At 58.7% G+C, this 230686-nt stretch carries 211 protein-coding genes, 5 pseudogenes and 2 riboswitches (2 of these 218 cut by a window edge); of the genes and pseudogenes, 179 read left to right on the forward strand and 37 right to left on the reverse strand.

Annotation, left to right across the window (positions count from 1 at the left end):
* The 3 genes in view from nirB to cobA are tightly spaced (at most 42 nt apart) and all read left to right on the forward strand, a layout consistent with a single transcriptional unit that may run on beyond the window.
* A protein-coding gene (gene nirB / locus JW799_RS15985) for a nitrite reductase large subunit NirB (protein WP_205430634.1) crosses the window boundary here: on the forward strand, positions 1-866 show its end. The gene continues 1561 nt to the left of window position 1, outside the view; 866 of the gene's 2427 nt are visible here — the last part of the coding sequence; its start codon lies off the left edge, out of view; it ends in the stop codon at positions 864-866.
* An 18-nt stretch (positions 867-884) separates the two neighbouring features.
* On the forward strand, positions 885-1196 hold the full coding sequence (gene nirD, locus JW799_RS15990) for a nitrite reductase small subunit NirD (protein WP_080834368.1): 312 nt from the start codon (positions 885-887) through the stop codon (positions 1194-1196).
* A 42-nt stretch (positions 1197-1238) separates the two neighbouring features.
* The gene (gene cobA, locus JW799_RS15995; RefSeq protein ID WP_080834366.1) at positions 1239-2015 is read left to right on the forward strand and encodes a uroporphyrinogen-III C-methyltransferase; all 777 of its coding nucleotides are present in this window, start codon (positions 1239-1241) and stop codon (positions 2013-2015) included.
* Positions 2016-2152: 137 nt separating this feature from the next.
* Here the strand turns inward: cobA and JW799_RS16000 are convergent, their stop codons facing one another.
* Positions 2153-2758 carry a C40 family peptidase gene (locus JW799_RS16000; protein WP_205430635.1) on the reverse strand — a complete coding sequence of 202 codons (606 nt, stop codon included), beginning with the start codon at positions 2756-2758 and terminating at the stop codon, positions 2153-2155.
* A 279-nt stretch (positions 2759-3037) separates the two neighbouring features.
* On the opposite strand from JW799_RS16000, the gene JW799_RS16005 reads away from it, so the two are divergent.
* The 7 genes from JW799_RS16005 (at position 3038) to JW799_RS16035 (ending at position 7767) form a co-directional block, all read left to right on the forward strand.
* The gene (locus JW799_RS16005) at positions 3038-3334 is read left to right on the forward strand and encodes a LiaF transmembrane domain-containing protein (protein ID WP_080834362.1); all 297 of its coding nucleotides are present in this window, start codon (positions 3038-3040) and stop codon (positions 3332-3334) included.
* Positions 3335-3367: 33 nt separating this feature from the next.
* Positions 3368-4036 (forward strand): PspA/IM30 family protein, encoded by a 669-nt coding sequence (locus JW799_RS16010; RefSeq protein ID WP_205430637.1) that lies wholly within the window; start codon positions 3368-3370, stop codon positions 4034-4036.
* Positions 4037-4039: 3 nt separating this feature from the next.
* Positions 4040-4549 carry a PspC domain-containing protein gene (locus JW799_RS16015; RefSeq protein WP_205430638.1) on the forward strand — a complete coding sequence of 170 codons (510 nt, stop codon included), beginning with the start codon at positions 4040-4042 and terminating at the stop codon, positions 4547-4549.
* 4 nt (positions 4550-4553) lie between these two features.
* The gene (locus JW799_RS16020) at positions 4554-5258 is read left to right on the forward strand and encodes a PspA/IM30 family protein (RefSeq protein WP_205430639.1); all 705 of its coding nucleotides are present in this window, start codon (positions 4554-4556) and stop codon (positions 5256-5258) included.
* A 174-nt stretch (positions 5259-5432) separates the two neighbouring features.
* Positions 5433-6074, forward strand: a complete 642-nt coding sequence (gene liaF / locus JW799_RS16025) for a cell wall-active antibiotics response protein LiaF (RefSeq protein ID WP_205430640.1) — start codon at positions 5433-5435, stop codon at positions 6072-6074.
* A 12-nt stretch (positions 6075-6086) separates the two neighbouring features.
* Positions 6087-7154, forward strand: coding sequence for a sensor histidine kinase (locus JW799_RS16030; protein WP_080834353.1), 1068 nt, complete (start codon positions 6087-6089; stop codon positions 7152-7154).
* On the forward strand, positions 7114-7767 hold the full coding sequence (locus tag JW799_RS16035) for a response regulator (protein WP_080834351.1): 654 nt from the start codon (positions 7114-7116) through the stop codon (positions 7765-7767). The genes JW799_RS16030 and JW799_RS16035 overlap by 41 nt, the downstream gene beginning before the upstream one ends.
* 145 nt (positions 7768-7912) lie before the next feature.
* On the opposite strand, the gene JW799_RS16040 is transcribed toward JW799_RS16035, so the two are convergent.
* Positions 7913-8278 (reverse strand): hypothetical protein, encoded by a 366-nt coding sequence (locus tag JW799_RS16040; protein ID WP_205430641.1) that lies wholly within the window; start codon positions 8276-8278, stop codon positions 7913-7915.
* Positions 8279-8475: 197 nt separating this feature from the next.
* Here JW799_RS16040 and zwf point away from each other — a divergent pair, with 197 nt between their 5' ends.
* The 17 genes and pseudogenes from zwf to JW799_RS16120 all read left to right on the forward strand — a co-directional run bounded on the left by zwf (position 8476) and on the right by JW799_RS16120 (position 24949).
* Complete coding sequence (gene zwf / locus JW799_RS16045) at positions 8476-10026, forward strand: glucose-6-phosphate dehydrogenase (RefSeq protein WP_205430642.1); 1551 nt, start codon at positions 8476-8478, stop codon at positions 10024-10026.
* 225 nt (positions 10027-10251) lie between these two features.
* Positions 10252-11031, forward strand: a complete 780-nt coding sequence (locus JW799_RS16050; RefSeq protein ID WP_240353309.1) for an HAD family hydrolase — start codon at positions 10252-10254, stop codon at positions 11029-11031.
* On the forward strand, positions 10994-11851 hold the full coding sequence (locus tag JW799_RS16055; protein ID WP_205430643.1) for a MurR/RpiR family transcriptional regulator: 858 nt from the start codon (positions 10994-10996) through the stop codon (positions 11849-11851). Before JW799_RS16050 ends, JW799_RS16055 begins: the two co-directional genes overlap by 38 nt.
* A gap of 22 nt (positions 11852-11873) precedes the next feature.
* Positions 11874-12608, forward strand: a complete 735-nt coding sequence (locus JW799_RS16060; protein WP_205430644.1) for an MBL fold metallo-hydrolase — start codon at positions 11874-11876, stop codon at positions 12606-12608.
* A 57-nt stretch (positions 12609-12665) separates the two neighbouring features.
* Complete coding sequence (locus tag JW799_RS16065; RefSeq protein WP_240353310.1) at positions 12666-14231, forward strand: ABC transporter substrate-binding protein; 1566 nt, start codon at positions 12666-12668, stop codon at positions 14229-14231.
* 15 nt (positions 14232-14246) lie between these two features.
* Positions 14247-15191, forward strand: a complete 945-nt coding sequence (locus JW799_RS16070; RefSeq protein WP_080834341.1) for an ABC transporter permease — start codon at positions 14247-14249, stop codon at positions 15189-15191.
* 6 nt (positions 15192-15197) lie between these two features.
* A complete protein-coding gene (locus tag JW799_RS16075) occupies positions 15198-16016 on the forward strand; it encodes an ABC transporter permease (protein ID WP_205430647.1) in 819 nt (272 codons plus the stop codon).
* Positions 16017-16027: 11 nt separating this feature from the next.
* On the forward strand, positions 16028-16747 hold the full coding sequence (locus tag JW799_RS16080; protein ID WP_240353311.1) for an ABC transporter ATP-binding protein: 720 nt from the start codon (positions 16028-16030) through the stop codon (positions 16745-16747).
* Positions 16744-17010, forward strand: coding sequence for an oligopeptide/dipeptide ABC transporter ATP-binding protein (locus JW799_RS28755; RefSeq protein WP_338026275.1), 267 nt, complete (start codon positions 16744-16746; stop codon positions 17008-17010). Before JW799_RS16080 ends, JW799_RS28755 begins: the two co-directional genes overlap by 4 nt.
* Complete coding sequence (locus JW799_RS16085) at positions 17007-17969, forward strand: ABC transporter ATP-binding protein (protein ID WP_139787148.1); 963 nt, start codon at positions 17007-17009, stop codon at positions 17967-17969. Before JW799_RS28755 ends, JW799_RS16085 begins: the two co-directional genes overlap by 4 nt.
* Before the next feature lie 12 nt (positions 17970-17981).
* The gene (locus JW799_RS16090; protein WP_205430648.1) at positions 17982-18797 is read left to right on the forward strand and encodes a metallophosphoesterase; all 816 of its coding nucleotides are present in this window, start codon (positions 17982-17984) and stop codon (positions 18795-18797) included.
* 101 nt (positions 18798-18898) lie between these two features.
* Positions 18899-18942: riboswitch (PreQ1 riboswitch) on the forward strand.
* A gap of 132 nt (positions 18943-19074) precedes the next feature.
* The gene (queC, locus tag JW799_RS16095; RefSeq protein ID WP_205430649.1) at positions 19075-19755 is read left to right on the forward strand and encodes a 7-cyano-7-deazaguanine synthase QueC; all 681 of its coding nucleotides are present in this window, start codon (positions 19075-19077) and stop codon (positions 19753-19755) included.
* Positions 19752-20201, forward strand: coding sequence for a 6-carboxytetrahydropterin synthase QueD (gene queD / locus JW799_RS16100; protein ID WP_080834329.1), 450 nt, complete (start codon positions 19752-19754; stop codon positions 20199-20201). The genes queC and queD overlap by 4 nt, the downstream gene beginning before the upstream one ends.
* Positions 20194-20927 (forward strand): annotated as a pseudogene (gene queE / locus JW799_RS16105) (7-carboxy-7-deazaguanine synthase QueE). The gene queD and the pseudogene queE overlap by 8 nt, the downstream one beginning before the upstream one ends.
* 31 nt (positions 20928-20958) lie before the next feature.
* Positions 20959-21455: pseudogene (queF, locus tag JW799_RS16110) on the forward strand (preQ(1) synthase).
* A 601-nt stretch (positions 21456-22056) separates the two neighbouring features.
* Positions 22057-23643 carry a peptide chain release factor 3 gene (locus JW799_RS16115; protein ID WP_205430651.1) on the forward strand — a complete coding sequence of 529 codons (1587 nt, stop codon included), beginning with the start codon at positions 22057-22059 and terminating at the stop codon, positions 23641-23643.
* A gap of 115 nt (positions 23644-23758) precedes the next feature.
* On the forward strand, positions 23759-24949 hold the full coding sequence (locus JW799_RS16120; protein ID WP_205430652.1) for an alpha-D-ribose 1-methylphosphonate 5-triphosphate diphosphatase: 1191 nt from the start codon (positions 23759-23761) through the stop codon (positions 24947-24949).
* Here JW799_RS16120 and sspI read toward each other — a convergent pair.
* Entirely contained in the window at positions 24928-25146 is a 219-nt protein-coding gene (gene sspI, locus JW799_RS16125; RefSeq protein WP_080835456.1) for a small acid-soluble spore protein SspI, read from the reverse strand. The two genes, JW799_RS16120 and sspI, sit on opposite strands and share 22 nt — an antisense overlap.
* Before the next feature lie 136 nt (positions 25147-25282).
* On the opposite strand from sspI, the gene JW799_RS16130 reads away from it, so the two are divergent.
* The 23 genes and pseudogenes from JW799_RS16130 to JW799_RS16225 all read left to right on the forward strand — a co-directional run bounded on the left by JW799_RS16130 (position 25283) and on the right by JW799_RS16225 (position 53204).
* Positions 25283-25948, forward strand: coding sequence for a potassium channel family protein (locus JW799_RS16130; RefSeq protein WP_205430653.1), 666 nt, complete (start codon positions 25283-25285; stop codon positions 25946-25948).
* On the forward strand, positions 25935-26768 hold the full coding sequence (locus tag JW799_RS16135; RefSeq protein WP_205430655.1) for a TrmH family RNA methyltransferase: 834 nt from the start codon (positions 25935-25937) through the stop codon (positions 26766-26768). Before JW799_RS16130 ends, JW799_RS16135 begins: the two co-directional genes overlap by 14 nt.
* Before the next feature lie 679 nt (positions 26769-27447).
* Positions 27448-28683, forward strand: coding sequence for an IS110 family RNA-guided transposase (locus JW799_RS16140; RefSeq protein WP_080832730.1), 1236 nt, complete (start codon positions 27448-27450; stop codon positions 28681-28683).
* 458 nt (positions 28684-29141) lie between these two features.
* Positions 29142-29804: a hypothetical protein gene (locus JW799_RS16145; protein WP_205430656.1), complete on the forward strand. Its 663-nt coding sequence runs from the start codon at positions 29142-29144 to the stop codon at positions 29802-29804.
* 238 nt (positions 29805-30042) lie between these two features.
* The gene (locus JW799_RS16150; protein WP_205430657.1) at positions 30043-35616 is read left to right on the forward strand and encodes an S-layer homology domain-containing protein; all 5574 of its coding nucleotides are present in this window, start codon (positions 30043-30045) and stop codon (positions 35614-35616) included.
* Between the two features lie 482 nt (positions 35617-36098).
* Positions 36099-37478 carry an extracellular solute-binding protein gene (locus JW799_RS16155; RefSeq protein ID WP_240353312.1) on the forward strand — a complete coding sequence of 460 codons (1380 nt, stop codon included), beginning with the start codon at positions 36099-36101 and terminating at the stop codon, positions 37476-37478.
* Positions 37475-37729, forward strand: coding sequence for a hypothetical protein (locus JW799_RS28760; RefSeq protein WP_240353313.1), 255 nt, complete (start codon positions 37475-37477; stop codon positions 37727-37729). Before JW799_RS16155 ends, JW799_RS28760 begins: the two co-directional genes overlap by 4 nt.
* Positions 37730-37801: 72 nt before the next feature.
* A complete protein-coding gene (locus JW799_RS16160; protein WP_245809676.1) occupies positions 37802-38722 on the forward strand; it encodes an ABC transporter permease in 921 nt (306 codons plus the stop codon).
* Positions 38723-38790: 68 nt separating this feature from the next.
* Positions 38791-39579: a carbohydrate ABC transporter permease gene (locus JW799_RS16165; RefSeq protein WP_338026276.1), complete on the forward strand. Its 789-nt coding sequence runs from the start codon at positions 38791-38793 to the stop codon at positions 39577-39579.
* Between the two features lie 71 nt (positions 39580-39650).
* Positions 39651-41942, forward strand: a complete 2292-nt coding sequence (locus JW799_RS16170) for a helix-turn-helix domain-containing protein (RefSeq protein ID WP_080834282.1) — start codon at positions 39651-39653, stop codon at positions 41940-41942.
* A complete protein-coding gene (locus JW799_RS29670; RefSeq protein ID WP_338026277.1) occupies positions 41939-42178 on the forward strand; it encodes a hypothetical protein in 240 nt (79 codons plus the stop codon). Before JW799_RS16170 ends, JW799_RS29670 begins: the two co-directional genes overlap by 4 nt.
* 44 nt (positions 42179-42222) lie before the next feature.
* The gene (locus JW799_RS29675) at positions 42223-42357 is read left to right on the forward strand and encodes a hypothetical protein (protein WP_338026278.1); all 135 of its coding nucleotides are present in this window, start codon (positions 42223-42225) and stop codon (positions 42355-42357) included.
* A gap of 8 nt (positions 42358-42365) precedes the next feature.
* Positions 42366-42941, forward strand: coding sequence for a zinc-binding dehydrogenase (locus tag JW799_RS29680; protein WP_338026279.1), 576 nt, complete (start codon positions 42366-42368; stop codon positions 42939-42941).
* A 16-nt stretch (positions 42942-42957) separates the two neighbouring features.
* Positions 42958-44325 (forward strand): FAD-dependent oxidoreductase, encoded by a 1368-nt coding sequence (locus JW799_RS16180; RefSeq protein ID WP_205430658.1) that lies wholly within the window; start codon positions 42958-42960, stop codon positions 44323-44325.
* The gene (locus JW799_RS16185) at positions 44318-45946 is read left to right on the forward strand and encodes a hypothetical protein (RefSeq protein WP_205430659.1); all 1629 of its coding nucleotides are present in this window, start codon (positions 44318-44320) and stop codon (positions 45944-45946) included. The genes JW799_RS16180 and JW799_RS16185 overlap by 8 nt, the downstream gene beginning before the upstream one ends.
* Before the next feature lie 41 nt (positions 45947-45987).
* The gene (locus JW799_RS16190; protein WP_205430660.1) at positions 45988-47304 is read left to right on the forward strand and encodes a GGDEF domain-containing protein; all 1317 of its coding nucleotides are present in this window, start codon (positions 45988-45990) and stop codon (positions 47302-47304) included.
* Positions 47305-47423: 119 nt separating this feature from the next.
* The gene (locus JW799_RS16195; protein ID WP_205430661.1) at positions 47424-48440 is read left to right on the forward strand and encodes an NAD-dependent epimerase/dehydratase family protein; all 1017 of its coding nucleotides are present in this window, start codon (positions 47424-47426) and stop codon (positions 48438-48440) included.
* Positions 48440-49498: a dihydrodipicolinate synthase family protein gene (locus tag JW799_RS16200; RefSeq protein WP_080834271.1), complete on the forward strand. Its 1059-nt coding sequence runs from the start codon at positions 48440-48442 to the stop codon at positions 49496-49498. Before JW799_RS16195 ends, JW799_RS16200 begins: the two co-directional genes overlap by 1 nt.
* Positions 49499-49525: 27 nt before the next feature.
* Positions 49526-50220, forward strand: a pseudogene (gene sdaAB, locus JW799_RS16205) (L-serine ammonia-lyase, iron-sulfur-dependent subunit beta).
* Entirely contained in the window at positions 50210-51103 is an 894-nt protein-coding gene (sdaAA, locus tag JW799_RS16210) for an L-serine ammonia-lyase, iron-sulfur-dependent, subunit alpha (protein WP_205430662.1), read from the forward strand. The pseudogene sdaAB and the gene sdaAA overlap by 11 nt, the downstream one beginning before the upstream one ends.
* Positions 51100-52293 (forward strand): M20 metallopeptidase family protein, encoded by a 1194-nt coding sequence (locus JW799_RS16215; protein WP_205430663.1) that lies wholly within the window; start codon positions 51100-51102, stop codon positions 52291-52293. Before sdaAA ends, JW799_RS16215 begins: the two co-directional genes overlap by 4 nt.
* Before the next feature lie 6 nt (positions 52294-52299).
* Positions 52300-52926 (forward strand): Gfo/Idh/MocA family oxidoreductase, encoded by a 627-nt coding sequence (locus JW799_RS16220; protein WP_205430665.1) that lies wholly within the window; start codon positions 52300-52302, stop codon positions 52924-52926.
* Positions 52927-53003: 77 nt separating this feature from the next.
* Positions 53004-53204, forward strand: a complete 201-nt coding sequence (locus JW799_RS16225; RefSeq protein ID WP_205430667.1) for a hypothetical protein — start codon at positions 53004-53006, stop codon at positions 53202-53204.
* A gap of 120 nt (positions 53205-53324) precedes the next feature.
* Here JW799_RS16225 and JW799_RS16230 read toward each other — a convergent pair whose 3' ends face one another.
* Positions 53325-54983, reverse strand: a complete 1659-nt coding sequence (locus JW799_RS16230) for a PucR family transcriptional regulator (protein WP_205430669.1) — start codon at positions 54981-54983, stop codon at positions 53325-53327.
* Positions 54984-55170: 187 nt separating this feature from the next.
* Here JW799_RS16230 and JW799_RS16235 point away from each other — a divergent pair, with 187 nt between their 5' ends.
* Genes JW799_RS16235 through JW799_RS16265 form a run of 7 tightly spaced genes read left to right on the forward strand, consistent with a single transcriptional unit; the run spans position 55171 to position 62059 of the window.
* Positions 55171-56025, forward strand: a complete 855-nt coding sequence (locus JW799_RS16235; RefSeq protein WP_205430670.1) for a creatininase family protein — start codon at positions 55171-55173, stop codon at positions 56023-56025.
* 1 nt (position 56026) lies between these two features.
* Complete coding sequence (locus JW799_RS16240) at positions 56027-56782, forward strand: cysteine hydrolase family protein (protein ID WP_205430671.1); 756 nt, start codon at positions 56027-56029, stop codon at positions 56780-56782.
* A gap of 37 nt (positions 56783-56819) precedes the next feature.
* Positions 56820-57593: an ABC transporter ATP-binding protein gene (locus JW799_RS16245; RefSeq protein ID WP_080834257.1), complete on the forward strand. Its 774-nt coding sequence runs from the start codon at positions 56820-56822 to the stop codon at positions 57591-57593.
* A gap of 7 nt (positions 57594-57600) precedes the next feature.
* Positions 57601-58470 carry an ABC transporter permease gene (locus JW799_RS16250; protein WP_176220694.1) on the forward strand — a complete coding sequence of 290 codons (870 nt, stop codon included), beginning with the start codon at positions 57601-57603 and terminating at the stop codon, positions 58468-58470.
* Between the two features lie 47 nt (positions 58471-58517).
* Complete coding sequence (locus JW799_RS16255) at positions 58518-59687, forward strand: ABC transporter substrate-binding protein (RefSeq protein ID WP_205430672.1); 1170 nt, start codon at positions 58518-58520, stop codon at positions 59685-59687.
* Between the two features lie 42 nt (positions 59688-59729).
* Positions 59730-60743 (forward strand): Rieske 2Fe-2S domain-containing protein, encoded by a 1014-nt coding sequence (locus tag JW799_RS16260; RefSeq protein WP_205430673.1) that lies wholly within the window; start codon positions 59730-59732, stop codon positions 60741-60743.
* Positions 60744-60754: 11 nt separating this feature from the next.
* Positions 60755-62059 carry an NtaA/DmoA family FMN-dependent monooxygenase gene (locus JW799_RS16265; RefSeq protein ID WP_205430674.1) on the forward strand — a complete coding sequence of 435 codons (1305 nt, stop codon included), beginning with the start codon at positions 60755-60757 and terminating at the stop codon, positions 62057-62059.
* Between the two features lie 446 nt (positions 62060-62505).
* Here the strand turns inward: JW799_RS16265 and JW799_RS28765 are convergent, their stop codons facing one another.
* Positions 62506-63657, reverse strand: a complete 1152-nt coding sequence (locus JW799_RS28765; RefSeq protein ID WP_240353314.1) for a methyl-accepting chemotaxis protein — start codon at positions 63655-63657, stop codon at positions 62506-62508.
* Entirely contained in the window at positions 63576-64562 is a 987-nt protein-coding gene (locus JW799_RS28770; protein WP_240353315.1) for a cache domain-containing protein, read from the reverse strand. The genes JW799_RS28765 and JW799_RS28770 overlap by 82 nt, the downstream gene beginning before the upstream one ends.
* A 205-nt stretch (positions 64563-64767) precedes the next feature.
* Between JW799_RS28770 and JW799_RS16275 the strand changes: the two genes are divergently transcribed.
* Positions 64768-66933: an ABC transporter transmembrane domain-containing protein gene (locus tag JW799_RS16275; RefSeq protein ID WP_205430675.1), complete on the forward strand. Its 2166-nt coding sequence runs from the start codon at positions 64768-64770 to the stop codon at positions 66931-66933.
* A gap of 87 nt (positions 66934-67020) precedes the next feature.
* Here the strand turns inward: JW799_RS16275 and JW799_RS16280 are convergent, their stop codons facing one another.
* A complete protein-coding gene (locus JW799_RS16280; RefSeq protein ID WP_080834242.1) occupies positions 67021-67929 on the reverse strand; it encodes a LysR family transcriptional regulator in 909 nt (302 codons plus the stop codon).
* 211 nt (positions 67930-68140) lie between these two features.
* Between JW799_RS16280 and JW799_RS16285 the strand changes: the two genes are divergently transcribed.
* From JW799_RS16285 to JW799_RS16300, 4 genes are read left to right on the forward strand one after another with little or no spacing between them, the layout of a single operon-like run.
* Complete coding sequence (locus tag JW799_RS16285) at positions 68141-69274, forward strand: extracellular solute-binding protein (protein ID WP_205430676.1); 1134 nt, start codon at positions 68141-68143, stop codon at positions 69272-69274.
* Between the two features lie 10 nt (positions 69275-69284).
* Positions 69285-70994 carry an ABC transporter permease gene (locus tag JW799_RS16290; RefSeq protein WP_205430677.1) on the forward strand — a complete coding sequence of 570 codons (1710 nt, stop codon included), beginning with the start codon at positions 69285-69287 and terminating at the stop codon, positions 70992-70994.
* Positions 70995-71006: 12 nt separating this feature from the next.
* Entirely contained in the window at positions 71007-72095 is a 1089-nt protein-coding gene (locus JW799_RS16295) for an ABC transporter ATP-binding protein (RefSeq protein WP_205430679.1), read from the forward strand.
* Positions 72088-72744 carry a metallophosphoesterase gene (locus JW799_RS16300; protein WP_080834232.1) on the forward strand — a complete coding sequence of 219 codons (657 nt, stop codon included), beginning with the start codon at positions 72088-72090 and terminating at the stop codon, positions 72742-72744. The genes JW799_RS16295 and JW799_RS16300 overlap by 8 nt, the downstream gene beginning before the upstream one ends.
* 1753 nt (positions 72745-74497) lie before the next feature.
* Here JW799_RS16300 and JW799_RS16305 read toward each other — a convergent pair.
* Positions 74498-76528 (reverse strand): eCIS core domain-containing protein, encoded by a 2031-nt coding sequence (locus tag JW799_RS16305; RefSeq protein ID WP_205430681.1) that lies wholly within the window; start codon positions 76526-76528, stop codon positions 74498-74500.
* A gap of 347 nt (positions 76529-76875) precedes the next feature.
* On the opposite strand from JW799_RS16305, the gene thpR reads away from it, so the two are divergent.
* From thpR to JW799_RS16455, 30 genes are all read left to right on the forward strand, one after another.
* On the forward strand, positions 76876-77406 hold the full coding sequence (gene thpR, locus JW799_RS16310; RefSeq protein ID WP_205430684.1) for an RNA 2',3'-cyclic phosphodiesterase: 531 nt from the start codon (positions 76876-76878) through the stop codon (positions 77404-77406).
* Between the two features lie 11 nt (positions 77407-77417).
* Positions 77418-78917, forward strand: coding sequence for a 5'-nucleotidase C-terminal domain-containing protein (locus tag JW799_RS16315; protein WP_205430686.1), 1500 nt, complete (start codon positions 77418-77420; stop codon positions 78915-78917).
* A 26-nt stretch (positions 78918-78943) separates the two neighbouring features.
* Positions 78944-80083 (forward strand): ABC transporter ATP-binding protein, encoded by a 1140-nt coding sequence (locus JW799_RS16320; RefSeq protein WP_205430688.1) that lies wholly within the window; start codon positions 78944-78946, stop codon positions 80081-80083.
* Complete coding sequence (locus tag JW799_RS16325) at positions 80077-81042, forward strand: carbohydrate ABC transporter permease (RefSeq protein WP_080834222.1); 966 nt, start codon at positions 80077-80079, stop codon at positions 81040-81042. Before JW799_RS16320 ends, JW799_RS16325 begins: the two co-directional genes overlap by 7 nt.
* Complete coding sequence (locus JW799_RS16330; RefSeq protein ID WP_176220692.1) at positions 81039-81872, forward strand: carbohydrate ABC transporter permease; 834 nt, start codon at positions 81039-81041, stop codon at positions 81870-81872. The genes JW799_RS16325 and JW799_RS16330 overlap by 4 nt, the downstream gene beginning before the upstream one ends.
* 80 nt (positions 81873-81952) lie before the next feature.
* The gene (locus tag JW799_RS16335) at positions 81953-83380 is read left to right on the forward strand and encodes an extracellular solute-binding protein (RefSeq protein ID WP_080834217.1); all 1428 of its coding nucleotides are present in this window, start codon (positions 81953-81955) and stop codon (positions 83378-83380) included.
* A 195-nt stretch (positions 83381-83575) separates the two neighbouring features.
* Positions 83576-84355, forward strand: coding sequence for an HAD family hydrolase (locus JW799_RS16340; protein WP_080834214.1), 780 nt, complete (start codon positions 83576-83578; stop codon positions 84353-84355).
* Between the two features lie 250 nt (positions 84356-84605).
* Positions 84606-84926 carry an ATP-binding protein gene (locus JW799_RS16345; protein ID WP_205430690.1) on the forward strand — a complete coding sequence of 107 codons (321 nt, stop codon included), beginning with the start codon at positions 84606-84608 and terminating at the stop codon, positions 84924-84926.
* 17 nt (positions 84927-84943) lie between these two features.
* Positions 84944-85285 (forward strand): STAS domain-containing protein, encoded by a 342-nt coding sequence (locus tag JW799_RS16350; RefSeq protein WP_080834209.1) that lies wholly within the window; start codon positions 84944-84946, stop codon positions 85283-85285.
* 31 nt (positions 85286-85316) lie between these two features.
* A complete protein-coding gene (locus JW799_RS16355; RefSeq protein ID WP_080834207.1) occupies positions 85317-86675 on the forward strand; it encodes a PP2C family protein-serine/threonine phosphatase in 1359 nt (452 codons plus the stop codon).
* A gap of 16 nt (positions 86676-86691) precedes the next feature.
* Positions 86692-88941, forward strand: coding sequence for an ATP-binding protein (locus JW799_RS16360; RefSeq protein WP_205430692.1), 2250 nt, complete (start codon positions 86692-86694; stop codon positions 88939-88941).
* A 91-nt stretch (positions 88942-89032) separates the two neighbouring features.
* Positions 89033-89653 carry a Pvc16 family protein gene (locus JW799_RS16365; protein ID WP_080834202.1) on the forward strand — a complete coding sequence of 207 codons (621 nt, stop codon included), beginning with the start codon at positions 89033-89035 and terminating at the stop codon, positions 89651-89653.
* Position 89654: 1 nt separating this feature from the next.
* On the forward strand, positions 89655-90455 hold the full coding sequence (locus JW799_RS16370) for a hypothetical protein (protein ID WP_205430695.1): 801 nt from the start codon (positions 89655-89657) through the stop codon (positions 90453-90455).
* Positions 90456-90634: 179 nt separating this feature from the next.
* Positions 90635-92344, forward strand: a complete 1710-nt coding sequence (locus JW799_RS16375) for a phage tail sheath subtilisin-like domain-containing protein (protein WP_080835447.1) — start codon at positions 90635-90637, stop codon at positions 92342-92344.
* Between the two features lie 114 nt (positions 92345-92458).
* The gene (locus tag JW799_RS16380; protein WP_080834199.1) at positions 92459-92893 is read left to right on the forward strand and encodes a phage tail protein; all 435 of its coding nucleotides are present in this window, start codon (positions 92459-92461) and stop codon (positions 92891-92893) included.
* Between the two features lie 172 nt (positions 92894-93065).
* Positions 93066-93446, forward strand: a complete 381-nt coding sequence (locus JW799_RS16385) for a hypothetical protein (RefSeq protein WP_080834197.1) — start codon at positions 93066-93068, stop codon at positions 93444-93446.
* Entirely contained in the window at positions 93386-93640 is a 255-nt protein-coding gene (locus JW799_RS29685) for a DUF6760 family protein (RefSeq protein ID WP_139787145.1), read from the forward strand. The genes JW799_RS16385 and JW799_RS29685 overlap by 61 nt, the downstream gene beginning before the upstream one ends.
* 19 nt (positions 93641-93659) lie before the next feature.
* Positions 93660-94166: a phage tail protein gene (locus JW799_RS16395; RefSeq protein WP_080834195.1), complete on the forward strand. Its 507-nt coding sequence runs from the start codon at positions 93660-93662 to the stop codon at positions 94164-94166.
* Positions 94167-94407: 241 nt separating this feature from the next.
* Complete coding sequence (locus tag JW799_RS16400; protein ID WP_205430697.1) at positions 94408-96144, forward strand: hypothetical protein; 1737 nt, start codon at positions 94408-94410, stop codon at positions 96142-96144.
* A gap of 212 nt (positions 96145-96356) precedes the next feature.
* The gene (locus tag JW799_RS16405) at positions 96357-98453 is read left to right on the forward strand and encodes a hypothetical protein (protein WP_205430699.1); all 2097 of its coding nucleotides are present in this window, start codon (positions 96357-96359) and stop codon (positions 98451-98453) included.
* 114 nt (positions 98454-98567) lie between these two features.
* The gene (locus JW799_RS16410) at positions 98568-99227 is read left to right on the forward strand and encodes a CIS tube protein (protein WP_080834191.1); all 660 of its coding nucleotides are present in this window, start codon (positions 98568-98570) and stop codon (positions 99225-99227) included.
* A 13-nt stretch (positions 99228-99240) separates the two neighbouring features.
* Positions 99241-100329: a phage late control D family protein gene (locus JW799_RS16415; protein ID WP_080834188.1), complete on the forward strand. Its 1089-nt coding sequence runs from the start codon at positions 99241-99243 to the stop codon at positions 100327-100329.
* Positions 100326-101048: a phage baseplate assembly protein V gene (locus JW799_RS16420; RefSeq protein WP_080834185.1), complete on the forward strand. Its 723-nt coding sequence runs from the start codon at positions 100326-100328 to the stop codon at positions 101046-101048. The genes JW799_RS16415 and JW799_RS16420 overlap by 4 nt, the downstream gene beginning before the upstream one ends.
* A 64-nt stretch (positions 101049-101112) precedes the next feature.
* Positions 101113-101514: a GPW/gp25 family protein gene (locus JW799_RS16425; RefSeq protein ID WP_080834182.1), complete on the forward strand. Its 402-nt coding sequence runs from the start codon at positions 101113-101115 to the stop codon at positions 101512-101514.
* An 18-nt stretch (positions 101515-101532) separates the two neighbouring features.
* A complete protein-coding gene (locus JW799_RS16430) occupies positions 101533-103857 on the forward strand; it encodes a baseplate J/gp47 family protein (protein ID WP_205430701.1) in 2325 nt (774 codons plus the stop codon).
* A gap of 35 nt (positions 103858-103892) precedes the next feature.
* Complete coding sequence (locus tag JW799_RS16435; RefSeq protein WP_476695928.1) at positions 103893-104621, forward strand: hypothetical protein; 729 nt, start codon at positions 103893-103895, stop codon at positions 104619-104621.
* Between the two features lie 41 nt (positions 104622-104662).
* A complete protein-coding gene (locus tag JW799_RS16440) occupies positions 104663-106876 on the forward strand; it encodes a putative baseplate assembly protein (protein ID WP_139787144.1) in 2214 nt (737 codons plus the stop codon).
* A 111-nt stretch (positions 106877-106987) separates the two neighbouring features.
* On the forward strand, positions 106988-109090 hold the full coding sequence (locus JW799_RS16445; RefSeq protein ID WP_205430705.1) for a phage tail protein: 2103 nt from the start codon (positions 106988-106990) through the stop codon (positions 109088-109090).
* A gap of 45 nt (positions 109091-109135) precedes the next feature.
* Positions 109136-110782, forward strand: a complete 1647-nt coding sequence (locus JW799_RS16450; protein WP_205430707.1) for a hypothetical protein — start codon at positions 109136-109138, stop codon at positions 110780-110782.
* Between the two features lie 257 nt (positions 110783-111039).
* On the forward strand, positions 111040-111456 hold the full coding sequence (locus tag JW799_RS16455; protein WP_205430709.1) for a hypothetical protein: 417 nt from the start codon (positions 111040-111042) through the stop codon (positions 111454-111456).
* Positions 111457-111639: 183 nt separating this feature from the next.
* On the opposite strand, the gene JW799_RS16460 is transcribed toward JW799_RS16455, so the two are convergent.
* Positions 111640-113712, reverse strand: coding sequence for a hypothetical protein (locus JW799_RS16460; protein ID WP_205430711.1), 2073 nt, complete (start codon positions 113710-113712; stop codon positions 111640-111642).
* A 1-nt stretch (position 113713) separates the two neighbouring features.
* The gene (locus tag JW799_RS16465; RefSeq protein ID WP_205430713.1) at positions 113714-114100 is read right to left on the reverse strand and encodes a DUF4280 domain-containing protein; all 387 of its coding nucleotides are present in this window, start codon (positions 114098-114100) and stop codon (positions 113714-113716) included.
* Positions 114101-114327: 227 nt separating this feature from the next.
* Here JW799_RS16465 and JW799_RS16470 point away from each other — a divergent pair, with 227 nt between their 5' ends.
* The 7 genes from JW799_RS16470 (at position 114328) to JW799_RS16500 (ending at position 127646) form a co-directional block, all read left to right on the forward strand.
* Positions 114328-114633, forward strand: a complete 306-nt coding sequence (locus JW799_RS16470) for a hypothetical protein (protein WP_205430715.1) — start codon at positions 114328-114330, stop codon at positions 114631-114633.
* A complete protein-coding gene (locus tag JW799_RS29690; protein WP_205430717.1) occupies positions 114630-117068 on the forward strand; it encodes a HAMP domain-containing protein in 2439 nt (812 codons plus the stop codon). Before JW799_RS16470 ends, JW799_RS29690 begins: the two co-directional genes overlap by 4 nt.
* Before the next feature lie 26 nt (positions 117069-117094).
* Entirely contained in the window at positions 117095-120148 is a 3054-nt protein-coding gene (locus tag JW799_RS16480) for a HEAT repeat domain-containing protein (RefSeq protein ID WP_205430719.1), read from the forward strand.
* A gap of 140 nt (positions 120149-120288) precedes the next feature.
* A complete protein-coding gene (locus tag JW799_RS16485; protein WP_205430721.1) occupies positions 120289-121428 on the forward strand; it encodes a glycoside hydrolase family 88 protein in 1140 nt (379 codons plus the stop codon).
* A 115-nt stretch (positions 121429-121543) separates the two neighbouring features.
* Positions 121544-122563: a hydroxyacid dehydrogenase gene (locus tag JW799_RS16490; protein ID WP_205430723.1), complete on the forward strand. Its 1020-nt coding sequence runs from the start codon at positions 121544-121546 to the stop codon at positions 122561-122563.
* A gap of 15 nt (positions 122564-122578) precedes the next feature.
* Positions 122579-123913, forward strand: coding sequence for a helix-turn-helix domain-containing protein (locus tag JW799_RS16495; RefSeq protein ID WP_205430725.1), 1335 nt, complete (start codon positions 122579-122581; stop codon positions 123911-123913).
* A 523-nt stretch (positions 123914-124436) separates the two neighbouring features.
* Positions 124437-127646 (forward strand): alpha-amylase family glycosyl hydrolase, encoded by a 3210-nt coding sequence (locus JW799_RS16500; RefSeq protein ID WP_205430727.1) that lies wholly within the window; start codon positions 124437-124439, stop codon positions 127644-127646.
* Between the two features lie 104 nt (positions 127647-127750).
* Here the strand turns inward: JW799_RS16500 and glsA are convergent, their stop codons facing one another.
* Both glsA and JW799_RS16510 read right to left on the reverse strand, forming a co-directional pair.
* Positions 127751-128695: a glutaminase A gene (gene glsA, locus JW799_RS16505; RefSeq protein WP_338026281.1), complete on the reverse strand. Its 945-nt coding sequence runs from the start codon at positions 128693-128695 to the stop codon at positions 127751-127753.
* Positions 128696-128798: 103 nt separating this feature from the next.
* A complete protein-coding gene (locus JW799_RS16510; RefSeq protein WP_205430731.1) occupies positions 128799-129623 on the reverse strand; it encodes a TerC family protein in 825 nt (274 codons plus the stop codon).
* A gap of 407 nt (positions 129624-130030) precedes the next feature.
* On the opposite strand from JW799_RS16510, the gene JW799_RS16515 reads away from it, so the two are divergent.
* The 8 genes from JW799_RS16515 to rbsK all read left to right on the forward strand — a co-directional run bounded on the left by JW799_RS16515 (position 130031) and on the right by rbsK (position 137285).
* Positions 130031-131377: an ISLre2-like element ISTco1 family transposase gene (locus JW799_RS16515; RefSeq protein ID WP_080836672.1), complete on the forward strand. Its 1347-nt coding sequence runs from the start codon at positions 130031-130033 to the stop codon at positions 131375-131377.
* A 223-nt stretch (positions 131378-131600) separates the two neighbouring features.
* Positions 131601-131879: a HesB/YadR/YfhF family protein gene (locus JW799_RS16520; RefSeq protein ID WP_080834148.1), complete on the forward strand. Its 279-nt coding sequence runs from the start codon at positions 131601-131603 to the stop codon at positions 131877-131879.
* Positions 131880-132053: 174 nt separating this feature from the next.
* Positions 132054-132584: a YceI family protein gene (locus JW799_RS16525; RefSeq protein ID WP_080834145.1), complete on the forward strand. Its 531-nt coding sequence runs from the start codon at positions 132054-132056 to the stop codon at positions 132582-132584.
* A gap of 127 nt (positions 132585-132711) precedes the next feature.
* Entirely contained in the window at positions 132712-133647 is a 936-nt protein-coding gene (gene yunB, locus JW799_RS16530; RefSeq protein ID WP_240353316.1) for a sporulation protein YunB, read from the forward strand.
* A 104-nt stretch (positions 133648-133751) separates the two neighbouring features.
* Complete coding sequence (gene kduI, locus JW799_RS16535) at positions 133752-134585, forward strand: 5-dehydro-4-deoxy-D-glucuronate isomerase (protein WP_205430733.1); 834 nt, start codon at positions 133752-133754, stop codon at positions 134583-134585.
* Positions 134586-134655: 70 nt separating this feature from the next.
* Positions 134656-135414, forward strand: a complete 759-nt coding sequence (locus tag JW799_RS16540) for a DeoR/GlpR family DNA-binding transcription regulator (RefSeq protein WP_080834141.1) — start codon at positions 134656-134658, stop codon at positions 135412-135414.
* Positions 135398-136156, forward strand: coding sequence for a 2-dehydro-3-deoxy-D-gluconate 5-dehydrogenase KduD (kduD, locus tag JW799_RS16545; RefSeq protein WP_205430735.1), 759 nt, complete (start codon positions 135398-135400; stop codon positions 136154-136156). Before JW799_RS16540 ends, kduD begins: the two co-directional genes overlap by 17 nt.
* 205 nt (positions 136157-136361) lie before the next feature.
* Entirely contained in the window at positions 136362-137285 is a 924-nt protein-coding gene (gene rbsK / locus JW799_RS16550; protein ID WP_205430737.1) for a ribokinase, read from the forward strand.
* Positions 137286-137300: 15 nt separating this feature from the next.
* Here the strand turns inward: rbsK and JW799_RS16555 are convergent, their stop codons facing one another.
* On the reverse strand, positions 137301-138377 hold the full coding sequence (locus JW799_RS16555) for a M23 family metallopeptidase (protein WP_205430739.1): 1077 nt from the start codon (positions 138375-138377) through the stop codon (positions 137301-137303).
* Between the two features lie 97 nt (positions 138378-138474).
* On the opposite strand from JW799_RS16555, the gene lipA reads away from it, so the two are divergent.
* The 3 genes from lipA to JW799_RS29350 all read left to right on the forward strand — a co-directional run bounded on the left by lipA (position 138475) and on the right by JW799_RS29350 (position 140788).
* On the forward strand, positions 138475-139362 hold the full coding sequence (lipA, locus tag JW799_RS16560; protein WP_205430741.1) for a lipoyl synthase: 888 nt from the start codon (positions 138475-138477) through the stop codon (positions 139360-139362).
* Positions 139363-139426: 64 nt separating this feature from the next.
* The gene (locus tag JW799_RS16565; protein ID WP_205430742.1) at positions 139427-140428 is read left to right on the forward strand and encodes a YutD-like domain-containing protein; all 1002 of its coding nucleotides are present in this window, start codon (positions 139427-139429) and stop codon (positions 140426-140428) included.
* 237 nt (positions 140429-140665) lie between these two features.
* On the forward strand, positions 140666-140788 hold the full coding sequence (locus JW799_RS29350; RefSeq protein WP_275901468.1) for a hypothetical protein: 123 nt from the start codon (positions 140666-140668) through the stop codon (positions 140786-140788).
* Between the two features lie 310 nt (positions 140789-141098).
* Here the strand turns inward: JW799_RS29350 and JW799_RS16570 are convergent, their stop codons facing one another.
* Together JW799_RS16570 and JW799_RS16575 are read right to left on the reverse strand one after the other, a co-directional pair.
* Positions 141099-141926: an NAD kinase gene (locus JW799_RS16570; RefSeq protein ID WP_080834129.1), complete on the reverse strand. Its 828-nt coding sequence runs from the start codon at positions 141924-141926 to the stop codon at positions 141099-141101.
* A gap of 103 nt (positions 141927-142029) precedes the next feature.
* The gene (locus JW799_RS16575) at positions 142030-143148 is read right to left on the reverse strand and encodes a nucleoside recognition domain-containing protein (protein ID WP_205430744.1); all 1119 of its coding nucleotides are present in this window, start codon (positions 143146-143148) and stop codon (positions 142030-142032) included.
* 439 nt (positions 143149-143587) lie between these two features.
* Here JW799_RS16575 and JW799_RS16580 point away from each other — a divergent pair, with 439 nt between their 5' ends.
* Complete coding sequence (locus JW799_RS16580; protein WP_080835435.1) at positions 143588-143959, forward strand: globin domain-containing protein; 372 nt, start codon at positions 143588-143590, stop codon at positions 143957-143959.
* Positions 143960-144015: 56 nt separating this feature from the next.
* Positions 144016-144714, forward strand: a complete 699-nt coding sequence (locus JW799_RS16585; RefSeq protein ID WP_205430746.1) for a DUF2225 domain-containing protein — start codon at positions 144016-144018, stop codon at positions 144712-144714.
* Positions 144715-144771: 57 nt separating this feature from the next.
* On the opposite strand, the gene JW799_RS16590 is transcribed toward JW799_RS16585, so the two are convergent.
* Entirely contained in the window at positions 144772-145011 is a 240-nt protein-coding gene (locus tag JW799_RS16590) for a hypothetical protein (protein WP_080834124.1), read from the reverse strand.
* Positions 145012-145114: 103 nt separating this feature from the next.
* On the opposite strand from JW799_RS16590, the gene JW799_RS16595 reads away from it, so the two are divergent.
* On the forward strand, positions 145115-146923 hold the full coding sequence (locus JW799_RS16595; RefSeq protein ID WP_205430749.1) for a M3 family oligoendopeptidase: 1809 nt from the start codon (positions 145115-145117) through the stop codon (positions 146921-146923).
* Positions 146924-147143: 220 nt separating this feature from the next.
* A complete protein-coding gene (locus JW799_RS16600; RefSeq protein ID WP_240353317.1) occupies positions 147144-147530 on the forward strand; it encodes an O-methyltransferase in 387 nt (128 codons plus the stop codon).
* A gap of 84 nt (positions 147531-147614) precedes the next feature.
* Here the strand turns inward: JW799_RS16600 and JW799_RS16605 are convergent, their stop codons facing one another.
* On the reverse strand, positions 147615-148655 hold the full coding sequence (locus tag JW799_RS16605; protein WP_205430751.1) for a permease: 1041 nt from the start codon (positions 148653-148655) through the stop codon (positions 147615-147617).
* A gap of 493 nt (positions 148656-149148) precedes the next feature.
* Between JW799_RS16605 and trpS the strand changes: the two genes are divergently transcribed.
* Complete coding sequence (gene trpS / locus JW799_RS16610) at positions 149149-150153, forward strand: tryptophan--tRNA ligase (RefSeq protein WP_080835432.1); 1005 nt, start codon at positions 149149-149151, stop codon at positions 150151-150153.
* Positions 150154-150171: 18 nt separating this feature from the next.
* Here trpS and JW799_RS16615 read toward each other — a convergent pair whose 3' ends face one another.
* On the reverse strand, positions 150172-150345 hold the full coding sequence (locus JW799_RS16615) for a DUF5325 family protein (protein ID WP_176220685.1): 174 nt from the start codon (positions 150343-150345) through the stop codon (positions 150172-150174).
* A gap of 96 nt (positions 150346-150441) precedes the next feature.
* On the opposite strand from JW799_RS16615, the gene JW799_RS16620 reads away from it, so the two are divergent.
* On the forward strand, positions 150442-150678 hold the full coding sequence (locus JW799_RS16620; protein WP_080834113.1) for an alpha/beta-type small acid-soluble spore protein: 237 nt from the start codon (positions 150442-150444) through the stop codon (positions 150676-150678).
* A gap of 105 nt (positions 150679-150783) precedes the next feature.
* Here the strand turns inward: JW799_RS16620 and JW799_RS16625 are convergent, their stop codons facing one another.
* The gene (locus tag JW799_RS16625; RefSeq protein ID WP_080834111.1) at positions 150784-151767 is read right to left on the reverse strand and encodes a metal-dependent hydrolase; all 984 of its coding nucleotides are present in this window, start codon (positions 151765-151767) and stop codon (positions 150784-150786) included.
* Positions 151768-151855: 88 nt separating this feature from the next.
* On the opposite strand from JW799_RS16625, the gene JW799_RS16630 reads away from it, so the two are divergent.
* Positions 151856-152137: a hypothetical protein gene (locus tag JW799_RS16630; protein ID WP_080834109.1), complete on the forward strand. Its 282-nt coding sequence runs from the start codon at positions 151856-151858 to the stop codon at positions 152135-152137.
* A 6-nt stretch (positions 152138-152143) separates the two neighbouring features.
* Here JW799_RS16630 and gerQ read toward each other — a convergent pair whose 3' ends face one another.
* Together gerQ and JW799_RS16640 are read right to left on the reverse strand one after the other, a co-directional pair.
* Positions 152144-152578: a spore coat protein GerQ gene (gene gerQ / locus JW799_RS16635; RefSeq protein WP_205433017.1), complete on the reverse strand. Its 435-nt coding sequence runs from the start codon at positions 152576-152578 to the stop codon at positions 152144-152146.
* A gap of 75 nt (positions 152579-152653) precedes the next feature.
* On the reverse strand, positions 152654-153076 hold the full coding sequence (locus JW799_RS16640; protein WP_080834107.1) for a cell wall hydrolase: 423 nt from the start codon (positions 153074-153076) through the stop codon (positions 152654-152656).
* A gap of 218 nt (positions 153077-153294) precedes the next feature.
* Here JW799_RS16640 and cyoE point away from each other — a divergent pair, with 218 nt between their 5' ends.
* Entirely contained in the window at positions 153295-154203 is a 909-nt protein-coding gene (gene cyoE, locus JW799_RS16645; protein ID WP_205430753.1) for a heme o synthase, read from the forward strand.
* Positions 154204-154209: 6 nt separating this feature from the next.
* Positions 154210-154938, forward strand: coding sequence for an SCO family protein (locus JW799_RS16650; protein ID WP_205430756.1), 729 nt, complete (start codon positions 154210-154212; stop codon positions 154936-154938).
* 544 nt (positions 154939-155482) lie between these two features.
* On the opposite strand, the gene JW799_RS16655 is transcribed toward JW799_RS16650, so the two are convergent.
* The 3 genes from JW799_RS16655 to JW799_RS16665 all read right to left on the reverse strand — a co-directional run bounded on the left by JW799_RS16655 (position 155483) and on the right by JW799_RS16665 (position 157489).
* Positions 155483-155836 (reverse strand): ribonuclease M5, encoded by a 354-nt coding sequence (locus JW799_RS16655; RefSeq protein WP_080834106.1) that lies wholly within the window; start codon positions 155834-155836, stop codon positions 155483-155485.
* Between the two features lie 192 nt (positions 155837-156028).
* The gene (locus JW799_RS16660; RefSeq protein ID WP_139787143.1) at positions 156029-156139 is read right to left on the reverse strand and encodes a sporulation protein YjcZ; all 111 of its coding nucleotides are present in this window, start codon (positions 156137-156139) and stop codon (positions 156029-156031) included.
* 111 nt (positions 156140-156250) lie between these two features.
* Complete coding sequence (locus JW799_RS16665; RefSeq protein ID WP_205433018.1) at positions 156251-157489, reverse strand: MFS transporter; 1239 nt, start codon at positions 157487-157489, stop codon at positions 156251-156253.
* A gap of 229 nt (positions 157490-157718) precedes the next feature.
* Between JW799_RS16665 and JW799_RS16670 the strand changes: the two genes are divergently transcribed.
* The 11 genes from JW799_RS16670 to JW799_RS16715 all read left to right on the forward strand — a co-directional run bounded on the left by JW799_RS16670 (position 157719) and on the right by JW799_RS16715 (position 168024).
* Positions 157719-158105, forward strand: a complete 387-nt coding sequence (locus JW799_RS16670; RefSeq protein ID WP_205430758.1) for a GntR family transcriptional regulator — start codon at positions 157719-157721, stop codon at positions 158103-158105.
* Between the two features lie 2 nt (positions 158106-158107).
* Entirely contained in the window at positions 158108-158689 is a 582-nt protein-coding gene (locus tag JW799_RS16675) for an ATP-binding cassette domain-containing protein (RefSeq protein WP_240353319.1), read from the forward strand.
* On the forward strand, positions 158662-158838 hold the full coding sequence (locus JW799_RS28780; protein ID WP_240353320.1) for a hypothetical protein: 177 nt from the start codon (positions 158662-158664) through the stop codon (positions 158836-158838). Before JW799_RS16675 ends, JW799_RS28780 begins: the two co-directional genes overlap by 28 nt.
* Positions 158835-160400, forward strand: coding sequence for a hypothetical protein (locus JW799_RS16680; RefSeq protein ID WP_205430760.1), 1566 nt, complete (start codon positions 158835-158837; stop codon positions 160398-160400). Before JW799_RS28780 ends, JW799_RS16680 begins: the two co-directional genes overlap by 4 nt.
* A 105-nt stretch (positions 160401-160505) precedes the next feature.
* Positions 160506-160943 carry a hypothetical protein gene (locus JW799_RS16685; RefSeq protein WP_080834096.1) on the forward strand — a complete coding sequence of 146 codons (438 nt, stop codon included), beginning with the start codon at positions 160506-160508 and terminating at the stop codon, positions 160941-160943.
* Positions 160940-162076, forward strand: coding sequence for a transglutaminase domain-containing protein (locus JW799_RS16690; protein WP_205430762.1), 1137 nt, complete (start codon positions 160940-160942; stop codon positions 162074-162076). The genes JW799_RS16685 and JW799_RS16690 overlap by 4 nt, the downstream gene beginning before the upstream one ends.
* 168 nt (positions 162077-162244) lie before the next feature.
* Positions 162245-164308 carry a peptidoglycan D,D-transpeptidase FtsI family protein gene (locus JW799_RS16695; RefSeq protein WP_205430764.1) on the forward strand — a complete coding sequence of 688 codons (2064 nt, stop codon included), beginning with the start codon at positions 162245-162247 and terminating at the stop codon, positions 164306-164308.
* An 82-nt stretch (positions 164309-164390) separates the two neighbouring features.
* Complete coding sequence (locus JW799_RS16700) at positions 164391-165134, forward strand: Cof-type HAD-IIB family hydrolase (protein WP_080834089.1); 744 nt, start codon at positions 164391-164393, stop codon at positions 165132-165134.
* Between the two features lie 7 nt (positions 165135-165141).
* Positions 165142-165621: a DUF456 domain-containing protein gene (locus tag JW799_RS16705; RefSeq protein WP_080834087.1), complete on the forward strand. Its 480-nt coding sequence runs from the start codon at positions 165142-165144 to the stop codon at positions 165619-165621.
* A gap of 23 nt (positions 165622-165644) precedes the next feature.
* Positions 165645-166364, forward strand: coding sequence for a ThuA domain-containing protein (locus tag JW799_RS16710; protein WP_080834085.1), 720 nt, complete (start codon positions 165645-165647; stop codon positions 166362-166364).
* A gap of 10 nt (positions 166365-166374) precedes the next feature.
* Positions 166375-168024, forward strand: a complete 1650-nt coding sequence (locus JW799_RS16715) for a putative polysaccharide biosynthesis protein (protein WP_080834083.1) — start codon at positions 166375-166377, stop codon at positions 168022-168024.
* Here the strand turns inward: JW799_RS16715 and JW799_RS16720 are convergent.
* Positions 168021-169235, reverse strand: coding sequence for a DUF2515 family protein (locus JW799_RS16720; RefSeq protein ID WP_176220683.1), 1215 nt, complete (start codon positions 169233-169235; stop codon positions 168021-168023). The genes JW799_RS16715 and JW799_RS16720 overlap by 4 nt on opposite strands.
* A 113-nt stretch (positions 169236-169348) precedes the next feature.
* Here JW799_RS16720 and JW799_RS16725 point away from each other — a divergent pair, with 113 nt between their 5' ends.
* From JW799_RS16725 to JW799_RS16750, 6 genes are all read left to right on the forward strand, one after another.
* Positions 169349-171037 (forward strand): stalk domain-containing protein, encoded by a 1689-nt coding sequence (locus JW799_RS16725; RefSeq protein WP_080834078.1) that lies wholly within the window; start codon positions 169349-169351, stop codon positions 171035-171037.
* 66 nt (positions 171038-171103) lie between these two features.
* Positions 171104-171454, forward strand: coding sequence for a thioredoxin family protein (locus JW799_RS16730; protein ID WP_080834075.1), 351 nt, complete (start codon positions 171104-171106; stop codon positions 171452-171454).
* 242 nt (positions 171455-171696) lie between these two features.
* Positions 171697-172641, forward strand: a complete 945-nt coding sequence (locus JW799_RS16735) for a COX15/CtaA family protein (RefSeq protein ID WP_205430766.1) — start codon at positions 171697-171699, stop codon at positions 172639-172641.
* 21 nt (positions 172642-172662) lie between these two features.
* A complete protein-coding gene (locus JW799_RS16740) occupies positions 172663-174429 on the forward strand; it encodes a UbiD family decarboxylase (protein WP_205430767.1) in 1767 nt (588 codons plus the stop codon).
* A 132-nt stretch (positions 174430-174561) separates the two neighbouring features.
* Positions 174562-175269 (forward strand): Cthe_2314 family HEPN domain-containing protein, encoded by a 708-nt coding sequence (locus tag JW799_RS16745; RefSeq protein ID WP_205430768.1) that lies wholly within the window; start codon positions 174562-174564, stop codon positions 175267-175269.
* 36 nt (positions 175270-175305) lie between these two features.
* Positions 175306-176088, forward strand: coding sequence for an SDR family oxidoreductase (locus JW799_RS16750; protein ID WP_080834070.1), 783 nt, complete (start codon positions 175306-175308; stop codon positions 176086-176088).
* A gap of 99 nt (positions 176089-176187) precedes the next feature.
* On the opposite strand, the gene JW799_RS16755 is transcribed toward JW799_RS16750, so the two are convergent.
* The gene (locus tag JW799_RS16755; RefSeq protein WP_080834067.1) at positions 176188-176439 is read right to left on the reverse strand and encodes a NifU family protein; all 252 of its coding nucleotides are present in this window, start codon (positions 176437-176439) and stop codon (positions 176188-176190) included.
* Between the two features lie 89 nt (positions 176440-176528).
* Here JW799_RS16755 and JW799_RS16760 point away from each other — a divergent pair, with 89 nt between their 5' ends.
* Positions 176529-176795: a YuzB family protein gene (locus tag JW799_RS16760; RefSeq protein ID WP_080834066.1), complete on the forward strand. Its 267-nt coding sequence runs from the start codon at positions 176529-176531 to the stop codon at positions 176793-176795.
* A gap of 13 nt (positions 176796-176808) precedes the next feature.
* Here JW799_RS16760 and JW799_RS16765 read toward each other — a convergent pair.
* Together JW799_RS16765 and mqnE are read right to left on the reverse strand one after the other, a co-directional pair.
* Positions 176809-177863, reverse strand: a pseudogene (locus JW799_RS16765) (NAD(P)/FAD-dependent oxidoreductase).
* 98 nt (positions 177864-177961) lie between these two features.
* Positions 177962-179065: an aminofutalosine synthase MqnE gene (mqnE, locus tag JW799_RS16770; RefSeq protein ID WP_080834062.1), complete on the reverse strand. Its 1104-nt coding sequence runs from the start codon at positions 179063-179065 to the stop codon at positions 177962-177964.
* Positions 179066-179394: 329 nt separating this feature from the next.
* Between mqnE and JW799_RS16775 the strand changes: the two genes are divergently transcribed.
* The 4 genes from JW799_RS16775 (at position 179395) to sda (ending at position 181573) form a co-directional block, all read left to right on the forward strand.
* A complete protein-coding gene (locus JW799_RS16775; protein ID WP_139787141.1) occupies positions 179395-179796 on the forward strand; it encodes a hypothetical protein in 402 nt (133 codons plus the stop codon).
* Between the two features lie 172 nt (positions 179797-179968).
* Positions 179969-180328 carry a HesB/IscA family protein gene (locus tag JW799_RS16780; RefSeq protein WP_080834059.1) on the forward strand — a complete coding sequence of 120 codons (360 nt, stop codon included), beginning with the start codon at positions 179969-179971 and terminating at the stop codon, positions 180326-180328.
* Positions 180329-180472: 144 nt separating this feature from the next.
* Positions 180473-181162, forward strand: a complete 690-nt coding sequence (locus tag JW799_RS16785; RefSeq protein ID WP_080834057.1) for a YheC/YheD family protein — start codon at positions 180473-180475, stop codon at positions 181160-181162.
* A 267-nt stretch (positions 181163-181429) separates the two neighbouring features.
* Positions 181430-181573, forward strand: a complete 144-nt coding sequence (sda, locus tag JW799_RS16790; RefSeq protein WP_080834056.1) for a sporulation histidine kinase inhibitor Sda — start codon at positions 181430-181432, stop codon at positions 181571-181573.
* A 122-nt stretch (positions 181574-181695) separates the two neighbouring features.
* Here the strand turns inward: sda and JW799_RS16795 are convergent, their stop codons facing one another.
* Positions 181696-182691: an NAD(P)/FAD-dependent oxidoreductase gene (locus JW799_RS16795; protein WP_080834054.1), complete on the reverse strand. Its 996-nt coding sequence runs from the start codon at positions 182689-182691 to the stop codon at positions 181696-181698.
* Between the two features lie 260 nt (positions 182692-182951).
* Here JW799_RS16795 and JW799_RS16800 point away from each other — a divergent pair, with 260 nt between their 5' ends.
* Positions 182952-184145 (forward strand): NAD(P)/FAD-dependent oxidoreductase, encoded by a 1194-nt coding sequence (locus tag JW799_RS16800; RefSeq protein ID WP_205430769.1) that lies wholly within the window; start codon positions 182952-182954, stop codon positions 184143-184145.
* On the forward strand, positions 184145-184420 hold the full coding sequence (locus JW799_RS16805) for a hypothetical protein (RefSeq protein ID WP_080834051.1): 276 nt from the start codon (positions 184145-184147) through the stop codon (positions 184418-184420). The genes JW799_RS16800 and JW799_RS16805 overlap by 1 nt, the downstream gene beginning before the upstream one ends.
* Before the next feature lie 101 nt (positions 184421-184521).
* Here JW799_RS16805 and hemQ read toward each other — a convergent pair whose 3' ends face one another.
* On the reverse strand, positions 184522-185268 hold the full coding sequence (gene hemQ / locus JW799_RS16810; protein ID WP_080834050.1) for a hydrogen peroxide-dependent heme synthase: 747 nt from the start codon (positions 185266-185268) through the stop codon (positions 184522-184524).
* Positions 185269-185506: 238 nt separating this feature from the next.
* Here hemQ and JW799_RS16815 point away from each other — a divergent pair, with 238 nt between their 5' ends.
* The 4 genes from JW799_RS16815 (at position 185507) to JW799_RS16830 (ending at position 188877) form a co-directional block, all read left to right on the forward strand.
* Entirely contained in the window at positions 185507-185791 is a 285-nt protein-coding gene (locus tag JW799_RS16815; protein ID WP_080834048.1) for a YuiB family protein, read from the forward strand.
* Positions 185792-185816: 25 nt separating this feature from the next.
* Positions 185817-186230: a GtrA family protein gene (locus JW799_RS16820; protein WP_205430770.1), complete on the forward strand. Its 414-nt coding sequence runs from the start codon at positions 185817-185819 to the stop codon at positions 186228-186230.
* A 168-nt stretch (positions 186231-186398) separates the two neighbouring features.
* Complete coding sequence (locus JW799_RS16825) at positions 186399-187913, forward strand: DnaD domain protein (protein WP_205430771.1); 1515 nt, start codon at positions 186399-186401, stop codon at positions 187911-187913.
* 19 nt (positions 187914-187932) lie between these two features.
* A complete protein-coding gene (locus tag JW799_RS16830) occupies positions 187933-188877 on the forward strand; it encodes an ATP-binding protein (protein WP_080834042.1) in 945 nt (314 codons plus the stop codon).
* 219 nt (positions 188878-189096) lie between these two features.
* Here the strand turns inward: JW799_RS16830 and JW799_RS16835 are convergent, their stop codons facing one another.
* Both JW799_RS16835 and JW799_RS16840 read right to left on the reverse strand, forming a co-directional pair.
* Positions 189097-189393, reverse strand: coding sequence for a transporter (locus JW799_RS16835; protein WP_080834040.1), 297 nt, complete (start codon positions 189391-189393; stop codon positions 189097-189099).
* A 55-nt stretch (positions 189394-189448) separates the two neighbouring features.
* Complete coding sequence (locus tag JW799_RS16840; protein WP_205430772.1) at positions 189449-189775, reverse strand: hypothetical protein; 327 nt, start codon at positions 189773-189775, stop codon at positions 189449-189451.
* Between the two features lie 249 nt (positions 189776-190024).
* Here JW799_RS16840 and JW799_RS16845 point away from each other — a divergent pair, with 249 nt between their 5' ends.
* From JW799_RS16845 to JW799_RS16865, 5 genes are all read left to right on the forward strand, one after another.
* Entirely contained in the window at positions 190025-191161 is a 1137-nt protein-coding gene (locus tag JW799_RS16845) for a sulfate ABC transporter substrate-binding protein (protein WP_080834036.1), read from the forward strand.
* A 40-nt stretch (positions 191162-191201) separates the two neighbouring features.
* Complete coding sequence (cysT, locus tag JW799_RS16850) at positions 191202-192041, forward strand: sulfate ABC transporter permease subunit CysT (RefSeq protein WP_080834034.1); 840 nt, start codon at positions 191202-191204, stop codon at positions 192039-192041.
* A 12-nt stretch (positions 192042-192053) separates the two neighbouring features.
* Positions 192054-192929, forward strand: a complete 876-nt coding sequence (gene cysW / locus JW799_RS16855; protein ID WP_080834032.1) for a sulfate ABC transporter permease subunit CysW — start codon at positions 192054-192056, stop codon at positions 192927-192929.
* Positions 192930-192960: 31 nt separating this feature from the next.
* Entirely contained in the window at positions 192961-193164 is a 204-nt protein-coding gene (locus JW799_RS16860) for a YezD family protein (protein WP_080834030.1), read from the forward strand.
* A gap of 183 nt (positions 193165-193347) precedes the next feature.
* The gene (locus JW799_RS16865; protein ID WP_080834028.1) at positions 193348-193869 is read left to right on the forward strand and encodes a Uma2 family endonuclease; all 522 of its coding nucleotides are present in this window, start codon (positions 193348-193350) and stop codon (positions 193867-193869) included.
* A 91-nt stretch (positions 193870-193960) separates the two neighbouring features.
* On the opposite strand, the gene JW799_RS16870 is transcribed toward JW799_RS16865, so the two are convergent.
* Positions 193961-194116: a YqzM family protein gene (locus JW799_RS16870; RefSeq protein WP_139787140.1), complete on the reverse strand. Its 156-nt coding sequence runs from the start codon at positions 194114-194116 to the stop codon at positions 193961-193963.
* A 173-nt stretch (positions 194117-194289) separates the two neighbouring features.
* Here JW799_RS16870 and uvrC point away from each other — a divergent pair, with 173 nt between their 5' ends.
* On the forward strand, positions 194290-196320 hold the full coding sequence (gene uvrC / locus JW799_RS16875; protein WP_080834025.1) for an excinuclease ABC subunit UvrC: 2031 nt from the start codon (positions 194290-194292) through the stop codon (positions 196318-196320).
* A gap of 64 nt (positions 196321-196384) precedes the next feature.
* On the opposite strand, the gene JW799_RS16880 is transcribed toward uvrC, so the two are convergent.
* Both JW799_RS16880 and JW799_RS16885 read right to left on the reverse strand, forming a co-directional pair.
* On the reverse strand, positions 196385-197173 hold the full coding sequence (locus tag JW799_RS16880; RefSeq protein ID WP_205430773.1) for a CPBP family intramembrane glutamic endopeptidase: 789 nt from the start codon (positions 197171-197173) through the stop codon (positions 196385-196387).
* Positions 197125-198108, reverse strand: a complete 984-nt coding sequence (locus tag JW799_RS16885; RefSeq protein ID WP_205430774.1) for a hypothetical protein — start codon at positions 198106-198108, stop codon at positions 197125-197127. The genes JW799_RS16880 and JW799_RS16885 overlap by 49 nt, the downstream gene beginning before the upstream one ends.
* 277 nt (positions 198109-198385) lie before the next feature.
* Positions 198386-198556: riboswitch (cyclic di-AMP (ydaO/yuaA leader) on the forward strand.
* A 126-nt stretch (positions 198557-198682) separates the two neighbouring features.
* On the opposite strand from JW799_RS16885, the gene JW799_RS16890 reads away from it, so the two are divergent.
* The 4 genes from JW799_RS16890 to JW799_RS16905 all read left to right on the forward strand — a co-directional run bounded on the left by JW799_RS16890 (position 198683) and on the right by JW799_RS16905 (position 203041).
* Entirely contained in the window at positions 198683-200026 is a 1344-nt protein-coding gene (locus JW799_RS16890; RefSeq protein ID WP_205430776.1) for a TrkH family potassium uptake protein, read from the forward strand.
* Positions 200027-200044: 18 nt separating this feature from the next.
* Positions 200045-201385: a TrkH family potassium uptake protein gene (locus JW799_RS16895; RefSeq protein WP_205430778.1), complete on the forward strand. Its 1341-nt coding sequence runs from the start codon at positions 200045-200047 to the stop codon at positions 201383-201385.
* A gap of 15 nt (positions 201386-201400) precedes the next feature.
* Positions 201401-202063, forward strand: a complete 663-nt coding sequence (locus tag JW799_RS16900; RefSeq protein ID WP_080834016.1) for a potassium channel family protein — start codon at positions 201401-201403, stop codon at positions 202061-202063.
* A 93-nt stretch (positions 202064-202156) separates the two neighbouring features.
* Positions 202157-203041, forward strand: a complete 885-nt coding sequence (locus JW799_RS16905) for a polysaccharide deacetylase family protein (RefSeq protein WP_205430780.1) — start codon at positions 202157-202159, stop codon at positions 203039-203041.
* Positions 203042-203464: 423 nt separating this feature from the next.
* On the opposite strand, the gene JW799_RS16910 is transcribed toward JW799_RS16905, so the two are convergent.
* Entirely contained in the window at positions 203465-204391 is a 927-nt protein-coding gene (locus tag JW799_RS16910; RefSeq protein ID WP_080834011.1) for a LysR family transcriptional regulator, read from the reverse strand.
* 186 nt (positions 204392-204577) lie between these two features.
* Between JW799_RS16910 and JW799_RS16915 the strand changes: the two genes are divergently transcribed.
* The 16 genes from JW799_RS16915 (at position 204578) to JW799_RS16990 (ending at position 224056) form a co-directional block, all read left to right on the forward strand.
* Positions 204578-205246 (forward strand): succinate dehydrogenase cytochrome b558 subunit, encoded by a 669-nt coding sequence (locus tag JW799_RS16915; RefSeq protein ID WP_080835414.1) that lies wholly within the window; start codon positions 204578-204580, stop codon positions 205244-205246.
* A 15-nt stretch (positions 205247-205261) separates the two neighbouring features.
* Positions 205262-207019, forward strand: coding sequence for a succinate dehydrogenase flavoprotein subunit (gene sdhA / locus JW799_RS16920; protein ID WP_205430782.1), 1758 nt, complete (start codon positions 205262-205264; stop codon positions 207017-207019).
* A gap of 3 nt (positions 207020-207022) precedes the next feature.
* On the forward strand, positions 207023-207787 hold the full coding sequence (sdhB, locus tag JW799_RS16925) for a succinate dehydrogenase iron-sulfur subunit (protein WP_205430784.1): 765 nt from the start codon (positions 207023-207025) through the stop codon (positions 207785-207787).
* 284 nt (positions 207788-208071) lie between these two features.
* Positions 208072-208665 carry a thymidine kinase gene (locus JW799_RS16930; RefSeq protein WP_080834005.1) on the forward strand — a complete coding sequence of 198 codons (594 nt, stop codon included), beginning with the start codon at positions 208072-208074 and terminating at the stop codon, positions 208663-208665.
* A 156-nt stretch (positions 208666-208821) separates the two neighbouring features.
* Complete coding sequence (locus JW799_RS16935; RefSeq protein WP_080836672.1) at positions 208822-210168, forward strand: ISLre2-like element ISTco1 family transposase; 1347 nt, start codon at positions 208822-208824, stop codon at positions 210166-210168.
* A gap of 272 nt (positions 210169-210440) precedes the next feature.
* Positions 210441-211058 carry a Uma2 family endonuclease gene (locus JW799_RS16940; protein WP_205430785.1) on the forward strand — a complete coding sequence of 206 codons (618 nt, stop codon included), beginning with the start codon at positions 210441-210443 and terminating at the stop codon, positions 211056-211058.
* 234 nt (positions 211059-211292) lie between these two features.
* Entirely contained in the window at positions 211293-214160 is a 2868-nt protein-coding gene (locus tag JW799_RS16945) for a 2-oxoglutarate dehydrogenase E1 component (protein WP_205430786.1), read from the forward strand.
* A 5-nt stretch (positions 214161-214165) separates the two neighbouring features.
* Entirely contained in the window at positions 214166-215419 is a 1254-nt protein-coding gene (odhB, locus tag JW799_RS16950; protein ID WP_205430787.1) for a 2-oxoglutarate dehydrogenase complex dihydrolipoyllysine-residue succinyltransferase, read from the forward strand.
* 176 nt (positions 215420-215595) lie between these two features.
* Positions 215596-215907, forward strand: a complete 312-nt coding sequence (locus JW799_RS16955; RefSeq protein WP_176220682.1) for a hypothetical protein — start codon at positions 215596-215598, stop codon at positions 215905-215907.
* Positions 215904-216440: a sigma-70 family RNA polymerase sigma factor gene (locus JW799_RS16960; protein WP_275901469.1), complete on the forward strand. Its 537-nt coding sequence runs from the start codon at positions 215904-215906 to the stop codon at positions 216438-216440. The genes JW799_RS16955 and JW799_RS16960 overlap by 4 nt, the downstream gene beginning before the upstream one ends.
* On the forward strand, positions 216427-217944 hold the full coding sequence (locus JW799_RS16965) for a DUF4179 domain-containing protein (RefSeq protein ID WP_080833995.1): 1518 nt from the start codon (positions 216427-216429) through the stop codon (positions 217942-217944). The genes JW799_RS16960 and JW799_RS16965 overlap by 14 nt, the downstream gene beginning before the upstream one ends.
* A gap of 217 nt (positions 217945-218161) precedes the next feature.
* Positions 218162-219454 (forward strand): cache domain-containing sensor histidine kinase, encoded by a 1293-nt coding sequence (locus JW799_RS16970; RefSeq protein WP_176220681.1) that lies wholly within the window; start codon positions 218162-218164, stop codon positions 219452-219454.
* A 32-nt stretch (positions 219455-219486) separates the two neighbouring features.
* Positions 219487-220842, forward strand: a complete 1356-nt coding sequence (locus tag JW799_RS16975; protein ID WP_080833991.1) for a response regulator transcription factor — start codon at positions 219487-219489, stop codon at positions 220840-220842.
* Positions 220843-220936: 94 nt separating this feature from the next.
* Positions 220937-222244, forward strand: coding sequence for an ABC transporter substrate-binding protein (locus JW799_RS16980; protein WP_080833989.1), 1308 nt, complete (start codon positions 220937-220939; stop codon positions 222242-222244).
* Positions 222245-222332: 88 nt separating this feature from the next.
* Entirely contained in the window at positions 222333-223226 is an 894-nt protein-coding gene (locus JW799_RS16985; RefSeq protein WP_176220680.1) for a carbohydrate ABC transporter permease, read from the forward strand.
* 2 nt (positions 223227-223228) lie between these two features.
* Positions 223229-224056 carry a carbohydrate ABC transporter permease gene (locus JW799_RS16990; RefSeq protein ID WP_176220679.1) on the forward strand — a complete coding sequence of 276 codons (828 nt, stop codon included), beginning with the start codon at positions 223229-223231 and terminating at the stop codon, positions 224054-224056.
* Positions 224057-224236: 180 nt separating this feature from the next.
* Here JW799_RS16990 and JW799_RS16995 read toward each other — a convergent pair whose 3' ends face one another.
* Positions 224237-224881, reverse strand: coding sequence for a GntR family transcriptional regulator (locus tag JW799_RS16995; RefSeq protein ID WP_080833983.1), 645 nt, complete (start codon positions 224879-224881; stop codon positions 224237-224239).
* A gap of 379 nt (positions 224882-225260) precedes the next feature.
* On the opposite strand from JW799_RS16995, the gene JW799_RS17000 reads away from it, so the two are divergent.
* The 6 genes and pseudogenes from JW799_RS17000 to JW799_RS29355 all read left to right on the forward strand — a co-directional run.
* Complete coding sequence (locus tag JW799_RS17000; protein ID WP_080833981.1) at positions 225261-226145, forward strand: transporter substrate-binding domain-containing protein; 885 nt, start codon at positions 225261-225263, stop codon at positions 226143-226145.
* Between the two features lie 21 nt (positions 226146-226166).
* Entirely contained in the window at positions 226167-226877 is a 711-nt protein-coding gene (locus JW799_RS17005; RefSeq protein ID WP_080833978.1) for an amino acid ABC transporter permease, read from the forward strand.
* Entirely contained in the window at positions 226810-227532 is a 723-nt protein-coding gene (locus JW799_RS17010) for an amino acid ABC transporter ATP-binding protein (RefSeq protein ID WP_080833977.1), read from the forward strand. The genes JW799_RS17005 and JW799_RS17010 overlap by 68 nt, the downstream gene beginning before the upstream one ends.
* A gap of 132 nt (positions 227533-227664) precedes the next feature.
* Positions 227665-228845: pseudogene (locus tag JW799_RS17015) on the forward strand (ornithine--oxo-acid transaminase).
* Positions 228835-229788 (forward strand): arginase, encoded by a 954-nt coding sequence (rocF, locus tag JW799_RS17020; protein WP_080833975.1) that lies wholly within the window; start codon positions 228835-228837, stop codon positions 229786-229788. Before JW799_RS17015 ends, rocF begins: the two are co-directional and overlap by 11 nt.
* 337 nt (positions 229789-230125) lie before the next feature.
* A protein-coding gene (locus JW799_RS29355) for a M20/M25/M40 family metallo-hydrolase (RefSeq protein ID WP_080833973.1) crosses the window boundary here: on the forward strand, positions 230126-230686 show its 5' end (the start). 3846 nt of this gene lie beyond the right edge of the window; only the first 561 of its 4407 coding nucleotides appear in the window; the start codon lies at positions 230126-230128; its stop codon lies off the right edge, out of view.

Genomic DNA, 230686 nt, shown 5'->3' on the forward strand with positions numbered 1-230686 from the left:
CCAAGTGCCGTCCTTCCCTGAACTATTATCTTGGCATGCTTTGGCCCGAAGAATACAAGGACGAGAAAGAATCGCGGTTCACGAACGAGCGGTATCACGCCAACATCCAGAAGGACGGAACGTATTCGGTCGTTCCCCGCATATACGGCGGGGTCACGTCCCCCGCGGAACTGAAGAAAATCGCGGAAGTGGCGGAAAAGTTCGAAGTGCCGCTCGTCAAGTTTACCGGCGGACAGCGGATCGACCTGCTCGGCGTGAAAAAAGAAGATCTCCCCAAAATGTGGGAAGAGCTGGATATGCCCTCCGGACACGCATACGGGAAGGCCCTTCGCACCGTCAAGACGTGCGTCGGATCGACCTTCTGCCGCTTCGGCACCCAGGACGCGATGGGGATGGGCATTCGGCTGGAAAAAGAGTTCGAGCGCCTGAACACTCCCGCCAAGGTGAAGCTGGCCGTATCCGGCTGCCCGCGGAACTGCGCGGAAGCGACCATCAAGGATTTCGGCATCGTGGCGATCGACGGCGGCTGGGAGCTGCATGTCGGCGGCAACGGCGGCGTTCACGTCCGGGCGACGGATCTGCTCTGCGTCGTCAAAACGGAGGACGAGGTCGTCGAATGGGCCAGCGCGTTCCTTCAATATTACCGGGAAAACGCGCAATGGAACGAACGGACCTCGAACTGGGTGGAACGGGTCGGCCTGGACAGCATCAAGCAGGCATTGGAAAAGAAGGAAGACCGGCTTGCGCTTCAGGAAAGAATCAAGACGGCGCTCGGCGTAACGAAGGACCCGTGGAAGGAAATCGTCGAAGAAAAGGAATTGCGCAAAAATTTCGAACCGCTCGCCGGCGTTCCGGCATCCGTTTGAGCCGAGGGGAGGATTACAATGAACAAGCTGCTGGTTGGGAACGTCGCGGAAATCGATAAAAAGGGCGCGCGGACCGTCCGGGTGGACGATTTGGAAATTGCCCTGTTTCGGCTCTCGGACGGAGACGTTCTGGCGGTTGAAAACAAATGCCCGCACAAAGCGGGGAAGCTTTCGGAAGGCATGGTGTGCGGAAGCACGGTGCATTGCCCGCTGCACGACTGGAAAATCGATTTGCGGGACGGGCGCGTGCAAGAGCCGGATACCGGCTGCGTCACGACGTTCGACGTCGAAGTCGATTCGGCGAGCGGGTCGATCTACGTTAAGCTGTAATCCGGCGAAAGCCTGATTCGGATCAAGGGGAGGACGGGAGCGATGGCCGGAAACAAGCCCGGGTACGTATCGATCGTCGGAGCGGGGCCGGGAGATCCGGAGCTGATCACGCTGAAGGCGCTGCGGCGGATCGAGGCCGCCGATGTCCTTTTGTACGATCGTCTGGTTAGCGAGGAGCTGCTCGACTATGCAAGAGAAGATGCGGTTCGCGTCTATTGCGGAAAGGCGCCGGGCCGGCATGCGATGCCGCAGGAGCGGATTCAGGCGCTGATGATGGAGCACGCCTCGCAGGGCAAGCATGTCGTCCGGCTGAAAGGCGGAGACCCGTTCGTCTTCGGCCGGGGCGGAGAGGAGGCGCTGGCCATGGCGGCGGCGGGCATTCCTTACGAAGTCGTGCCCGGCGTCACGTCGGCCATCGGAGCTTCCGCTTCAACCGGCATACCGTTGACGCATCGGGGGCTCGGGGCATCCGTCGCCATCGTCACCGGCAGCCGCTGCCACGATCACGACGCCCCCGTCCGCTGGGACAAGCTTGCGGACGGCGTCGATACGCTCGTCATTTATATGGGCGTCAGCCAGTTGGGCCATATTCGCGAGCAGCTTCTGCTTTACGGGAAAAACCGGCAGACGCCCGTCGCGCTCATCGAGCGGGGAACGACAAGCGGTCAGCGGGTCTGGACCGGCACGCTGGACAACGTCGAAAAGCTGGCGGCGGCCATGAAGCTGAGCAACCCCGCCCTCATCGTCGTGGGAGAAGTCGTCAAGGTGCGGGAACGGCTGCTTCGGCTCGACGAGGAAGTCAGGTCTCGAATCGGGTAGCCGAAATAGCGGGAGGTCGTTATTTTGCCCCGCGCGACGGGGCCCGATACGGGATCGAAGCAAAATATCGTCCCCTTTAGACAGAAGAGGCCGTCCCTAAGGTCCATTTTGACCTTTCGGAACGGCTTCTTTCGTTTTTACAGCGCGCTGCCTCCGAACAGGAAGCGGTGCTCCCACGAATTGCCCACGATCGAGGTGACGGTCACGCCGCCGCTTTCGACGGAGTACGTGTGCAGCAAATTGCCGTCGCCAAGGTAAATTCCGACGTGCGTAATGCGTTCGCTCGATTTGTCGATTCCCGCATAGTCGGCTTCGTCTCCGCCTTTGTATTCCATAAAGAACACCAGATCCCCGCGCTTCAACTGGCCGATGTCCGTGACGACGGAACCGTTGTTTTTCACGTAGTCGCCCTGGGCCCTAGAATCGCCCGGCAGCGTGACGCCGAGCGTTTCCCTGAAAATCCAGCGCAGGAACGAGGAGCAGTCGAACGCCGCGTCCGACTCCCGGTCCGCCCCGAATTCGTAAGGAGTTCCTTTATATTTCATGCCCTCGGCAATAACTTGTTCGATTTTGGACGAATCGGCAGCCGGAGTTGCCGCATTCGCGATGTTGCCTTGTTCGTTCGCCTGGCCGACGTCTGCGAATTTCGCAGCCGGCGCCGCCGCGGCATGACCGGCGGATGCGCCAAATGAACCCGCGGCCGCGATCCCGAAAGCAAGTATCGATAGTCCAAGAAGTTTCATTTCAGCACCTCCATCAGGTAGTACCTATACGCTAACACAGGCCGGCGGCCGGATGTAACCCTCAAATGTTGCCACCGCATCCGCACGCTCCGATCCGGCCGCGTCCGCAAGCCCGATCCGCCTGCGGTCCGAAGGCGGTCGACGTCCTCGACCACAGTCTAGGCCCAAAAACATTCGCGGGTCCGTTATGCCGAAATCGCGTTCGGTTTACAATGGGTTTGTGAGGTAAACGAATCGGCTGGCCCCAAGCCCGTCGAACTGAAAAAGGAGGTGCAGCCATTGAAAAAAGGAAACGGATTGGCCATCGTGCTCATTCTCATCGGCATCCTGCTGCTAGTCGGCAAACTCGGCAACCTGTTCGGATTTTTGATCGGCCTGCTGATTCCGCTGCTCGTTATCGGATTGGGCGTAATCGGCTGGAGAAACGGCAACCGATTTATCGGCGGCATCCTGATGGTCATCGGCGGTTTCATGCTGCTGGGCAAATTGTCCGCCGTCATCTTTTGGATCGCCGCGATCGGCCTGATTGTTTTCGGAATTACGATGCTGACCCGTAATCGGACAAGACGAATATAGTCGACGCAGACTTTTTAATGAAGGAGGAGCGATATGAGCGTCATCAAACGGGTTCGTGACATGACCGTTGCCACCTTGAACGACAGGTTGGAAAACTCGGAAGACCCGGTCCGCCTGATCGATCAGTTTTTGTGGTCGACCCACCAGGAAATCGTCCAATGCGAACAGTTGCAGCGCCAATACGCCGCGCACACCGAACACCTGCTCAGGCAATGGAAAGATGCCGTCCAATGGAAAAACCGGCGCGAGGAACAAGCGCTTACGGCTTTGAAAGCAGGAGAAGAACATGTCGCCAAAATGGCGCTTCAAGATAAAGTCGCTTTCGAAGAGAAGGCGATCCGATATGAAGGTCTCTACGAACAAAGCAAAGGCGAGCTTGCCGAACTGGAGCAGTTGCTGCAAGAATTGAGAGACGAATATCGGCTCGTATACGATCAGCGCCAATTTTATCTTGCCCGAATGGAGTCCTTGCGGCTGCAGCAGAGGCTTAACGCGAGATTCGGGCCGGGAGCGGCGGAAGGCCCCGCCAACATGTTCCGCAAGCTGAACGACCGCCTGACCGATATCGAGCTTGAAACGAAGAGCTTGCGGGATTTGCGCCGAATGGGCCAGGAAACGTCTTATCACGAGGGAACGGCCGCCCAGAACGCGATCGACCGCGAGCTGGAGCAGCTCAAACGCAAACTGCAACAAGGAGGTTAACGAATGCGCAAATTGTACCGTTCGACCCGAGATCGCAAAATATTCGGCATCTGCGGCGGGCTGTCCGATTTTCTGGGCGTAGATGCAACGCTGCTGCGCATCCTGCTTGTTGTCGTCACCGTTTTTTCGGCCGGATCGCTAGTGTTCGTGTATTTGATCGCCGGGTTCATCATTCCGCAGGAACCGACTCATCACGCATTCGGTTCCGGTCCCTACGGAACCCCGTACGGCGACCCTTGGAACGGCGGAACGCGGCCGGGCCCGACCAATTACGGCTGGACGCCTCCGGCGGGCTCTCCCCCTCCGGCGGGACAGGGCTGGACCCCCGGACAAAGCGGTTATGGCGGCACGGCGGGTTATACGGCGGCAAAGCCCCAACCTTCCGCGACGCCGCGGGAGACGGAAGGACTCGACGCCATGATGGAAGATATCGAAAAAAAAGCGCTCCGCAAGGAACTGGAAGAACTGAAAGCACGCATTGCCAAATTTGAAGAACAATCGAAAGGGGAATAAAAAGATGGGTGTATTTCAACGGATGAAGGATATGACGAAGGCTTCCATTCACGACATGCTGGACAAATTAGAGGACCCGATCGTCATGCTGAACCAATACTTGCGCGATATGGAAAAAGAAATTCACGAAGCGGAAGTGACGGTCGCCAAGCAAATGGCCGCCGAACGCCGTCTGAAGCAGCGCCTCGACGAGGCGATCCGCATCGGCGCCGAACGCGAATCGCAAGCCGAACAAGCGCTGCGCGCAGGCAACGAAACGCTTGCCCGCAAGCTTCTGGAAGAGAAAGTTTATTACGACAAGCAAGCGAACGACGTGCTCGGCCTGCACGATCAGGCGCAAGCCCAAGTGAGCGAGCTGACGACGCAGCTGCACGAAATGAAGGACGAGTACTACAAGCTTCGCAACAAGCGCAACGAGCTTTCGGCCCGTGCCCAAATGGCAAAAGCCCGCAAGCAAATGGCTCAAATCAGCTCGCTTCACACGATCGAAAGCGGCTCCGCCGCCCGCGGCTTCCACCGGATGGAAGAAAAAATCATGCAAATGGAAGCCGAAGCCGACGTCGTCCGCATGCCGGGCTCGCCGCTCAGCGCTTCTCCGATCAACGTCGATCCGGAAAAAACGTTCCGCGTCGAACAGGAGCTGGCCGCGCTGAAGAGCCGTATCGCTCCTTCGGCTCCCGCGCAAAACACCGCATCCTCGGATGAATAAGGGACAACGGAGCGGCCGGGAATCCGGCTAAAGAAAAGCTAAAGCAACCGTTTCCGACAGCCGGAAACATATGGTATGCTTACAAAGGTACGAATGGGCCATGACGGATGCAAATCCGTTATGGCCTTCGCCGCGAAGTCAACGTTAGATAACCGCGGAGGAGGTGCGGCCGTATTGAAGTCGATATCGAATCAGGCGCTTGTGTTCATCGCGGCCGGCTGCTATCTCATGCTCGGCGGAATCGCGGGTTACTTAACGGCGAATACGATCGTTCTCCTTGTTCTGGGCGTGGACCGGTTCAAAAGGGATCGCAATCGGTTGGCCGCCGTCTTGATCGCGATTGCCGTCTTGACGCTGATCATCAATGAGTTCGGCCTGGTCGTCGCGATCGTGCTCATCTCGCTGGGCTTGTTTTATAGGAAAACGAAGCCGCAAGCCGGGGGGAACTTCGTCAGCAGGCACCGGCTGTTGCTGCATCTGCGTTTGGACCGGCCTTCCTGGATTCTCCGCTCGATGGCGTATTGGCACGCGTTCGGCGAATCGCGAGTGGACTTGACGATGGCCGTGCCGGAAGAGCGGGAGACGACCGTCGTACTGCAAGGCATCGTCGGCGACGCCGAATGGATCGTTCCGGAAGATTACGGGCTGCAGATCGAGGCTTCCGTTTTGCTCGGCCAGATCCACTGGAACGCGATCCAAGAGGGAGGAGTCGCCCAGAAAGTCGTCTGGCGATCCCCGGATTACGAGCAGAAGGAGCATCAGGTGAAACTCCAGCTGTTCTATCTCGTAGGGAATATAAGAATTCGGCAGATGTAGGAGGGATAAGGAATGGTATGGCGTCATATGGGCGAAACCGTTTTATTTTCCCTCGGCATCGGTTTCGTCATCGTATATTTATTGGAAAGTCAGGATCTTGCCGCTCCCTTCGAGTCCTGGTCGACGATCATCTCCTTCGGGTTAACGGCGATCGGCGTCCTCATCGTTGCGGGGGCGGCATACGGATTTTACCGGAGTTATCCGATCCGGAACCGGCTCGAATGGATGCGCGATTCGATGCTCATGCTCGAAAAGGGGAATCCGGCGCCTCCGCTGCCCGACATGGGCAAGGATGAAATCGGCCGATTGGCGGAACAGCTGTCGCGCATCAGCCGAAAGTGGGAAGAGCAGGTGGCGACGCTGCAGCGCCTTTCGACCAACAATACGGAGCTTGCGGTGAAGGTGCGGACGAGCGCGGTGATCGAAGAACGGCAGCGGCTGGCGAGGGAACTGCATGACGCGGTCAGCCAGCAGCTTTTTGCTATTTCCATGACGGCCACCGCGGTCGGCCGGACGCTCGAGCAGGATTTCGACCGGGCGAGGCGGCAAGTCGAACTGATCGAGGAAATGGCCGCCGTCGCCCAGTCCGAAATGCGGGCGCTGCTGCTTCATTTGCGTCCGGTCCATCTCGACGGCAAGCGGCTGGCCGATGCGATTCCGGAACTTGTAAAGGAAATGCAGGCCAAGGTGCCGGTAAATATTTCGTTGGATATGGACGAGGATTTGCCGCTTAATAAAGGAATGGAGAATCACCTGTTCCGCATGGTGCAGGAGGCGCTGTCCAACACGCTGCGCCATGCCAAAGCCACGAAGATGGACATCGCCCTGCACCGCCGCGGAGACTCGGTAAGGCTGGCGATTCGCGACAACGGCGTCGGTTTCGACGTTTTGGAGAAGAAACAGACGTCTTACGGCCTGGTCAGCATGGAGGAGAGGGCGAACGAGCTCGGCGGCTCCTTTAACGTGGCAAGCGCCCCGGGCAAGGGGACGAGAATCGAAATCAGAGTGCCGATAACGGCGGAAGAAAGAGGTTGGAACGATGGCGGAGTACAATCCGATCCGAGTCCTGCTGGTGGATGACCATGAAATGGTCCGAATCGGACTGGCGGCCGTGCTGGGGACCGAAGACGGCATCGAGGTCGTAGGCGAGGCCGGCAACGGAGCCGAAGGCTTGCGTCTGGCCAAAGCCTATAATCCGGATGTCGTGCTGATGGACTTGGTGATGGAAGGGATGGACGGCATCGAGACGACGCGCCGGCTTCTGGAAGAACACCCGAATTGCCGCGTCATCGTCCTGACGAGTTATCTCGACGACGAGAAGATGTATCCGGTCATCGAAGCCGGCGCCTTCAGCTATTTGCTCAAAACGTCGCGCGCTTCCGAAATCGCGGATGCCATCCGGGCGGCCGCCCGCGGCCAGGCCGTGCTCGAGTCCCAGGTCGCTTCCAAAATGATGAACCGGTTCCGCAAGCCGGTTTCGGCATCCTCCATGCCGCACGAGGAATTGACCGATCGGGAAATGGAAGTATTGCAGCTGATCGCCCAAGGAAAATCGAACCAGGAAATCGCCGACGAACTGTTTATCGGCATCAAGACGGTAAAGTACCATTTGACGAATTTGTTCGGCAAGCTCGGAGTCGAGGATCGCACGCAAGCTGCCATCTATGCCCACCGAAACGGAATCGCCAAATAAGATCGGCGTTTATGCCGTACATAACCAGCCATATCTGGATGGCCGCGCCGCCCCGCAATCACGCCCGGATTGCGGGGCGGCGGCATTTCGACGGCCCGGACGCGGGCGAGCGTCCCGGTCGTGGGCGGGCGCCGGCGGCCGCCGGCTAGAGCAGCAGAACCGCTTCGACGGGGTCGAGCGGCAGCACGATTTTCGTACGGGAAACGGGCTCGAGTTCGAGCGCTCCCCAATACGGATTCGCAGGGGGAGGTCCGCCCGCGGAGTCGGACTCCGTCCGAATGCCGGCTTTCCGCCGCGTCCGGCCGGCGGAGCGTTTTTTGGCCGGCTTCGGCTTCGCTTGCGTGCGATCGGCCTCCGGTTCCTCGTCGATATCGCCGTTCAGCACCACTTTTCCCTTCGCGCAGCCGGTCAACAGGCCGTAATACCGGGCGCCGTCGTTCATGACGATGCATACCGGATGCCCCCTGAGCTTCAGAAGGTTCTTTTCGTCAGCCGGAATATGATCATCCATCCCCTTCACCCCCTTGAACCTCGTTCGGAACCAGTATATTCACCCGCGGGCTCCTGCGCATGGACGCGTACCCAGTCGCGCGAAAGCCGCCGGCAGAAGCGGAAAAAGCGATGGTTTGAATCCGATAGCAAACGGCGTTTAAGTATGATAAACTACAGTACGTGTATTCAAATTTCGGAAAATGGAAGATGAGGAACATGACGGATAAAACCATTGAGACGACCGCCGCGGCTGACGGCGCTGTCTATTTTATTTTCGGCGCGACGGGCGACCTGGCCCGGCGCAAGCTGTTCCCCGCTTTGTATAGCCTTTATCTCGAAGGAAAGCTGGGCGAACGGTTCGCCGTCGTCGGGCTTGCGCGCCGCGCGCGCACGGACGAGCAGTTCCGGGACGACGTGTACGAGTCGATCCGCGAATTTTGCCGGTACAAGCCCGATGACGCCAATTGGCAAGCCTTTGCGGCACATTTCTCCTATCACCCGCTGGACATCGGAAACGTCGACGGCTTCCGCGAGCTGAAGGCGTCCACGGAAGCGCTGGAAGCCCGCTATTCGATTCCGGGCAATCGCTTGTTTTATTTGGCGCTGGCCCCGGAACTGTTCGGCGCCGTATCGCGCAACCTTCGCGACGGCGGCATGCTGGAAAGCAAAGGCTGGCACCGGCTCGTCATCGAGAAGCCGTTCGGCTACGACTATCCGTCCGCCGAAAAGCTTAACGAAGAAATTCGCCACGTTTTCCGGGAAGAGGAAGTGTTCCGGATCGACCATTATCTCGGCAAGGAAATGGTGCAGAACATCCAGGTCATCCGGTTTGCCAATGCGTTTTTCGAGCCGCTTTGGAACAATAACCACATCGCGAACGTGCAAATCACGCTCGCCGAGACGGTCGGCGTCGAGGAGCGGGGCGCCTACTACAATAAGTCCGGGGCGCTGCGCGACATGGTGCAGAACCACATGCTTCAGATGCTGACGATGATCGCCATGGAGCCGCCGAGCCGCCTCGATCCCGAAGATATTCATGACGAAAAGGTCAAGGTGCTCCGTTCCGTCCGGAATTTCCGCTCTGCCGAAGAAGTGGAACAGGACGTCGTGCGGGCGCAGTACACCGACGGCCAGTTCCGGGGACAAGCGGTCAAGGGCTATCGCAACGAGGATTCGGTTCCGTCCGACTCGACAACCGAGACGTTTTTCGCCGCTCGGCTGTTCGTGGACAATTTCCGCTGGGCGGGCGTGCCGTTCTACGTGCGCACCGGCAAGCGCCTCCCGGTCAAATCGACCGAGATCGTGATCGAGTTCAAAAACGTGCCGAACAATGTGCTGTTCGCAAGCCGCAGCCAGCTGCAGCCGAACCTGCTCGTCATCCGGGTCAACCCGATGGAAGGGATCTACATTAAAATCAACGCCAAAAAGCCCGGCAACGATATGACGATCCAGCCGGTGGCGATGGAATTTTGCCAAAGCTGCCAGGTCGGCATCAACACGCCGGAAGCTTACGAGCGGTTGATCTACGACGCCGCCCGCGGCGATTCCACGTATTTCACCCGTTGGGACGAGCTGGCCGCCGCTTGGCAATTGGTCGATCCGATCGCCGCCGCCTGGCGCCAGGCGCCGGAACGCGTGGCGACGTATCCCGCCGGCACGTGGGGACCCGTGCAGGCCGACGAACTGCTGAGCCGGGACGGCTTCTTCTGGTGGCCGGTCAACGGACAGGACGAAGACAATGTCATCTGGGTCACGAACACAAAGTAAAACCGAGCACGAAGAAAGCATCCTCCCTGGCCGAACGCGGCCTTGGGCGGATGCTTTTTTTTGACCGCGCGTCGATCGCCGAAGTGCCAGGTCCGTTTCGATTTTTTACGAAAACCGCAATTTAAGTTGATTTTCGCCGAATATACGGCCTTTATGATGAAGGGGCAATGAAGCTTGAAGAACATTTTGACAAAAATGAAAGAAATCCTTCAATCGGGAGCAGTGATGAACAGCCCTATGATTCGGTACTTGTGGTTCGATCTCGGCTATACCCTGGTCAAAACCAACCGCGAAGACATCTATCGGAAAACGCTGGAGACGCTCGGAATCGTCAAAACCCGGGATGAAATCACGATCGCCTATCATTTGGCGGACAAGCTGTTCATGCGGGAATACCGGGGGGTGCTCGGTAAGGACAGCCGTCACTTTCTGCCCTGGTATATCGGCGTCTTGAACTACTATTTGGGGCTCTCGCTTCCCATCGAGGAAGTGATCTCTTTGCAGCAAAAGGCGGCGAAGGAAGAAGGAATGCGGTGGACGGCGTTCGATTTCAGCAAGCCGACCTTGCGCTCGTTGAAGGAAGCGGGCTACCGGCTGGGCCTCATCTCCAACTGGGACGGGACCGCTCGCGAAGTGCTGAAGGCGAACCGGCTTGACGAAGAGTTCGACTTCGCGATTATTTCCTCGGAAATCGGCATCGAAAAACCGGATCCGGCCATCTTCGAAATCGCCCTGTCCGAAAGCGGCGCGACCGCGGAGCAGTCGCTGTATGTCGGCGACAATTACTACGATGACGTCGTCGGTTCGCGTCAAGCCGGCATGGACTGCCTGCTGATCAATCCGTACGGAACGAGAGGCATCGAGGAGTTGAATTACGATCGGGTCATCTCCAGCATTCGGGAGGTCGCCGCCTATTTGGGTCAACTGCAGGGAGTTGGCAGCCCGTCGTTAAGCGAGGGAGAACGACATGTCGACCATATTGGAACGAATTCAGGAAACGTTTGACGTTTTAAGCCCGGGGCAGAAACGGGCGGCGCATTACATTCAGAGACATATCCAGGACGCGGCGCTGCAATCGGCCCAAAAAATCGCGGAGAAATCGGGCGTCAGCGAGGCGACGGTTCATCGGTTGGCCCAGGCGCTTTCGTATTCCGGGTTTTCCGACATGCATCAGGAATTGCAGCAATTCGTGATCAAGGATCAGCGGGCCGTCTACAATTTCATGCAATCGACAACCCGTCAGGAGGAGTCCTGGCTGGAGAAGCATTTTGCCCAGGAAATGCAGAATATTCGGGAAACGATGCAGCAAACCGATAAAGCCCGGATTCATCAGGCCGCAAGGCTGCTGCTGGATGCCGACCGCATCTGGATCGCCGGGTGGAGGCTGGGCTTGTCGGTCACGGCGTTTTTTCAATTCGTTTTGAAATATATGCTGGGCAATTGCGAGTTGATTCCGCAAGGAGGTGTTGCCGAGTACGCAACGTACATTCGTTCCGGCGATGTCGTTTTTGTCAGCGGTTTTCCCCGCTATTGCTCCAAAACCTTGAAAGTGTCCAAGCTGGCCAAGGAACAGGAGGCACGGGTGATCGCGCTGACCGACTCCAGCTTGTCGCCCTTTGCGAAGCTGGCCGATCTGACGCTGCTGGCGGAATGCAAATCCACCGGGTTTCTGGATTCATACACCGCGCCGCTGTCGGTCGTGGGCGCCATCATTAACGAGATTTCGTATTTGGAGAAAGATAGGGTGAAACGCCATTTGGAGAAAATGGAGCTGATGTTCAAGGAATTTCAGGACAGCTTCGAATGGATGAATAAAACAAAGTGACCATCGCGGGAAGGAAGCGGGCATGGAATTAACGGTAATCGGCTGCTGGGGAGCGTACCCGGCCCCAAACGAAGCGACTTCGGGTTATTTGATCAAGCGCGGGGAACTGTCGATTCTGCTCGATTGCGGCAGCGGCGTCTTGTCCAGGCTGCAAAACGAGGTGCCGTTGGAACAGTTGGACGCGGTCTTTATCACGCATACGCATGCGGATCATATCGCGGACGCGTTGACGCTGGAATTCGCCGCTCTGGTTCTGATGCAAACCGGAAAACGTTCGAAGCCGCTGGACGTTTACGTTTACGGAGAAGATCCGGACAAGCTCGGGTTTCAATTTCCCGAATGCGTCAGAGTGCATCCGATCGATCTTCGGCAGAAGGTGCAAATCGGCGAACTGACGATGGAATTTTCCGAGAACGTGCACGAAGTTCCTTGCTGCGCGGTCAAAGTGACCGCCGCTGACGGCAAATCGCTCGTGTACTCCAGCGACACGGGATATTGCGACAGCATCGTCGAGTTCTCCCGCCAGGCGGACGTGCTGGTGCTGGAGAGCAGCTTCTACGATTGGCAGAAGGGCGCGATGCGGGGGCATCTGACGGCGGGGGAGGCGGGCGAGATCGCGGCTTTGGCCAAGCCCGGCCAGCTGGTGCTGACGCATTTTCCCCATTACGGCGATCTTCGCCAACTGGAGGCGGAAGCCTCCTCACGGTTCGACGGACAGACAAGGCTGGCTTTTGGCGGAATGAAGCTGAACATCTAAGGAATTCAACGGACTATTCCGAAAGGGGCATGATTGAAAATGACTTGGAAGATGAACATGAGGAGAGGTTTGTTCGCTTTGACCTTGTCGACGGTGATCGTTTCGGGATGCGGCACGAATACTCCGTCCGCTAGTCCCGTTTCCGGCTCGTCGGAGACGCCGCAATCCCAGGCATCGGCGGACGGCGGCACGAACAGCCCGTCTTCCGGAGGAACCGTCCGGGTGGCGATGGCGACGGAACCGGACAATCTGGATCCTTACTTGTCGGCAGCGACGGATACCGGCTCGATGATGGACAACGTGTTCGACGGCTTGTTCGAAGCGGGCGAAAACAGCGAGCTCGTTCCGGCCATCGCGGAGTCGTATCAAGTGTCGGAGGACGGGTTGACGTACACGTTTGCCTTGAGGCAAGGCGTGACGTTCCATGACGGGTCCGCGCTCACCTCGGAGGACGTGTATTATTCGTACGCCAAGCTGGCGGGCCTGAACGGCCAGGAGCCGCTGTCCTCCAAGTTCTCCGGCATCGGAAGCATCGAAACGCCCGACGACTATACGGTGACCGTCAAGCTGAAAGAGCGGGATGCCGCCTTCCTCGCCGCCAACATCATCGCCATCGTGCCGAAAGATTACGAGAAGCAAAGCGAGCATCCGGTCGGCGCCGGCCCCTTCAAGTTTGTCGAATACACCCCGGGACAGCAGCTGGCGCTCGAAAAGAACGAGCAATTTTACGACCCGGAACGCGCGCCGAAGCTGGATCGGGTCGAATTCAAAATCATGCCCGACGTCAACTCTTCGATTCTCGCCCTGCAGTCCGGCGACATCGACATGGTTCCGGGCGTCAGCGCTCAAGGCGCGCTTCAGCTCGGGGAAAGCTTTACCCTCGTCTCCGGCCCGCAGAACATGGTTCAACTGATGGCGCTGAACAATTCCGTGAAGCCGCTGGATGACGCGAAGGTTCGCCAGGCGATCAACTACGCGATCGACAAGGACGTCATCATCGAGACGGTGGCCGAGGGGAACGGAACGAAGCTGGGCTCGAACATGAGTCCCGCGATGAAGATGTACTATCAGGAAGGGCTGGAGGACAGGTATTCGTTTAACGCCGAGCAAGCCAAGCAGCTGCTGCGGGAAGCGGGATACGAGAACGGGTTCGATCTGACGATCACGGTTCCGTCGAACTATCAATTCCATGTCGATACGGCCCAGGTGATCGCGGAACAGCTGAAACAGGTCGGCATTCGGGCCGAAATCAAGCAAATCGAATGGAGCAGCTGGCTGGAGGACGTCTACAACAACGCGAAATACGAGGCCACGATCGTCGGATTGACGGGCAAGCTGGATCCGCACGAAGTGCTGGGCCGATACGAGACGACCTATCCGAAAAATTTCTTCAAGTTCAGCAACGACGAATTCGACCGTTTGGTCAACGAAGGCCGCACGGAGCTGGACGAAACCAAGCGCGCCGCGCTGTACAAGGAAGCGCAAACCGTTCTGACCGAACAGGCGGCCGCTGTCTTTATTATGGATCCGAGCCGCACGGTGGCGATGAAATCGAACCTGCACGGATTTAAAACGTACCCGGTCCAGAAGTACGACTTCGCCGAAATGTACTATGCCGAATAAGCAGGGGAAGCGGCCTTGAGATTTTATATTCGCAAGTCGTTTACGCTGGCGGCTACGGTATTGCTCGTCTCGGTCATCACGTTTCTGGTGTTTCAGGTGCTGCCGGGAGATCCCGCCCAGATCGTTCTGGGCGTGGACGCCGATCCGTACCAGCTGGCCGCTCTCCGGCAGGACATGGGGCTTGATCGTCCTGTCGGGGAGCGTTATTGGACGTGGATGGCCAATGCCGTTTCCGGCGATCTCGGCGATTCGCTGCGCTACCAGCGGCCGGTGTCGGAAATTTTGGCGGAGCGCTTGCCGGTCACGATTTCGCTGGCGCTCTTCTCCCTGGGGTTGACCTTGGCGATCGGTCTGCCCCTCGGCATTTATGTCGCCCGAAAAGACGGCAAATTATCCTCGGTGCTGATCTCGGCTTTTACCCAGCTCGGCGTATCCGTTCCGTCTTTCTGGCTCGCTTTTCTCCTGATTCTGCTTTTCTCCGTAACGTTCAGGCTGTTTCCGACCTATGGCTACGTTCCCTGGAGCCAGGATCCGGCGGGCACGATCCGTTCGCTGTTTTTGCCGTCCCTTGCGCTCGCGATTCCCTCCATCGCCGTCGTCGTCCGCTATTTGCGAAATACGCTGCTCGACCAGGCGACGATGGATTACGTGCGGACCGCCAGGAGCAAAGGGCTGCGAGAGAGCGCGATCATGTACCGGCACCTGCTGCGCAACGCCCTCATTCCGGTCGTCACCATCGTCGGCCTGCTGATCGCCGAAACGCTCGGAGGCAGCATCGTCGTAGAGAACGTGTTCGCGCTTCCGGGACTTGGCAACCTGCTGATTACGTCGATCGGAACGCGGGATTTGCCTTTGGTCCAATCGCTGGTTCTGTATATCGCCGTTCTGGTGGTCGGCATCAATTTCGCGGTCGATATTCTGTATAAAGTCATCGATCCCCGCATTCGATTGAAAAGGTGAGAGACGATGAATCTGAAACTGTGGTTGAAAAGCAAACCGTTGGTCATCGGCGGATTTCTCGTCGTTTCGCTGCTGCTCTTCGCGCTGGTCGGCTTGTTCTACACCCCTTACGAGCCGAATGAAATGAATACCGCAATGCGTCTGGCGCCTCCCCAGCCGGCCCATCTATGGGGAACGGACAATTTCGGCCGCGATATTTTCAGCCGGATCATGGAAGGAGCGCGGACGGCCTTTCTGATCGGCTTCAGCTCCGTCTCCATCGGCCTGGTCTTCGGTTTGCTGATCGGCGCCGCCGCCGGCTATTTGGGCGGCTGGGTCGATGAGGTCATCATGCGGATCGTCGACGCGATGCTCGCTTTTCCCGGCATTTTGCTGGCGATCATGTTCGTGTCCGTGTTCGGGCCGGGGCTTAACATCACGATCGCGGCGCTCGGCATGATGAGCATTCCCTCCTTTACGCGGATTGCCCGAAGCGGATTCATCCAGGTCAAGGAGTTCGATTTCGTCAAGGCTTCCGTCGCGAAAGGTGCGGGGCCGTGGCGGATCATCTTTCTGCATATTCTCCCCAACATGGCTTCCCCCCTCATCGTGGCGGCCACGCTGGGGTTCTCCGGCGCGGTATTGGCCGAAGCGGGGCTCAGCTATCTCGGCATCGGCGTGCAGCCTCCGGATCCGAGCTGGGGCCGCATGCTGAGCGAAGCCCAACCGTACCTGGCGAACGCGCCATGGTATGTTTTGATCACCGGCGGGGTCATCACGGCGATGGTGCTCGGGTTTAATCTGCTTGGCGACGGCATCCGGGATTTGTACGACAAGAAGAAGTAGGAGGTGCGCGCATGGCGCCGGCATTGTTGGAGCTGCAGAACTACCAGGTTGCTTTTTCCGCCGGACAGGAAAGCTACCCGGCGCTGCGGGAGATTTCGTTTGCCGTTCGGGATCGGGAAGCGCTCGGGATTGTCGGGGAATCCGGCTGCGGGAAAAGCTTGACCGCCTTGTCCGTCATGGGGTTATTGCCCAAGGGGGCGGCCGTGTCCGGCGGGGAGGCCCGGCTAAACGGCAAAAGCCTGAACGGCTTGACGCCGGAAGACTGGCGTTCCGTCCGCGGAAAGCAAGTCGCGATGATTTTTCAGGATCCGATGACGGCCCTGAATCCGCTTATTCCGGTCGGCCGGCAAATTGCCGAGGCGGCGTCGACCCATCTGCCCGTTTCGAAACGGGAAGCCAAAAATCTCGCCCTGGACATGATGAGGAAGGTCGGGCTGTCCCGAACGGAGCATTTGTACCGCGAATACCCGCACCAATTGTCGGGAGGGATGAGGCAGCGGATCATGATCGCGATGGCGATGATCTGCAAGCCGCAGCTTCTGATCGCCGACGAGCCGACGACTGCGCTGGACGTGACCATTCAGGCGCAAATTCTCGATTTGCTGCGGGAGATGAAAGAGAACGCGGGTGCGGCGATGATGTTCATCTCGCACGATCTGGGCGTCATTCGCGAAATCTGCGACCGGGTCATCGTCATGTATGCCGGCTATATCGTCGAGGAGGCCCCGTGAAGGAGCTGCTGGATCGTCCGCTGCATCCGTATACGATCGGCCTGCTGAAGTCCATTCCCGATATCGGCCAAAGAGGCGCGCCGTTGTACACCATACCCGGAAGGGTTCCTTCGCTGGCCGAGCGGAAAGGCGGCTGCCCGTTCGCCGGACGCTGCGCCCATGCGGAGCCGGAATGCGCGACCCGCTTGCCGGCGCTGGAGCGGAGGGCGGCCCACCATCGGGTGCGATGCCATCTGTACGCGGACAAGGAGGCGAGCCGATGAAGCCGGACCTCATTCGGGTGGAAGGGCTGTCCAAATATTATCCGATGCCGCGGCAGGGCTTAAGGGAGCGGCCGCGCTTCGTCAAAGCCGTGGACGGCGTGTCGTTCCAAATTCGCGAAGGGGAAACGTTCGGCCTGGTCGGGGAAAGCGGGTGCGGCAAGTCGACGACCGGCCAGATGCTCGTACGGCTGCTGGAACGTTCGGGAGGCGATATTTATTATCGGGACCGGAACGTTGCGAATTTGTCCGGACGGCAGATGAAGCCGTTTCGCCGCGAACTGCAAATCGTGTTTCAGGATCCGTACGCTTCCCTGAATCCGAAGAAGCCGATCGGCTGGATTCTCGAGGAGCCGTTGATCATTCACCGGATCGGGGACAAGCAGACGCGGAAAAAGATCGTCGACCAAACGCTGGAGCGCGTCGGTCTGGATTCGAGCTATCTGAAGCGGTACCCTCATGAGTTGAGCGGCGGTCAAAGACAGCGGGTCGGCATCGCCACCGCGCTCGTTCTGAATCCCGAATTCATCGTCGTCGACGAAGCGGTGTCCGCGCTGGACGTTTCCATCCAGTCGCAAATCCTGAATTTGCTCAAAGAGCTGCAGCGGTCGTTCGGTTTGACGTATCTGTTTATCTCGCATGACTTGAACGTCGTTCAATATATGAGCGACCGGATCGCGGTGATGTACCTGGGAAAAATCGTCGAGATTTTCGACGTCGCCGAAACGGGGGGCGAACCGCTTCATCCGTATACCCGGGCGCTGTTTTCGGCCGTTCCCCGCATCCGGGAGCGGGAGAGGGAACGAATCGTGCTGAAGGGAGATATGCCGAGTCCGGCCCATCCCCCGGAGGGATGCGCGTTTCACCCTCGCTGTCCGCAAGCGACCGACCGATGCAGGCAATCCGCTCCCGCGTTGCGAGCGCACGGAACGGGCCGGATGGTCAGCTGTCATTTGGTATAGGAGGAGATTTAAATGCGCATCGGAGTCATATCGGATCTTCATGTCGATCTGAACGAACAGGCGGGAGAGCCGTCCGTCGAACAGGCGCTGCTGGAAGTCGTCGACGAAAGCCGGCTGGACGCCTTGATCATTGCCGGGGATATTTCGAACGATGTCCGCCTCAGCCTGAAGGTGTTGAACGGCTTGCGGGACGCGAGCGGCATCCCGGTTTTGTTCGTTCCCGGCAACCACGATTATTGGAGCAAAGAGAACGGAATAACGGACACGTGGGAAATATACGGGCAGTTTCGGACGTACGACGGATGCTTGAGCGAGTCGCCCCGGGCGCTGAACGAAGATTGGGTCGTCATCGGAAACTCCGGCTGGTACGATTATACGCTGGGCGAGGACAAGTACGGGTTTGGCGATTTCGAGAAAATGCGGACCCCGGACCGTACCTGGCAGGACAGCCTGTACGTCGACTGGGGAAGAAGCAACCGCGACATCCACCGGTACTTCTATGAAGGGCTGGAGCGGGAGCTTTCCGAATACCGGGGAAAACAGGTCATCATGGTGACGCATATGCTGACGCATCCCTATTTCAAGGTTCCGATGCCTCATCCGCAGTGGGGATACTTCAACGCGTTTTTGGGGAGCGCGGAGTATGCGGCGCTGTATGAGAAGTACGGCGTGCGCTACGGGATCATGGGCCATGTCCATTACCGGAAGCGGCATGCCGAGCGGGGGACGGAAATGATTTGCGCTTGCCTGGGATACCGCAGAGAATGGAAGGAAGCGGACGCGCGCCGGGAAATCCGGAACTGCATGCAAATCATTGCCATTGAATGAGGATAACTTCCGGTTCCCTTCTTTCGTCCGCTATGATATAGTACGAAAGACAACTAAAGAAGAATTCCGGCCCCGGCTTCGATAACCCGAAGTCGCGCTTGCCGGGAGAGGTTCGCGAACTCCCTCTATAAAAAACTATCCCTTAGCGACGGCCCGTCAGGGTGACGTCGTTTTGGCGTTCGGCGCGAAGCTGGTTTTTAAAGCTTCGCGCCGATTCTTTAGTTTTGGGAGCAACCGGCGCAAGAATCTCTCTCTTCATCCAAAGGGAGATGGCACCATGCAACAAACCGAAACAACCTCGAAAGCGGTCGTCGTGTTCAGCGGCGGCCAGGACAGCACGACCTGTTTGTTTTGGGCGCTGGAACGCTTCGCGGAGGTGGAAACCGTCACCTTCAATTACGGCCAGCGCCACTCGCTCGAACTGGAATGCGCGCGTTCTATCGCGCGCGAGCTCGGCGTCAAGCACCATGTGCTGGATATGTCGCTGCTCCATCAGTTAGCGCCCAACGCGCTTACGCGCGGCGACATCGCGATCGAGCGCAAGGAAGGCGAACTGCCGTCCACGTTCGTCGACGGGCGGAACTTGCTGTTTCTCTCCTTCGCCGCCGTGCTGGCGAAGCAAATCGGGGCCCGGCATCTCGTCACGGGCGTTTGCGAGACGGATTTCAGCGGTTATCCGGACTGCCGGGACGTGTTTATCAAATCGCTGAACGTGACGTTAAACCTCGCGATGGACTATTCCTTCGTCATCGACACCCCGCTGATGTGGCTCGACAAGGAGCAAACGTGGGAGCTGGCCGACCGGCTCGGCGCCTTCGAATTCGTGCGCGACAAAACGCTGACCTGCTACAACGGCATTGTAGCCGACGGATGCGGCGAGTGTCCGGCATGCGAGCTGCGCCGCAAAGGGCTGGAGCGTTATTCGGCCCGCTCGGGAAGGGAGGCGGCGCCGCGATGATGCAGCAAATCTATCCTTCCGTCGAGCATCCTTACGAATACGAGCTGAACAAGGATATGCAGTTCGCGGCCGCGCATTACATCCCGTCGGAGCAAGCCGGGAAATGCCGGCGGCTGCACGGCCACACGTATTTTGCCAACATTACGGTAGCGGGAGACGAGCTGGACGAATCCGGATTTCTCGTCAACTTCGCGGATTTGAAGCGCCTGATTCACGACCGGTTCGACCATGCGGTGCTGAACGACGACGCCGAATGGTTCGGCGGGGACGTGCCGGAGCGGTTTCCGACGACGGAAATCGTCGCCCGGACGATTTGCGAAATCGTGCAGCGTTATTTGGACGACACGGTCAACCGGCCCCGCTGCGTGCAGGTTTTTTTGCGGGAAACGCCGACCAGCTACTGCGTGTATCGGCCGAAGCGGAAAGGGGGAAGCCATTATGGCTGAAAATCGGCTCCCCGTGATGGAAATTTTCGGCCCTACCGTTCAAGGAGAAGGCATGGTCATCGGGCGCAAAACGATGTTCGTGCGCCTGGCCGGCTGCGATTACCGCTGCGTCTGGTGCGATTCCGCCTTTACGTGGGACGGGAGCGCCAAGGAAGAAATCCGGATGATGTCGGCGCAAGAGGCGGTCGAGGCGCTTCGGGAAACGGGCGGCGAAACGTTTGCCCACGTGACGATATCGGGCGGCAATCCGGCTTTGTACCCGCAGGTGGGGGAACTGATCGAGCGTCTTCATGAGCGGGATATCCGGGTGGCGGTCGAGACGCAAGGCAGCCGTTGGCAGGATTGGTTTCCGGCCGTCGACGAGCTGACGCTGTCCCGAAGCCGCCCAGCTCGGGCATGGTCGCCGACTGGCGGGTGCTGGACGAAATCGTCGACAAGCTGAAACGGGGCGGGCGAACGGGTTCGTTCAGCCTGAAAATCGTCGTGTTCGACGAAACGGATTTGCGGTTTGCGGCCGGGGCGCACGAGCGTTACCCCGACGTTCCGTTTTATTTGCAGGCGGGCAACGGCGAGCGGACCGAAACGGATTCCCGGCGCCTGCTGCCCTACTTGATCGGCAAATACGAGTGGCTGATCGGGCGCGTCATGGAACATGACAAGTTAAAGAACGTTTGCGTGCTGCCGCAGCTCCATGCCTGGGTGTGGGGCAACAAGCGGGGCGTTTGAAAATAAAGCGACGAAAGGCGTGTGAGTCGGCATGGCGGGAAGAAGCGAGCAAGATTTGCAAGGCGTTACGCTGCTCGGCAATCAGGGGACGAAATACGTATTCGAGTATTCGCCGGACATTTTGGAGACGTTTGACAACAAGCATCCGGACCGCGATTACTTCGTCAAATTCAATTGCCCGGAATTTACGAGCCTGTGCCCGATGACGGGGCAGCCGGATTTCGCGACGATATACATTTCGTATATTCCGGACGTTCGGATGGTGGAGAGCAAGTCGCTGAAGCTGTATTTGTTCAGCTTCCGCAATCACGGAGATTTTCACGAAGATTGCGTGAACGTCATCATGAACGATCTGATCGCTCTGATGGAGCCTCGCTACATCGAAGTGTGGGGCAAGTTCACGCCGCGCGGCGGCATCTCGATCGACCCGTACTGCAACTGGGGGCGCCCGGGGACGAAGTACGAGCGGATGGCCGAGCATCGGCTGATGAACCACGACATGTATCCGAAAAGGTGGACAATCGGTAGGCTGGCTGTGCCCGGAAAAAGCACATAGCCGGTAAGTTAGCGCTTCATTAACCGGGGACGGGAGCGTGAATCGGGCGAGTTGAAAGCGAATAATGGCCGCCGGAGGCCATTATTTGAGCAAAATCGAGCCCGGAGCAGGAATAACGGTCGGATGAGGCCGTAATTTGCTCACGGGAGCGGAAAGGGATGGCGGATAGGCGTTAGGGAACAGGCGATCGGCGCGTTAATCGACACGGGGGACCGGTTTCGGACGAGCCGGTCCTCGCTAAAGGGCTCAACGGCCGTTGTCGGGGACAACGCCATCCGTCGTTAGCGATAAGGTGAGGCCGTTGCTGTTTGCTTGGGCGAAAATCGCCTTTATCGTCGCAGCCCGGCCGGTAAGCTCCCTATGCATCCGGAAATCTCGCTCTCAGCCTGGAAGGCTCCGACTATGAAAAAGCCTCATTTGGTTGGATGAAATCCAACGAAGCGCGGCCGCGCACGAACGGAACGTCAAGAATGCGACGGCACCTTCTGCTCCGGCCGAAGGCGTTCCCTTTTCCGCGGCACATTGTGCTATAATGGAAGCTGTTATTTTCCTATGGAAGGGAACTTTGAACCGATGAGCCAAACGACCCGCGAAGAACTGAAGCAAGAGGCGGCCAAGCGCCGTACCTTCGCGATTATATCCCACCCCGACGCGGGGAAAACGACGCTGACCGAGAAGCTGCTGCTGTTCGGGGGCGCGATTCATATCGCCGGTTCTGTCAAGGCCCGCAAAGCGGCCCGCCACGCGACGAGCGACTGGATGGAAATCGAGAAGCAGCGGGGAATTTCCGTTACTTCCTCGGTCATGCAATTCGAATACAACGGGCATAAAGTCAACATTCTGGACACGCCGGGCCACCAGGACTTCAGCGAAGACACGTACCGGACGCTTACCGCCGCGGACAGCGCGGTCATGCTGATCGACGTCGCCAAGGGCGTCGAAGCGCAGACGATCAAGCTGTTCCAGGTATGCGCGAAGCGCGGGATCCCGATTTTTACTTTCATTAATAAGCTGGACCGCGAAGGGCAGAATCCGTTCGACCTGCTCGAGGAGATCGAACGCGTGCTCGGCATCCGCTCGGTGCCGATGAACTGGCCGATCGGCATGGGGCGCGAGCTGTGCGGCATTTACGACCGGATGAAAAAGCAGGTCGAACTGTTCCAGGGCAACGATCACTCCAAAATCGAGGTCCGCAAGGCGGAGGATTATAACGATCCGATCATCCGCGAGATGGCGGGAGAATATCTTGCCGACCAGCTGGCCCAGGAGCTGGAGCTGCTGGACGTGGCCGGCGATCCGTTCGATTACGACAAAGTGATGAAAGGCCAACTGACGCCGGTGTTTTTCGGCAGCGCGGTCAACAATTTCGGCGTGCAGACGTTTTTGGAAAACTTCCTGCAGCTCGCTCCGGCGCCGACGCCCCGCCGCAGCACGGACGGACCAGTCGAGCCGGACAACGAAAAGTTTTCGGGCTACATTTTCAAAATTCAGGCGAACATGAACCCGGCTCACCGCGATCGGCTGGCTTTCCTTCGCATCTGCTCGGGCAAGTTCCAACGCGGAATGAGCGTGAAGCACGTTCGCGTCGGCAAGGACATCAAGCTGTCCCAGCCTCAGCAATTTTTGGCGCAGGACCGAGAAATCGTCGACACGGCTTATCCTGGCGATATTATCGGCTTGTTCGACCCGGGCATTTTCCGCATCGGAGACAGCTTGAGCGAAGGCAGCAGCATTACGTTCGACGAGCTGCCGACGTTTTCGCCGGAGATTTTCTCCAAAGTCAGCGTGAAGAATGCGCTCAAGCAAAAGCAATATTTAAAGGGGCTCGACCAGCTCACCGAAGAGGGCATGGTGCAGGTGTTCCGCTCGATCGGCCCGTTCGAGGATACGTATCTGGGCGTCGTCGGACAATTGCAATTCGACGTGTTCGAGTACCGGATGAAGAACGAATACGGGGTCGACATTCAACTGGCCCGGACGACGTTCCAGTTTGCCCGGTGGATCGTCGCCAATCAGGTGGACCCGAGCAAATTCCGCATCAATTCCACTTTGGTCAAGGACAAAAGCGACAACTACGTCGCCCTGTTCGAAAACGAGTACGCGATGCGGACGGCGATGGAACGGATGCCGGACGTGAAGTTTTTGGAGACGGCACCGTAAGCGCGGACAAGAGGGCAGAACGACATCCCGTTTGCGACGACGGCGGAACGAAACGCGGCCGCCTAGTCGAAGCGGGGTGTTTTCGTCTATCATTTCAGAAAAAGGCGGGGAACGAATGAGCAACCGGCTGTTTGTAAAAGGCGGACGGGTCGTGACGCCGGAAGGCGTCGAGGAAGCGGACGTTTTCGTGGAAAACGGCCGGATCGCGGCCATCGAACCCGGCGCGGCGGAACGCAACGCCCTGCCCGGAGACCGAATTGTCGAGGCCGAAGGCGAATGGGTGCTGCCCGGCCTCGTGGACATTCATTGCGACGCGATCGAAAAGGAAATCGAGCCGCGTCCGAACACGCTTTTTCCCGCGGATATGGCTTTTTTGCAGTTCGAGCGGAAGCTTGCGGGTCACGGCATTACGACGATGTTCCATTCGCTTTCGCTGGGCGTGGGCTTGAGCCTTCGGGGAGAGCATCTGGTGGCGGATTTGATCGGCCGCATCGCCGAATGGCGCAAGGAACGGGCGATGATTCGCCACCGCGTCCATTTGCGCTACGAAGTGTCCCATCTGACCGGCTTTCCGCTGGCGGAGCGGTGCATCGAGCAAGGGCTGATCGATTATTTGTCGTTCATGGATCATGCTCCGGGCATCGGACAATACAAGCGTCCCGGCTCGTTCGAGCGGTATGTGATGAAAAACCAGGGCGTGGGCCTGGCCGAAGTGCACGGGATCGTCGCGGAGCTGCAGGAGCGCCGAGCGCGCGTCGATTGGTCCAAGCTCGCGGCGCTCGCGGCAAAAGCGAAAAAAAACGGCATCGCCGTCGCCTCTCATGACGACGATTCTCCGGAGCAAGTCGACCGTTCCCGCCGGCTCGGGGCGGAAATCGCGGAATTTCCGTTGAATTTGGAAACGGCGGATTATGCCGCCCGGCAGGGGCTCGGCGTCTGCGTGGGCGCGCCGAATGTCGTGCGCGGCGGCTCGCACGATTTGAACCTGAAGGCGTTGGACGCGGTACGGGCGGGAGCGGCCGACATTTTATGCTCGGATTACCATCCGGCTTCGCTGCTGCAAGCGGTGTTCGTCCTGCACCGCGAGGGGATCCCGCTGGAACGCGCGGTTGCGATGGCTTCGCTCCATCCCGCGAGGGCGCTCGGCCGACAAAACGACATCGGTTCTCTGGAACCGGGCAAACGGGCCGATCTGATCGTGGTCAAAGAGGTTCGGGGATGTCCGCTCGCGAGCCGGACGGTCGTGGGCGGCACCCTCGTTATGGAGACGAGGGACTATGCGGATTACGACGAAGCCTCCTGTTGAACCTGATCGTACAGCACCTGGAGCATTCGCTCTTTATCCTCTTCGGCGCTGTGCTTCCAAATCAATTCGAAAAGGACGCCGAGACCGGGCAGCGTCACTTCCGCGTTTCCGATCGAATCCTGAATGACTTCCCTCAGCTCTTCGCGGGTGTCGTCTTTGACCCGATGAAGGATGGCCTGGCGCAAACTCATCGTCATATTCACAGGGAGTACCTCCTTTGGCGGATGGGAAGGATGATCCCCAATAGGGTACCCCGCGGGTTCGAGCTTATGCTTGTGACGCTGTGCTATAATAAGAAGCAATGGATGCAATCGGAAAAGGGAGCTGTCAGTCATGGCCAAAAAGCAATTCGCCATTATCGGTCTTGGCCGTTTCGGTTCAAGCGTCGCGAAATTTTTGTCGGAAATGGGATACGAAGTGCTGGCGATCGACGAAAACGAGGAGCTCGTTCAGGACGTTGCCCACATCGTGACGCATGCGGTATCGGCCGATTCGACGGACGAAGAAGCCGTTCGGGCGCTCGGCATCCGGAATTTCGATGTCGTCGTCGTCGCCATCGGACAAGACATTCAGGCGAGCATTTTGACGACGCTGATTTTGAAGGATCTGGGCGTCAAGCAAATTATCGTCAAGGCGCAAAACGAACTGCACGGCAAGGTGCTGAGCAAAATCGGCGCGGACAAAGTCATTTTTCCCGAACGGGACATGGGGCTGCGCGTCGCGCATCATCTCGTTTCGCCGAATATTTTGGAGCATATCGAGTTATCCAACGACTACAGCATCGTGGAAATGAAGGTGCCTTCGCAAATCGTCGGCAGAAACCTCAAGCAGCTCGATATTCGGGTCAAATACAACTGCAACGTCCTTGCGGTCAAGCGTGACGGCGAAATGAACATTACGCCGCATCCGGACGAGTCTTTGAATTCGGAGGACGTGCTCGTTATCGTCGGCCGCAACGACCAGCTCAACCGATTGGAGCAAGCGTATGCCGAACCTTGAGCCTGCGCTTGCTTCGCTTTCGAACCCGCGAGTCAAAGGCTGGGCCAAGCTGTCCGAACGGAAATACAGGCAGCGGGAAGGCCGCTTCAAGCTGGAAGGAATTCACCTGGTCGCGGAGGCGCTCGCGGCGGGGTGGCCGCTCGAATGCGTCGTTTTCGACGAGGGGCTCGGCATTCCGGAGGAGCTGATCGGGTATGCTGATCGGGCGGATGTTGTCGATGCCGGCGCCACGCTTCCGGCATGGATACCGGCGTCGCCCGACATTATCGCGAAGTGCAGCGAGACGGAGACGCCGCAGCCGGTATTTGCCGTGGCGCTGCGCAAGCAGGCGGAGCCGGAATGGCTTTTCCGCCAGGACGGCGGACCGGTCGTCCTGCTGGACGGCGTGCAGGATCCCGGCAACGTCGGCACGATCGTCCGCAGCGCGGCGGCGAGCGGAGCGGCGGCGGTCGTGCTCGGCCGCGGCACGGCGGACTTGTACAATGCTAAGACGCTGCGTTCGACGATGGGGGCTTTATTTTACATACCGGTGCTGGAGGCCGAGTTGCCGTCGCTGCTTTCCGAGGCGAAGGAGCGAGGCATCCCGCTGTTCGGGACCAGCCTGCGGGCGTCAGAATCCTGTTACGATTGCGATTTGTCCGGCAGTCCGTGGCTGCTGATGGGCAACGAGGGAAGCGGCCTGTCGCCCGATGTCATGGAGTACGTCGATCGTCCGATCGTCATCCCGATGACGGGGCGGACGGAATCGCTCAACGTCGCCATGGCGGCGACGGCCCTGCTGTTCGAGGCGCAGCGTCAGCGGCTTTCGCTAAGCAATTGAAAGACATGGTTTTTCGCGTTCCGCGCCGCCATCGTTGTCATCATGTTCCTGTATGGGGCGGCCGGTTCGTTCGCAAACTAAATTTGATTCAAGGCATGAGGCTCAATCCTTCAAAAGGCGGTGAACCCGAATGCAATGGATCTCTTCCATGTGGAGGAAAATGAACAACCGCGGAACGCTGATGTCGCTCCTGGCTTTGGGAGCCGGCACGACGGTCTTCGGCATCGCAAGACGGCGTAGGGCGATGCGCCGAATGAGAAGCCCGATTCAGAAATGGCTTCGGGTAAGGTAACGAAGAAGGCGGCAAAGCTGCGTTGGCGGCTGTGCCGCCTTCTCTCTTCCGCTTCGAAAGTGTCTGTCGGCCCTCCGCGCTCCAGTTGAGTCGTGACGACTCATCTCGACCCGTCGTCCGCAACGATCCGCACGCACTTGAGTAATCCCCTATGACGTTACCGTCACCGCCATAGATGAAAATGTGGTCGTACGCATCCTTTTATCCTTCTTACATTCTGGACAAACAGATAATGAACAGATCAAAAGACGGAAATTTATTGGTCCCCCGTTGAGTAATCCGTCTTATTGCAGTTTGCGAGAGCCGCCCATTGTCCCTAAAGACGCGTATAAACTCTCTCCTTTAGGACTGCATGGTCTGTTTAATCTGAAACAAGAGGGTGTTGGTATGGATGCTGTACGTCAAATTTGTGCTGGTCTGGATGTCCATCAGGAAACCGTAGTTGCATGCGTCTTGTCGGGTTCGTTGGAACACAAACCCAAGTCCGAAATCCGCACGTTCGGTACCACTACCCGCGAATTGCTGGAGTTGCAGGATTGGCTCGAGGAGCGCGAGTGCCGAGAGGTAGCGATGGAGAGCACCGGTGTGCTGTGGAAGCCAATATGGAACGTCCTGGAGTCCACCTGTGAATTGACTCTCGCCAATGCACGGCAGATTCAAAAGATGCCGGGACGTAAAACCGACGTTCAAGACGCACAGTGGATCGCCCAGTTGCACCGCTGCGGGTTGGTACAACCCAGCATGGTCGCCCCACAAGAAATCCGTGAGCTTCGGGACTTGACGCGGTATCGTCGCAAACTGGTGCAGCAAACGACCTCCGAGAAGAACCGTGTTCACAAAATCTTGCAGGATGCCAACATCAAGCTCACCACCTTTATGTCCGATTTGTTTGGCGTCTCCGGCCGGGCTTTATTAGACCGACTTGTCGACGGCGAGGTATTGGAGGAGGCGGAAGTTCGCCAGCTCGTCAAATCCCAGTTGAAGAAGAAAGTCAAACCACTCATGGACGCACTGAATGGTAAACTGCTGAAACATCATCGCGAAATGATCAAGTACCACCTGGAGCACCTGAAGTTTCTCGAGGATCAAATTGGGCGGTTAGAAGAGAAAGTTCAAGTGCTGATCCAACCATACGAAGAAGAGGTGAAATTGCTAGATACGATTCCCGGCATGGATCGCACAGCGGCAATCACGCTGCTGGCTGAAATTACGCCTAATGCGGCTAAGCATTTCTCGTCAGATGCCAAGCTGGCCTCTTGGGTCGGTGTAGCCCCTGGGAACAACGAAAGTGCAGGCGTGAAAAAAAAAGCTAAAGCCCGTAAAGGGAACAAATATGCAAAAGGGATCTTATGCCAAGCGGCATGGGCAAACGCTAGAAGCAGCAACCGAATTGGCGACTATTTCAGGAGGGTAAGAAAGCGCCGAGGTGACCAAAAAGCAGCTGTCGCCACAGCCCATCTGATTTTGCGAATCGCCTATGCGATGCTTCGAGACCGGGTAAATTACCAGGAAATTGAATCCATCGTATTTCAGGAGTCGACCTCCAAGATGGTGGAACGTTTAACGAAACAGTTGCACCAGCTTGGATATAATGTCGATTTGAAACCTACTGGAACAACCTAAATTTTAAAAAAATTAGGGTTGAGATTTCGGGGTAGTGGGTCTTTTTTTTGCCTTCTTACGGCACTTCATTTTCGTATAAAATATTACTCATCTTGCCGCCTCTCCACGCATGCTGTTGCTCCAGTTGAGTCGTGACGACTCATCTCGACCCGTCATCCGCAACGATTCGCACGCACTTGAGTAAATATTACTCATCTTGCCGCCTCTCCACGCACGCCGCCTCTTCAGTTGAGTCGTGACGACCAATTCGCTCCGCTAGCGCATGGCTTGTTCACGGCAGGAAAGGTATACTGATGATAACAATGCCGGGCTTAGGCAATGAGCATTGAACGGAAACGCAGCGATAGCTTATAAACAGCGGACTGAATGAAGGATTCATGTTGGGTTACGAACCCCAACGAGTCCGATTACATGAATTGGTTGCAAAATGACATAGAATCTCTTGTTTTAATGATGGAATGGGGGAATCTTGTAAAAAAGCCGAGGGCGGAAAAGAAAAAATACAGGTCGGCCCGATCGGTTATTTGAACGAGCTCGCCTTGTTCTTTTTCGCGGGCAGCGCAATCTTTTCCGTTGACATGCTGGTCAACTTGCCGATTCGCAACGCGTTTTCAAGAGAACGGATTTTGCGCGATGTTGCGCCGCATTTCGAAGAGGTCAAGCTGATTTATCGGGAGGACCGGCCGGAATCGGTCAATATGCGGATGCTCAGGCCGCAGGCGAAGAAATTGTTCGCTCAATGCCGTTCGCCGTTCAAGGCGCTTGTGCTCGATTTGTACCGGACCTCGGATCTAGGCAATTGGAGCGCGTCCGGCAAACGAAACCTTCGCCTGTATGCGGCAGACCTCAAGCGGATCGAACCTGTCGATTTTCCCGGGACGGAGGACTTGAAACGATTGCTCGCCGAAGAGTTTGTCGAGCGAGGCGAATGTCTTCCGCTTATTCCGACCGGCTGGAGGTTCGAGGACGACCGCAAGCATTCCTCGACAACAGCGAAAGAAAAAGCCGATTGGAGGTGCTTTCAACGCACGCCGATCGGCTTTTTCTGCGGTCCCGGGACGGGGCGGATCGTCAAAAGAAGAGGGGAAATCAAAAATAAAAATGGGCGAAATCCTAAATGATCATTTTCTATGCGTTAAGGAAAAGAGAGAAGAGAAATAGAAATCGATAAAGCGGGTGAAGAATTTGATAAACTCGCTTTTTTTGATTTTCTTGTTGAAGGAATTTACATCTTTTTTTAGCATTTTAATGGGTTAATATGGCAAATAATCAAACTTTTATGTTCGTTGACTTGGCCATTTCGCCATAATAAGATTTTTTCAACGTCAGACTAACTTACACAAGGAAAGGGGAACGCAAATGAAACTCAAGGGGTTAAAAAGATGGACGATTTCCACGTTTTGCGGTTTGTTCATCGCCGGTTCGATTCCTATCTCAGCATCCGCGCAGTCGGCTGCCGGCGAACCGATTGAAATTTATCGCAATTCGTTTGACGCTCCTTCCGCGATTCCGGGATGGAGCGCGACTTCCGGTTATGCGACTCTTGCGAACTCGTTGGACGAACAAAACGCCAATCCGAACGCTCACCTGTCGATTAAAGGATCCGGCCAACCTCTATCGGTCCAATCCGATCGATTTGACGCGCAGGAGTCGACGGAGTATCGGTTTGCGGGAAAAATCAAATGGGAGAACATGACGGGGGACGTTCGATTTTCGCTCCGGTTCTACGATCGCGACGGTCAATTGCTTGCGGCCGAGAACAGCGCATGGACGGCTCCGGCGACATCGGCCGGCGCTTGGCTGGATTTGGATTATACCGCGACGTCTCCGGCGGGCGCCGTTTCCGCGGAAGTGGCGATTGACTCGGAGGAAGCGACTTCCGGCACGTTTTTAGTGGATGATTTGACGGTTACCGATGCGGAAAGCAAGGTCGTGTTCAGCGAGAACTTTTCGCTGTTGATGAACGTTCCGGGCTGGACGTCCACAAGCGATAAAATGTCCGTATTGACGGATTCGGTCGACGGCAACCCTGCGCTGCTGCTGGACGATATTTATACGGTCAACGGCGAAAGCGCTTCAAGGCTTCAACTGCGGTCTGAAAAAATGCAGGTTACGGCGGGGAATTCCTATTCGTTTTCGCTTCGCGCTAACTCCGTCGCCCAGACGCACAGCTTAAACCTGAGATTGTATTTTTATAATGAAGCCGGCGTTTCCGTCGGCGAAATTTTAGTCGGCAAAACGGCCGCGGACCTTTTAGGAAAGGGCTGGCAGGAACTGAGCTCCGCTGTCGTAACGGCGCCGGAAGGAGCGGTTTCCGCGTTATTATCGTTCGAATCCGGACATGTAAGCCGGACGAAGGCGTATTTTGACGATGTCGTCGTTTACGAACATGCGCCTGCGGGCGATAACGGAGAAGACAACGGTTCGGGCAACGAGCCTCCGATCGGCACCGCCTTGATCAATCCCGGGTTCGAACTGGAGGCCGAAGCCGACGGAAGCGTTCCGGGCTGGACGGTGCAGCCGGCTTTGGCTTCCTATGGCGAAAGCGCCATCTCCCGTTCGATCGCGAAGTCGGGCAGCGCCAGCTTGTACTTTTACGACAAGGACAGCACTTCCGCCGGCGGGTATCGCATCTTCAGCAACCCGTTCGCCGTGAAGGAGGGCAGCAAAGTCAGCGTCGGCGCCCAAGTGTACCGCGTTCAGCAAACGCACAGCGTCGTTCTGGAAATTAATTTCTACGACGGCGAAGGGACCATCATCCAAACGATTAATAAATTGCATCCGGCAAGCGCGACGAAGGCGAACGAGTGGAATCCGATAACGAATGCGGACCAGGTTGCGCCGGCTGGCACAGTATCGGCAAGTGTATCGATTTATTCCGGTTACGTGTCGATTACGGAAATGTATATCGATGATGTGACAGTCGACGTCGTGGAGGCGACCGCTCCGGACGATTCGTATCCGTCGGATATTCAAAACGGCGGTTTTGAAGCGGCCCCGATCGAAGGCGGAATTGCGAACTGGACCGTCGATCCGGCGGCCGCCGGAGGAACGGCAGCCTTGAATAGCGCGATCGCAAAAGAAGGCGGCCAAAGCCTGTACTTCGAAGACGCGAGCACGGAAATCGGGTTCCGCGTCATGAGCGATCCGATCGCGGCCGTGCCGGGGGATTCGGTATTGGTGTCAAGCGACGTGTACGTTCTTTCCCAGACGCATAACATCGTGCTTGAGGTCAATTTCTTTCAGCAAGACGGCAGCTCGGCCGGCGCATCGGCAACGGAGCTGTTCTCGGGCAACACGTTGGGAACCGAAAAATGGTCGACGATGCGCAAAACGGTCGAAATTCCGGCAGGCGCGGCGTACATCACCGTCTCGTTCTACTCCGGCAATCCGAGCTTGACGAAGGCTTATTTCGACAACGTCACGATCTCGGTCATGCCGAAAGAAACGCCGCTTGCGCGCGAATATGGCGCTCCCGTCGATTTGGGAGCGATGGTCGACGTAAGCCTGGGTCAAGCGGGAGCCATTCAAACGCTTGAAAACGGCGACAACGAGGTATATTTCGTGACGAACGGCAAGCCGGGCACTTTCTTTGTGCTCGACGGAGATACCGGGGAACTGAAATTTTCCGAAGTGATTCCGAATACCATTGCCACGTGGGCGATGACGATCGGCGACGATCAAAACGTGTATTTCTCGGGCACGGAAGACGGCGAGCTGTATCGTTACGATTCGGTCAAACGGGAAGTCGAAGCGTTGGGCAACAATACGACGGATAACTGGACATGGGATCTGGCTGCGATTGACGGCAAAATATACGGCGGCACGTACAATTCGCTGACGCACGGAAAATTGTACGAGTACGACGTAGCCAATCGCGCGTTTCGCAATTACGGGGTCGTAGAACCGGGACAGCAGTACGTTCGGGGCATTGCGGTGGACGATCGGTATCTTTATGCCGCAATGGGAACGACGGTCCGATTGTACAAGGTCGATCGGATTACGGGCGAAAAAACCGAAATCCCGATTCCCGGATATTCGGGGACGACGGGAACGATGGGGGCGGTCTATGTCCTCAACGGCAAAATTTTCGCCGCGGTGAGCACACAAAAAATGGTCGTTATCGATGCGGCAACCGGCGCGGTCGATGCGGAGTTTTCCTACAACGACATGTTCTCCGAACCGGATCCGAAAAACGGGAATTTGGTCTACTACAAATACAACACTTCGCTGTATTCGTACGATATGGAGGCCAAGAAAACGGCGCCAATCGAGTTGGACGCTTCCTTGCCGGATACCCCGCGCGTGAAGGACATGACCTGGATTACGCCGCAGTCCGGTGAAAAAGCGGGCAAAACGATTTTGGCGATCATAACGCAATACGGCGAATATTTATACGCGGATTTAGAGGAAGGGACTTTGGATTACGTCCCGCTGGAAGTGGACCTCATGCCCGTCAATATTCAATCGCTGCAAACGGGGTTCGACGGCCGGCTTTATATGGGCGGCTACCAACGGGGGATGAGCGTTTACGATCCGTTTTCCGAAACGATCGTCGAAAACTTGCCTACGTTCGCCCAGCCCGAGGGCATCGGCTTCCTGAACGGGAAAGTCTATTACGGGACGTACGTGTCCGCCGTCATGTACGAGTACGATCCGACCCAAGAAACGGTCATGAACGAAAATCCCGTGATGGTTTTCGATATCGAGCATCAGGACAGACCGTTCGCAATTACTTCCGGCGACGACCGGCTGTTCGTCGGCACCGTGCCCGACTACGGCTATTTGGGCGGCTCCTTGGCCACGTATGACGATCGGACGAAGGAATGGAAACAGTTCGATCATGAAGACCTCGTGCCGAATCAAAGCATAATCGGATTGGCCTACGAAGACGGTTATCTATACGGAAGCACGACGGTTTGGGGCGGATTGGGCATTGACCCGTCCGAAACGGAAGCGGTCATCTTTATATGGGATGCGGTTCAAGAAAAAGTCGTGAAAAAAATCAAATTGTCCGACCTGGGATTGACGATCGACGAAGCTCCGCGCATGATCGGTTCGCTTGAATTCGGACCGGACGGATTGCTGTGGGGGATTGCGGACGGCACGATTTTCGCCCTTGACGTAAGCGATCTTAACGAGATCCGAATCGCGAAGCAAAAAATGATCAATCCGAGCTTGTACAACTCCAGCAAATGGATGCCCTATGAAATCCGGTTTGCGCCGGACGGCATGCTGTATACGACGCTATCGCGTAAATTGTATGCGATTGATCCGGAAACGCTGCAATATAAACTCGTTTACGACGGTTTCGTAAACAGCATGACGTTAGGTATCAACGGCACGATTTATTTCGCTCCCGAAGCGGGCACGAATTTGTCGAAGATCGAAATTCCCGAAACGGATGCCACGTTATCCGACATACGGATCGACGGCACGCCGGTAGAGGCCTTTACGCCGGGCGTAACCTCCTATGTGCTGGACAGCGCGGAAAAAGGCAAGGTAACGGCAACCGCCGCGCAAGCCGGAGCGATCGTGGAAATCGACGATTCGGCCGAACATCAAACGGTCATTAGCGTTACGGGGACGGACGGAATCTCGAAGCTGCGATACGTCGTCAAATTCGAAGACGGCGCCGGGACCGATCCGGAGCCGGGTGAGGGCACGGACCCGGGCGAAGGAACCGACCCGGGCGAAGGAACCGACCCAGGCGAAGGCACGGATCCGGGTGAGGGTACGGATCCTGGCGAAGGAACGGACCCGGGCGAAGGAACGGATCCTGGCGAAGGCACGAATCCGGGGGCGGGGGCGAATCCGGTGCCCATTCCGTCCGGTCCGATCGAAACGCCGACGGAAAGCGCGCCTGAAAAACAGACGGTTTCCGAAACGGAACTGCGCGGCGATGCCGTCATCGAACTGGGCGCGAACGTTACCGTCGTCGAACTTCCAGGCAACGCCAGCGAAATCGTAAGCGGATCTTCGGTCGTGTTGAAAAACGATCGCTTTTCCGTGGAAATTCCGGTCAACGTCCTGTCCCAAGCCGGAGAGGGTCAACCGGTTCTCGTAACGGTTCAACCGGCGGACGCTGACGAAGCCGCGAGCATTTTGAACGCGGCCGCAAACGAAGCGAATGCGAATGTAACCTTCCAATCGGACGTGTATACCGTTCGTTTAACGCAATCGGACGGAACGGCTATCCGACTAAGTAAAGAAGCGGGCTTGAACGTAAGCTTCCCGATCGAAGCGTCGGATCCGAATAAAACGAACGTCTTTAAGGTAAACGAGGACGGTTCGCTGCGGTTCGTGAAGAGCAAGGCGGAAAACGGCCGGATTGTTGCCTCCGTAACGGAGGAGGGCCGATATGTGGTTGCCGAAGTGGATAAAACGTTCGCGGATGTCGCGGCGGGACATTGGGCTTCCGATGCCATCTCCAATCTGACGGCCAAATTCATCGCCACGGGCGTATCCGAAACGGAATTCGCGCCGGATCGCGAAGTGACGCGCGCCGAATTTACGGCCCTGTTGGCCCGTGCCCTTCATTTGTCGGCGGGAACGGCCCCCGGAGATCGAGCCTTCTCCGACGTAGATGAAAATGCCTGGTACGCCTCATTCGTCGCTGCGGCATTCGAAAACGGGATCGTGCAGGGCAATGGCGCCGACCGGTTCAATCCGAACGAAACGATCCGCCGGCAAGAGTTGGCTGCGCTGCTCATTCGAGCCTATGAATTCTCCGACGGTCAAGGATCCGACGGAGCGGCCGAACTTCCATTTGCGGATGCGAACGAGATTGGCGAATGGGCGAAAGAAAGCTTCGCCGAAGCGCAACGGTTAGGCCTGTTAAGCGGACGGGGGAACGGCTTGTTCGCCCCCCAAAGCCGCCTGACGCGCGCGGAAGCGATGCAAAGCATCGATAACTTGCTGAAGCTGCTGTAGGTTCAAATGAAAACCCGGAGCCGGCAGACCGACCTAATCCCGGATTAGCGTCGAGTTCGCCGGCTCTTTCATTTGCATCGGCCGAAGATAGTTGTTAATGTATGTTACATTACCGGTGAATTGTATCCGCTTTTATTTTTTGCCGAAAAAAAGAGAAGGATCATTCGCCTTGCCAGGAGAAACAAGAAAAAAGTGCCATTTTTAATCGTGGGTTCATCTTCCTTTTACAATCGCGAGCACAGAAAGACAAGCGGATTTTGATCGGAAAAAACCCGCGAAAAATTATTAATTTCCTCCGTTTTATCATTTTCTACACCGGAAAAACCCTTGATTTTAAAGGGAAATCGGGTGTTGGGCGATTTTCGGGGTTAAAATTACGAGAGTCAAAGATAACCCTAAATTTACAATCAAATGGACCGTTCATAGAATAAATGTCATGCAGGTCGACGACCTGGCAACCAAAAATCAGGGGAGGTAAAAAGATGTCAAAGAAGTTGACAAGAAAATCGATGGTCATGCTGTTGGTGCTTGCGATGGCGATGACGTTATTGGCTGCGTGCAGCGGCAATAACGGCGGAAATTCGAATGCGGGCGGTACGAACGGAGGAGGCGGCAGCGCGGGCAGCGCGGCTCCGACGGAAAGCGCTTCAGCGGATTACGGCGACACCGGAGGCCTGACGCTGCCGCTTGTAGACGAGCCGACGGAAATCACGTGGATGCTGGTCGGCGAATACGAGGTTAACAACTCGTTGGTCGCCCAGGAAATCGAAAAGCGGACCGGCATTAAAGTCAATTTTCAAACCGTTTCGAGTTCCCAATACCTGGATAAGCTAAGCGTTACCCTGGGGTCGGGAGATTTGCCGGATATTTTCCACGGCTTGAAAATTCCCGAATTGAACGATATCGGCCAAGAAGGAGCGGTCGTTGCCATTAACGATTATGCCGACATGCTTCCCAACTTCAAAAAATTATATCTTGAAGAAAATCCTTGGGTTGTCGATTCGTACGGCGACCAAAACGGCAAGCTTTACTCCTGGCCGATCTACAAAATGAACCGCGACGTCAACCACGGTTTCATGTATCGCGCCGACGTTTTTGAGGCGAACGGAATCGAGCCTTGGACGGATACCGATTCGTTCTATCAAGCGCTGAAGAAATTGAAGGAAATCTATCCTTCCTCTTACCCGTACGCTTCGAAAACGGGGGTATCCATCTTCAAAGACTGGGCTTACGGCTGGGGAGTCGGGTCCACGGAATATCCGGTTTACTACGACGAAGCGGACGGACAATGGAAATTCGCTTCGATCCAGGCCGCTCACAAGGACGAGCTTGATTTCATGAAAAAGCTGTACTCCGAAGGCCTGATGGATCCCGAGTTTTTGACGTCGACTACGGATGCCTGGACGTCGAAAATGACGACGGATCAATCTTTCGTCACTTGGGACTGGATCGGCCGCCTGGATCTGTTCTACAACCAGGTAAAAGACGCCAACCCCGAATACGACTTGCGTTATGCCAATCCGATCGGACCTACCGGCAACATTCGTTCCCTTCCGGAAATCGACGCGAGCTGGGGCATCGCGGTCGCGAACAACAAAAATGCCGAAGCGGCCCTTAAGCTGCTCGATTATTTGACCAGCCCGTCCGGTTCCGAGCTGATGACGATCGGCGTCGAAGGCGTGAACTTCGAGTGGGACGAGAACGGCAAGCCGGTTTATCCGGAGCTCGCCGACGTGGAAACGATCGATATTACGGTGTTGAACGAGAAATACGGCATGTGGCTGGAGGGGCTTACGTTCGTCCCGACCACCGTTCCGTCTACTATAACTACACGGAAAGAGAACAGGAAGCTCAAGATATGATGAACGAGAAAGGTTCTTTCGAACCGCTGGATCCCGTTCTTAACTTCACGAACGACGAAACGTCGCGAATCGCCGATTTGAAGACGAAAATTCAAACGGCTTCGGAAGAATTCAACACGAAATACGTACTGGATGCCAAATACGGTCAGGAGCAATGGGACGCATGGGTTGCCCAAGCGGATTCGCTCGGCGTCACCGAATTGTTGGAAATTTACAACGCCGCCCAAGCGCGTTACGATTCCGCGCAATAACTCATTCCGACCTGACTGCAGAGTGGCACTAGATTCGTCTAGTGCCACTCTCTTACCAAGGAGGTTAAGATCGTGCAAGGTTCCGGCATCGCCAGGCTTGGCAAAAAGATCGTTCGCGACCGGCAATTGTTAATCATTTTTCTCCCTTGCGTCGTGTTTTACTTGTTGTTCCGTTACGGGCCGCTATACGGTTTGATCATTGCCTTCAAAGACTACAGCGTCTTTAGAGGAGTGATGGACAGCCCGTGGGTGGGCTTTGAGCATTTTCAAAACTTTTTCAATTCCCCGGACTTTTGGATGTTATTCCGCAATACGTTTTTGCTCGGTTTTCTGACGTTGGTCTTTTCGTTTCCGTTCCCGATTTTGCTCGCCATGCTGCTGAATGAAGTACGGGTGTCCTGGTTCAAAAAAGGGGTGCAAACGGCAAGCTATTTGCCGACGTTTTTATCGGTCGTCATTATTTCCAGCATGATTATCGACTTCCTGTCTCCGACGAACGGGATCGTGAATAAAATCATCGGATGGTTCGGATTCGAAAGCAAGTATTTCCTGATCGATCCGGATTGGTTCCGGCCGATCTACATCCTGTCGGAAATTTGGACGAACGCGGGCTATGAGTCCATCGTCTATTTGGCGGCGATTGCCGGGATCAGCCCGACGCTGTACGAGGCGGCTCGCGTGGACGGCGCAGGCCGTTTCCGGATGATGTTCAACGTGACTTTGCCTAGCATTTTACCAACGATTTTAGTTATGTTTATTTTAAAGACAGGCCAAATGATTACGATCGGCTACGAAAAAGTATTGATTTTGTATAATACGATGACCTATGAAGTGGCCGACGTCTTTTCGACATACGTTTACCGCAAAGGCTTGCTGGATAACGATTACAGCTACGGCGCCGCCGTCGGCTTATTCGAGGCGTTCGTAGCGATGGCCCTCTTGTTGATTTCGAACCGGATAAGCAAACGCATGGGGGGCAGCGGATTATGGTAAAAAGGAATCGTTTACATTGGTTTGATGTCGCAAATACCATCGTTCTTCTGCTTGTAGCCTGTTCTACGTTGTTTCCCATCGTCTATATTTTGGCCGTATCGTTGAGCGATACCGCAAGCGTAACGCAAGGCAAAGTCTTCTTGTGGCCGAAAGGGCTGAATTTCGAAGCTTACGCTCAAGTGTTGAACGATATCAAAATTCCCCGGGCCTATTTGAATACGATTATGTATACCGCGCTGGGGACGTTCATTAACGTGCTGTTGACGGCGATGGCCGCTTATCCGCTGGCCCAACGCGAATTTATCGGCCGCAAGCAGTGGACGTTTTTTATCGTCGTCACCATGTTTTTGAACCCCGGAATCATTCCGAACTACCTGATCGTCAAGGAATTGGGCATGATCGATACCGTATGGGCGCTGGTCATTCCGAATGCCATTTGGACCTTCCAGTTGATCATTATGAAAAGCTTCTTTGAAGGCATGTCTTCCCAGGTCCGCGAAGCGGCGAAAGTGGACGGCGCCTCGGAATATCGCATTTTGTTCAGCATGATGATTCCGCTGTCCAAGCCGGCTCTCGCTTCGATCGCGTTGTTCTACTTTATCGGCCACTGGAACAGCTATTTCTTGCCGATGATTTATTTGAATACGGACTCCTTGTATCCGCTGCAGGTCGTTCTGAGAGATATGCTGGTCTTCAGCGAAGACAGCGGCTCGGCGCTGGTCGAAGCCGCGGCGTTGGCGCCGCAGGCGAAGAAAAACGCGACGATCGTCCTGACGATGATCCCGGTTTTGATCGTTTATCCGTTCGCCCAGAAATATTTTGCCAAAGGGGTCATGCTGGGATCCGAGAAAGGCTGAATGAAGTTGCATAGCCGATTGACCTAACGTACGGTGAAGATGAATGAAATGCGACAAAGGAATGGTTGTACATGAAACGATTTATAACGAGCCTTGGCGTTACTCAAATCTTTTTGGCGTTGCTATTGGTTATTTTCATTATGGCGCTGTCAACCTATTCCGTCTATCGTTCATCGATCACCAGTATTTATGAAAAAGTCAAAGAAAACGGCCAATTGGCGACGCAATCCACCATTCAATATTTCGACAATACCTTTCAAACGATCAATAACCTGATCACTTCGATCGAGCAAATGCCGCCTTATGACTATCCCGTCAACGAATATGGCATGCTGGACCCGATTCAAGCGGGCAAACTCGTCGAAAATTTAAAGTATTTAAACATGACGACGGAGTATGTCGACGAAATTATCGTTTTTTATGACGAGGGCGACATTGCCATTACGACGGAAGGAACGACGAAGTTCGATCTCCTCTTTAGCGACAAATATATCAACCCGAACTATTCGCTCGCCTATTGGAAAAACTTCGTGAATTCCGAGCATTCGCTGACGGTATTTCCGGCAACGGAATATCAGGTCGTCAATACCGATTTTCGGACTTACCGCACGGAAGAAATCATGTTTATCGCCAGCTCGAATCGCTTTAACGCCGCAAACAAAAACATCATCATCGCGGTCGATGTGAAAAAGCTCATGGCGCAATACGGGCAATCGACGTTCATTCCCGGCTCCTCTCTAAAGGTGCTGGACCAGAATCACAACGCGATTTTCAGCACGGACCGCAATTTGGAAATCGTCGAACTGTTAAACGATTTGTATTTCGAGGGGAACGGAGCGGCGAATTCCGCGCCCGACGGCGAAGTCTCCGTGAAGAAGGAAAATTTCGAGTATACGATTTACACCTCGGCCTACAACGATTTCGTTTATATCAGCAAGGTGCCGTACGAATTTCAAAACTTGAAATCGGTAGCGCTGGGGAACCGGTCCATTCTGTTGATCGGCATTTTGAGCGCGGTATTGCTTGCCGTTTTATTAAGCATTTACTTGTTTAAACCGGTGAAGGGCATCATGAAAATGCTCGGAGGGGAAAATAGCAAAGGAAACGATTTTAGCAAAATCAAAAGCGCGATTTCCAGGTTGCAAACGGAAAACAAGGAGTATCAAGAGCAGTTGAACTATATGGGAGTGGAACTGAGAAGAAATACGTTTTTGCGCATTTTGGACGATTATTCGTTTTCCGCGGAATACGATCGCCAATTGCAAACGTATTACTCCCAATTTTTTCAAAGCAGCTATTTTATGATGGCGTTGCTGCAAGTGCGGGAGAAGGGGACGCCCAAGGGCTACTCGCTGCCGGCGGAGGCCATTTCGGAAAAATTGCAAAAAAGCTTGGCCAAGGCCCGGATCGACGCCGAGGTGTTTCATTATTCGAACGAGCAATTTATCGTCCTTATTTTTCTCCGGCAAGCCAATTCTCGCGAAACGTATCTGAAACGAATGAACCAGGTTTTGAACGAGGCCGAGAAAGAAGAATTGATCGGCTTGAAAATATGGGCATGCCTCAGCAAAACGTACAGAACGAATATGGAAAATTGTCGGACGGCTTATAAAGAAGTAGAAAATGCTAATAAATACCGCAACGTGCAAGAAACGTCCAAAGTGATGGATGCCGAAAAAATCGATTTTGTTTGGAATATCTATTTCCCTTACGAAAATATGGAAAAGTTATCGAACTATATTTTGAACGGGAAGGCAGACGAAGGCATCCAGATCGTCAGGGAAACGTTAAAAGAAAACTTGAACCGGAATATTCACGATCACCAAATCAAGTACGTGGCGAAATCGATCTTTTTTTATTTGTTCCGGAACATGGGCAGCTTCTCGCAATCGTTAAAAGAGCTTTACGAAATCGAAAACCGATTTTTGCAAACGATCGAGGACATCGACGATTACGGCGAGATCGAGCGCGCCCTCATCGAGGTCATCGAAAAGCTGGCGAAATTCGGAACGCCGAATGCCAAGGCGAAATTGAATCCCGCTTTCATTACGCAATACATCGAACTTCACTACATGGAAAACTTGTACTTGGATCATATCGCCGAAGTGCTGGAAACGACGCCTAAATATTTTTCGAATTACTTCAAGAAAACGTTCGGCATCAATTACATCGAGTATTTAAACAAGGTGCGGCTGATGCACGCGCGCGAATTTTTGAAAGATACCCATCTATCCATCGGCGAAATCGGCGAAAAAACCGGTTACCTGAATTCGTCCACGTTTACCACCACGTTCAAAAAATATTACGGAATTTCGCCAAGCGAATATCGAAAGCAAGTTTCCGTCAAAGGAGAAGAAGAATGAGAGCCATTGCAGCGAATCAAGGGGTCATTGCCGTTTTGGACAAAGCGGAGCCCGCCCTGCCTGCCGGTCACGTCAAAGTGAAAACGATGTATTCCGGCATAAGCGCAGGGACCGAGCTGGGCATTCTGGAAAAAAGCCGGACCCGGACGGAGCCGGCCTTCATCGGGTACAGCGCCATGGGGTCGTCGTCGAGGTTGGCGAACAAGCGGATCCGGCCTGGATCGGACAGCGCGTAGCCTGTTACGGAGCCCCTTATGTTCATCATGGCGAAATCCTGCACGTGCCGACCAATCTGATCGCCGGGGTCCCCGATCTCGTGAACGGCAAGGAGGCGGCCTATGCGGGACTGGGGCGATCGGCATTCATGCTTTGCGCGTCGCGAACGTACGGTTCGGCGAGACGGTCCTGGTCGTAGGATTAGGGATGCTGGGAAATCTGATTGCGCAAGTCTCGGAAGCGGCGGCTTACGAGACCTTGGCGATCGATATCAGCTCGCAGCGCGTAGAGCAAATGAAGCGATGCGGCGTCGAGCAGGCATACGCAAGCGACGAGGAGCTGGATGAGCAAATCTCGAAGCGGACCGGCGGCCAGGGGGTCGATGCCGTGCTATTATGCGCGAGCGGACCGGGGCGGGCGATGATCGATAAAGCGTTGGATCGGGTTCGCCTGGGCGGAAAGGTCGTCATCGTCGGCGATATCCAGCCGGAATTTACGCGCGAAAAAATGTTCGCGAAAGAAGCGCAAATCCTGATTTCCCGGGCCGGCGGTCCGGGCCGGTACGACGTTCATTACGAAAAAGGCAATATCGATTATCCGGTCGGTTTCGTTCGCTGGACGGAAGGCCGGAATACGGCGGAGTATATTCGACTGCTGGCCAAAGGACGGATTTCCGTCAAGCCGATTTTGACGCACGAATATCCGTTGGAACAGGCGCAAGCGGCTTACGAAAACTATATTCGCAAAACGGATGTTATCGGCACCGTTATCTCGTACGGATAAAGGGGGAGGACAAACGATGGTTACGTCTCGATCCTACGATGTGATCGTATTGGGCGGCGGTCCGGCAGGCATTATGGCGGCGATCGGCTCGGCGAGAAACGGCGCTTCGACCTTGCTGATCGAACGATACGGATTTCTTGGCGGCATGTCGACGGCGGCGTTGGTCTATCCGTGGATGACCTTTCATTCCTCCGCCGGCGAACAAGTCATCAAAGGCCTGGCGCAGGAGCTGGTCGACCGGTTGCGCGAAAGAGGAGCTTCGCCCGGTCATTTGCGGGATACGATCGGCTTTGCGTATTCCTTGACCCCCTATCATCCCGAAGTGTTCAAAGTTGTGGCGACGGAAATGCTGCAGGAGAGCGGAGCCGAGCTTTTGCTTCATACCTCGGCGATCGATGTCAAGCAGGAAAACGGCGTTATCGACAGCGTGACCGTTTATAATAAAAGCGGCATCGAGACGCTCCGTGCGAAGTTTTTCGTCGACGCGACGGGCGATGCGGATATTGCGTACCGGGCGGGAGCGCCATGGGAGCAAGGCAACGAGAATCATAAAGTTCAGCCGATGACGATGAAGTTCCGCATGAAGGGCGTCCGGACGGATCGGATCAAGCAATATATGAAGGAGCATCCCGATCAATTTTACGAAAAGTCCCTGATCGCGCAGCTTGACGACGTCCCGTTGACCGCGGTGTCGGGATTTTTCGATCTGTGGAACCGAGCGAATTTGTCCATTCCGCGGGAAGGCGTGCTGTTTTTTATCGGGCCGGGCGAAGACGAGGCCTTGATTAACGTATCCCGCGTATCCGGATTGGATCCGACCTCCGCGTCGGACTTGACGAAGGCGGAGCTGGAAGGAAGAAAGCAGGTGCTCGAGCTGGAACGGTTTTTCAGGGAGCGCATTCCCGGCTTCGAGCAAGCGTCCGTGTCCGCGGTAGGCACGCAAATCGGGGTTCGCGAAACGAGGCGCATCGTCGGCCAATACGTATTGACCGGCATCGACGTGCTGAACGCCCGACGGTTCCCGGACGTCATCGCAAGGAGCGGATATCCGATCGATATCCATAATCCCGAGGGCAAAGGCATTACGGCGAACTTTATTCGCGAGGGCGGAGCGTACGATATTCCGTATCGCTGCATCGTGCCGCGGCAGGTGACCAATCTGTTGCTGGCGGGCCGCTGCATATCGACGACGCACGAAGCCCAGGCGACGACGCGTCTTACGCCCAGCTGCATGGCGATCGGTCAAGCGGCCGGCACGGCCGCGGCGATTGCCGTTCGGCTCGGCTGCGCGAATACGGACGTTCCGGTCGACGTTTTGCAGCGGGCGCTTATCGCCCAGCGGGCCGAGCTCGGACTTTCCAAGGACGGTGCGGCGCATGGATAAGCCAATCGATATCCGGATTCTCGGAGATCATCGGGTGCTGGCATTCGCGAAAGCGGAGCTGGCGGCCCATCTGACAAACGCCAAGTCGAATGCGGTGCCGGAGCGCGTCGTTTTGGCGACCTGGCGGCAGCTTTCGCAATCCTCGAACGGGCAGGTTCCGGACGCCGCGGCGCGATTGAAAGCCGCCGTTTATTCGGATGAATTCGTCATTGCCGAGGAGGGAGAAACGACCTATCTGACGGGAAATTCCGAACGGGCCGTTCTGTTCGCGGTTTACCATTACTTAGAACGGGAGCTCGGCTTGCGGTGGATTTATCCGGGCCCGCATCCGGCCGCGATCGGGAACGGGGGGAAATCTTCTTCCAGACGGCATTTCGTTCCCGTCATGGAGCGGCGCGGATTCGTATTCGAAACGATCGACGATATTCCCTATATGCAAGCGATGGTCGACTGGCTGGCCAAAAATAAAATCAACGAAGTCTTTTTTACGTTTTCGTTATGGGATAAAATCGGGCATGCCTTGCAGGAGATGATCGCCGATCGAGGCTTGACGATTACGCTCGGCGGGCACAGCGCGAAGTTTTTTATAAACCCGGCCGAATCGGCGGCGGCTTCGCAGGCGGATCATCCTTACACCGCCAAAAAACAGCTGGACTATGCGGATTTGGGCTGGCAGGCCCCGTTTTTCGACCGCATTGCGGATTACTGCAAGCAGGTGGGGAACCTGGCGAGAATTTCGCTTTGGCCCGAAGATATCAAGCATCGGCAAGCGGGCGATTTCCTCGGGTCGTACATCGCGTTTACCGAACGCCTGCAGTCCGCTTTCGCCGGCGCCGGGCTGGACGTCGAGGTCGAACATATTGCCTACAATGCCGGTTTGGCTTGGGATATGCTGGAACGGGGCGGGCATCCCGGTTCTTCGTCCATCGAGACGTTATATGCCTATTGGGGCCGGGATTATCGCGATGACTACGCAACGGCGAGAAGCGAAAGCGATCGCCGCGCCTATGCCGCTTTGCGGGATTGGATCGCGCAAATCCGCCGGAACGGCCGCAAAGCGACGATCTTCGAATATTACAGCGACCATTTCATGCTGAGTCCGCTGTTTCCGATGCTGCCGTCCCGGATCGCGCAGGATATCGCGGACTACGCGAGGCTGGGGATTGACGGGATCGCGAATCTTGTCGTACCCTGTCCTCAATGCGAGGCGTATCCTTGGCAATGGAATCACGGCTATAACAGCTATGTGTTTGCCAGAGCGCTGTGGCATGAAACGATCGAGGACATTCAAGCCGACTATTATCATGCTTTCGAACCGTCGATGAGAGAAGACGCCAGGCGCCTGCTGGAACGATTGGAACAAACGGTTCCGGCCTTGACGTCCTGGAACGTTCCCCTGTTTCCGGCCCGGGCGGTCGATCCGTTGAAGGTCGGGGCGATTGCGGAAGAGCGGCGCTGCGAAATCGTATCGCAGCTTCAGGCCGTCATCGATGCCGCCGAACCCTTCCTGGAGGCGCAGCAGCAAGAGCATCCGGACCATCCGTTAGTTCTGAGCATGAAGCATTACGTCCGGTTTGCCCGCCTCGTGCGGGAACAGTGGCTGGAGCATGACGTCGTCTAGCTTTCGTTCCCGAGCGACACTTCAAAAGAAATGTGGTCGTTATGGTCATTAAAATCGGAATTATCGGAACGTTGGAGATCGTGGAGCAAATCAAGCAAGTGATCAAAACGTTTCCTACGTTTTTGCCCGCGTTTTACCTTGTCGAGCACGAACAGGATATTTTGCCGATCGCGGAACGCGCGAGCGCGGACGCGGAAGTGCTGCTGCTGTCCGGTCCGCTGACAAGCAAAAAGGTCAAAGACCGCCTCAAGCTGCCGATTCCGGTTCACTACGTTCCGATCACCGAAGCCGGCTTGTACAAAGCTTTATTTTACGGAGCGCATGCCGGCAAACTGTCGCGCGGCATTTCGGTGGATTCCCTGACCAAAGTGAACGTGAAGAGGGCGGCTCGGGAGCTTGGCATTTCGGATTTGGAATTTGCCGTCTATAACGGTCCCTCTTATGCTTCCGCGGAGAAGCTGGCGCAGTTCCACCAAGAGCAGCATGCCGCCGGGAAAAGTTCGCTCGCGCTGACGGGGGTGCAGGCCGTCGCCAGGCAATTGGCGCAGCTCGGGGTGCCGAATCATTGGATGGCGCCTTCGGACCAGGATATTATCGTCACGCTCGAGCGCGCGTTATTGTCGACGGAATCGCGGCGCAACAAGGAAGCGCAGATCGTCGTCGGGATCCTCAACGTCGACGAGTTTCACAAGCTCGTGATGAAGCGGCCGAGCGAGCATGAAGTGCAATTGATGAAGCTGGATATTCAGCGAATGGTGCTCAGCTACGTCGAATCGCTCGACGGCTACTTGACCTATCTGGGCGGAGACGAATATTTGTTTTTCACGACGCGGGGCGTGTTCGAGCGGGAAACGGGCGGCTACAAAACGATTCCGCTCGCGAAGGACGCCAAGCAAAGCTTCAATGTCAGCTTGAGCTTCGGCGTCGGCTTCGGCATGACGGCCAACGAAGCGGGAACGAACGCGCGCGAGGCGCTGCGCAAGGCGAAGGAAGCGGGCGGCAATGCGTGCTTTATCGTGCGCGAAGACAAAAGCATGATCGGCCCGTTGGAAATGGCCGACCCCGTCAAGGCGACCCTTGCCCCGCTCGATTACGCGCTCGTGAAAAAAGCGGAAGAAGCGGGGATGACCAGCAGCTACTTGAGCAAGCTGGTCGCCTATACGACGAAGCATGAAAAATACGAATTTCATGTGCATGAATTGGCGGCGATGCTCAACATTACGGTGCGAAGCGCGCATCGCTTGCTGCTGCTGTGGATCGATCACGGCCTGGTCGACATCTCCGGCATGGAGAAAGTGCCGAAGGGCCGTCCGCGCCAGCTGTACCGGTTCAGCTTTTTGGAAGGGAAATCATTTTAGAAGCGAAAGGCGGACTTCGGTCCGTCTTTTGTTGTTTTAAAGACAATTAATCGTCCTGTCTTTTAATCCTTGTTGCCGGTAGAATGAAAGTAATTCGACAAGGGAAGGGAGCTCGTTCGATGAATACAGTCGAGCAATTGCTTGCGGTTTTGACGCGGCCGACGGAGGAACTGATCCAGGATTTAGCCAAAATAGACGGCGACATTATGCTGCTGGGCGTCGGAGGGAAAATGGGTCCGACCCTCGCGGGGCTTGCGGTGAACGCGATTCGCGAAGGCGGCCTGAACAAAAAAGTGATCGGGGTGTCCCGGTTTTCCAATCCGGAGGCGAGACAGGAGCTTGCGGACGTCGGCGTAGAAACGATTTCCTGCGACCTGCTCGACGACGCCGCGCTTCAGGCTTTGCCGCACGCGGACAACATGATCTACATGGCGGGCAACAAATTCGGCACGACCGGCCGCGAGCATTTCACTTGGGCGATGAACGCCTACTTGCCGGGGCGGGTAGCCGAAAAATACAAGGACTCCCGCATCGTCGTGTTTTCCTCCGGCAATATTTATCCGTTCATGCCGGTGCGCAGCGGCGGCGCGGACGAATCCGTCGCTCCCGAGCCGATCGGCGAATATGCGCAATCGACGCTGGGCCGCGAACGGATTTTCGAATATCACTCCCATAAGAACAGCACCCCGATGACGATGTATCGCCTGAACTATGCGATCGATATGCGCTACGGCGTCTTGCTGGAAATCGCGAAAGCCGTGAACGAAGGCCGGGCGATCGACTTGACGACGGGCTACGCCAACGTCATCTGGCAAGGCGACGCCAACTCGATGGCGCTTCGCTGCCTGACGTTATGCAGCGCGCCGCCGACGATCATGAACATTACCGGGCCGGAAACGCTGTCGATTCGTTGGGCCGCCAACCAGTTTGCCGCCCGTTTCGGCAAAGAGGCCGTCTTCGAAGGCGCCGAAGCCGAAGTGGCGCTGCTGAACAACGCTTCGAAATCCCATCAAGCGTTCGGATACCCGAAAGTGAGCCTGCTGCAGATGATCGATTGGACGGCGGAATGGGTGCAAAGCGGCGGTTCGACCTGGAACAAGCCGACCCACTTCCAGGAACGAAAGGGGAAATTCTGATGAAGCTGGAACGAAGCAAACTCGAAGCTTTGCACGACGGAATTGTCATTCCCGCGCATCCTCTTGCGCTTAACGCGGACCGCCGATTGGACGAAAAGCACCAGCGCGCCTTGACGCGTTACTATATGGCATCCGGCGCCGGCGGCGTAGCCGTGGCCGTTCACTCCACGCAATTCGAAATCCGCGATCCGAAGCACAACCTGTTCGAGAAAGTGCTGCAGCTTGCCGCCGAAGAAGTCGATCGGGCGAAGCTCGATCGTCCATTCCTGAAGGTGGCGGGAATTTGCGGGCCGACGGAGCAGGCCTTGAAAGAAGTCGAGGTTGCTTTAAAATACGGCTACGATGCCGGATTGCTCAGCATGGGCGGCTTGAAGGATTACAGCGAAGCGGATTTGCTCGAGCGCACGAAAGCCGTTGCCGCCCGGATGCCGGTGATCGGTTTCTACCTGCAGCCGTCGGTCGGCGGACGAATCTTCACCTATGATTTCTGGAGCAAATTCGCCGAAATCGACAACGTCGTCGCGATAAAAATGGCGCCGTTCAACCGGTATCAGTCGCTCGACGTCGCCCGCGCCGTATGCGGTTCGAGCCGCCGCGACGAAATTGCCTTGTACACCGGCAACGACGACAATATCGTGAACGATCTCCTGACGACGTACCGGTTCGAAGTCGGCGGCGAAGTCGTGGAAAAGCCGGTCATCGGGGGCTTGCTGGGCCATTGGGCCGTATGGACGCAGAAAGCGGTCGAAATGCTCGAGGAGATCAAGGAAGCCCGCAAGTCCGAACGGATCGCAAAAGAATGGCTGACGCGCAACATTCAAGTTACCGATTGCAATGCCGCGTTTTTCGATCCGGCGCATCATTTCGAAGGGTGCATCCCGGGCATCCACGAAGTTCTTCGCCGTCAAGGCCTGCTTCAAGGGACGTGGTGCCTGAACCCGGACGAAACGTTGTCGGAAGGCCAGGCCGACGAGATTACCCGCGTGTACGAACAGTATCCTCATTTGAACGACGACGATTTCGTAAAAGCCCATCTGGCGGAATGGCTGGCGGACTAGCGCCGCTTAGGCAAGGGGACGATCGCGATGAGGTTTAAAGACGTTTTTTCCATTATCGGTCCGTCCATGATCGGCCCCTCCAGCTCCCATACGGCAGGGGCGGCGCGCATCGGAAGAGTCGCCCGCAAGCTCGCGGGGCTCTGCCCGATCGGGCGGACATCTATTTGTACGGCTCCTTCGCCGAGACGTACCGGGGACATGGCACGGACGTCGCTCTGGTTGCGGGCCTGCTCGATTTTGCCACCGACGATGAGCGAATTCGCGATGCGCTGTCCATCGCCGAGCGGGAAAGGTTGCAGGTTCGCTTTCATCCGATGACGCAAGCTTTGCCGAACGTCCATCCGAATACGGCGAAAATCGTCATGCAATCGGGGGAAAGCCGCCTGGAAGTGATCGGCTGTTCGATCGGCGGCGGAAATATCGAAATCGTGCGAATTAACGAATTCGAAATCAAGTTTTCGGCGGCCTACCCCACTCTCCTTATTTTTCACGAAGACCGCACCGGCATGATCGCGCTCATGACCCATATTTTGCAGCAATACCATATTAATATCGGATACATGAAGGTCGAGAGAAAAACGAGAAGCGGCGAAGTGTTGACGGCGATCGAAATCGACGACGCCGACGCCCGCGCGGTCGTTCCTCATTTGCGCCAATTGCCCTACGTCCAAGCCGTCCATTTCATTCATCTAGCGGAAGGTGAGCCTGCCGATGAGATTTAATTCCTTGCAAGGCATCATTGAAATTTGCGCGAAGGAACAGCTGACGATCGCGGAACTGATGATCAGGGAGCAGGCCCGGGAATCCGATCAGCCGCGGGAACGGATTGTCGGGCAGATGACGGATTACTACGGCATCATGAAGGAAGCCGTGCATAAAGGCATTTCCGAGGACATTCGTTCGCGCAGCGGGTTGACGGGCGGAGACGCGAAGCGGGTCTACCAATACATGAATGCGGGGACGTCCTCGTTGGATACGGAAGCCTGCCGCGCGTTGGCGTACGCTTTGTCCGTTTCCGAAGTGAACGCCTCCATGGGAAGAATCATCGCGACGCCGACGGCGGGCTCATGCGGCATTATTCCCGGCGTGTTCGTCAGCTCCCAGGAGCGCTTCGGCTGGAGCGACGAACATATGGTCAACGGCCTGTTTGCCGCCGGCGCCATCGGCTATGTCGTCGCGAACTCTTCCTTTGTTTCCGGAGCGGAAGGGGGCTGCCAGGCGGAGGTCGGCTCCGCGATCGGGATGGCCGCGGGAGCGTTGACGGAACTGAGAGGCGGAACGGCCGAGCAGGCGATGCACGCCGTCGGCCTGGCATTGAAAAACAGCCTCGGCCTCATCTGCGATCCGGTTGCCGGGCTGGTCGAAATTCCTTGCATCGTGCGCAACGGCTTCGGCGCCGTAACGGCGCTGGCGGCCGCGGACATGGCGTTGGCCGGCGTGCGCAGCGCGATTCCTTCGGATGAAGTGATCGGCGTCATGCTGCAGGTCGGCTTGTCGATGCCCGATCAATATCGCGAGACCGCGAAGGGCGGGCTGGCCCAAACCCCGACCGGCAAAAAAATGATGAAGCAATGGCTGTCGGAAGAAGGAGCGAACCCGTCATGAATCGTTTGCTTGAGCGGGCGCGGCGGCTGGAAGCCGAAATCGTCGCTTTTCGCCGCGATTTGCACGCCCATCCGGAATTAAGCTTCGAGGAAAAAGAAACCGCGCGAAAAGTCGCGAGCGAAATCGAACGTTTGAACGTTTCCTATCGAACGAACGTCGGCGGGCACGGGATCGTCGCCGATTTGAAAGGAGAGCGGGACGGACCGATCGTCGCCCTGCGGGCGGATATGGACGCGTTGCCGATCCAGGAAGAAGCGGACGTGCCGTTTGCTTCCGCAAAGCCCGGCGTCATGCACGCCTGCGGGCATGACGCGCATACGGCCATGCTGCTTGGCGCCATGAAGCTGCTGAAGGAGCAGCCGTTCCCGGGAACCGTCCGCTTTCTGTTTCAATCCGCCGAGGAAATCAACGCCGGGGCGAAGGCCATGATCGAGGACGGGGCGCTTGCGGGCGTGTCCGAAATTTACGGCCTGCACAATCTTCCGACGTTATCCGCCGGCAAGCTGGCGACTTGTCACGGGCCGATGATGGGATCGGTGGACCGCATCGAGCTTCATATTCAGGGCAGGGGCGCGCACGGCGCGATTCCGAACGAAGGAATCGACCCCGTCGTTTGCGCTTCCGCGATCGTCATGTCCTTGCAGTCGATCATCAGCCGGGAAGTGTCGCCTTTCGATCCGGTCGTCGTGACAATCGGAAGCCTTCATGCCGGCATGGCCAACAATGTCATTCCCGATACCGCCGTGTTGACGGGGACGGTGCGCACGTTCGGCAAAAAGGTCCAAGCGACGATGAAAGAACGGATCGAACGCATTGCCGGGCAAATCGCGGAAGGCTATCGCTGCAAGGCTTCGCTTCGCTATATCGAGCAAGTGCCGGTGCTGGAAAATCACGACGAGCCGATGGCGTTCGTCAACGAGACGATCGACCGGACGATCGGAAAAGCCGGGCGGATCGAAGCCGCGCCGACGCTGGCCGGCGAGGACTTCTCGGTATATTTGCGCCATGTCCCCGGATGCTTTTTTTGGCTCGGCTCGGGACCGAAGGAGCATGCCGAGCGGGCGTACGGCCTGCATCATCCGAAATACCGATTGAACGAGGACTGCTTGCCGATCGGTTCGGCGATTTTGGCCGCGATCGCGGCGGAGCGGCTGAAGCATTTGCAAACTTCGGAAAAAGACGGGAGATGATCGAAGATGGAGAAGCTGCGGATCGGCATCATCGGCACCGACTCTTCTCACGCCGTTGCGTTTACGAAGCTGTTGAACGATGCGGCCGACCCTTATTACGTGCCCGGCGGCAAAGTCACGAAGGCGTACAAATCCAGTTCGCCCGATTTCGAGCTCAGCTATTCCAGGGCGGAGCGGTTTTGCCGGGAGCTGCGGGAATACGGCGTGGAACTGACGGACGACATCCAGTCGGTCGTCAACGATTGCGACGCCCTTTTATTGGAATCGGCCGACGGGCGCGTTCGGTTGGAGCAATTCCGGCAAGCGGCCCCGGCGCGGAAGCCCGTCTTCATCGACAAATCGTTGGGGATCACGCTCCGGGATGCCCGACAAATCGTCGAGCTTGCCTGGGACTACGAAACGCCGGTCATGAGCGGCTCCGCCTTGCGCTATGCGGTCAAGCTTGAAGAGGGGCTGGCCCGAATCGACCGGTCGACGATCAAGAAAGCGACCGTCATGTGCCCGCTTCCTATCGAGCCTACCCAATCCCGTTATTTCTGGTACGGCATTCATGGCGCCGAAATGCTGTATCGCATTCTCGGCCAAGGCTGCAAAGAGGTGCAGGTGGACGCAGCCGAGGGGAGGACATTCTGACCGGATACTGGGAGAATGAGGTCATCGGAAAAGTCATCGCCAGGCACGATCCCGGGCAGCCGTTCGAAGCGGAGATCGTGACCGATTCGGAGACGATTGCGATTCGAATCGCGGACGGAAAGACACCCTTCTATGCGAGTTTGTTGCAACAGGCGATGGTTTTTTTCGAGAAAAAAACCGCCCCGATTCCGTACGGCGAAATGCTGGAAGTCGTTTCCTTCCTGCAGGCGGCGGAGACGAGCTACGGGCAGCGCCGGTCGGTTCCCTTGCAATCGTGAGTGTAAAGGGCCGTTATTCGCGAAAAATTCTGCTCATTGAACAAATAACGGCCCGAGGAGGCCGTTGTTTCGTTTGAGCGAGGCCGAAATGGGCCCAGGATGGTTCGACTAACGCCCCCGTCAAGAGCGCTTTTGCGCGGAACGGGAACCGGCCGCGCCTTTCGCTCCGTTTTGGTCGGACGCGAGCAAGTGCTTGAACATGAGCATGAGCTTCAGCTTCAGCAGGTCGCTCACCTTCTTGAAATCGAGGCCGAGCAGCTCGCCGATTTTGTCCAGCCGGTACTGTAGCGTATTCCGGTGCACGAACAGCTGCTTGGCCGCCTCGCCGATCTGTCCCTCGCTCGCGAAAAAAGCTTCCAGCGTCGCATAAAAATCGGCAATATATTCATCGTCCTTCTTCGTCAGGGGGCGCAGCAGATGCCGGCAATACTTTTTCATCGCTTCGTCCGGAATGTGGGAAAACAAATACGTAAATTCCAGGTCCGAAAATAAAACGACGGCGCCGCCGACGCCAAAATACCGACCGAGCCTCCTCGCCTCCCTGCATTCCTCGTAAGCGTCCGCAATCTCGGTTATTTCCCGCTTGACTTTGCTCACATAGCATCGCGCCTTTGCGTCCTCCGGCGAACCCAGCGCTTCGTTCAGGCATTCGGTCAACAGCCTGACGAACGATTCGTTTCCGTTTTCCGCCGGCTGCTCCAGCGCTTTGAAGAGAAACAGCACCCCGTCCCCGATTTCGACAATATGCGATTCCCACGCGCCCAAAATCGGATGATAGCCGATTTCCCGGCGGATGTCCCGAAGCGACTCCTGTACGGACGGCGGCGAATCTTGCGCCGGTTCGATGGCCGAGGCGGGGACGGCCAGCGCCGCGACGAACGGGCCCGACAGCAGCGGGGAGCCAAGCGTTTTCGCCTGTTCGACGAAGCTTTCTTTGGACAGCCGCCCCTGCAAATAACGCTCCGCAGCGAGACTCCATCGATAGCCGGCCATCGTATGCCGGCCGTCCCGGAACTTGTCCATATGATAGCAAAGCACTTCCGCGGCCTGATGGTACAGCCCTTCCTCATCCGGATGGATCGGCCCCGTTTCCGGAATGACGATCAGGAAGCCGTAGCACTCGCCTTCCTTCATCAGCGGAATCCGGCAAAACCAGCCGAACGCGGTCCGGCCTTTTTCGTATTTGGGCGCCCACGGCCACTGTCGGGTCCATTCGGCCTCGGGCCAATCGCTGCCGTTGAATAACATTTGCCCCCGGGCGTTGAACACGACGATAGCGTGCGCCAGGATGTCGGCGATCGTCCGGAAAGGGTTCGAGAAGTCTTCGGTTTGCAGCGTAAAGCGGACGAGCCGCATCTGTTTTTCCAGCGCATCGTGGAGCTTTTTCGTGCTTTTTTCGAATTCGGCCTGGAACAGGGCGTCCATCTGATCGGAAAATGCGAATTCAAAGGGAAGCTCCAACACGGGAAAATGAAGCCGGTTCGCCTCGTCGAGCACGACCTGGGGAATTTGCGACCAGTACCTCCCCAGCTTAAGGCCGATCCCCGCCGCCCCGCGCTCGTTCATTTTTTGCAATAATTGCAGCAGCTCGTCCGGCGAGTCCTTGATCGCGTAAGCGGTCGTCAACAGCAGCTCGCCGGCCCGGATCCAGTTGACGACGTCGGGCGCATCCATCGTATTGACGGCTTTGATTTTGCGCGATTTTCCCTTTTCCCCGGCGACCAGCCTGGCTTTCGAGAACGGAAAGACGGTTAAAGCCTCCTCGACCGTTAAGTTCATGTCAACCTCCTGGCGTTTGCGTTATATTCATGTGATGTAATAATGTTTTTTGATACAACGAAACGAGGTCAAATTCTTCATTTTTACAAAATAGTGTGATGTTAATTGACTCAAATCTATATTAATTCTAAATTTGTATTCAATCAATGTTAACTATAGTTCCATTAAAAGCGGGAGGGACGAAGGCATGTTCAGATATGAAGGCAAAGCTTGGGAGGAACGTTTTTTGCCCCGGCTGTCCTCCTTGCAGATCAAGGAGCTTCCGAAGGAAGACGCGCTCGTCGTCCTGCCGGTCGGCGCCGTCGAGCAGCACGGCTGGCATCTGCCGGTCATGACCGACTCGCTCATCGGCGAGGCGCTGCTCACGCAAACGATGGAGCGGCTGCCCGATCATTCGAACGTCTGGCTGCTGCCTCCGGTTTCTTACGGAAAGAGCAACGAACATCTGGATTACGCCGGCACGATCTCGCTGTCCTCGAACACGCTGCTCGGCGTTTTGTCCGACATCGGAGCCAGTTTGAAAAGAAGCGGCTTCCGCCGGCTGCTGCTGTTCAATACGCACGGCGGAAACGCGGACTTGCTGAACGTCGCCGCGCGGGAAATTCGCGTCGCGACCGGGCTGATGGTGTTTTACGTCAACCCGCACAGCCTGGACACAACGAGCGGCCTCGTGACGGAAGAGGAGCTGGAATACGGCATTCACGGGGGAGACATCGAGACGTCGATGGTGCTGGCGATCAAGCCGGACTGGGTTCGGGAAGAGCTTGGCGTGTCCGAAATGCCGGACGTGTCGCAGCTTGAATTTTTGACGATGGAAGGGAAAATCCGGTTCGCCTGGGCGATGAGCGACATTTCGCACAGCGGGGTCGCGGGAGACGCGACGAAAGCGACCGCGGAAAAAGGGAAAATCATGCTGGAGCGGGGCGCTGCCGAACTGGCCAAGGCGATGCTGGAGATCAGCCGATTCGAAATCGGCCGGGTTCTCCCGAAAACGCGGCATGAGCCGTCTTACGACAACAAGATCGACGGGCGGGAGGGATAGGATGCGAGCGCTGGGCAATCCCCGCAACAGCTGGCAAGTGAGCAAGGATCACGTGAATTTGCAAAGGCTGCCGCCGCCCGAGCGCATCGTCGCGTTCGACGCGGAGCCGCAGCGGGTGACGATGGATTTGGCCCAATCGGCGATCGTCGTCATCGATATGCAAAACGATTTTTGCGCGGCCGGGGGATGGCTGGATCATGTCGGAGCGGATATTTCCGGCGCCCGCCGTCCGGTCGAACGGTTAAATCGGCTGCTTCCCGAGCTCCGCAATGCGGATGTGCCCGTCATATGGCTGAATTGGGGAAATCGGCCCGACCGGCTCAATTTAAGCCCGTCCGTGCTGCACGTCTACAACCGGAGCGGGGAGGACATCGGCCTGGGCGGGAGGCTTCCGTCGAAAAGCGCGGCCGTGCTGGAAAAAAACAGCTGGGGAGCGGCCATCGTCCCGGAGCTGGACGCCCGGGAAACGGACATTTACGTGGACAAGTATCGGATGAGCGGTTTTTGGGACACTCCCCTCGACAGCATCCTGCGGAATTTGAACGTCCGGACGCTGTTTTTCGCGGGAGTGAACGTGGATCAGTGCGTGATGGCTACGCTCGAGGATGCGGTTTGCCTCGGCTATGACGCCGTCTTGCTGGAGGATTGCAGCGCGACGAGCTCGCCCGCGTTTTGCGAAGAGGCGACGATCTACAACGTGAAGCAGTGCTACGGCTTCGTCGCGCGATCGACGGCGGTGCTGGCGGGAATGAAATGAAGGAGCTTGCGTCATTCGTCAAAAGGAGGCGGCGAAGGTGTCGTACATTACGGTTTCGAACTTGAGCAAACGTTTCGTGCGCCGGGGGCAATGGACCGAAGCTTTGAGCCATGTGAATCTGGACATCGAGCAAGGCTCGTTCGTGAGCTTTATCGGTCCGAGCGGCTGCGGCAAATCGACGCTGCTGCGGATTATCGGGGGCTTGATGAATGCCGAGGAGGGCGGCATCACGGTCGGCGGCCGGACGCCCGTCGAGATGCAGGCGGACAAGCAATTCGGATTCGTTCCGCAGGCGCCGGCGCTGTTTCCGTGGCGGACGGTGCTGCAGAACATGAACGTCCCGTTCGAAGTCAACCGCAGGAGCAAGACGGACCTCGCGGAGGAAAAAGGGGATCCGATCGAGCTTTTGAACTCCGTCGGGCTCGGGGACTTCCTGCACGCCTATCCGAAGGAGTTGTCGGGAGGGATGAAGCAGCGGGTCGGGATCGCCCGGGCGTTCGCTTCCGGAGCTCCGATCCTGCTCATGGACGAACCGTTCTCCGCGCTGGACGAAATTACGAGGGAAGTGCTCATGCACCAGCTTGTACAAATTTGGGAGAAGCGCAAAAAGACGGTTATTTTCGTTACCCACAACATCCAGGAGGCGGTCTATCTCTCGGACAAGGTCGTCATCATGTCCAGCCGGCCGGGCCGCATCACGAGCGTCGTCGATATCGATTTGCCCCGGCCGCGGGGAGAGGCGGGCATCGAGTCGCCCGAGTTTTACCGGTATGTCGTGCGGTTGCGGGAAAGCTTGCGCGAAAGGTGGTAATGGAGCGATGAGTCAAACCGTATCGGAGGCGGAAAGCCGCCCGGTTCTCACGGCGGGCGCAAAGGGGGAAGACGCCATGGCAGAGAAGAAGCACGCCGCCGTTTCGCGGGATTCCAGACTGAAAGGAGCCGCGAACACCGTTTTTACGCCGATGGTTACGTTTATCGCGCTGTTCGCCTTATGGGAACTGGCGGTCCGCGTTTTTTCCGTCAAAATGATCATTTTGCCGGCGCCTTCCGGCATCTTCGCGGAATTGTTCGGCTCCTTCGGCTTTTACGTGCCGCATATTTGGCTGACGTTTTATGAAGCGATTCTTGGCTTTTTGATCGGGACGGGCGTCGCGCTTGCCGGCGGCGTCTTGATGTCGCAGTCCCGGTTTCTGGAACGGACGCTGCTGCCGGTCGCCGTCTTGGCGAACGTTACCCCGATCGTGGCCATCGCTCCGCTGTTCATTATCTGGTTCGGCTTCGGAGCGCTCCCCAAAATTTTGATTTCCGCCATCTGCACGTTTTTCCCGATGCTGATCAATTCGATCACGGGCTTCCGTTCGATCGACGACAACAACTACGAATATTTGCGCTCGCTGCACGCCGGCAAATTCGAGATTTTCCTGAAGCTGCGCCTCCCGAACAGCTTGCCGTACATTTTTTCCGCCGCCAGAACGTGCATGAGCATGAGCGTCATCGGGGCGGTCGTCGGCGAAATGAACGGCGCGAGCGAAGGGCTCGGCAACGTCATCACGGTGTCGGGCAACTACATGCAGATGGAGCGGATGTTCGCCGCCATTATGCTGCTCGCCGCGATGGGGATTGTATTGACCGGCCTCGTGAAGGCCGTCGAGCGCAGGTTTTTGCACTGGCACAGCTCGGAACAGTGAAGGGCTCGGAGCAACAAAACGATAAAGCAGGGGAGAGGATTGGGGTTATGAAAACGAACAAAAAGGTTTGGGCAGTCATTGCGCTCGGCGTCTTGATGGCGGTTCTGGCCGCTTGCGGAGGGAACGGAAACGCTTCGGATTCGGCGGGTTCGGCGTCTCCGTCCGCTTCGCCGTCCGGCAGCGCCGGCGCTTCGCCTTCCGCGGAAGCGTCCGCTTCCGCATCGGCGTCCGCCGGGAATGCCGGCATCGATTGGGAAGCGCGGATCGCGGCAAACAAAGAAGCGGGCGAAATCAACTTCATGACCAGCTTCAACTATTCGGCTTCCCTTGCGAACGTCAACGCATGGGTGGCGGACGAGCTCGGCTACTTCGAGGAGCTGGGGCTTGACGTGAAGGTGCAGCCGGGGCTGGATGCCGACGGGATGAAGCTGCTCGCCGCCGGGCAGCTGCAATTCGCCCACGCCGGCTCGGGCAGCGTCGTCGTTCAGGCGGTGGCGAACGGAGCCGACATCAAGGGGATTTCCGTGATGGCTCCGGTCGGGTTGGGCGCGCTGATGGTGCTGGAGGATTCGGGAATCGACGACGTCAAGGACCTGGAAGGCAAAACGGTCGGCTACAAAGGAGCGATGGGCGCCAACTTCCTCGCGATGTTCAAAAACGGCGGCGCGGACGCCTCCAAAATCAAGCAGGTGTCCGTCGGCTTCGACCCGACCATTTTGAATACGGCGGACGTGGACGCCATTACGGTATTCAAATCGAACGAGCCGGCGACGATGGAGCGCCAGGGCTTCAAAGTGAAGCTGCTGTATCCGGAGGATTACGGCATCAACACGTCGTTCGGGGTCATGGTCGCGAACGGCGATTTCGCCGCCGAGCATCCGACGGCCGCGGAAGATTTCCTGAGGGCGATCATGAAGGCGCACGAATGGATTTTGGCCAACCCGGAAGAAACGATTGCATTGCTGGAAACGAAGTCGGGCGGCAACTTCGACCTGGCCGTGGAAACGAACCGTCTGAAGGTGGAAACGGAGCTCGCCGCATCCAACAAGCACGAGGGACAAGGCCTTGGCTGGTTTACGCCCGAGCAATGGCAAGCGGAAATCGACATTTTGAACGATGCCGGCGTGCTGGCGCAAAGCGTGGCGGTCGATCAGGTGGCGGACAGCCGGTACGTTTCCGCGATTTACGACGGCGAACGATTGATTTGGCCCGAATAACGAAAGCCGATCCCCAAGCGGCTGCAAGAGGAGGAAAAAACCGTGCTGCAAACAAAGCAAATGGCGCTCAGGCACTTTTATTATCCGGTAATGCCGATCGAAGCTCTTCGAAACGGTCCTCAATCGTTCAAATTAGTGGGACAAAACATCGTGCTGTGGCTGGACGAGCAGAACAAGCCGGCCGCGGCGATCGACCGGTGCTGCCACCGCACGTCGAAGCTGTCCAAGGGCTGGCTCCGCGAGGGCTGCATCGTCTGCCCGTATCACGGCTGGACGTTCAATCGGGACGGGAAATGCACCTGGTTTCCGCAATCGGAGCTGGAGGATCCGCCGAAGGTGTACAAAATCCAAAGCTACCGGTGCGAGGAACGGTACGGCTACGTTTGGGTCGCGCTGGAGGAACCCCTGACGGACATCCCGACGTTCCGGTATTCGGACGATCCGGGCTTCCGCAAAGTGGACGAGTTTTACGAAGTGATCCACTGCGCCGCCCTGCGCCTGATGGAAAACTCGTTCGACGTGGCGCACGTCAACTTCGTTCATAAAAACACGTTCGGCGACATCGACAACCCGATCCCGCCCAAGGTGACGATTTCCCAAAAGGAGTGGGGCTTCGAAGCCTATATGGAAATTCCGGTTCACAACAAATTGAACCAGAAGGTCAAGGCGTTGAACATGGACGAGGAAAGAACGGTTCGCAAGCAGCTCAGCGAATGGTTCATGCCGTTCATCCGGCAGACGAACATTACGTACCCGACGGGCTTGATTCACTCGATCGTCACGTGCGCCACGCCGATCGACGACGGCACCTGTCAACTGGTGCAGTTCGTCTACCGGAACGATCGCGAGGAGGATGTTCCCGCCTCGAGCATTATCGCCTTCGACCGAAACGTCGTCGACGAAGACATGGACGTGCTGGAAACGACGGAAATCAACGTCTCGATCGACCTGGCGAAAAAGCTGGAAAACCACATGCTTTCGGACCAGCCGGGCATTTTGATGCGAAAAATGCTGCTGGCGCTGCTGGAACGGCGAGGCGAGGCGGAAGCGAACTAGAGGTGGAAAAGATGAAGAAGAAAATACACTTCGGCTGGTTCACGGAATACGGTCCGATCGGGTGGGACAACCCGGATGCGACGGAGGGAGACTGGCGGCAGCCGGAGCTCTATCAGAAGATGGGCCGGCTGAGCGAGAAGGGCAAGTTCGACTTCGCGCTGTTCGCGGACCATCTGGGCATCACGTCTTCCTTCGGGGACTCGATCGACCCTTACGTGAAATACGGCTTGAACGGCATCAATCACGATTCCACGCTGCTCGCCGCGATGGTCGCGGCCGCGACGAAGCATCTCGGCGTCGGCACGACCGTCTCGACGATGCTGACTCCGCCGTACGGGCTGGCGCGCCAGACCGCGTCGCTCGACCACCTGTCCAAAGGCCGCGTCGCCTGGAACGTCGTCACGACCGGAAACGTGGCCGGGTTTTTGAACTTCGGCATCGAGCAGCCGGAGCACGATGCACGGTACGACATTGCCGAAGAGTACATGGAGCTGTGCTTTAAATTATGGAGCAGCTGGGAGCCGGATTCGGTTTTGATGGACCGCAAAACGGGCATTTTCGCGGATCCGGCCAAAGTGCGCCCGATCCGCTTCGAAGGCCGATACTTCAAGAGCCGCGGGCCGCTGAACGTGCTGCCGTCGCCGCAGGGCAGGCCGACGATCATTCAGGCGGGCGCGTCGCAGCGCGGCAAGGACTTCGCCGCCAAATGGGCCGATGCCGTCATCGTCGGCATGCACTATTTGGATGACATGAAGGCTTATTACGACGACATGAAAGCGCGCGCGGCCAAATTCGGGCGCGATCCGGACCGGCTGAAGGTGTTTTTCATCGTCAAGCCGGTGATCGGACAAACCGAGGAGCTGGTCGCCCGGAAGCTGGAGGCGCTTCGGAACCCGCCCGAGTCGGCCATCCATGCCGCCTTGTCCGCGCTTTCGTCCCGAATGAATTTCGATTTGTCGCGATTCAACCTCGACGAACCGCTTCCTCCGATCGACGAAAAGGACATTATGGGCGGGCAAACGACGCTGTCCCGGTTTTACACGGCCGGGCGCCGGCCGACGCTGCGGCAGGTCGCGATCGAAGAAGCCGCGGGCAACAAAGGCTCGATCGCGGGCACGCCGGAGCAAGTGGCGGACCAGCTGCAGCGCATCATGGAAACGGTCGGCGGTGACGGCTTCGTCGTCCGGGTTAACGTGCATGAGCAAGAATATATGCGGGAGTTCGTCGACACCGTCATCCCCGTGCTGCAGCGGCGGGGGCTGGCCCGCGAACAATATACGGGCAAGACGCTGCGCGAAAACCTGATGGAGTTTTAATCGGGCGTCCCGGCGATGGAGACTTGGCGAGGATAGGCGATGCTGGGGTCGGCCTAGGTTGGATTCGGTCGATGATGGTTTCGGCCGATGATGGATTTGGACTATGTTGGAGTCAGCCTATGTTGGATTTTATCCAACCGCCGGGGCGAGAAATGAGAAATTTCCGGTCTACAGTGGATTTTATCCAACGAAGATCGCAAATTTCGGACGGAATCATCAAAAAGGCCTCTCTTGATTGGACAAAATCCAGCGAAAGACGATGTGGGAAGCGAATAGGTCTCTCCTGATTGGACGAAATCCAACGAAGACAACGGGGGAGCAGAAGGGCCGCTTCTTCATTGAATGAAATCCGGCGGCGCCAATCCGGCATCACATTCTTTGTTTGCTGCCCGGCATTTAAACGTTAAAAAACCACCCGATGCGGGTGGTTTTTTGACAGCTTGACGTCACTCCGTCTTGAATTTCCCCGCCGCTTCCGCCAGCTCCTTCGTCAAGGAATCGATCGTCTCGACCATGCTGGCCAGCTGCTGCACCATCGCGGACTGCTCTTCCATCGTCGCCGTCACTTCTTCCACCGAGGCGGAAACTTCTTCTCCGGTAGCGGACAAGCTCTGGACGGAACCGAGCACGTCGTCCTTGTCGCCCGACATCGATGCGACTTCTTCGGCCATCCCCTTGATTTGCTCCGTAATTTCGCCGACGTTTTGGAAAATGGCGCGGAACGCTTCCCTTGCCTCTTCCACATAACGATCCTGCAAGCTCGACAATTCGCGGATTTCGTTTACGATATTATGGTTTCGGGCGACAAAAGAGATGTTCTGCTGGATAATATCGTGAATTTCGTTCGACTGCCGGGAGCTTTGCTCCGCCAGCTTGCGGATTTCCGTCGCGACGACGGCGAAGCCGCGTCCGTGCTCGCCCGCTCTCGAAGCCTCGATCGAGGCGTTCAAGGCCAGCAAATTCGTCTGCCCCGCGATATCCGCGATCGCCTCGGTGATGGAGCCGATGCTGTGGGAGCTCTCCTGCAGGTTTTTCGTAATTTCGCTGATTTTCAGCACTTCTTGCTCGTTCCGGTCCTTCGCTTCCGCCAGTTCTTCCATCACCTTGTTGCCGGAGTGGAACACGTCCACGATTTGTTCGGCCCGCTCCTTAATAGCGTTTGCCTGCTCCGAGAGGAAGCCGAACCGGACGCCGAATCCGGAAAACTTATCGACGATTTTCTCGGTGTCCTTCGCCTGCGACTCCATCGCGTTCGCGATTTCCGTGCTTGTTTTCGCCGTCTCCATTGCGGAGGTCGACGTTTGCTTGGCCGTTTGATCCAATTCGTAGGTGCTGGTGTTCAAAACCCGAATCGAACGGTTCATGTTCGAAATGAGAGCTTTATTTTGCTCCGCCATTCGATTGAAGCTGTCGGCCAGGTCCTTGAATTCGCCGCCGTAGTTGCCCTCGGCCTTTACCGTCAAGTCTCCGCTTGCAAGCCGGCCGAACAAGCCGTTCAATCGAACGAGCGGTTTCGTCATGTAACGGGAGAGCAAAATGCCCGCCGCGATCGCCACGACGAGCGCAATGATCGTAATAGCGACGACCCCGGTAAGCATGCTCTCAAGCGGCCGATTGATATCTTCGTAAGTGTCGGATACGACGACGACCCAATCCGCATTCGGAATTTTCGTGAAACGTATGTAGGTATCTTCGGAATCGATATCCCCTGAATGATGTTCCCGGATGCCCGCTCGGCCAAAAATTCCGCGATGCCTTCCCCCTCGACCGGCTTTCCCTCCTGGCTCGGGTCCATCGAATGATAGAGCGTAATGCCGGACCGGCTCAGGATCGTCACATAGCCTTCTTCGTTAATTTTAACGTTTTTCAATTTATCGGTAAAAAAGTCGGTGCTGACGGTGGCGATAAACACGCCCATCACGCGATCGTTCGGATCTTTCACCGGTTGGGCGAACGTCACGACCAAATTGTTCGTGCCCCGGGAGATCAGGGCGTCGCTTATGACGCGGTTTCCTTCCATCGCCTGTTGAAAGTATTCGCGGTCGGACAGGTCAAGCTGGAGCGAACCGTCGTTCGAGCTTGCCACGATGGTGCCCCGGCCGTCAATCAGGCTGAACGATTCGATGCCGGAAGTGCCTTGCAGGCTGGTTTTCAGCGTGTCGATGGCTTGCTGGAGATAAGGATTTGCCGCGGAGAAAAACTGGGCGTCGCTTTTTCCGGAATTCCGGTAATTCAGCAATTCGTTGTACGTGTCATGGGCCGATGCCAAATAAATGGATTGCTCCTGCAGTTGAACGGCCGACCACAAGCCTTCTCCGATCCGATCCCCGTTCGAGGCCATCTCTTCTTTGGCCTCCTTCGTCAGGACCGCCGATCCGGAAAAATAGAGCGAAACGCTCGTTCCCAGCAGCACGATGACGATGAGAAGGGTGATAAACAAAGGAAGCTTTACTTTCAGAGATACGCTTTTCCAATGAAATTTCTCTTTTTTGGTGACGTTCATGATGTCTTCGCTCCTAGTATTAGTGTTAGCCCCTCTATATATCGGCATTGACGAAGGCAGTCTGAACAGGCTTTTTTGATACCGATAAAAGTCGAAGCTGTCGGAAAATTCCCGGATCATGCCGAACGGCAAATGCCGATTTCGTTTACACCCGGAACGATGTACGGTAAGCTGAAATCGAGGGGTACCGGGAGGCGGTTGTCGAGTGAAGTTTGCAAGAAGCATCATGAAGCATGTCCTTGAGCACAAGCTGTTGCTTTGCATTTTTTTGATTAGCGTCGTTCTCGAAGTGGCCTATGCGGTAGCCGCGCCCGTCAGCCTGCAGTACCTGGTGGACGAAGCGTTCGTGCCGAAAAATTTCGACGCGTTTTTGATCATCCTGGGCGTTCTGCTCGGCGGGGGATTTCTCAGCGTTTGCGCCAACTTTGCCGGCGACTTTTCGCTCGGCAAGCTGAGCGGAGAAGCGATTCGAAAGCTGCGGGGCGAGCTGTTCGCCCATTTGCAAAAACAATCGTTCCCGTTTTATCAGCGCTACCGGATCGGCGACCTGGTCACCCGTTTTTCGGCCGACATGGGCTCGATCGAACGGGTCATCCGCGGTTCTTTTCCGTTGTTTTTGCGGGATTCGCTTTCCGCATTGCTGGGACTTGCGATGCTGTTCTCCATTGAGTGGAAGCTGACGCTCGCCGTCATGGCCGGCTCCGTGCTGATGTTCGCGGGCCCCAAGCTGGTGCAGCGCCGCGCGGAAACGGCCAACTCGAACTATAAGGAAGCGCAGGAGCGTTTTGCCAATACGATCGATGAAATGGTGAAGGGCCACGGGACGATCCGAAACCTGCACCAGCAGACCCGGTTCCGGGAGCTCGCCGCCCGGCAAATCCGGGAGCTGTTTTCGTTCGGCCTGAAAGTGCATGTTGCGAATTCCCTGATGGAAAGGCTGCCTCTGGTTGCATTGCTTGCGTTAAACGGGCTCATGATCGGTTTCGGCGGCTATCTGATTTTTAACGATCAAATGACGGTCGGCGGCTTTATGGCGTTTTTTACGTTGTTTATGAGCGTCGGACAGTCCGTCTCGAACTTGTCCTACTTGATTCCGAATCTGATCGAATCCGGGGTCAGCTTTCGCCGAATCGGAGACATATTCGAACAGAAGCCGTCCGTTCCGGAGGCGTCCGACCCGTTCGCGCTTCCCGGTTTCGCCGCGTCCATCCGGATGGATCGGGTAACCTTCGGCTACGACGGCCAAGCCGATCAATTGAAGGACGTCAGCCTCGACATCGCGGCCGGAAGCTACGTGGCGTTCGTCGGCCCGAGCGGTTCGGGCAAAAGCACCGCGCTGCAGCTGCTGGCCCGTTTTTACGATCCGCGGGAGGGGGCGGTTTTCGTTGACGGCTGCGATTTGCGGAACGTCGGCGAAGCCTCCCTGAGAAGGGCGGTCACGATGGTGACGCAGGACACCTTTTTGTTTCATGCGACGGTTCGGGACAATTTGGTTTTGGACAACGCGGAGCTCACGGAAGAGGACATGATCGAAGCCGCCAAACTGGCGCGCATCCACGACATCGTCGCGGGCTGGCCGGAGGGATACGACACCTGGATTCACCGGGAAGGCGGCTCCCTGTCGGGCGGCGAACGCCAGCGGCTCGCCATCGCCAGGGCGCTTCTTCGGAATCCCCAGATTCTGCTGCTGGACGAAGCGACGTCCGCGCTCGATCCGGCGGCCGAGGCCGACATTAACGGGCTGATCGATAACCGCCTCCGGGGCAAAACGATCGTCTCCGTTACCCATCGGCTTGCATCCGTCGTCAACGCCGATAACATCTACGTATTCAACGAAGGCCGGATCGTCGAATCCGGAACGCACGCCGAGCTGTTGCGGCTTGGCGGATTGTATGCCGATTTGTGGGACAAGCAGAACGGGTTTCGCCTGTCGAGGGACGGCCTGCGCGCCTCGGTCGACGCGGAGCGGCTGGCCCGGCTGCCGTTTTTCGCGGGAATCGACCTCGGGCTGCTCGGCAGCATCGCGGAGCTGTTCGAGAGCGAAACGTGCCGGGAAGGGACGGAGCTCGTGCGGGAAGGAGACGAGGGCCGCCAATTTTACATTATCGTTCGCGGGAAATTCGAAGTCGCGAAGACGATCGCCGGAGGAGGCGAGAAACGGGTGGCGGTGCTGCAGGACGGCGATCATTTCGGCGAAATCGCCCTGCTGAAAAAGATCCCCCGTACGGCAACCGTCAGGTCGCTCGTTCCGTCGATGCTGCTGACGGTGCGGAGGGAGTCGTTCCACCGATTGATCGAAGAGCATCCGCAGTTGCAGCAGACGCTGGAGCGGACGCTGCTCGAGCGCACAACCCCGAGGATTTCGCGATAAAGCCGGTTTTGATTGGACAAAGTCGGACAAAATCCACGGAAGCTCTGCCGCACCGCGCTCATCGATGAAGTGTCGGCTAACGGCCGGTCAGTCGGCCAACGCCGTAGTCGCCCAGCGCTCCTCCATCGCCTGCCAGAACATTCGCATCGCGGGGGTGACAAGCTTGTTTCGGTGGCGCACGGCATAAATATGCCGATTGGCGGACCAGCCGGGAATGTTCCGCGACCGCAGCTTGCCTTCGGCCACCTCCGTCCGAACGCAGGCGCCGGCGATCATGCCGAAGCCGATCCGGTGCAGGACGGCCGCCTTGAGCGCTTCGGAGCCGGATACCTCCATCGTCGTCTCGAGCGCCACGCCGTTTGCCGCCGCCCAGTCGTCGATCAGCTTGCGGCTAATCGATCCCTTCTCGTGGGAAACGAAGGGATGCGCGGTCAACGTTTCGGGCGAAACGTCCCCGGCTTCGGCCAGCGGATGCTCCGGATGAAAGACGAGCATCAGATCGTCCCGCGTCAGCGGTAGCGCGACAAGATCGGGATCCTCGATCAGCGTCTGCGAAATGATGCCCAAATCGAGCTCGTATTGCTTGATTTTCTCCAGAATAAACGACGCGGGCCGGACATCGAGCAGGATCGACAGCCGGGGATAATCGCGTTTGAGCCGTCCCAGCAGCGGCGGCAGCATGTACGTGGCCGGCGTGTGCGTGCTTCCGATCGACAGCTTCCCCATTTGAAACCCTCTGTACACTTCCATCGTCGACTCCGCTTCCGAGGACAAGGCGCTGATTTGCGATGCGTAATGGTAGAAGGCCTCCCCGGCTTCCGTCAGCCGGATGACGTGGTACGATTTCGTGTGAAACAGCGATACGCCCAGTTCCTCCTGCAGCTTGTTCAGATGGAACGTGACGGTAGGCTGGGTAATGTCCAGCTTTTGCGCCACCAAATAAAGCTTTTGAAGCTCGACGGCGAGAACGAACGCTTTCAACTGCTGCAGATTCATGGAAATTTCTCCTTTCGGACGGGTCCTCTCAATAAATTCTCTATACGCTTGCTTTCTTGATCATAGATAATATGAATCTTAACTTATATTTCATAGATTTGATTTAACTTCGTGTTAACGCGGGGTTAATTCATCGAAAATCCGCCGCTTGTACACTGAAGAGGAGATCGGGAAGGGAACCCGATAATCGCTTCAACAAACGGAGGGTGACATGAAAACGAAACAAGGAAACAAGGGTCATCTGCTGGCGGCGCTGATGGCGGCCGTTCTGCTGCTTTCGGCTTGCGGGGCCGGCAACGGAAATTCGAACGCGGGCGGTTCGGGAACGGGCGCGCAGAGCGCTTCCCCGAGCGCGTCGCCGAGCGCTTCCCAGGAGGCGCAAGGAGCCGCGGCAAGCGGCGAGGCTTCCGAAGATACCGGGGAGACGATTTACTTGTACGGCAACGATTTCGTCGACTTTATCGCGCCGAAGTTTGCCGAGGAGACCGGCTACAAGATCGAAGCCGTACATTACGGCGGCGGCGAAGCGCTGGCCAAAATCGAGGCCGAGCAAGGCAATCCGCAGTGGGACGTGCTTATGATGGACGGGCACGGGTCCGTCCGCAGCCTCGCCGACCGCGACTTTCTGCTGACGGGCTGGCAGCCGGACAATCTCGGCAGCCTGTCCGAAACCGGGGCTTCGCACGTGCCGGAGGATCTGGCCTACTTCCCGGTCGGCATTCACGCCTCGGGCGTCATCGCCTACAACACGAAGCTCGTAACCGACGACAAGGCGCCGAAAACGTGGGACGAGTTTTTCGCGTTCGAAGGCACGGTCGGCCACGCCGATCCGGCGGTGGCGGCTCCCGCGTACCCGCTCGTTTCCGCCCTGTTTGAAAAATGGGGAATCGAGGAGGCGGAGCGGAAGTACGAGCAGCGCTTCAAGGACGGAATGAACATTTATCCGAAAAACGGTCCGGTCGGCAACGCCCTGCTCAGCGGGGAAATTCAGGCAGCGGCCCTTCAGGAGCATAACGCATACGAACTGAAGCTGTCGGGAGAGCCGGTCGAGGTCATCTGGCCGGAGGAAGGCGCGCCGGGAAGCTTGCGGGTCGTCGCCATCAGCAAGCACACGAAAAACCCGGCCGCGGCCAAGGCGTTCGTCGAGTACATGCTGAAGCCGGAAACGCAGCGGATGATGACGGAAATCGAATCGACGGAAAGCTTTTTCACCCCGCTCGCCGAAGGCGTGGAAGGAAGAAGCGAGCGCGAGGCGGACGGCAAATTCCTGCTGCCGTCGGCCGAATGGGCGGCGGAGCACGAGGTGGAGATCAAAACGTGGTTCGCGGATCAAAACGTAAAGTAGGAGCCATGCGATGAAAGCCTCGGAAGCGCGCTGGGGAGGCGGGGTCACCCTCCTCCTGTTTCTATTTATTTTTTTGCCGCTGCTTGCCGTATTGATCAATGTCGTCTTTCCGGGCTTTTTCTTCGGGAAGTTCGAATACGGGGGCTTCGGGCTCGTCGGCGAAATTTTCCATCGCCCGTTGTGGCGGCAGTCGTTATGGAACTCGCTGCTGCTCGCCCTAGGCGCCGCCACGCTCGGCACCGTCATCGGCGGCGCGCTCGCCACCGTCCGCGCGCGTTGGAACTTCGCCGCGGGACGATTGCTGGATACGGCGGCATGGCTGCTGCTGATCGCGCCTTCGTTCATGATCGCCCAAGGCTGGGTGCTGTTCGCCAGCGCGGACGGCCTCGTTCACCAGTGGCTCGGCTGGACCTGGGCGACGTCGTTTATTTTTTCGCCGTCCGGGCTCGTGTTTGTCATGGCGCTCAGCAAATTTCCGCTGGCGTATCTCGCGATCGTAGCGGCGACGGAATGGAACGTCCGGCAGTTCGGCCAGGCGGCTCGGCTGAACGGCGCCAAGCCGTTTTCCGTCTGGAGGACGATTGAGCTTCCGCTCGCCCTGCCGTCCTTCCTTGCGGGCTGGACGCTCGTGTTCATGGATACGATCGGCGATTTCGGCCTTCCGGCCGCTTTGGCCACCGTCTACAAATTTCCGACGCTGACCTATTCCATTTACTCGGCGATATACCAGTCGCCCGTCCGCTTCGACATGGCGGGGGTGCTCGCCTTTTATCTCGTCGTGCTGCTCGCGCTCGCGATGACGCTGCTGCTGTTTGCCGTCCGGCGTTCGCGGTTCGATTTTCTGAACGCCAAAGCGGTCCGAACCGCGCAGGAAAAACCGCGGCACGCCTGGGCGTACAACGGGGCGGTCGGCGCCTTCCTGCTTGTCTGCCTCGGCGTTCCGATCGGATCGAGCGCCGCCGTGTCGCTCCTGAAGCGAACGGGAGAGGGATTCGCCGCGAACAACCTGACGCTGGAGCATTACCGAAGCCTGTTCGCGGGCGTCGCGGGCGACCACCGGCTGCTCGGCTATCTGGAAGGTCTGTACCATTCGCTTTCGATCGCCGCCGTCGCGGCCGTGTTCAGCATGCTGATCGGGTTCGTCACGGCCTATGTGCTGAGCTTTACCGAGTCCCGGTTCAAATCGGCGCTGCAGCTGTTTTCGGTCGTATCGCTGGCCGTTCCGGGCGTCGTGCTGGGCATCGGCTACATTTTTATCTGGAACCAGAAATGGCTGGAGCCGATTGGCCTCCATCTGTACGGCACCCCGGCGCTGCTCGTCGTCGCCGGAATTGCCGGCGCCATTCCTTACGCCGTCCGAGTGCAGATGGGCGCGTTCGGCACGCTGTCGGGCACGATGCTCAAGGCCGCGGCCATCCAGGGCGCCGGCGTGTTCGACCGGATGCGGCATATCGTGCTGCCGCTTGTGCGGCAGTCGCTGCTCATGGCGACGCTGGCGTCGTTCGGCACGAGCATTTTCGATCTGGCGCTGGCGTCGATGCTGAAGCCGGCCAATTATTCGCTGATGCCGCTTGTCATCGACAAAGCGTTCGAATTTTCCCAGTACGGCTATGCGACCGCCGCGACCGTCGTCAGCTGCGCGATCGTCGTGCTGTTGATCCTGGCGCTGCAGACGGCCGGACGCTGGCTGTTCCGCCGCCTGGACCGAAACCGTCTTTAGGAGGACAACCGATTGAGTGCGATTTTAAAACTGAAAGGCGTTTCGAAAGCGTACGGAACGCAGCAGGTGCTGAAGCCGATTTCGTTCGAGGTCGGGGAGGGGGAGCGCATCTGCATTCTCGGCCCTTCCGGCTGCGGCAAATCGACGCTGCTCCAGCTCGTGGCCGGGCTTGCCCGCATCGACGAGGGCGAAATCGAAATGAACGGCGTCGTCGTGGAACGGGGGAACCATTATGTGCCGCCCGAAAACCGTCCGATCAACATGGTGTTTCAGGATTACGCGCTATGGCCGCATATGTCGATCCGGCAAAATATCGAGTACGGCATGAAGCGGAGGAAGGTGCCGAAGGGCGACATGGAAAACCGGCTGCGCCGGCTCCAATCGCTGCTGAAGCTGGACGGGCTGCTGGAACGGCTGCCGGCTCAGCTGTCCGGCGGCCAGCAGCAGCGGGTCGGCATCGCCCGGGCGCTGGCGACGGAGCCGAGGCTGCTGCTGATGGACGAGCCGCTGTCCAACCTGGACGTCAAGCTTCGGACGGATATGCGAAGCGAGCTGGCCGGCCTGCTCGGCGACTTGTCCATCGCCACCCTGTACGTGACGCACGACCGGATGGAGGCGTTTACGATCGCCAACCGGATTCTCGTGCTGCGGGAAGGCGGCATCGATCAGATCGGCAGCCCGTCCGAGCTGTTCGAGCGCCCGGCGACCCCTTGGGTGGCTCAATTGATGGGCTATCACAACCGGTTGAAGGTCCGGTTCGGAGATGCCGCGGATTCGGTCGTCCTGGCGGCGGGCCGGCCGGTCGAGGGCGTGCGAATGACGCCCGGCGCCTACGCAGGCGCCGGCGTCATGATGCTGCATCCGGAATCGATTTTCGTATGCGAAGGTTCCGCGTCGGACGGCGGGAACCGGCTCGAAGCGAAGGCGATTCGGGCGATCTACGAGGGGACGAGGTGGCGCCTGATCGTCGAGACGGCCGACGGACAGCCGCTCCATCTGTTCCATGACGAAAGGGTGGAGCCGGACGCGCGGCTGACGCTTCGTTTGCCCGCGCAAAGCGTCATGCTGTACGCGGATCCGGCTCGTTCGGCGGATGGGTAGGCTGTTCGCGGCGTCCGACATCCACGGGCACGGGCACCTGCTGGAATGCCTGCTGGACCGGGCGGGGTACGTGCCGGGAACGGACCGGCTGATCCTGCTGGGCGATTACGTCAACAAAGGTCCGGATTCGGCGGGTACCTTGGATCTGGTGCACCGGCTGTGCGCCGAAGGGGCGGTCGCGCTGCAGGGCAACAATGAGCGCAAATGGCTTGCGGGCGTGCCGGTCGCGACCGTTCCGGATGGGCTGGCGGCGGCACGTTATCGCCGTTTTATCGCCGGCATGCCGCTGTGGACGGAGGACGACGGTTTTTTGTTCGTGCACGCCGGCTTGCGTCCGGGCATTCCCCCGGGGGATCAAACGCCGGAGGATTTGACGGAAATCCGGGAGCCGTTTTTCCGCTCCCCCGCTATTCCGGGCAAAATGGTCGTGTTCGGCCATACGTCGACTTACCGCTTCGGCCTCAGGCCGGACGAGCTTTGGCTCGGAGACGGCAAGCTCGGCATCGACACGGGGGCCGGTCACGGCCTTTTTTTGAGCCTGGTCGAATTGAGCGAGGGCTTGCAGTGGACGGTTTCCGTCTCGCCTCCGTATGCGGTCAGGCAGGTTCGACTGCGGCGGCCGCCGTTGAGCGCAAAAGGAACTTATTAGCGGCCGAAACGGTCCGTTATTCGGGGCATCGCCGAAAAAAGGTAACTAACGGCGTAAGTAGGCCGTTAATTCGTTTAAGCGAGGCCGAAATCGGCCCGGCAACGGGAATAACGGTCGCTAGAGGCCGTTATTTGCGAAAAATCCCGCACTGCGAGCAAATAACGGCACCTGAAGGCCGTTAATTCGTTTGAGCGAGACCGAAATCGGCCCGGCAATGGGAATAACGGTCGCTAGAGGCCGTTATTTGGGAAAAATTCCGCAGTGCGAGCAAATAACGGCGCCCGGAGGCCGCTAATTCGCTTGAGCGAATTTATATGAAATTTCGAACAAGCCGGCCGAAATTCGGAGTCCGAAGGGTGAGTTTGTATGAAATTTCGCACAAAACGGCCGGAATTCGAAGTCCGGAGGCGGATTTTGTATGAAATTTCGAACAAAACGGCCGGAATTCGGAGTCCGGAGGCGGATTTTGTATGAAATTTCGAACAAAACGGCCGGAATTCGGAGTCTGGAGGGGATTTTGTATGAAATTTCGAACAAATCGGCCGGAATTCGGAGTCCGGAGGGGGATTTTGTATGAAATTTCGAACAAAACGGCCGGAATTCGGAGTCTGGAGGGGGATTTTGTATGAAATTTCGAACAAAACGGCCGGAATTCGGAGTCTGGAGGGGGATTTTGTATGAAATTTCGAACAAAACGGCCGGAATTCGGAGTCTGGAGGGGGATTTTGTATGAAATTTCGAACAAAACGGCCGGAATTCGGAGTCTGGAGGGGGATTTTGTATGAAATTTCGAACAAAACGGCCGGAATTCGGAGTCCGGAGGGGGATTCTGTATGAAATTTCGAACAAAACGGCCGGAATTCGGAGTCTGGAGGGGGGGTTGTATGAAATTTCGAACAAATTGCCCGGGATTCGGAGTCCGAAGGGAGAGTTTGTATGAAATTCGAACATAGTGGGTTGCCAGCCGTCCCAAACTACGCGCGTGAATGTCGACACTCTCCGCTCAATCCTTAGCTGGAAGTCAAGACCTTCAACTGCTTCTCTTGGTAGGCTCCCGTACCCGTTAACGCATAAACTATGCAATCGCACGACCAATCCTCGCACGGTACGGGATGCGACCAAGAGCATGAGATCGACGCAAGCACTCTGCGTACAAAACGGCGCCTTCAGATGCTTTAGGCACAGCTCGGCGTATTACATCGACGCAGACGCTTTGCGCGCAAAACTGTATCTTGGGCTAAGTACCGTGCGGCGATACGCCGTTACAAATTACGAAGTAGCGAAACGGTCGAGCTGCTGCAGCAGCTCGCAGCCGTGCCCATCCCGTACCGTTCACCACCCCGCCGCAGCTTTAAAAGCCGCTTTCGTACCGACTACCCTGCCGCATGCTGCCTGTGCCCGTCGCAACCGTGCCGCAGCCCGTACTGTTTCCGCCATTCCCCAGCCAAACCGCCGACCAACAACCATGCCGCCTGTGCCCGTCGCAACCGTGCCGCAGCCCGTACTGTTTCCACCATTCCCCAGCCAAACCGCCGACCAACAACCATGCCGCCTGTGCCCGTCGCAACCGTGCCGCAGCCCGTACTGTTTCCACCATTCCCCAGCCAAACCGCCGACCAACAACCATGCCGCCGTGCTTTCGCTTTCGCTAGCCGCCGTACCCCGACTTTTCCGCTGGACTTCGGCCTTTCCGCCGTGCCCGGCCCTTCGCCGTACCGCCGCCCCTTCGCCGTTCCGCCATCCCGCGGCCGCCTCAGCCTACCGCTTCCTTCATTCGGCCGTAATAGCTGGAATGGTCGTTGTCGAAGCTTTTGTGCTCGTCCAGCATGCCTTTGGCCGTCGCGTCGTTCCATTCGTCGGGATCGAGCAGCCGCGTCTTCTCTTGCTTCAAATGCTCCTGCAGGCCGTGAAGACGGCTGAGCAGCGCATCCATTTCCTCCGGGCTGAGCAGATCCTCCATGACGGCAACAAGCTCCTCGTCGCGCAGCGCGAGAATTCGCTCGGCCAGCTCCTTGTCCACGAAGCGGCTTATGCCGGGGAATTCCTTCCTCCCTTTGGCGACGGTTTTAATTTTGCCGAACGCCATGTCGTTGTCGATGCCGGTAACCCCGAGCACGCGGCCGCTTTCGTCGAACTGGATGAAAAAGTTGCCGAAGTGCCGGTCGACCTGCATCGCGAGCGCATCGATCAGCTGCAGGCGGGACAGGCAGCGCTGCAGGTTCGAGTCATGCAGATCGATCGCCGGCAGCCCGCCTTCCTGCCCCGGTCCGCTTGCGCCCTCGGCGAGTTGCCCGCCCTTCATCAGCGAACCCGCCTGTTTCCCTTGCGCTTTCAGCATGAAGGTGCCCTTTTGAATTTCGGTTCCCGTGTTGCGCAGCGCGAATTCGGTCCGGGCGATGACCCCGGCGCCGAGCAGCTGATCGAGCCGCGACATGGCCACGTTGCGCTCGGCGAGGCGCGCGCTTTTCAAATCGATGCCCGCATGGTCCCTGGCGACCCAGGCCTCGTCTTCGGCCTTGTTGAATTCGGCCTCGGATGCCGTGGGAGGGAGCTCGTCGCCGGTCAGGATGACGTCTTTCGTTTCCTTGAACACGCCCTCATCCCCGATCCCGCTTTCAAAAAACGAAACGCTGTTTAGATTGCCGCGGTCGACGGCCCCCGTCGCCATCGCGTTATCCAGCTGAACGGTTTTGAACGGGGAGGCGCTCGTGATGAGCTTCCACTTCGGCTTTTTCATTTCCGGATGGCGCTTGTGCTCCTCGACCGTCGACTGGACGGCCAGCTTTTCCATCGGAATCGCGCGTTTCAGCCTTCGCATGTAGGCGGTTTTTTTGTCGGCTTTCTTGTCCGCGATGTATTGCTCCGCCGCGTTCTCGACCGTGGCGTAAAGGCTCATAACGTGCTCTAGCTGATCGTCCATCTCACCGGGAGCTTCCCCGAGAACGGTACCGTCGACATAGCGGTCGAAGGCTTCGATTTTGTCGAGGACGCCGCGGTAACGCGTGCTGTTTTCCTTCAAATTTTCCTTCATCTTGAAGAAGCGGCCGACGCGCGTGCCGGCTACCTTGTTTTTGACGTGCTCTTTCGGAGGGCCGAGCTCGCCGATCACGTCCTGCTTGCTCGGCAAGCGCTGGATCGGCTGCGCTCCCGCCCCTCCGGCCGTCCGAGCCGCGGCCTCGCTGCCCGCGACTCGCTGGATCGCGCCCGCAGCCGGGACGTCGGCGTCGGCGGCCTTGGCCCCCAACTCGTCCGCTTCGCGCTCCAAGGCCGGATCGTCGTTGAGCGGGACGCCGGACGCCGTCGCGCCGGTCGGGACGACGCGGCCCGCCTTTTGCTGCAGCACGTGCGCAAGCTCGTGGCCGAGCATCCGCTGGCCGTCCCGGCTGTGAGGGGCGTACTGCCCCGGAGCGAAATGGATGTCGGTCCCCTGGGCGTAGGCGAGCGCCCCGGCCTGCGTCGCGGATGCGGAATTCGGGTGAATCGCGACATCGGAAAAATCCGCCCCGAACGCGGCTTCCATTTTCGCGAGAACTTCGGCCGGCATGCCGCCGGGTCCGGTTTTTCGCTGCAGCGGAGCCGCTGCTGTCGCGGCTTCGTGCGCGCCGTCCCGCAGCCGCTGCAGGGAAGCCTGGTTCCCCTGAACGGAAAGCCGCTGCATCGCAAGCAGCCGATCGGGCGGGGAGGCGGCCCGCCGTTGAAGCGGCGAGGGACTTGCCTTGCCTAAGCCCGAATAAGGAGAGGAAACGGCCTTGTCGCCGTTTCGGAAAGTACGGGAACGTTCCAAGTTATGCACGCTCTTTTCCTGAATGAACGAATCTGCGGAATCGAATCTATCGACCCCGAATCGACTCTATTATAACTCAACTTGGGCGTATCTGCGGGGCTGCGCGCGCCGAAACGGGGGAGAATTGAATCGAATAAAAAAGGGTTGACAGCGATAAACGGCTGAATTATGATAGTGTAATTTAAAAATTTAGGCATACAAATTTCGATTTCGAAATGCCTTCGCCTTACGACGGACAAGCTTTTGCCCGCCGCGCCTGCAGCGCCGTTTCGAATTCCATTCAACAATTAAATTTACATAGATTTCTTTGACGAACCGAAATAAACACAAACAAGACCCGGGGAGACATGGAGCTATTTGTCGGATTGGATTTTCCGTTCGCCGTGAATCAAGAGCTGGAGCAAATTCAAAAAAGGCTGCGCCGTTTCGACCCGTCGGGCAAATACGAACCTCCGGAAAACTACCACCTGACGCTCCGCTACATCGGGGAGCTGCCGGAGGCGGAATCGGTAACGGCGAACCTCGAACCGATCGAATGCAAGAGGTTCCGGCTGCGGCTTCATGAACTCGGCATGTTCGAAAATCCCGAAAAAACCGTGATCTGGGTCAACGTGACGGGGGAGAACGAGGCGCTGCAAACTCTTCAGCGAAGGATCGACCGCACGCTGACCGACGCGGGCGTCCAGGTGGAGCGGTTCTCCTTCGTTCCCCACATCTCGCTCGCCTATGACTGCCGAACTTCTCTTTCCGATTATTTTTCGTCTTGCGAGGTTACGCCGTTATCCTTTGAGGTATCGGACTTTCATTTGTATGTCGTGCACCGTTCGCCGGAAGGCTCCCGTTTTCGAAAGATCAGAACGTTCAATTTGACGGAATGAGGGATCGGGCGATGAATGAGAAAACGATACCGATTATTTGCATTAACGACTTCCATGCCGAAATTTTCGAAACCGAACATGCTCTCGGAAGCGCCAAGCTCGGCGGGCTGGTGAAGAGCTTCAAGACGGAACACCCGCATGCGATCGTCGTTTTCGGCGGCGACAACTACAAAGGGGATCCCGTGTCGGAGCATCTGTCCGGCGAGCCCGTCACCTATTTGATCAAAAGCCTGGGAGCGAAAGCTTCCGCCGTCGGCAATCACGAATTCGATTTCGATTTGGAAACGATCCGGGGCTGGTCGCGGCAAGGCGATTTTACGTTCGTCGCCGCCAATGTGCTGGACAAGCGGACCGGACGCATCGCCGAAGGGTTCGAGCCCTACGCGATGATCGAGGCCGACGGCGCCAAAATCGCCTTCATCGGGCTTTCTACCGTCGAACAGCTGGACCGGCCCCCCTACCCGGAAGACATTCGCGCGCTGGAAATCGTGAACGGCGCCCGGGAGGCCCGGAAGTGGGTCGCGTTTTTGAACGGCGGGGGAGACCCCCGGGGCAAACCGGACGCGATCGTGGCCCTTACGCACTTCGGCTTGAAGCATACGGCCGACCGGACCGCGCTCATCGGGGAAGAAGCGATCGACCTTTGCCGGCAAGTGCCCGAGTTGGCGGGCGTGTTTACCGCTCACTGGCACCAGTTCATCAGCGCGGATATCGGCGGGATTCCCGTCGTTCAGGGAGGCGGAAACGGCAGGGGCTTTGCCGTATTGACGCTGCGCCTTTCGTCGGAAAATCGGCTCCGGAGCGTAACCCCCGGTTTCGTGGACGGCAGCGGCCGGATCGAAGAAATTCCGGCGGACGAGGACGTGCGGCTGCGAACGGACGAATTCAAGCGGCAAGCGATGAAAACGCTCGGCGCCGTCGTCGGACGGTTAGAGGAGGACATCGTTCATAAATCTCCGGTTACGGCGGAAGTGGATATGGAAGGCACCCCGCTCACCAAGCTGGCGATCGACGTCATGCGCGAACAGACCGGATGCCCCATCGCGATGCTGTATTCGGGCCGAATGGGGCTCGGTCTTCCCAAAGGCGAAGTGACGCTGTACCAGCTTCTCAAGCTGTTTTATTTCAACGACGAAATCGTGACGATGAAGCTCGCGGGCGCGGATCTGATCAAAAACATCGAAAACGGCATCTGCACGCTGCGCCGGGAGCGCGCGTCGCCCCTCGCTTTCGGAGGTCTCCGCGTCGTCGCGGATTACGACAGGCCTTACGGCCGCCGGATCGAATCCGTCGTGCTGGAAAACGGCCAACCGCTCGAGCCCGATCGCGAGTACGACATCGCCGTCGACGAATTTATCGCTTCGAACGAAATGGGCTACGATTTTTCGGCGGGGACGGAGCGGAAGCATACGGGCGTTTTTTTGCGCGACAGGATGATTCGGGCCATCGAGGAGCGGGGCGGGCTCGCGGCCGAGTACCCGGTATACCTGAAAGTGAAAAATAAACAATAGAGAGACATAAGGGAGACGGAGACCGTATGAAGGTGAGTTTGGAACGATTGACCAAGACGTTCGACGAAAAAGGAAAATCTTCCCGCGCCGCGGTAAACCGACTGAACGCCGAAATCAAATCGGGAACGCTGACGGGGCTGCTCGGCCCTTCGGGCTGCGGCAAGTCGACCCTGCTGTTCATGATCGCGGGGCTTCATTCGACGACGGAGGGGAAAATATGGTTCGGCGAACAAGAGGTCACGAATCTCCCGTCCGAAAAACGCGGAGTCGGGCTCGTCTTTCAAAATTATGCGCTGTATCCGCATTTGACGGCCCGGCAAAATATCGCGTTCCCGCTGCTCAATTCCAAAAATTTAAAAGCGAAAACGCAAAAAAAGCTGGACGAGCTTGTCAAGGAGCAAGGCATCAATGTAAAGTACAAAAGCTATGTCGATTCGCTTGTCGCCGAAACGGCGAAGCTGGTGGAGATTTCGGACTATTTGGACCGAAAGCCGTCCGAGCTGTCCGGCGGACAGCAGCAGCGGGTCGCCATCGCGAGAGCCCTGATCAAAAATCCGTCCATCCTGCTGCTTGACGAACCGCTGTCCAATCTGGACGCGCGGCTGCGGATTCAAACCCGCGAAGAAATCAGGAGAATCCAGCAGCGGTCGGGCATCACGACGATTTTCGTCACGCACGATCAGGAAGAAGCGCTCAGCATTTGCGACGAAGTCATCATTTTAAAAGAAGGCACCCTTCAGCAGCAAGGCACTCCGCAAGACGTGTACGATCATCCTTCCAATCAGTTCGTAGCCCAATTTTTAGGGAACACTCCGATAAATATCCTGAAAGGAAAAATCGAGAGCGGCAAGCTGTACGTCGGCGAAACCGAATGGCTCTCCCTCCCCAAACCGCTTCCGGATCAACGAGTGAACGTCGGCATCCGGGCCGAGCACGTATTGGCCGCATCGTACCCGCGTCAGCAGACGCTGCCGGTCAAGGTCGTGAAGTCTTTCCGAACGGGGGGCGCCTTTACGGCGGAAGGCCAGCTGCCGGACGGACAAACGCTAACCTTCCTCAACGACAGAAACGACCCGTACCGGGAAAACGATTTGTTGCGCGTGTACGTCCGCCCGCAGACGATGAGCATCTTCGACGACAAAGGAGATCGGATCCTGGAATGTTAAGGAAAAAGCGGAATCCAGCGAAAGCGCGCTACGACAATTCGGCCTACCTGTACCTGCTCCCGGCGTTTCTGCTCATGGGCATTTTCACGGTTTATCCCGTTATCAATACGTTTGTCACTTCGTTTAAGCACGACTTTCAGTTTTTGACGGGAAACTACGCGGGGCTGAGCGCGACGCATTATCTCGATGTCGTAAGCGACCCGGTGTTCCGAAGGGCGCTGCTGAACACGATGTTCATCGCTTTTGTGTGCGTGCCCGGCTCGATGCTCGTTTCGCTCGTCCTGGCGCTCGGCCTTCATTCGATCAAGCGGCTGCAAGGGTTCTATTTGACGATCTTTTACCTTCCCCAGGTAACCAACGTCATTGCGGCCGGACTGGTGTTCTCCTTTATTTTCAATACCCATTTCGGTTTGATGAACGCCGTTCTCGGCTGGTTCGGCATCGAACCCGTCGCATGGATCAGCGGCGAGGGAATCGTCGGGTCGCAGGAGCGGTATAACGAGGCCTATATGCGAAGCCTTTTCGTTCTTTTCGTGAACAACGTGTGGGACGGGCTGTCGCTTCATGTGCTCCTCTTTTTGGGCGGGCTTCAAAACATAAACAAGCAGTATTACGAAGCCGCGAGCGTGGACGGCGTAAGCAAATGGACGGTTACCCGCAAAATCACGCTGCCGCTGCTGTCCCCGACGACAATCTTTATTTTCGTCACTTCAGTCATTTTCGCATTTCGGGCCTATGCCAACGTCGTCGCCCTGTTCGGCGGCTCCTACGGGCCCCCGGGCGACAATTCCAAGATGATGATCACGCTCGTCGGATACATCATGGACGCCCTCGGCAATTATTTGACGCCGGGAGCGGTCAGCAGCGCCGGGGCGGCGGCGGTCGTTCTGGTGCTGATGGTGATGATCGTCGTCTTCCTTCAATTAAAACTAACGAAAAGATGGGTGTTCTACCGTTGACGACAACGATGAAGCTCGGCAAGGCGCTGCTGTATTTGTTCCTGAGCGTTTCGTCCCTGTTGGTGCTCGTTCCGTTTTATTGGATGCTGAACACGTCCTTGAAGTCTTCGGCAGAGGTCGCGAAAGTTCCGCCGTCGCTTATTCCCGCCGAGTTTCGATTGCAGAATTATGTCGATGCCGTCGTTCAGGCGCCGCTTCTCACCTATCTGATCAATACGCTGATCGTCGGCGTTTCCGTCGTCGCCGTCAGCACGGCCGTCTCGGTTTTGTCGGCTTACGCCTTCGCGCGGCTTCATTTCCGCGGAAAAAACGTTCTGTTTTTCATCGTGCTCGCGACCATGATGATCCCTCAGGAAATGCTGATCATCACGAACTTTCAGACGATCGCGGATTGGGGATGGATGAACACGTGGCAGGCGCTTGTCGTCCCGTACTGGATTAACCCGTTCAACATCTACTTGCTGCGCCAGACCTTCATGCAGGTTCCCGACGAGCTGTATTTGGCGGCGAAAGTGGACGGGCTCGGCAACTTCCGGTTTTTAAGAAAAGTGATGCTTCCGCTTTCCAAATCGACCGTCACGACAACGGTGATCCTATCCATGGTGTTGATCTGGCAGACGTACGCGTGGCCGACCCTGGTCACGACGAAAGACGATTTGAGGCTGGTCTCGAACGGGCTGCAGAACGCGTTTACGAGCAGCGTCGGCAATATGGAGTACGAGCTGCAAATGGCCGCGGCTACGCTGATTACCGTGCCTTTGGTCGCGATGTTCCTGTTTTTGCGCAAATCGATTTTCGCCGGCATGCTCCAGGGAGGCATCAAGGGCTGAACGTTCGCAAATCGGTTAAAAGCTCGGCGCGTTTGACAAAAACCGCCTTCATATAACTAACTCACAGGGGAGAAATCGAAATGAAAAAAAACGCATGGTCCGCACTGGTCGTCCTTTCCTTGCTCCTGCTCGCCGCGTGCAGCGGCAACACGAATTCCGGGAGCGCCGCGCCGCAAAGCCAGGCGCCTTCGTCCGCCCAGGCGTCGTCGTCCGCGCCGGCGACGGAGGAATCGAGTCCTTTGGACGAAGCCGTAAAAAGCGTGGTAGAAGGCGGGAAGGAAGTCTCCATTTCGTTCTGGACGGGGACCGGAGCCGCGAACTTCCCGGTTTTGGAGCAAATGGTCGCCGCCTTTCAGGAAAAATATCCGAACATCAAAGTGGATTTCTCCAATCAAGGGGCGATCGGCGAGCTGACGGACAAGCTGACCCAAAATATCGTCTCCAAATCCACGCCGACCTTGTCCAATCTGGACGCAAGCACGTTTCCCGAATATATCGCCAGCGGAGCCATCGTCGACTTGATGCCGTACTACGAGCGCGAGGACATCGGGCTCGCGGCCTCGGACAGCGGATTTTTCCCGTACTATTTGGATGAGGCAAAAAGCTTCGGACCCGACGGCACGATGTACGGCTTTCCGACGAACAAGAAGACGACGGACGTGCTGGTGTACAACAAAACGTACTTCGACGGCAAAGGCTGGGCCCCTCCGAAAACGTGGGACGAAGTCGTAAGCTACTCCAAAACGATCAAAGAAGAGACGGGCAGCCCCGGCTTCAGCTTCGATAATTCCTACGGCGACGCGCCCTTCAAGCTGCTTTCCGCGCAATGGGGCAGCCCCTACGTCCAGGACGACGGCACGATCGATATCGACAACGATGCCGGCCGGGAGGCGCTCAAGTTTTACAAGGAAAACATGGAGCTCGGCTATTTCACGATGCCGGCTTTAATGCCGAGCGCGGGAGGCAAATTCAGCAGCAACGGCTTTGTCATGGAAGAAACGTATATGTTCGTCGGAGCCGCGGCGGGCGTTCCGTACGCGGTGCCCAAACCGGAATCGGGCCACAAGGATTTTGAAGTGGGCGTGGCGCCCGTGCCGCAAAAAGACGCCAACAACCCCGTCAATTTCTCGAAGGGCGAAAATTACGCGATTTTCTCGAACGCGACCGAGGAAGAGCGCGTGGCGGCATGGCTGCTCATTTCCTTCCTGTCGGACGCCGGACAGAACGCGACTTGGCTGACGGAAACGGGGAACCTTCCGATCTCCCAGGCGATGCTGGACGAACCGGACTATCAGCGGTTTTTGGAAACGGAGCCGAGCGATTCCCCCGTCTATTACAGGGCGGCGGCGGTCAATGCCGTTCTGTCGTCCGGCGATTTGACCTTCATCAAGACGATCCCTCAATCGGGCGCGCTGGCCCAAGCCGTCGGCGAAATGTGGGAAGCCGTCATGATCGGCGGGGGCGATCCCGAACAGCTGTTGACGGAAGCCGCCGCCAAAGCGAAGTAACGCGAAGCCGCCGATCGAAGAGGCACCTGGCCGCAGGTGTCTCTTCGCCTTGGGGGCATCGGGTTCGTTCCCGCATTTTTTGACAAAATTTTCTTTACTTTTCGAGAAACCTGTAGTATTCTGTAGTAATTTCTATTTGTCCATTTTTATGCAAACCGATCGTCGATTTTCATAGAGAAGCAGGAGGAGCCCGGCATGCGGAAGAATCTCTTTTTCTTCGATTTTGACGATACGCTTTACAGCCACGCGCTCAAAAGCGTGCCCGAAAGCGCGCGCGAGGCCCTTCGCGAGCTTCAGGCCCGCGGCCACGAGACGGTCATCGCGACGGGCAGAGGGCCGGAATCGATGGAATTCATCCGGCGCGAGCTGGCTCTCCCCTGCGAAACGATCATCTTCCTTAACGGTCAGGTTATTTTCCGCAACGAAACGAAAATTTTCGAGCGTTTCATCTCCTTGCCTTCGTTAAATCGAATCATGGAAATGGCGAAGAAGCACCGTTTCGCCTATGGCGGATATTGCGCCTATGGCGAGATCGTCGATCATGTCAACGAACGGGTAGCGGCGGTATGGCGAGATTTCGCCTGTCCGCTGCCGGCCGTGCGGGAGCGGTTCGAGGAGAGCTACTCGCTGTATCAGGGACATCTGTACGTCACCAAAGAAGAAGCGGAAGGCATGAGGGAGCATCTGGCGGATTACTTGATGAACTGGTCTCATGAGTACCTGGCCAATCTCATTTCCCGAGAGGCGGGAAAATCCCGGGGCATCCGCTGGATCCTGGAGCAAACCGGCATTCCGAAAGAGCGTTCGTTCGCGTTTGGCGACGGGTTCAACGACGTGGACATGCTGCTGTCCGCAGGACACGGCATCGCGATGGGCAACGCGTCGGAGGAGCTGAAGCGGGCGGCGGAGTTCGTCACGTACGCCGCGCACGAGGACGGCATCCGGCATGCGTTGGCGCGCTACCGATTCATTTAAGAAAAATTACTTGAGACGTCCCGTTTTTTTTGAATTCCTTGTTTTCCTCCGCGCATGGCTCATGTAGTATGAAAGAGACAGGTAGAAAAATCGCGAAAAATGGCGAATCGAAACGGAGGGGCGTCATGGCCGGGCCGAACGATCGGGATCGGGACGATTCCCGCGGCGAATTCATCCTGGAATTGCGGAATTCGATGGATGAGTTGGAAGCTTTGCATCGTTTTTTTGAGCAATTGGGCGAACGTTCCGGATGGTCCGATCGTCTCTGCCTTCACTTGACGCTTGCTTGCGAGGAACTGCTCACCAACACGATATCCTACGGGTATCCCGAGGGGGCGAGCACTCGATCCGGCTGTCGGTATCCCCGGCCCGGGCGTTTGTCGAAATCGTCCTGGAGGACGACGCGATTCCGTTCAATCCGCTCGAAGCCGGCGCGCCCGATCTCGAACCTTCGCTTGAGGAGCGCGCCGTCGGCGGACTGGGCATTCATTTCGTCAAGAAGCTGATGGACGACGTTTCGTACGAGCGCACTTCGTCCGGCAATCGCCTGGTACTCGTCAAAAAGGTTTAAAACGGAGGGAAACAAGTATGAACATCGCCACGACGGATCGGGGCGGCGTGACCGTCTTTGCGGTACAGGGACGTCTGGACGGCAATCACGCCGCGGAGGCGGAAGCCGCCTTTCTCAAATTGGCCAGCCAGGAACGCTGCCGATTCGTTTTCGACTTTACGGAGATGCCCTACATAAGCAGCGCGGGGCTCAGGGTCGTCCTGGTCGCCGCCAAAAAAATCCGCGCCCTTCAGGGCCAGCTCATCTGCGCCGGGATGAGCGAGCAGGTGGCCGAGGTATTCGAAATGTCGGGCTTTCTGAGCATCCTCGAGACGGTCCCGACCGTCGAGGAAGCGGAAGCCCGGCTGCAAACGGAGTAATCCGTCCCGGGAGGCGAAGGGAGGTGAGTTCGTGAACGGCTGGTGGCTTGGGGTTTCCGCCGCTCTCGCCGCGGGCGCGGGCGTTTGGGGCGCTTCGGTTTATTATCGCGGGAAAATCCGCGGCGCTTTGTCTTTGTTCGATATCAGCATGCAGTTGAACTCGACGCTAAGCCGCAGGGAGCAGATGGCCCTCATCATGGAACGCGCCAAAAAAGTGCTCCCCGTCGAAGGGGCGTCCGTCCTTCTGCTCGACCGCGATACGAACGAGCTGTATTTCGAAATCGCTCTCGGGGACAAGGAGGACGAAATTCGGGAAATCCGGCTTGCCGCGGACGAAGGAATCGCCGGCCACGTCGCGACGACGGGCAAGAGCGAAATCGTGAACGATGCCGGCGGCGATCCGAGATGGTCGGACCGGGTCGCGGAGCGAACCGGAATCCGGACGCGCAACCTGCTGACGGTGCCGATCGTCAACCGCGGGGAAGTCGGCGGCGTGCTCCAGGTGATGAACAAGACGAAGGGCAAGCGCTTCACGCAGCGCGACCGTCTGCTTCTGGAGCGGGTGGCGAAGCCGATGGCCGTCGCCCTCGAAAATTCCAGACTGTACGAAAAGCTGGAAATTTCGATGAAGCAGCTGCAAACGACGAGCGCGATCAAGGAGCGTCTCGAGAGCGAGCTGCAGATCGCGGGCGGCATTCAAATGAGCTTCCTCCCGCGGACGATGCCTTCCGCCCAGGAGCCTTACGACGTGTGCGCCTTGCTGAAGTCCGCGAAGGAGGTTGGCGGGGATTTTTACAATTTTTTCAAAATTGACGACGACCACCTCTTTTTCACGCTCGGGGACGTATCGGACAAGGGCATTCCCGCCGCCTTGTTCATGGCCGTCACGCTGACGCTGCTCAAGGGGAAGATCGGACCCGGCATTACGCCGGGCGAACTTCTCGAGATGGTCAACGAGGAGCTGAACCGGGACAACCCGCTTCTGTTCGCCACGATCGTCTGCGGCATTTTCCACTGCGGCACGGGCGAAGTGGTCATGAGCGAGGGAGGGCACTGCACGCCTTACATCATCCGCAAGGACGGGGAAGTACTGCCCTACAAATTGAAGAAAAGCCTGCCGCTTGCCGCCATGCCCGACGTTCCGTATCACAATTCGACGTTCGCGCTTTCGCCGGGCGACCGGCTGCTGCTCTATACCGACGGCATTACGGAAGCGGAGAACGGCAGGCAGGAGCAGTACGGCGGAGAGCGTCTCCGGCAATTTCTCGAAGGGACGCCGGGCATGTCGAGCGCGGAAGTCATCGACGCGCTGCTCATGAACGTGTTCATGTTCGCGGACGGCGCCCCTCAGTCCGACGATATCGCCGTGCTCAGTCTGATGAGGCGCTGATGCCTGGGAGGCGGAGATGACCGAGGAAAACGTTCAATACGGGGACGCGGCCGAGCATCTGGCGGACGAGCTGTCCTGTCTGGATATCGGAATGAGGACGCTCCTGGCGCTGGCGGGCGGAGATCCGCTGGCCGACCCGCTGGCCGGCGCGAGAGGGCTTGTCGTAACGGAGGACGAACTGCTCGAGGACGGCCGCCCGCCGGACGATTCCCGGGAATGGAGGGCGTACGCGGCCTATCGCCGGGAAGAGGAAAGGAGGATCGGCCGGGCCGTTCGAAACGGGCTGAAAGCCGGCGCCGATTTGCCGCTCGCCCGGATGGCCGTCCTGCTCGGGCTGTCCGTCTGGGAGTGCCGCTGCCTCGTGCTGTGCCTTGCGGCCGAATGGGACCGAAAATACGAGAAATGGTTCGCTTATTTGAACGATGACGCCACGTGCCGCTACCCGACGCCGGATCTGGCATACCGCCTGCTGTGCGACGGCGAGGAGGAGCGGCGAATCGCCCGGCGAAGCCTGGGCGGCGAGGGCGTGCTGCGCCGGCTGCTGCTGGAGCCGACCGCTCCCGAGGCGGGGTATTCGCGCTCGCGGCTGAAGGAGCCGCTCCGGCTCGATGCCCGGACGCTCAGCTTTTTGCTCGGGAGCGAGCGAATCGATTCGCGCCTCGGCGAAGCGGTCCGCCCGTTCGACGGCGAGGAGCCGCCGCCGTTCCCGGAGGAGGGAGATCCGGCCTTCGGGCTGCTGCGGCCTTTGGCGGAAGCGCGCCGTCTGCCCGGGTTCCCGTTCGTTCACCTGTGGGGGCCGGAAGGCGGCGGCAAGCTGCTTCGCCTGCGCAAGCTTGCCGCCGCCCGCGGCCAGCGGCTGCTTCTCGTCCGGCTCGCGCTGCTTCCCGCCGAGCCGGACCGCCTCGCGGCCGAGCTGCTGCGAATCGTGCGCGAGGCCGCCTTTACCGACGCGATGCTCGTCGTCGAGGAAGAGAAGGGGCAGGCGGCCGAAAGCGTCGCCGCCCGGCACGAGTGGACCGCCGCGCTCGAGGATTACGCAGTATTCGCGTGGCGGCCGCTCGTCGGCTGGATCGGCCCCGAGCGCAGGCGGCGGGAGGGATTGCCGGTTCCGGCCGGCGCGTTTCTGCTCGAAGCCGAGGTCGGGGTGCCGGAAGCGGGCGATCGGGCGGCCGCGTGGAAGGCGGCTCGGGAGGCGCACAAGGCGGCTTGGTCCGATGCGGCGGAAGGCGGCGACGCGGAGCTGCGCGCGGCCGGGACGGACGAGGAGCGGGCGGACCGCGAATTCGAACGGCTGGCGGCGGAGCTCGGCGACAAGTACCGGTTCACGCCCGGCCAGATCGGCCAGGCGTGGCGGGAAGCCGCCGGGATCGCCGCGAGCCGGGGCGAGCGGGAGCCTTCGCGAGGGGAATTGGAGGCGGCCGCCCGCAAGCAGTTCCGCCACCGGCTCGGCCAGCTCGCGGACCGGATCGAGCCGCGAAGGTCCTGGGACGACCTCGTGCTTGCCGAGGAGCCCCTATCCTTGATCCGGGAAGCGTGCGACCGGTACGTGCACCGCGAGACGGTGCTGAACCGCTGGGGGTTCGGGCGCAAGCTCCCCTACGGAACCGGCGTGCACCTGCTGTTCTCGGGGCCGCCCGGAACCGGCAAAACGATGGCCGCGGAAATCGTCGCCGGCGAGCTGGGACTCGAGCTGTACCGGATCGATCTTTCCCGCATCGTCAGCAAGTACATCGGGGAAACCGAGCAGCGGCTCAAGGAGCTGTTCGACGAAGCCGAACAAAGCGGAGCCATCCTGTTTTTCGACGAAGGCGACGCCCTGTTCGGCAAGCGAACCGAGGTCAAGGACGCCCACGACCGGTACGCCAATATGGAGGGCGCTTATTTGCTCCAGCGGATCGAAGCGTACGGCGGGGTGACGATTCTCGCGACCAACCTGCTTCAGAACATGGACGAAGCGCTTCTCCGCCGCATGAGCGTCGTCGTCAAGTTTCCGTTTCCGGACGCGGCCGACCGCGAGCGGATATTCCGCGCCCATCTGCCCGCCGAGGCTCCCTTGTCCGACGATCTGGATCTGGCGTTTCTCGCCTCCCGGCTCGACGTTTCGGGCGGACACATCAAAAACATCGCGCTAGCGGCCGCTTTTCTCGCGGCGGGGGAAGGGGCGCCGATCGGCATGTCCCATTTCGTCCGCGCGGCCGGCCAGGAGCTTCGAAAGATGGGGAAAATTTTGGTCAAGGAAGCTTTTGCGCCCTATCATCAGGCCTAAGTCTCGCAATTGTAACTTAGGTTACAAATGCGGAATAAATTCGATAGTCAACGATATTTGTTGAAGCTATAATGAGAAAAAAGTGCAAAAAATGGCTGATTTTAGAGCTCTTTGTCGAAGGGAGGCGATTCGTATCGGAAGCTATACCGTCTTCGCGGACGTGGGCGCCAGCGTGCTGAAGCTGCTGCGGGAGCAGATGACGCCCGATCCGGTTCCGCGCCCCGATCTGATCGGAATCGCTTCCCCGGTGGATAAAGGCGATCTCGCGCTGACTCTGTTTCTGTGCTCCATCCGGGAAAACGGCGAAGCCAGGCGCAGCGACATGCAGCTGCAGGGGGGCGTCATGCGGTATCCGCCGCTTGCGGTCGACTTGCATTTTCTGCTGACGGCCCATTCGACCGCAGATCTGCAGACGCGGACGCTGGACGAGCACCGTCTTCTCGGAAGGGCGATGCAGGTGCTCTACGACAACTCGATTTTACGGCCGCCCTACCTGGAAGGGACGCTTGCGGACAACGAGGAGGAGCTCCGCATAACGGCGGTCACGCTGGATCCCGATCAGGCGATGCGCCATTGGCAATTCGGAGACACGCCCTACAAGCTTTCGCTGTTGTATCGCGTAGGTCCCGTCCTGCTGGAGTCGAACCGTTCGAAGCCCGTTTCGCGCGTCGTCGAGCGCAAGATCACCCTGCGGGACAAGGGGGAAATCTGAGATGGCGCCGGCCGAATCGACCTCCGTCACCCGGTGCTCGCTGGTCGTCCGCCCGATCGACGTTTGGACGGGAAAGGCGGCGGCAAGCCCGAGCGTGCGCGTAAGCCTGGCGGAAACGGACCGGAAGCCGATCCGCACCTCGGACGGGAGCTTTGCGTTCGTCGATGTCGAGCCGAGGCGGTGCACGATCGTCATTCGATCTTCTACATACTTGGAATTCAGCGAGACGGCCGATCTGTCGCTCCTGCCGCCCGCGGCCCCGATCGTCTTGGCCTGCTTGCTTCCGAACCGCCTGCATCCGGCTCCCCCCGCGGGAACCGGGCTCGTCTTCCGGATAACGGACAAGCTCGGAACGCCGCTGGCCGGCGTCTCGGTTTCCGCCTATGTCGACGAAGAGAGCGCGGTCAGAGGGAGAGTAGCGGAGGAAGAAGCGCCAAAGGGCGCAAGCGCCCTTCGGTACGTACCCGGGAACGGCCGCTTTGCGGAGGGCGACACGATCGTCCTGCGCGGGCGGGACGGGGAAGCCGCGGAATGGAGCAAGGTGCGGGACTGCGGCGGGAACGAATTCGCGCTCTCGCTCGTTTCGCCCCTGGAGCGATCCTGGGAGCGGGGTGCCCGGCTGCTGCCCGGCGTCATGACCCGCAGCGATCGGGACGGCACCGTCGTTCTGCCGTTTCGGGGGACGCTTCCCGCCGCCTGCCGGATTCGGGCCGAGCTCCGATACGGGGGCCGAACCGTCTCCGCGGTTTGGACGGCCGAAGGCGGCCGCGTGGCCCTGCTCGGGCCGTTCGTTTGGCCCTGAACCTTCGGCTTGCGCTTCACTAAACGTGCGTTACGTCGATTCCGGCCGCCCTCCTTGCGACGGCGCCGGGTCGACGATTTGATAAACCCAAACCTGGAGAGGAGGAACTGGTTTTCCCGGATTGGCGACGGCGGCAAGCCGGAGGCATGACGCGAATCAAAGGGGGAAAACCGGGGATCATGGCCGATTATTTGTCGCCTGGGGTATATGTGGAGGAGTTTGAAAGCGGAGCGAAGCCGCTGGAGGGAGTCAGCACGAGCACGGCCGGATTCATCGGCCTTGCCCAACGCGGACCGGTCGAAGGCCTGCCGCTGCTGATTACGAGCCCGGCCGATTTTCACCGCGCGTTCGGTTCCTATTTGTCGGAGAGCGCGTTCGGCAGCTATCGTTTTTTGGCGTACGCGGTCGACCAGTTTTTCACGAACGGAGGCTCCCGCTGCTATGTCATGCGGGTGGCGCCTTCCGACGCCAAGCCGGCGGCGGCCGAAGGACGCGTCGCCGAAGCGCTTTCGATCACGGCGAAAAACCCGGGAGCTTGGGGCAATCTGATCAACGTGACCGTAACGCCCGACAGCAAGGCAAAGACGCAAATCTACGAAGTGACGGACAAGCGCTACCGCGTCAAAAACGCTTCCGGCTTTTACGCCGGGGACGTCGTTTCGTTTTACGACGGCGCGGAGAAGCAGTGGAACCGGATCGTCAGCGTGCAGGACAACGTCATCGAGCTGGCGGAGCCGCTTGAGGGCGACGTCGTCGACTCCGCGCTGCTGCCGACGAAGCTGCTCGCCACGAGCGAGTTTACGCTTCAAATCGCATACGGCGACGAGCTGGAGACGTTCGAGAAGGTTTCGCTCAATCCCGAAGCTCCGAGCTATGTCGACAAGGTCGCCGGCCGCTCCAATCTCGTTGCGATTCAGGCAACCGCCGCGTCCGGCGAAGCGGTCGCCCCTTTCGAGACGGTAACCGGCGAAACGGAAGGCAAAATCGCGTTCGTTCTGACCGGGGGCAGCGACGGCTCCGTCGCGAGCGTCGCGGCATCCGACTTCATCGGCGAGGACCGCGGTCCGGGTCGCCGGACCGGCATCCAGTCGTTTATCGACAACGACGTCGTCAGCATTATCGCCGTGCCGGGGGTAACCGACGCGAACGTCCAGCTGTCGCTGGTCGCCCATTGCGAAAATCTGGGCAGCCGCTTCGCGATTTTGGACATCCCGCGCGACAAGACGAAGGTGGCGGACGTGCTGACGCACCGCGCGCTGTTCGATTCCAGCTACGCGGCGCTTTACAATCCGTGGGTTTCGGTTTTCGACCCGCTGGACAAGCGCAACATTTTCGTTCCGCCGTCGGGCACGATGGCCGGCATTTACTCGCGTTCCGACACCGTCCGCGGCGTGCAAAAAGCGCCGGCCAACGAAGTGCTTCGGGGCGTCGTCGGCCTTGACGTCCAGTACAACAAGGGAGAACAGGATATCCTCAATCCGGCCGGCGTCAATCTGATCCGTTCGTTTACGGGGCAAGGCATTCGCGTATGGGGCGCGCGGACGGTATCCTCCAACTCGCTCTGGAAATACATCAACGTTCGCCGCTTGTTCATTTTCCTGGAGGAATCGATCAAGAGCGGCACCAACTGGGTCGTGTTCGAGCCGAACAACGAGCAGCTGTGGGCTCGCGTCCAGCGGACGATCGACGCCTTCCTGACCCGCGTCTGGCGGTCGGGGGCGCTGATGGGCAACAGCCCGTCGGAGGCGTTCTACATCGACATCGGACGATCGACGATGACCCAGGACGATATCGACAACGGCCGCCTCATTTGCGTCATCGGTGTCGCTCCGGTGAAGCCGGCGGAGTTCGTCATCTTCCGCATCACGCAAAGAACCGGCACGGAATAACGAATGACCGCTCGAACAATCGGAAGGGACGGGCGCAAGTCCCGCCTTCCGAATCGCGAATAAATCCAAGGCGGCGCGCAAGACGCGCCGCCCGATGAACGGAAGGGGATACTCATGTCGGCAGAACGTACGGATCCGTATCGCAATTTTCGATTCAGGGTGGAGATCGAAGGGCTCCAGCAGGCCGGCTTCAGCGAAGTGAGCGGCTTTGACGCTTCGTTCGACGTCATCCAGTACCGCGAGGGCAACGAAGTGATCACTCCGCGCAAGCTTCCCGGCCTCGCGCGCTACGGCAACATCAGCCTCAAATGGGGCGCGACCGATTCCATCGAGCTTTACGAATGGATTCAGGATTGCGTAAACGGCACGATCGAACGCAAGACCGTTACGATTATCGCCATCGACGAGGAAGGCACGGACGTCGCCACCTGGCAAGTCATCGAAGCGTGGCCGGTTCGCTACACGGCGCCGAATTTCAACGGGCAGGGCTCGGAAGTGGCGATCGAGCTGCTCGAGCTTGCGCACGAGGGCATGACGCGCACCCAATAAAACATCGTCCCGCAAGGGGCGGCGAAGGGGCTGTCCTGAGGGGTTTTCCGCTTGAGGCACAGCCTTCTTTGCGTCAGACGGGCATTTTTTCCGTTCGCGTTTTTTCATCGGCGGGATATCGCGATGCGCGGAAGCGCCGCATTACACGAAAGATGGGGGAGGAACCGGCAACATGGCCTTTCAGACGGAATACGAGTTCGAGCTCCCGCGCGGCTACGTCGACGAGCACGGCACGCTGCATCGGAGGGGCGTCATGCGCCTCGCCACGGCGGCCGACGAAATTTTGCCGATGCGGGACCCGAGAGTCCAGCAGAACGCGGGCTATTTGACGATCATTTTGCTGGCCCGGGTCGTGACCCGGCTCGGGGACGTCAAGCATATCGACACGAAAATCATCGAGAAGCTGTTTACGGCGGATCTGGCCTATTTGCAAAATCTGTACCGTCACATCAACGACATCGAGCCGCCGAAGCTGCACGCCGCTTGTCCGAAATGCGATCACGAGTTCGAGGTGGAAGTCGATTTTTTATCCGTAACGGAGGGCCTCTCGTAGCGTATCCGATCGACCGGATCTACGAGGAAGTCGGCTTCATCGCCTATTATTTCCATTGGCCCCATGACGACATCATGAACATGGACCACCGGGAGCGCCGCAGATGGTGCGACGAAATTTCGAAAATGAACCGGAAGCTCAACGAGGACTCGGACAGGCGCGACAATCCGTTCGACGTGTTCGGAAAGAGGTGAAGGCGCACAGCCGACGCGAATGAACAATCAAGTGCTGCACGGGGGAGCGATCCGCTTCGGCATCGAGCTGGAAGGATTGGAGGTGGCGGGCTTTTCCGAAGTGCAGGGGCTGGAAGCGGAAACGGAAATCGAGGAATACCGCGAAGGCGGAATGAACGGCTTCGTTCACCGGCTCCCGAAAGGCATCCGCCATCCGCGCATCGTGTTGAGAAAAGGCCTGACCTCGTCTCCCGAGCTCTGGGAATGGTACAACGAATCGGCCCAGGGGGCGACGGTGCGCAGGCGAAAAAGCGGGTCGATCATTTTATACAAAAGCTCGTACAAAGAGGGAGACAGCCGCTGGAACGGCAAGGCCGACCAGTGGAGAGGGACCCTGAACGACAGCATCGAATTTTGCCGTTGGAATTTTTTCGACGCCTATCCGGTCAAATGGGTAGGTCCGAGCATGAACGCCTTGTCGAGCGACATGGCGATCGAGACGGTGGAGCTTGTCCATAACGGCATCAAGCTGATTAACCGGACGTAGATAGGGGTGCGAGGCTGTATAGCGATTCGAGGCCCCCGCCATGACGATGAGTTAGCGCCGACCAAGCCTGCCCGGCGGATAGCGTTCGCGAGAGGTGGCGTCGCCGCGGGTTCGCGTCCCAAGAAGTCCATCCAGCGGACTACATGGCGTGGCTGTAGCGGGTTCGCGGCCCAAGAAGTCTATCCAGCGGACTACAAATGTTCTCGTCCTTTTTTTGAACGATTCGGGAGGGAGGTCAGCCATGCAGCGGTTTGAACAGCGCGTGCGGAAGCATGTTCGGGGGATGACAAGGCATGAATATTTCGCGGCGTCTCTTCTCGGAAAATACGGTCCGCTCGCGCGCCGGTCCGTAGGCCCGGCGAATTTGACGTTCCGCATGGCCGCCCGGCCGAAACGAAAGAAAACGGAAGAACGCCCCGTCATCCGCGTTCGCATTCAGCCACTGGCGCAACCGGCAACACGGGAAAAAGCGGTCGAAGTGCGCGAACGGGTGGTGGAGAGGGATCGGGTCGTCGAGAGAACGATCGTCCGGGAAAAAGAGCGAATCGTGGAAAACGTCCGGATCGTCAACCGGAACGTTTTCGTCATTCGCGAAGCCGATCGCATGATTCGCGAGCAGCGGCTGCTGCGGGAGTTCGCGATGCGCTCGCCGGTCGGCGAGAAGGGCGATGTCGCCGAGGAGGCGGTTTACCTGGCAGATATGCGGGATGAACCGTTCCGTTCGGGCTTGGGCGTTGAGGCAGGGACGGTCACCCGGAAAAAGGCCGAAAAAGGCGGGGCCTCGCAAGGCAGCCGAGAACCTCGCGGAGGACCGGCGCCGCGAGGCAGACCGGCGTTAGGAAGGCCGACGCCGCAAGAAGGCCGTGCGCCGGGAGAAAGCCGGCCGTCTTCGGACGGCCGAGCGTTCGCGCCCAATGGGCAGCTATCGCCGACTGGCAGCCGGACGGCGAAGCACGATCCTTCTTCCGGTTCCGGCCCGAAATCGGAAGCCGAGCGGGCGATGCCCGCGGCGCGCGCTTTCGAAGCCGGGCGCGAGCGGAGGGGCGGCAAGGCGTTGTCCGAGTTTGCCGGGGCGCTTTTTCGCAAAGCCGCGTGGCCGCTGTTAGCGAGAAAAAAGCCCGGAGCCCTCGCACGCCGCGGCGAAGATTCGTTGCGGCCGGCGGACGGAATCGAGCCATCCGCTTCTGCCGAAGGGCCGGTCAAGCTTCGCAAGGCGCTGCTGAAGCGCGCGATTTTCGACGGACCGCTTGAAGTTCGGAGGACAACCGGAAGGATGCCGGCGGACGACCGTCCGGATTCGGCCGGCCGCCGGGGGCGGAGCGGATTTATTCGGATTCTTCGGCGGATTCCGCGAAGGAACCGGTACGGACCGGCGGACGTCGGGCGTTTGCGGCGGCGGACCCGTCGGCTACGGCTGCATCGTCAACATTTTCGGCGTCGTCATCGTCTTCGTCTGGGGTTTCGTCCGGGAACTCATCGTCGGCGATGTCGCCGGCGGCTGAAACGCCGGCCGCGCCGCCTCCGCAATCGCGGGAGCCGAGAGAGGAATCGAATGCTTCCGGGAGGCCGCGATCCGTTTCGCCGGAACGGCAGGGCCGCCCCGAGCGAAATGCCCGGCTCGAAAAGGCGTCCGGCAGAAGCGCGGCGAAAGAGGGAACAACGGACCGTGAGAAAGCCGGCGACAGATCCGGAAAAAGAGCGGGAACGCCGGGAGACGAAGGAAACCCGGCCGATGGCGGGAACGCGTCGAAAAGGATGGGGAATTCGCCGGATTCGGAAGGTCTTTTTCCAACATCCGCGGAAGACGGGAGCGAGGGCGAACGCAGTCGGCCGTCCGGCGACGCGCGTTCCGGCTTCTCCGAAGCGGAAACCGCCGAAAGACGGCTCTCCGCGGCGCGAGGCGACGAAGGGGTTGAAATTGAAGGCCGGCCGCGTTCGCGCGCCCGATCTTTCCTTTATTCGGGATCCGGGAAGCTGACGTTCGCAAGGCAGCCGGATCGGGTGGTCATCCGTCCGGGCACGAGCGTCAACCTGTCGTTTCCGAATAGGCGGCAAGGCAATGAAGAAAGGGCAAACGCCCGATGGCTCCTTGCCGCGGCTCCCGGATCGGATCTTCCCTTCGTAAAGGCCGACGTCCCTGCTCCGGCAAGGATGATCTCCCGGATTTCGCAACTAAGCGGGCTCTCTTCCTTGAGCGCTCCCGGGCGGGACCGCGGCGCAGTTCGGAGGGAGTCCGCCGTCCGGCCGAACGGCTCGGGAGCCGGTTCGGGAACGGCAAGCGCGGGCGCCGCGGCGGACGCGTCGGCGACGGCCGGAAAGATGCCGTTGCCCGCGCGGAAAGGACGGCTCGTATTTTCCGCCGCCGGGCGGACACCGAATCCGGGGATGCCGCCGCCCCGAACGGCGCTCGGGCCGATGACGCGTTTCGCGCCGTCGGAACGGGCGAGCCGCTTCGCTTTGCGGCAATTGGGCGGAACCGGATTGAGGCTGCTAAGAGAAGCTGAGAGGCTGGGCGGAACCGGGTCGAGGGTGTCATCCGAGAGCGACCCCGGCCGTCCGGCCGGAATGCCGGGCGAAACCGGCTTGCCGGCTTTCCGGGGAAGCGGCCGTCCGCAAGCCGGCCGGCATCAAACGGTAAAACCGAACGATGTCGGAAGGCGGCAATCGGGCGGAAACGGCCGGCGGCTGGCCGAAGAACCGACGGAAAGCGGCCGACCGTCGGCTTCTCCGGCTGCCAGCGGCATGCCGCCGGCGGCCGGGAACCCCGCGAAAGCGGGCTGGCGGCGGGCGGTCGTCGGCGGCAAGCCGATGCAGCTGATCGGCCGTCTGGCACCGGCCGCCGAGCGCTTCGCGTTCGGGCGGCGCGCTTTCGGAGCGGGAACGCAACCGGACGCGCCGTTTCCGGATGGCGGCCGCGTCGCGGGAACCCGGACGAGCGGGACGGATTCGGCTGCGCAGACGGAAGGATCGCTTTCACCGCTTCGAGGCCCGAGCGCCGAAGCCGGTTCGAATGGGACCGAAGACCGAGCGGCGATGCAGGAAAACGGGATTGAAACCGGGGCGGAAACCGGACTTGCCGCGCGAACCGTCGCCCCTCGCCGTCAAGTTCATGAGGCGAAGGCGGCCGGCGGCAATTCGAAGGGGGAAGGCCCGAACGGATCCGAAGCCGGCACGGCGCCTTCGGAAGGGGAAGAGCGGCTCCGAACGCAGGCGCCGAGGCTGAGGCTCGAGCGCGGTTTGCCGGGCGGGGGCCGGCTCGCGTTTGCCCAGCGAATCGCGCAAAAAACGTCGGCGGGCCGGAAAGGCCGACCGGCACCCGGCTCGGCGCCGAACCCGCATGGGATCGCCGGCCGCGCGCCCAAATTTTACCCGAGCCGCTCCCTTTCGGGAAATACGGCATGGCGGGCATGGCGATCCGAAGCCGATTCCCGGGAACGACGGGGTCCGAGCATGACCGGGTCCCGGAAGCGAAGCGGATCGATGGTGGACGCCGGCTGGACGGGGGATGTCCGGAGCAGGACGATGTTCCGGCTGCCGGCCAACCGGAACTTCACCGGGCTTCGGAACGCGGGAAGCCGGGATACGGGCGGATTCCGGAACGCGGGAGTTCTGAACATGGCCGGCGTTCGAGAAATGAGAAGCCGGAACTTGGCCGGCCTGCGGGAAGCGGGAAGCCGGGATACGGGCGGATTCCGGAACATGGGAGTTCTGAATCCGGCCGTCGCCCGGGACATGAGAAGCCGGAGCGCGATCGGGCTCCGGGAAGCGGGAAACGGGCCTTCGGCCATATCCCGGGCAACGGGAATCCCGAGCATGAGCGGAGCCTCGGAAACGGAGGGCCGGAGCATGCTCGGATTCCGGAAGCGCGGCAGTTCGGCTGACGGCGGCCATCGGGAGCTTGGCGGCTCGCCGTTTCCCGGGCTCTCCGGGGTCCCGGTCGCCGCCGAACGCGGGAACGGCCCCGCCGCGACCGGGACCGATTCCGGCGCCGGAGCCGCCGGCGCATTCCCGGCCGCCGAACGCGGCCGGCGAGCCAGAGCGCGGCCGCCGCTGATCGGGCGGTCGCTCGCCCCGCCGCCGGTCCGCCCGGCCGCGGCGATCGCGGCCGCAGCCGCCCCGGGCGGCGGCTCCGCATTCGGCGGCGCCCCGGCAAGCGCGGCGCCGCCCCGCCGGCCGCGCTCGAAATGCGGCGGCCGGAGCCCGCTCCCGCCGCGCCGGCCGCGCCGCGGGAAGTCGTCGTCGAAGCGCCGCCGGCGATCGACGAGAAGCAGCTGCAGCAGGCGCTGAGCCAAATGCCGCAGCTGCATCCGGACAAGCTGGCGGACCAGGTGTACAAAGCGCTGATGAAGCGAATGAAGCTGGAGCAGCGGCTTCGCGGATATTGACAAGGAGTTAAGCGATATGGGACCGGTAAAAGCGGAAATCGAAGTGTACCGGAACGAAGAGCCGAAAAACATCAAAGTGCTTTTCAATCCGAACGAATACAGCCTGCAGACGGGCAACAGCTTCGCCTGGAAGACGATACCGGGCCTGCAGTCGCCGATCGCGCAGTTCATTAGCGGGGAAGCGGAATCGCTGACGATGGACCTGTTTTTCGACACGTTCGAGCGGTTGCCGGAGGAAGGGGACGACCCCGGCTACGAGACGCGCGACGTGCGGCGCTTCACGGATCAGATTACCGGCCTGCTCGCGGTGGACAGCGATCTGCATGCGCCGCCGACGTGCCGGTTCGTCTGGGGGACGCTGGATTTTACCGGAGTCGTGGAAAAGGTTTCGCAGCGCTTCACGATGTTTCTCGAGTCGGGGATTCCGGTACGCGCGACGCTGAACGTCACGTTTCGGGCGGTCAAGGGCATGACCGAGCAATATCAGGAAACGCCCCGGCAGTCGGCGGACCGGACGAAGCAAAGGACGCTCCGGCAAGGAGAGCACTTGTGGACGATCGCGGCCGAGGAGTACGAGGACCCCGGCATGTGGCGGGCGATCGCGGAAGCCAACGGCATCGACAATCCGCGCAAGCTGCCGGTCGGGCGCAAGCTCATCGTTCCGAGGCTGGAATAGGGGGCGCGGCAGCATGATCGACAACAAGACGTATACGTTCGCGGAGCTTGAGGAAACGTACCGCGGCTTTTTCGCGCCGGCCTTCGAAATTTCTATCGAGGGCCAGAAGCTGAACCTGCTGCAGGCCGCCGTTTCCGGCGTAAGGGTCGACACGACGACGGAGACACGGGCGGATCACTGCCAATTCCGGATCGAAAACGCCTATAACGCCGTCAGCCGCGAGTTCCGGTGGGTCGGCTCGCTGATCGAGGTCGGCAAATCCCTGCAAGTCAAAATGGGCTACACCGACAAGCTGGTTACGCTGTTCGACGGCATCATCACCGGCATCACCCTCGACTATCCGGAACAGAGCCAGCCTACGGTATCGGTGACGGGGATGGACCGGTCGATGCTGATGATGCGCAGCGTCCAGTCGAAGGAGTGGCACGATGTCAAAGTAAGCGACGTCGTCAAGGAGATCGGCGGCAAATACGGGCTGCAGCTGCAGGTCAAGGAAACGACGGAGACGCACAAGACGATCGAGCAATTCCGCAAAAGCGACTTTCATTTTCTGAAAAAGCTGGCGGAGGACGAATTTTTCGAATTTTTCGTGGTCGGCCAAACGCTCTATTTCCGGGAATCCGCGGCAAACTCGGATCCGGTGCTGACGCTCATGTACGGCAAAAATTTGAGCAGCTACACCGCCGAAGTGGACATTACGAAGCAGGTCAGCCAGGTCGTCGTTCACGGCGTAAACCGGAAAACGAACGCGAAATTTTCGGGCGCTTCCCGGCCGATGAGAATCATCGGCACGAACGGCCGCGCGGGGCCCGACGTGATGAACGCCTTGTCGAGGCATCTGATCGAAAACGTGTACCGCAACGTGGCGACTCCGATGGCCGCGCAAAAATTGGCCGACTCCCTGATGAGCGAGCGCGGCATGGACCTGGTTACCGGCCAAGGCCAGTGCATCGGCCTTCCCGAGCTGCGGGCGGGACGTTTCGTCAAGCTGGAAGGCCTCGGGCCGAAATTCAACCAGCCGATGCTGCTCGCAAGCGTTACGCATGCGATCGATTCCGGCGGTTATACCACGAGCTTTACCGTAAAGGGGAACGCCATATGATGTTCAACGTATCCGGCGAATGGGACAGGGACGCCTCGGAAGAAGGCACGGTAAACGGCGTCATGGTGGCGACCGTAACCAATATCGACGACCCGGACGGACTCGGGCGGGTCAAGCTGAAGTTCCCGATTCGCGAAAACGAGCACGAAACCGATTGGGCGCCGCTCGTTTCGCTGATGACCGGTTCCGACATGGGAACGCTGTTCATTCCCGAAGTGGGGGACGAAGTGCTGGTCGCTTTTCATCTCGGATATCTGGATCAGCCCTACGTGATCGGCGGCCTGTGGAACGAATCCCGCAAGCCGCCCGCCAAGCACCCAAAAAACGATATCCGCAAAATTCGCACGAGAGCGGGGCACGAAATCGTTTTTCAGGATACGGCCGAGGACGGGAAAATCACGCTTAAGACGAACAAGGGCTTAAAGCTCGAAATCGCGGATCAGGCCGAATCCGTCACGCTCGCGACGAAGAACGACCAGCAGTCCGTCACCCTGAAGGGCGCCACCGCCAATTCGATCGAAATCAAGGCGGGCACGACCAAAATTACGCTCAACAATCAAGGACAGATCACCATCGACACAAACAATTCGGTCAGCTTGAAAGCGACGCAGGTGAGTCTCGAGGCCTCGGCCCAAATGTCCATCAAGGCGGGGGCGACGCTCGATTTGAAGGCGGACGGGATCGTCAATATCAAAGGCTCGCTCGTGAAAATCAACTAGCGCCAGCCGTTTCGCGGACTCGCGCGAGCGGTTCGAGGACGGCGGCGAAAAGGGGGAAAACCGGATGTCAACGCCGTTTCTCGGCAAAGGCTGGCGGTTTCCGGTGCGGGCGGACGCCACGACGGGCCGGATGCTGCTGTCCGAAGGGGAAGACGATATCGCCGAGGCGATCCGGATCATTTTGATGACGTCCAAAGGAGAGCGCCTCATGCGCCCGGATTTCGGCTGCGGCCTGCGGGATTACGTCTTCGGCACAATGGACGCCACGACGCTCCGGCTGCTCGAAAGCGACGCCCAGCGGGCCATTACGGTGTGGGAGCCGCGCGTCAAAAACGTCGGCGTCAAGGCGAAGGTCGATCCGTCCGACCCCGGCCGTCTTCAGCTGCATGTACAGTATACGGTCAGATCGACCAACAATTTATTCAACCAAGTATACCCCTTCTATTTGGAGGAGGGGACGAAATAATCGGGAGAGACGAGCGCGATGAAATCTGAAGCCTGGCAAGGCGGAGCCCTTCGGCCTCCGACGATCGACGGAAGAGACATGGCCGCGTTCGTCGAGCAGATGAAGGCGATGGCGCCTCATTATACGCCGGAATGGCGGTTTTCCCCCGACGATCCGGATGCGGGGACCGCGCTGTTTTTTCTGGCGGCGGAGATGCTGCAGGAAAACCTGAAGCGGCTCAATCGCGTGCCGCTCGGCAACCTGATCTCGTTTTTGGATATGCTCGAGGTCCGGCTGCGGCCCGCCCGGCCGGCGAGAACGACGGTCGTTTTCTCGCTGAACGAAGGATTCCGGGAACCTGTGTACATTCCCCAGGGAACGCTGCTGACGGCGCCCAGCCCGGACGACGGGGAAGCGATCCCGTTCGAGACGGAGACGGCGCTGCTCGTGACGCCCGCCCGGCTGACCGATTGGGTGAACGTCCATCCCGGGCGCGATCGGATCGTCCGGATCGCGGACGGCGCCGAGGCGTTCCCGGAGGCGCCGGACCCGGACGGTTACCCGCTCTTTTCCGTCAATGGGGACGATCTGCAGGAGCATGCCCTTTACTTTCGTCATGACGAGCTGTTTTTGCTCGATCGTCCGGCTCAAGTGACGCTGGTCTGGCACAACGCCGAAAGAAGGTATGCCGAGCCGGAGCTGGCGGAAGCGATGGCCCGGTCCGATTGGCTGGAATGGTCCTGGTACCGGGAGGGACAATGGGTTCCGTTCGACCGGGTGACGTGGGAGCGGCAGGAGACGACGCTCTGGAAGACGACGGCGGGACCGCTCGAGCCCGCGACGGTTAACGGAACGGAAGGAAGGTGGATTCGCTGCCGCGTCCGGAAACGGCCGGAGGACGAAACCGCCTCCCCGGCCCTGACCGCGATGCCCGCCTTCGACCAAGTGGCGCTGCGGGCTTCCCACGACGTCAAGCGCGATCCCGGCGGCATTTTGCCGGCGGCGCTGTATTATAACGATCTGGAGCTGGAAAAATCGGGGTTTCACCCGTTCGGGGAGCATTTCGTCCCCTATTCGGTGTTTCATGTCGCGTGCCCGGAAGCCTTCAGCAAAAAGGGCAGCCGACTGCGGATGACGTTCCTGGCGCGAAACGTCGGGAACGTGCTGAGGAACGCTCCCGATCCGGAAATCCGCTGGCGGATGATCATGCGGACGTCGGAATTCGAGCCCAAGCCGCCGCAGCGCGTCGCCATCCGGCGGGTGCAGTGGGAGTATTGGAACGGCGAAGGCTGGGTCCGCGTCCCGGACAGCGGAGTTTACGAATCGATGTTCGCGGAGCTTCCCGAAGAGGAGGCCGCCCTTCGTTTCGTGGAGTTCGTTTGCCCGGAGGACTGGGCGCCGACGTACGTCAACGGAAACGAGGATTTGTGGCTGCGGGTTCGGGTGCTGTCGATGGATCCGATCACGGACCCGATGGTCGAATATATGTCTCCCTGGCTGGAAAAAACGTCGTTCTCCTATCGTTATTCGGCGGAAACGCGGCTGAAGCCGTGGGAGGCGCTGACGTTGAACAACGCGGAATGGGTTGACCGGACCGCGACGGTCCGGCAGGGCGGAGACGTCTTCAAGGCGTTCGCGCCGATCGATTGTCCGGCCCCCGCCGTCTATTGGGGCTTCGATCTTCCCCCGGCCAAGGGGCCGATTCGGCTTCACTTTTCGCTCGGACGCCGCAGCCCGGGGGACGGGGAGCCGCCCTTTGTCGAATGGGAGGCGCTCATTCGGGACGCCGGGGGCGCCCGGTCATGGACGCCGCTGCGGACGAGCGACGAGACGAACGGGTTTACCCAGTCCGGCGCCGTGCAATTCGCTGGTCCCGCGCAGATGGAGGCGTTCCCCCTGTTCGGCCGGGAACGGGTATGGCTCCGTTCGGTCAACCGGGACGGCCGGTACGGCGAACCGGATGCTTCGTGTCCGGCCGTCGCCAGACTGGACCGGAACGCCGTAACCGTCGTTCAGCGACGGACGATTCGCGACGAACTGCCCGAGGCGGCGAAGGACGGCTACGTTCTTTCGCGGGCTCCGGTCGTGAGCCAGGAAGTATGGGTCGACGAGACCGGATTTGTCGGCGAGCAGGCGCTGGCGGACATGGACGAGGACGGATACGAGGTCATCCGGGACAGCGACGGGCAAATCGGCCGGGTATGGGTCCGCTGGGAGGAAAGGGCCTCGCTCGTCGGCTCGCGTTCGTTCGATCGCCATTACGCGATCGAATCGGCGACCGGCCGCATCCGGTTCGGCGACGGAACGAAGGGCGCGGCCCCCCCGAACAAGGGGCCGGCAAAATCCGCGTCACCTACCAGGTGACCGAAGGGGCGAGAGGCAACGTCGGGAGCGGCCAGGTGACCGGCATGATGCAGCCGATCGCGTTCGTCAGCGGCATCGCCAATCCGTTTTCGGCGGTCGGCGGCGGGGACGCGGAGCGGCTGGAGCAGGCGGTTCGCAGAGGTCCGCAGCAGCTCAAGCACCAGAACCGCGCGGTCTCCGCGTCGGACGTGGAGTGGATCGTGCGCGAGGCCGAGCCGTCCGTCGCCAAAGTCCGCTGCTTGCCGAACCGGAATGCGCTGCTTCGGAAGGACTCGGGCCGGGTGGCCGTCGTCGTCCTGCCCGACGGCGGCAGGAACGGAATCGCCCATTTTCCCGAAATCAAACGGACGGTGGAACGGGCGCTCAAGGAGAAGCTTCCGAATCTGGTCGGGAGCGCCGGCCGGTTTTCGGTGCTGGCGCCGGCGCTTATCGAAATTTCCGTCTCCGCGACGGTCTACGTCTCCTCCGCCGACCTGATCGTCCCGGTCGAAATAGATTGCTCGGGCCGGCTGGACTCGTTTTTGGACACGATGACGGGCCAACTGGACGGACGAGGCTGGGAAATCGGGGAGACGGTGCACGCTTCCGCGTTTTACGGATTGCTCCATTCGGTGCGCGGAGTGCAGTCGGTCGACAAGCTGGTGTTGACCGCCCGCGTTGCCGAAAACGGCGAAACGAGGGAAATTCCGCCCGACGACCTGAAGCGTTTTCCCCACGGCATCGTCATGGGCGGCCGTCACCGGCTGAACGTAACGATGGCTTGAATCGCGAATTCTGTTAGATCCGCATGAAAGGAGGACGGCCGATGCTGCCCCGCATTCCGCTCGACGACCGGACGTACGAAGGCATTTTGCAGGAGGCGAGGCGATCCATCCCCCGGCGGCTGCCGGATTGGACCGACGAGAACGCGCACGACCCCGGCATGACGATGCTGGAATTGTTCGCCTGGCTGACCGAAATGCAGCAGTATTATTTGAGCCGGATTCCGGAACGCAACCGGAGAAAGTTTCTCGATCTGCTCGGCGAGGCGCCGAGGGAGGCGGCGTCCGCCGTTGTGGAGGCCTCGTTCGGCTCGATTCGGACGCCCGTGACGCTGCCGAAGGGAACGAAGCTGCGGGCGCGGGATGAAACGTTCGAAACGGCGGATCAGGTGCGGTTGCTGCCGCTTGCCATCGAGCGGGTCGTCACCCGCACGGAACGGGAAGCGAGCGATGTGACGGCCGCCAATACGCAAGGCGACATCGCGTACTTCGCCTTCGGAAGCGGGGCGGAGCGGGGGAGCCGACTGTATGTGGCGCTCGATGCCGAGCCGCTGCCGGGCCAGCTCGTGACGATGTCCGTCAAGCTGGCGGGTTCGCCTCCTTCCGGCGGCGACCGCGTCGTCCCGTCCGCGAGAGTGTCCTGGAAAGCCTACGGCCTGGACGAGCGCACGCGGCAGGCCGGCTGGCTGCCGCTCGAAACGTACGAGGACGCCACGGTGCATATGACCTACAGCGGCCGCATCACGTTTTTTTTCGAATCGCAGCTGCTGCCGGTCATCGTTCATCCGGCGAACGACCGCCCGCGCTACTGGATTTGCTGCACGCTGGAGGAGCCGGGCTACGAATCGCCGCCCCGCATCGACGGCCTTCTGCTCAACACGGCGGTCGCGGTTCACCGCGATACGAAAAGCGAAGCGCTCGACTTCAACTCGCCGGGGCTTCGCAATTGGGGCCTTGAGGCGGATACGTACCTCGGCCGCTGCGGCGATTTGCGCGTTCAGGTGCGCGAGGAGGACGGCGTCTGGCGCGAATGGCGCGAGGCGGCGAGCTTTGAAGGGGCCGGACCCGAGGAGTGCCGATTCGTCGTGGAGACGCGCGCGGACGGCTCGCGGGTCGTCCGGTTCGGCGACGGCGTCCGCGGAAAAATTCCGCCTGCGGGCAAAGGCAACGTGCGCCGGATCCATTCGGAAGCTTCGTTCGGCGGCCGGAGATGGATCGGCAGAAGCAACGGGCTTCCGAACCAGAAATTCGAACTGCACGAGCTCGTCCCTAGGCGCAAGGATGAATTCAGGCTGCAGGTCGGCATTCCCGGCGAAGGGCATGGAGAATGGCTGTGGGAGGACTGGACGCCGGTCGACGATTTCGACCGGTCCGGTCCGCTTGACCGCCACTTCGTGTACGATCGGGAAAAAGGCGAGATTCGCTTCGGCAACGACGAGAGCGGCGCGATTCCCGCCGTTTGCGGCGAGCCGAACCTGTGCCTGATCGTTTGCGTGCTCGGCGGAGGGGAGCGGGGCAATATTCAGCCGCACCTGCTGACCGGCTGGGAATCGCCGACCCAGCGGGCGGCGGGAATGACGGTGACGAATGCCGGGTACGGCTACGGGGGCGTCGAGGCGGAGACCTTGAACGAATGCGTCGAGCGGGTGCAGCTTGAGCGGCACTTGCCGTTTCGGGCCGTTACCGACGGCGATTACGCCGCGATTACCCGCGCGACTCCGGGGCTCAAAGTCGCCAGGGTGCACGTCATTCCCGGCTATGCGCCCGGCAGCTCGCTCCCCGCGCCGGGAGCGGTGACGGTCGTCGCCGTTCCGGACAACGAAGCGGCGACGCCGATGCCGAGCGCCGGCTATTTGCGGACGATCGCGGGTCATCTGGAGGAGCGGAGACTGTTGACGACGGAGGTCCGCGTCATCGCCCCCGAATACGTACAGGTGGCGGTGCATGCGATGGTCGTCGTCGAACCCCAGTTTGCCGGCGAGAGCAAGCGAATCGTCGAGACGCTGAACCGGCTGCTCCGGCCGGTCGGGATTCGCGATCCGGAGGAAGGCTGGCCGTTCGGAAAGACCGTGTACAGAGGCGATATTTACAGCGCCATCAGCCGGGTGCAAGGAGTCGCCTACGTACAGGATCTATGGTTGGAGGCGGCCGGCCGCCACGCGGTCAAGTCGGCGTCGGGCGACGTGCTGCTGCCGCCGAACGGACTGGTCTATTCCGGCGAGCATCGGATCGAGCTGATCAGCCGGACGCAAGTGTGAGCCATGCCGCCCGCCGGCCGGGAGCGAAGCGGAAAGGCGGCCTGAAGCGGGGCCGTCCTTCGGACCCGGCATCGGCGGCGGTTTCGATTACGCAGCAAAGGAGGGGAGAGCTTGGAGAGCGGCGCGACTTTTTTCTCGCTGAACCGGAAGGAGCACTGGCGGAAGAGAGGCTGGCTTGTCAATCTGGATGCCGGCGAAGACGGCGTGCGGCTGCAAAGCGGGCAAAAATACGGAATTATCGATACGCTGCACCTGGAAACGCTGGAGGGCGTAGGCGGCATCGCCGCGTTTGCCGTAGGTCCGCTGGGCAGGCTCGTGCTGCTGGACGAGAGCGGGGACTTGTGGGTGTACGACCGGCGCAGCCGCCACCACGAGCGGCTTTTCGTGCCGAGACACGGGCTGTTTTCCGCCGCATCGCAGCTTTCCGTTTCGGGGGACACGCTGCTGGTGGCCGATCCGGAAGGGGAGCCGTCCCTGACCGCTTACGACATGGCCAACGGCCAGGTCAAATGGAGCCGGAGCGGAAACTCGCTCGACGGGCGCTATTTCGAGCCGCTCGCGCTGGCGAGCGACGACCGGTTCGTGTACGCGCTCACTCCGTCGCTTGAACCTTCCGGTTCCGGTGAAACGCGGGAACGCCTGCCGCTGACGCTCATCCGCCTGACGCTGGCCGGAACGGTGGACGCGGCGTTCGCCGACAGCCGGTTTTCCGCCAAGATCAAGGAAGACGGAACGGGCGAGCCGGGCATCTCCTATTTGGCGGTTTCTCCGGGGGGCGACGCGTACGTGTTCGACAGCGCGGGCTGCGTGCTGTTCGCCTTCGGGCCCGAAGGCGCGCTGCATACCCGGATGCTGCTGCCGCCGTTCTCGTTTGCCGGCATCGGCGTCGACACGCGCCGGCAAATTTATGTCGGGGATTCCAGGGTGATCGGTCCGGAAGGCGAGGACGATCGCTTCATCCTCCATTTCGGCGAAAACGGAGAGCTCGTCGGCCGGGTGGCGGGCTTTCGGGGCAAAACCGACGGCCTGACGATCGACGCCTCCGACCGGATGTACATTTTGAACAGGGAAAACGGCACGATTACGATGCTGGATCTGCAGCCCCAAATGCTGAACCGGGAAGGCGCGGGCGCACCGGAGGGCGCATGGCTGTCCCGGGCGCTGGACAGCGCGGAAAGCGAAACCGTCTGGCACAAGTTCACGCTGGATGCGGCGATCCCGGACGGGACTCAGCTGCGGGTGCGCTATTTTGCCTCCGATTCCCCGAAGCTCGTCCTGCAGGGGACGCTGCGGAACGTGGACGACTGGCTCGGGCGGGAGGACTTATCGCTCGACGAAAAAAGGGCGGCGCTCGCGCCTTACTGGTCCGAGCCGATCGTCAACCCGTCCGACGCGTTGTTTCGGGAAGCGAAGGGGCGGTATTTGTGGCTGCAGATCGAGTGGCTCGGCAGCGAGCGGCTTACGCCCATCCTGCGGAAAATGCGGGTTTATTTTCCCCGGGACACGTTAATCTCTTATTTGCCCGCGGTTTACCAGGAAGAGGAGGAGAGCCGGGACTTCCTCGAGCGCTATTTGTCCCTGTTCGGCACGCTGTTCGACAGCGTCGAGGAGCAGATCGACGGGATGGCCGGCCATTTCGACAGGGAAAGGGCCGAAGGGGCGATGCTTCGCTGGCTCGCTTCCTGGCTGGGCATGGAGGTCGACGACAACTGGAACGACGAATGGGTCAGAAGATTGATCCGGTTCGCGCCGGAGCTGTACCGCTACCGGGGGACCAAGCGCGGCATCGAGAAGGCGGTCGAGATTTTCACGGGATTGACGCCTATCGTCGTGGAATCTTTTCAATATAAACAGCTGCGCGAGAAGGCCGAGTTCAGATGGCTGGTGGACCGGCTGTACGGCGACGATCCGTTTACGTTCACGGTGCTGCTTCATCCGAATCAGGCCCCGAGCGAAAAAGAGAAGACGCTTTTGCTCCAGCTTATCGAGGATTTCAAGCCGGCGCATACCGAAGCGCGGCTCGTCTGGCTCCAGCCGTGGATGTATCTGGACTTGTACACGTATCTCGGCATGAATACGGTGCTGACCGAGCCGTCCCTGTTTACGATGAACGCGGGCAAGGCGATGCCGAACGACACGCTGCTCGTCGATCTCGACTTGAACCGCAGGCTGGACGCCCACACGCGGCTGGAGATGGATTCGGAGTTGGAATGACCCGCCTTCGGGCGCAAATTTGATGCAGGTCAGGAGGGGTTCGAGTTGAAGAAGGCGAGGATGTTTCCGTTTGAACGAAACCGGTATTTTTACGGCAAGCTGCTGACGGTCCGGGACTTCGAATCGGAGCAAAAGTATTTGAACGACAAGCGCCGGCTGCTCAATCGTCTGCTGTTCGGAAGCGGCGTCGTCGCCGGCATGCAGGTCGTCGCGGTCGACGACAAGACGATTACGGTGGAAATGGGGCTCGCGATCGATTACATCGGGCGCGAAATCGTCATTCCGGCTCCCGTCACGCTGAAGCTGTCCATGGTCGACGGGTTCACCAACAACGAATACAAGAAAAACGTTTATTTGTACGTCGCCTACGACGAAAAAGGCCGCGAGCCCGTCCACTCCGTCGGCAATTCTTCGGTTCGCGGGGAGGAAGTGAGCGAGTACAACCGGCTGCTGGAATCGTACAGGCTGTTCGTCCGGGAGGAAGCGCCGGATCCGCGATCCTTCGAATTCGTGCGGCTGCTGGAGGATGTCGCGATTTTGTATCAGGACGCGAACGTGCGCGTGCTGCAGCGGATGCCGAAGTACGTCAACCCCGGCGATGTCGTGGACGTCGCCCTCGTCGTCGAAAAAACGCTTCAGACGCCGCGCGTCAGCCTGTCGTTCGCCTACGAGGCGGAGGGCTTCGACCCGCTCGGCTACGACGGCAACCGGGTTTCGTTCCTGGAGCCGGGGGAGGCCCAGGAGACGGAGTATACGATTACGTACAGCGTCAAGGTGCAGGACAAACCGGGAACGTTCGGAAAACTCGCGCTTTTGCCGGAAAACGTGGAGCTTTACATCGGCGACAATCGGATCGCCTTGGACGGGGGCGTGTCGCATTCGGTCGAAATTCTTTCGAATCCGGCGATGGAACGCGTGCTGAAGGATTGGTACGAGCGTTCGCTGGACCAGGCCGCCGAAGGCTCGTCGGAACGCGAAGTATGTCTGGCCAAAATCGGCCTGCTTCAGGTCGGGCCGACCTATCTGATCGAGCAGGTCGAACGGGTTCCGTTCGGGGAGTACGTTCCGAACGCCACGCTTTCGCAAAAGCTCGGCCGGATGGGGCGGACGGGTTCGCTCAACCGGTTTTACGCCGAAGCCGAGGCGTACGACGTCGATTTCGGGGCGAAGCCGGAGCTGGGCGTGTCGTTCCATCCGGAACGCAACGCGTTCGAATTCAAGCTCGGCATCCCGAAGCCTCAGGCGATCAACGACGAGATCGCCACGGGCGTGCTGGAGGTGCCGCTGGACGCCGCCGCGAAATCGGGGGGAAGGTTTTTCTCCCGGGGGCGGCGAAACTTCGTCACCGACGAAATCGCGCACGGTCTCGGGCAGGGACAAGTATCGATCGTCGTCGGCCTGGAAGAGCGCGGAGACCGGAAAACCCGCGTCTATTACGACTCTTTGGACGTCTTCAAGGGGACGGATTACGAGGCGGATGTGCCGAACGTCCGGTTCGGCACGATCGTGTACCCGGACAGCGGAAGCTTCCGTATCGGCATGAAGCTGGCCGAGGCGACCGAAGCGGAATCGCTCCGCGTCCGCTGGTGGGCGTTCAAGAAGCTGCAGGAAGGCGAAGCCGGTCCTGCGGCTGAAGCCGAAGTCGCGGAAGCGATGGCGGAGGCCGCGGCCGCGCGGGAGGAAGCGGAGTAGTTGTTGCGTATTGCGTAAGATAAAGCGTTGCCCCGGAGCGGACATGCCGCTTCGGGGTTCTTTTTTTGAAGTAAACGAACCTTGGGCGGCGATGAGATGGGCAGCGAGATCTAACATTCGAACTCTTGAAAAGGGAACATATGTTTGGTAAACTTGAATTAACATAATTAATTTGAACGGAATGATTTTGTAAGAAAACGCCCCCCAAAAATGAACCTGTGATAAAATGAACACAACTGATCAATGGAGGCCAAAACATGGACCAATCTGTCATCCAGGCGTTGCAGTTTGTTCTCCAAGAAGAGTTGCGCCCGCTCAAAGAGGACGTGCGACAAATAAAGGGTGATTTGTTGCCGCTCAAAGAGGACGTACAACAATTAAAGGATGAATTGTTGCCGCTCAAAGAGGACGTACAACAATTAAAGGATGAATTGTTGCCGCTCAAAGAGGGTGTAAGACAAATAAAGATGCAGCTTGATCGTATGGAATCCAATCAGAATGAAGACATCATAGCCGTTCTGAGCCATATGTCCGGAAAATTGACGGCCATTCAGGAAGATATGGAAGGCCTGAAGCATGACGTTGAGTATACGGTTAAAGAACAGGCGGCAATCAGACTTCAAATAGAACGGTCAAAGCGAACAATTACAACCGATCCTATTAAGCCTGTATAGGACTTTTATATTTCACTAGCTCTAGCCCCAGTCTTTCCTCTTTGGCTCTACTCATTTAAATATCCCGTTTTTAAGAAAATGCAAAAAGAAAGGACAACGCCGAAATAGCGTCGTCCATTGCCGTTCCCGGCAAAACACTTCTGCGTCACTGACTTTGCCGGACATTCGTACCGGCGGTTTTTGTTATTCCGTACTGACGGCGCGAACGGTGGCGCGGACGGGTTTGTCCTTGTTGTACAGAACAATGACCCACTGGTCGTTCCATTTGTGCCACATTTCGTACCGCCCATCGTCCGCGGACATGCGGGTACCTTTGTTGCCGGCGGCGGACAGTTGGCCTGCCAAATCCAGCAGTACCGTCCGGTTCCAAATCCGCACTTCGGCGACGAGAAACGATTCGGGATTGTCCGGATCCGCTTCGAGCTCGAAAGAATATTGGTAAGCGCCGTAGGTCAATTCTTGGTTTGACGGCAGCGTTCCGGCGTTCGGATCGGCTTCCGCGACGGAAGCGTCTTCGTCCGCGCCGCCCGACTCCGCGCCGGCATCCGGGGAAGCACCTTCCGCGTCCGTTCCCGAAGCTTGCGGTTCGGGCGCCGTTTGCGTTTTCCCGCCGGTTACGCCGGCCTGTTCCGCGGGATCTGCAGCGCCCGGGCCCGCGGAAGCTTCGCTTTCCGCCGGGGCGGAAGCCCCGCCGGCAGCGGCGGCACGGGCCGGGCCCGATGCCGCGGCTCCGATCGGCGGCGTCGAGCCGTCGATCCCGCCTTGGTTGTCCTCGCCCGCGCCGTCTTGCGTTCCCGCAGCCGACCCGGGTTGCGCGTCCACGTCCGAACCCCCCTCCGGGCCCGCGGAAGCGTCGCCTCTCTCGCCGCCTGACGTTTCTCCGTCCACCTGCGATCCGCCGCCGTTGGCTCCGCTGCCATCGCCGCCTTCCGCGCCTCCGGCAGCATTGCCGTTAGCGGCATTTCCGGCTGCGCTGCCGCCGGAATCGCCTCCGGCAGCATCGCCGCCGCCGGATTCGCCGGCACCTCCGTCGCCGGCATCCTCTCCGCCCGCCGCCGCGTCCGCTCCGGCCGGAGCATCCGGCTCGCCGAGCAGATCTTTCAGCTTGGCAAGCGTAAGCCCCATGAACCCCTGCGGGTACAGCGCGCCATCGCGGAAATAACCTTTGTACACGACGGCCCCGTCCCCGTCGAGCAGGCTGCCGGCTCCTTCGTAGCGGTCCGAGCGAAACGAGCCCTGGTACAACGGAACGCCGTCGTCGCCGAAGGCCTGGCCCTCGCCATCCTTCAAGCCGCCGGAAAAGTTGCCGGCATAGACGGCGATGCCCTTATCGTTCATTAGCGTGCCCGCCCCATGGTATTGTCCGAGCTGGAAGCTCCCTTTGTACTTCGCGACCCCCGACGGGTAGTACTCCGTACCTTCGCCGGACAGGACGCCGCCCGCGAACGCGCCTTCGTACCGCAGCGTTCCGTCCGCCGCGTAAAGCTTGCCCGCGCCTTCGTAGACGCCGCCCGCAAACGCGCCCTCGTAAACGATCCTGCCGGCATCGTCGTAAAGCTTGCCTTCTCCTTCGTACGCGCCCTTGACGAACGCGCCGGCATATTTGACGGCGTCTTTGGCGGCGTACAGCGTGCCGTTGCCGTCATACAGCCCGCCGGCAAACGTCCCCTCGTACAAAAGGCTGCCGTCCGGGTTGTACAAAAGTCCGTCTCCGTCGTACAAATCGTTGGCAAACCCTCCGCGGTAGAGCAGCTTTCCTTCCGCATCGTACAGGTCGCCCTGTCCGGACTTGAGCCCTTTGTCGAAGCTTCCGGCGTACAGAAGCTTGCCGGCCGCGTCGTAAAGCTTGCCTTCTCCGGAGTAGAGGCCGTCTTTGAGCCCTCCGGCATAAATGACGTTGCCTTCCGCGTCCTTCACCTTGGCCGTTCCGGAAAAAGCGGCCGCCGCGGCCTTCTCCGCCGCAAAGACGGGGGTGCGGCCGAACCATTTGTCGACGAATTTCGGAGGATTAATGAAGCCGAAATAGGCGATGACGAGCGCGATCAGCGCGATCAGGACGACGAGCTTTTTCGCGATGTAGTAGCTTCCGATTCTCCAGTAGTCCGCAAGGGAACGGAGGCCGGAGCCGAGAATTCTGCGAGCCCAGCCGACAAGCCAGCGGAGAAGGAGCTTCGGCAGTCTCCCGGCCAGCCGGATCGGCTTCATGACGGTGCGTTGGAACGGCTTGATAAGCGGCTTGATGATTTGTTCGATCATTTCAAGGCACCTGTATGGTCATTTGACCGGGCTGCACGATTTGGATGACGCCTCCGAAGCTGCACATGCACTTCGACTGGTTGTTCAACGCCGGCATGTTCGCAACCAGGACGGTCGGGGAACCGGGCGCCCAAGGCGCGGCCGTGACCGGCGTGCAAGGGACCGGAGTCAACGTTCCGAATTTGGCGGCGGTCGCCGCGGCGACTGCCGGGTTGGCCATGGAGGAACACATGCCGAAAGGAGAAATGTTGACCATCGGCTTGTTGTCCATAATGTTGGCGAGCGGCATCGAGGTCAGCGTCCGATTGGCGGGAAGCACGTTCAGGATGCCGGGAGCGGCGCCGAAGGAGCATTGGAGCGCGGCACCGCCGCAGACGAATTGGCCCATGCGCAAAACCCTCGTTTCACGGAAAATTGTCGAGAAAAATCGATTTCATTTTTTATCCTATATTATATACCTTAAATTGTAATTTAGATAGGAAAATGAGTGTGTTCTGTCGAAAAGTATAGTAGGATGAGAATAGCAGAATTTGCCTGGGCCTAACGGCTTACCGCCCTTTCCTGCGGATCCGGAAGCCGGTGCCGATTCGAAAACGCGGGAGTTGGAACGTAACGATGAAAAGGTTCGCCGTATTGCTGCTGATCGTCGCCCTCGCGACCGCGGGGCTGTCCGCTTGGGGACTCGCGCAAAATAACGCCTGGCAAACGCCGCCGTGGGAGGACCGCCAGCCTCTGTCCAATCTTTCGGCCGCGGCGGCTTCGCCGGACGGGGCGCTTATCGCCATCGGCGCCTCGAAGCAGGAGATTTCCCGCTTCGATACCGAAGGCTCGCTGGAATATCGGATCCGGAACGGGAGCGAAGTCCGCAACGACTTTACCGAAGCGATCGCCGACGGCTCGGGGGCATCGTCGCGCTCGTGACGGCGCTTGACGATTACGGGCTGTACGTGGCGGAAGAACGGATCGTCCGCTACGACGCTTCGGGACGTTTGGCCCATGCGCTGTACAGCAAGCCCGGAGACGGGACGAGCAAGCGCGTCGGCCAGCTTAAGGGGTTGCAGGTCCGGGACGGCTTCGTCTACTTTTTCGAAACGGGGATCGACAGCGCCGTTCTGAAACGCGCCCCTCTGGACGGGGGAGCGGTCTCGGACGTCTTTTCGTTCACGCTGCCGGACAATCGCTATCTCTCGGAAGCGACCGGAACGGCTCCCGGCCAAATCTATTATACGACCAAGCGCGGCTCGATCTACCGGGTTTCCGCCGAAGGAACGAGCGAGCTGCTGTATCCGTTGCAGACGATGGAACGCACGCGCAAAAATTTCCCCGAAAACTTGTCGCTCGACGCCTCCGGACGCCTGCTTTTTATCGATCGGCTGCTGAACGCGGTGACGGCGATGGAGCCCGGCAATCCCGCAAGCTTGCAGGTGCTGCTGGACGACGCGGCCGTCAGGCGGCTGGCGCCCGATTCGGAAGGCTTCGAGCTCATGGATGTGAAAGCTTCGCCGGACGGGGGCTATACGGTCGTGCTTAGCGACCGCTTGCTGCTGCTCGACGGACGGATGAACGCGGCCGGCGATTTGCGGAGCACCGTTCTGTCGGGCGCGGACGTTCGAAACCATTGGCTTCTGTGGATCGCGTTCGCGATGGGAACCGCGTTTCTCGCCGTTGCGGCGCGGCTTGCGTACGTGCATCTGTTCCGGAGACGCTTCCCGCTGTTTTTAAAACAGCTGCTCGTCATCGTCCCCGTCGTCCTTGTCTGCATGATCCTGCTTTCCAACTTTATCTACAACAGCTTCGCGGCCCGCATGGAGGATCAGATGCAGAACGAGCTGCTCCTGCTTGCCCGCAACGGGCAGCAGCTGATCGACGGAGACCGCCTCGAAAGGCTCCAATCTCCCGAAGACTACGGCAACGAGGATTACAACGCGATCCGCGACAGAATGAACTTCCTGTTCGACGGCCAGGAAGCGGAACAGCGCAAAGGCCTCTACAGCACGCTGTACAAGTTCGAAGGGGAAAAGGCCTACATCATCATGGACGACGACGACGGCGTCAACATGTTCCGGCCCGCCGAAGACAGCGAGGAGAACGAGGCGGTGCGGACGCAGGGCACCGTGCTTGGCGGAAGATGGAAGGATGCCGAAGGCCAGTGGATTTACGCGCAGGGCCCCGTTTATAACAGCGCCGGGAACATCGTGGGCATTTACGAAACGGGCCGCGACCTGAGCGTGCTTTACCAGGAAAACCAAAAAATCTACCAAAGCATCATCGAAAATATCGTCATTATGACCTCGGTGCTGCTTGCCGTCATTTTGCTGCTCAATTTCTTGCTTTTGTCGTCGATCCGCAAACTTCGCCGCAAGGTGCTGGAAATGGCGAACGGGAATTGGGACGTCGAAGTGAACATCAGGAGCCGGGACGAGGTCGGCGACCTCGGCGAGCAATTCAACCGGATGGGCCGGTACATCCGGCAATATATCGCCGACATTACCGCGTTCAGCGAGGCTTCCTACCGGTTCGTGCCGCAGCAGTTTTTCCGCGCCCTCGGCAAAAAGGGCATTCTCGACATCCGCCTCGGCGACCAGGTGCAGCAGAATATGTCCGTTCTCGTCGCCAACATCCGGGGCTTTCGCCAGCTGTCGAGCACGCTGACGCCGAAGGAAAACTTCAATTTCATGAATTCGTTCCTGCGGAGATTCGGACCGCTCGTCCGCAAGGAGGACGGCCTGGTCAGCAAATACTCCGGGGCGGGCTTCATGTCGTTGTTTCCCGGCCACGTCGAGGCGGCGATCCGCTCGGCGATCGCCATCCGGCAGGAGCTTTCCGCCTATAACGAACATCGGAAAAGCTCGGGCTACGCGCCGGTGGATATCGGCATCGCCATTCACCGGGGCCCGCTCATGATGGGCATCATCGGGGAGGAAATGCGCTGGGAAGGCAACGTCATTTCCGACGACGTGCAGCGGACGGCGCTGCTGGAGCAAATGTCCGACACGCTCGGGGCATCCGTTCTCGTCACGCGGGAGTTTTTCGGACAGCTGCGCGATCCCGAGCGTTACCGCCACCGGCGGCTCGGCCGAATCCGGCCGGAAGGCATGGAGGAAGCGATCGAGCTGATCGACGTTTACGAGGGAGATCCGGAAGAGATGCGCAAAGCGAAAGACCGGACGAAGGCGTTGTTCGAACGGGGACTTGCGCTTTGCCAGGAAGGGCGTTTTTACGACGCGCGCGAAACGTTCGTGGAGGTGCTCAAGCAAAACCGCCTCGATAAGGCGGCCAAGCTGTATTTCTATCTTTGCGACGAATATTACCAAAAAGGCACTTCGGCCGGCTGGAACGGAACATTGGCGGTATAGAGCGGAACTGCCGAACGAAGAGAGCGATGATGAATTTGCAGCGATTAGGGGAACGGATGGGGCTTCGGGCGGACGACTGGCGCAAGCTGGCGCTGATCGCGCCCATTTTTCTCTTATGCGAGATTGCCGAGGTTCTGAATTACAACGGGCTGATGACGCTGTTCAACCAGCGGTTGGGCGGTTCGTTTCTTCCATACGTGTATATGGCCGAAGCCGTGCTGCTGCCGATCGAAGCGTGGGGCATGGGCGCACTCGCCGGCCGCATGTCCAAGCCGGCGTTCATGCGCTTGCAGTACGCCGCCATTACGGCCATCGTGCTGGCGAACGCGGCGGCGCTGCTTTTTTTGCGGGGGACGGGGATCGACGTTCCCTTTTATTACGCGATCCTGTTCATTACGTCGAACTTTGCGGTGCGGCAGCAGACGATGATGCTGTGGGGGCTTGCGGTCGACATCTGTCCGACGCAGCAGGCGAAGCGGGTCATGCCCGTCATCGTTTCGGCGGCGACGCTCGGCGGCATTTTCGGCGGCATCGTCACGCAGCTCGTCAGTCCGCTGGGAGCCGACGTCGTTTATGCGGCCGGACCCTTGCTTCTTCTGGCCATTTCCTTTCATTACCGCAAGGCGATCGCGCAATTTATCGTGCCGCTCGCCCTGAGCGAAACGGCGGCCGCCGAGGCGGACAAGGACGGGGCGCGTTCCTCCTCCATGCGCTATTTTCGCGGCACGCTTCGATCGCCGTTTCTGCTCGGCGTGCTCGGCATCATGACGATCATGCCGGCGTTGTTTTTTCTGGCCGAATATATGTTTATCAACACGGCTCACGGACATTATCCGGACGAAGCGGAATACGGCAGGATGTTCGGGCTCGTCTCCACCTTGCTGTTCGTTCTGGCCTTTCTGCTTCAGCTGGTATCCGGAAAGCTGACGGCACGGTTCGGAGCGAGCGGCATGCTGATCGGCATTTCGGCATTGTTCGCCGTCTTTTTCGCCGCGGCTTTCGCCTTGTTCGACACGCCGTTCGAAATGGCGGCGGCCGCGGGCGTCTATATGCTGCTTAACGTGCTCGTCTATTACTCGGCGGAGCCGTCGTACCAGATTTTTTACAAGACGCTGCCGCTGCGCGAGCGGGACGGCTTCCGGTATGCCGCCCAGGGAATGGCGTCGTTCCTCGGCCTCGTTCTCGGGGTTGGGCTGCAGCTGCTGCATGGCGGCTTCGGGTGGAGCTTTGCCGCCATGGCGCTCGCGGGAGCGGGTCTGGCCGCGGCGCTGCTGGGACTGGCCTGGGGCGTCAGGCAGCTGTACGTCAAGGCGCTGGTACATAGCGTGCAAACGATCGGCTCGGAGGAGCGGGAGCTTGCCGAGTCGCTGCGCGAGCTGGCCGGCAACGCGAGGGCGATGGCCGCCGTCCGCGCCATGCTGGACGATCCGCGGGAGGAAGCCCGGGAAATCGCGCTCGATGTTCTCGGCGCCGTTTCCGATTCCCGATACGCAAGGGAAATCGCGGACAGGCTGGGCGACGAAAGCGTCAGGGTTCGGCTTGCGGCGCTTCGGGCGCTGGATTTGTCCCGGGCGAACCTGGAAACGATGGCCAAGGCGGCGCCGATATTCGAGGACGAAGACCCCGACGTGCGCGCGGAAGCCGTCCGGAAGCTGGCGCACATGCGGCATATGCCCGAGAGGGCGTTCCATTTCTTGCGTTCGAAGCTGTCGGACCCGTCGCCGGAGGTCGTCGCCGAAGCGGTCAAGGCGCTGTATTTGCTGAAAAGCGAGAAAAGCTACGCGGCCTGCTACGAAACCGTCGGGCGCATGCTGCGCGAGGGCGGGGAGCCGGCGGTCCCGATCTGCCGGGTCGTCGGGGAGCTTGGGCTCGACCGATTTGCGCCGCAAATGCTCGAACTGCTGCGCGACGAGCATCCGTCGGTTCGGGTGGCGGCGACGCGATGCCTCGGCGAGCTTCGGCGGGTCGAAGCGCTCCCGCTCATGCTGGATCGGCTGCCGACGGCCGATCAGGAGCTGTACCGGACGACGGTGAAGGCGCTCGCGGACATGGGCGAGCCGGCCGTCGAACCGCTGAAGAGGAGCTTGGCCGAGGCCCAGCCCAAGACATGGCAGGCGGCCGTATCCGCCCTCTCCGGACTTCTTCCGGACGAGGAGGTTCGGGGCTGGCTGGCCGAGCTTGCGTCGGAGAAGCTGACCGAGCAGGAATCCGCCGCTCGTTATCCGGCGGCGCTGGAAGCGTCCGGGCATCCGGATTTGGCCGAGCTGGCGGCGCTGCGGCAGGCGGAGCTGCACGGCTCCGTCATGGACGCCGTTTGGCGGGTGCTGGAGCGGCTGACGGACGAACGGGTAGCGGGCTCCGTCCGGCGGGCGGCGGAAAGCGACGACGAGGAAATGCAAAGCAGCGGGCTGGAGGTGTTGGCGGAAGGGCTCGGCGAGCGAAGGCTGTCGCAGCGGCTTGCCGCGGTGCTGCAGAGGGAACGCGGCTTTTCCGGAACGCTGGAGGACGGGCAGGCTCTCGAGCTGATCGCCGAGGCGGCCGGTTCGAAGGACGACTGGTGGCGGGAAATCGGTCGCGAGGCTTCTTTGCGGGAAGAGGGGAGAAACGGCATGACGGACGCGAATCAAATGTTGGGTCGGCTGGGCAAAGTCGTCTATTTGAAAAAGGTGCCTTTCTTTGCGAACCTTTCCTTGGAGGAGCTCGGGCTCATTGCGAAAGCGGCCGAGGAACGGACGTTCGCGGACGGGGAGCTGCTCCTCAAGAGAGGCGAGCGCAACGACGCGATGTACGTCATTGTCGCCGGCAACGTGGAGCTGAAAAGCGTGTCCGCGGCCGGCTGGGAAGCGACGCTGGGCGTGCTCGGCCCGGGCGAAGTGTGCGGCGCCGCGTCCGCGCTGGAGGAATCGCCGTCCACGGTGACGGCGCAGGCTTTTTTCGGCGAAGCGAGCGTGCTGTCGCTGCGGCGGCAGGAGGTGACGCGACTCGTCCGGCTGTATCCGGAAATCGGCATCGGCCTGCTGCGCGCGTCGCTGTCCCGCATCCGCATTCTGGAAGAGATGATGATGCGGATCGATTCCTGATAACGGATCGAACCGCCAGCGGGTTTAAAATTCGCTTTTTCCGCGCGGCTTGATTTTTGCTCCTTGCCCGGCGTCCGAGCGGCGGCTTATAGTGGCGTTGAAGGAAGCAGCCAAATTCGGAAGAATGCGGGGTAAAAATCATGAGCGTGGAAATGAAATCGCAGCTCGGCACGTGGCTGGACGAAACGTGGGAGAAGATGAAAGCCAAAATGTCCGCGGAAGTCGAGCGGGTCGGCGACCGCATCCCGTACATCCCGGTCGACGGCAAGTACGCGGAAGACAAGGGCGAAACCGACATTTACTGGTGGACGAACGGCTTCTGGCCGGGCATGCTGTGGCAGATGTACAACGCGACGAAGGAGGAGAAGTACAAGGCGGCGGCGGAAGGCGTCGAGCGCCGGCTCGATGCGGCGCTCGAAGGATTCGAAGGCCTGCATCACGACGTCGGCTTCATGTGGCTGCACTCCGCCGTCGCCAATTACCGCCTCACCGGCAGCGAAACGTCGAAGACGAGAGGGCTGCATGCGGCCAACGTGCTGGCGGGGCGCTACAATCCCCGCGGCAAGTTTATTCGGGCCTGGAACGAGGACCGCGCCGGCTGGATGATCGTCGACTGCATGATGAACATTCCGCTGCTGTATTGGGCCGCGAGAGAAACGAACGATCCGCGCTTCGTTTATATCGCCAAGGATCACGCGGACACGACGCTGGAGAAAATCGTGCGCCCGGACGGCTCGTGCAACCACATCGCGATCCTGAATCCCGAAAACGGCGAGCTGCTGGAGCTGCCGGGCGGACAAGGCTACGAGTCCGGCTCGTCCTGGTCGCGCGGGCAGGCGTGGGCGCTGTACGGTTTCGCCCTGAGCCACCGCCATACGGGCGACGATCGCTATTTGCAAGCCGCGAAAAAAATCGCCCACTACTTCATCGCGAACGTCGCGACGACCGGTTACGTTCCGCTGGTGGACTTCCGCGCTCCGGCCGAGCCGATCTGCTACGATACGACGGCGGGCGTTTGCGCCGCCTGCGGCATGCTGCAGCTCGCCGAAGCCGTATCCGAGCTCGAGAAGCCGCTGTACGTGAACGCGGCGGTGCAAATTTTGCAGGCGACGGACCGGCGGTTCTGCAACTGGAACGTCGACGAGGACGCCATCGTAGGGAACGGAACGGGGTCCTACCACGGCCGGGACGGGGACTACGGGGTGCCGATCATTTACGGCGACTATTTCTTCATCGAGGCGCTGCTCAGGCTGAAGGAGAAGCATTTTCTTATCTGGTAACGGGTGATAAACGGAACAAAATGTTTTATAATGGCGAATAAGGGGCCGATTTCCGGAAAAGACGCGAACGCGTCCCGGGGTCGGCCCGATTATGCGTTCGGTGAGGAGGGCTAGGATGAAAGGAATTTTTTTGGCGGCCAAATCCAGTCCTTCGTTCGATTCGTCCAAATTTTACAGCATCTTCAACGAATACACGATGGAAAAGCTGTCGGAAATCATCGACATCAGTCCGTCCATCGTCGACAAAAACCGGCTGGAGGAAAATGCGCCCCTGCTTGCCCAAACGGAGCTGATCTTTTCGACCTGGGGCTTCGGGACGCTCTCGGAGCGGGAAATTCGCGAGTATTTTCCCCGGCTGAAGGCCGTGTTTTACGCGGCCGGCTCCGTCAAATATTTCGCCCGTCCCTTCTTCGATTGCGGCGTCCGCGTCTTCAGCTCCCAGGCCGCCAACGCGGTGCCCGTCGCCGAATTCACGCTCGCCCATATTTTGCTGGCCAACAAAGGCGCTCTGCGCGCCCCCCAAAGGTACAAGAAGCTGGGCTACCACGCGGCGCGAAGCTATACGGACCGGTACGAAGGCAATTTCAACGCCCGCGTCGGATTGCTCGGCGCCGGAAGAATCGGCCGGAAGGTCATCGAGCTGCTGAAGCCGTTCGACATGGACGTGTTCGTGTTCGATCCGTTTCTGTCGGCGGAGGAAGCGAAGCGGCTGGGCGTGACGAAAGCGCCGCTGGACATCATTTTCAGCACGTGCCACGTCATTTCCAACCACCTGGCGGACAACGAACAGACGGCGGGCATCGTCAACTACGACTATCTGAGCCAGATGAACGACTATACGACGTTCATCAATACCGGCAACGGCCCCCAGATCGTTACGGACGATCTGGTCGCGGTCCTGAAGGAGAACGAGACGATTACCGCCGTGCTGGACGTAACCGACCCGGAGCCGCTTCCGGCCGATCATCCGCTGTTTTCGCTCGAGAACGCTTTTGTGACGGCCCGCATTTCCGGAAGCTTCGCCGGCGAAGTCGCCCGGATGGGCGAGTACATGTGCGAGGAATGCAGGGCGTTTCTGGCCGGCGAGCCGCTGAAATACGAGATTACGCGAGAGATGCTCAGCACGCTGGGCTGACGGAGAGGGGAGTGGATGTTCATGTTGTCCGACAGCGGCGATCCGGTATCCGCGGCAAACGGCGCGGCCCCCCTCTCCGGCTCACGGCCTCCCGGCGCCGTGGCCAAAGAAATCGAAGACACGGCTAAAAAGTATATCCTTTACAAGCTTCTGCATAACGATTTCTCGACCCCGGAACATTTTCCGGCCCTGTTCGAGCGGTTCGGGATCGGATTTTCGGACGGGCGCTTTGCGGTCGCGGTCATCCGCTTCGACGATTTCCGCGAGTTCGAACCGGACCGCAGGGCGCACCGGATTTCGATTTTCAAGTTCGCGATGGTCAATATCGCGCTCGAACTGCTGGGCAGGGATTTCGCCTGCGAAGCCCTGGAAAACGGACCGGACCACGTCACGGTCATTCTGAACGGGCCGTCGTTCGGGGAAAGCCGGATGCTCCTGCTTCGAGCCAAGCTGACCGAGACGCTTGCGCAAATCGAGGAGCTGTTCCGCTTCAGCGCGAGCGCCGGAATCGGCACGGTCGCGGCGAGCGCGAGCGCGATCCGGACAAGCTATTCGAACGCCTTGACGGCGAGCGAGTATCGGATGTTTTTCGGACCGCGGTCGGTCGTCGCCTACGACGATATCGAGGATCGCGAGCTCGCGCGAATCGCTTTTCCCTACGAGGAGGAGCAGGCGCTGCTGACGGGGATCCGGCAAAACCAGCCCGAGCACGCTGCCGCGGGCCTGGACGCGTTTTTCGAAGCGGTCCGGGCCGGCAGCGCGCAGGAGGTTCGCCTGTTTTTGGCGCAACTGGGCGGATCGTTGAGCCGGCTTTCGCATTCCTCGCCGCAGGCGGAGGCGTTCGCGGAATTCGATCTGCGCGCCTTTCACCGGGATTTGCAGGGGCTGGACACGCTGGAGCAGAAAAAACGGCTGTTCGCGGACCTGCTTGTCGATCAACTGACAGCAAGGGAACAGATCGATCAGCGGAAAAAGGAAGCGCAAATGAAAGCCGCCAAGGCATTTATCGCGCAAAACTACGGCAATAGCGATTTGACGGTCGACATCGTGGCGGAGCACGTGCAGTTTTCTCCGAGCTATTTGCGCAAATTGTTCAGGGACGTCTGCCGCTGCTCGCCGACGGATTACATTTTCCATTACCGGCTGGAAGCGGCCAAACGCCTGCTGCGCGAGACCGAATATACGGCCAAGGACATCGCCGAAAAGGTCGGCTACCTGAACACCAAATATTTTTACAGCATCTTCAAAAAAAGCGTCGGCATGACGACGTTCGAGTACCGCGAGAAGTTTCGAAACGCGTCTCCAAACCCGCAAACGGGCCCCCGAAACGATACGAACGGCGTTTTATAACGAAAAAAAGGCTGCTCTGCCGCGAATTCGTCCGCGCGGGTAAAGAGGTTGCGGAATCGGCGATGAAGTCCGCGGCAATGCAAACGGCCTGAAAGCCGAGGTCCCTCGGCGCCGGAGGAAGGAGCCGGGTTCGGGGGGCTTCGCGGTCCCGAGATCGATTTTTTAAATTTCCTATGTACAATTCGGAAGAAATTGGTTATGTTTAAGTTGTTCAAGAAACGAGGCACTCCCGGGTGATTTTGTCTTGATTCGTTATCTTGAATGCGCTTCCAATTCAAATACGCCTTTTTTTACAGGGAAAGGAGGGAGAAACGAAGAACTGAAGCGCAAACCGCCCTGCTTATCCAAAGTTTTGCGATCTGCCTCGATTCGCCTCTTCATCCGGTCTCAACCCGCATGCACCCGAGATATTCGCCTTGCCAAAGCTGAACAACTTAAAAAAGAATGCAATCGATCATCGCTTTTCTTTTGCTGTTTGCGCAAACGTTTGCACAAATAATTTAAAAGCAAAGGAGATCTTATCGTGAAGCTGCTAAAAAAATCGGCATTCCTGCTTCTGGCCTTTTCGCTGGCTCTTTCGGCTTTTTTGTCGCTTGAACCCGCCAAGCCGGCTATGGCGAATGCCGCGCCGGATCCGACTCCTCCGTTCTCCTGGGATAATGCGACCGTTTATTTTGCGATGACGGACCGTTTTATGGACGGCGATCCGAGCAACAACCATTCGTATGGACGCGAGCTGGACGCGAACGGCAATCCGTACCCGAATTATAAATCGAAGGTAGGCACTTTTCACGGCGGTGATTTGAAAGGGCTTACACAAAAGATAGAAGAAGGTTATTTCAACGAATTGGGCGTCAATGCCATCTGGATTACGGCGCCATACGAGCAAATCCACGGCTGGGTCGGCGGGGAGAATTTCCGCCATTACGCCTATCACGGTTATTACGCGCTCGATTATACGGAAATGGACCGAAATATGGGCACGAAGGAGGAGATGAGGGCGTTCGTCGATACCGCCCATGAGCATGGCATCCGGGTCGTCATGGATGTCGTCCTGAACCACGCCGGCTACGAGACGATGAAGGACATGGACGAGTTCGACTTCGGCGAGCTTGCCGGGGGCTGGCAAAACTATTACTATAATCAGCCGGAATCGGCGGCTCACTACGATACGTACGCCGATTACATCGCCAGCTCCGATGCGAACCGCTGGGCCCGTTGGTGGGGGCCGGACTGGATCCGCTCAAGCTACGCGGGGTATTCCGGCTGCGGCGGCTCCGATTTGACCTTGTGTCTTTCGGGCTTGCCGGATTTCAAAACCGAATCCTCCCAAACGGTCGGCATTCCTCCGTTTCTCGCCGAAAAGTGGGGCAGCGCCAAGCTTGCGGCCGAAAACGCGAAGCTGGACGCTTTCTTCGCCCGCACCGGCAAGCCTCGCACGGTCAGCAATCATCTGATCAGCTGGCTTACCGATTGGGTCCGGGAGTACGGGATCGACGGTTTCCGCGTCGATACCGCCAAGCATGTCGAAATGCACGTGTGGAAAGCGTTGAAGGAAGAAGCGGTCATCGCGCTTCGGGACTGGAAGGCGGCCCATCCGGACAAAAAACTCGACGATCTCGATTTCTGGATGACGGGCGAAGCGTGGGGACACGGACTTGGCCGAAGCGCCTACTTCGACAACGGCTTCGATTCGATGATCAACTTCTCGTTCCAGGGCTCGGCGGGCAATCTGGCGAATTTGGAGGGGATTTATTCGAATTACGCCGCCAGCATCAACTCGGACGATTCGTTTAATATGCTGAGCTATATTTCGTCGCACGACACTTCGCTTTTTAACCGCAGCAATCTGATCAACGCGGGGACCTCGCTGCTCATGCTGCCCGGAGGCGTGCAGATTTTCTACGGGGACGAGACGGCGAGACCGCCGGTAACCGCGCCATGGGATCAGCCGACGCGGTCGGACATGAACTGGAGCTCGATCGATGCGGGCGTCTTGTCCCACTGGCAGAAGCTCGGCCAGTTCCGCAGCAAGCATATCGCCGTCGGGGCGGGAAGCCACAGGCAGCTGCAATCGTCGCCGTACGCGTTCAGCCGGACGTACAATTCCGGCGGCGTCGAGGACAAGGTGGCGGTCGTCGTCGGCGCAAGCGGAACGACTACGGTCAACGTCGGTTCGGCATTCGAGGACGGGACGACGGTAACGGACTTTTATACGGGTCAATCGGCGGTCGTCACGGGAGGCCAGGTTACCTTCGCCGCCCACGCGAACGGCGTTATCCTCATCGAAGAACCGCCGACGCTCGAAGCCCGCGTGTCGGCCTCTCCCGCCGGCGGCAGCTTCAGCACCGAAACGAAGGAAGTTACCCTGAACGTGAGAAATGCCGAAACGGGCTTCTACACGCTGGACGGGAGCGATCCGAAAGACGGCGGCATTCCGTTTGAAAACGGGCAGACGATCGCGATCGGCGCCGGCATGGAGATCGGCGACTCGGTTGCGCTGCGGCTGTACGCGGTCAACGATTTGGCCGAACATGCGAGACAATACGTTTTCACGAAAACCGAACGGAGCATCCTGACGGTCCATTTCAAAAAACCTGCCAACTGGGGAACGCCGCATTTGTATTATTATGAAACGTCGCCGGAAGTCCCGGAACCGGTCTGGACAACGTCGCCGGCAATGGTCAGCGAAGGAAACGGGTGGTATGCATATTCGATCGAGGATGCGGAAAGCGCCCGCGTCATTTTCAAGGACAACAACGGCAACCAGATTCCGGGGCGGCAGCAGCCGGGCCTGGTCCTGACCGCGGAGGGCTGGTACGACAACGGCTGGATCGCCGATCCGACGGATTCGGTTGCGCCTTCGATTCCGTCGAACGTGTCGGCGTCGGCAGCGACCGGCAGCTCCATCACGCTGATCTGGGACGCTTCGACGGACAATATCGGCGTCGCCGGGTACGAAATTTACCGGGACGGAGCCAAGGTCGGCGATGCTGCCGGCACGACGTATACGGACAGCGGACTTTCGGCGTCAACCGAATATTCGTATACCGTGAAAGCATATGACGCGGCCGGCAACGTATCGGAAGCGAGCGCGGCGGTTGCGGCCGCGACTGCAGCCGCTCCTCCGACGAACCAGGCGACCGTTTATTACAAGCGGGGATATGCGACGCCGTATTTCCATTACATGCCGGCCGGCGGCGCATGGACGGCCGTTCCGGGCCTTGCGATGGAGCCTTCGCCGAATTACGCGGGCTACAGCGTCATTACGGTCGATATCGGAACGGCGACCAGCCTGAAGGCCGCGTTCAACAACGGAAGCGGCGTCTGGGACAACAATGGGGGCCAAAATTATACGTTCCAGCAAGGGGTCTGGACGTTCGACGGCGGCAGCATCGTGTCAGGAGCGCCTGATCCGAACAGTCAAAGCCTGACGATTTCGCTAAGCGTTCCGGCCAACACCAGCGTTTCCGATTCGGTGTACATCGCCGGATCGTTCAACGGCTGGAATCCCGCCGACGGCGATTACCGGATGACGCGCAACGGCGACGGGACGTATTTCATTACGTTCGAAGTGGCGGCCGGGACGACGATCCAGTACAAGTTTACGAGAGGAACGTGGGCATCGGTCGAAGCTAACGCCAACGGCTCGGATATCGCGAACCGGACCTATACGAAAGCGGCCGGAGCGCAAGGATTAAGCCTGTCCGTGCCGCGATGGAAGGATAAATAAGGGCCGGGTCGGCTGAGCCCAGCCAATGCAGAAGGAGCCGACCCGCGACGTCGGTCGCAGGTCGGCTCGCCTCTCGAATGGTTTTCCAGAGCGGAAGCCATCGGTCAAAACATGCTCCAGTCGAATTCCCGGGACAGCGTCTCCATCAGATGGACGCCCGCGATGCTGTTTCCTTTGCGGTTGAGCGCCGGACCGACGACGCCGATTCCGTAACGTCCGGGAACGAGCGTCAAAATGCCGCCCGAGACGCCGCTTTTGGCCGGAAGCCCGACCTGGATGGCGAATTCGCCGGAGGCGTTGTACATTCCGCAAGTGATCATGAACGTCTTCGCGATCTGCACGTAGCGGCGCGGGATCAAACTCTCGCCCGTGAGCGGGTCCGCGCCGTCGAAAGCAAGCACCAGCGCCATACGGGCGATGTCCGCGCAGGCGACCTTGATCGAGCAATGGCGGAAGTACACGTCGAGCACCTCGTCGACGCCGCCTTCCAGCACGCCGTTGTCTTTCAGGAGATAGGCCATCGAACGGTTGAGGTTGGCCGTAGCGGCTTCCGACCGGTAAACGTCTTCGTCCAGTTCGAGCGAAGGGTTGCCGGCCAGCTTGCGGAAGAAAGACAAAATCCGAGATGATTTTTCCTCCGAATCCGCGCCGGCAATCAGCGACGACACCGCGATCGCTCCCGCGTTGATCAGCGGGTTGAACGGGATGCCGGGCCGCACCAGCTCCAGCTTCAGCATCGAATTGAAGTTGTCGCCGGTCGGCTCCATGCCCACTTTGTCAAAAACGGCCGCTTCGCCATTATCCATGAGCGCGAGAATCAGCGTAAAAACTTTAGAAATGCTCTGCATCGTAAACGGGATGCCGCAGTCTCCCGCCGAAGCGGTTCGGCCGTTTGCATCCAGTACGGCAATGCCGAGAGCGGACTGGGGCATTTTGGACAGTTCCGGGATATACGATGCGACCTTGCCTTCGGCTGCGCGCTTCCTGCTCGTTTCCAACCATAAAGGCAGCTGCGTCAGAAGGCGATCGAATTCGGACGTTTCGGACACGGGATTTCCTCCTTGCAAAGCCATCCGAGCCGCAACGGGCCCGACGGCGGGTTATTCGTTGCGGCTCGGACCGGCGAGCGAATTCGCTCGTACCGATAACGAATTAGCTCAGCTTTTGCTGTTCCTTGATCGTATCCTTCAGTTCTTCGTCGCCTTTATGCGCGTTCGGAACCGCCGATTTGCCCGACAGGAACCAGCCGGTTACGGCGATCGCCACGAGCACGATATAGAACGTCGCTTTCCAGCCGGTGCTTTCCACGAACGAGTGCGGGAGCACGTGCAGCGCGTCGTGGGCGAGCGTATGAACGGCGAGCTTGACGCCGACCCAGCCGACGATGACGAACGCGGCCAGTTCAAGCGCGGGACGGGAGTGAAGCAGTTTGACGAAGAAATTGGCGGCAAACCGCATGATGACGAGTCCGATAATGCCGCCCGCCAAAACGACGATAAACTGGCCGCCGTCCATGCTCCCGATCGACTGGATGCCGCTTGGCGGAAGGGCGACCGCAAGCGCGACCGCAGCCAGGATGGAGTCGATCGCAAAGGCGATATCCGCAAGCTCGACTTTGAGGACGGTCATCCAGAAGCCGGCCTGCTTGCGGTTTTCTTTTTCCGCCGCTTCCGCTTCCTGCGCATTCTTTTTGCGAATGAACTTCACGATGTTATGAATCGAAATGAACAACAGGTACAACGCGCCGATGGCCTGGATTTGCCAAACATCGACGAGCAGGGAAATGATGAACAGCGATGCGAAACGGAAGACGAAAGCTCCAAACAAACCGTAGAACAAAGCCTTTTTCCGTTCCTTTTCGTCCAGATGCTTGACCATGATCGCCAGCACCAGGGCGTTGTCCGCCGCCAAAAGCCCCTCCAGCAGCACCAAAATAATCAAAACCCACCCATACTCAAGCAAAAGCCCGACATCCATTTCTCGTTTCCTCCCTCATCCAACTCATGATCATTAAAAAGACCTTTGCCTCCAATTGTTAAGATCGCCAAAAAAGGCGTCTCACAATCAGCGGCAAAGGTCTCGCTAACAATGGATTATTGCCAATAAAGCCGGAGATTTGATCTCGTAATGACGACTTTACTGAACAGCTACTCCCCTTCATCCGGGTATGAAGTTGTAGATCAAGCTATAAGCGAATCTTAAATGATTTTTCGTTCGTTGTCAATTTTCTTGATGGCACGATTTTGACGCGCTTGTTGGCGAGCGCCGCCGATAGTGTAAAATCTCTGTGGGTGTAGGAATTGGAAAAAGCGGATATAGAAAAAGAGCTTCTCCCTTGGTAAAGTGATGTTTGCGCACAACACACCAAGAAGGAGGAAGCTCCTGTGAGCCACTTTACCACAACAATGCCGACGATGAAAGAGATTGAGCAATGGATTTTCCGGAAAATGCAGGAGGAATTCGCTCGTGCGATGAAGCAGGTACTGGAGGCGCTGGATCAGCAGATCCTGGAGCAACGGGACCGAGAGCGTTATCGAGTAAAGGACGAGCGTGAAACAAGCGTCAACACAGTGTTCGGGAATGTGCGCTTTAAGCGGAGATTGTACTGTGACCGTAGAAGCGGCAAACACGTGTATCTGCTGGATCAGCTGTTGCAATTCGAAGGGCGCGGGAAAGTCAGTCCGCATTTGGAAGAGACAGCAATCGCATTCGCAAGCCAAGGACCGTCGTACCGGGACAGCGCAAAGAGGCTGGAGCAGCTTTTGGGCTACAATGTGCTGAGCCACCAAGCGATCAGGGAAAAACTGATGGAGCGTGCGCAACAGCCGATGCCAGCGGTGAAACGGCGCGCTGCCCGCGTGCTGTTCGTGGAAGTGGATGGGCTGTACACGAAGCTGCAGCGGAGCAAAAAGCGCGGGATGGAGAACGCAATTGCAGTCGTACACGAAGGCTGGGAGAAGAACGGCAAGCGGGTACAGCTGAAGAACAAACAGCATTACCTGCATACGAGCGGCGGCGACTTCTGGGAAGGGTTCGGGGACTTTCTGGTGGAGCGTTACGAAATCGACGAGAACACGTGGCTTGTGGTGAACGGAGACGGCGCGGCGTGGATCGGGGAATGTACATCCTACTTTCACCAATGTCTGTACATGCTGGACCGCTTTCATGTGGCGCGTGATTTGAAACGCTTTGTTGGTCATTTGCCGCAGGTGTGGGAGACCGTGAGACGGTCTTTGGCCAAACAGGATGCAGCCGCGCTTATGGCGGTCCTGGAAGGCGTGTCGGAGCAAGAGATAGCGGAAGAGAACCGGAAGGATTGGAAGCCGTATAAAAGATTTCTAAAGCGGCATGAGAAGCATTTGGACGACTACCGAAAAACACTCCAGGCGAAGGGGATCGACACAAGCGGTATGCGCCCGATGGGAAGCGCGGAATCGCAGATGCGTATATTCGCCAAGCGGACGAAGCGTGGCGGGTACAGTTGGAGTGAGCGAGGCGTCAGGGCGATGCTGAGGACGATGATGAGGATTCAAGAAGCGGGCACGGTGGTAAGAACGGTTGAAGGACAAGCGAGTAAGCAGGCAACGCCGCAGCAGTCGATAAACATGCGGCAATTGCTCAAGAACGTGACGCAACCGGTCAAGGGTTGTATCGCTGGAATGATTCGCATGCTGCAAGGACCGAAGCAAAGCAGCACAACGGGTATGGCACTCAAAGCACTTCGCGGATAACGGCAAAAAATTCTGACAAATCACTTGTGTTTGATGAAAGAACGAAGCAAAGCGCTTACAAGGAAGAGGTTCCTTCGGGGTTCGCGTTCCAGGCATCTTAAATGACTGCCCACGCTAGCTTGACACTGACAGCGCCGCCTGCGGCCTTGTTGGTCGGCCAAGCGAGCAGTATAATGAAATGACCGCACGCGGGATTCATACGTAGGAAAGGGGTGCGCCTGAAATGGAAATGGCCGTTTCGCCGTCCGCCTTGCAGTGCTTCGAGCAGGAATGGGGCTATAAACACGGCGACCGCATTCGCGTATTTGTTCGTTATGTCAGCGGGGGCACCGAGCCGTACGGTTTCGGCATCATGAAGGACGATCCGATGGATCCGGCAGCCGTGGTGACCGCAGGCGAGCTTACCTTCTATATGGAACAAAAGGACGTCTGGTTTCTCGAGCACAAAAAGCTCACCCTCGATTGCCTAAACGGCGATATCGTGTTCAAAGTCGAATCGTGACGATAAAAGACCGCACCGTTTGGCCGGCAACGGCCACAGGGAGCGGTCTTTTTGTTTCGGGGCCCAAAAGGAATCAAAAGCGCAAAAATCGCATTGACAAATTTGTGACGATAGTTTATATTCAAGTTAATGTTACTATATAAAAGTTAGTTAATGATGAGGAGGAAACGGAAGATGGCAAAGGCAAAATGGACGGTAGACGTATCCCACAGCGAAATCGGGTTTTCGGTAAAACACATGATGATCGCGAAAGTGAAAGGCACGTTCCACGGCTTCGAAGCCAGCATCGAAGCGGATCCGGCGGATTTGACGACGGCGGACATCGAATTCGCGATCGATTTGTCCAGCGTCGACACCCGCAACGCGGACCGCGACAACCACTTGAAATCGGCCGACTTTTTCGATATCGAGAAGAACCCGAAGCTGCTGTTCAAAGCGACGAAAATCGTTCGCACGGGCGACGACGAATACGATATTACGGGCGACGTCACGCTGCATGGCGTCACCCGCTCGGAAACGTTCTCGGCTACGTTCGAGGGCGTCGGCAAAGACCCGTGGGGCAACGAAAAGGCGGGCTTTAGCGCGACCGGCAGCCTGAAGCGGAGCGATTACGGCTTGACGTACAACGCGGCGCTCGAAACGGGCGGCGTGCTGATCGGCGACGAAGTGAAAATCGCCATCGAAATCGAAGCGGCCAAAGCTTGAGCCGAAGGATATACGGCTGACGGAAGGCGTCCGGACGGGCGCCTTCTTTTTTAATGCCCGAAAGCATAAGTATGAGGAGGACTGTCCCTCCTGCCGGGACAGAAGCGAACGGAAGGAGGAGGGCCATTTGCGAAAAAGGTGGGGGAAGCCGCTGCCGCTGCGGCTGAAGTGGAGTCCGCCCGTCCGCAGATGGGGAGGGAACCGGCCCCGAACGTGGAAAGGGCCGGCCGATCGTCTCGTGCCGCGAAGCCGGGGCTTTGTCGCCCGCCCTTCGAAGGGAGGCGGCGCTTCGTTCAAATCCCCGAACGGCCCGAAAGGCTGGGCGGTTCGTCCCCGCAGGCGGATGAAGCGGCGGCATTTTTGGCTCATCATGCTGTTGATCGCGGTGCTCGCATCCATCCAGTCCGTCGTTCTGCTCGACAAGCTGCTGCGGGAGCCGCTCATGTTTCTGGCCAAAGTCCGCACGACGCAGATGGCGACCGAAGCGATCAATCAGGCGATCAAGAACAATGTATCGGCGCAGGCGGACGGCAGCAGAATGATCAAATGGCAGTTGGACGAATCGGGGGAGACGAGAGGCTTCGCGATCGACTACAACGAGCAGATGCGCATCACGGCCCAAACGATCGGGATCGTCGAACAGGCGCTGCGAGAGCAAAGCCATCTGTACGCGCGGGTTCCGATCGGGCATGCGCTCAAGAGCCCCATCATATCGTCCATCGGCCCAAGCGTCGCCGTCAAGTTCGAGCCTGCGAGCGCGGTTCAGGCCGAGGTGAGAACGCGGCAGACGAATGCGGGCATCAACAACGTGCTCGTCGAGGTTTACATTCATATCAAAACGAACATTTACGTGCTCATTCCGTTCGACAAGGAATCGAACCCGATCGAAACGGAGATTCCGCTTTCCTACGCGATGGTCGTCGGCGACGTTCCGATGTACTATTACGACGGCTCGGGCAACCCGGTCGGCAGCGGCGCGGCCCAGGCTCCGGTCATTTCCCTGCCCCCCGCTCCGTCTTCGGCCGAAGGGTCGGCGAGCGCGGGAGCGGGCGCCGCGCATTGACGATTCGTTAACGGCGTGCGGATCGATCGAAAAAACGTTCCCAAATGTTCTAAAATGTGTGATATAATTCAAAACGAACGAAATCAAACAAGGAGGCGTTCGTTTTGGATATTCGCCATTCCACTCATCCGGAGGACATGAAGCGTTACGACACGGAGCAGCTCCGCAAGCACTATTTGATCGAGAAGCTTTTCGAGGCGGACCGTCTTCATATGACGTACTCGCATGAGGATCGACTCATTATCGGGGGGGCGCAGCCGGTCAACGAAACGATCGCGCTCGATGCCGGGGATCAATTGAAAACCGAGTACTTCCTGGAACGCCGCGAAATCGGCTTCGTCAACATCGGCCACGGCGACGCCGTCGTCACGGCGGACGGGGAACGATACGAGCTGGGCAAACTCGATACGCTGTACGTCGGCAAAGGCGTTCGCGACGTGAAGCTGTCAAGCAAGGATGCGGCGAATCCGGCGAAGCTGTACTTCTGCTCGGCTCCGGCGCATGCCGTCATTCCGGCCCGCAAAGTATCGATTCAAGAAGCGAACACGCTCTACCTGGGCTCGCAGGAAACGTCCAACGAACGCGAATTGAACCAGATCATTCACGGAGGCGGCATCCAAAGCTGTCAGCTGATGATGGGCATCACCGTGCTGAAGCCGGGAAGCGTCTGGAACACGATGCCTTCTCACGTCCATGACCGCCGGATGGAGGCTTATCTCTATTTCGATCTTGCCGAAGACGCCCGCGTGTTCCATATGATGGGGCAGCCGCAGGAGACGCGCCATCTGGTCGTCGCGAACGAGCAGGCGATCATTTCGCCGGCCTGGTCCATTCACTCCGGCGTGGGCACGAGCAATTATACGTTCATTTGGGCGATGGCCGGCGAAAATTATACGTTTACGGATATGGACGTCGTTCCTCCGAGCGAATTAAAATAGGAAAGCCGCGCTTTTGGAGCGCACCGCGAGTTCATCTCGCGGGAGTTTGGCAAGGGAGGACAAGAGCATCATGCTGGCCGCTGCACGTCAACAGTCGATACTGGAGCTGCTTCAGACTGCCGGAACCGTCCAGGTGTCCGATCTGAGCGAACGATTCGGCGTCACGAAAAAGACGATTCGCGAGGATTTGGAGAAGCTGGAGGAAAAAGGCCTTCTGAAAAGGACGCACGGAGGCGCGGTGGCCGCAGCGGAGGAGCCGGAGCCCCTGCTCCCTTTGCAAATTCCGAACACGAAGCATCCGGACGAGAAAATCAGCATCGCCGTCCACGCGTTGAAATACATCAAGCGGGACGATATCATCGCGCTCGACGCGGGCAGCACGACGCTGGAAATCGCGAAGCGTTTGCCCAACGAGCCGCTGACGGTCATCACGAACGATTTGCTCATTATTCACGAGCTGATCGGCAAGGATCGGATCCGGCTCGTCGTGCCTGGCGGCTACCGCCAGCGAAACGTCCTGATCGGAAACGACGTGCTGGACTGGCTGTCGCGGCTTAACGTGCAGAAGCTGTTTCTGTCCGCCACGGGCGTGCACGAAAAATACGGCCTGACCGTATTCACGAACGAGCTGATCGAATTGAAAAAAGCATACATGGCAAGCGCCAAAGAAATTTACTGCGTCGCTGATCACAGCAAATTCGACCGCGCCGCGCTGCTGACGTTCGCATCGCTGGCGGAGATCGACCTGCTGATCACGGACGCGGGATTGTCCGAAGAGGTCGAAAAGCGCTACAAGGGAGGTTCGGTCAACATTGAAAGAGCTGTTTGATTTGACGGGCCGCGCGGCGGTCGTCACCGGAGCGGGCCGCGGCTTGGGCGCCGCGATCGCCGTGGGTCTTGCCGCCGCCGGCGCCGATGTCGCGCTGGTGACGAACCGCACGCCGGCGGAAGAAACGAAAAGCAAGATCGAGGCGCTCGGCCGCAAGGCCGTCGCGCTGACGGCCGACGTGAGCGATCGGGCCGCGCTGCCGAACTTGATCGACGAGACGCTCGGCGCGTTCGGCCGAATCGACGTGCTCGTGAACAATGCCGGCATCATCCGGCGCACGCCGGCCGCCGAGCACAGCTACGAAGATTGGCAGGCGGTTCTCGACGTCAATCTGAACTCGGTTTTCGTCTTGTCCCAGCTGGCCGGACGGGCGATGATCGAGCAGGGCTCCGGCAAAATCGTCAACATCGCTTCGATGCTGTCGTTCCAGGGCGGCATCAACGTTCCGGGCTACACGGCGAGCAAGCACGCCGTGGCGGGGCTGACGAAAGCGCTCGCCAACGAGTGGGCGTCCAAAAACGTACAGGTCAACGCGATCGCTCCCGGGTACATGAGCACGGACAACACGGAAGCGCTCCGCAACGACCCGGTGCGAAGCCGCCAGATTTTGGAGCGGATTCCGGCGGGCCGCTGGGGGACGGACCAGGATCTGGTCGGTCCGGCCGTCATGCTCGCTTCCCGCGCGTCCGACTACATGAACGGACACGTCTTGTGCGTGGACGGCGGATGGATGGTTCGCTGAACCGCCGCCGCCGGCCGCCGCGCCGCCCGGACAACCGGCGGCGGCAAATGCCTCTCGCTTCGGCTTCGGCCGAAGCAAGAGGCATTTTTTAATGGAATCGCCCGATCGGACAACATCCAACGAGGGACAGCCGGCGACAAAACAGTTGCATTCCGGTGGCCGCTTGTCCATCATAGAAAACGATAACCTTAAGAAGAGGTGGCCTATGAACCGAGTGCTCGTAGTCGGAAGCATCAATATGGATTTGGTTAATCACGTTGACGAATTTCCGCTGCCCGGGGAAACGATACACGGTCGCGGAGTCGATTATTTGCCCGGAGGGAAGGGCGCCAACCAGGCGGTGGCCGCCGCCAGAGCCGGCGGGGACGTGCGCATGGTCGGCGCGGTGGGGGACGACACATTCGGTCCACAACTGCTCGCTTCCTTGCGGAATTCGGGGGTTGGAACCGAGTCGGTGGCCGTCAAGCAAGGCACATCCGGCCTGGCTTTCATAACCGTTTCGGGCAGCGGGGAAAATCAAATCATTTTATCCGCCGGAAGCAACGGCCGCCTGACGCCCGAAGACGTCCCCGCGGAACGGCTCGCGTCGGCCGATTGGGTGCTGCTGCAAAACGAAATCCCTTGGGCGGTCAACCGCCACGTGCTCGAACAATGCCGCGGCTTGGGCGTCAAGGTCATGTACAATCCGGCCCCGGCCCGGCCGATCGATGCGGACGCGTATCCGCTGATCGACGTCATCGTCGTGAACGAGACGGAAGCGGAAACGCTGACCGGCATCGAGGTCGGAAATCGCGACGATGCCGAAGCGGCGGCGCGTGAATTGCTTCGCCGCGGCGTCCGCTGCGTCATCGTAACGCTCGGCGCGAAAGGCTCGCTTTGCCTGGGGGGCGAGGGAGAAGCGTTTTTTACGCCGGCATTTTCCGTAACCCCCGTCGACACGACGGCCGCCGGGGACACGTTTATCGGCGCGTTTGCCGCCGCCTGCGCGAACGGGACGCCGTCTTCCGAGGCGCTGCGTTTCGCTTCCGCTGCGGCCGCGCTGGCCGTCGGCCGAAAAGGAGCCCAATCGTCGATTCCGGAACGCGGCGATATCGTCCGTCTGCTCGAAGCGGACGCGGCCGCGAATTAACGGGCGCAAATCAAGCTACTTGCGGCGATGCGCCTTCAGCGCGTTCCGTTCGGAACGCTCCCATTTGCGAAGCAGCGGATAGGGGTCGAACGCCCATTCCACGAGGCCTCGGTCGCGGTAGACGCCATAATGCAAATGCGGCGGAAATTTGCCCGAGGTTCCGGGGCGGCCGTACCCCGAGCTGCCGACCCATCCGATGACCTGGCCCGGTTTCACGACATCGCCGATCTTGATTTTTTTATCGAAGCCGGACAGATGAGCGTAATAATGATACAGATTGTCAAGGTCGCGGATGCCGATTCGCCAGCCGCCGTACGGGTTCCAGCCCTTCACTTCGACGATGCCGTAGCCGGTGCTGCGAACGGGGATCCCGTGGGCGGCGAAAATGTCCGTTCCTTCGTGTATCCGCGCCCCGCCCCAGCCGCGGCTGTTGCCCCAGGTGCTCCTGTAGGAGTATACCGAACCGATGGGCAGCGGGAAGGCGTGATCGGACAAGTCGAGTTTTCCGAACGTCTCGTACAGCTGGGAAAATTGCAATACGCGCTGCACCGCTCTCGTGTTGTGGTAGTATTCCCACAGTCCGATGGCAAAGTCGTCTCCGGATATGCCGCCCTGCGACCGGATGCGCGCGGCGACGGAATAGAGGAGGTCGGCGGCATCCCCGCGGTCCGCGATCCCGTCTCCGGAGCCGTCCCTGCCGATCCCGCGGAACAAGCGGATGGACAGCGGATTCTTGTCCTCGGCGTCCGGGTTCAAAGGGCCGGCCCATTGTTCGGCCGGAATATAAATGCCGGCAAGCGCTTTTTCGGGCAACGGCCGGCTTTTCGGATGAGCCCGGGACAGCGTCCGTTCGTACTGATCGATCGCGGCGATGGAATGCCAGGGCAAATCCGTCATGAGCCCGACGCGTTCGTAAAGCTGGCGAAGCGCTGCTTCTTTGGTTTCGGGAGGCGTTCCTTCGGCTTTCGGCGCGGCCGCGGTATCGTTCGCGTTGATCAATGCGCACAAGCCGATCGTTCCCGCGGCTGCGACTGCGGCAAGTTTTGCGAACATGCGGCGCCCGAACGGCGAATGAACGTTTTTCCGTTTCATGAAACCCCTCCTTTTGCGCATAAGGATATGGTTTGCAGAACGTTGGTTTTTATGTGAAACCTGTTATAATAAAGGGGACAGAAAGAGGGGAATGCCGATGACAACGGGCGCTAAGCCGCGCAAGCCGGATTGGCTGCGCATCAAGCTTACGACAGGCGATAATTATCGCGAAATCAAGGACATGATGAGGACGAAGACCCTCCATACCGTATGCGAGGAGGCGCGCTGTCCGAATATATACGAGTGTTGGGCGAACCGGACCGCGACGTTTATGATTTTGGGCGACATTTGCACGCGCGCCTGCCGCTTTTGCGCCGTCAAAACCGGCCTCCCGACGGAGCTGGATCTTCAGGAGCCGGAGCGGGTGGCGGAAGCCGCGGAGCAGATGAATTTGCGCCACTGCGTCGTGACGTCGGTCGCGCGCGACGATCTGAAGGACGGAGGCGCTTCGATTTTCGCGGCTACGATCCGTGCGATCCGCGCCAGACTGCCGTTTTGCAGCGTGGAAGTGCTGATCCCCGATTTTCAGGGCAATTGGGAAGCGCTCAAAATCGTCATGGATGCCAAGCCGGATATTTTGAATCATAATATCGAGACGGTAGCGAGAACGAGCGACCGGGTTCGGGCCAAAGCCAAATATCCCCGTTCGCTTGAGCTTTTGCGGCAGGCCAAGCTGATGGCGCCGAACATTCCGACCAAATCGAGCATCATGCTCGGCGTCGGCGAAACGAACGAGGAAGTGCTGCAGGCGATGGACGACCTGAGAGCGGTCGATTGCGATATTTTGACGCTCGGACAATATTTGCAGCCGACCCCGAACCATCTGGAGGTCGACCGATACGTTCATCCGGACGACTTCGCATGGCTGAAGAAAGAAGGCCTAACGCGAGGCTTTTCCCATGTGGAATCCGGTCCGTTCGTTCGCAGCTCGTATCATGCCCACGAGCAAGTGCAATCCGCCGCCGCCACGAAAGCTCAGGGCTGATATTACAGCGGAGTCGGATTGATGACGGGGTCAACTCGACGGACGTTCGGGAGGAGAAGCATTCGTGATCTACTTGACTGAAGGAAGCGCCTATACGATCGTCCACGATCATAAAAACGGGTGGAACCCCGAGGCGTTTCGCGCAAGGTACAGCGAAGTGCTGGACCGTTACGATTATGTCGTCGGGGACTGGGGTTACAATCAACTCCGACTGAAAGGTTTTTTTCGCGAACCGAACCCTAAAGGTCCGAAAGATTCGGTCATTTCCAATCTGGCGGATTATTTGAACGAATATTGCAATTTCGGGTGCGCTTTTTTCGTGCTCGAGAAAACCGATCCCAAATCGGTGCCCGAGTCGCTCGTGACCGATTTGACCGCCGCGGCGGAACAAGCCGCCGAATCGTCCGAGGGCGATGACGATTCGCAAGCGGCGGCTTCGGCGCAGGGCAACGGCCTGATTCTTCGGTGGCCGCTGAAGGACCGGCCGATCGGGCGCGTGCCGGGCACGAGCCCGTCGGCGGTAGCGAGGGCGGTTTCCGAAGGCGCGGAGCGCAGGGCGGCCGCCCAGGCGCAAGCGGCGGGCGGCAGTTCTCCGGCCGTCGGCGGACGGTCGGAAGCTTCGCGCAAGCCCGGGCAGGATGGCGGCGGACAAGCCGGTTCAGGAAGGACGTTTTCCCGTCCTTCCGACGCCTCCGGCGGCCGCAACGGCGACCGCCGGCCCCAGCAAGCCGGCGGCCCGCGCGGCGGCGGCTCCTCTTCGGCCGAACAGGGCAAAAGGTCCGGAGGCCCGCATCATAAGCCCCCGCAGCACCATAACGGCGGGGGGAGCAAGGAACCGCGCGAGCGGAGCGGCGCGAACGGCCACGACGGTTCCGTCCAGGCCGAGGCGGCGCACGGTTCGCAATCGCGTTCGGGCGGCCGCTGGTCCGGCAAAAACCGCCGCCGCGGCAGCGGCTTCAATAACGGCGGCAAGCCGAACCGGCCCCGCCATGACGGCGGCGCTCCGCGTCCCGAAGGGGGACGCCGGCCTCCGGAGCTTGGCAATCCGTCCGGCGGCGAACGCTGATCCGCAACGTTCAAAGGCTCTTCCGCGAAAGCTGCGGAAGAGCCTTTTTCAGCGCATCGGAAAGTTTAAGTTCTTCGACTTATTCAAGAGTCTGGTGGAAAATTAGGGGCAGGAGGAGGGTCCGCCCAAGCGGAGGGAAAACGAAGGGAGCCTAGGTTGGATTTTGTCCAATCAAGGGAGCGGAAAACGGGGAAACCGTTGTCTAGAGTGGATTTTATCCAACGAGGAGCTTGGAATTTGGGTGAAAACGAGGAAAAGGCCACGCCAGATTGGACAAAATCCAACGAAAATGACGCGTCTCGTGAAAAAAACGATTTTGATTGGACAAAATCCAACCAAGCTTCGCAAAACCCAGCGTAAACCCCGCTCAACCCCGCTCAACCCTGCGTACTCCCCGCTCATCCCACAGGAAATTTGTCGAGTACTAGCATGCTGCCTCCTCTGGCGCCATCACACTAAACTCCCGTTAAAGGTACAAGGAAAACCGTTCGCTGAGGTTCGACGGCGCGTGACGGCTGTCAACCTCATGCCCCCCGCTTTTCAAGGACGCCGTCAGGCGTTTTTCAGATCGGAGACGATACAAAATATCGCTTTTCAGTATCGCTTCCGATCCGAAATCGTTTTGACAAGACGGGCAGCCGGCTTTCGCCGATCGGAGCGCGAGCCGGCATTATCGCGGACGCTTCTGGGTCGGCGCCATGTCCTCCCGGTTGAGCCCGATGAACGCTTCGCGCACCCGATTCCAGAACGGCAACGGGCGGTAACGGGCGAAACGCACCTTTTCGTCGGCAACCGAGCAGACGATCGAGCGCACCTCGTGAAATTGCATGATCAGGTGGTCGATGCCGATCGCCAGCGGCTCTTCCGGATCGGTGGCGATGTCGCAGTGATGGTGCTTCGGCAAAATGAACGAAGAGCCGAGCGTCCGATACACCCGATTGTTGATCGAAGCGATTTCCGCGATCTGGAGCGCTTCGAGATGCGGATGGATGACGGCTCCCCCGACGCTTTTGTTATACGCGGTGCTGCCGGAGGGAGTGGAGACGACGATGCCGTCGCCGCGGAACATTTCGAAAGGTTCGTCGTTGATGTTGATCTGCGCGACGAGCGTTCCGTCCACGCTTTTCAGCGTGAATTCGTTGAGCGCCATATACACCGAGGTGCCCCCGTCGGTGACGATTTCCACCTTGATGAGGGGATAGCGGACGGTTTTCGGCTCCGTCGTCGCCATCAGCTCGACCAATTCGGTCAGTTCGTTTTTTTGCCAGTCGGCGTAAAACCCGAGGTGTCCGGTGTGGACGCCCACGAAAGCGACTTTGTTCACTTTGTCGCGAAACCGGTGAAAAGCTTGCAGCAGCGTTCCGTCGCCGCCGATCGACAACACGATATCTGGGGCTTGCTCGTCGCTTATGAGCCCGCGCTCCTGGGCAAGGGTATGAAACTGCTCCGCCAATTGGCGGGATAGCCGGTCGCCCCGGTCTAGCAGCGCATATTTCAAGGTTGCAGCTCCTTCCGCAGCAGGTTGTCTGAATGCGATCTTCAATACGATGATAAACAATCGAAGCCGCAAGCACAATGGCTAAGCCTCGCCGCGCCCGGGATTAACCGCCATGCGGGCCGAGGAGCGGCCAGAGCAAATAGATCAAGCCAACGGCGAAGGCGGCATGCAGCAATCTGGCGCGCAAAAAAGGCAAATACCGCCAGGACGTCCGGCTCATCAGCCCGGCCACTTGGGCGTGGACGGAAAGCCCGGCCCACGAGAGGACGAAAGCGCCGGCGGCGACCTGATCGATCAGCGGAGCCGTCTTCGCGGCTTCCGCCGCCGCCCGGGATCCGAGCGTCACTTCGAAGGACCCCTGCACGACCGCTTCGGCCAGGCCGGGAACGAGACCGATCGCGCCGAGGACGGCGCCGAGGCCGGATCGAAGCGCGGAAAGAATGCCGCTGTGAAGGAGCAGCTCGAGAGCGACCGAGAAAAAGACGACAAGCCCGCCGACGACGATCATCAGCCGGATCGACGATTCCAACGCGTCTTGCAGCATGACGCCGAACGGCCGTCCGTCGGCCAGGCGCGCGCGGTGCATCGCGGCCAGCGCTCGGCGCATCCTGCCCCCGCCCTCCGGGAGGACCGGGGACGAAGCTCCCGAAGCTTCCGGCTTCCCGGCCTCGGCGGTCCGCCCGCGCCCCCGAAGCGCCAGGCCGAGCAGCATGGCGCCGCCGTAATGGGCGGCGGCCATGACGGGCGCGATGTCCGCCCGCCCGAAAAACCCGATGCAAACCGCCCCGATCAAAAATATCGGATCCGAGGACGTCGTCATCGCAACGAGCCGTTCCCCTTCCTCGCGATTGACGAGCCGCTGCTCCATCAGCCGCGACGTCAGCCGCGCTCCGACCGGATAGCCGGAGGCGAACCCCATCGCCACGACAAATCCGCCGACGCCCGGAATGCGAAACAGCGGCCGCATGAGCGGATCCAGGAGCGTGCCGGTCAAATGGACGACGCCGAAGCCGAGCAGCAGCTCCGACAGCACGAAGAAAGGGAACAGCGCCGGGAACAGCACCTCCCACCAGACGGCCAGCCCGCGCAGCGACGCCTGGAGCGCTTCGCCCGGCATCGCGAGCGCCATGCCTCCGATCCACAGCGCGAGCAATCCCGTTCCGAGCAGCATCGTTTTTTTGACCAGCCGTACCGGATCGCTTGCGGTCATCCGTTTGCTCATCTTCTCCATCCTTCCGCTCGCGTTGTCTTGTCCTTAACTATATGTGTACAAACCGTCGAAATTGCATCGGTCTTTTTTGAAATCGCTTGCAATAATAACCTGTTAACCGCCGGGAGGATATGATAAAATAGAACTACGAATCCGTTCGGGATCGACAACGGCGCAACGAAGCGGAGGGATGAACGTGGCGGCAATCGTGGCAGGCATCATTGCGTGCGCTTTCGTGTACGTAATCCGGGAATCACTGCATTCGGCCGAAGAAGAAACGAAAACGGAAGCCGAATCCGAGCCATTTCGCTAGTCCCGCCCGAAAGGGCGTTTTTTGTTTTTTGGGAGATAAGTTCCGGGTCGTTTATGGTATAATGAAGTAGCCTGTGAAGGCAAATAGTCCCAGGCGCTTCCGCGAATGTCGTTCTACTCGAAATGGGGGTTGCTTCTTATGAACTACGATACGATATACGAGGCCGCGGGAGGCGCTCCGGCCATTCGGGAACTGGTGCAAAAGTTTTACCCGAAAGTGCAAGCCCATCCCTTGCTGTCGCCTTTGTTTCCGGAGAACATCGATCCGGTCATGGAAAAGCAATATCAGTTTTTGACCCAGTTTTTCGGCGGGCCGACGCTTTATTCCGACGAGCACGGCCATCCGATGATGCGGGCCCGTCATCTTCCGTTTCCGATCACGCGGGAGCGGGCGGACGCTTGGCTGGACTGCATGAGTCGCGCGCTGGCCGAAACGGCGATTCCCGCCGAGCTGCAGGAGCTCATGCTGACAAGGCTTTCGGGACCTGCTTATCACTTTATCAATACTTAATTAAAGCACGGCGCCGACTTGAAGAAAAACCTGCCGCCGCCCGAGGAGGAATTCCGATGGAACCGCTCTATCAGTCCAAAATCGTTTGCGCCTGCTGCGAAAATACGTTCGCAACCTCCCGCGTTCGCCCGAGCTTCAAGAGGCCGATTCGTACCGACAGCGATTTTTGCGCGTATTTCGAAGTCATCAATCCGGATTATTACGTTGTCAGGGTTTGCCCCTATTGCGGCTTCGCGTCGACGGAAAATTTCAGCGACCGCCTTTACGATAAACAGAAGCAAGCCTATTTGGAAAAGCTCGGCCATCAATGGAAGATGCGGGATTACAGCGGCGAAAGAACGCCGGAAGCCGCGTTGGAATGCTATAAGCTCGCCCTGCTGACGGCCCAGGCGGTAGGCGAAAAGGACCGGGTCATCTCCGGCCTGCTGCATCACATCGCCTGGCTTTATCGCAACGCGGGCCAGAAGGAACAGGAGATGCGGTTTCTCCGGTTCGCTTTGGATGCTTACGTACGGGTTTACGAAGCCGAGCGCGGATCGCTCAACAATGCGCGTTTGCTGTACGTCATCGGGGAGCTGCACCGCAGGCTCGGCGATCCGCGCGAAGCCGTGCGCTGGTTTTCGCGCGTCATTCACGACAAGTCCATTACGGACGGGGCGATGATCCGCGCCTCCCGGGAGCAGTGGACGCTCATTCGCGAGGAAATGCAGCAAAAAGGACAGGAGCTGCCGGAGGAAATGCAGAGCGGGGCTTGAGCATCGGCGCACCGTTGCAAGCACGGCGAAGAGGGAAGTCTCTCCGCCGCGCTTTTTTTATTTTCGGGGGATCGGCTTGTCCGCCATCAAATAATCGTCGTCGGAGTCGATCAGCTGGATTCGCGTGCGGCAGCACGGAAAGACGACCGCCCGCTTGCCGGGCCCGGCGCGCAGGTCGCGGACTTCCGCCGGTTTGATCGGAAGGCGCACGTGGGACTGGCCGCAGAACGGACATTCGGAAGCGTAAACTTCATTCATTTGAATATCGTATGGTAAACTGTTACCGAAAGGAATCAATTTCGGCACCTCCTGTGTACATACGTTAACGATACATCAGCGCAAGGCCGCGCGCAACGCGCATATTTCCGCGGGGGAACCGCGAGTAGGGGGAAGGAAGCGAATGACGCAAACGAACGAACGCGAAACGCAAAGATGGGACCTGGACGTTTTGTTTCCGGGCGGATCGGAATCGCCCGTTTTCGCCGCTTTTTTCGAAGAAACGGAGCGGCTTGTCGGCCAGCTGCTTGGCGAATTGAAAGCAAGCGACGGAGAAGCGGGGGACGATTCCTTCAAGGACCGCCTTGGGTTGTGGACCGACGGGCTGCAAAGGGCGCTGTCCCGGCTGCGGCAAGCCGATTCTTTCATCGGCTGCCTGACGTCGCAGCGGATGGACGACCGCAAGGCGGTCGCCTGGACCGAACGGGTGCAGACGCTCGCCGCGCGGTTTCGCCAGGCCTCCGATCTGTACGACGTCAAGCTGGCTTCGCTTTCGGAACGGAAGTGGGAGGAATGGTCCGCGTCGGGCGGCCGCGCGGAGGTGGCGTTTCTGCTTCGCGAGCGGCGCGACGCGGTTAAGGACAAATTGCCCCCGGCCCTCGAAGGTCTGGCCGGAGAGCTGGCCGTGGACGGCTATCACGGCTGGGCCGAGCATTATCAGACGATCGTCGCCCGAATTTCGATTCCGTGGGAAGAGAACGGGGAAACCGTCCGATTGTCCGCTGGACAGGCGGCCAACAAGCTGGACCATCCGGACGCGGCGGTCCGGGACGAAATGGGGCGCCGCTGGGAAGATGCCTGGTCCGGGCAGGCGGATTTGTGCGCCGACGCGCTCAACCGGATCGCCGGCTTCCGGTTGAAGCTGTACGGCGCCAGAGGCTGGAACGATCCGCTTCGGGAGCCGCTCAAGCTGAACCGGATGAGCCGCGACACGCTGGACGCCATGTGGACGGCTGCGGCGGGCGCTCTTGAGCCTCTGCAACGGTACATGTCGGCCAAAGCGCGGCTGATGGGCAAGGATCGGCTCGCATGGCACGACGTCGAAGCGCCCGTCGGGGAAAACGCGGCCGTCATTCCGTATGCCGAAGCGGCCGCCCTGATCGAATCCGCGTTCGGCGCCTTTTCGCCGGACATGGCCGCCCTCGCGAAAAGAGCGTTCGGCGAGCGCTGGATCGAGGCGGAAGACCGTCCGGGCAAGCGCCCGGGCGGATTTTGCACCGATTTTCCCGAAAGCGGGCAAACCCGTATTTTTATGACGTATTCCGGAACGCCGGGGAACGTCTCGACATTGGCGCACGAGCTCGGCCACGCCTATCACAGCTCGCTCGTGCACGGGCTGCCGCCGTTCGCGCAGGATTACGCGATGAACGTGGCCGAAACCGCGTCGACGTTCGCGGAAGGGCTGGTCAGCGACGCGCTGCTTCGCTTGGCGGACGGCGACGCCGCAAGGCTTGCGCTGCTGGACGAAAGGCTGCAGCGCGCGGCCGCGTTTTGCATGAACATCCGCGCGCGTTTTTTGTTCGAAACGAGGTTTTACGACGAACGTTCCAAAGGCATGCTCGAGGCGGAGCGGCTTGGCGAGCTGATGCTCGACGCGCAGCGCGAAGCGTTCGGCGGGGCGCTGTCCTCGTGGCATCCGCATTTTTGGGCTTCGAAGCTGCATTTTTATTTGACCGACGTGCCGTTTTACAATTTCCCATACACGTTCGGTTACTTGTTCAGCACGGGAATCGCGGCGGTGGCCGAAGCCGAGGGGCCGTCCTTCGCCAAGCGGTACGATCTGCTTCTGCGGGACACCGGGCGGATGACGGTCGAGCAGCTCGGCTCCCGGCATTTGGGCGTGCGGCTGGACGAGCCGGAATTTTGGAAAGCGGCGGTCGAACGCGCCGTTGCGGACGTGGACGAATTTTGCGCGCTCGGCTTGAAGGGGTAAGCGAAAAAAGCGAGAGAACGGCGGAGAGGATGAGGACCTGCCTCTCCGTCGCTTCGTTCGAAAGCCCCTTTTGCGAAAATCTTTTTACGACATTTCCAGACAAAATGATTGTAATTTTCTAAATATTTTCATATAATAGTCCTATCGACTCATGGGAATACATACCGCTTTTGAAATTTCGTGCATAAGGAGGAGAATGATGCATTCGGAACAGGTCCCATTGATCAGGCAAGTAGACATGGCCCTGCAACAGCTTGAAAATGAGCTGAAGGGCATGACGGCCGGAACGATCGTGCTGCAAATTCGCAACGATACGGTGGGGAAATTCGGCATCCGCCATTTGCCGATTGACATCGACCAGGCAAGAGCGGGCAAGGGGAGCTCTCCCGGATTGACCTCGGCCCAAGTAACGGCTCTGCGCCGCACGGCGGTCGAAGCGATCACCCGCAAAAACGGCTGGACTCACGGCGAGATTACATACGATTTCGCGCTTCGCCAGGACAAGGTTCAAGTAAGCGTACAGTTCGAGTCCAACTACAATATGGCCAACGTTTTGTTCCGGCTGCACCCGAAGAAGCACGACCGCCGGGGCATTTCCGGCGAATAGGAAGCGAGGACGTCAGCGCGAGAGCGGCTCCCGGCGAAGGGGGCCGCTCTTTTTTGGTTTGCGGCGTGCCCCCGTCACGGGCCGTCAAACCCATCCCCATTTTTCGAACAGCACGGAACCGGCCAGCACGAGCCAAACGGCGAGGAACGCGAACAGCAGGACGAATTTGCTTTTGAATACGGCGAGCATCATCAGCAGCGTTTTCATATCGAACATGGGACCGAAGACAAGAAACGACAACAGCGCTCCTTGCGGCACGTACGCCGCGAAGGAAGCGGCCACGAAGGCGTCCGCGGTGGAGCACAGCGACAATACGAAGGCGAGTCCCATCATGAACAAATGCGTAAAAAAATGGTGTCCGGCCGCGGCGGCAAGCTGTTCGGGCTGCAGAGCGGTTTGCAAAAAAGCCGCGAACATGCAGCCGACGATCAAATAGTTGCCCGTATCGCGCAAATCTTCCGCCGCGTGGGAGCCGATATGCGCGGCTTTGCTTTTCCAAGCCCGCATTCGCTCCGGCAGCGAACCTCCCTTACCGCGCGGACCGAACATCGTTTCGTGGTCATGGTCGTGAAACGAAGACGCCGCCGCCGTTCCGCCGCCGTTCGCTCGCAGCGGATCGCGGCCGCCCATCGCGAAAGCCGCGATCAGCCCGAGCGCGACCGCCACGGCGAACGCAAGCGCGAACCGCGCGTTGACAAGTCCGGAATGCGCTCCGAGGGCGGTCAGCGTCGAGGCGAAGACGATCGGATTCAGGACGGGCCCCGCAGCCAGGTAAGAGAAGCCGACGAAGGGCGGAAGGCCTTTGCGGATCAGTCTTCGGACGACGGGGATCATGCCGCATTCGCAAATGGGGAGAGCGAGGCCGAGCAAGCTTCCGAACAGGATGCCGCCGGCTTTCCCGCGGGGGGCGAGCCGCTGGACGAAGCGGTCGGGAACGACCGTCTCCAGCAAAGCGGACAGGACGGCCCCGGCAATGAGAAAAGGCAGCGCCTCGAACAAAAGCCCGGCAAACGCCCGGTAAAACGGAAACAGGCGTTCCAGCGGCAAGCGGGCGGCATAAGCCGCATATGCCAAAATGAACGTCGCGACCGCGGCCGCGGCGAGACTGAACCTGGAAACCGTCACGTTCATCACTTCCTTACGGCTTGATGGGGACAGGCGTTAGTTTAGCGTATGCTCGATCTCCCGTTGGCAAGAACCGGGGAGGTTGACTTCCCGGCGCGGGGGAGTATAATGAATTTCAATCGACTTTACGTCGGCATATCGGCCATTCGGCGATGACGAGAACAAGTACGCATACGGAGACAGCTGGCAGAGAGCCGGTGTTCGCTGCGAACCGGCGCTTCTCCCGTGCGGAATGGAACTCGGAGCCGAAGCGGAAAGACGCGCCGGGCATTCTTTTTCAGTCCGTCCCCGGGAGCGTCCGTTGCTTTCCGTCCGTTCCGCGTTACGGAACACAAAGGCTTCAAGCGGCCGTTTCGCCGCGTTTTTCGAAGCGAACAAGGGTGGCACCACGACCTCTTCGTCCCTTACGGACGAGGGGTCTTTTGTTTTTTTAGCAGGATTAATCGGAAGCGCCGGCAGATGGACCGGCCAACAGGAAGGGGATTGCATTTACATGAATTCAAACGCGAAACAGCGGGTACTGTCCGGCATTCAAGCAAGCGGCAAGCTGACGCTCGGCAATTACATCGGCGCCATGAAAAACTTCGTCAAGCTGCAGGAGGAGTACGACAGCTTCTACATGATCGTCGATCTGCACGCGATTACCGTGCCGCAAGAGCCGGCGGCGCTTCGGGAGCAAACGGAATCGGTCGCGGCTTTGTTTATCGCGGCGGGCATCGATCCGCAGCAGTCGGCCGTTTTCGTCCAATCGCACGTTCCGGCGCACGCGGAGCTGGGCTGGATCATGACGACGCTGTCGTATATGGGGGAGCTCGAGCGGATGACGCAATTCAAGGACAAATCGGCGGGCAAGGAAGCGGTAGGAGCCGGCTTGTTCGTCTACCCGCCGCTCATGGCGGCCGACATTTTGCTGTATGACACGCATCTCGTCCCGGTCGGCGACGACCAGAAGCAGCATCTGGAGCTGACGCGCGATCTGGCGGGCCGGTTCAATCACCGTTTCGGCGAAACGCTGCGGATTCCGGAGCCTTATATTCCGAAGGTGGGCGCGAGAATCATGTCGTTGGACGACGCAAGCAAAAAAATGAGCAAAAGCAATCCGAATCCGGGAAGCTACATTTCCCTGCTCGATTCCCCGGACGAAATCCGCAAAAAAATATCCCGGGCCAAAACGGACCTGGGACGGGAGGTCGAGTTCGACCCGCAAACTAAACCGGAAGTCAGCAATCTGATGAGCATCTACGCCCTTTGCGCTGGAATTTCGGTCGACGAGGTTCAGGCGCGGTACGAGGGACAGGGATACGGGGCGTTCAAAAAGGATTTGGCGGAGCAAGTCGTTGCCGTCCTTGAACCGATCCAGCGGAAATATACGGAAATTCGCGAATCCGGCGCCATTCACGATTTGCTGCGCGAAGGCGCGCGGAAGGCCAACGAGGCGGCGGAGCAAACGCTGGCCCGGGTAAAGGACGCGATGGGCTTCCTGCTCCCCCGCCGTTAGTCTCCGGACGTCCGAAGCCTACTGCGGGCTTCTGCGGCTGCGCGATTTGACGGTGAAGCCGATTCCGATCGTGCAGCCGCAGAGGACGAAAAACAGGGCGGACAACCAAACGTTATAGTCGAGCGAGATGGCGGTGGCGGTCATCCAGGCGACCGAAACGAAGGCCAAAACCCATGCCACAGATTTCTTCATCTTTTTCATCTCCTTGAAGCATATTTTTCTTTCGCCTTTGCATACTACAAAAGCAAGCTTGCAAATAACTTCAGCAAGGCGAAAGGAGCAATCAACATGGCCAGCAACAATTCTTCTCGCAACCGGGTACTTGTAAAAGAATCCAAAGGTGCCCTGGAAAACATGAAGATGGAAGCCGCACAATCCCTCGGCGTTCAAATTCCGTCCGACGGATACTACGGCAACGTCACTTCCCGTGATGCCGGATCGCTTGGCGGTTATATCACGAAAAACCTGGTCCGCATCGCCGAACAACAGCTTTCCGGTGGTCAACAGTTTACCGGCGGTCGTTAATCGGACTCGATAGTCCCGACCGAAAGCCCGAGGTTGCCCTCGGGCTTTTATTATTGTCTCCTTTTGAAGCGAAATCGTCAATAGCCGCGGCCGAGGCCCGGCCGCTTAGTACGTGTTCATCCGCAGTCTTTTTTCCAGGCGTTCGTCGCTCAGCCATCCGACGTAAGACTGAAGCGGCTGCAGGGAGGAATCGAGCAGCGCGACGGCGACGAAAGGGTATTGCCGGCGGTAACGGTACCGGATGTCGATCCAGCGCACCTCGAAGCCCCACGGCCGTTCATGGACCTGCCCGCAGGGGAACGGAGTCACGTTCAGAAACGCCTGAACGTCCGCGATATTCCTTGAAGCGTCGATGGCGGGGTGCTGATCGCAGCTGGTCCGGTCGACCCAGGTCAGCTTTCCGTTTTCCCAGTAGCCGATCGTGTACGAGCAGTCCTTCGACAGCCGGACGACGTTCCAGCGATGAAGGGAAACGGTGGGCAGCAGCGTATAGTCGTCGCCCGGCCGATGCCCGGAATCCGTTTTCGGAACCTTGGCCGCCGTCCGGCGTCGAACGGCCCATCGCCAGGCGTAATAAAGGACGATCAATCCGTACAGGACGGGGAAAATCGCTCTCGGATCCGCGGTTCCGGTCATCCAAAGCAGAAGGGCCACGAGATGCGATGAAAAAATAAACGGATCGAAAATGTGAATGATGTTCCAGGCGATCCACTTTTTCGAAAACGGCCGAAGCGCTTGCGTTCCGTAGGCGTTGAACAAGTCGCTTGCGACGTGTACGACGACGGCGAGCAGCACCCAGAGCGCCAAATGCCACCAGGGCAGGCCTCGAAACAAGGCGGCCAAAGGGAGGGAAATCGCCGCCGCCCATCCGACAACCGCCGGCAGCGAATGGGACAAGCCGCGGTGGTTTCTGATATAATCGGCATTGCTTTTGAAACGGAGCAGCCCGTCGAGATCGGGCGCCTGCGACCCGGCGACCGTGCCGATCAGCGCGGCGACAGCGCCGTAAGGATGCGAAGCGATGACGGGATCGACAAGGGCGAGTCCGCCCAGGCCGAGCCCGAACAGCAGATGCGTGCCGGAATCCATAACTGGAAGTCCCCTTTCGTCGTCATGACGTTTGTCGGGTTTAAGTATGGGCAAGGCCGCCCGAATTTATAAAATTGGAGGAGACGGAATGATTTTGTTCGTGGAATATGCCGTGGAACGGCAGCATCGCGCCGCTTATATGGAATGGGTGCGCGCGGAGCCGCGGCGGTGGAACGGAGTCGAACTGCTCGAAAACACCGCGCAGCCTGGCGTTATCGTCGAACTGAGAAGGGTGAAAAGCGAGGCCGAAGCCGCCGAAATAGAAAAAGAACGCCGCGAAGGACGTTCCGGATGGGAGGCGATGACGCCCTGGATCAAAGGAGGGCGCGAGGGCCTGAGAATTTGGACGTTCGTTCCGGTAACCGGCTGATTCGAATCAGCCTTGGGTGCCGAACGGCAAGGTGTAGTTGAGCGGTTCGTCGAAGGTGATATAGTCAAGGTTCAGGGTGAGCAGCAAAAACCGCCTGCCCGTAGCCGGATCGCTGATGATGATATGATCCCTTCCGGCCGCCTCCAGCACGCCCTTGAATATTTTCGCGTTCCATTCGCTGTTGTTTTCGTACGTCATGTACAGCGTGGCGACTTTGCCGAGGTTCATGCGCAGGATGTTTTCTACATACGATTCTTCGGTCGGCAGCGGCATCGTCGTCCCGGCGGGCGTGATCATGGATCCGCTCGGAGCGGCCATCGGGGGCATCATGACGCCGCCCGGAACGCCCATCGGCATCATGCCCGCGGTTCCGGGAAACGCGTTGTTGCCCGTCATCGCGGGGCTGACCATCGGCTGGGGCAAGGGCATGGGCATGGGCATAGGCGTGGGGGCAGCGGTATTCGGCCAGGGAGCTTTTTGAATCAAAGTAAATCCTCCTTTTAATGGCTTGACGCCTTAATAAACTCGGGGACAGTCCTCGTACGTGGGAGCGAAGAAGCAGTGGGCCTTGAAGCGCCCGGTATTGGTCTGATCGTACCAGGTGCCGGGGCAGCCTCCCGACGGGCGGAAAAACCATAGCGCGTTGGATGCCGGATGAGTGCGCTCTCCGTTGACGGCGCGTCTGGCGAGCGCGATATCCGCTTCGCGGGCTCTCTGGTAAAAATACGGCTTTTGGACCGCTTCGAACCCGCCCGGCGACTGGAACGCCATGTCGGATACGGAGCGGATGTTGCGAAAATCGAGACAGTTCCCGCGAATGCGGTTGACGCCGACGTTGCCGACCATCAGCATGCCGAGGTGGCCTTCGCCCTCCGCTTCCGCGCGCATAAGGCGGGCCAGCATTTTGATGCCTTCTTCGTTCGTTTTGATGACGGCCATTCGATTTGCACCCTTCCTCTTGCGGTTTCGCCTCCAGCTCCGCCGCCGGGCGGCACTGGGCGAATGTCACTCTACAATGTATTGAGAAGCGCCCAAAAGTGTGACATCTTCGGCGAAAAGGAATACAAGAGCTTCGCGGGCCGCCGGGCAATGGCAAATTCATGAACTTTGACGGCGGAATCGTTGTCAATGATTTGACTTATAAGGTATCATTAAAAATGGAAAAATGGCGGTCGCTTGCGGCTTTTCATTCTCGAAGGAGGAGCTCCGTGTTTAAAGATCTTGTGGCCCTGACCAAGCCGCGCATCATCCGTTTGAACTTATTTGCGGCTTTCGGCGGTTTTTGGGTCGCTTCCCGGTGGGAGATGGACTGGATGCTGCTTGTCTGGGTGCTTATCGGTTCGACGCTGACGATGGCGTCCGCTTGCGTGTTTAACAACTATCTCGACCGGGAAATGGACACGAAAATGGAGCGAACCCGGAACCGGGCGCTCCCGACCGGCAGGCTGCGGCCTTCATTCGTGCTCGGGTACGGCGTCGTGTTGGGAATCGCGGGGCTTGCCGTCCTGTTCGGGCTCGTCAATCCGCTGACCGGCTGGCTCGGGATTTTGGGGATATTCGTTTATGTCGTCATCTATACGATGTGGCTGAAACGAAGCTCGACGTGGAGCACCTCGGTCGGAGGGGTATCGGGGGCGATGCCTCCCGTCATTGGGTATTGCGCGGTGACCGGCCAGGTGGACGCGGGAGCCTGGATATTGTTCGCGCTTCTGTTTCTGTGGCAGCCTCCCCATTTTTGGTCGCTCGCGATCCGGCGGGTCGAAGAGTACCGTGCCGCGGGATTTCCCGTTCTTCCGGTCGTGAAAGGCATCGAGCGGACGAAGCTGCAAATGGTTCCGTATATCGCCCTGCTGCTGGTCGCTTCGGTCTTCCTTTATACGTACGGGTACGTAGGCGTTGTTTTTCTCGTTTTATCGGTCGTCATCGTCGGAGCTTGGCTCCTTCACGCGCTGTCCGGCTTTCGGGCCAAAGACACCGAGAAATGGGCGAAGGCCGACTTTCTGATTTCCGTCAACTATTTGCTGATTATGTTTTTGGCGATGATTCTCGACACGAATGGAGCTTAAGCGAAGATGAGCGAATTCAAGGGCGAACCGTCCGACAAACTGGAAAATGCAACTCCCGGAACCGCCGAAACGGCCGGAACCGGAGCGAATGGGCCTTCGGTGCCTGCCGTAGGAACGCAAAAATCGTTCGCCCGCCGGTACGCGTTTCCGATGGTGCTGCTGGCGCTGTGCCTGGCGCTCGGCGGCTATCTGCTGTGGGATTCCATGAAAGGCAGCGACCTTCCGGTTCAGGGCGAAGCGGCGGATTTCACGCTGCAAAGCATCGACGGCGAAGCGGTGACGATGAGCGAGCTCGACGGCAAGGTTCGCCTGGTGTATTTCTTCTTCTCCAACTGCCCGGACGTCTGTCCTCCGACGACGTTCATGCTTTCCCAAGTGCAGGAGAAGCTGAAGGCGGACGGAGATTTCGGGGACAAGGTCGAATTTTTGTCGATTACGATCGACCCGCTGCGCGATACGCCGGAAGCACTGCGCGCGTTCGGGGACAAATTCAACGCCGACTATGCCGGCTGGAAATTCCTCCGCGGCGACGAGGAGCAGCCGATCTGGGATTTGGCGCAAGAGTACGGCCTCATGGTCGTGAAGGATCAAAACGGGGACTTCGGCCATTCGAACCTCGTCGTGCTGGTCGACAAAAAAGGCCAGATCCGCAGCTATATTTCGCCGGACGCGAACGGAAATCCGGGCGATCTGGATGCGGACGCGCTGTACGAGCAAGTCAAAACGCTGCTGTAAATTCGGGGCGGCGAAGAAGAGGGGTTGTCCGAAGGCTTTTCGGCCTCGGGCAGCCCTTTTTGTTGCGGATCTGGTGAATTTGCTACGCGTAGTTCGGCGCGTGTCGGCGCTTAGTTGGGTAGATTTTACTCATCTTAGCCGGGTATAGGCGCGTGTCGGCGCTCAGTTGGGTAGATTTTACTCATCTTAGCCGGGTATAGGCGCGTGTTGGCGCTCAGTTGGGTAGATTTTACTCATCTCAGCCGGGTATAGGCGCGTGTTGGCGCTTAGTTGGGTAGATTTTACTCATCTTTGCCGGGTATAGGCGCGTGTCGGCGCTCAGTTGGGTAGATTTTACTCATCTTAGCCGGGTATAGGCGCGTGTCGGCGCTTAGTTGGGTAGATTTTACTCATCTCAGCCGGGTATAGGCGCGTGTTGGCGCTCAGTTGGGTAGATTTTACTCATCTCAGCCGGAGATAGGCGCGTGTCGGCGCTTAGTTGAGTAGATTTTACTCATCTCAACCCGCTAAACGCAAAAAGTCGTACGCAGTTAAAGCATTCGTTTCACTCCGGCCATTCGGCGGGAGGGGGGTAAACGATGTATTGTTCCAGGCCGGCTTTTTCGAGCTGCTGAATCAAATATTCTTCCGGGGTCCCTTCGACCCCGTTGTAGCCTCGACGCGTGTAAATATGCTCGGCGTCGGGAAATACGTCGCTGAGCATGCCCCGGATTCGCCGGCCGGAAGCGTCCGGGTCGGTAAAAAGGTACACCTGGCGATCCCGCACCGCCTTGCGAAGCGATTCGATCCGCTCGGTATTCAATGTGCCGAAGGTGCAGTAGATCGGAATTTCGGGAGACAGCACGCGGGCGAGGCGGCTTTTGTCGTTTTTTCCTTCGACGATGATGGCGACATCCATTTGCTGCGACCCCCTTCAGGCGGGAACGGGAGCGGCGCTTCCGTCCTCTTGTTCCTATTGTACCACAACGGGGAAAAGGCGAGCTTGTCCGGCGGCTCGGGATCGTCCCCTCGCAAATGGAGGGATGAACCGCTCCGGCGTTCGCGGCTCATCCCGAAACGAAACGTTTGGCCTTGCGCCGTTCGAACGAAATCAACAGGCTCTCAGCACGATGACGAGCAGAACGAACAGGACGAGCACGATGGCCGCCGAGGCGCCATGGCCGTGTCCATGTCCGTGGCCGCAATCCGCAATTTGAGACATCCGCGTTCACCCCGCTTTTAACGCTTATTGCCGCCCGCCTTCCCGCGAAGCCGAAAAGGCGCGCCGCCCTACAGCATATGCGTCTGTCCCTGGGGCGACGTGTGCGATCACCTATTTTCCCGCTTCTTCAATGTCCCGCCGCCGGGGGCTGGCGTCGGCTCCTCCGTTCCAGCCGAGAGAGTAATCCGGCCGGGGCGCAAGCGCGAGCAGCGCGATCATCAGCACGGCGAACGCGATAAAATACGGCGAAAGGTAGTCCCTGACGGCTCCGGCCGCGACCGGTCCGAGGAAAGCGCCGATCGAGGAGGCGATCGACATGAACGAGAGCGTTCTGCCGTATCGGGAAGAACCGCTCAACTGAAGCAAAAAGGAGGTCATGGCCGGGAAGACGACCCCTTTGGCCATGCCGAGCGAGAACAACAGCACGGCGATCGGCAACGGCCATCCCGCCGCCAGGCCGTAATAGGTGATCGCAAGCAGCAGCAGGCCGCAAACGCTTCGGGCGTAAGGCAAATATTTTTGCAGAAACAGCAGGGCCAGCGTGGCGAGCGAGCCGAGGCTGATAACGGAAAACAGCAGGCCGGTCGTCATCATCTCGTCGGCGGATTTCACGCTGAGCGGCAGTTCGAAAGAGAGAATCCCCTGAGAGCAGGACATCGCAAGCGGCAAAATGAGCACGATCCAAGGAAACCGCCTGTCGCCCATTGAAGGAAGCGGCGCCGGCTCCGCGTTCGACGGGGACAGGGATACGCTTGCTTTCGATCCCGACGGCGAGGACGCCGGGGCGGCATCTGCGAACGGCTGCTTGGCTTCGCGAACGAAAATCAAGGAAGCGATGCCGGTGACGAGCAGAATCCAGCCGAGAATGAGAAAGGACGTCTCAAACCCGATTTTGGCGGTCATCCAGGCTCCCGCCGCCGGCGATACGACGGCCGCGACCGTATGGACAAGGCCGTTGCCGGCCATCAGCTTGCCTTGATGAATGCGGTTCCGGGCGAGCCTCGCGAGCATCGCCAAACAAGCCGGGGAAAGGAAGGCGAGCACGAACCCGCTGACGGAACGGATGTACAGCAGCTGCCAAGGATCAGTGACCCGCGCTTGCAGCAGCAGCAGGATGCCCGCCCCGGTCAGACTGCCGGCGATGAACAAGCGGCTTCCGAACCGGTCGACGCTGTAGCCGGCGAGAATGTTGCCGGGCAGATGAGTGAGCGAGTACATGCCCATGACGAGTCCGATAAAAGAAGGAGCCGCCCCGAGAGATACGGCAAACGGGGTGAGCATCGGATATTGCGCGTGCAGGTCGAAAAAGGCCACGAACAAAAACAGATAAAGCCATATCGCGGTTTTCAATCGCTTCGCCTCCGCCGGCGATTTCGGCACGGTCGGGCCTTCGATCGCCAAAGCTTGTTTTATCCTACTTGTACGTTCGATCTCGTCCGTATATGCCGCCCGTTTTCGTGGGCCGATCGCGCAAGCCGGTTGCAAGTGTATGGCGTCGTGTGGTACACTTGGATCAAAAGTGTATGGTGTGTCATCATACACATTACACAATCATGAAACGGAGAGCCGGTGAAAATGTATGCCGCCATTTTGGATCTGGTCCCCGCAGGATTTTCAAATCGATCCTTCGCGCCCGCTATACGAACAATTCGTCGAGCAAATCCGGGCGAAAATCGCCATGGGGAAGCTGGAACCGGGAACGAGGCTTCCGTCGGTCCGGGACACGGCGGCAAGCCTCCGGGTCAATCCGACGACGGTGATGAAGGCTTATCAGGAACTGGAAAGACTGTCGCTCATCGTGACGTTCCGCGGCCAAGGCACGTTCGTTACGCGGGATACGGACGCGATTCGGTCTTCCCGAAAGCGGATCGCGAAGGAAGCGTTCCGGCAATTGGAAGAAACGGCCGCATCGATCGGTCTGACGGTGAAGGAATTGATCGAGTTGGCTCACGAACAGGAGGAATGACGATGAACATCCATCATGCGAACGATGCGGTTTTTTCCGCGGTTCCCGCGATCCGCTGCCGGGCCGTCGGCGCCAAATGGAAGAAAAAAACGCTGCTGGAAGCAGTCGGGTTCGACGTTCCGCAAGGGAGCATATGCGGGTTGCTCGGCCCTAACGGCGCGGGAAAATCGACGCTGCTGCGCATGCTGACCGGTCTTGTGCCTCCGGATTCGGGCGAGGTGCTGCTGTTCGGGCAAAAGGCCGGGGAACGCACGCTGGCCCAAGTATCGTACCTGCCCGACAGGGGGCAGCTGCCCGGCTGGCTGAGCGTCGCGGACTGGCTGGAGCTGGCGTCCGGCATTTATCCGGACTGGAACCGGGCGCGGCAGCGGGAGCTGGCGCAAAAGCTTGCCGTCGATCCGGCCGCCCGGATCGGCGCCTTGTCGCGGGGGAAGAAGCGAGATTGCAGCTGCTTACCTGTCTGTCCAGGCAGGCTCCGCTCATCGTGCTGGACGAACCGTTTACCGGCGTCGATCTCGTTTCCCGCGAACGCATCGCTTCCGCCGTCGTCGGGGACATGGCGGACGGGTTCCGCACGTTTCTGATCGCCACGCACGACATTCGGGAGATGGAGTCCATTTTCGACCGGATCGTGCTGCTCGGAGACGGCAAAGTCAAAGGCGCGTTCGAAGTGGAGGAGCTGCGGAGAGAGGGCCGTTCGGTCGAATCCTGCTATAGGGAAGTGTTCGCATGAAGCCGCATATGCCGCTTTTCAAACTGGAGTGGAGCGCCTATGTACAGCCCGGCATCGTAAAAACCGCCGCGTCGGCTTACGCGCTGCTGCTTGCTCTGGCTGTCGTTTTCCTGCAAAATTCTCTGGCGCCCGAGAAGCTCCTTTCCCTTGGCGCGCTTATCGTTTGCTGCCTTGGAACGGGGTTTTCCCTGCTCCCGTCCCTTACGATATGGGAAAATCCGTTCCGCGAATGGTGGCTCGCGATGCCGCATTCCCGCCTTGAGCTGCTGCGCGCGAAAATGTCGGCGGCTTACGCCGCGCAAGCGATCGCGTCGCTCGGCCTGTGGACGGTAAGCGTTCTGCAGATTCTTGGTTCGAGAACGTTATTCGGAACTCCGTTGACGCATGCTCGAGGCGACGAATTGCTCGGCATATCCCTTGCCTATCTGGCGCTGTTTTGGGCTTGCGGCTTTGTTTTTACTACGTTCGGGTTTCTGTTGATCGGCTTTTTCCGGGGGTGGCGGCAATGGCTGACCGTTCCGTACTTTTGCATCGTCATGCTTCCGTTCGGGATGTTTCCGCTCCTCGCGCTGTCGACAGACGTTGCGCCGCAATGGTTTGCCGCAGATAGGGTTGCCGTATACGCAGGGATAGGTTTGCTCTTCGGCTTGCTGCTGAAGCGGGCGACGATTCGTTTCGTTTCGCGCCGCGGAATGGCCGATTTGGCCCGTTACCGTTCCGGCATGAAATCGAGTTCCGAACGAGGCGATGAGAGCGTCAAGCCGCGCTTCCGGTCGGGCGCATCGGGCGGCTTTCGCGCCCTGTATGCGCTGGAGCGCTCGCGGTTCCGCCATTTCGCGAGGCTCAAGCCGGCGCGGGCCGTTCGGCACGCGCTGCTCGCCCTTGCCGCGGTCGCGGGCGTTTTCGCCTTCGGGGAAAGCGAAACGATGTTCGTGCTCCCGGTCATGATCCTTTATTTTGCGGGCATCGGGCCGTTGTTCATGCTTGCCGTCATGCTGCAGCACGATGCCGGACAGCGCCGGCTCGTCTGGTGGCTGGCCATGCCCTACGCGCGGCGGACGCTGTTGTTTTCCCGAATGCTCGCCGTTTGGGTAACGCTGCTGCGGGGAAGCGGGCTCGCGTTCGCGGCGTTTGCGCTCGGAGCCGCGGCGCGCTGGGCCGTCTCCGGCTGGCCGTCGGATTCGTGGAGCCGGGACGCGGCGACCTTCGCCTACTTGGCGTTCTGCTGCTGCGCCTTCAGCTTGCTGATGACGTTTGTTTTGGCGATCGGGCCGTTTTTGTACAAAAACGCTTGGACGTCCGCGCTCTTCCTTCCGCTGTACGGCGGCGCCGGCTTTCTGCCGACCGCGATCAACCGGTGGGTGCTGCCCGCGGTCGCAAAAGAGCAAGGGATCGGCAATAGCCAATGGGCGGCGACGATCCTCGCGATCGCCGTTTGCTTGCCCGCGGCTTGGGGGTGTTTCGCGCTGGGGGCGAAATGGCTTCATCTCCACCTGTTTCAAACGCAGGAAGCGGGCCGCAGGGCCTTTTGGTCCCGCGACGGCAAAACCCGTTCCGGCTGATTTTTCGGTCTATGCGCAATTCGTCTCTTGCTCGGGTTGAACTGCGGCACGGAACGCACGTATAATAGATGCTAGAGTATGCAGGCTAGGCATGGAGGAGATGGGATGGACCTCGATTTGGAGGCGTGGAAACAGTTCGCGATCGACCACTGGATATTGATCGTCATCGCCGTCGTGGCGCTGATCGTCGTGATCAACCTCGTCAAAACGGTGCTCAAATGGGTGTTAGTCGCCGCTATCGTCGTCGGACTGGCGGTTTACGGTGGATACAGCGTCAACGACCTGAAGGAAGTCGGAAGCAAAGTGACGCAGGCGCTTGAGGATCAAGCGGTCAAGGCGATGGCCGGCGAGGCGTCGCAGGCCGAATACAGGCTGAACGACGACGGGACGTTTACCGTCGCGACGCCGAATCTGGAATTGACGGGGACGCCCGGTTCCGGAGAAGTTTCCGTGAAGTTTCAAGGCGTCTCGCTCGGAACGTGGAATATGGAAGGGGCCGTCCGCGAGTTCATCGAACAGGCTCGGGACCATGCCGCTTCATGAATAGGATAGACGCCAATTGGATCACCGTCGCGCTGCTTGTCATCGTGGCGGTTTCTTTGCTTCAAGGACTGCTTCGGGGAGCGAAGGGATCGGCCAGGCAGCTGTTCGGATTCGTAGCCGGCGCGGCCTTTACGCTTCTTTCGGTAGGAGGAGCCGCCTGGGCGGCCGCAGCGGCTTCCCCTCACGTGCAGGCCTGGCTGATCGCCAGAGGCTGGCGGCAGCCGCTTCCGGACGCTTCTTCCTGGGTCCAGCTCGCCTTCACGCTGATCGCCGGAATCCGGGACCTGCCGCTGCTTCGCTTTTCTTTGCTGATGCTGTTTTTTTATATCGTGCTGCGCGTCGCGCTCGGACTGATCGGCTCGCTGCTCGCGCGAATAGGCGGTCTTCCGTTCACCCTTCTGCCTTCCGGAGGCGCCGTCAGCCGCGCGATCGGGGGGCTGATCGGCGCGGCGCTGGGCTGCGGCCGCGCGCTGCTGCTGACGGCCGTGCTGTTCGCGTATTGCTCGCTGTGGCCGCAAGGACCTTATGCGGACTACATTCAACAGTCCGGCTTATATAAACAGACGGCTTCGCAAATTATCCAGCCCGCCGCCGGCTCGCTGCTGACGAAGCAGCTTCCCGTCTTCGCCGCGACCATGCAGACGGAGCTCGATCAGCTGTGGCAGAAGCGCTACGACATCATCGATGCCGAGCTTCCTGCCGACATCGCGGAAGCGGCAGTCTCCGTCACCGCCGGCGCGGAAGGCGACGAGGCGAAAGCCCGGGCGCTATACGCTTGGGTGGGCAGCCGCATCGCCTACGACTACGATAAAGTGGAAGCTTACGAGGAACGCGGCGAATGGAGGGAGCAGACGCCGGAGGATACGTTCGACACCCGAAAGGGCGTTTGCATCGATTACGCGAGATTGTACGCGGCCATGGCCCGGGCCGTCGGCCTCGACGTCCGCGTCGTCACCGGACTCGGCTACGACGGACAGGGCGGATACGGGGCTCATGCCTGGAACGAAGTATGGCTGCAGGAGGAAAACCGGTGGGCGCCGCTCGACGCCACATGGGCGAGCTCGGGAGATTGGTTCGATCCGGAGGGCTTCCAGGATACGCATATTCGCCAGGGGCCGATCTCGTATGTATAAGGGATGCCGGAGTAGTTGACGCGAAACGATTCGAAAAAGGGGTTATCGGGACCGGGGGAAGCCGCCGCGCGCCGCGAGTGCCGTCACCGGCAGGGCGCACACGGCGAATCGGCGGCATTCCGGTTTTTCAATCGCAAATAGATATCGGAGCTACAGGAGGAAAGCGCAATGACGGACGATCGGACGGAAGAAGCCCAGAAGAGGGAAATTCGCAACCGTCGGAATTTCAGCTTTCGGCTGAACATTTTCTTTTTTGTTACTTTTTTCGCGTTTTCGCTGCTCATCGTCCGGCTCGCCTATCTTCAGTTCGTCGAGGGTCCGTCGCTCGCGGAAGCGGAGCAAAAAATCGCCACGAGAGACGTCTATATCCCGCCGATCCGCGGCAACATTTACGATTCGACCGGGACGGCGATCGCCTATTCCACCTCGACGCAATCGCTCTATTACACGTTCGAGCCCGGCACGAAGGAGGAAGACGGACGCAAGCTCGCGGAGAGTCTGGCGGCCGTGTTCGCGCAATACGGCGACCCGGCGGAGAAGCCGCTGACCGCCGACGAAATTTTCGGCTATATGGATTTCGGGGGCATCGTGCATTTGCCCTACCAGCAGCGGCGGATCAAATCGAATCTGACCGATAAGGAAATCGCCTATTTCAGCGAGCACCGCAACGAGTTCAAAGGCATCGACATCGTCGAGGAAAGCATCCGGCAGTACAGCGAGGATCAGGTCGCGGTCCAGCTGGTCGGCTACATGAAAAAATTCAACGGCGCGACCTCGCTCGACAAGTACAAAACGATCAACGACAACCAGGACGACCCGACCCTCAAATATTTGGACTCCGAAGAAGTCGGGTTCGACGGCATCGAATTGATGTACCAGGACGTGCTGCGCGGACGCAACGGGCTCAAAACGTATCCGGTCAACAACATGAGCCGGATCGTCGGCCCGATGGAGCTGACGAAGCCGGTCAAAGGCGACAACCTGTACCTGACGATCAACAAAGACGTGCAGCTCGCGACGCAAAACGCGATTACGACGCATCTCGAGAAAATCCGCAACTCGTCGAACAAGGCGGAACGGGCGGAAAATGCAATCACCGGCTATGCGGTCGCGATGGAGGTCAAGACCGGCAAAGTCGTGGCGATGGCGAGCATGCCGGATTACGATCCGAATTTGTGGCAGGGCGGCATCAGCAGCAAGGACTACGAAGAGGTTCAGTACTTTATCAGCAACGGCGCGATCCGCGAGGTGCAGGCGCCGTATGCGGAGTACGAGGAGCGGCTGAAGCACCCGTCCTCGCTCGTTTTCCTCGGTTCGACGCAAAAGCCGCTGACGATTTTGCTCGGGCTGAAGGAAGGCTTGATCACGCCTTCCACCTCTTATAACGACCGGGGCTATTTCGAGTTCGGCCGCAAAGGCTACGAGGTAAGAGTCCGCAACGCGGGCGGCGGCAAGGCAAACGGCCTGCTGTATCCGTGGTCCGCGATCGCGAAATCTTCGAACGCCTTCATGGCCGCGGAGATCGGCAACGCCTTGTATATGCGGGACGGAGACGAAGGGCTGGACATCTGGGATTCGTTCAACAAGCAGTTCGGGCTGGGGGTCAAGACGGAGAGCGGCCTGCCCGGCGAGTCGGCGGGAGACATCAACTATTACAAAGAAGCGGAACGAAGCGGTGGCGCCCAATCCCCGCTTATCTACGCTTCCTTCGGCCAGCAGGGCCGCTATACCGCCTTGCAGCTCGCCCAATACGCGACGACGCTCGCGAGCCACGGCCAGCGTCTCAAGCCGCAATTCGTCGACAGGATCGTCGACACGGACGGCAACGTCGTGCAGTCGTATCAGAAGGAAGTGCTGAATACGATTGAGCTGCCGGACACCTATTGGGATACGATCGAAAGAGGAATGTCGCAGGTAAACGTTCAAGGCTTCGACGGCTTCGACTATAACTTTTACCGCAAAACCGGCACTTCCGAGCAGGACGTCGGGGGAACGAGAAAAGAAAACGCCGTATTCATCGCCTACGCGCCGGCCGAGGATCCGGTGCTGGCGGTCGCCGTCGTCGTGCCGGAAGGCGGCTTCGGCGGCTGGGGCGCCGCGCCGATCGCGCGTCAAATTTTCGACGCGTACGATCAGGAGATCGGCCTGACGGGAACGCCGAAAAAACAGGCGGCCGCGACGACCGACGCGAACGCCGATCAGACCGGGCAGGCGAACTCGGAGGCGCAATAAGCCATTCGCGCGCAATGACGGGGCTCGTATGCTAAAATATGGCGAACGGGGATAGAGACAAACAAAAGGAGTGGACGTTTTTTTGGCACATTATCGGCTTTTGGCTCTCGACCTGGACGGCACGACGCTCAACGATCGCAGCGAGATCAGCGATACGACCGCGGAATGGATCGGCAAGGCGGCGGAAGCGGGGGTTACGGTTTGCGTGTCCACCGGACGCGGGAAGCAGGGGGCAATGCCCTACGTGGAGCAGCTGGGGCTTACGTCCCCGATGATTTTCGTCAACGGCGGCGAGATTTGGCGCAGTCCCGACGAACTGCATCGCCGCATTGCGCTTGACGCGGAGATCGTCGCACGACTGCACCGCCTGGCCGCCGGCTACCCGGACGTATGGTTTTGGGCGTATTCCACCGAAGGCATTTACAACAAGGAGAAATGGCTCGACGACTGCGCCGCTCTCGAATGGCTGAAATTCGGTTACTATACCGAAGACGCGAAGCAGCTCGCGGAAATATTGAGCGAGATTCGCACCTGGGACGGCTTGGAGCTGAGCAATTCCTCGCCCTTCAACATCGAGATCAATCCGCAAGGCGTCTCCAAGGCGACGGCCATCGCCGAAGTTTGCCGCATGCTGGGGTACAGCATGTCCGAAGCGGTCGCGGTCGGGGACAGCCTGAACGATCTGGAGGCGATCAAGGCCGTCGGGCTCGGCGTCGCCATGGGCAACGCGCAGGAAGAGGTCAAAGCCGCCGCGGATGCCGTTACCGGAACGAACCTGGAGGACGGCGTCGCGCAAGTCATTCAAAACTATGTGCTAAAGGCGTGATGGACGGATGGACATTTTGGGCTGGTTGATCATTGCGGCGCTGTTCGCGCTCGGCATGGCCGGAGCGGTTTTTCCGGTATTGCCGGGGGCGCTGGCGATATTCGCGGCGTTTTTCGTGTACGGGTTCTTCTTCTCTTTCGAGCCGTTCGGCTTCTGGTTTTGGACGATTCAGACGCTGATCGTCGTCGCGCTGATCGCGGCGGACTATATCGTCAACGCCTGGGGCGTCAAAAAGTTCGGAGGCTCCAAGGCGTCCGTCGTCGGCAGCACGATCGGCGTCATCGTCGGGCCGTTCGTTATTCCGGCGTTCGGGCTGCTGATCGGCCCCTTCGCGGGCGCCGTCATCGGCGAGCTGATCGCAGGCTCCTCCTTCGACCGTTCGTTGAAGGTCGGCTGGGGAGCCGTCATCGGGCTGTTCAGCGGCATGGTCGCCAAAATCGTTCTCCAGTTGATCATGATCGTGCTGTTCATCATCTGGCTCCTGTAGCCGCATAAGGAAGAGGCGACGTTATGATTCGCGTGACGGTATGGAACGAATTCAGGCACGAGCCTATTCACGACGAGGTTCGGAGCGTCTATCCGGACGGCATCCACCGCGCGATCGCGGCCGGACTCGAGCAGGAGGAGAACTTCTCCGTGCGTACGGCGACGCTTCCGGAGCCCGAGCACGGGCTGACGCGGGAGGCTCTCGACGAGACGGACGTGCTGATCTGGTGGGGGCATATGGCGCACGGCGAAGTAAGCGACGACATCGTCGAGCGCGTCCATGCCCGCGTGCTTGAGGGCATGGGGCTCGTCGTGCTGCATTCCGGCCACTTTTCGAAAATTTTCAAAAAGCTGATGGGGACGAGCTGCGACTTGAAATGGCGCGAAGCGAACGAGAAGGAGCGCATCTGGGTCGTCGATCCGGCCCATCCGATCGCGGCGGGGCTGCCCGAATATTTCGAGCTCAAGCCGGAAGAAATGTACGGCGAGCATTTCGACGTTCCCGCCCCGGACGAGCTCGTGTTCGTCAGCTGGTTCGAGGGCGGCGAAGTGTTCAGAAGCGGCTGCACCTGGAAGCGCGGCCAAGGCAAAATTTTTTATTTCCGTCCCGGCCACGAGACGTATCCGACCTATTATCATCCGCTCGTGCGCCGCGTCATCGCGAACGGCGTCCGCTGGGCGGCCCCGTCGGGCTCGGCGAGGCCGGTGCGCGGGAATCACAAACCATTGGAACCGTTAGGATGACGACGTTAAAATGCCTAAAAAAGACTCGCTAATCAAAGGTACTCTGATCCTGGCGCTCGCGGCGCTTGTCGCCCGGGCGCTCGGCTTGTTTCAAAAGGTTCCGCTCGATTACTTATGGGGCCGAGAGGGAGGCCTGGCGTTCGGATACGCGAACAACATTTATCTGCTCTTGCTTGTATTCGCTACCGCAGGCATCCCGAGCGCCATCAGCAAAATGGTGTCGGAGCGGGTGGAGCTCGGACGCGAAGCCGAAGTGAAGCTCATCTACCGCGCCGCCCTGAGATTCGGCATCGCGGCCGGGGTTGTCATGACCGCCGGTCTTCTTCTGTTTGCGCCTTGGTATGCGAGGCTGGCGGATGCTTCGTATGCGACGCTAGCCATTCGGGCGATTGCGCCGTCTTTGCTGCTGTTTCCCGTTATCGCGATCATGCGGGGATACTTTCAGGGCAGGCAGTATATGACCGCAGGCGGCATCTCGCAAATCGTGGAGCAGATCGCCCGCGTGCTGACGGCGATCGTTCTGGCCTTCGCTCTGTCGGGCTGGGGGTACGACGACAGCCATATCGCGGCCGGCGCCGCGTTCGGGAGCGTGTTGGGAAGCGTCGGAGCGTTTGCGGTCATGCTCTGGTACGCGTTCAAACTGCGAAAAGCCGAGCCCGACCGCGCGCATGCCCCCCAAGAGCCGCAAGTCGGCGGACCGCCGGTATTAACCCGGACGAAAGAAATTTATGCCGCTATTTTCCGGACTTCGATTCCGATTTTGCTGACCGCGATGACGGTACAGGTGATTTACTCTTTCGACCAGACGGTTTTAATTCCGTTATCCCAGTGGAAATACGATTTCGCGACTGCCGAAGCGTGGGGAGAATGGATGACCATGCGTGCGCAGGCGGTTGCCGGAATTCCTCCTATTTTGGCCATCGCGCTGAGCACGTCCTTGCTGCCGGTCATCGCGTCCGCGTTCGCTTCCCGGGACATCGAACGAGTCCGGCACCAATCGGCGCTGGCGATGCGCATCGCGGTGTTTAGCGGAATGCCGCTTGTTTTGGTGCTGACTACGGCAGCGTATGCCGTCACCGGCACGCTTTTTGATTCTCCGGACGGCTCCGCCATCGTCGCGGTCCTGACCGCCGGAACGATTTTTCAAATTTCGATGATGGTGTCCAACTCGATTTTGAACGGCCTGAGCCTTCAGCGCAAAGCCATGACCCATACGCTGGTCGGCATCGCCGTCAAAATCGCGCTCAGCTTCGCGCTGACTCCGTTTTTCGGCATTTACGGGCTGCTGGCGGCGACCAGCGTTTGCTTCATTTTCATTACGGCCTGGAATATGCATGCCGTTCGCAAGGTCGCCGACGTCAAGGTGCTGGGCAGTCGCTGGCCCGGATTTGCTGGCGTCGTGGCGGTCCTCGCCGCCGCCGGCTGGGCGCTCGCGCACTATGCCTTGGAATGGTTCGAGCCGCTCGGCTGGAAGTGGCCGTACTTGCTTGCCGCGGGGCTGACCGGCGCGGTCGTCTGCGGCGCCTATCCGCTGCTGCTCGCGGCGCTCGGCGTCGTCCGCTCCGAAGATCTCGACAGCTATCCGGCGAAGCTGCGCAAGCTGCTGAAGCCGTTCATGCGCCTGCGGAAAAAACAGGCGCGAAGCGGAGCGGACGCCTAAAGCTGCGGCTGCAGCTTCTCCGCCGCAAGGGCCGCCGTCTGAAGCTTGCGCTGGCCGAGCAGATGCTCCTCCGTCATGTCGACGAGGAGAGGGCAGCGCAAATGCCGGAAAGCGTGAAGGACGGACAGGCTCTGGAACCAATCGCCTTCGGTCACGGGACCGAGCGGGCGGTCCGCCCAAGCTTCCTCCAGCCGGGGACTCAGCCAAGGAGGCCCTTCCGCACGTTCGGCATCTTGCCCGCGCGTTTCGGGGCGGATGCCTTTTTTTTGCGCGGCGAACGCATGCGGCCAATAATCCGCGCGGGAGCCGGTATGGGGAACCGCCCGCGCGAAATCGATCGCGCCGTCGCGAATGCGCGGGCAAGCGAACAGCATGGCGTACAGACACTTTCCGAAGGCGATTCTTTCGTCCAGCGAATCGAACCGTTCCAGCACGCGTCCGGCCAGCCGTTCGCCCATTGGCCCGAGCGGAAACACGATCTGGTTCAGCTGCAGCAGCGGCTGGCTGCGGAACGGCAGCGATTCGACGACTTTATCCCGATACTTCGGATCCCGCACGATACGGTGTTCGATGACGTTCTGTTCGTTCACGACGAGCGCCACCGTCAAGGGAACCGGATCGCGGTCGATCCAGAAACGTTCCCAGAACGGCGCCATAAAGGCAGACACGCCGAAAGCGGGAAGCAGCGCGAACAGGCCGCGTCCCGCAAGACGGCTTTCCGCATAGAGCCGAAGCTGGGGATAGGCGTCCCGAAAAATCATCGCGTTGCACGATTCGAGCAGATGGAACGTCGATTCGACGGCGGCTTCGGGGAGCAGCCGCGGCAGCCATTCGCCCTTCAAGTCGGTCATATTCCAGCCGCCGTTGCGGGAGACGAGATGAGCGAGCAGCGCCCAGTGAAGCTCGGGAAATTGAAAAAATAAATCCGCATACGCCTTCGTCCGCGTCACGTTGTTGCGGTTCAGCGACTCCGTTTCGGCGGCGATCCGCCTGACCCGTTCCCCTTCTTCGCCGAACAGCACGGTCGACTCTCCTCTTTTTTTCCGAAACTGCTCCTGTTTGAGCGCTTCTACCGTCCACTCGACGGACTCCCTCCGAATCTTCAGCGGCTCCCGGGGTCTCGTCAGCTCCGCCGAGCGCCGCCACCCGGAAGCTTTGGCCGCCATGCCCTCCGCCAGATGCCGGATCGCTTCCAGCCACTCCTTTGCCATGAACCATCCTCCATTTGAAAACGCGCCTCTATTGGAAGGATTTCCAATTTGCGTGTCGAAATAACTGTTTACCCAAGGCATCTTTGATGGGAATTTACCGGGGAGCGTGACGCATGAAAAAATGGCGCATGAGACGGATGGGGAGCCTGCTCGCGGGACTCTTGCTGCTTGTCATGGCCGGCTGCCAGTCCGTCGGCGGACTTGACGTGAACAAGGCGATCGTCAACCAATTGGATGTGACATCATCCGAATCGAGCAGTACGTTCGAGCTTTCGTTGGACTGGGATCGGGACGCTCTCGCCGGGTGGGACGAAGCGTCTTTGCGGATGCTGGAATGGATTAGCGAAATCAAGCTTAGCTTGAACAGTCTGAAGCAGACGGACGACGGCAGGGTGTCGGCTAACGGTATCCTTTCCCTCGGAAAGGGGGACATTCCGTTCGCGGTTCAAAGCGACCAAAAGACGATGCTGATCGAAATCGGCGGGGCGAAACGGCCGATCGCGATCGATTTGCAAAGCTATGGAGGGTTGAGCCTCGGGGGAATGCAGCCGGATTTGATCGCCGGGCATATTCAACAGTTGGCGAAGAAAGCCGCATCCTACGCGATCGGCCATTTCCCGAATCCGTCGGATATCGAGGTGAAGCGGACGTCGGTTCCGATCAACGGCGTCGCGACGGACGTTTCCCATCTCCACGCCGAGCTCGACGGCCGGGAACTGGGCGAAATGATTCCGGCTTTCCTCGATTCGATTTTGGCGGACGAGGAAGGGCTTCGCGCGTTGCTGAAGGAGTTTTATGCCATGACTGCCGAAGCGGAAGCGTTGTGGTACGCGGAAATGGAGCGGCAATGGGCAGAGGAATTCGGAACGGAAGAAGAGTGGGCCGGCGAAGAAGGGTACGACGAGGAAGGGTACGACGAGGAAGGGTATGACGAGGTAGGAGCGGATGACGAATGGCTCGATGAAGAAGAATGGCTGGACGAGGAGTGGGAAGATTACGCGACCCCGGCTCCGTTGACCGACGCCGAGATCGACGCGGAAATCCGGGCTTTGATCGATTCGCTCAAGGAGGCCCGGCAAGAGCTCGAGCTGGCGAAAACGGACGAAGAATTCGGCTGGGACCGTTTGTTTAACAAAGGCACGAAAATTTCCGCCGACGTTTATGTCGATTCGTCTCTGCAAATCCGCAAGCTTTCGGGAGAGGCGCGCATCGATACGACCGCGCTTGCGGACGAAGCCGTTCCCCTCGTCGGGATCGCGCTCCGCTACGACGAAGAGAAATGGACGGTGAACGGGGACGTCTCGATTCCGGAAATCCGGGTTCCCCGCAACGCGCTGACGGAAGAGGAGTTGGAGACGATGCAGCCGATCCGGCTGCTGCGCACGTTCGATGCGGATTCGGTCGCGTACGATCTGCTGAAGAACGAGCTGGAAATCGACGACCAGGAAGTGTGGCTGAGCTCCTACTGGCCGGACGTCTACTTCTATGACGAAGCCGGAGTGCTGTACGTGCCGGTTCGGGAAACGCTGACGGGCTTCGGCGACGTCATGATTTACGACCATGCGGCCCGCTCGATCAACTTTTATGACGAGGCGACGTACCAGGATATTACGCTCGAGCTGGGATCGGCCGCCATTACCGTTAACGGGGAATCCGACGCCTGGCTCCATCCGGTCATCGCCCTGGACGGCGTCGCCTATGCCCCTGCCGACGAGCTGCTCGGACAGCTCGGGGCGACGTATTCGTTCGACGACAGCTACGACGAATACGACCGCTGGATGGTGATCGAAAGGGATTTGTAGAAAAACGTCCGAAGGCGTATAATGACCGTACGATAACCGGAGATTTTCGAAGGAGGTACGGAGGTTATGCGCAAAATCAGGGAAGAGGCCGAGTTTCGCGAGGCGGTCGGCGGCAGCGGGCTGACGGTTGCGGTATTCAAGACGACATGGTGCAAGGACTGCCATTTCATCGATCCCTTCATGCCGGACGTGGAAGCGGCGTACGCCGGCCGCATCGCGTTTATCGAAATCGATCGCGACGATTTGGCCGACCTTTGCTTCGAGCTGAACATTCTCGGAATCCCAAGCTTCATCGCGTTCCGGGAAGGCAAGGAGCTTGTTCGGTTCGTCAGCAAGCTTCGCAAGACGCGGGAAGAGATCGAGCTGTTTCTCGATCGAGCGATTGCCGTTTCGGACAGTCTGTCCGCGTCGGTATAAGGAGCAGGCAACGAAAGCGCCCGAGAGGGCGCTTTTTTGCGCAATATGAGATATAATGGCGAATAATGGCGATTTTGTGACCCGTATAAAGGCGATTTCATGACAACAAAAGCCATTTTTCCAAGGCAGCCGCCGTCCCGCTATAAAATCGTCATACTTTAAACATAGTATTGTGAAACGCGGTTCGGTATAATGAGGTTGGCTATTTTGAGCTAACTTTCACAATGAAACCGGGGATGGCCATGACCGCAAAAAGATTTCGAATATTGTCGCTGCTGTCCTGCATCGGGATGCTGCTGGTGCTGCTGGCCGGCGTCACCGTTACGAATACCGGCTCCGGCGAAGGCTGCGGAACGGATTGGCCGCTGTGCCACGGGAAGTTCATTCCGGCCTATACGCTGGAGTCGATGATCGAGTATTCGCACCGGTTCGTCACCGGCATCGAAGGACTGCTCGTTCTCGCTACGTTTGTTTTTGCGTTTATGATGCGTCCGCGAAGCCGCGAAGCGCTGTGGTACTCCGGCGGAGCGCTGGCGTTCACGGTCGTCCAGGCGATTCTGGGGATGATGGCCGTCATTTGGCCGACGTCCGACGCCGTGATGGCGATTCATTTCGGCATTTCGATGATCGCGTTTTCGTTCACCTGGCTGTTGTACGCGTGGGCGAAACGATACGAGAAAGCGCAAGCGGAAGGAGAGCCGAATCCGGCGGCCGTTCATCTCGGAACAGGCGCCGCCCGCGTTCCCGCCGCGCTCTATAAATGGGCTCTGGCCGTCATGGCGTACTGCTACGTCGTCGTCTATATCGGGGCGTACGTAAGGCATACGAGCACCGCCGGGGGATGCATCGGCTGGCCGCTCTGCAACGGCGAAATCGTGCCGGAACTGACCGGGGCGACGATTCCGGCCTTTATCCACCGCGTGGCCGCCGTCCTTTTGTTTTTCGCGATCGTCGCCATGTTCCTGTACGTCCGGAAAGCTTCGGGAAGCCGCGAACTGAACGGGATCGCCGCCTCGGCGCTCGGACTGGTCGTCGCGCAAATTTTAAGCGGCTGGCTGCTTACCGTCACGCTGCATAACGAAGACGTGTACGTGTTTACCGCTCTGCTCCATACGATCATCATTTGCATTCTGTTCAACGCTTTATGCTTGCTGGCGGTCCGGGCTTATCAACTGTCCCGCCGCTAACGCCGCTTGGAGGGTGAATTCATGAGTTTTTCGTCGCTTAGGCCGTTCTTGGACGTGCTGCGCAAGGAGAAAGATTTGGCGATCGTCGAGGCGCCTGTCGATCCTTACCTCGAAATCGCGGAAATCCATCGTCGGGTCATCCAGGAGGAGGGCCCGGCTTTGCTGTTCACGAACGTAAAAGGAAGCTCCTTCCCCGTCGTGACGAATATGTTCGGGACAAGCCGCAGGGTAGACCTCGCGTTCGGTCCCCGGCCGGAGCAATTGATGAACCGGCTCGTCGGCGCGCTGGACAAGCTGCTGCCGCCGACCCCGGCCGCGCTGTGGCAGGAGAAGGACATGCTGTTTGACCTGATGAAGATCGGCCTGCGCAAAACGAGCCGCGACGCCGCTCCGGTGCTGGGCGTCTCCCGAACCGAGCAGCCGCTCAAGGGGCTGCCCGCGCTGACGAGCTGGCAGGAGGACGGCGGGCCTTTCATTACGCTGCCGCTCGTGTACACCGAGCAGCCGGGACATCCGAAGAAGCACAATCTCGGCATGTACCGGATGCAAATTTTCGACGAAAAAACGACCGGCATGCACATTCAAATTCACCGCGGGGGCGGCTTCCATTACAGCGAGGCCGAGAAGCGCAACGAGCCGCTGCCGGTGACGGTGTTTCTCGGCGGGCCGCCGGCCCTTATCGCCTCCGCGATCGCGCCGGCCCCCGAAAACCTGCCCGAGCTGCTGCTGACGTCGCTCATCATGGGCAGCAAGCTGCCGATGGCCGAAGATCCGCTGGGCGGGCACCGGATTCCGGCGGAAGCGGAATTCGTCATTTCCGGCCGCCTGCTCCCGTTCGAGCGCCGTCCGGAAGGCCCGTTCGGGGACCATTACGGCTATTACTCGCTGCAGCACGATTTTCCGGTTTTGCACGTCGATCACGTCTGGCACCGCAAGGATGCGATTTACCCGGCGACGATCGTCGGCAAGCCGCGCCAGGAAGACTATTATTTGGGCGAATTTTTGCAGCGGCTGCTTTCTCCCGCGTTTCCGATGGTCATGCCGGGCGTCCGCAGCCTGTGGACATACGCGGATACGGGCTTCCATGCCCTGTCTTCGGCCGTCGTCAGGGAAAGCTATTCGCGCGAAGCGATGGGAACGGCGTTCAGCATTCTCGGCCAAGGGCAGCTGTCGCTTACGAAAGTGCTGATGCTGACCGACCGGGATGTCGACCTGGAGAATTTCCGTCTGCTGCTGTCCACCGTGCTGGAACGGTTCGATCCGCAGAAGGATTTGTATATTTTCGACAACACTTCGCACGATACGCTCGATTACACCGGCCCGCGGCTCAATCACGGCAGCAAGGCGGTAATGCTGGGCATCGGGGAGCCGATCCGGAAGCTTCCTTCCGAATATACGGGCGGTCTCATTCCGGGAATCGACCGGCTGAAGCCGTTCTGCCCGGGCTGCCTCGTCGTCCAGGGAGCAAGCTACGCGGGCGATCCGCAGCTGGCCGAGCGGTTGTCCGTTCAGCTTGCGGAGTCCGGCTGCGAATGGCCGCTCGTCGTGCTGGCGGACGATGCCGACATGGCGGAAGGCGAGTCCTCGTTCCTGTGGACCACGTTTACGCGCTTTAATCCGGCGCAGGATATTTACGCCGTGAGCGAGCAGGGCCGCCATCATATCCGGTACGGGCTGCCGCTCGTGATCGATGCCCGCATGAAGCCCGGCTATCCGGACGAGCTGTTTCCGAGAGAAGATATCGTGCAGCTCGTGGACAAGCGGTGGAAGGAATATTTTCCGGCCTGATCCATATCGGCGCCTCGCCGGCCCTCAGGGTTGAGCGCGGCGCTTTTTTTGCTTAAAATAAATAGAACGGCCAAATCGACTGGCGCTTAAGCGCCTACATCGGCAAGGGCGGAAAACGCTGGAGGAACTTTCATGCTGAGATCGATATTCGGGGAACCGCCCCGCAAGTGGGAGGGCGCCCCCGCGGAAGCCGTTCGGGAAATCGAGAGCTATATCCGCCGTCTGCGCGACAAAGCAAACGGCATTCACGAGGACAACGCCAGGTTCCGCAAATATGCGATCTGGTCGGAAGGCCTACTGCGCTCGCTGGATGAATTGGAGCAAAGCCGTTACGCCGCTTTCCGCTTCGGAAGCCGGGTAACCGCCACGATCGTGAAAGAGCTGGGGGACGCGGAACGGCTGGATTACGACCGGTACGTCTATTTCGATAAAAACGCCTACATTCGCATTTTCGCCTTGCTTGACAAGCTCGGCACGCTGCTGAACGACGCCCTGTCTCTCGAAACGGAAAAAGTCAAACCGCATTTTTCCTATTTCACGGTGCTTCGCCGAATGAGGCAGGACGGGCGCCATCGGGAGCTGGGGGAAAAACTCGGGCATTGGAAGGAAGCGTACAAGCCTCCGCTCGACCGGCTTCGCAAGAGGCGCAATACGGAAGTTCATCATATGAATGCCGAATTGCAGGACGATTTGCTGCAAAGCTTGGAGCCGGAACGCGATCTTTCCCGGCTTCGTCTGGAGGATCTGTCGGCGCAATTGAACGATTTGGAGGACGGCTGGGACATGGTCGTGAAAACGTTGGCCATCTCCTTTGCGTACTTGCGATCAAACGCGGAATAAAGGGTAAACCGCGCTGCGGGGAAGGGGCGGGAACGGTTGTCGAAGCTGTTGGGAAGGACGGCGCTTGTCACCGGAAGCGCAAAAGGCTTGGGCAGGCGCACGGCGCTTGAGCTGGCGGCGCTCGGCTGCGACGTCGTCGTCAATTACGTATCGAGCCGAACGGAGGCGGAGGGCGTATGCGCGGATATCGCCGCGCTCGGGCGCCAAGCGATCGCGGTGCAGGCCGACATCGCAAAACCCGATGATGCCGAGCGGCTGGTAGGGGAAGCCGAAAGCCGGTTCGGCCGGGTCGATATTTTGGTCAACAACGCCGGTCCGTTTATTCGGGAGCGCAAGCTGTTCGCCGACTATACGGCCGAGCAGATTCATTATTTGATGAACGGAAACCTCGTCGGCACGATGCTGCTCGATCATCGCGTGCTGCCCGGCATGCGCCGGCGGCAGTGGGGACGCATCGTGCATTTCGGATTCGGGCATGCTTCAGAGGCGCGGTCATGGCCGCACCGGGCGGTCTATGCGGCAGCCAAAGTCGGGCTCGTTTCGTTCACGAAAACGCTCGCCGCCGAGGAAGCCGGCAACGGCATTACGGTCAATATGATTTGTCCCGGGGATATTCGCGGCGCGAATAAGGAAAAGGGCATCGCGGACGTCGAGGGCGTGAAGGACGAGGAATCTCCGCGCGGGCGTCCGGGCACGGGCGAGGACGTGGCCCGCGTGATCGGTTTTTTGTGCTTGCCCGAATCGGACTTCATTACCGGGAACACGGTCGACGTCTCGGGAGGACTCGATCCGATCGTAAACAACATCAAGCTATTGTAAGCGGCCGCCGAAAAGGCAAAAGGCCCCGCCGCCGGCAATCGGCGAAGCGGGGCCCGCTTTCCGTCCGAAACGAATCGAACGGGAATGGGAATCAAAAAATTAGAACACTTGCACGACTTCCTCGATGCCTTCGACTTCTTCGAGAAGCGCGCGCTCGATGCCGGCTTTCAGCGTAATCGTGGAGCTCGGGCAGCTGCCGCAAGCGCCCATCAGGCGCAGCTTCACGATGCCGTCTTCCACGTCGACAAGTTCAACGTCGCCGCCGTCGCGTTGCAGGAACGGACGCAGCTTGTCGAGCACTTCGAGCACTTCGTCGTACATCGAGTCTGCGGTTTGCGTGTTTTCGCTCATCATTATCGACTCCTTTCTTAGGTTTATTATAGTACAAAACGCAAGGAAATAAAACGGATGTCCGCAAAACAAAGAGGGAGGTGGTTTCCGTGCATATCGTCGAATTTTGCGTAACCAACATGCATCACGGAACCGATCGCGTGCTGCGGAAACTGGAGCAGCTTCCCGATGTCGAAACGGTCGAGTACGGATGTCTCGGCAACTGCGGGGAATGTTATTTGTCCCCGTATGCGCTCGTGAACGGGACGGCCGTGTTCGCGGAAACCGCGGACGAGCTATACGATCGAATTTTAGCCGAGATGGGCGAGCAGGATGCCGAACGTTCGGCTCTCGACAAGCTGCTCGACGATCTGTAAAAATACGGGATTTTTAACCGAAATGGCGGCGGCTTTTCCAGAGGACGCCGCTTTTGAGCAAACGGGGAACCCGTCCCAGAATCGGCGTCGAGCCCATTAGGCCGAAGCCGGATTTTTTGCCGAGCGAGCCGAGCGTTCCTTTCAGTTGAATCCGGGGAGGCGAATGTCTTTGTTCGCCCAGCGGGCCGCGATGACCTGGGCAACCTGATGGCCCTGCGCCTGGGCCAGCTGTCCGCTGGGCGAAAACGGCTGGCTGGAACAGTCGCCGATGACGAACACGTCTCTTGCATCGGGGAGCTCATGCCATTCGTTAACGATCAGCCGGCCTTGCTTGTCCTTCGGGAAGGTCAATTTTTGCACGAGTTCGACCGGCTGGATGCCGGCCGTCCAAACCGTGACGTCGGACAAGATTTCCTCGTCGCCGTTATGAATGACGCCTTCCTCCAAACGGGTAATATGAACTTGGGAGCGAAGCTCGACATCGTGCTCCTTGAACCAGGAAGCGACGAATTTTTGCAATTTCCCGGGAAATGCGGACATCAGGCTGCTGCGGTCCAAAATGCGGATGTTCAGGTCGGGACGGCTTTCGCGTAATTCCGAAGCGACTTCGACGCCGGACAGTCCCCCTCCGACGATATGAATTTGGCCGTAAGGCTTCGTATCGTTAAGCATTTGATAAGTCCGGCGGGTCGCCGACAGCGATTGGACGCCGGTGGAATACTGAGGCGCGCCCTCGATTCCGTGAAAATTGTCCGTGCACCCGAGCGCGATGACAAGCGAATCGTAAGGAATCGGGTCCCGGCCCGCCAATTGAACGGTTCGGGTTTCGAAAGAAATCGATTCGACCTCGCCGTAGACGATGTCCAATTGCGGATGGGACGGAAACGAAACGCGGATATCCAGCTCGGACGACGTGCCGGCAGCCAAAGCGTAAAATTCGGTTTTGAGCGCGCCGAACGGATTCCGATCGATCAGGACGATGCGAACGTCCGCCGCGATATGCTGCAATAATTCCTGTACGACGGTCAGCCCGCCGTAGCCGCCGCCGAGAACGACAACGTTGCTCATGGTGGAAATCTCCTTTGATGTCTTCTTTTCTTAGTATGGCCCGAGGAAGGAAACGCACGGCAAAAAAAGCGGCTACGCCTGCCGCTTCGAGCGTCGGGTTATTCGTACACCTTTAATTCGTTATACAGCGTATCGCGTTCGACCGGGATCCGGCCGGCGCCTTTGATCAGCCATACGAGATCTTCCCGGGTAATGCCGGCCGGCGTCAGCGCGCCTGCCGCGTGGCTGATTTTTTCTTTGACGATCGTGCCGTGCGCGTCCGATGCGCCCATCGTAAGCGCCACCTGCGTCAATTGAGTCCCGATATTGATGAAATAGGCCTTTACGTGCTGGAAATTATCCAGCATCAGCCGTCCGATGGCGATCGCCTTCAAATCGTCGAACGCGGAATTGCGGCGGCGGATGCCGGCCTTCGGACTGGAAGGCTGCATGGACAGCGGAATGAACACCTGGAATCCGTTCGTCTCGTCCTGCAGCGCCCGCAGCTGCAGCATGTGTTCGACCCGCTCTTTGACGGATTCGACGGGGCCGTACAGCATCGTGGTCGGCGTTTTCATCCCGAGCCGATGCGCGATCCGGTGCACTTCCAAATATTGCTCGATGCCGGCTTTTTCTACCCGCATTTTTTGCCGGTATTGATCGGACAAAATTTCCGCGCCGCCGCCGGTAAGCGATTGAAGGCCGACCGCCATAAGCCGCTCCAACACCTCGCGGTAACTCAAGCCGGAAAGCCGCGAATAAAAATCGATTTCGGCGGCCGTATACGCTTTGATCGTGACGTGCGGGTACCGCTCCTTCAAGGCGCGAATCGATTCGACGTAATATTCGAACGGCACGTGGTTGTTGTGGCCGCCGACAATATGAAACTCCCGCGCGGTCGGCGTAATGTGCTGGTCGACGTACTCGAACATTTCCTGCGGGGTTAGCGTATAGGAGCCTTCTTCGCCGAGATCCTTGCGGAAGCTGCAGAACGCGCAGTGCGATTCGCAAACGTTGGTAAAGTAAAGGCTCATCGTTTCGGTAAAATAGACTTTTTTGCCGTTTTTGCGCAAATTGACTTCGTTCGCCAGCTGTCCGATCGTGAGCAAGTCCTCGGATTCGTATAAGAAAATGCCGTCCTCCAGGCCAAGTCTTTCGCCGTTGCGGACTTTGTCCGCGATTTCGGCCATTTTGCGATCCGGATTCGTTAAAATAAGGGACATTGAACGGCCTCCTTTTATCCAATTTCATGGCTGCAAAGGCGGTGCAGCGCAAAATGTTTGTGAAAAAAATAACTTTTTAGCCGATTATAACGAATGCCACGGCAACCGAAATGTCAGTTTACATTATAAACCTCCGATCTCCGCCCGGCAACAAAAATAAATGAGGTATAATTAATGTCAAATAGGGGAATCAACTTGAATATAAAGTAAAATATGGTTATGTTAAATGTAGCGAAAAATAACGTAGAAGGATGGTGTTCGCGTTGAAGCCCGACATTTTGCCCCTCGCGGAATTGGAGAAAATGGAAAAAAGTGAAAAGGTTGCAACCTTGCAAAAATACAGAGCCGCATATACGATCAAGGATTTGAGCCAGGCTTGGGGGCTGAACAACCCGATTCAATATTACATGTGGCTGAAAAAGCAGCATATATACGAGCAAATCGTACGCCGCGCGGACAAGTTCGAGCCCTCCAAGGAGTGGAAACGCATTCGCGAATCGGAAAGCCGGGACGAAGAGCGGATTCAGGTGAAAGGGCTGCCCGCCGACCAGTTCCGCTACGGGCTGGATACCGATTCGACGGGGCCGGAGCTTGCCCACGTGTTCCGACGTTTATCCGAATTTTTGATCAACGAAAACGGCCATTTCCGCTGCCGCATCGAACTTAAGGCCTTGCACCAGCAGCAAGCGGCTTCGCCCGCGGATTGGAAAGAGGAAGAGCCCGGCGCATGACGCGCCGGGTTTTTTAGCAAATGGGAAAGGTTAAGTCTTTCACCCTGTAAATCCCGCTAACCGGGTGCCCCCTTGAGGCTTTGTACCCCGAGGAGTATAATGGGAAGCAGCGGGAAAGCTGAATACGGGCTTTCTTTTACGGTTTGTCACTACATGCAAGGAGGGATCGTCCATGATTCAAATCAGCGAAACGGCCAGCCAAAAAATCCAGGAAATGCTCGCGGCGGAGGAATCTCCGAACTTGTTCCTGCGCGTCGGTGTGCAGGAAGGCGGCTGCAGCGGTTTTTCATACGGAATGGGATTCGACGACGAGCAGCACGAAGACGATCAGGTCCTCGATGTTCGCGGATTGAAGGTTGTCGTGGATGCCGACAGCGCGAAATACTTGAACGGTCTCGAGATCGACTTCAAGGAAAGCGGGCTTTCCGGAGGCTTTACCATTTTCAATCCCAATGCGACCGCGACGTGCGGCTGCGGCTCGTCGTTCCGTACGGCGACCGACGCCGGCAAACCGAACGCGGAACCGTGCTGACAGGTACGGGGCAGTGCCGCCAGGGCTCGAACGTCGAGCCCTGGCGGTTTTTTTTCGGGCGATTTTCGGGCGTCATTCATCCAAGAACCTGTCCTTTTGCCCCCGTAAGATAATAGCGTAGCAACAGGAAAGGAGACGCAGAGGATGGAAACTGCGAAATTCGCAACGATCTCGTCGGGACGGCAATTGGCCAGCAAGTGGCTGAAGACGAACGCGCTGCGGACCGATCCTTATGTGGCCCGCCACATTCCGCCTTCCAAATTGTTCAACGCTTCCGCTCTTCGCGAGATGCTTTCGAAGTACGGAATGGTCGTCATCAAGCCCGTTCGCGGCGGCGGAGGCATCGGGGTCATGAAAGTGTCCCGAGTCGGAGGGACCTATCAATGCACGTATATGGCCAGGACGCAATCGTTCCAAACGTTTCAAGGCCTGCTGTCCCACTTGAACCACAAGCGCGGGCGGCGCTCCTACTTGATTCAAAAAGGCATTCATCTGGCCCGCATCGCCGGAAGGCCGATCGATTACCGGGTCAAATACATCAAGGAAAACGGAAGCTGGACGATCCGGTCCATGGTCGGACGCATGGCGCGCAAAGGATTGTTCGTGACCAATCTTTGTCGAGGCGGCAGCCAGATGACGGCGGCCCAAGGCATTTCGCGATCGTTGTCGCCGCGCCTCGTCCGCGCGAAAAAAGGGGAAATGAGACAGCTGACGAGAACCGCGACAAGCCTGCTGGAAAGCCGCTTTCCGGGGGTCGGGTCGCTGGGCTACGATTACGGAATCGACCGGAACGGCCATATTTGGATATTGGAAGTCAATACTCGACCGCAATAAACGAGGGAAAATGACATTATTTTCAATACATTCGTTTAATCACCGCAAATTACGCAATCAAAGTTTTTTATGCAAACGTTCGAAAATGGGCTGTGAATAACTTCATCCACAATGTTCACAGTGTAGAATCGGGCTTTACCGACGCTTTTCAACATTATATCCACAAGTTGTCCACTTAGGAATGTGGACAGCGCGAACCCTTGTCCACCTTTTCCGCCGCATGCTATGATGCCCTCACAACCAATTGAGGAGGAAAGGGTGTGGATCATGTTGCCGCTTCTATCGGATGAATTGCTGTTGGAAGCCTATCGCCATGCGCTTCGTCTTCAGCTTGAGCACGAGTTCGTGTCGTTGCTGCAAGCGGAGATCCACCGGCGAGAATTGGCTTTGCCCGAAGAGCAGACGGTTTAGTTCCAAGACCGTACGGCAACAACATCGCATGCGGAAACATAAAAATTAGGGCATCCTTCATGACCGCGTCATCGCAAATCGCAGTGAACCGCCACGGGGATGCCCTAAAATCGTTGCAAACGTTACAGTTTCATGTTGCTGCTGTGCCCGGGAGAAAGCTTGGCGCCCGGATCGATATAAACCTTGGCATTGTTGATCGCGGTCGGCGCTTCGCCGAACCCTACGGCAATGAGCTTCAGCTTGCCGTTGTAGGTCGTAATGTCGCCGGCCGCGAAAATGCCGGGAACGCTCGTTTCCATCCGGGAGTCGACCACGATGGAACCGTCGCGTATGTCCAGTCCCCATTCGGAAATGGGGCCGAGGGAGCTGACGAAGCCGAAGTTGACGATCACCGCGTCGACGTCGGCTTCCTGCGTTTCCCCCGTCTTCGTATGGGTCAGCGTCACCTTGCGGATTTCGTCCTCGCCGTGAAGCGCCGTAATTTCGGTCGGCACGACGATGTTGACGTTCGACTGCTTCAGCAGTTCCACGCTGTGCTCATGCGCCCGGAACTTGTCCCGCCGATGGACGAGCGTCACCTGCTCCGCGATCGGCTCCAGCATGAGCGACCAGTCGACCGCCGAGTCGCCCCCTCCGCTGATTAGCACCTTCTTGCCGCGAAACCGCTCCAAATCGCTTATAAAATAATGAAGATTGGCCTTTTCGAATTTGGCCGCCTCGGGCAGTTCCAGCCTTCTCGGCTCAAACGCGCCGACGCCCGCCGTCACGATCACCGCGCGGGCACGGTGGACGCCTTTGTCCGTGACGATTTCGAACAGCCGCTCTTCCAGCTTGCTCACGCTCAGCACCTTTTCCTCCAGACGAACGTCCGGCTCGAACAGGCTCATTTGCCGTTTGAGGTTGTCCACCAGCTCTTGAGCCGTCACCTTCGGAAATCCCGCGACATCGTAAATATACTTTTCCGGATACAGCGCGGCCAACTGCCCGCCCAGCTGCGGCATGCTTTCGATCAACGTTACCGACATTTGCCTCATTCCGCCGTAAAAAGCCGCGAACATCCCGGCGGGGCCTCCGCCGATAATCGCTACGTCCCTGACTTCTCCAAGAGCTTGATCCATAGGTGACACCTCCGTTTAATATGAAAATTATAACCTTGAACGATGGCAAAAGAAACCGGCCCGCGCATAGGGAACGTAAGTTTGATGAAAACTATGCAATCGGCACTAAAAAAATCCCTCTTATTTTTGTGGAGATGTCCAAACAATTTCGTACATATGAAACTTGAAAATAGCAGTGAAAGCCTATATGATTCAGTTGTACGGTGAGGAAATGGGCATAATAGGAGAGAAACAAACACAGGATTGGATGGGATTTAACCATGAGCAGCATACCGAAAATCGTCATTCTGGGGGCGGGATACGGCGGCATTCTAACGTCTTTGCGACTCCAGAAGGAATTAAATTACAATGAAGCGGATGTTACGTTAGTAAATAAACACGATTATCATTATATTACGACTCATCTGCATATGCCGGCGGCCGGGACGGACCATCCCGACAACGCCCGCGTCAATATTTCGAAATTGATCGACGAATTCAAGATCGACTTCGTCAAATCGACCGTCGTGCAAATCCGTCCGCAAGACCGCAAGGTCATCCTCGAAGACGGCACGCTTTCTTACGATTACTTGGTTATCGCCCTCGGAGGAGAACCTGAAACGTTTGGCATTCCGGGCTTGGCCGAACACGCGTTTACGATCCGCAGCATCAATTCGGTCCGGCTGATCCGCGAGCATATCGAATATCAGTTCGCCCGCTATAAGCGGGAGCCGCACCGAACCGATTATTTGACGTTTATCGTCGGCGGAGCCGGATTTACGGGCATCGAATTTATCGGCGAACTGGCCGATCGCGTTCCCGATCTGTGCAAGCAGTTCGACGTGGACCGCAGCCTCGTGAAAATTTACAACATCGAAGCGGCGCCGACGGCGCTTCCGGGATTCGATCCGGAGCTCGTCGAATACGGCATGCAGGTGCTGCAGAAGAAGGGCGTCATTTTCAAAATCGGCACCGCCATCAGGGAATGCACGCCGGAGGGCGTCGTCGTCGGCGAAGGGGAGGAAATCAAATCCCAAACCGTCATCTGGACGGGGGGCGTGCGCGGCAATCGCCTGATCGAGGAAGCCGGCTTCGAGACGACGCGCGGACGCGTGAAAGTGGACGAATATTTGCGTTCCCCGGGGCATGAGAACATTTATGTGCTGGGCGACAATTCGCTGATGTTCAACGAGGAAGGGCGCCCGTACCCGCCGACGGCGCAAATCGCGATGCAGCAAGGCGTCAATTGCGCGCACAATCTGGTCGCCCAAATCCGCAACCAGACGCCGAAGCCGTTCGTGTTCAGCAACAAGGGAACGGTCGCCTCTCTAGGCAAAGGCGAAGCGATCGGCATCGCGTTCGGCAAGAAGTACAAAGGCCGAGTCGCCTCCTGGCTGAAGAAGGCGATCGATCTGCGCTACCTGTTCATCATCGGCGGCATTCCGCTCGTGCTGCGCAAAGGCAAATTCCTGTAATGAGACATTGCAGCGTGCAGGTTCGGGGATTGCTGACCCGCGACGAATTGAACCGCTACAACGCGCTGATGGAAGTGGGCGGGTTTTTGGAGGCGCAATCCCGGTACGACTTGTCGGCCATCGTGCAGGCGGAAATCGACCTGCTCATTCAGCCCGGCATCGAGCGGCTCAAGGAGAAGGGCCGCGAGCGCGACCGCAAAACGCAGGAATTTCTGGAGGAACAGCGGCGGGCCGAATGGGAAGCGCAGATGAAGGCGCTGGACGATGACGAATAAGAGGCATCGGATACAAGAAGACGAATAAACGAAAAGGCCGTACCCTTTCCGGAAGGGTGCGGCCTTTTAAGCTGCGGATAATGCCGGTTTGCCGACGAGGATCAGGCTTTCAGCAGATCCGCGAGCGATTCCCGGTCGAGCCGGTTGCCGACGTAAAACGCGCCGAACTCGCCGTAACGGGCGCTGACTTCGTCGAAGCGCATTTCGTAGACGAGCTTTTTGAATTGGAGGGCATCGTCCGCGAACAGCGTGACGCCCCATTCCCAATCGTCGAAGCCGACCGAGCCGCTGATGATCTGCTTGACCTTGCCCGCATAGCTGCGGCCGATCATCCCGTGGCTGCGCATCATCGCCTTGCGGTCTTCCATCGGCAGCATGTACCAGTTGTCGTCCAGCAGGCGGCGTTTGTTCATCGGGTAAAAGCAAATATGGTTCGTCTTCGGCAGCGTCGGCTTCAGCCGCGCGGCGATTTCCGGCACCTGCATCGGATCGACGCCGGGCTGGCCCATGTAGTTGCTGAGCTCGACCACGCTCACGTAGGAATAGGAGGGCTTGAGAAAACGGCCGGCCGAGGAGCGGTTGAGGGCGTTCTCGACCGCGTTCAGTTCTTCGAGCGTCTCCCGCAAATGCATAAAGACGATATCCGCTTTTTGTCCTACGATCGCGTATAAAGCCAGGCTTCCTTCTTTCCGCTGTTCGACCGCTTCCCATTGCTCCACCATGCCGGCAAGCTCGTTCTTCGCTTGCTCCCGCTCCGCGGACGAAGCGGCGTTCCAGGCCGTCCAGTCGATCGTTCTAAAATCGTGCAATACGTACCAGCCTTCCAGCGTTTGGGCTGCTTCGCTCATGAAACCATTCTCCCCTGTCGTGATTAGCTTGTCTGCTTCCTTCTATTTATTAATTGTAGCGGAACGAGGGAGGCGGGGCAAACGAAAGGTAAAGCAAATCGTTGACAAAGCGATGACAATGAAGTGAACGCGGGCCTGACGGGAAGATGAGCGTCCGAATAAAAGCGGTTTCGATTGACTGTCCCGAGACCGATCTTGTAAACTGAGTAGTGATACCATCTCGGGGGGATTTTTCGTCATGCGGGAGATTTTGCAGGAAATCGTCGGGACCGTGCTGTTTTTCGTGCTGTTTTTCGGGATCGGCTTTATTTTGAATATGCTGATTAAAACGACGTGGCTGCCGACCTGGCTGTATGTCATTATCGTGCTCCCGCTCGGCGTCTGGTATTTTTGGAAGCCCGACTTGAGCCTGCTGGCGTTTCTCGGCGTCTTCCTCTGGCCGTTCCTCGCCGGCATCGGAGGCGCGCTGACGAGCGGTTGGGCGATTCGCTCGCTCCGCAAAAACGGCTACAAGATGTTTTAGGCAGAACGGATCGGAGCGGTGCGGAATGGCAAATAAGGAATGGCTGCGGGTGGCGAAATACGGCCTTGTGGGCGTTGCGAACACGGGCGTGGATTTCGCCGTTTTTGCGGCTTTGGTATACGGATTCGGCGTCATGTCGGGAGTCGCGCAAATCGTTTCGTACGGCTGCGGCGTCGTCAACAGCTTCTGGCTGAACCGGCGCTGGACGTTTCGCGTTCAGGAGCGGGCGAATGCGGGGGAATGGGTTCGTTTCATGATCGTTAACGCGCTTTCGTTCGCCTGCGCCACCGGCGTGCTGCTCGGGCTGGAGCACGGGCTCGGCTTCGCGGCGTGGGCGGCCAAGCTGGTGTCGGTCGGGGCATCGCTCGCGGTCAATTACACCGGCACGAAGCTTTGGGTGTTTCGCGACGCGCAGCCGGCGCGGGACGTTCGGCGATAAGCCGTTCCGGCAGCTTCGCAAGCCGCTCCGGCCGATGCCGGCAAGCATGCAATCGGACTTCCGCAGGCGTCTTGCGGGGGTCTCTTTTTTGTCGGTCAGCGCCGCCTATGTTTATGCTACAATAGACTAACCTATAAATATTATGCGAAAAGAGTGGTCGGGCTCGCCATGCGCGTATCGAACCGGTTGGAATTTACGGAACATCATCGCTTTGTCGTCTATCGGGATTTCGCGCTGAGCGGGCTCGACCGAAAGATGCTGGTACAGCTGTATCAGCCGATGGTCGGCGCGTTTGCCGCAAGCTTTTATCAATTATTATATCAACATTTGGCCGGGGACCGGGTCGGCTACTCCGCGCTGGAAGCGCAGCGCAAGCTATTTCTCGGGTTGGACTTGGAGATGAGCCCGGACGGCAGGCAAACGCTGATCGAACAAGCCTCCAGGCTGGAGGCCGTCGGATTGATGCAAGTGTTTCGCCGGCACGATCCCGTCCAGGACGAAACGATTTACGAATACGCGCTGCAGCGGCCGCTCGGCGCGGCGGAGTTTTTCGCGACCGTTCACCTCGCTTTGCTGCTCCGCGACAAAATCGGGAAGATGGCGTTCGACGAGCTGCGCGAATCGCTGGCGCCGGCCAAGCCCTCCGGGCTGAGCCGATTTTTGAACCGGGAGGAGGCGACCGTCCCGTTTTACGAGATTTTTCGCCTGAGCGCCGGGTCGGCCGATTCCGGGTTCGAGGAAGCGGTCGCGGAGAGCGCCGCCGGAACCGAGCGAAATCGCGCCGTGCGGCCTCCGGAGCGGATCCGCCACGCCGACATGCTGCTCCGGTTTCCGCGCAGCTCGCCGAACCGCCGCTTCGTCGAACGGCTGTACAGAGCTCCGGAAACGATGGACCAATTGAACTATTTGGCTTACAAATACGATTTGGAAGTGCCGGAAATTTGCCGCTTGCTGAACGAGGACGGGGTTTTCTTCGAGGACGGCACGCTGCGCTGGGAGGAGCTTCAGGCGAAGGCGAATCTGATGTACCGGCAAGACCGGAAGCGGGAAGAGGAACGCGAACGCCTCCTGGCCCGGACGGGCACGGCCGAGGCGGAAACGCCGGGTTACGCGCCCGAAACCGGCGATTTCGACCGCGGGGCTTCCGGCGTTCCGCCGTTCGCGATCCCGGACCGCTTCGGCATGAAAACGTCCGTCGAAACGTACAATCGGATGCTGCGCAACGAGCCCTACACCCGGATGCTGCAGCGCTATTTTCCGGGGGCCGTGCCGGACGCGTTCGTGCGCATTTTCGAAAGGGTCGACCTGAATTACAAGCTGCCCGAACCGGTCATCAACGTTCTCATCCATTATGTGTTCGGCATGAACCATACGCAGCGATTGACGAAAAATTTCATCGACTCGATCGCCTCCAACATGCTCGCCAAAGGCATCGACACGTTCGAAAAAGCGGCGGTTTACGTGCGCGAGCAGGAAAAGCTGAACGAGACGCTGGAGCGGAGAAGACGGGGCGAAGACGATGCGTCCAAGGGCTCGGCCGCGGGCGGCGGCCGCGGGCGAACCGGCCCGCGCCGCAAGCCGGCGATGACGGTGGTGGAGGACCGCGGACCGAAGGAGGAGATTCCTCCCGAGGAAGTCGAGAAAATGCGCGAGCTAGTGCGCAAATTGAAGGATAAAGGCTGACGGAAGGGAGGAGAGAGCCATGGAGTCGCTGGGAGACGTCATCCGCGGTTGGAGAAAAGCGTCGGAGCTGCAAAACGTCGAGCAGTTGGCCGAACGCGTGCTGAGGGACCCGCTCGTGATGAAGCTTCGTTCCCGCTATCCCGGGCTGGACGAGCGGACGCTCAGAATCAATATGAACCGGCTGCATCAATGCGCGGCCGAATACCGCAATTGCAAGGAATGCCCGGGGCTTGAGCGTTGTCCGAACGATATGCAGGGGCACTATACCCGCATCACGTGCGACCAGGTGAACGGCCGCTGGCAGCTGTACGACCACAAAGCCGCCTGCCCGAAATGGACCGCGTACGAGCAGCAGGAGCAGCTTCGGCGCCGGATTACGAGCTTAAACGCCAACATCGATTTCGACGCCGATTACGACCTGGAGGAAATGTTCGACCTCGATCCCGAACGGATCAATGCCGTTCATCAGATGCTCGCCTACATCGACCGGACGCAGGAGCAAGGCTTGCAGAAAAAAGGGCTGTTCCTGATGGGAAGCTTCGGCACGGGCAAGACGTACATGGCCGCCTTTTTGCTTCATAAGCTGGCCAAAGCGGGGTACTCGGGCGTGATCGTCTACATGCCGGAGTTCGTGGAAGACGCCAAGGCTCTCATGATGGAGCCGCAAAAGCTGAAGGAAACGCTGACGCTGATGAAGGAAGCCGATCTGCTCGTCTTCGACGATATCGGCGCGGAAAATTTGAGCCCGTGGGTGCGCGATCATGTGCTCGGGGCCATCCTGAACGCGCGCATGAACCGCAAGCCGACCTTTTACACGTCGAACCACGACTTCGACTCGCTGGAACGGCATTTCAGCTTCACGCACAAGGAAGGCGAGGAAATGCATAAAGGCCAACGGCTGATGGACCGGATCCGTCCCTTCGTCGAAGTCGTTCACGTCCGCGGGCGGAACCATCGCGGGTAAGCGGGAAGCGTTCCGAACCGTCGGGGAAAATGGCAGCCAAACGACCGCAACTCCTCTTATCCCCCATCTCCTGGTTAACGGAGATGGGGGTTCGCTATTTCGCCCCATGGCCCCTTTTCAAAATGTAACGGAAATCAGAGCCCTTATTTCCTCGTTTCTCCCCGTTTTCGCGCCGAATTTCCGCAAATCGCATATTCCATTTCCGTTATATTCCCCAGATCAGAAGCAGGAAAACGAATCGATTCGCCGCGTGTCGAAGCCGGAAAAAACCCAGGTCCAGCCGGTCCACCGGAAGCCCGAGACCGACGTGCTGCCGACGAAAATCGGGTAAAACCAAAATCCGGGACCGCTGGTCGGCCAAATGTAGGTGTTGCGAAACAGGCAGCCGGTAATCGCGCCGGGATCGACGGCGAGCAGCGAGGCTTGCTGCTGGGGTCTCGGAGGCGCCGAAAGCGGCGGCGGCGCGGTCGGGGGCTGCTGGGTGCCTTGGGGTCCGAAAGGCGGCATGAAGGCCATAAGTCATCGCTCCTTAAGAATCAAAGTAGAATGGCGAAGCTTTGTGCAACTCGGGTTAAAGCAAAGAAATCGCCAGCAGATTGAACAGAACGAGCGGCAGGATGAAATTGCCGTACGGGCCCGGACCGCCGAAAGGGCCGGGAAAGAAGGCGCGGTCCGTTCTTTCCGCGGACAGCCTCAAGTACAGAACGCCTTTGTCGCAATGCACGATGTGGCCTTCGAAGACGTCGCCGTCCATCGTTTCCACCATGACCGGCCGGTTCAGGTGGGGGGCGCACACCCGGTGCACGTGATCCTGAACGGATTTCAAATGCCGCGTCAGCTCGGGATCGGGCTTATAAATATATTTCTGCTCTGCGGGGAAGGCGTTCGCCACGCTCATTTTCAAAACCTCCGTTAATCGTTGTGAACAGTCGGTTCATTCTATGCGAATGCCCAGTTCGGGGTGCGCGGTTGAAAATTTCGCCGGAGCGAGTCGGTTTTTGCCGCGAAATGGCTTTTTTTCATAAGCTAATTTGATAAATGATTTTAAATTTTGTTATTGACAGTTTTCCAACCCGAATGCTATTATTTCAAGCAAATACCAAAACATACTAAACGGGTAGGAATTAACGGAAAGGGAGAATGGTCAATGAAAAGAAGGAACGGCTTCAAATCGGCAAGCTTGCTCGTCGTTTTCGCGCTTTTGATTTCCGCGTTATCCGCATGCGGCGGCGGCAGCAACAACAACGGAGGCGGCGCGGCCAGCCCTTCGGCATCCCCGTCGGCCAGTCCGGCCGAAAGCGCGTCCCCGAGCGGATCGGCTTCGCCGTCGGGCAGCGAAAAACCGGCCCCGATCGACGCCGAGCTGCTTAACGTATCCTACGATCCGACCCGCGAGCTGTACGAAGAATTCAACAAGAGCTTCGCGGACTATTGGAAGCAGGAGAACGGCGGGACGGTTACGATCAAGCAGTCGCACGGGGGCTCCGGCAAGCAAGCCCGTTCGGTCATCGACGGCCTGGAAGCGGACGTCGTAACGCTCGCGCTCGCCTACGATATCGACGAGGTGGCGGCGGCAGGGCTGCTCGATGCTGAGTGGCAGCAGCAATTCGAGCAAAACAGCACGCCGTACACGTCGACGATCGTCTTCCTCGTGCGCAAAGGCAATCCGAAGGGCATCCAGGATTGGGGCGATCTCGTCAAGGAAGGGATTCAAGTCATCACCCCGAACCCGAAAACGTCGGGCGGCGCAAGATGGAACTATCTCGCGGCATGGGGCTACGCGACGCAGACGCTCGGCTACGACGAAGCGCAAACGAAGGATTTTCTGAAAGCCTTGTTCCAGAACGTGCCGGTCCTCGACACGGGCGCTCGCGGCTCGACGACGACGTTCGTTGAAAAAGGCATCGGCGACGTACTGCTCGCATGGGAGAACGAAGCGTATTTGGCGCTCAAGGAGTTCGGCGACGATTTCGAAATCGTCACGCCTTCGATAAGCATTTTGGCTGAACCCCCGGTCGCGATCGTCGATAAAACGGTAGACAAAAAAGGCACCCGCGAAGTCGCGGAAGCATATCTGAATTACCTGTACTCGGAGCAGGGCCAGGAAATCGCGGCGAAAAACTTTTACCGGCCGCGCCTTCAATCGGTCGCCGACAAATACAAGGATCAGTTCCCGGCTCTCAATCTGCTGACGATCGACGAAGATTTCGGCGGCTGGGCGGAAGCGCAAAAAACGCACTTCGCCGACGGCGGCACGTTCGATCAGATTTATACGGCCGGGTGACGGAAAGCGAAGCAAACGCGAGAGGGGTTAACGCGAAGACATGACCGCATCGATTCGCAAGCCAAAAAGAGTGCTGCCGGGCTTTCGGCTCACGACGGGGATTACGATCACGTATTTGAGCCTGATCGTCCTCATTCCGCTCGCAGCTTTGGTCGTGAAGTCGGCCGACCTGAGTCCGGCGCAGTGGTGGAGCACCATCACGCAGCCGCGGGTCGTCGCCTCCTATAAGCTTAGCTTGATGACCGCGTTTTTTGCCGGGATCGTCAATATGGTGTTCGGACTGCTGCTCGCCTGGGTGCTCGTCCGCTACAAGTTCCCCGGCAAGACTATCGTCGACGGCCTCATCGATTTGCCGTTTGCGCTGCCGACCGCGGTGGCCGGCATCGCGCTGACGACGATCTACGCGCCGAAGGGCTGGGTCGGATCGCTGCTCGAGCCGCTCGGCGTCAAAGTCGCGTATACGCCGATCGGCATTACGATCGCGCTCATTTTTATCGGCATCCCGTTCGTCGTCCGCACCGTCCAGCCGGTGCTGCAGGATCTCGACAAGGATACGGAGGAAGCGGCCGCCCTGCTCGGGGCCCACCGTTTCCGGACGTTCCGCAAGGTCATCTTTCCGGAGCTGGTGCCGCCGCTGCTCACGGGCTTTGCGATGGCTTTCGCCCGCGGGATCGGGGAATACGGCTCGGTCGTCTTCATCTCGGGAAACATGCCGCTCAAGACGGAAATCGCGCCGCTGCTCATCGTCACGAAGCTGGAGCAGTTCGAATACGGCCAGGCGGCCGCCGTCGCCGTCGTCCTGCTGGTCATGTCGTTTCTTCTGCTGCTGTTGATCAACGTCCTGCAACGGTGGAGCAACCGCCGTTTGCGCTCGGCTTAGGGGGGATAACCGATGGCGGGTATCGTCACCAATCCTCTCGGCCGCAAAAAACGCGCGCCTTCGCCCAAGCATTTGACCGAGTCCGGCTTCGTCCGGTTCGCGCTGATCGGCATCGCGCTGCTCTTTCTCGGACTCATCGTCGTGCTGCCGATGATTTCGGTGCTGGCGGAAGCGTTCCGGAAAGGCTGGGGAGCCTATGTCGACGCCCTGGCCGACCCCGACGCGATGGCTGCCTTAAGGCTCACGCTCGTGACCGCGCTGATTGCCGTGCCTCTCAATACGATTTTCGGCGTCGCCGCCGCCTGGGCCGTCACCAAATTCAAGTTTCGCGGCAAAAACCTGCTCGTCACGCTGATCGATTTGCCGTTTGCAGTCTCTCCCGTCATCAGCGGCTTGATTTACATCCTGCTGTTCGGCGCCCAAGGGTTTCTCGGCCCGTGGCTGCAGGAGCACGATATCAAAATCGTGTTCGCCACGCCGGGAATCGTCCTCGCGACGATGTTCGTCACGTTTCCGTTCGTCGCCCGCGAGCTTATTCCGCTGATGGAGGCCCAAGGCGCGCAGGACGAAGAAGCGGCGGTCAGTCTCGGCGCTCGGGGCTGGAGAGTGTTCCGCAAGGTCACGCTCCCGAACATCAAATGGGGGCTGCTGTACGGGATGATACTTTGCAACGCCCGGGCGATGGGGGAATTCGGGGCCGTTTCCGTCGTCTCCGGACATATCCGGGGCGAGACGAACACGCTGCCGCTGCACATCGAGATTTTGTACAACGAGTATCAGTTTTCCGCTTCGTTTGCCGTCTCGTCTTTGCTGATGCTGCTTGCGATCGTGACGCTGATCGTCAAATCCGTGCTGGAAAACCGAATGAGCCGCGGTCACGAAGCTTAAGATTAAACGATCAAGGGGAGGAACTCGACATATGCCCAAACCATTGGAACTGTCGGAAAGCTGGGTAAACCGGATTACGGACGCGGTATCCGGCCTTCAGTACGGCACCGTCCAGATCATCGTGCATGACGGCCGCATCGTGCAAATCGAACGAACCGAACGGCGCAGGTTCGACGAAGTGGCGGAGCGGCGCTCGGCGCGGGACGGGGCGCAAGGAGAAGCGGCGGGAAAATAAACGGGATCATGTTCGACTTCCCTGGCAGCCTGGCTGTCAGGGAAGTTGTTTTATTTTGGGCTCAAGTACGGAAAAAGAAGCGGATGAAACGATCCTTTTCTCGACACGGTCCATCGTTGATCCTTCCGCACATATCCGATAAACTATCCATATATGTAAATTCTGCGCATTGGAGGACTCCGGATGGCTTTCGAATATCATTCGATCGACATGGAAGGGCGTTACGAAGTGTGGGACGGCGCGCAGGTCCTCCGGGAACCGAGTTCGCTCCCGCATGAATCGGTATTGGGACAGCTTCACCTGATTCTGCAGCAATTCGTTAATCGTCACCGGACAGGCCGGGTGTTCCTCTCGAATGCGGCCGTATACGCCCACGGCGAAACGGGCGATTACGTGATGCCCGATCTGACCTATGTTTCGAACGAGCGCAGACATCTGCTGCGGCCGAACGGCATTTTCGGAGCGCCCGATTTGATCATCGAGATCGTGTCTCCCGGCTTGCGGAACGCCACGCGGGACGCGGTCGACAAGTTCAGGCTTTACGAGCGGCACGGAGTTCGCGAATATTGGATGGTCGATTACATCGAGCGTCAAATCTATATGCACGGGCTTGCGGACGGAAAGTACGAGCCGATCGGGCGGTCGGACGTGCTGCCCGGCATCGAGCTTCCGACGGAAACGATCTTTCGGGATATCGACTTCTGACGGTCAGTCCGGCAATCGTTGCGACTCAAAAAGAAGAAGCCGCCCGGAAACCCTGTAAAGGTTCCGGACGGCTTTTCGGCGTTGGACCGTCTCAGTCGGTGATGATAAACTTGACGATGACCGCGATCGTGAACACGATGAACATAAAGCCGAACATGCCGCCGAACCCGTAAACGAGATCCTTCAAATCGTCGCGGGGCTCTTCGTTCACGTGCAGCCGTGGATCTTGTACGTTAGCGTTCTCCATGGGGAAGCCTCCTGAAAACATCATTAGCTTCAGTATACCCAACTTCGCATTTTGTTGTAAAGCGTTTGCGCGGACAAGTTGCGGAATTTTGCGCATGTCCGGGGTGTGATACAATAATAATCAAATCGGCATCATCGTCTGTTATTTTAGATGCAAGGAGGCGCTCCCAAGCGATGGATACGCCGCAGCAAATCCCGACGGTTCTGTTTTCGGACCCCGCAGAGGCGAAGGAAAACATCCGCCGCAAGCTGGCGCTGCTGCCCGATCAGCCGGGCTGTTATTTGATGAAAAACGGCGAGGGCACCATCATATACGTCGGCAAGGCCAAAGTGCTGAAAAATCGCGTCCGCTCGTATTTCAGCGGCAGCCATAACGCGAAAACCCAGCGGCTCGTCGCGGAAATCCGCGATTTCGAATATATCGTCACCGCGAGCAATACGGAGGCCCTCATTCTCGAGTGCAACCTGATCAAGGAGCATCATCCGCGCTACAACGTGCTGCTCAAGGACGACAAGACGTTCCCGTATTTGAAAATCACGAACGAGACGCATCCGAAGCTTGAGGTCACGCGGAAAATCGTCAAAGACAAAGGCAAATATTTCGGACCGTATCCGAACGCGTACGCGGCCCAAGAAACGAAAAAGCTGCTCGACAAGCTGTATCCGCTGCGGAAATGCCGCACCCTGCCGGACAAGGTTTGCCTTTACTACCACCTGGGCCAATGCCTGGCGCCGTGCGAATTTCCGGTCGAGCCGTCCGAATACGAACGGATGACGGGCGAAATCACGAAATTTTTGAACGGCGGACACCGGGAAATCAAAAAACAGCTCCAGCAAAAAATGGAGCAAGCCGCCGAGGAGCTGGCGTTCGAGCGCGCGAAGGAGTACCGCGACCAGATCGCGGCGATCGAGGCGACGATGGAGAAGCAGACGATTACGATGGCGGACGCCAAAGACCGCGACGTATTCGGCTACGCCGTCGACAAGGGCTGGATGTGCGTGCAAATTCTGTACATGCGCCAAGGGAAAATGATTCAGCGCCACGTCTCCGTTTTTCCGTATTACGGCGAGCCGTACGACGACTTTCTGACGTATTTGACGCAGTATTACAGCGACAATCCGGCGCTGCCGCGCGAGGTGCTGCTGCCCGCGCCGCCGGAGGAGGAGGCCGCGCGGAACGCGGAGCAAGCGGACGCGGCATCCGAAGCGGAAGACGCCGCCGCGGCGGCAACGGGCGAATCCGCGGAAGCGTTCGCGGACGGAGCCGTGCCCGGGGAAGGCGAAGGCGCGGTGCCGGAGGACGACGAGGACGAAGAGGATGAAGCGCACGGGGAAGGCGGCGACATCGTCGCCTCGCTGCGCAATTGGCTGCGCATCAAGGTGAGGGTGCCGAAACGGGGCTCGAAGCGCAAGCTCGTATCGATGGCCTGCGGCAACGCGCGGATGGCGCTGGAGGAGAAGTTCAGGCTCATCGAGCGGGACGAGGAACGCAGCGTCAAGGCGGCGCAAGGGCTCGCCGAGCGCATCGGCATTCCGTCCGCGAGCCGCATCGAAGCGTTCGACAACTCCAACATCCAGGGGACGTCGCCGGTTTCCGCGATGGTCGTCTTTACCAACGGCAAGCCGGACAAGAAAGAATACCGCAAATACAACGTGCGGACGGTCACCGGACCGGACGACTACGAGACGATGCGGGAAGTGATCCGCCGCCGCTACGAGCGCGTGCTGAAGGAAAACTTGCCGCTCCCGGACCTGATCGTCGTCGACGGCGGCAAAGGGCAAATCGCGTCCGCGCTGGACGTGCTCGTCAACGAGCTGGGGCTGGATGTGCCGGTATGCGGCCTCGCCAAGGACGAGAAGCACCGGACCGCCGAGCTGCTCGTCGGCGATCCCCCGGAAGCCGTGCCGCTGCCGCGCGACAGCCAGGAGTTTTATTTGCTTCAGCGGATTCAGGACGAGGTGCACCGGTTCGCGATTACGTTCCACCGCGAAAAACGGGCGAAATCGATGGTCGCCTCGGCGCTCGACGCGATTCCCGGCATCGGCGAAAAGCGGCGCAAGCAGCTGCTCAAGCATTTCGGCTCGCTTAAGGCGATCCGCGAAGCGTCGGTCGAGGATTTCCGCGCCGTCTCGATCGGGGAGGCGCTTGCGAAGCGGATTTTGGAGGCTTTGAACGAGGAGAGGCAAGAAGAGGGAAAGGCCTGATCATTCGATAAGGATCGGAAGCCCGGCGGCAAGCTGCAACGGCCTGCGCCGGGCTTTTGGTTTTCTAACGGCTCGGCGATGGCGGCCGGCTCCCGAATCGCCGGTGAAGCAGCCAGATCGCCCAGGCGACGAGCAGAGGCATCGCGAAGCTGAACAGTCCGCCCGCCAGATCGACGCGCAGGCCGTCGAACAGCATCTGCACGCCCATCAAAATCGAATTCACGGAAACGTGGGCGAAAATGACGGCGATCAGGCCGAACCGGAGCATGAACCAGCCGAACAGGCAGCCGATCAGGACAAGCTCGATCAATCGGGTGTGAACGGGATAGATCGCATAGCCGACATGCCCGAACGCCCATAGCAGCGAAGCCGGCAGCATCGCCGCGAACGTCAGCGCTTTCGCCGCCCGCGGAGACGGCTCCCGGCGCAGCAGCCGGCGAGCCCCGCCCGTCAGCCAGCGGCGGAACAGTCCGATGCCGAACAGCCGCGTCTGCAGCTCTTCCGAGATGCCCGCGCACCAGGCGAGCAGCGGCATCAGCCAAGGATACGTCATGTTGTAAGTCGATTGCGTGACGTCGGAGGAAGAGAACGACCCGAGCAAAAAGGTTAAAGCAAGCAGCGCGACGGATTGGACGCCGAGCACGATGAACGCCAGCAAGTAGCCCCGACCCATGCCGGCGAGCACCCGCCGGCCGTAGTCGGGCTGACGCCAGCTCGGCCACAAATCGCGGCCCGCCGATTTCCACAGGCCGTCGCCGGCGACCGCGGAGAAGTAAGTCAGGAGCGCCATCGCCGCGAGCATCATCAGATTGAAAACGATCGATCCGAACGCCGCCGCTTCCGGCTGCCCCATGCCGGATTCGATGGCCTGAGCCCGGAAGGCGGGCGCCATATTGAACGTAAAGGCCGCATACAAAACAAAAAACAAAGGGGCCAAAAAGGCCCCGCGCCGGTACGAGGTCCAACTGCTGTACGCCCCGAGTAGACGACCGCAAGAACGAGCAGGACGAGCTGCGGAAGCATGGAGCCGTAAATGGACAGGAGAGCGGCCTTTTCCTCCTGCGACTCCAAATACTGCATAAAGGATGCGGGCGGCAAAAGCCGGTACCGAAGCTCGCTCCCGGCGCGGTCGGGCAGGATGCCGTCTTCCGCTGCCGAGCTTTCCGCGCCGGTTCCGGAGGAAGCTTGCGAACGCTGCGCCGGCTTGACGAACACTTGCAGCTTCGCCTCTCCGAGCCCGGCTTTCCGGGACTGGAAGCCGACCGCGCCGTCCGCGGCGACTTCGCCCGTCGGTTCCCAGTCTTCCGCGGCGAAGCCCCATTCGGCCAACGTTTCGCGAGCCTGCCGGACAAGGAGGGCGGGATCTTCGTCCGCGCCGCCCGTCGATCGTCCTTCCGTCGCGTGGCGCCACGCGACGAGTTCCCCGGTTTTCATGTGAAGCGACAGTTCCAGCTTGCTTTCGGCTCCCAGCGGAATGTCCACGCGATAAACATCGGTGGGAAAGCGCTCGTCCCACGCGTCGTTATAAGCTTCGAGCAGCTTTTCTTTGGACAAGTAGCTCACGCCCTCGCTGTCGGACAGATGCGCTGCGCGCGCTTCCCCCAGGTCCGAAGCGGGAATGCCGAACCGAGCGGTTGCCGCTTCAAGCGCCGCCGACTTCGCTTCCTCGCGGGTCAGCATGCCGAAATCCCCGGAGTCCTGCAAGGAACCGAAATAAGGCGCCACTTGGATAAAAAAATACAAGACGAGACCGATGGCAGACCAAACGAGCCAACGCTTCGAAATCAAATTCGATCACTCCGCTCTTTCGAATCGTTCAGGTAAACGCATACACCGGACGCATAATTCTTTTTTTCTCGTTTTCCGCCCGATTGCTAGCTAAATTAACGAAAATAGAAGATAACCGCGAAGATTGATGCATCGCTCCCCGTTTCCGCCGCTTGCCGAAGCAATTAACGCTCCAAACTGCATTATTAGCCGGATTTGGCAGTTGTCCGCGTTAAGCGGAGAGACTATAATGCGATGGTATGTAATTTTGCATTCGATTATTATCGTTATTCCCTATCATACTAAACAGCCGAATTTCCGCAAGAAAACGGGGGAACCAAATGCCGCCGCCGCATTGGCGCCGCGGTCGGGGTGAATTCCTTGCGCGCGCAGGCGGCGCGCGGGATAGGGCTGCCTGTTCAGGCCCGAACCCGTCAGCTAACCTCGTAGGCTGCAGCCGAACAGGACTCAGTGTGCGAAGACACCGGAGTGCCGGTGTCTTTTTTTGCGATTTCGGAAAGATTAAGGGTGAACTTTTCGCCCTCACGGGTTTGGACGGAACGGATGACGCTTGACTTCGAACGAGGTGACCGACTTGTACAAAAAAGCCGTTCGCTGGCTTTATGCTTCGCCTTATCGCACCCTGGTATTCGGCTTCGCGTTCCTTATCGCGGTCGGGGCCGTGCTGCTCAAGCTGCCGGTTTCCGTCGTGAGCGGCCAAACGCTGAGCTGGATCGACGCCTGGTTCACTTCGGTTTCCGCCCTGTGCGTGACCGGTCTCGTCGTGGTGGATACCGGAACTCATTTTTCCGCGTTTGGCCACTGGGTTCTTCTGATCCTGATCCAGGTCGGAGGACTCGGCTTCATGACGATGGGAACGCTGTTCGCTCTCATGCTTCGGCGCAAGGTTTCGCTGCGGGACCGGCTTGCGCTGCAGGAATCCCTGAATCAGAACACTTTGGAGGGGCTGGTCCGGCTCGTGCGCAAAGTCGTGCTGTATGCGCTGACGATCGAAGCGGTCGGCTCGCTGCTTTACGCGATCCGGTTCATGGAGGAAATGAGCCTCGGACGCGCGCTGTACTACGGCATTTTTCACGGGGTATCGGTATTCAACAACGCCGGGTTCGATCTGTTCGGCGATTTTCGCAGCATGTCCGATTACGTTTCCGATCCTTACATGAACGTCATTTCCATCATTTTGATCCTTTGCGGAAGCCTGGGCTTCGTCGTCCTGGCGGATTTGGTCGAGTGGCCGCAGCGCAAACGGCTGTCGCTTCATTCCAAGGTCGTGCTGAGCGTCACCGTTCTGCTGTTCGTCGGGGGCGCGATCGTCATTTTCATTTTCGAATATACGAACGAGAAAACGTTCGGGCCGTTAAACTTCGGCAACCAGCTCCTTGCCGCGCTGCTGCATTCGGCAACGCCGCGGTCGGCCGGCGTCACCACGCTCAACATGTACGACATGCGCCAGGCGACGCAGTTTTTTATCGTCTGGCTGATGTTTATCGGCGCGTCGCCCGGCTCGACGGGCGGCGGAATCAAGACGACGTCGTTCGCGGTGCTGGTCGCCGCCGTTTACGCGGTCATCCGGGGGAAAACGGACGTCGTTCTGTTTCGCCACCGTCTCGGCCAAACCCAGGTGTACAAGGCGATCATGATCACCTTTTTCTCTCTTGCGATTCTCGTGGCGGCGACGATGATCCTGTCCGTAACGGAAAACGCGTCGTTCATGGGCGTCCTGTTCGAAGCCACCTCCGCGTTCGCTACCGTGGGGCTTTCGATGGGGTTGACGACGGAGCTGTCGACGGCGGGGAAAATCATCATTATGCTGCTGATGTTCGTCGGCCGGGTCGGTCCGTATACGCTCTCCTTCGCGCTCGCCGCCCGGGAAAATCGCTCGCTGTACCGGCATGCGGAAGGGAAGATCATCATTGGATAAAATGCGAGGTGAAGAGCCATGAAAGCGGCCTTCAAGTGGTTGACGGCATCGCCGCCGCGGCTGCTGGTGCTCGGATTCGCGTGCATCATCTTCATCGGCTCGCAGCTGCTGCGGCTGCCCGCCGCGTCCGCGACGGGGGAGGCGACGCCCTGGCTCGACGCGCTGTTCACGGCGACTTCGGCTACCTGCGTGACGGGGCTCGTCGTCGTCGATACGGGCACGCACTATTCCGTATTCGGCCAGCTGGTTATTCTGGTTCTCATTCAGGTCGGCGGGCTCGGCTTCATGACGATGGCTACGCTGTTCGCCATTTTTCTGAAGCGGCGCATCTCGCTCAAGGAGCGGCTCATCCTGCAGGAAGCGCTCAACCAGACGAGCATCGAAGGCATCGTGCGGCTCGTTCGCCGCGTCGTCGTCTACGCGTTGTCGATCGAGGCCGCCGGAGCGGTGCTGTTCACCGCGAGATTCATGTTCGACGTCAGCCCGGGCCGCGCGGCGTATCTCGGCGTTTTTCATGCGATTTCCTTCTTCAACAACGCCGGCTTCGATATTATGGGCGATTACCGGAGCCTGACGATGTACGCGGGGGATCCGCTCGTCAACATCGTTTCGATGCTGCTCATCGTCTCGGGCGGGCTCGGCTTCGTCGTGCTGTCGGATTTGGCGGATTTCAAAAAAACGAGGCGTCTGACGCTGCATTCCAAAGTCGTGCTCAGCATGTCCGGGTTTCTGATTTTGTTCGGCGCGTTCGTCATCTTCATTTTCGAATACTCCAATCCGGACACGATGGGCCCGCTGACGTTCGGCGAGAAAATATTGGCCGCGTTCCTGCAGTCGGTTTCGCCTCGCACGGCGGGCGTCAACTCGCTCGATATCGCTTCGCTCCGCCAGGCGACCCAATTTTTCATCATCCTGTATATGTTTATCGGGGCGTCGCCGGGCTCGACGGGCGGGGGGATCAAGACGACGACGTTCGCCGCGCTGCTCGGCGCCGTGTGGGCGATGATCCGGGGCAAGCAGGACGTGGCGATGTTCCGGTACCGCCTCGCCCAGGAGCGGGTATATAAAGCGCTCACCATTACGCTTATATCGCTCGCCATCGTCCTGATCGGAACGATGATTCTTTCGACGACGCAGGACCGCCATTTTTTGATGATTTTATTCGAGGCGACGTCCGCGTTCGGCACGGTCGGCCTGTCGATGGGCTTGACGCTCGAGCTGACGGACGCGGGGAAAATCATGATTGTTTTGCTGATGTTTATCGGCAGATTGGGCCCGTTGACGATGGGCTATGCGCTCGGACCGAGAAAGGGCCGCGAGCTGTACCGCCACGCCGAAGGCAAAATTATGATCGGGTAGAGGAAGAGAGCGAACATGAAGCTGAATCAATTTGTCATTATCGGACTGGGACGTTTCGGGTCGAGCTTGGGCCGCGAGCTGATCGAGCTCGGCTTCGAGGTGCTCGGCGTGGACCGCGACGAGGAAAAGGTGCAGGAGATGAGCGGCGTCCTGACGCATGCGGTCGTTGCGGACGCAACGGAGGAGGAAGTTCTCCGTTCCATCGGCGCCCGCAATTTCGATTGCGGAGTCGTCGCGATCGGGGACGACATCCAGGCGAGCATTCTCGCGACGATTTTGCTAAAGGAGCTCGGCGTCAAAAAAGTCGTCGCCAAGGCGGTGAACGAGCTTCACGGCCGGGTGTTGGAGCGGCTTGGCGTCGACCGGATCATCTACCCCGAACGGGATATGGGCATTCGCGTGGCGCACCAGCTCGTCTCGCCGAATCTGCTCGATTACATCGAGCTTTCGAAGACGTACACGATCGCGGAATTGAACGTGCCGGACTGCCTGACGGGCAAATCGCTCTCCGAGGTCAATCCCCGCGGGCGCTTCGGCTGCAGCGTCGTGGCCATCAACAAGCCGAAAGGCATCATTATCGCCCCGACGGCCGAAGATTTGCTGGAGAAAAAAGACGTCATGGTCGTCATCGGGACGAACGAGCAAATCGAGCAATTTCAGGAATCGATCGAGAAATAGCCGCAGATCGGGCCAGATGCTTATGCATGATAAAAAGTCGTTCCGCTAACCCTATGGGAGGCGCAGGTTTCTCAAGGGAGTGGGGTGGTAGCGATGCTTATATCGGGATGGGGACGGCGCGCGCTGTTGCTGGGCTGCGCCGTTCTTTTGCTGTTCGCCGAAGGAGAAGGGGCGGCTGCGGGAACGAACGCGGAAGCGGGGCGTCTCGTTGGATCGGGAACGAACGCGGAAACGGAGCGTCTCGTTCGCGCGAACGAAAGCCGGCCGAAGCTAAATTGGGCCGATATGCAGCGAAGGTACAGAGGCGCGTTTATTTTATCCGCTCCGGGCCGCCCCCGTCAGGTGGCGCTGACGTTCGACGACGTGCCGGATCCGAGGTTTACGCCGCAGGTGCTGGATATTTTAAAGGAAAAAAGGGTGCATGCGACGTTTTTCGTCGTGGGGATGAAAGCGGCCAAGCATCCGGGATTGGTCAAGCGAATTCACGCCGAAGGGCATGCGATCGGCAACCATTCGTTCAGCCATCCGGATTTCTCGCGATTGTCCACGCGGAAAATGGTTTCCGAAATCGAACGGACGGGTGCGATTATCCGCAAGCAAATCGGGTTCGTCCCGAAGCTGATCCGTCCGCCGTACGGAGAGATTACGGAGCCGCAGTTGAAGTGGGCGATCTCGCAGGGCTATACCGTCGTCAATTGGAACGTTGACTCTCTCGATTGGCGTCAGCTTCAAGCGCCCGAAATTATCCGGAATGTGACCGAGGCGGTGCGGCCGGGTTCGATTATTTTGCTGCACGCGGGCGGAGGCGTCGGACAGGATTTGTCCGGCACGGTCGAGGCGCTGCCCCCGCTGATCGATTGGCTTCGCGCCAAAGGATACGAGCCGGTCGCGCTCACGGAAATGCTGGCCGTGCCGGAAAGCGGACCGCGAATCAGAGCGGCTTCGTGGCAGCTTCCATTTGCCTACGGTGCGGGGTAATTCGCGAATAACGGCCTCCCCGGACCGTTATTTGCCCCGAAGCGCGAAATCGCAATTAACGACCATTTCTTGTACAAAACGTACCCGCGGAAAGGGAAGGCGAAAGGCCATTGAGAGGTTGCGAATAGTGGCGACAGCGGAACCGAAAACAAAAAACGGCGACGCAGGGATATGCTCCCTGACGTCGCCAATCTTTTTTATGCAGCAGCTCCTATGTGCGAAAATTGCGGCTCGAGCTTACTCGAGAATGTACAGTTTAACGTTTTGGAAGCCGAAGATTTTCGCTTTTTCGCGCGATTCGGGGATGAAAATATCGGTGGTTTTGGCAGATTAAGCTTGAATTTCCTGACTCGGAAGAGTCTATCCAGCTCCTAGTGAGGATAACATACTTTTTAACGGGCAATATACCGGAAACATTCGCCATCAAGGCGTCAAATGCTCGCTCGATTTGAAGCTGTTCCGGGAAAAATAGGCGATCGTCTCTTCGATGAGATACCGCGTGGACGGGACGAGCCAGCCCAAGTCTCCGTAGATGAGCGACGTCGTGCGCTTGGTCACCTCCAGCTCCTTGAGCCGGACGACGTACAAGTCGTTGTCTTCCAGAAGCTGCGGGCGCAGATAGGACGTCGGCAGCAGCGTGCCAGCGCGGCAAGCGGCGAGCAGGCGGACGATCGCTTCGAACGAATCGATTTCCATGCGGACGTCCGGTTTGATCCCATGGCGCCGGAACAACTCGTCGGTAAGCGTGCGGTACCAGGTTCCGGGGGCGAATAAAATCATCGGCAGGCCGTTCAAATCCTTCATTTCGAGCTGGGTTTTTTCCAATATAAAATGCGTGCGCGGCAGCACGAGCATGAGGCTGTCGTCGAACAGGGGGACGCTCGTGACGGCCGGGTCGTCGTCGACGGCCGAGGCGACGATGCCGAAGTCGACTTTCCGTTCTTTGACGAGCGTGGCGATTTCATGCGATTTTCCCGTGATCGCCTTGATTTCCAGGTTCGGATGCTTTTCGGTGATCGCCTTGACGATTTCCGGAAGCGTCGTTTGCAGCGACGTCAGGCTCGCGCCGATCGTCGTCACCGGCGCTTCCTCCGTTTTGAAAGCGTTCAAGCGCTGAAGGTATTCGCCGTGGAAGCGGCGCAGCTCCAGCGCGAATTCGTACGTGAGCTGGCCGGCCGGCGTCAGCTCGAGCCTTTTGCCGATCCGCCGGAACAGATCGACCTCCAGCTCCCGCTCCAGCCGGGCGATGCGGCGGGAAAGCGCGGGCTGCGTCAAATTGAGCCGTTCGGCGGCCCGGTTTAGGCTTGAATGCTCCACGACGGTGGCGAACAGCTTCATATCTTCCAGCATAACAGGTCATCCTTCCGCTTATGCGTATTCGGTATAAGTGTTAATAAAAAATAAGCAGTTCCATTATAAGCGAAAATGCAGTAACCTTAGAAGAGTGACAAAATCGTGACGAAAAAGCGCTTCCGCGACAGTAGCGGCCGTTTTTCGTCCAAAACGTACGGATTCGAAAGGAGCAGGCACAACGACATGAGTGGAAATTCGTATTACCCCCGCAAGCTTCATTCGCTGCTCGGAGTCATTCCGCTCGGGCTGTTTTTCATCGAACACGCCCTGACGAACTACTCCGCGTTTGAAGGCGGCCCGGAAGGCTTCAAGGATGCGGTAAATCTGCTGAACAGCCTTCCGCTCGTATTTTTCCTGGAGCTGTTCTTCATCTGGCTTCCGATCGCATTCCACGGCGTTTACGGGCTGTATCTGGCGTTCACCTCCGACCTGAACGTGAACCGTTACAGCTACGGCCGGAACTGGGCGTTCGCGCTGCAGCGGATTACAGGGGTGATCACCTTCATCTTCGTGATTTGGCACGTGTGGACGACTCGCGTTCAAATCGCGCTCGGCAACACGACTCATGAAGAGCTGGGCAACCATATGCACGGCATCGTCAGCAATCCGGTTTATTTTACGTTCTTTATTATCGGCGTTCTGGCCGCCTCGTTCCACTTCGCGAACGGCCTGTGGGCGTTTCTGGTCAGCTGGGGCATTACGGTCGGACCGCGCGCCCAACGCGTCTCCTCGAACATCTGCATGGGCATTTTCGTGATCGTAACCGCCTTGTTCCTGCTGTCGCTGTTCGCGTTCCGCGGAGAAGAGTTCGCGGCGGCCGCTTCGGCGCTCGGTTCGGTAACGATCAGTTAAGGGGAGGAAACATCAATGGCAAATCAAAAAGTGATCGTCGTCGGCGGCGGCCTGGCAGGTTTGATGGCTACCGTCAAAGCTGCGGAAGCGGGCATGCGGGTCGACCTGTTCTCGCTCGTGCCGGTCAAGCGGTCGCACTCGGTGTGCGCGCAAGGCGGCATCAACGGCGCGGTAAATACGAAGGGCGAAGGCGACTCCCCATGGGAGCACTTTGACGATACGGTGTACGGCGGAGACTTCCTCGCGAATCAGCCGCAAGTCAAGGCGATGTGCGAAGCGGCTCCGGGCATCATCCATCTGATGGACCGGATGGGCGTCATGTTCAGCCGGACGCCGGAAGGCCTGCTCGACTTCCGCCGGTTCGGCGGCACGCAATATCACCGTACCGCGTTCGCGGGCGCCACGACGGGACAGCAGCTGCTGTACGCGCTGGACGAGCAGGTTCGCCGCTGGGAGGCCGCGGGGCTCGTGCAGAAGTTCGAGCACTGTGAATTTACCGGCGCGGTCGTCGACGAGGAAGGCATTTGCCGCGGCATCGTGACGCAGGACCTGCGTTCGATGGAAGTGAAAACGTTCCGCGCGGACGCGGTCATTCTGGCGACGGGCGGCCCCGGCATCATTTTCGGCAAAACGACGAACTCCGTCATCAACACCGGCACGGCGGCAAGCGCCGTGTACCAGCAAGGCGTCTATTACGCGAACGGCGAATTCATCCAAATTCACCCGACCGCGATTCCGGGCGACGACAAAAACCGTCTCATGAGCGAATCGGCCCGCGGCGAAGGCGGACGCATCTGGACGTACAAGGACGGCAAGCCGTGGTACTTCCTCGAAGAGAAATATCCGGCTTACGGCAACCTCGTGCCCCGCGACATCGCGACTCGCGAAATTTTTGACGTCTGCGTCAACCAGAAGCTCGGCATCGACGGCGAGAACAAGGTTTATCTCGACCTTTCCCACAAGGATCCGAAGGAGCTGGACGTCAAGCTCGGCGGCATTATCGAGATCTACGAGAAGTTCACCGGCGACGACCCGCGGAAAATTCCGATGAAGATTTTCCCGGCGGTTCACTATTCGATGGGCGGCCTGTGGGTCGATTACAACCAGATGACGAACATTCCGGGGCTTTTCGCTTGCGGCGAATGCGATTATCAATACCACGGAGCCAACCGTCTGGGCGCAAACTCGCTCCTTTCGGCGATCTACGGCGGCATGGTGACCGGACCGAAGGCGATCGAATACATCAAAGGCCTGAAAAAATCGGCCGAGGACGTGTCCGAGAGCGTATTCGAACGCGAGCGCGCGAAAGCGGCCGCCCAATACGAATCGATCCTGAAATTGGACGGCAACGAGAACGCCTACGTCATGCACAAAGAGCTTGGCGAATGGATGACGAACAACATGACCGTCGTCCGTTTCAACAAGAAACTCGAAGAGACGGTCGGCAAAATCAAGGAATTGAAAGAGCGCTACAACAAAATCAACATTAACGATACGGCGCGGTGGAACAACGCGGGCGCTTCGTTTACCCGCCAGCTGTGGAACATGCTGGAGCTTGCCGAAGCCATGACGGTCGGCGCCCTTCTGCGGAACGAAAGCCGCGGCGCGCACTATAAGCCGGAATTCCCGGAACGCGACGACGAAAACTTCCTGAAGACGACGAAGGCGAAATGGACGCACGAAGGTCCGGAAATTTCGTACGAGGACGTGGATGTTTCGCTCATCAAGCCCCGGAAGCGCGACTATTCCACCAACAAGAAGAAGGAGGGATAAGCGATGGCCGAAACGGCAACCGCCAAACGCACAGTCAAATTCATTATCACCCGTCGGGACAATCCGGACTCGGCTCCTTACACGGAAGAGTTCGATATCCCGTACCGTTCGAACATGAACGTCATCAGCGCGCTGATGGAAATTCAGCGGAATCCGGTCAAGGCGGACGGCTCGAAAACGAAGCCGGTCTGCTGGGAGTCGAACTGTCTGGAAGAAGTGTGCGGCGCCTGCTCGATGGTGATCAACGGCAAGCCGCGCCAGGCTTGCTCCGCGCTGATCGATCAGCTCGAGCAGCCGATCCGCCTCGAACCGATGACGACGTTCCCGGTCGTCCGCGACCTGGTCATCAACCGTGAGCGCATGTTCAACGCTCTCAAGCGCGTCAAGGCGTGGATTCCGATCGACGGCACTTACGACCTCGGCCCGGGCCCGCGGATGGCGGAATCGAAGCGCCAATGGGCGTACGAACTGTCCAAATGCATGACGTGCGGCGTCTGCCTCGAGGCGTGCCCGAACGTCAACGATCGCTCCAGCTTTATCGGACCGGCCCCGATTTCGCAGGTCCGTCTGTTCAACGCTCACCCGACGGGCGAAATGAACGCCCACGAACGTCTGGAAGCGCTGATGGAGGACGGAGGCATCGAAGGCTGCGGCAACTCGCAAAACTGCGTGCGCTCCTGCCCGAAGGGCATTCCGCTGACGACTTCGATCGCGGCCATTAACCGCGACACGACGAAGCATATGTTCAAGCGCTGGCTGACCATTTAAGACATTTAGCTTTCGCTGCCGGGGGCTCGTCCTTCGGAGGCTGCTTGGGGCCGTCCCGAAAGGTCAAAATCGACCTGGGGGACGGCCCCTTCTGTCTATCGATAGGCATACAGAACCGGTCAAGCAAGCGAACTTCCTTCGGACGTCTGGAAGCGATGCTGGCAAAGCGCCGAAGCGAGGAGTAAAATGGAACGAAGGCACGGGGCGGTTTTGCGAACGAATTGTCCGGTCGTTTGTAAACAGCACGAATCAAGCCGCGGGTGCGGAAGACCGGAGGGAAGCGAATGGCGCAGCTGTACTTTAAATACGGAACGATGAACAGCGGCAAATCGATCGAAATCATTAAGGTCGCGCACAACTACGAGGAGCAAGGCAAGCCGGTATTGCTGTTCTCTCCTTCGATCGATACCCGGAGCGGGCACAACCGCATCGGTTCCCGCGCGGGTTTGACGCGCGAAGCGATCCCGGTCGAGGACGACACCGATTTATTCGAAAGCGTGAAGTCGTTCTTGCCCAGGGAAGGCCGAAAACGCATCTACTGCGTGCTCGTGGACGAAGCCCAATTTTTGAACAAAAAGCAGGTGCTGGACCTCGCGAGAATCGTGGACGAGCTCGACATTCCGGTCATGGCGTTCGGCCTGAAAAACGATTTTCAAAACAACCTGTTCGAAGGAAGCTATTATTTGCTTGCCTACGCGGACAAAATCGAAGAGATCAAAACGATCTGCTGGTACTGCGACCGCAAGGCGACGATGGTCATCCGGTATAAAGACGGACAGCCCGTCAACGAGGGGGACCAAATTCAAATCGGGGGAAACGAGGATTACAAGCCGGTTTGCAGGCGATGCTACAACGGGGCGTTCGAGGGTCCGAAGTGACGGTTGCACTGGCGACGTTGCATTGGCGGGTTCCCGGCTCTTGATAGTGTAAAATCTCTGTGGGTGTAGGAATTGGAAAAAGCGGATATAGAAAAAGAGCTTCTCCCTTGGTAAAGTGATGTTTGCGCACAACACACCAAGAAGGAGGAAGCTCCTGTGAGCCACTTTACCACAACAATGCCGACGATGAAAGAGATTGAGCAATGGATTTTCCGGAAAATGCAGGAGGAATTCGCTCGTGCGATGAAGCAGGTACTGGAGGCGCTGGATCAGCAGATCCTGGAGCAACGGGACCGAGAGCGTTATCGAGTAAAGGACGAGCGTGAAACAAGCGTCAACACAGTGTTCGGGAATGTGCGCTTTAAGCGGAGATTGTACTGTGACCGTAGAAGCGGCAAACACGTGTATCTGCTGGATCAGCTGTTGCAATTCGAAGGGCGCGGGAAAGTCAGTCCGCATTTGGAAGAGACAGCAATCGCATTCGCAAGCCAAGGACCGTCGTACCGGGACAGCGCAAAGAGGCTGGAGCAGCTTTTGGGCTACAATGTGCTGAGCCACCAAGCGATCAGGGAAAAACTGATGGAGCGTGCGCAACAGCCGATGCCAGCGGTGAAACGGCGCGCTGCCCGCGTGCTGTTCGTGGAAGTGGATGGGCTGTACACGAAGCTGCAGCGGAGCAAAAAGCGCGGGATGGAGAACGCAATTGCAGTCGTACACGAAGGCTGGGAGAAGAACGGCAAGCGGGTACAGCTGAAGAACAAACAGCATTACCTGCATACGAGCGGCGGCGACTTCTGGGAAGGGTTCGGGGACTTTCTGGTGGAGCGTTACGAAATCGACGAGAACACGTGGCTTGTGGTGAACGGAGACGGCGCGGCGTGGATCGGGGAATGTACATCCTACTTTCACCAATGTCTGTACATGCTGGACCGCTTTCATGTGGCGCGTGATTTGAAACGCTTTGTTGGTCATTTGCCGCAGGTGTGGGAGACCGTGAGACGGTCTTTGGCCAAACAGGATGCAGCCGCGCTTATGGCGGTCCTGGAAGGCGTGTCGGAGCAAGAGATAGCGGAAGAGAACCGGAAGGATTGGAAGCCGTATAAAAGATTTCTAAAGCGGCATGAGAAGCATTTGGACGACTACCGAAAAACACTCCAGGCGAAGGGGATCGACACAAGCGGTATGCGCCCGATGGGAAGCGCGGAATCGCAGATGCGTATATTCGCCAAGCGGACGAAGCGTGGCGGGTACAGTTGGAGTGAGCGAGGCGTCAGGGCGATGCTGAGGACGATGATGAGGATTCAAGAAGCGGGCACGGTGGTAAGAACGGTTGAAGGACAAGCGAGTAAGCAGGCAACGCCGCAGCAGTCGATAAACATGCGGCAATTGCTCAAGAACGTGACGCAACCGGTCAAGGGTTGTATCGCTGGAATGATTCGCATGCTGCAAGGACCGAAGCAAAGCAGCACAACGGGTATGGCACTCAAAGCACTTCGCGGATAACGGCAAAAAATTCTGACAAATCACTTGTGTTTGATGAAAGAACGAAGCAAAGCGCTTACAAGGAAGAGGTTCCTTCGGGGTTCGCGTTCCAGGCATCTTAAATGACTGCCCACGCTAGCTTGACACTGACCCGGCTCTTCGCGGCGTTGACACGAAGGACGAACCGATAGATAATAAAAGCAACGAAAGACGGGGAAGCACCTCACAAAGCCGATCACGATGCGTGCAGCTTTGATGAGGTGCTATTTGCATGATGGAGGGCGAATGTTCGGATGAACGGGGAAAAGCGGTCGAAAAGGACGGCAAATGCCGGCGAGCGCGCGGCGACGATCCGGGAACAGCCGGTAACGTACGACGATTACGCCAACATGCCTGATGACGGAAAGCGGTACGAGATCGCGGACGGCGTGCTGGAGTCGATGTCTCCGGGGCCCACGCCCAAGCATCAAGTCATCAGCTATTTCATGCAAAATGTTCTTACGAACGGATGTCAGAACGATTATATCGTCATTGCGTCTCCGGTCGATCTGATTTTGTCCCCGACGGAGGTCCGCCAGCCCGATATCGTCATGATTAACCGCAGCCGAATCGGGATTATCACCCGCAGGGGGATCGAGGGCATTCCCGATCTCGTCGTGGAAATCCTTTCGCCTCATTCGGTCAAGCGGGACAGGTTCGACAAGCTGGACGTTTATTCCGCTTACCGGATTCCCGAATACTGGATCGCCGACCCCGGCAACGAAGCGCTGGAGCAGTACGTTTTGTCTGACGGAAGCTACGAGCTGCTCAACGTCTATGAGAGGGACGAGGCGGTCCGGTCCGAACGGCTGCCCTGCGTCTCTTTTACGATGGGGCAGATTTTGGACGCCGCGGCAGATTTGCCGGGGTGAAGCGGGCGGCTTAAACGGATGTCCGACGACCGCTTGAGAAAATGAATGGCCCCGGGGGTCGTGCTCGGAGCCCCTTTTTTCCTTGCGCGGGCCCATCCATCTCATTTTGAGATGATATTGATAGGAATTGATTATTTTTAACATCGTCAAGGATATACTATAATTTCTAGGGTGACTTATTTACGTTTAAAAATTCATTTTATCGACAAATCAATGAACTCGAGGGGTAGGACCATGGCGACAGAAGAGTGTACCCAACGTGAATTCTGGGAAAAGTACTACGGCCACAATTTGGGCTACATCCAGGAGCAGTATGAATTGTATTTGAGCAATCCGGAGGCGGTAGAGCCGGAATATCGCGAACTGTTCGCGACAAAAGGAGCGCCGCCTCTTCGCTATGCCGGTTCGGCCGCGCAGGCGGCTCCTTCGGCGGCCGGAATCGACCCGCGGCAGCTGCGGAACGCCGTGCTTGCCGGCAAGCTTGTTTTCAATATTCGCGCTTACGGCCATTTGGCTGCGGACATCGATCCGCTGGGCATCGGTCCGAAAGCGGATACGAACATTATGGAGCCTTCCGCGTTCGGACTGAGCGAAGCGGACCTGGCGGCTTTGCCGGCCGAGCTCGTATGGGAAGGCGCTCCGGCGGGCCTCGCGAACGGCTGGGAAGCGATCAAGAAGCTGCGCGAAACCTACACCGGAACGATCGCCTTCGACTTCGGCCACGTTCATTCCGAAGAGGAAAGAAAGTGGCTGAACCATTGGGCGGAGCAGGAAATTCCGTCCAAGAAGCCGAACGCCGCGGAACAGCGGAAGCTGCTGACCCGCCTGATCGAGGCGGAGCAGTTCGAAGATTTTCTGCACCGCACCTTCGTCGGCCAAAAACGGTTCTCCGTAGAGGGCAACGACGTGCTGGTCGCGCTCGTGGACGAAATCGTGCACGAGCTGACGAACGACGGCGTCCGCAACATCACGATGGGCATGGCTCACCGCGGCCGCCTGAATATTCTGGCCCACGTGCTGAATAAGCCGTATTCGAAAATTTTTTCCGAGTTCCATCATTCGCCGAACAAAAATCTGATCCCGTCCGAAGGCTCGATCGGCATCAATTACGGCTGGACGGGGGATGTCAAATACCATCTCGGAGCGAACCGTTCGATCAAGACGGGCGAAGCCGTCGAAACGCGCATCACGCTGGCGAACAATCCGAGCCATCTCGAGTACGTCAATCCGGTCGTGCAAGGCTTCGCGCGTGCCGCCCAGGAGGATCGGAGCCAACCGGGCTATCCGAAGCAAAATTTCGATCTCGCGGCATCGATCGTCATGCACGGGGACGCGGCTTTCCCGGGCGAGGGCATCGTAACGGAAACGTTGAACCTCGGCCAGTTGCGGGGCTACGGAATCGGCGGCACGATCCATATTATCGTCAATAACAAAATCGGCTTTACGACCGAGAGCGTCGATTCGCGTTCGACCCATTATGCGAGCGACGCGGCCAAAGGATATGAAATTCCGATCGTTCACGTCAACGCGGACGATCCTGAAGCCTGCATCGCCGCGGCGCGAATGGCCGCCGAATATCGCAAACTGTTCAAGAAGGATTTCCTGATCGATCTGGTCGGCTACCGGAAATACGGCCACAACGAGGGCGACGATCCGGATGCGACCCAGCCGCTGATCTATAAGAAAGTGAAGGCTCACCCGTCGGTCAGCAAGATCTACTGGAACAAGCTTTCCGCAGCGGGCGCCCTGAGCGAGGGAACCTACGACGAAATCAAAAAATCCGTGCTCGACAAGCTGAAGGAAGCGTACGAGCAAGTGAAGCAGAACGAAGGGCAGGAAGCGGTGCACCAATCGCCGCCCGAGGCTGACGACAAGGAACCGGCGTTCCCGACGGCGGTGCCGCTCGAGAAGCTTCGCGAAATCAACGCCGAGCTGCTGCGGTGGCCGAACGGATTCAAGGTGTATCCGAAGCTGCAAAAGATTTTGGAACGCCGCGCGGACGCGCTGAACGAAGGGGAAAAGGTGGACTGGAGCCACGCGGAAACGCTGGCGTTCGCCACGATTTTGTCCGAGGGCCGTCCGATCCGGATTACCGGGCAGGATGCCGAGCGCGCCACGTTCGCGCACCGGAACCTCGTGCTTCACGACCCGGAGACGGGCGACGTGTTCTGTCCGCTGCACCGCTTGCCGCAAGCCCGGGCATCGTTTGCGATTCATAACAGCCCGTTGTCCGAATCGGCCGTTTTGGGCTTCGAATACGGCTATAACGTGTTTTCTCCCGAAACGATGGTCATCTGGGAAGCGCAGTTCGGCGATTTCGCGAACGTGGCGCAGGTGCTGTTCGACCAGTTCATCGCGGCCGGACGCTCCAAATGGTCCGAAAAATCGAGCCTGGTCATGCTGCTTCCGCACGGCTTCGAAGGCCAGGGGCCGGAGCACTCGAGCGCGCGGCTCGAACGGGTGCTGCAGCTCTCCGGCGAAGAAAACTGGATCGTGGCCAACGTTTCGAGCGCGGCACAGTATTTTCACCTGCTCCGCCGCCAAGCGTCCCTGCTGGGCACGGACAACGCGAGGCCGCTCGTGCTCATGAGCCCGAAAAGCCTGTTGCGGAACCCGCGCGTCGCTTCGGCGCCTGCGGAGTTCAGCGAAGGCTCGTTCCGCTCCGTGTTGGAGCATCCGGGCCTCGGAGGCAAGAAAGACCGCGTCGAACGGCTCGTGCTCTGCTCGGGCAAAGTGTCGATCGATTTGGCCGAAGCGCTTGAGAAGGAAGAGAACGGCAAGACGGATTGGCTGCATATCGCCCGCGTCGAGCAGCTTTATCCTTTCCCGGCGAACGAAATCGCCGAAATTGCCGGACGCTACCCGAAACTGAAAGAAATCGTATGGGTTCAGGAAGAACCGCGCAATATGGGTGCTTGGAATTTCGTCGAGTCCCGGCTTCGCGATCTTGCCCCCGCCGGCGTCTCCGTTCAATATATCGGCCGCCCGGACCGTTCGAGCCCGGCTACCGGCTTCCAGCAGGTCCACGCGCTGGAACAGCAGTATATCATCTCGCAAACGTTGAAGCCGAGTCGTTCCTTGACTCTTAACTTGGGGAGGTAACAACAGTGCAAGAAATCATCGTACCCGCTATGGGAGAATCGATCTCGGAAGGAACCATCGCCAGATGGGCCGTTAAAGTAGGCGATACGGTTCAGCAGGGCGACCTGCTGCTCGAACTGGAAACCGATAAAGTCAACCTGGAAATCAGCGCGGACCAAGGCGGCGTCATCGCCGAAATCATCCGCCAAGAAGGCGACACCGTGCAAATCGGCGAAGTCGTCGGACGGATCGGCGAAGGCGGCGCTGCCGCGGCCCCTGCGCCCGCGGCCCCGGCCGCTTTGGCTCCCGCAGCTCCTGCAGCCGCACCGGCAGCCGCGCCGGCCGCACCGGCAGCCGCTCCCGCGGCCGCGGATTCCGCCGCGAACGTTCCGGCATCCCCGGCCGCCCGCAAGCTGGCGCGCGAGCAGGGCATCGACTTGAGCCGCACGCCGACCCGCGATCCGCTCGGCCGCGTCTATCCCGAGGACGTGCGCGCAGCCGGTTCCGCTCCGGCCTCCGCTGCCGCTCCGGCAGCCAAGCCTGCGGCGGCCGCAGCTCCGGCCGCCGTCAATCCGGCCAAGCCGTCGGAACGCAAGCGCATGTCGCGCCGTCGGCTGACGATCGCGAATCGCCTCGTCGAAGCGCAGCACAACGCCGCGATGCTGACGACGTTTAACGAAGTCGACATGACCGCCATTCTCGACGTTCGCAAACGCCGCAAGCAATCGTTCCAAGAAAAATTCGAAGTCAACCTCGGCTTCATGTCGTTCTTCACGAAAGCCGTCGTAGGCGCGCTCAAGCGGTTCCCGCTGCTCAACGCGGAAATCGACGGCGAAGACATCATCGAAAAGCACTACTATGACATCGGCATCGCCGTGGCCGCCAAGGAAGGCCTTGTCGTTCCGGTCGTACGCGACGCGGACCGTCTCGGCTTCGCCGAAATCGAGCGCACGATCGCCGATCTCGCGAAGAAAGCCCGTTCCAATACGCTGAGCCTGTCCGATCTGAGCGGCGGCACGTTCACGATCACGAACGGCGGCGTGTTCGGCTCGCTGCTGTCGACGCCGATTCTGAACGCGCCGCAAGTCGGGATTCTCGGCATGCACAAAATCCAGTACCGTCCGGTCGCCATCAACAACGAGACGATGGAGATCCGCCCGATGATGTACCTTGCGCTCTCCTACGATCACCGGATCGTGGACGGCGCCGAAGCGGTCAGCTTCCTCGTCAAAGTCAAGGAACTGCTCGAAGATCCGGAATCGCTTCTGCTCGAAAGCTAAGATCGCGCGTCCGCTTCGGACGTTGCCCGGTGCTTGTCGCCTTTCAAACCGCCTCGCGGCCTCCTGGCCGGGGCGGTTTTTTTTGGAGACGGCGCGGCTTGCGGGACAGCGGGAGATCCGCTCAGCCGGCGGAGGATCCGTTCGGCGGGGAGATCCCCTCCTGCAGCGGGGAGCCTATGTTGGATTTTATCCATTCGAACAAGCCGGAAACGGGGAAATCTCAATCTAGAGTGGATTTTATCCAACGAGGAACTGCCAATTCGGACGAAATCTCCGAAAGGGCTTCTCCAGATTGGACAAAATCCAATGAAGCCAGCGAGAATCGCGAAAAAGCCGATTTTGGTTGGACAAAATCCAACGAAGCTCCGCCGAACCCCGCGCAATTCGGTTTATTTCGGGGCGCGCTCGGCTGCCGATTTTTTTTCGCCGGATCAAAACCGTTTGCCCCGTTCCGAAGTCTAATTAAAGAATGGAGGGAGACGGCTTGACGACGGAGGAGCTCGAAGAGCGGGTACGCGCCGCGCAGGGAGGGGACGACGACGCCCTGTACGAATTGATGCGAAGCGCCAAAACGAGGCTGTACGCGATCGCCTACGCTTACCTGCGGGATGAAACCGATGCGCTGGAAGCGATCCAGGAAACGACATGCCGCGCCTACATGAAGCTGAAAAAGTTGAAGGAGCCCCGATTTTTCCACACGTGGCTCATCCGCATTTTGATTCATTACTGTATGGACGAGCAGAAGCGCCGGCGCAAGACGCTGCCGCTTGCCCGGCTGCCGGAACCGCTGGCCGCCGAGCTGGCGATGGACGAACGCCTCACGCTGCGGGCGGCGATCGACAAGCTTGCGCCCAAATATCGGCACGTCATTATTTTGAAGTACGATCAGGATTTGACGGTGGGCGAAATCGCAAAGCTTCTGGAGAAACCGGAAGGCACGGTCAAGACATGGCTGCATAAGGCGCTGAAAGAGTTAAAGCGGATGTGCGGCCGGGAAGGAGGCGGCTATGCCGGACGATAAGCGATGGGATCGCGAGAATGGGGAAGGTTCGGCGGACAGCGCGGAAGAAAACGGGCGGCAGAATCCGGCCGATCCGACGGTTTACGTTAATGCGAGGTTAACGCCGGAGTGGACGGATAAGGCGAATTCCGCGCCCGACAGCGTCGACCGTGCCATTCTGCAAGGAATCGAGCGGGGGAAAAAGCTCAAGAGCCGGCGCGCCGGCAAGCGGAGAAAACGGATGGCGGCAAGCGCGGCTACCGTGCTGCTGGTCGCCGCCTGCCTGTTTACGATCCGCGTGTCGCCCGTTTTCGCCGCGATCGTGCGGGAAATTCCGGGGATGGAAGCGTTCGTCGATCTGATCGGAGGCTGGAACGACAAAGGGCTTGAGCTGGCGATGGACGCCGACTTGATGCAGCCGATCGGCTTGTCCGACGAGAAGAACGGCATCAAGCTGACCGTTCGGGGCATTATCGCCGACGATCAGCGGCTCGTCATTTTTTATGAAATCAGGGCCGAAGGAGAAGGGGAGCGGGTCGTTCGCCTGTTGGAGCCCAACCTGTCCCGAGCGAACGGAGAATCTCTTGAAGCGATGATCGCGTACGGTTCCCTCGACGAAAAGGAGCAGGAGGATTACGCGAAAGGAGTTCTCCGCGGCGTGATCGATGCCCAATTGCAGGAAGGTTCCGCCATGCCGGAAGAGGCGGTTTTCGCTCCGGAGGTCATCGTCGTTCCTTACGACGGTTTGCAGAAGCGTCTCGTTCGGGCCGGACTGGAGCCGACCGCGGAAGAGGATGCGGAAGGAACCCGGCTTAGCGTGAGGTTTCCGATCGATCGCGAAAAATTCGCCGGCTTGACCCGAAACTACGAACTGAACGAGACGATCGTCGCCGAAGGGCAGAAAATCACGTTCGCGAGCGCGACCGTTTCGCCATTGCGGGTTTACGTACAGCTTGATTACGAGGAATCGAACGCCAAGCGGATTACGGGACCGGGAGATATTCGGCTTCTCGACGAAAACGGCACGGAGTGGCAGTACAAGGGAGGCTTCGGGCAGGACCGGATCTATTTCGAAAGTCCCTACTACCGGCAGCCGAAGGAGCTTTACCTGGAAGGCTCCTGGTTTCGGGCGCTCGATAAGAACAAGTCGAAGCTCGTTATCGATACGGAACGGAAAAAGTTGATTCAGGCGCCGGACGAAAATGTGCAGCTTTCAGGCATATCGGAGACGGGGAACCGCTTGAATATCGGGTTGACGCTAAACAAGACATTGCCCGAGGACAACATGATTTACGGACTGCTTCTGAACGATACGTTTACGGACGCTTCCGGCGCCGAATACTCAAGCGTGAACCGCTCCGGCAGTTTCGCTTCGTTCACGTCCGGCGAGCCTTCGAAACAATCCGTCTCCTTCAACATCGAAAACGAGCTTTACGCGCAGCCGTTAACGTTCGACATTTACGATTATCCGAATTACATTTCGCAGCCTTACCGGATCCAGATCGCGGGCCCGAGCAAACCGTGATGCGTACCGCCGTGAGCCGAAGGCCTAAACGGCATTTCTCCCGCTTGACTTTGAGGCGGATCCGGTTGATCGCAAAAAAAAGCATCTCGACGGCGCGGGGCAACCGGTGGTAACATTATCCATAGTTTGTTCGATGAAAAGAGCCTGCAAGGGCTCTTTTTTGCACTGTCGACAGCCGGTCCTTATTTCAAGCGGGCCGACCGAAGGGGGAATCGCTATGCTCGCGCGGCTTCGACCGCCCGCTCCGCTGCGCTTTCGCAGCATTCAAACGAAGCTTACGTTCTGGTTCTCGCTCGTCATGCTCGTTACCATTACGTCAGTCGGCTTCGTCTATTACTGGACGATGATTCGCGAAATCAAAGCGCAGGCGCTGTTTTTGAGCGAAAATACGGTGGATCAAATGAACCGAAGCGTCGGCTTTTTTCTGGACAACGCGGAACGGCTGTCTCTGTCGATCTTCGGCGATCCGAGCGTCCAGCGCATTTTGCGCGCGAAAAGCGGCGACTCGGAAAGCGACCGGCAAAGCGACACGAACGAGATGAACTACCGCCTTCTCAGCTACGCCTCGCCCTGGAATCAGGTGCAGGGCATTTACGTTTTTTCCACGGACGGCCGCCTGTACTATGCATCCAAAGAAAAAAGCCCGCGCCTCCACTACAAGCTCGCAGAGGAGCCCTGGTACGGATTGATCGCCAACGGCGAATTGAAAGCGCTTGAAATCTGGCCGTCCGGACCGGAGACGACCGTCTTCGGCAAGTCGGAAACCGTGTTTTCGCTCATTCGCCCGATCAACGATTTTCCGGTTCCGAGCGTGCTCGGCTATCTCAAAATCGACATCAAGGCCCAAAGCCTCGACTATGCCCTCGGCCAGGAAGAATCCGGCTTGCGGTCGTTTTCGCATTTTTATATCGCGGACCGGAACGGCCACGTCATCTACGATGCTGAAGGCGCCGCGACCGGCCGCGCGATGCCGGAGCTTGCGGCGTATGCCGGCGCCGGGCTTCGTTCCGGGGAAACGGAGTGGGCCGGGGAGCGCTCGCTGTTTGTCACCCGCCCGGTGAACGGGGCCGATTGGCAGATGGTTGCGTTCGTTCCGTACGACAGCGTTGTCGGCAAAATCAAGCAAACGCGCAACGTTACGCTGCTGATCGCCGCGGCGGCGCTGCTGGCCGTCATCGTCGTCTCCTACATGATCTCGACCGGCATTACCCGGCCGCTGCGGCTGCTCATGCGGAACATGCAGAAGGTGGAGATGGGGAATTTCAAGGTGCGGTTAAGGCCCGAACGGAACGACGAGGTGGGGCACCTCGGCCAAATGTTCAATGAGATGGTCCAAAACCTGGACGTGCTGATCAAGGAGGCGTACGAATCGAAGCTCCGCGAAAAGGATACCCGGCTGCTGGCGCTACAGGCGCAAATCAACCCGCACTTTTTGTTCAACACGCTCAACATGATCAAGGCGATCGGCCGCAAGCGCGAAGCGCCGGAAATCGTCGGCGTCGTGCGCTGAGAAAGGCGGCCGAGTGCCCCCCGGACGTCGTCGTGACCGATATCCGGATGCCGGGGCTCGACGGGCTGGAAACGATCGAGCGGCTGCTGGCGTCGGACGAAGGCGTCGTTTGCCTCATCCTGAGCGGATATGACGAATTTCAATATGCCCGAACGGGCCTGCGGCTTGGCGTCAAGGATTTTTTGCTGAAGCCGGTTCCGACGGAAACGCTGCTCGCCAGCGCGGAGCAGGCGCTGCGCGAGCGGGAGGAACGATTGCGTTTCCGGAGACGGAGCGAAGACGCCGCCTGGGTGGACGCGATGACGGGGGCTTCTTCCCCCGCCGAGCGAAGCCGGCTGCTCCCGGAAGGCAGCTGGAGCACGCTGTGGCTGCTGCTGGAAAATTGGGACGGCCCGCGCGCATGGCCGGACCGCGACATCCGGGAGCTGGAAGCGGAGGCTGCCGCGCTCGCGGGCGGCTCGGCGCGCCTGCTTCGCGTGGAGCCGCGGCTGCTCGCGGCGGTTTGGCCGGCGGCGGAGAAGGGGAAAGCGCAGGCCGCGCGGACGGCGGCGGAGCTCCACCGGCGGGCCGGACGGACCGGGACGGCGCACGGGGCGTTCGTCGCGGAGCGGGGGAACGGCGATGTGCTGCGGCCCGCCTACTTGCGCGCCATGAAGATGCTGGAGGAGACGCTTGCGATCGGCCATCCGACGTTTGCGGGGGCCGGGGGCGAGGGAACGCAAGCCGCGAGCGACTGGAGCGGCTTCTGGGACGCGGCTCGGCTGATCGAAGCGTATGTGCGGAACGGAAGCCGGGCCGAAACGAGCAAGGGAATCGACAAGCTGCTGAAGGCGCTGCACGAGCGGAAGGCGACGGCGCGCGAGGCGAAGACCCAACTGGTGAATTTGTTTTATGCGCTTCAATACAACTTGGCTTCGACCGCTTCGAACGCGGGCGTTGCCCAGGCCATGGATACGGAATCGCTGAACGGCCCTTTGCGCCGCGCCGTCCGATATGCGGAGCTGAAGCCCTGGCTGGAGGGATGGATTTCGACGCTGATGGAGCGGGAGGGCGGGCGGCCGACGGCCGACACGCGCCATCTGGTGCAGCAATTGATCGGGCAAGTAAAGCTTCATTACGGAGAAGGCTTGTCGCTGCAGGAGTTCGCCTCCCGCCATCACATCAGCGTCGGGCACATGTCCCGCCTGTTCAAAAACGAGACGGGCGTCTCTTTTTCCGATTATTTGACGGATTTCCGGCTGGAGAAGGCGCGAAGCCTGCTGCTCGAGGATCGGCTTAGCCTGAGCGAGATCGGCGCCATGGTCGGCTACGAGGACCCGAAATATTTCAGCCAGCTGTTCAAGAAAAAATACGGCGCATCCCCGAACAAATGGCGCATGGAAAAATAATCCCCCCCAATACGCAAAATCGTCCGCATTCAAGGGGGAGCGGAAGCGCTTATAATGAGCAGCGGAAGCCAAATTCAAGGAGGTACGAACCGCTATGCAAATCAGAAAAAAAGGGGCCGGTCTCCTGGCGCTGGCGCTCGGGTTCGCGCTCGTTGCAAGCGCTTGCGGATCGAACGGAGAAGGCGGAGCTTCGCCGTCCGCGGCGGGCGGAAGCCCGTCTTCGTCCGCATCGGGAAAAACGGAAACGGTTACGCTGAAAGCGTATACGACCTCGGGCAGCGAAAAGGAAGCGCTCGACCAGTTGAACCAGAAGTTCAGCGAAGAGAATCCGAACATCAAAATCGAGCTGGAGGTCGCCCCGGAGGATCAATATTCGACGGTCATCAAAACGCGTCTCGCGGCCGGCGACGCGCCGGATTTGTTCACCGTCTGGCCGGGAAAAAAGAAGGATCCGTTCGCGAGCGCCGGCTACCTGCTGGACCTATCCGGGGAAAGCTGGGTATCGAGGCTGCCGGACTCGGCCAAATCGGTCGCTTCCTATGACGGCAAAGTTTACGGCATGCCGGCGGATCAGCACGTCATCGGCGTCATTTACAATAAGGCGCTGTTCAAGGAACTGAATCTGGAAATCCCCAAAACGTGGGAGCAATTTCTCGATACGGCGAAAAAGATCAAGGACGCGGGCAAAATTCTGCTTGCGGTCGGCTTCAAGGACCTGTGGATTACGCAGCTGATCGCGTATCCGATGATCGCGAATTCGATTTACGCGAATACGCCGGACTTCGACCGGCAAATGTACGACGGCAAGGCGACGTTCGCGGACTCCGCGTGGAAGCAAACGATGGAGGATTACGTGGCGCTCAAGGAATACTTCAACGACGGCCTGATGGGCACGACCTACGACCAGACGGCGCAGCTGATCGCTTCCGGGCAAGCGGCGATGGTCGTCAACGGTTCGTTCATGATTCCGAACCTGCGGGCGCTGAAGGAAGACCTGGACCTGGGCATGTTCCCGCTCCCGTATACGGACGGCAGCAAGGAAGCGTGGATTTCCGTCGGCCCGGGCGCGTTCTGGGCGGTCAACGCGAAGACGGCTTACCCCGAAGAGGCGAAAACCTATTTGGAATTCATGTCCCGGCCGGAAAACAACCGGATCTGGCTGAACGGCAAAAAAGCGTTCCCGGTGTTTACGGACGCCTCGGTCGAGCTCGACCCCGCCCTCAAGGATATGGAGCCGTACATGAGCGGCGGCACCTACCCGTTTTTGGACATCAACTGGCCGGCTGGCGTTCAGGATACGCTGTTCACGGAAATCCAGAGCGTGTTCTCCGGAGGGGAGAGCATCGACGGCATGCTGAAGAAGCTGGACGAAGCCTTCCAGCGAAACAAGGATAAGGTCTAAAGAGAGAACGGAATAGGCGAAGGACAGCGGCGCAGGAATCCGCCGGACGCGGCGCGGCGCTGTCCTTTTCGGGATGGAGGGCGACCGTATGGCAAGTCGAAAAAGAACGGGCAAGCTCGCGTTCAAAGCCTCGGACCTGCTGTTTCTGCTGCCGGGCTTGCTCGTTTACACGATTTTTCTCAGTTATCCTGCGCTTAGCAGCTTCTACTACAGCATGACCGACTGGAACGGGCTGTCGCCGGAATTGTCGTTTATCGGATTGGACAACTTCCGGCGCTTGTGGGCGGACGACGCCTTCTGGCGCACGCTGCGCAACACGCTCGCGTTCGCGCTCGGACTCGTCGTTTTTTTGAACCTTATCGCCTTTTTGGCCGCCCTGGCGCTGGACGGAAACGGACGGATCCGCAAGACGCTTCGCGTGCTCTTCCTGATCCCGACCCTGCTCAGCGGCTTGTCGATCGGCTATATGTGGAGCTATATGTACTCCCCGATTTTCGGGGTCATCAATTCGGCGCTCGACGCGGTCGGACTCGGCGCGCTCAAGCAGGACTGGCTCGGAGATCCGAAGCTGGCGTTGCCGAGCGTCATCTTCGCGCATATGTGGCAGTGGACCGGCTTTCATATGATTATTTTTCTCGGGGCGCTGCAAAGCGTGTCCAAGGAGCTTCTCGAAGCGGCGGAAATCGACGGCGCGGGTCCGTGGAAGCGGCTGCTGAACGTCACCGTTCCCCAGGTGCGGCCGGCGTTTACGGTCAGCGTCATTCTGGCGACGATCGGAGGGCTTAAAGTGTTCGACACGATCATGATCATGACGCAGGGCGGGCCGGGCGGCGCGACCGATTCGCTCAGCACGCTTCTGTACCGGATGGCGTTCAATTTCAACGACATGGGCTACGCTTCGGCCATCGGGCTCGTCATGCTGGCCTTCATCATGCTGATTTCATACGCGCAGCTTCGCGTGCTGCGGGCGGGAGGCGAATGACGATGACCGCAAAAGGCTGGATAGGCGGAGTCCGCCTCGTTTTTTTGGCAATTTGGTCGGTCGTCGTGCTGGTGCCGCTCTGGATGCTGCTGTCGATCGCCTTCAAGACGCCGTCGGAGTTTCTCGAAAATCCGTTCGGCTTGCCGGCCTCGATCCGGCTCGACAATTTCGTCTCCTCCTGGACGCAGGCCTCGCTCGGCCTTGCGCTCGGCAACAGCCTGCTCGTCACCGCGATCTCCCTCGCGGCGCTCGTGCTGTTCGGCTCCGCGGCGGCTTACGCGCTGGCGCGCGGCAGCTCCCGGATCCACCGGGCGCTGTATGCATACTTTTTGCTCGGCTTGATGGTGCCGTTCCAGATCGCCATGATCCCGCTGTACAAAGTTTTCCGGACGTTCGAACTGATCAACAAAATTCCGGGAGGCGCCCTCGCTTACGTGGCGGTGACGATTCCGTTCGTCGTCTTCCTGTTTTTCGAATTCGTCCGCGCGCTGCCGGCCGATCTGGAGGAGGCGGCGTCCATCGACGGCTGCGGGCGCGTCCGCGCGTTCGCGCTGATCGTGTTTCCGCTGCTGAAGCCGGTTACGGCGACGGTCGTCATCACGAACTGCATCAGCATCTGGAACGACTTCATGGTTCCTCTGCTGTTTTTGCAGAAGTCGTCGGTCCGCACGATCCCGATCGCCATCTATTCCTTTACCGGCGAGTACAACAACCAATGGCCGCTCATTTTCGCCGGCGTCGTCATCTCTTCCCTGCCGATGGTCATCGCCTTCCTGCTGCTGCAAAAGCAGTTCATCAAGGGGATGGTCAGCGGCGCGGTCAAAGGGTGAGCGGCGGGCCCCCGGATTTCCCGGACCCGTTATCCGTGCGAATTGAACTCCCTCGGGTTCTTTCCGAAGGGAGTTTTTTTCGTTTCATTCGCTATAGGCGCTTTGTCGGCGCCGTTCAGGGGAAATAAAAAGACGCCCCGGGACACGCGGCCAGACAAATGGCCGCGATGTCGGCGCGTCTTACAGCATTTCCGAGTCGATGATTCGCCAATGGTATTTCAGCAAGGCGTCGAGGGCGTCTTTATCCTTCGCGCGAAAATGTTCGAGAATTTGGTGGTGCTCGTTGTTCACTTCTTGAAGAACCCTGGCCATCCGTTCCTTGTCTTCGCTTAGGTAGGACTGGCGGATAAAGCTGTTCTTGAGCAGATGCAGCGTTTCGATCAGCGTAGGGTTATCGCATTTTTGGATATAGACTTCATGGAAGCGGTATTGATCGTTGTAATAATGAGAAAAGTCGCCGCGCCGGATGTCCTCGTCGATCTTGACGGCAATGGCGGTCATTTCGGCCATATCCGCATCGGCGAGATGCTCGATCGCCAACGAGGCGGCCAATGCTTCCAAAGAGCCGATGATTTGGGAGACGTCGAGTTTTTTCTTGGCATCGAGCGGTTTTACGATAAAACCTCTTCTGGGAATATACTCAAGCAGATTGTCCGAGGTCAGTTGAAACAGCGCTTCGCGGGTCGGCGTCCGGCTGATGTCCAGCTTTTTGCAGATTTCGGCTTCGTTTATTTTCTGGTTCGGCAGAAGGGCCCCGTCCTGGATTTTATTAACGATATAGTTATAGACATGGTCCTTCAAGGATTGATATCTAGGAGCCTGCAAACAGTTCCCCCCTTAAGCCGATATGCGGCATGTTGTCCAGCTTTCGGCCCGCTTTAAACGGCGGGAAACCGAAAGGGAACCGACAAGTCGCTTTCCGTTCGTCTTTTGCCCCAGCAAACAGGCAAAATCAATCATGATAAATTCTAACATCGGCATTGCATATTTTCAAGAAAGGAGTTTCGATCATGAATGTTATGTTTATTGACGTTAATTAGTAGGCAATTGCATGAATTGCATATTTCTGTTGTCGTAGCCGAGAATGGATGTTATAATATTTCACATACATAATAATTATATTGTGTATTGTATATTGTATACAAATTTGAGGATCGAAAGGATCATCTCAAAAAAACGGGATCGAATGGGAGAGATGGAAAAGATGAACAAGATGAAAAAGTTGCTCCTCACGGGCATCGTATCCGTAATGGCGATCGGCGGCCTCGCCGCCTGCGGCAACGGCAACAACAATTCGGGAGGCAGCTCGTCCGCGGCTCCGTCGGCCTCGGCGACTTCTCCGTCTACCGCGAGCGCCTCCCCCGCGGAGAGTTCGGCTCCCGCTTCCGAGGCCGCCTCCAAAATCGTGCTCGGAACGAGCGCGGACTACGCCCCGTTTGAATTCCACAAGCTGATCGACGGCAAGGACACGATCGTCGGCTTCGATATCGAGATCGCCAAGGAGATCGCCAATGATCTGGGCGCGGAGCTGGAAATCCAGGACTCCGATTTTGACGGATTGCTGCTGGCGCTGGATACGGGGAAAGTGGACTTTGTCATTTCCGGCATGAATCCGACCGAGGATCGCAAACAGCAGGTCGATTTTTCGGACATTTACTATAATGCATCGCAAGGCGTACTCGTCAAAAAAGAGGCCGCCGATCAGTTCAAGACGCCGGCGGATCTGGAAGGCAAGAAGATCGGCGTGCAAAAGGGTTCCATCCAGGAAGGATTGGCCCAGGAAATCGAAGGCGCAACGCTCACCTCGCTCGCTAAAATCCCGGAGCTCGTCATGGAGCTGACGACCGGACGGGTGGACGCGATTATTCTCGAGCGGCCGGTTGCGGACCAATATGCGAGAACGCAGGCGGACACCGTCGTGTCGGATGTCGTCATCGAACAGCCTCCGGAAGAAACGGGCTTTGCGATCGCCGTCAAAAAAGGCAACACGGAGCTGCTTGACAGCATTAACGCCACGCTGAAACGCCTGATCGAGAACGGAGACATCGAACGCTTCGTCGTGGAAGCAAACGAACTGGCAGGAGAATAACGATCGGATGGAGCGGCGGTAATGGATTTTTCTTTCCTTCAGGACTATTGGCCCATGTTCGCGAAGGGGGCGTGGATGACGCTGAAGCTGTCGTTCTTCGGCGTTCTTCTCGGCACGCTGTTCGGCGTCCTCTTCGCGCTCATGCGCATTTCGCGGATCTGGATTCTTAAAGCGGTCGCCTCGATTTATATCGAGGTGATTCGGGGAACTCCTCTCTTGGTGCAAATTCTGGTCATCTATTACGGTCTTACCGAATTCGGCATCAACATGTCGGCTTTCATGGCCGGGGTAACGGCTCTTACGATCAACAGCGCCGCTTACATGGCGGAAGTGTTCCGGGCGGGAATTCAAGCGATCGACAAAGGACAGACGGAGGCGGCCCGCTCCCTCGGCATGCCCAAAGGCATGACGATGCGGTATATCGTGCTGCCCCAGGCTTTTCGCAATATGCTTCCCGCAATCGGCAACGAATTCATCATTATTCTAAAAGACTCCTCGCTCGTTTCTACGGTCGGAATCGCGGAATTGCTCTACAATGCACGCACTCTGCAAGGTTCGTTGTTTTTGCCCTTTGAACCGTTAATCGTCGTGTCCGTCTGTTATTTTGTCATGACTTTTACGCTATCGAAACTGCTCGGCGCGCTGGAGAGGAAGTTGAGTAACCGTGATTCAAGTTCAGGGATTAAAAAAATCTTTCGGAAAAAACGAGATTCTGAAAGGCATCGACTATGAGATCCGCGGCGGCGAGGTTGTCGTCATTATCGGACCGAGCGGCTCCGGAAAGAGTACCTTTCTGCGTTGCTTGAACCGTCTCGAGGAGCCGACCGCCGGCGTTATCCGGTTTCGCGGCCGCGAGGTAACGGGCAAGCAGTCGGATTTGAACGAAATTCGCCAGAAAATGGGCATGGTGTTTCAGCATTTCAACCTGTTTCCCCACATGAAAGTGATCGACAATCTTACGTTGGCCCCGCGAAAGCTGAAAAAGATGAAGCCGGCCGAAGCCGAGAGCGTCGCGCTCGATTTGCTGCGCGCGGTCGGGCTGGAGAACAAGAAAGATGTTTATCCCGACAGCCTGTCGGGCGGCCAGAAGCAGCGGATCGCCATTGCGCGAGCGCTCGCGATGCAGCCGGACGTGATTTTGTTCGACGAGCCCACGTCGGCCCTCGATCCCGAGATGGTCGGCGAAGTGCTGGACGTCATGAAAGGCTTGGCCGAGCGGGGCATGACGATGGTCATCGTTACGCACGAAATGGGATTCGCGCGCGAGGTCGGCGACCGGCTGCTGTTCATGGACGGCGGTCTCATCGTGGAAGAGGGCGAGCCGAAGGCCGTATTCGCCGATCCCGCCCACGCGAGGACAAAGGAGTTTTTGTCCAAGATTTTGTAGCTCGAAAAATGGGTTCGGAAAACGGCCGGGAACGCGCACCCCGGCAAAGGCGATCTCATACTCTACATTGTATATTGTATACAAATCAAGGCGCGCAAAAGGAAGTGTTCCCGCTTGATATCGCAAACGCAAATGATGGAGAAGTCGGAACGGTACGGCGCCCGCAATTATCATCCGCTGCCCGTCGTCGTCGCCAGGGCGGAAAGGGTTTGGGTGGAGGATCCCGAAGGGAACCGTTACATGGACATGCTTAGCGCTTATTCCGCCCTGAATCAAGGGCATCGTCATCCGAAAATCATAAGGGCGCTCAAGGAGCAAGCCGACCGGGTGACGCTGACTTCCCGCGCCTTCCACAACGAAGCTCTGGGCAGCTTTTGCGAGAAGCTCGCCGCATATGCCGGAAAACCGAAAATTTTGACGATGAACACGGGAGCGGAAGCGGTGGAGACGGCAATCAAGGCCGTTCGGCGTTGGGCTTACCGCATCAAGGGCGTCCCCGCCGGGAAGGCGGACGTTATCGTTTGCGCCGGCAATTTTCACGGAAGAACGATAACGGCGACGTCCTTTTCTTCGACGGAAGAATACAAACGGGATTTCGGACCGTTTACGCCGGGCTTCACCGTCGTGCCCTACGGCGATCTTGCGGCGTTGGAACAAGCGATGACGCCGAATACGGCGGCTTTTCTCGTCGAGCCGATCCAGGGCGAAGCGGGCATCGTGATTCCGCCGGACGGATATCTCGCGGCCGCCTACGAGCTCTGCTCAAGCCGCAACGTTCTGTTCGTCGCGGATGAAATCCAGACGGGCTTCGGACGAACCGGCCGCAAGTTCGCCTGCGACTGGGAGGGCGTCGTCCCCGATGTGCTCGTGATGGGCAAAGCGCTCGGCGGCGGCGTCATGCCGATTTCCGCCGTAGCGGCGAACGACGAAATCATGGGCGTTTTCGAGCCCGGGTCGCATGGCTCCACCTTCGGCGGCAACCCGCTTGCCTGCGCGGTCGCGACCGCCGCCCTGGAAGTGACGGAGGAGGAAGGGCTGGCTGAACGGTCGGAGCGGCTGGGGAATTTTTTTATCGAACGGTTAAGGGAGTTGCGCAGCGAGAACATCCGCGAAGTCCGGGGACGGGGGCTGTTTATCGGAGTGGAGCTGTACGGCGAGGCGCGTCCCTATTGCGAGAAGCTGATGGCTCGCGGCTTGCTGTGCAAGGAAACCCACGAAACGACCATTCGCTTTGCTCCCCCCTCGTCATCGAACAGCAAGAGATCGAATGGGCTTTGGAAAAAATCCGGGAGGTGCTGAGCGATGGCGATTGAAAAAACGGCGGCAAGCGATCCGTCCGCATGGGCCGGCACGGACGCCCGGGAGAAAAAAGTCCGTCTTATACGCGTGCCGTTTTGGCTGGGAGGAGGCCGTTCGGGCGTCGAGTTCGGACCGGAAAGCATCATGAAAGCCGGTTTGCTGGCGCAATTGAAAACGATCGGCATTCGGCTCGTCGGCGACAGCGAGGTCGAATGTCCGAGACATCCGCTGCAGGAAGCGGGAGAAGGCAAGGTGAAATATTTGCCCGAGGTGCGCGAAATGAGCCGGCAGGTCAGCGAACACGTGTCTAAAGCCGTCTCCGCGAATTTTTTCCCGCTTATTCTCGGCGGGGATCACAGCATCTCCATCGGCTCGCTTGCCGGGCTGACGCAGCATCGCCGCAATCTCGGCGTCATCTGGTTCGACGCTCATTGCGATATCAATACGGAGGAAACGACCCCCTCCGGCAACATGCACGGCATGCCTCTCGCCGTTGCCCTCGGCAAGTCCAGGTTCAAGCTGTCCGATATTCCGAACGCTTCGCTGATCGGCAAGGAGAAGCTTGTCATTGTCGGGGCGAGGGATATCGACGAAGGCGAAAAGGAACTGATCCGCTCGGAAGGCATCGCCTGTTTCACGATGCACGATATCGACCGTTTCGGCATGAGGGCCGTCGTCGAGAAAGCGATAGCCATCGCCTGCGAGGGAACGGACGGCGTTCATGTAAGCTTCGATATGGATTGCCTCGATCCGCTCGAAGCGCCCGGGGTGGGAACGCCGGTTCCGGGAGGAATCAATTACCGGGAGGCGCATTTTGCGATGGAAATGCTGGCCGAAACCGGTCGGGTGACGTCGATGGATCTGGTGGAGGTGAATGCCGTCCTGGATTACAATCGGCGAACGTCCCGATTGGGCGTGGAGCTGATCGCTTCCTTGCTCGGCAAACGAATTTTGTGACAAGCGCAGCCTCAAGCCCGCAGCAGCGGGGGAGCGGCGGCTGGATTTTTTATGGAACATTCATGATGGAAGCCGGCGAACAAAGGAGCATTTTGACGAAAGTTCTTAATAAATAAGATATGGATACGCAAGTTATTGTTGAAATGTAAAGTCGATGTTATACTACCTAACAAAATATAATATACAAAATATAGTATATGGTATTTTGTATATTATATACATAGACAAGCGCAGATGACGGGATTTGGAGGGATGAAGGATGACATAGATGGGTTTTGCAGCTGGAGAACGTCTTCTAATCTATCATTCGTCGTCATAATAAAAAAGGAGGAACACCATGTTCAAGAAGAAGGCGACCAACAAACTGGTTTCCCTGCTGATGGCGCTCCTGCTGCTGTTCTCCGCGGCAGCTCCGACGGTCTTCGCAGAGGAAACGAACGGAACGGAGGCAAGTTCCGTTGCCGAGTCCGTCTATGCGACGGAAACCGGCGAATCGGAAATTTCGCTTGCCGCCCAGGCGGAAACCTCGCTGCTGCCCGGTTCCCCGGGGTATTTGGCTTACGAGTTCCTGGAATATTTGTCTTCGACAATCGGCACGCGCGTCGCCGGCAGCGTCCAGGACGTCTACGCCCGGGATTATATCGCGGAGCAATTTGCCGCGATGGGGTTGGACGTTGCGAGACAGGATTTCAGCTACACCCGTTCGGGCACGACGGTGCAAACGCAGAATATTGTCGCAACGAAGCCCGGCGCTTCCCCTAAAGTCCTGATTGTCGGAGCGCATTTCGATTCCGTCAGCGCCGGAAAGGGAACGGACGACAACGCTTCGGGCGTAGCCGTCATGCTCGAGACGGCGAAAAACGTAGCGCAGCTGCCGACGCCGTACACGGTCAAGTTC

The sequence above is a fragment of the Cohnella algarum genome (genome assembly GCF_016937515.1).
Taxonomy (GTDB): domain Bacteria; phylum Bacillota; class Bacilli; order Paenibacillales; family Paenibacillaceae; genus Cohnella; species Cohnella algarum.

Excerpts from the sequence above, each read along its gene's own strand:
- JW799_RS16215 (WP_205430663.1), top strand. The coding sequence starts at position 51,100 with ATGAATCGTTTGCTTGAGCGGGCGCGGCGGCTGGAAGCCGAAATCGTC.
- JW799_RS16395 (WP_080834195.1), top strand. The coding sequence starts at position 93,660 with ATGAACAATCAAGTGCTGCACGGGGGAGCGATCCGCTTCGGCATCGAG.
- JW799_RS16120 (WP_205430652.1), top strand. The coding sequence starts at position 23,759 with ATGAGCAACCGGCTGTTTGTAAAAGGCGGACGGGTCGTGACGCCGGAA.
- JW799_RS16340 (WP_080834214.1), top strand. The coding sequence starts at position 83,576 with ATGCGGAAGAATCTCTTTTTCTTCGATTTTGACGATACGCTTTACAGC.
- JW799_RS16035 (WP_080834351.1), top strand. The coding sequence starts at position 7,114 with ATGGCGGAGTACAATCCGATCCGAGTCCTGCTGGTGGATGACCATGAA.
- JW799_RS16815 (WP_080834048.1), top strand. The coding sequence starts at position 185,507 with ATGCGGGAGATTTTGCAGGAAATCGTCGGGACCGTGCTGTTTTTCGTG.
- JW799_RS16655 (WP_080834106.1), bottom strand. The coding sequence starts at position 155,836 with ATGGATGTCGCCATCATCGTCGAAGGAAAAAACGACAAAAGCCGCCTC.
- JW799_RS16795 (WP_080834054.1), bottom strand. The coding sequence starts at position 182,691 with ATGGATCAAGCTCTTGGAGAAGTCAGGGACGTAGCGATTATCGGCGGA.
- JW799_RS16965 (WP_080833995.1), top strand. The coding sequence starts at position 216,427 with ATGCCGGACGATAAGCGATGGGATCGCGAGAATGGGGAAGGTTCGGCG.
- mqnE (WP_080834062.1), bottom strand. The coding sequence starts at position 179,065 with ATGTCCCTTATTTTAACGAATCCGGATCGCAAAATGGCCGAAATCGCG.
- JW799_RS16085 (WP_139787148.1), top strand. The coding sequence starts at position 17,007 with ATGAAGCCGGACCTCATTCGGGTGGAAGGGCTGTCCAAATATTATCCG.
- JW799_RS16710 (WP_080834085.1), top strand. The coding sequence starts at position 165,645 with ATGATTCGCGTGACGGTATGGAACGAATTCAGGCACGAGCCTATTCAC.
- JW799_RS16155 (WP_240353312.1), top strand. The coding sequence starts at position 36,099 with ATGTCAAAGAAGTTGACAAGAAAATCGATGGTCATGCTGTTGGTGCTT.
- JW799_RS16170 (WP_080834282.1), top strand. The coding sequence starts at position 39,651 with ATGAAACGATTTATAACGAGCCTTGGCGTTACTCAAATCTTTTTGGCG.
- JW799_RS16865 (WP_080834028.1), top strand. The coding sequence starts at position 193,348 with ATGGCTTTCGAATATCATTCGATCGACATGGAAGGGCGTTACGAAGTG.
- JW799_RS16825 (WP_205430771.1), top strand. The coding sequence starts at position 186,399 with ATGCGCGTATCGAACCGGTTGGAATTTACGGAACATCATCGCTTTGTC.
- JW799_RS16840 (WP_205430772.1), bottom strand. The coding sequence starts at position 189,775 with ATGAGCGTGGCGAACGCCTTCCCCGCAGAGCAGAAATATATTTATAAG.
- JW799_RS16385 (WP_080834197.1), top strand. The coding sequence starts at position 93,066 with ATGGCCTTTCAGACGGAATACGAGTTCGAGCTCCCGCGCGGCTACGTC.
- sdhB (WP_205430784.1), top strand. The coding sequence starts at position 207,023 with ATGGCCGAAACGGCAACCGCCAAACGCACAGTCAAATTCATTATCACC.
- JW799_RS16195 (WP_205430661.1), top strand. The coding sequence starts at position 47,424 with ATGAATACAGTCGAGCAATTGCTTGCGGTTTTGACGCGGCCGACGGAG.
- JW799_RS16910 (WP_080834011.1), bottom strand. The coding sequence starts at position 204,391 with ATGCTGGAAGATATGAAGCTGTTCGCCACCGTCGTGGAGCATTCAAGC.
- JW799_RS16720 (WP_176220683.1), bottom strand. The coding sequence starts at position 169,235 with ATGGCAAAGGAGTGGCTGGAAGCGATCCGGCATCTGGCGGAGGGCATG.
- gerQ (WP_205433017.1), bottom strand. The coding sequence starts at position 152,578 with ATGCCCATGCCCATGCCCTTGCCCCAGCCGATGGTCAGCCCCGCGATG.
- JW799_RS16090 (WP_205430648.1), top strand. The coding sequence starts at position 17,982 with ATGCGCATCGGAGTCATATCGGATCTTCATGTCGATCTGAACGAACAG.
- JW799_RS16690 (WP_205430762.1), top strand. The coding sequence starts at position 160,940 with ATGAATAGGATAGACGCCAATTGGATCACCGTCGCGCTGCTTGTCATC.
- JW799_RS16860 (WP_080834030.1), top strand. The coding sequence starts at position 192,961 with ATGCCCAAACCATTGGAACTGTCGGAAAGCTGGGTAAACCGGATTACG.
- JW799_RS16970 (WP_176220681.1), top strand. The coding sequence starts at position 218,162 with ATGCTCGCGCGGCTTCGACCGCCCGCTCCGCTGCGCTTTCGCAGCATT.
- JW799_RS16980 (WP_080833989.1), top strand. The coding sequence starts at position 220,937 with ATGCAAATCAGAAAAAAAGGGGCCGGTCTCCTGGCGCTGGCGCTCGGG.
- JW799_RS16685 (WP_080834096.1), top strand. The coding sequence starts at position 160,506 with ATGGACCTCGATTTGGAGGCGTGGAAACAGTTCGCGATCGACCACTGG.
- JW799_RS16135 (WP_205430655.1), top strand. The coding sequence starts at position 25,935 with ATGCCGAACCTTGAGCCTGCGCTTGCTTCGCTTTCGAACCCGCGAGTC.
- JW799_RS16640 (WP_080834107.1), bottom strand. The coding sequence starts at position 153,076 with ATGGCCGTCATCAAAACGAACGAAGAAGGCATCAAAATGCTGGCCCGC.
- JW799_RS16370 (WP_205430695.1), top strand. The coding sequence starts at position 89,655 with ATGGCGCCGGCCGAATCGACCTCCGTCACCCGGTGCTCGCTGGTCGTC.
- JW799_RS16040 (WP_205430641.1), bottom strand. The coding sequence starts at position 8,278 with ATGGATGATCATATTCCGGCTGACGAAAAGAACCTTCTGAAGCTCAGG.
- JW799_RS16140 (WP_080832730.1), top strand. The coding sequence starts at position 27,448 with ATGGATGCTGTACGTCAAATTTGTGCTGGTCTGGATGTCCATCAGGAA.
- rocF (WP_080833975.1), top strand. The coding sequence starts at position 228,835 with ATGGCGATTGAAAAAACGGCGGCAAGCGATCCGTCCGCATGGGCCGGC.
- JW799_RS16805 (WP_080834051.1), top strand. The coding sequence starts at position 184,145 with ATGAGACATTGCAGCGTGCAGGTTCGGGGATTGCTGACCCGCGACGAA.
- JW799_RS16680 (WP_205430760.1), top strand. The coding sequence starts at position 158,835 with ATGAAGCCGCATATGCCGCTTTTCAAACTGGAGTGGAGCGCCTATGTA.
- JW799_RS17000 (WP_080833981.1), top strand. The coding sequence starts at position 225,261 with ATGAACAAGATGAAAAAGTTGCTCCTCACGGGCATCGTATCCGTAATG.
- uvrC (WP_080834025.1), top strand. The coding sequence starts at position 194,290 with ATGGATACGCCGCAGCAAATCCCGACGGTTCTGTTTTCGGACCCCGCA.
- JW799_RS16130 (WP_205430653.1), top strand. The coding sequence starts at position 25,283 with ATGGCCAAAAAGCAATTCGCCATTATCGGTCTTGGCCGTTTCGGTTCA.
- JW799_RS16735 (WP_205430766.1), top strand. The coding sequence starts at position 171,697 with ATGACCGCAAAAAGATTTCGAATATTGTCGCTGCTGTCCTGCATCGGG.
- JW799_RS16380 (WP_080834199.1), top strand. The coding sequence starts at position 92,459 with ATGTCGGCAGAACGTACGGATCCGTATCGCAATTTTCGATTCAGGGTG.
- JW799_RS29670 (WP_338026277.1), top strand. The coding sequence starts at position 41,939 with ATGAGAGCCATTGCAGCGAATCAAGGGGTCATTGCCGTTTTGGACAAA.
- JW799_RS16430 (WP_205430701.1), top strand. The coding sequence starts at position 101,533 with ATGAAATCTGAAGCCTGGCAAGGCGGAGCCCTTCGGCCTCCGACGATC.
- JW799_RS16940 (WP_205430785.1), top strand. The coding sequence starts at position 210,441 with ATGAACGGGGAAAAGCGGTCGAAAAGGACGGCAAATGCCGGCGAGCGC.
- JW799_RS16715 (WP_080834083.1), top strand. The coding sequence starts at position 166,375 with ATGCCTAAAAAAGACTCGCTAATCAAAGGTACTCTGATCCTGGCGCTC.
- JW799_RS16485 (WP_205430721.1), top strand. The coding sequence starts at position 120,289 with ATGAGCGTGGAAATGAAATCGCAGCTCGGCACGTGGCTGGACGAAACG.
- JW799_RS16675 (WP_240353319.1), top strand. The coding sequence starts at position 158,108 with ATGAACATCCATCATGCGAACGATGCGGTTTTTTCCGCGGTTCCCGCG.
- queC (WP_205430649.1), top strand. The coding sequence starts at position 19,075 with ATGCAACAAACCGAAACAACCTCGAAAGCGGTCGTCGTGTTCAGCGGC.
- zwf (WP_205430642.1), top strand. The coding sequence starts at position 8,476 with ATGACGGATAAAACCATTGAGACGACCGCCGCGGCTGACGGCGCTGTC.
- JW799_RS16230 (WP_205430669.1), bottom strand. The coding sequence starts at position 54,983 with ATGAACTTAACGGTCGAGGAGGCTTTAACCGTCTTTCCGTTCTCGAAA.
- JW799_RS16490 (WP_205430723.1), top strand. The coding sequence starts at position 121,544 with ATGAAAGGAATTTTTTTGGCGGCCAAATCCAGTCCTTCGTTCGATTCG.
- JW799_RS28780 (WP_240353320.1), top strand. The coding sequence starts at position 158,662 with ATGGCGGACGGGTTCCGCACGTTTCTGATCGCCACGCACGACATTCGG.
- JW799_RS16315 (WP_205430686.1), top strand. The coding sequence starts at position 77,418 with ATGAATGAGAAAACGATACCGATTATTTGCATTAACGACTTCCATGCC.
- JW799_RS16145 (WP_205430656.1), top strand. The coding sequence starts at position 29,142 with ATGGGGGAATCTTGTAAAAAAGCCGAGGGCGGAAAAGAAAAAATACAG.
- JW799_RS16835 (WP_080834040.1), bottom strand. The coding sequence starts at position 189,393 with ATGGCCTTCATGCCGCCTTTCGGACCCCAAGGCACCCAGCAGCCCCCG.
- JW799_RS16265 (WP_205430674.1), top strand. The coding sequence starts at position 60,755 with ATGAAGAAGAAAATACACTTCGGCTGGTTCACGGAATACGGTCCGATC.
- JW799_RS16520 (WP_080834148.1), top strand. The coding sequence starts at position 131,601 with ATGGAAATGGCCGTTTCGCCGTCCGCCTTGCAGTGCTTCGAGCAGGAA.
- JW799_RS16830 (WP_080834042.1), top strand. The coding sequence starts at position 187,933 with ATGGAGTCGCTGGGAGACGTCATCCGCGGTTGGAGAAAAGCGTCGGAG.
- JW799_RS16200 (WP_080834271.1), top strand. The coding sequence starts at position 48,440 with ATGAAGCTGGAACGAAGCAAACTCGAAGCTTTGCACGACGGAATTGTC.
- JW799_RS16075 (WP_205430647.1), top strand. The coding sequence starts at position 15,198 with ATGAATCTGAAACTGTGGTTGAAAAGCAAACCGTTGGTCATCGGCGGA.
- JW799_RS16915 (WP_080835414.1), top strand. The coding sequence starts at position 204,578 with ATGAGTGGAAATTCGTATTACCCCCGCAAGCTTCATTCGCTGCTCGGA.
- JW799_RS16990 (WP_176220679.1), top strand. The coding sequence starts at position 223,229 with ATGACCGCAAAAGGCTGGATAGGCGGAGTCCGCCTCGTTTTTTTGGCA.
- JW799_RS16740 (WP_205430767.1), top strand. The coding sequence starts at position 172,663 with ATGAGTTTTTCGTCGCTTAGGCCGTTCTTGGACGTGCTGCGCAAGGAG.
- JW799_RS16555 (WP_205430739.1), bottom strand. The coding sequence starts at position 138,377 with ATGAAACGGAAAAACGTTCATTCGCCGTTCGGGCGCCGCATGTTCGCA.
- JW799_RS16625 (WP_080834111.1), bottom strand. The coding sequence starts at position 151,767 with ATGGATTCCGGCACGCATCTGCTGTTCGGGCTCGGCCTGGGCGGACTC.
- JW799_RS16495 (WP_205430725.1), top strand. The coding sequence starts at position 122,579 with ATGTTCATGTTGTCCGACAGCGGCGATCCGGTATCCGCGGCAAACGGC.
- JW799_RS16250 (WP_176220694.1), top strand. The coding sequence starts at position 57,601 with ATGAGTCAAACCGTATCGGAGGCGGAAAGCCGCCCGGTTCTCACGGCG.
- JW799_RS16365 (WP_080834202.1), top strand. The coding sequence starts at position 89,033 with ATGGCTGATTTTAGAGCTCTTTGTCGAAGGGAGGCGATTCGTATCGGA.
- JW799_RS17005 (WP_080833978.1), top strand. The coding sequence starts at position 226,167 with ATGGATTTTTCTTTCCTTCAGGACTATTGGCCCATGTTCGCGAAGGGG.
- JW799_RS16660 (WP_139787143.1), bottom strand. The coding sequence starts at position 156,139 with ATGTCTCAAATTGCGGATTGCGGCCACGGACATGGACACGGCCATGGC.
- JW799_RS16345 (WP_205430690.1), top strand. The coding sequence starts at position 84,606 with ATGGTCCGATCGTCTCTGCCTTCACTTGACGCTTGCTTGCGAGGAACT.
- JW799_RS16115 (WP_205430651.1), top strand. The coding sequence starts at position 22,057 with ATGAGCCAAACGACCCGCGAAGAACTGAAGCAAGAGGCGGCCAAGCGC.
- JW799_RS16425 (WP_080834182.1), top strand. The coding sequence starts at position 101,113 with ATGTCAACGCCGTTTCTCGGCAAAGGCTGGCGGTTTCCGGTGCGGGCG.
- JW799_RS16465 (WP_205430713.1), bottom strand. The coding sequence starts at position 114,100 with ATGGGCCAATTCGTCTGCGGCGGTGCCGCGCTCCAATGCTCCTTCGGC.
- JW799_RS16880 (WP_205430773.1), bottom strand. The coding sequence starts at position 197,173 with ATGGGGCAGCCGGAAGCGGCGGCGTTCGGATCGATCGTTTTCAATCTG.
- hemQ (WP_080834050.1), bottom strand. The coding sequence starts at position 185,268 with ATGAGCGAAGCAGCCCAAACGCTGGAAGGCTGGTACGTATTGCACGAT.
- cysW (WP_080834032.1), top strand. The coding sequence starts at position 192,054 with ATGGCGGGTATCGTCACCAATCCTCTCGGCCGCAAAAAACGCGCGCCT.
- JW799_RS16945 (WP_205430786.1), top strand. The coding sequence starts at position 211,293 with ATGGCGACAGAAGAGTGTACCCAACGTGAATTCTGGGAAAAGTACTAC.
- JW799_RS16065 (WP_240353310.1), top strand. The coding sequence starts at position 12,666 with ATGAGGAGAGGTTTGTTCGCTTTGACCTTGTCGACGGTGATCGTTTCG.
- JW799_RS16455 (WP_205430709.1), top strand. The coding sequence starts at position 111,040 with ATGGACCAATCTGTCATCCAGGCGTTGCAGTTTGTTCTCCAAGAAGAG.
- thpR (WP_205430684.1), top strand. The coding sequence starts at position 76,876 with ATGGAGCTATTTGTCGGATTGGATTTTCCGTTCGCCGTGAATCAAGAG.
- JW799_RS16525 (WP_080834145.1), top strand. The coding sequence starts at position 132,054 with ATGGCAAAGGCAAAATGGACGGTAGACGTATCCCACAGCGAAATCGGG.
- JW799_RS16780 (WP_080834059.1), top strand. The coding sequence starts at position 179,969 with ATGATTCAAATCAGCGAAACGGCCAGCCAAAAAATCCAGGAAATGCTC.
- JW799_RS16730 (WP_080834075.1), top strand. The coding sequence starts at position 171,104 with ATGCGCAAAATCAGGGAAGAGGCCGAGTTTCGCGAGGCGGTCGGCGGC.
- JW799_RS16360 (WP_205430692.1), top strand. The coding sequence starts at position 86,692 with ATGACCGAGGAAAACGTTCAATACGGGGACGCGGCCGAGCATCTGGCG.
- JW799_RS28770 (WP_240353315.1), bottom strand. The coding sequence starts at position 64,562 with ATGAACGTCACCAAAAAAGAGAAATTTCATTGGAAAAGCGTATCTCTG.
- JW799_RS28765 (WP_240353314.1), bottom strand. The coding sequence starts at position 63,657 with ATGCTTACCGGGGTCGTCGCTATTACGATCATTGCGCTCGTCGTGGCG.
- JW799_RS16695 (WP_205430764.1), top strand. The coding sequence starts at position 162,245 with ATGACGGACGATCGGACGGAAGAAGCCCAGAAGAGGGAAATTCGCAAC.
- JW799_RS16000 (WP_205430635.1), bottom strand. The coding sequence starts at position 2,758 with ATGAAACTTCTTGGACTATCGATACTTGCTTTCGGGATCGCGGCCGCG.
- JW799_RS16620 (WP_080834113.1), top strand. The coding sequence starts at position 150,442 with ATGGCCAGCAACAATTCTTCTCGCAACCGGGTACTTGTAAAAGAATCC.
- queD (WP_080834329.1), top strand. The coding sequence starts at position 19,752 with ATGATGCAGCAAATCTATCCTTCCGTCGAGCATCCTTACGAATACGAG.
- JW799_RS16240 (WP_205430671.1), top strand. The coding sequence starts at position 56,027 with ATGCGAGCGCTGGGCAATCCCCGCAACAGCTGGCAAGTGAGCAAGGAT.
- JW799_RS16900 (WP_080834016.1), top strand. The coding sequence starts at position 201,401 with ATGAAGCTGAATCAATTTGTCATTATCGGACTGGGACGTTTCGGGTCG.
- JW799_RS16845 (WP_080834036.1), top strand. The coding sequence starts at position 190,025 with ATGAAAAGAAGGAACGGCTTCAAATCGGCAAGCTTGCTCGTCGTTTTC.
- JW799_RS16705 (WP_080834087.1), top strand. The coding sequence starts at position 165,142 with ATGGACATTTTGGGCTGGTTGATCATTGCGGCGCTGTTCGCGCTCGGC.
- JW799_RS16800 (WP_205430769.1), top strand. The coding sequence starts at position 182,952 with ATGAGCAGCATACCGAAAATCGTCATTCTGGGGGCGGGATACGGCGGC.
- JW799_RS16575 (WP_205430744.1), bottom strand. The coding sequence starts at position 143,148 with ATGAGCAAACGGATGACCGCAAGCGATCCGGTACGGCTGGTCAAAAAA.
- JW799_RS16615 (WP_176220685.1), bottom strand. The coding sequence starts at position 150,345 with ATGAAGAAATCTGTGGCATGGGTTTTGGCCTTCGTTTCGGTCGCCTGG.
- cysT (WP_080834034.1), top strand. The coding sequence starts at position 191,202 with ATGACCGCATCGATTCGCAAGCCAAAAAGAGTGCTGCCGGGCTTTCGG.
- JW799_RS16630 (WP_080834109.1), top strand. The coding sequence starts at position 151,856 with ATGATTTTGTTCGTGGAATATGCCGTGGAACGGCAGCATCGCGCCGCT.
- JW799_RS16955 (WP_176220682.1), top strand. The coding sequence starts at position 215,596 with ATGTTGGATTTTATCCATTCGAACAAGCCGGAAACGGGGAAATCTCAA.
- lipA (WP_205430741.1), top strand. The coding sequence starts at position 138,475 with ATGACAACGGGCGCTAAGCCGCGCAAGCCGGATTGGCTGCGCATCAAG.
- JW799_RS16290 (WP_205430677.1), top strand. The coding sequence starts at position 69,285 with ATGAAAGCCTCGGAAGCGCGCTGGGGAGGCGGGGTCACCCTCCTCCTG.
- JW799_RS16020 (WP_205430639.1), top strand. The coding sequence starts at position 4,554 with ATGGGTGTATTTCAACGGATGAAGGATATGACGAAGGCTTCCATTCAC.
- JW799_RS16480 (WP_205430719.1), top strand. The coding sequence starts at position 117,095 with ATGATGAATTTGCAGCGATTAGGGGAACGGATGGGGCTTCGGGCGGAC.
- sdaAA (WP_205430662.1), top strand. The coding sequence starts at position 50,210 with ATGAGATTTAATTCCTTGCAAGGCATCATTGAAATTTGCGCGAAGGAA.
- JW799_RS16585 (WP_205430746.1), top strand. The coding sequence starts at position 144,016 with ATGGAACCGCTCTATCAGTCCAAAATCGTTTGCGCCTGCTGCGAAAAT.
- JW799_RS16220 (WP_205430665.1), top strand. The coding sequence starts at position 52,300 with ATGGAGAAGCTGCGGATCGGCATCATCGGCACCGACTCTTCTCACGCC.
- cobA (WP_080834366.1), top strand. The coding sequence starts at position 1,239 with ATGGCCGGAAACAAGCCCGGGTACGTATCGATCGTCGGAGCGGGGCCG.
- JW799_RS16650 (WP_205430756.1), top strand. The coding sequence starts at position 154,210 with ATGAGCGAATTCAAGGGCGAACCGTCCGACAAACTGGAAAATGCAACT.
- rbsK (WP_205430737.1), top strand. The coding sequence starts at position 136,362 with ATGAACCGAGTGCTCGTAGTCGGAAGCATCAATATGGATTTGGTTAAT.
- JW799_RS16820 (WP_205430770.1), top strand. The coding sequence starts at position 185,817 with ATGGCAAATAAGGAATGGCTGCGGGTGGCGAAATACGGCCTTGTGGGC.
- JW799_RS16050 (WP_240353309.1), top strand. The coding sequence starts at position 10,252 with ATGAACAGCCCTATGATTCGGTACTTGTGGTTCGATCTCGGCTATACC.
- JW799_RS16255 (WP_205430672.1), top strand. The coding sequence starts at position 58,518 with ATGAAAACGAACAAAAAGGTTTGGGCAGTCATTGCGCTCGGCGTCTTG.
- JW799_RS16335 (WP_080834217.1), top strand. The coding sequence starts at position 81,953 with ATGAAAAAAAACGCATGGTCCGCACTGGTCGTCCTTTCCTTGCTCCTG.
- JW799_RS16150 (WP_205430657.1), top strand. The coding sequence starts at position 30,043 with ATGAAACTCAAGGGGTTAAAAAGATGGACGATTTCCACGTTTTGCGGT.
- JW799_RS16540 (WP_080834141.1), top strand. The coding sequence starts at position 134,656 with ATGCTGGCCGCTGCACGTCAACAGTCGATACTGGAGCTGCTTCAGACT.
- JW799_RS29685 (WP_139787145.1), top strand. The coding sequence starts at position 93,386 with ATGCGATCACGAGTTCGAGGTGGAAGTCGATTTTTTATCCGTAACGGA.
- JW799_RS16930 (WP_080834005.1), top strand. The coding sequence starts at position 208,072 with ATGGCGCAGCTGTACTTTAAATACGGAACGATGAACAGCGGCAAATCG.
- JW799_RS16190 (WP_205430660.1), top strand. The coding sequence starts at position 45,988 with ATGGTCATTAAAATCGGAATTATCGGAACGTTGGAGATCGTGGAGCAA.
- JW799_RS16905 (WP_205430780.1), top strand. The coding sequence starts at position 202,157 with ATGCTTATATCGGGATGGGGACGGCGCGCGCTGTTGCTGGGCTGCGCC.
- JW799_RS16235 (WP_205430670.1), top strand. The coding sequence starts at position 55,171 with ATGTTCAGATATGAAGGCAAAGCTTGGGAGGAACGTTTTTTGCCCCGG.
- JW799_RS16415 (WP_080834188.1), top strand. The coding sequence starts at position 99,241 with ATGATCGACAACAAGACGTATACGTTCGCGGAGCTTGAGGAAACGTAC.
- JW799_RS16870 (WP_139787140.1), bottom strand. The coding sequence starts at position 194,116 with ATGGAGAACGCTAACGTACAAGATCCACGGCTGCACGTGAACGAAGAG.
- JW799_RS16010 (WP_205430637.1), top strand. The coding sequence starts at position 3,368 with ATGAGCGTCATCAAACGGGTTCGTGACATGACCGTTGCCACCTTGAAC.
- JW799_RS16185 (WP_205430659.1), top strand. The coding sequence starts at position 44,318 with ATGGATAAGCCAATCGATATCCGGATTCTCGGAGATCATCGGGTGCTG.
- JW799_RS29680 (WP_338026279.1), top strand. The coding sequence starts at position 42,366 with ATGCTGGGAAATCTGATTGCGCAAGTCTCGGAAGCGGCGGCTTACGAG.
- sspI (WP_080835456.1), bottom strand. The coding sequence starts at position 25,146 with ATGACGATGAGTTTGCGCCAGGCCATCCTTCATCGGGTCAAAGACGAC.
- JW799_RS16420 (WP_080834185.1), top strand. The coding sequence starts at position 100,326 with ATGATGTTCAACGTATCCGGCGAATGGGACAGGGACGCCTCGGAAGAA.
- JW799_RS16030 (WP_080834353.1), top strand. The coding sequence starts at position 6,087 with ATGGTATGGCGTCATATGGGCGAAACCGTTTTATTTTCCCTCGGCATC.
- JW799_RS16300 (WP_080834232.1), top strand. The coding sequence starts at position 72,088 with ATGGGTAGGCTGTTCGCGGCGTCCGACATCCACGGGCACGGGCACCTG.
- JW799_RS16580 (WP_080835435.1), top strand. The coding sequence starts at position 143,588 with ATGAACTACGATACGATATACGAGGCCGCGGGAGGCGCTCCGGCCATT.
- cyoE (WP_205430753.1), top strand. The coding sequence starts at position 153,295 with ATGGAAAAATGGCGGTCGCTTGCGGCTTTTCATTCTCGAAGGAGGAGC.
- sdhA (WP_205430782.1), top strand. The coding sequence starts at position 205,262 with ATGGCAAATCAAAAAGTGATCGTCGTCGGCGGCGGCCTGGCAGGTTTG.
- JW799_RS16400 (WP_205430697.1), top strand. The coding sequence starts at position 94,408 with ATGCAGCGGTTTGAACAGCGCGTGCGGAAGCATGTTCGGGGGATGACA.
- nirD (WP_080834368.1), top strand. The coding sequence starts at position 885 with ATGAACAAGCTGCTGGTTGGGAACGTCGCGGAAATCGATAAAAAGGGC.
- JW799_RS16895 (WP_205430778.1), top strand. The coding sequence starts at position 200,045 with ATGAAAGCGGCCTTCAAGTGGTTGACGGCATCGCCGCCGCGGCTGCTG.
- JW799_RS16180 (WP_205430658.1), top strand. The coding sequence starts at position 42,958 with ATGGTTACGTCTCGATCCTACGATGTGATCGTATTGGGCGGCGGTCCG.
- JW799_RS16510 (WP_205430731.1), bottom strand. The coding sequence starts at position 129,623 with ATGGATGTCGGGCTTTTGCTTGAGTATGGGTGGGTTTTGATTATTTTG.
- JW799_RS16320 (WP_205430688.1), top strand. The coding sequence starts at position 78,944 with ATGAAGGTGAGTTTGGAACGATTGACCAAGACGTTCGACGAAAAAGGA.
- JW799_RS16745 (WP_205430768.1), top strand. The coding sequence starts at position 174,562 with ATGCTGAGATCGATATTCGGGGAACCGCCCCGCAAGTGGGAGGGCGCC.
- JW799_RS16595 (WP_205430749.1), top strand. The coding sequence starts at position 145,115 with ATGACGCAAACGAACGAACGCGAAACGCAAAGATGGGACCTGGACGTT.
- sda (WP_080834056.1), top strand. The coding sequence starts at position 181,430 with ATGTTGCCGCTTCTATCGGATGAATTGCTGTTGGAAGCCTATCGCCAT.
- JW799_RS16375 (WP_080835447.1), top strand. The coding sequence starts at position 90,635 with ATGGCCGATTATTTGTCGCCTGGGGTATATGTGGAGGAGTTTGAAAGC.
- JW799_RS28760 (WP_240353313.1), top strand. The coding sequence starts at position 37,475 with ATGATGAACGAGAAAGGTTCTTTCGAACCGCTGGATCCCGTTCTTAAC.
- JW799_RS16080 (WP_240353311.1), top strand. The coding sequence starts at position 16,028 with ATGGCGCCGGCATTGTTGGAGCTGCAGAACTACCAGGTTGCTTTTTCC.
- JW799_RS16785 (WP_080834057.1), top strand. The coding sequence starts at position 180,473 with ATGGAAACTGCGAAATTCGCAACGATCTCGTCGGGACGGCAATTGGCC.
- JW799_RS16440 (WP_139787144.1), top strand. The coding sequence starts at position 104,663 with ATGCTGCCCCGCATTCCGCTCGACGACCGGACGTACGAAGGCATTTTG.
- JW799_RS16015 (WP_205430638.1), top strand. The coding sequence starts at position 4,040 with ATGCGCAAATTGTACCGTTCGACCCGAGATCGCAAAATATTCGGCATC.
- trpS (WP_080835432.1), top strand. The coding sequence starts at position 149,149 with ATGAATTCAAACGCGAAACAGCGGGTACTGTCCGGCATTCAAGCAAGC.
- JW799_RS16985 (WP_176220680.1), top strand. The coding sequence starts at position 222,333 with ATGGCAAGTCGAAAAAGAACGGGCAAGCTCGCGTTCAAAGCCTCGGAC.
- JW799_RS16060 (WP_205430644.1), top strand. The coding sequence starts at position 11,874 with ATGGAATTAACGGTAATCGGCTGCTGGGGAGCGTACCCGGCCCCAAAC.
- JW799_RS16055 (WP_205430643.1), top strand. The coding sequence starts at position 10,994 with ATGTCGACCATATTGGAACGAATTCAGGAAACGTTTGACGTTTTAAGC.
- JW799_RS16410 (WP_080834191.1), top strand. The coding sequence starts at position 98,568 with ATGGGACCGGTAAAAGCGGAAATCGAAGTGTACCGGAACGAAGAGCCG.
- JW799_RS16325 (WP_080834222.1), top strand. The coding sequence starts at position 80,077 with ATGTTAAGGAAAAAGCGGAATCCAGCGAAAGCGCGCTACGACAATTCG.
- JW799_RS16470 (WP_205430715.1), top strand. The coding sequence starts at position 114,328 with ATGAAAAGGTTCGCCGTATTGCTGCTGATCGTCGCCCTCGCGACCGCG.
- JW799_RS16725 (WP_080834078.1), top strand. The coding sequence starts at position 169,349 with ATGAAAAAATGGCGCATGAGACGGATGGGGAGCCTGCTCGCGGGACTC.
- JW799_RS16350 (WP_080834209.1), top strand. The coding sequence starts at position 84,944 with ATGAACATCGCCACGACGGATCGGGGCGGCGTGACCGTCTTTGCGGTA.
- JW799_RS16670 (WP_205430758.1), top strand. The coding sequence starts at position 157,719 with ATGCCGCCATTTTGGATCTGGTCCCCGCAGGATTTTCAAATCGATCCT.
- JW799_RS16755 (WP_080834067.1), bottom strand. The coding sequence starts at position 176,439 with ATGAGCGAAAACACGCAAACCGCAGACTCGATGTACGACGAAGTGCTC.
- JW799_RS16460 (WP_205430711.1), bottom strand. The coding sequence starts at position 113,712 with ATGATCGAACAAATCATCAAGCCGCTTATCAAGCCGTTCCAACGCACC.
- JW799_RS16285 (WP_205430676.1), top strand. The coding sequence starts at position 68,141 with ATGAAAACGAAACAAGGAAACAAGGGTCATCTGCTGGCGGCGCTGATG.
- JW799_RS16280 (WP_080834242.1), bottom strand. The coding sequence starts at position 67,929 with ATGAATCTGCAGCAGTTGAAAGCGTTCGTTCTCGCCGTCGAGCTTCAA.